The sequence below is a fragment of the Pseudomonas sp. FG43 genome, assembly GCF_057809175.1.
This window is the reverse complement of the sequence record NZ_JBMDJL010000001.1, coordinates 288116-515876: the sequence shown is the minus strand read 5'-3', so window position 1 is coordinate 515876 and position 227761 is coordinate 288116. Positions and strand designations below refer to the sequence as shown.

Genomic DNA, 227761 nt, shown 5'->3' with positions numbered 1-227761 from the left:
TCATCGCCAATGAGTATTTCGGTACGGTTCTCGGAAACCTGCGCGCAACGTCCGCCGACAAGAGCATCTGCATGCCGTTCTGCGGGCTGTGGCGTTTTCGTGAAGGAAAGGTCATCGAGCACTGGGAAAACGCCTACGACGCAGGAGCCTTTGGCGGCTTTCTGATGGGGGATGATGCGCGGGCTGCTCGCTGGCTCTGTGTCTGATGCTGTGGGAGCATGTACCCCAGCCAAGCGAGGAGACAGAGCATGTTGCGTATTCGTGGAACCATCGGCCAATGGCCTGTGGATTTGACGTTGGAACTGGACGACGGTGACTGGGCGCAACTGGGTGCCCAGCTCAAGGCCGCTGCCCCCGAGGCGAGCAGCGTTGTGGAGAGCCGGCCGGTCAATCAGGACGACAAGATCTGGCAGCTCGCCAAGGACCTGTTGCAAAAGGCCGGGCAACTCAGTGGGCCGGATCTGCTGGGGAAACTGGAAGGGCTGACCGGCAGCACCGCCGCAGGCAAGCGCCTGCTGGTGCGTCTGCGCCATAGCGCCAATGTGAAAGTCGAAAGCGGCGCTGATGCACCGCTGTATAGCTGGGTCGAAATCAGCTCACCGTAGGAGCGAATTCATTCGCGAAGAGCCCGGGTAAATCGCCAGGAAGGGCCGCTCAATACAACGCTGCAAACAACTTGCGACGGTAGGTGGTCACCAGCGGATGGTCATTGCCCAGCAGATCGAACACTTGCAGCAGGGTCTTGTGCGGCAGACCCTCGGCGTAATTGCGGTTGCGGATGAACAGCTTGAGCAGGCCTTCCAGCGCTGCTTCGTATTGCTGGCGGGACAATTGCTGGACGGCCAGTTGATGTGAAGCTTCGTCGTCCTGCGGATTTTGCGCCAGACGTGTTTTCAGCTCTGCGGTATCCGGCAGTGTGGCCGCCTCGGCCAGGAAGGTCAGTTGCGCCCTGGCACCTGCCAGCTCTGCCTTGTGGGCGTCGCTCTTGACCGCATCCAGCACGGTGCGGGCTTCGCCCAACTCGCCGCGCTCAGCCAGGCAGCGTGCATACAGGATCAGCGCCGCTGCATTGGTATTGTCTTCGCCCAGCAGAACCTTGAGCACCGCCTCGGCATCGGAGAAACGGCTTTCGGCAAACAGCGCTTGGGCCTGTTGCAGTGGATCAGCTGCTGGAGGAGGCGGCATGACCACATGCTGTTCGAGAATCTTGCGGATTTCCGACTCGGGCTGCGCCCCGGCAAAACCATCCACCGGCTGGCCGTCCTTGAACAGCACCACCGTCGGCAGGCTGCGGATGCCAAAGCGGGCGACGATTTCCTGTTCGATATCGCAATTGACCTTGGCCAGCAGCAATTCACCCTGATAGCTCGCGGTGATCTGCTCCAGCAACGGCATCAGCACTTTGCAAGGCGCACACCACTCTGCCCAGAAATCCACCAGCACGGGCTGATCGAATGACTTGTCGATCACCAACTGGTCGAAATTCGCTGCGGTTGTCTCGAAGATGTAAGAAGTGTCCTGGCTCATTGCGTGTCTCGCAAAATCTGAATGCCGCCAACTATAAAGGCCCCAAGGCATTGCTGAAAGCGGCGAGTATCAGGGCAAGACCTGCGGTGCGGCTTCAGCGTTGGGCGTGATACAGGCTGACGTCGCGAAACTCATGGGGCTCTGCCAGATCGGGAAGGGTGTGAGCATGCAACATCGCCAGGCGTTGATAGGCTGCATGTTTGAAGTCGCGGACCCGTGAATCTGCAACCAGTGCCTGGCGGCCCCGGCTGAGGAACTGATCCAGCAAAGGCAGGTTGGCACGGTCATACAAAACATCTGCGACCAGGATCAGGTCGAAACGATCGGCCTCGGCAAAGAAATCTGCCGAGTAATTCAGTTGCACGTCATTGAGTTCAGCATTGGCCTGACAGGCCGCCAGCGCCAGCGGGTCCAGGTCGCACGCGACCACTTCGGCGGCACCGGCCCTGACAGCGGCAATGCCTGCAACACCGGAGCCTGCCCCGAAATCCAGTACACGCTTGCCTGCGACCCAGTGCGGGTGCTCGGCCAGAAAGCGTGCCAACGCCAGGCCGCTGGCCCAGCAGAAACTCCAGTAAGGCGGCTCTTCCAGAATGCGGCGTGTCTCGTCATGGCTGAAGGCACGATCCATGTTGTCGGCGTCGATCAGCCACAGTTTCAGCTCAGTGCCCGGTAGCGCAGTGGCGACCAGGCGGGCGTCGCCAAGCAACTGGCTCAGCGACTGCTGAAGTGCTGGCGGCGCAGTCATGGCGCGCTGACGAACTGCAACTGTCCCAATGCTTGAGTGGTGGGTTGCTCGATACGCAACGACGGCAGATGCAGGATCAGTTGCCCTGATTTACTGGCGCGCCCGCGCAACTCGACCCGCTGGCCAACCGGGAAGGCTTCCGGGTTAAAGCGCAACTGGAAGGGCAGCGACTGGCCGTTGCCTTGCAGCTTGGTGCTGGTCAGCAGTTTCTGCGGGCGGCCACGCTCGTCGATCACCAGCACTGCCAGTTCGACTTCTGCATTGGCAGGTACACCCAAGAGTTGCCCGCTCAGTTCCCGTTGATGAGGCAACAACGGGCCTGGGCCTGCTGGAACCTTGGGCGCTGTCACTGCGGGTTTGGCGGGAGCCGGTTGTGGGGCTTCAGTGCTGCTGCAAGCGCTCAGCAGGCCGATGAGCCCGAGCAAGGCAATGGGGCGTAACGTCATGAACGGCTCCAACAAAAACAAAATACAGAGGGCTGATAAAAAGGCCGTGATGCAGTATTACCGAATGCAGGCAGTTTCACATCGCCTTGATGCACTTTTATAACGCATTAACGATGTGCAGCCCGTATTCGTATGCTGCCGAAGTCTTGTCTTGCCAGCGAGATGCGCTACCATGGCGCTCCCCATTTTTTGTTGCCTGCCACCATGCACTGTCCCTTCTGCGGTGCCAATGACACCAAAGTCATCGACTCACGCCTTGTTGCCGAAGGCGAACAGGTTCGTCGCCGTCGCGAGTGCCTCGCTTGCGGTGAGCGTTTCACTACCTTCGAAACGGCCGAACTGGTCCTGCCTCGCCTGATCAAGCAGGACGGCAGTCGACAGCCTTTCGACGAAGAAAAACTGCGTGCTGGCATGCAGCGGGCTCTTGAAAAGCGGCCCGTGAGCGTCGAGCGCCTTGAGGCGGCCCTTGTGCATATCAAGCACAAGCTGCGCGCAACGGGTGAGCGGGAAGTCAAATCTCTGGTGGTGGGCGAACTGGTCATGACCGAGCTGCAAAAGCTCGATGAAGTGGCTTATATCCGTTTTGCTTCGGTCTACCGACGTTTTCAGGATCTCAACGAGTTTCGCGAGGAAATCGATCGTCTCGCTCGTGAGCCGGGTAAAGAATGAGTACAGCGTTGGTTGAGCAGGACGCTCTGGACGTCCATTACATGGCCCGCGCACTGGAACTGGCGCGCAAGGGCATCTATTCCGCACACCCCAACCCCCGCGTTGGCTGCGTGATCGTGCGCGACGGCAAGATTGTGGGCGAGGGCTGGCATGCGCGGGCAGGTGAGCCCCATGCCGAAGTGCATGCCTTGCGTCAGGCGGGCGACAAGGCCCGTGGCGCAACCGCCTATGTCACGTTGGAACCGTGCAGCCACCATGGCCGCACGCCGCCTTGTGCCGATGCGCTGATCAATATAGGTGTCGCCCGTGTCGTCGCAGCCATGCAGGATCCCAATCCTGAAGTTGCCGGGCGCGGGTTGTTGCGTTTGATGAACGCGGGCATCGCGGTCCAGTGCGGCGTACTTGAGCCTGAGGCCCGTGCGCTGAACAAGGGTTTCCTCAAGCGAATGGAAAAAGGCCTGCCCTATGTGCGGGTCAAACTGGCCATGAGTCTGGATGGCCGCACGGCCATGGCCAGCGGTGAAAGCCAGTGGATCACCGGCCCCGAGGCACGTTCTGCGGTACAGCGGCTGCGAGCGCAGTCGAGTGTTGTCCTGACCGGTGCCGATACGGTGCTGGCCGACAAGGCTCGCCTGACCGTGCGCCCCGATGAACTCGGCCTGAATGCGGAGCTGAGCGCCCTGGCCGCCACGCGCCCTCCCTTGCGGGTATTGATCGACAGCCGTTTGCGAGTGCCGCTGGATGCACCGTTCTTCAAGGCGGGCAGCGCGCTTGTCGCGACCCGTGCAGCGGCGTCGGCTCGTAGTCGTTATCACGATGAAGGCCACGAAATGCTGGCCTTGGCCAACAACGATGGTCATGTGGACTTGCGCAAGTTGCTGGTCGAACTGGCGGCGCGTGGCGTCAATGACGTGCTGGTCGAGGCGGGGCCACGTCTGGCCGGCGCTTTCACCCGCCTCGGGCTGGTTGACGAATATCAGATTTTCATCGCGGGCAAGTTCCTGGGCTCCACGGCCCGGCCGCTGCTTGACCTGCCTCTGGCACAAATGAGCGAAGCCCTGGAACTGAACATCGTAGAAATGCGCGCAGTCGGTAATGACTGGCGAGTCATTGCTCTCCCTGTTCCGGCTCACGGCGTATAATTCCCGGCTTTCGCTTAGCGCGCAGCCCTTGTTCTCCCGGAGGACCCATGTTTACCGGCATTATCGAATCCATCGGCAGCATCCGCGCCCTGACTCCAAAAGGCGGCGATGTCCGCGTTTACGTGGAAACCGGCAAGCTTGATCTGACTGACGTCAAACTGGGCGACAGCATCGCGGTCAATGGCGTCTGCCTGACTGCCGTCGAATTGCCCGGCGACGGTTTCTGGGCCGATGTCAGTCGTGAAACCCTGACCGTGACCGCTTTTGTCGACCTCAAGGTTGGCAGCCGGGTCAACCTGGAAAAGGCACTGACGCCGATCTCGCGTCTGGGCGGCCATCTGGTCAGCGGTCATGTCGATGGTGTGGGTGAAATCGTTTCCCGTGAAGATAACGCCCGTGCGATCCAGTTTCGCGTGCGCGCTCCCCGTGAACTGGCCAAGTACATCGCGCACAAAGGCTCGATCACAGTCGATGGCACCAGCCTGACCGTCAATTCGGTCAATGGCGCCGAGCTCGAGCTGACCATCGTGCCGCACACCCTGTCCGAAACCATCATGGCTGACTACCGTCCGGGCCGTAAGGTCAATCTGGAAGTGGATCTGCTGGCGCGCTACCTGGAGCGCCTGCTGCTGGGTGACAAGGCTGCCGAGCCCGGCCAGGGCGGGATCACCGAAAGCTTTCTGGCCGAGAACGGCTACCTCAAATCCTGAATTGAAGGGGGTGCCGAGTGGCGCTCAACACGATCGAAGAACTGGTTGAAGACATCCGCCAGGGCAAGATGGTCATCCTGATGGATGATGAAGACCGCGAGAACGAAGGCGACCTGATCATGGCCGCCGAATGCGTCAAAGCCGAACACATCAACTTCATGGCCAAGTACGCCCGTGGTCTGATCTGCATGCCCATGACCCGCGAGCGCTGCGAAACCCTCAAGCTGCCGCTGATGGCGCCACGCAACGGTTCCGGTTTCGGCACCAAGTTCACAGTCTCCATCGAAGCTGCCGAAGGCGTGACCACCGGTATTTCTGCCGCTGACCGTGCGCGCACCGTGCAGGCCGCTGCTGCAAAAGATGCAAAGGCTGAAGATATCGTCAGCCCCGGCCATATTTTCCCGTTGATGGCTCAGGCGGGCGGAACCCTGTCCCGCGCCGGTCATACCGAAGCGGCATGCGACCTGGCGCGCATGGCTGGTTTCGAGCCGAGCGGTGTGATCTGCGAAGTGATGAACGACGATGGCACCATGTCCCGTCGTGCCGAACTCGAAGCCTTTGCCCTCGAACACGACATCAAGATCGGCACCATTGCCGACCTGATTCACTATCGGATGATCCACGAACGTACCGTTCAGCGGATTGCCGAGCAGCCAATGGACAGCGAACTGGGTCATTTCAACCTGGTGACCTATCGCGATTCCGTCGAAGGTGATGTCCACCTGGCGCTGACCCTGGGCAATATCTGTGCAGAAGAACCTACCCTGGTTCGTGTGCATAACATGGACCCGCTGCGCGATCTATTGATGGTCAAGCAACCGGGTCGCTGGAGCCTGCGTGCCGCAATGTCCGCGGTTTCCGAGGCTGGCAGCGGTGTGGTTCTGTTGCTCGGTCACCCGCTGGATGGCGATGTTCTGCTGGCCCATATCCGGGAAACCGCCGGGCAGCAGGTCATCAAGACGCCGACGACTTACAGCACTGTAGGTGCCGGTTCGCAGATCCTGCGTGACCTTGGTGTGCGCAAGATGCGCCTGATGAGTTCACCAATGAAGTTCAATGCGATATCCGGTTTCGATCTGGAAGTTGTAGAATACGTGCCCTCCGAATAAATACCGGCAGGTCGGTCCGTGCTGACGCTTGTGTGTTGCATGTTCCGCCCTGGCAGTTCCGATTCGTGGCCTACAATCCCTGACAGTCCGCCCCAAGGCGGGCTTGCTCTTTAATACGAGACTCACCCGAATGACCTTGAAGACCATCGAAGGTACCTTCATCGCCCCACAAGGCCGCTACGCCTTGGTGGTTGGCCGTTTCAACAGCTTCGTCGTGGAAAGTCTGGTGAGCGGCGCTGTCGATGCGCTGGTTCGCCATGGCGTGAGCGAAAGCGACATCACCATCATCCGTGCGCCGGGTGCTTTCGAGATTCCTCTGGTTGTGCAGAAAGTTGCCCAACGTAAAGAGTTCTCGGCCATCGTCGCCCTGGGCGCGGTGATCCGTGGTGGTACGCCTCACTTCGAATACGTGGCTGGCGAGTGCGTCAAAGGCCTGGCTCAGGTTTCCATGGACGCAGGCATTCCAGTCGCTTTCGGCGTACTGACTGTCGACTCCATCGAGCAAGCCATCGAGCGTTCCGGCACCAAGGCCGGTAACAAAGGTGCTGAAGCTGCACTGTCTGCCATTGAAATGGTCAGTCTGCTGTCGCAGTTGGAGGCCAAGTGATTTCCGACGATAGCGATCAGTTCAACCCGCGCGACGCCAAGTCTCCCGAGGCTGCCAAAGGCAAGAGCGCCAAACGTCGCGAAGCACGTCAGCTCGCGACCCAGGCGCTGTACCAGTGGCACATGGCAGGTCATTCGTTGAATGAAATCGAGGCGCAGTTTCGCGTCGATAACGATTTCAGCAACGTCGATGGCGCTTACTTCCGCGAGTTGCTGCATGGTGTCGCCACCAACAAGACCGAAATCGATGTTGCGCTCAAGCCTTGCCTTGACCTGACCATCGAAGAGCTGGACCCGGTCGAGCTTGCTGTTCTGCGCCTGTCCACCTTTGAACTGCTCAAGCGCATCGACGTGCCTTACCGCGTTGTGATCAACGAAGGCATCGAGCTGGCTAAAGTCTACGGCTCCACTGACGGCCACAAGTTCGTCAACGGTGTACTGGACAAGCTGGCACCTCGTCTGCGTGATGCTGAAGTGAAGGCTCACAAGCGCTGACCGGCGCCTGTAACTCTCATGGGTGAATTCGAGCTGATCCGCAATTACTTCGCTGTCGCGCCTTGTGCGCAGGGCGGCGAAGGGGTCGCGTTGGGGATCGGCGACGACTGCGCGCTGCTGGCGTTACCGCCCGGCGAGCAGTTGGCGATTTCCACCGATACGCTGGTTGCCGGGGTGCATTTCCCCGACATCTGCGACCCTTTTCTGCTGGGCCAGCGCGCTCTGGCGGTTTCTGCCAGCGATCTGGCTGCCATGGGCGCTCGCCCTGTTGCATTCACGCTTGCCCTGACGTTGCCTCAGGTCGAAGCCGCCTGGCTTCAGGCCTTTGCCGAAGGTATGAACCTGATGGCGCAGGGGTGTTCGTTGCGTCTGGTGGGTGGCGATACCACGCGCGGGCCATTGAGCCTGACGCTGACCGTATTCGGTGCTGTGCCTGCCGGTCAGGCTCTTACGCGCAGTGGTGCCCGCGAAGGCGATCTGCTGTGTGTCGGCGGAGCCTTGGGTGATGCCGCCGCGGCCTTGCCTCTGGTGTTGAATCAGCGCAGTGCGCAGCCTTCGATTGCCGAGCCCTTGCTGGCGCGTTACTGGTCACCACAGCCGCAGTTGGCGCTGGGGCAGGCGTTGCGAGGCAAGGCCACGGCTGCGCTGGATATTTCCGATGGCTTGCTTGCCGACTGTGGGCACATTGCCCGGTCGTCGGCCGTGCGCTTGCTGATCGAGCGCGACAAGCTGCCGATGTCTGAGCCCTTGCTACAGTTGTTTGATCTGCCCGCTGCGCAACAGGCTGCGCTCAGTGGTGGCGATGATTATTTGCTGGCTTTCACGTTGCCGCCCGAGCAACTGCCTGGTCTGCTTGATGCAGGCTGGCCGGTGCATGTGATCGGGCGAGTGGTCGAAGGGCAGGGCGTTGCCTTGCTGGATGCCGATGGGCAAGACATCACGCCTGCCGCGCTGGGCTATCAGCATTTTCGGAGTGAAGCGTGAAAAACAACCCCGAACAGGTTCCAGCCGAGTTTGTACCACCTTCGGTCTGGACCAACCCCTGGCATTTTCTCGCCTTCGGTTTTGGTTCGGGTACGCTGCCCAAGGCACCCGGAACCTGGGGTTCGATCGTTGCTGTGCCATTCATTCCCCTGTGGCAGATGCTGCCGGGCTGGGGCTACTGGCTCATGCTGGGTGTCACCATGCTGTTTGGCTTCTGGCTGTGCGGCAAGGTCGCGGACGATCTGGGCGTACACGATCACGAAGGGATCGTCTGGGACGAAATGGTCGGGATGTGGATAACCCTCTGGCTGGTGCCTGAAGGCTGGGCGTGGTTGTTGGTAGGTTTTCTGGTGTTCCGTTTTTTCGACATCCTCAAGCCATGGCCCATTCGCTGGCTGGACCGGCATGTCCATGGTGGCTTCGGGATCATGATCGACGATGTGCTGGCCGGTGTATTTGCCTGGTTTTCCATGCAGGGACTGGTCTGGGCCTGGGGATTGATCTAGCTTTTTGATATTAATGGGTAAGAATTCAGCCTAAGCGTCCCCAAGAACGTGCTGTTACAATCGGACCTTGCGAATTTCCAGTCTTCTACTATTAGGAGCACACGGTGCCCGTCGTATTTGTCGCTGCTTCCAAGCTGCCAACCCCTTTTGCACAATTCACCATGAATGGTTTTCTCGAACAGGAAACTGGGCGCGAGCACGTGGTCCTGAGTCTGGGTGATATTGCCGATGGCGCTCCTGTTCTGGGCCGGGTGCATTCCGAATGCCTGACCGGCGATGCCTTGTTCAGCCAGCGTTGCGATTGCGGCTCCCAACTTGAAGCTGCCTTGCGCGCCATTGCCATCGAAGGCCGTGGTGTGCTGCTGTATCTGCGTCAGGAAGGTCGCGGTATTGGCCTGATGAACAAGATCCGCGCCTACGAATTGCAGGACGGCGGTGCCGATACGGTCGAGGCCAACGAGCGTCTGGGCTTTGCGGCCGACCAGCGTGATTACGCGATCTGCCTGCCGATGCTGCAACACCTGAAAGTCGACTCCCTGCGCCTGATGACCAATAACCCGCGCAAGGTCAAAGCCCTGACCGACATGGGCATCAAGGTTGCCGAACGTGTGCCGCTGCACACTGGCCACAACCCGCACAACAAACTGTACCTGGCGACCAAGGCCGGCAAGCTGGGCCACATGATGGGCAATGAGCACCAGAGTGAGGTCGACCCGGCGTGAATCGCAACAATGTGCGCAGACGGATGGCGCTGGCCTGGTGGCAGCAGCTAGGCCTGAGTCTTGCGCCATTGTTGGTGGTCTGTATTTTTCTGGATGCTGGTGAGGTCCTGATTCACGTGTTGGCGATGCCGTTGTTCATCGCCGGTGTCGCCTCGATGTTCCTCAGCCTCAAGCCTTTCGGTGCTTTCAAGCGTGCATTGATTGCCACCCAGGCGGCACTCGACACACCCGACGAAACTGCAGCCTGGCTCAAGCTGGCTGCGACTCGCCGTATTGCCTTTCTGTTCGCCGGGATTCCGGCATGGGTGGCGGCTGGGGCCTTGTTCATCGGGCTTGAACCGGTGCCTGTGTTTCTGCTTGCTCTCTCTACTGTGGCGCTGTTTTACCTGTACCGCATTCCGCCGCAACTGGGATAACTCTCAGACACGTAGCACATGGGCCAGCTTCACTGGCCTTGTCGCCAGCAAGCTGCCTCCCACCGTTTCGTTTGTGCTTCAGCCAATCAACGCCAACCGTGCCTTGATCGCCGCTTCGATACCGTCTGCATCCAGACCACACTCGGCCAGCATCTGTGCCGGTTTGGCGTGTTCGACATAGATATCGGGCAAGCCGAGATGCAACACGGACTTGAGGATATTCTCTCGCGCCAGGAACTCGCTGACCGCCGCGCCCGCGCCACCCATGATGGCGTTCTCTTCGATGGTGACCAGCAAATCATGACTGGCTGCCGTTTCACGGATCAGGGCTTCGTCCAGTGGCTTGACGAAGCGCATGTCTATAACCGTGGCATCCAGTTTTTCTGCAACTTCCAGCGCATCGGCCAGTTGCACGCCGAACACCAGCATGGCAACACGCTTGCCCTGACGACGAACCACGCCCTTGCCGATTTCGATGGGCTGCAGGCCGTTGTCGATAACCGCATTCGGGCCGGTGCCACGCGGGTAGCGCACGGCGGCCGGGCCAACATACAGGTAACCGGTGTTGAGCATCTGACGCAGCTCGTTCTCATCACTCGGCGTCATTACCAGCATGCCGGGAATGCAGCGCAGGTACGACAGATCGAAGCTGCCGGCGTGAGTCGGGCCGTCTTCGCCTACCAGACCTGCACGGTCGATGGCGAACAGCACGTCGAGATTCTGCACCGCCACGTCATGCACCAGTTGGTCATAGCCGCGCTGCAGGAAGGTGGAGTAGATCGCCACCACCGGTTTGCTGCCTTCGCATGCCATACCGGCGGCAAGTGTCACCGCATGTTGCTCGGCGATGGCCACGTCGAAGTAGCGATTCGGGAAGCGTTCACTGAACTCAACCAGATCGGAGCCTTCTTTCATGGCCGGGGTAATGCCCACCAACCGCGAATCGGCCTTGGCCATATCGCAGATCCACTGACCGAACACGCCGGAATACTTCGGCCCGCTGGCTTTTTTCGGTGCGGCAGGCGCATTCAGCGGTTCAAGCTTGGTGATGGCGTGATAGCCGATAGGATCGACTTCGGCCGGAGCGAAGCCTTTGCCTTTCTTGGTCACGACGTGCAGGAACTGCGGGCCTTTGAGGTCTCGCATGTTACGCAGTGTGGCAATCAGGGTCGGCAGATCGTGGCCATCGATAGGGCCGATGTAGTTCCAGCCCAGTTCTTCAAACAGGGTGCCGGGCACCAGCATGCCCTTGGCGTACTCTTCAGTGCGGCGAGCGATTTCCCAGGCGCCAGGCAGACGTGAAAGCACTTTTTTACTGCCTTCGCGCATGCTGGTGTAAGTGCGGCTGGAAAGAATCTTGGCCAGATAGTTCGACAGCCCGCCGACGTTGCGCGAGATCGACATGTCGTTGTCGTTGAGGATCACCAGCATGTCAGCAGCGACTTCCGGCGCGTGGTTCAGCGCCTCGAAAGCCATGCCGGCGGTCAGTGCGCCGTCGCCGATCACCGCGATAGACTTGCGGTCGCTGCCTTGCAGGCGGGCGGCAATCGCCATGCCCAGCGCGGCACTGATGGACGTGCTGGAATGCCCGACGCCAAAGGTGTCGTACTCGCTCTCGCTGCGACGCGGGAACGCGGCAATGCCGTCCTTCTGGCGCAGAGTGGTCATGCGCTGGCGGCGGCCGGTAAGGATCTTGTGCGGATAGGCCTGATGACCGACATCCCAGACCAGACGGTCATCCGGGGTATCGAATACATAATGCAGGGCGATGGTCAGTTCGATGACGCCAAGGCCTGCACCGAAATGCCCGCCGGTCTGACCAACGGAATAGAGCAACTCCTGGCGCAGTTCATCTGCCAGGGTTTCCAGCTCGGCTTCACCCAGGCGGCGCAGGCCGTCCGGTGTATCTGCACGGTCGAGCAGCGGCGTAACCGGGCGCTCGCGGGGAATCTCTTTGAACGTCGTGGGCATCAGGCGAATCGTTATAAGTAAAAGAGGCGGCAGTTTACCTTATGCATCGCAAGCTGCCCATGAAGTGCATCTGCAGATACGCAGGAGTAATGAATCAGACCTGATCGAGCGTCGTTGATTCATCAGGTCTGACGTTCGGCTGCTATGTCAGTTGCGGCGTTCGACGATGTAACGCGCCAGCTCCCGCAACGGCTCTGCGGCTGCGTCAAATGGTCGCAGTGCGTTCAGCGCCTGATCGCGAAGTTCCAGCGCATAGGCCTTGGCCGGTTCCAGGCCAAGCAACGCGGGATAAGTCGGTTTGTCACGGGCAATATCGGCACCCTGGCGCTTGCCCAGAGTAGCGGTATCGCTTTCAACGTCGAGAATGTCGTCCTGTACCTGAAAGGCTAGACCAATAGCGCGAGCATAGACCTGCAGTGCGTCGAGTCGGGCTTGATCGGCATGACCACTGGCCAGCGCGCCGAGCCTGACGCTGGCTTCGATCAGCGCACCGGTCTTGTGCCGATGCATGAACGCCAGTGCGGCCTGATCGAGCTTCAAGCCTACCGACCCCAGGTCAATGGCTTGCCCGCCCACCATACCGGCCGGGCCAGCGGCCTGGGCCAGGGTGCTGACCATCAGCAAGCGGGTTTCGGCATCCTGTGACGTCAGGCGCGGGTCGAGCAGGGCGGTAAACGCCAGGCTTTGCAGCCCGTCGCCTGCCAGGATCGCACAGGCCTCATCAAAGGCTTTGTGGGTTGTAGGCTGGCCGCGACGCAGATCGTCGTCGTCCATGGCGGGCAAATCGTCATGCACCAGCGAATAGGCATGGATCAACTCGACCGCACAGGCCGCGCCATTGGCGTCTTCAGCGATACCGCCCAACGCTTCACAGGCCGCGTATGCCAGCAGCGGGCGTACCCGTTTGCCGCCGTTCATCACGCTATAGCGCATGGCAGCATAAAGACGGGTCAGCTCCGGGCCAGGTGCTTCAAACAGACCCTCGAGTGCCGCGTTGACGCGAGCCTGGCTTTGCGCCTGATAGCTCGCGATCATTCGGGTTGTTCCGCATCGAAAGGCTCTTCGGCCAGTTCACCGTCGCGCTCCAGCAACACTTGCACCTTCTGCTCGGCCTGGGCCAGGGCATTCTGGCAGTCACGTGTCAGGCGCACGCCTTGCTCGAAAGCGGTCAATGAGTCTTCCAACGACAGCTCACCATTCTCCAGACGCTCAACCAGCGTTTGCAGATCGGTAAGGGATTGTTCGAAATCCAGTGCAGCTTTCTTGCGGGCCATGGCGGCATTCCCGGTGGAGATTAAACCGGCGCGACACTAGCAGAGCCGCAGCCGTGGGGCAAACGCTTGAGCGACCTGAGTCGCGGGTTGTCAGTTCAGAGCGGCTGCAAATCCGGCTTTCAGGTCCTCGATCAGGTCATCGGGGTTTTCCAGGCCGATTTGCAGGCGCAACATCGGCAGGGCTTGCTCGCGCGCGCCATAGTGATCCACCTCGGAGACGAGGCTTTCAAAACCGCCCCATGAGTAACCGACACCAAACAGCTTCAAGGCACCGGTAAACCGGTCCAGAACCTGACGGTCGGCGGTCTTGAACTCAAAACTCAGCAAGCCGTTACAGCCATGGAAGTCCCGCTTCCAGATGGCATGCCCTGGATCTTCCGGCAACGCCAGGTGCAGGACGCGAGCGACTTGTTCATGGCCTTGCAGCCACTGCGCGACTTGAAGTGCATTGTGCTCGTGCATCTTCATGCGTGCCGCCAGGCTCCGGGCACCGCGCAAAACGAGGTAGGCATCGTCGGGGCTCACGGTATTGCCCACGGCAGTGTTCATGGTCTTGAGGGTTTTCCAGTGCTCTTCGGTGGTGCTGACGCTGCCCATCATGACGTCCGAGTGCCCGGCAATATATTTGGTCAACGCCATCAACGAGATGTCCGCTCCCAGCCCCAGCGGCTTGAAAAGCACCCCCGAACCCCAGGAGTTATCCACCGCCAGCAGCAGATTGCGTGCCTTGCACAGCCGCGACAAGGCGGGCAGGTCACAGATATCGAAAGTCAGCGAGCCAGGGACTTCGGCGTAGATCATGCGTGTATTGGACTTGATCAGCGACTCCACATTGCTGCCGTCGGCGGTGTAGTAATCGAATTCGATATCGAAGGCCGTCAGCAACGTCCTGACCAATCGCCGAACCGGGCCGTATACCGCCTCGGTAATCAGCACATGCTGGCCCGGACGCAGAAATGCCTGAAACATCTGCGCCGCCGCCGCGAGGCCGGTTGAGTACAGGCAAGTGCCATGCGCGCCTTCAAGCTTCGAGACCAGATCCTGCAACGCAAATGCCGTCGGGTTGCCGTTGGCCGCATAGGTCAGCGAACGATCCGGGCCCGCAGTCCGCGCTTCTGCTTCACGCAGGCTTTGCAGGCTGTCGAACAACACCGTGCTCATGCGTACCACCGGCGGGTTCACCGCAATGCCCGGCCCGCTGCTGGCACTACGGCCATCTTGGGACAACGCAGTCTGGGCGAGAGGGTCTTTGTCTTGGGGCATTGCAGGCTCCGAACTACTGGGTAAAAGAATTTCAGCTTGCTACGCAGGAGACACGAGATTCAGAAGCATCCTGCATACAGCCTGACGTCACGGGTGATTATCATGCGCTGCCTCTTGTATTTGAGCGATAGAAGAGGTGATTTGTGGGTAATAGTACGACGTCTGTTCAGCCTGAGGGCTATAGCGATTGGTTGAAGTCGCTCAAGGGTGACATCACGCGGGCGCGACAGCGTGCGGCTCTGGCGGTTAATAGTGAGCTGGTGATGCTTTATCATCGGATTGGTCTGGATATCAGGCAACGGCAAACGCAGCGTGGCTGGGGCGCGAAGATCATAGAGCGACTTGCATCTGACCTTTCAGATGCGTTTCCTGATGTTCGCGGCTTTTCAAACCGTAACCTCAAGTACATGGCGTTCTTCGCGCTTCATTGCCCTGATTGTCAATTTGGGCAGCAGCCTGCTGCCCAATTACCCTGGTTCCACATCGTCACCCTGCTGACCAAGCTGAATAACACCGCAGATCGAGAGTGGTACGCGGCACAAGCCGTCCAGCATGGCTGGTCACGCAGCACTCTGGAAGCCAATATCAAGAGCAGCTTGCACTTGCGTCAGGGTGGGGCCGTCTCCAACTTCGACATGCACCTGTCATCCGATGATTCAGCTCTTGCCCGGCAGGTGTTAAAGGATCCGTATCTGTTCGATTTTCTTGGCTTGGGCAATGACGCCCGGGAGCGAGAGATCGAGAATGGTCTGATTCAACACATCACCCGTTTCCTGATGGAATTGGGAGCCGGTTTTGCATTTGTAGGACGTCAGTTCCGGCTGGAGGTGGCGGGTGACGAGTTCTTCATCGACTTGCTGTTCTATCACACGCGGCTCAAATGCTATGTGGTGGTAGAACTCAAGGCCACTTCATTCAAGCCTGAACACGCCGGGCAACTGAGCTTTTATCTGGCGGCTGTCGATGCGCAGATCAAGGCTGACGATGATAAGCCCACCATAGGGCTGTTGCTGTGTAGACAGCACAACCGCCTGGTAGCGGATTACGCTTTATCCGGCTTCGGCAAACCAATGGGCGTCGCGGAATATCAGTTACTGCGAGACTTGCCAGAGACATTGACACAAAGCCTGCCGAGTATTGCTCAGATCGAAGCGGCCTTGTCTGATGAGCTGGATACTCTGGAGTCATGATGCCGATCAGTTGATGCATAAACAAAACTGATCGGCATTGAAAATGTAGGAGCGGATTCATCCGCGATACGCCCAAAGAAAATCTATCGCTTCCACGGGCCTCTCGCGAATAAATTCACTCCTACAAATCAGACGCCTGATGCCGTTCTGGAACCTGATCCGCTTCATCACCCCATGTGCGATTGACCTTCTTGCCGCGGATGACGGCAGGGCGTGCGGCGATCTCTTCGGTCCAGCGAAGCAGGTTCGGATATTCATGCACGGACAAGAACTCCGCTGCGGAATAAACACTGTTCTGCACCAGCGCGCCATACCACGGCCAGACGGCTATGTCGGCGATGGTGTAAGTGTCACCGGCCAGATAACGGCTCTCGCCCAAGCGACGATCCAGCACATCAAGCTGACGCTTGGCCTCCATCGCGAAACGGTTGATGGCGTACTCGTTCTTCTCGGGAGCGTAGGCATAGAAATGCCCGAACCCGCCGCCCAGATACGGCGCAGCACCCATCTGCCAGAACAGCCAGTTCAGGGTTTCAGTGCGGCCTGCGTGATCGGAGGGCAGGAAGTTGGAAAATTTCTCCGCCAGATAAAGCAGGATCGACCCGGACTCGAACACCCGCACCGGTTTCTCCTGGCTGCGATCCAGCAGCGCAGGAATCTTGGAGTTGGGATTGACCTCGACAAAGCCGCTGGAGAACTGATCACCTTCCGAAATCTTGATCAGCCAGGCGTCATATTCGGCACCGCTGTGCCCAAGCGCCAATAACTCTTCCAAAAGGATAGTGACCTTCACCCCGTTGGGCGTTGCCAGCGAATAGAGTTGCAACGGGTGCTTGCCTACCGGCAGTTCCTTGTCATGGGTCGGGCCGGCAGTGGGGCGGTTGATATTGGCGAAGGCACCGCCGGATGAAGCAGGCTGCCATACCTTTGGCGGCGTGTAGGGGGTATTGCTCATGCGGGAACCTCGTAATGGTTGAGCGTGACTATTTCGACTGGTGGCGTTGCCTGTTGTTCATCACGATCAATCAAGCCAAAGGGCGACCGAAGCGAGCGAACAAGGCGTTACTGATACGTTGACCATACAGACCAATAGCCAGACCCGACACGATAAGAATCACGGCAAGGAGTTTTATAAGCGACAGGCTTTCATCAAAAATCACCACCGAGCCCAGAATGCCGAATATAGGCACCAGAAGCGACAGAGGGGCAACCGTGGAAACCGGATATTGATTGAGCAATGAATTCCAGATCCAGTAACCGAACAAGGTGTTGGGATAAACCTGAAACAGAATCGACAGTACGGCGCGGTGGTCGAGTTGGTTGACCAGCGTGACATAGCCGCTGGTGCCATTGACGATGTAGTCCAGAAGGAACAGCGGAATCGGCGAAAAGGCGCTGGACCAGACCAGAAAGGCAAATACCTGCTTGGTCCCGGCCTTTTTATTGATGATGTTTGCAACACTCCAGGCCAACGCACCCAACAGCACCAGAATCAGCCCGGTCGCCGTGACCGAGCCATCCACGATAAAAATAATGCTCAACAGCCCGCACAGCGCGACGCCAATCCCGGCCAGTTGATAACGGGTGACCGTCTCCTTGAACACCCAGGCACCCAGCAGAATCGTGAAAAACGCACTGAACTGCAAAACCAGCGAAGCAATCCCCGCCGACAGACCCGACTTGATCCCCAGATTGACGACACCCCACAGGCCTATGCCGAAGATCAGCCCGTAACCGATGATGTAACGCCACGCGACATCAGGCTTGGGAATGAAGAAGATCGCAGGCAGCGCACAGAGCGCAAAACGCAGCCCCGCCAGAATGAACGGATCCACAGAGGTCAGGCCCAGCTTGATGACCGAGAAATTGAGGCCCCAGATTGCGGTGATCAGGATGGCGAGGAGGAGGTGGTGGAGTTTCATTGGGGGGACTTCCTGGTCGTGTGAGTCATCTACAGCGGCAGGTTAATGCACTCTGACCTGCCGGTCTTGTGGCAGTCAGAAAGATTTATGCCTGAAAAATGGTCTATTTGTCTGTTTTGTGAGCAAAAACTTGACTTGAAGTAATGTATCGGAATCTATACATTTGCTGGCTTAGTGCATCTATGGTGTCAGTCAGCAAAGTAGCGACTCTTTTCGACGATGACGAAGGAAGGCGCTATTTGCTTTTTAGCGGCAACTAAAGGTCAGTGGCTGCACACCCAGGGAGCGGGATACCAATGGATGGGCTCAAGATTTTTCTCGCAGGCCTGGATGGATATATTTATCTGGGATTGCTGCTTTCAACGTTTATCGCCATAAAATTTAAGCCCGAACATGCGGCCTCTCTGTTTATCTGGGGCTGCAGTATTCCGCTGTCTGCTTTTTGCTATTTGCTCTGGATCCATGGCAGCGGCGGTGGCTGGAATTTAGTGGTTTTTCTTGTAGTGATGTTTGCGTTTTCCCAAGTCGGCTGGCTTGGGGGCGCTTTGGCTGTTTTCGGGAAATTGATCAATGCGCGTTATTTGAAAAAGGCCGGGTTATGGGTATCCATCGTCTCGGTCACTTCGCATGGTTTATTTCTGATATTGATTCTTACTTTGGGAGCCGGCTCTTGATGAGCCGGCCATCGTTTCTCTTTTAGCTGGTTTATTTACTCATAAGGAATTGTGTTATGGCGTTCAGTGAATCAACACTTGAATATATAAAAAGCCAAGCTGATAAAGCCAAGGAAGTCGCCGGCGCGCTTGGCGTTCCAGGGGTAACCGCCCAAGGATTGTTGGGCGCTATTGGAGAAGAGTACGAGTCGCTCGGTACAGTAGACTGGATTCAAACCCAAAGGGTAACCAGTTTTACGCATGAAGAGCTAAAGCAGAACTACGAAAGTGTTATTAGCGATCAGCAAATTCTGAAAGATGTCGTCAAGGCCGGTTCATTTCAAAAGGCGCAGATCAAATGGGAGAATCCGGTACTCAATGATGTCGGTCCCGGTAATGTCAAGGTCTTGACGGCCATTGATCTTTTGAATAAATACAATAGCAATAATCCAGATTCGGACCCGTTGGGGCTTAAAGGATATACGCAGGATTACAAGGCATTAGTCAGCGATCTTTCTAACGAAGGTAATAACCTGAGTTTGAAGTTTGCAGCCTTGATGCTTCAAGAGGGCCAAGAGTTTTACTCTACCAAGGCCGCTGCTGCCTGGAGTATTTATGATCAGGACACCAAAGATGCGATTCTGATCACGTATTACAACAATGGTAAGGAATGGGCGAGCGAGAAGGCTGACAAGTTTTTCGCCGATACCCCCGGTGGTCAATATGCACCCAAGCCAGGTGGGGGCGTCAGTGGTGGTGAGGTTTACCTTGAGAACGTCGACCAGATCAAGGCTTATGTAGGTATCCCTACCAAGCCCCCCAGCATTAACGATTTCAACCTCGATATCTTCAACGCTGGCCTGACACTCGAGAAAGACGCCACAGACCATGATCGATTTGCGGCACAAGTGGCAGATGGGCTTGTGCGCAGTGGTGGTGGTTGGGCAATCACTTACAACCCGAGCAGTTTGAACATCAACCAGATGCAGGATTCGTGGGTCAACAATACCTTCGCTGCTGCTGCGACGCAGATTCTTGCCGACAGCTATCGGCCTGGTAACGGCAACACGGTCAAGGACGTATTCGATTTCAGCCTGAAAAGTGCCAGCAGCGGTCTGTCATTCGACAGTGTTTCGGGGCAGGCAGGCGCCTGGCTGAACTCGGGCAATGCCTTGTCACGTCTGACCCTTCCGACTGACCCTCTGGTACTCGATCTTAATGGCGATGGCGTCCGGCTGACTGACTATGTCAGCCAGCCTGTGCTTTTTGATGTCGACAACGATGGCGGCAGTCTGGAAGAAACCGGCTGGGTCAGTGCTCAAGACGGGATTGTCGTGGTCGACCGCAACAATAACGGCAAGATCGACAATATCAGCGAGACCCTTTCCGAATACTTTGGCGGAGCCGCAGGGACTGCCGGAAATGCAGGGGAAAAACGTTTTGCCAATGGTTTTGCTGCGCTTGCCAGTCTGGACAGCAATGGTGACAGTGTTTTTGATAATCGCGATGACGCCTGGTCCAGTGTCAAGGTTTGGGTCGATGCTAACCATGACGGCAAAAGCTGGGTGGATAGCAACGGTAATGGGGCGGTCGATGCTGGCGAGGCCGATGAAGTTCGCTCGCTGAACGAGCTTGGTATCACCCGTATCAACCTTGCCAATACTCTGCAGAACGGCGAAGTACGCGATGGCAACGAAGTGTTGGCCCGTGGCACGTTCACCCAGAATGGCGTCAGTAAGGAAGCGATTGCAGCCAATTTCCTGGCAAACCCTAATGGCCATACCTTCAGTGCCAGTGGTAATGGAACGATTGTTTCGACTCAGGGTGGTGGAGAGGTGGCACCCGTGAGTGCCTATGCGTCCTCTTCTGTGACCGGTGAAACCATTGATGTCGCGCAAAAGGGCGTCAGCAATGCCAGTGGGTCATCAGGTAACGATACTCTGCTGGGCGATAGCAAGAACAACTGGCTTTCAGGTGGACAGGGCAGCGATAGCTTCCAGGCCGGTGCCGGGGATGACGTACTGCTGATCGACGCTGATGACGCCGCCGCGAATATCCATGGCGGCGCGGGTACCGATATCGTTCAGGTGATCGGTGATCGAGGTGTTGTTCTAAACCTGACCAAGGCTGAGATCGAGATCGCTCAGGGCGGCAGAGGTAATGACGTGTTTATCGCCGACGGGCAAAGCACGGTCTATATGCGCGGTGGCGATGGTGACGATGTCCTGGTCGGCGGCTCTGCCAACGATGCTTTGTCTGGCGAGGATGGCGACGACTTTATCAACGGCGGAGCCGGTAATGATGTACTGCGTGGTCACCGTGGACAGGACCAGATTCAGGGCGGCTTGGGCAACGACCTCATCGATGGTGGTCAGGATGACGACAACCTCAACGGCGGCGCTGGCGACGATGTACTGATCGGTGGTGCGGGCGATGACGTGATCGACGGCGGTGACGGCCTGGACGTCGTCGAGTTGTCCGGCGACTTTGCCGACTACCGTCTGACACGAACGGCAGAAGGTGTCTGGATCAGCGACACCGTTGCAGGGCGCGACGGTACCGATTTCCTGCAGAACATCGAAAAGATCAACTTCAAGAACCTCAAGCTGGTCGAGATCCCGAGCGCGACCAGCGAAGGGATCGAGAACCCTCTGCTGGTCAAGGATGTCCTGAGCAACGACAAGGCCGGTGCGGCTTTCGAGCGTACCAGTGCGCATCTGATCGGCAAGGAACAACTGCTGCAGAACGACATCGACTGGCAGCATGATGCGCTGCACATCACCGGACTGTTCGATGTCGTGGGCGGTACGGCCAGCGTGACTCAGGCCGGCGATGTGCTGTTTACGCCGGATGCAACCTTTACCGGCATCATGGGCTTCAAGTACACCGTCGCTGACGCCAAGGGCAATGAGGCCGGTACGGTTATCAGCATGGGAACCGGTGAAAGCGCGACGATGCGCGCTGCGGTGTACCTCAAGACCTCGGATCTGCCTGACGATCCGCTGGTGACCGATCAATGGTATCTGTCCCAGGCCAATATTCTCCCTGTCTGGAAGGATTACACCGGCAAGGGCGTCAGGATTGCCCAGATCGAAACCACCAGCCCTTTCGGCACGACCAAGGAAGTGCTCGATTACCGCCATGCCGACCTGAAAGACAACATCGACAAGAACTGGCTGGCCAATGCCACGCCGGGACAGATGGCGGGCGAGGGCAGCGGCGGCGTCTTCAGCGATCACGCCACTCTGGTGGCCGGTGTAATGGTCGCCTCCCGCAATGGCGAAGGCAGTGTGGGCGTGGCTTATGACGCCACGATTGCCGGTTACTGGGTCAACAAAGACGACTTCAGCACCATGTCCCACATGCATGAATATGACGTGGTGAACAACAGTTGGGGGAGTAGCATTCCCTTCGACCTGAAGTTTTCCCCCGCCGAACTGGGACTGATGCCGACGCCACATCGTCAGGCCCTGCAAGAGGGGCGTGACGGGCTAGGGACCGTGATTGTCACAGGAGGCGGTAACGACCGGCAGAAAGGCGGAAACACCAACTACTCGAACGTTTCCAACAGCCGCAGCAGTATCATTGTCGGCGCGATCAATGCCACCACCGACCTGGGTGCTCTCCAGTTTGGCGGTAAGCCGTTTTCCAGCCCGGGCGCCAGCATTCTGGTCAGTGCGCCGGGCTCGAACGTGACCTCCACTTCGCGTCTGGTGCAGAACGACAATGGCTCCACGTTCGGTGCCGACACCAGCGTTTCGCAAGGCACCAGTTTTGCCGCGCCGATCGTCTCCGGCATCGTGGCACTGATGCTCGAAGCCAACCCTGAGCTGGGGTATCGCGACGTCCAGCAGATCCTGGCGCTTTCGGCTCGCAAGGTGGCCGACCCTGATACCTCCTGGCAGGAAAACGGAAGCCAGAACTGGAACGGCGGCGGCATGCACGTCAGCCACGACTATGGTTATGGCGAAGTCGATGCCCGCGCGGCGGTTCGTCTGGCCGAAACCTGGAATACCCAGCAGACCTTCGCTAATGAATTCAGCCTGAACCAGCCTCTGGACTCCGGCACCCTCAACCGTGCAATCACTGATGGACAGGGCGCAGGCATCAGCCATTCCCTGACCCTGGGTAACGCCGGTATTTCTGTCGAGCATGTTGAAGTCAAAGTCAGCCTGACGCATTCCCGACCCGGTGACCTGATCCTCAAGCTGATCTCGCCGTCCGGTACTGAATCCATTCTGATGAACCGTCCGGGCAAGGCGCCTGGCGGCGCGGCGAGCGAGCGTGGTGACGCCGACTTCGCTGGCAGTTCCACCCTGAATTACGTTTTCGACACGGCGCTTCTGCGGGGTGAAATGGCGCAGGGCAACTGGACGCTGCAAGTCATCGATACGGTCACCGGCGACACCGGCACACTCAATAGCTGGAGCATGAACGTTTATGGCAAGGGCGGTACGTCCGATGACCAGTATGTGTATACCAATGAATATGCACAGCTGGCCGCTGCGGGTGGGCGCAATGTGCTCAACGATACCGATGGTGGCGTAGACACGATCAATGCCGCGGCGATAGCCAGTGCCAGCGTCATCGATCTTTCCAAAGGCCAGGCGACCCTCGCCGGTGCCCAGTTGACGATTACCAATCCAGGCCAGATCGAAAACCTGATCGGCGGTGAGTTTGGCGACTCGCTGACCGGCAACGCTGCGGATAACCATCTTTCGGGTGGCCGTGGCGACGATCTGCTGTCGGGCGGCGCTGGCATCGACACGCTGATCGCAGGGCAGGGCAATGACACCCTGACCGGTGGTGCCGACACCGACTATTTTGTGATCGACAAGAATGCGGGTGACGTCGATACCCTGACCGACTTCGTCATCGGCACCGACCGAATCGTTCTGTCCGGTTTCGGCCCGGACGTGTATTCGACGATGGGCATCAGCCAGCAAGGTGCGGACACGCGGCTGACGCTGGATGACGGGCAAGTCCTGGTACTTAAAAATGTGCAGTCCCAGGGCCTGACGCTGAGCAGCTTCGTGCATGTACCGGAAGGTGTGAGCCTGAGCCGTCTGGAGCGTTACTCCGGCTTTGGTTTCGGGCTTGATGGCACCGTGACCGAGCGGATTCTGCCGGACACGACCAATGGGGTTCTGTACTGGGCCAACGATGGCGGCGAGCGCGTATTCGGTGGCACGGGAGCCGATGTGATAACCGGTGGTCTGGGTGACGATGTCCTGGTCGGTGAAAGCTCCACGTCATCAAGTGTCGGCGGCAACGATACCCTGAACGGCGGCGAAGGCAATGATGTGGTGCGTGGCGGGGCAGGTGATGACGTGCTCTACGGCGGTGCCGGGCTGGATTATCTCGGAGGCGATGCCGGTAACGATGTCCTCTATCTTGAGGGCGATCAAGGTATCGCTGATTACGCAACCACCACGTTGCTGGCTCCGAACATTAACCTCGGTGGTGCGGCTACACACACCGGAGCCTCGGTGGCTGGCGGTGCCGGGAATGATCGTTTTGTCGTGGTCGAAGACCTCAAAGCGAGTGCTTCCCAAGGCATCATGGCCAACCTGATCGACGATTTCGAGGTGGCCAATCCAGCCGAAAAAATCGACCTGTCACAGATCCGTGCGGTACACAGCTTTGCCGAGCTGAACTTCAGTTCGGTGACAGTGGATGGCGAGCAATACCTGAGAGTCTGGCTGGGAGCGATGGCCAGTGGCACTCAGTACCTGACCCTCAAAGGCGTCACCGCCAATCAACTGTCCGCTGCCAACTTCATTTTTGGCCAGGCAGTTGCAGAGCCCAAAGTGCTGCTTAGCGGTACTGATGCCAACGATCTGCTGATCGGCGACGCCGGCGGCAATACCCTCGATGGCGGTGCCGGTGCGGACGTTCTCGAAGGACGGACAGGCGACGACACCTATATCGTCGACAACGTCGGTGACGTGATCAAGGAAGTGGTGGGCGGTGGCTATGACCTGGTCAAGTCCAGTGTCAGTCATACCTTGGCCAGTGAAGTCGAATCCCTGCAACTGTTGGGCAATGCGGCTATCAATGGCACCGGCAATGAACTGGCCAACCGCATTGTGGGCAACAGCGCCAACAACGTGCTGGACGGTGCCGGAGGTTCCGATGTGCTGATCGGCGGTCTGGGTGACGACACCTATGTGGTCGATGACGGTTCTGACCGGGTCGTCGAGTCGCAAGGTCAGGGCACGGACACGGTCAATGCCTCGGTTTCCTTCACGCTGGCCAGCAACCTGGAAAACCTGAACCTGACCGGCAGCGCCAGCATCAACGCCACGGGCAACAGCGTCGACAACATCCTGCGCGGCAATATCGGCGATAACCGTCTCGACGGCGCCCAGGGCGCAGACCTGATGATCGGTGGCCTGGGCAATGACACTTACTTTGTCGATCACATCGGCGATGTGGTCATGGAGGATGCCGACGCTGGTAATGACAAGGTCATTTCCACGGTCGACTACAGCCTGGCGGCGAATGTCGAGATCCTGACCTTGTCCGGTTCCGCCCTGAATGCCACGGGTAACGCGCAGGCCAACGAACTGTTCGGCAACGAGCACGACAACCGCCTGTACGGCGGTGCGGGCGATGACTTCCTGCAGGGTGGCAAGGGCAATGACCGCTACGTGTTCGGTGTCGGTCATGGCCAGGACTTGATCAATGAAGACCTGGATGCCAGTGGTGGCGTTGACACCATTGCGTTTGAAGCGGGCATCAACGCAAGCGACGTCGCTGTCGATCACACCGCGCAAGGTATGGTGCTGCGCCTGAACGATGGTCAGCAGATCATTTCCGGCTGGACCGCTGCCCGTGGTCATAGCATCGAGCGCATCGAGTTCGCCAATGGCACGGTCTGGAACACCGCCACGCTGGCGACCCAGGCCAACCGTGCACCGACCATCGCACAGGCGATTGCCGATCAGAACGTGGCAGAAGACAGCGGCTTTGTCCTGACACTGGCGAGCAACGCCTTTGTCGATGCGGACAGCGGTGACGCCCTGAAGCTGAGTGCAACCCTGGCTGATGGCAAACCTCTGCCAGCCTGGCTGAGTTTCGATACCGCCACTCGCACCTTCCGGGGCACGCCAGACAACAGCGCCGTCGGTAACCTGTCGATTCGCGTCACGGCGACTGACAAGGCCGGCCTGTCCGTCAGCGACAGCTTTGACGTACGGATCAGCAATACCAACGATGCGCCGGTCCTGGCCAAGGCCATTGTCGATCAGGCTGCAATCGCAGGCACACTCCTGAACTTTGCCCTACCGGCAGCGACATTCACTGATGTGGATGCCGGTGACATATTGAACATTACCGCGCAGTCTGCCGACGGTCAGGCGTTGCCAGCCTGGCTGACGTTCGATGCGGCCACTCGCACCTTCAGCGGCACGCCTGGAAGCCAGGGAACCGTCTCGGTCAAGGTTTCGGCCGTGGACCGTGCAGGTGCGGTGGTCAGTGATGTGTTCGACATCGTTGTCGGCGAGCAGACCGGCTTGATCACCGGCACCCAGAGCGGTGACTACCTCAATGGCGATGCGCTGGCCAACACCATCAACGGGCTGAGCGGCGACGACACCCTGTACGGCAGGGCTGGCAACGACGTACTGAACGGTGGTGATGGCGTCGACTGGCTTTATGGCGGTGATGGCAACGACACGCTGGATGGTGGTGCGGGCAATGACAGACTGTCGGGTGATGCAGGCAATGATACCTACCGCTTCTACCGCGGCATGGGGCAGGACACCATCACTGACTTCGATGGGACTGTGGGTAATGTCGACACCATCAAGGTCGCTGCCGATATCGCTCCAGCAGATGTGATTCTGAATCGTGACGGCAACTACCTGCATCTCTCGATCAAGGGAACGACAGATAAAATGTCGATCACCTTCTTCAACAGCACCAACTATCAGGTGGAGCGTGTCGAATTTGCCGATGGCACGGTCTGGGATATCGATGCCCTCAAAGCCATGACCCGGGGAGTGGCCAGTGATTCGGCCGATACCTTGTATGGCGACGTTGGAGCCGATGTACTGGATGGGCTCAATGGCGATGACAGGCTCTACGGTGATGCTGGCAACGACCAACTCAATGGTGGTGCCGGTAGAGACACGCTGTACGGCGAAAGCGGCAACGACACCCTCAATGGTGGAGCCGACAACGACTACCTCGATGGCGGCGACGGTAATGACACTCTCGATGGCGGTGCCGGCAACGACTCCCTGAGCGGATCTCGCGGCAATGACACTTACCTTTTCTATCGCGGCATGGGCCAGGACACGATCAACGAGTTCGACTCCACCACGGGCAATGTCGACACCATCAAAGTCGCGGCAGGCATCACCCCTGACGATATCATCGTCAAGCGTGACAGGTCGGATATCGTGCTCTCCATCAAGGGCACTACTGACTGGATGAAAATCTACGAATACACCGGCTCCAACTATCAGGTGGAGCGCGTCGAGTTCGCTGACGGGACCGTCTGGTCTGTCGCGGACCTCAAGCGCCTGTCGGTGGTCGTGGCCAGCGAAGCGGCCGATACGATCTACGGCGACGAGACGGGTGAGCAGATCGACGGGCTTGGCGGCAATGATCAGTTGTACGGCCAGGCCGGTAACGATGTGCTCATTGGCGGTGCTGGCGATGACATGCTCGATGGCGGATCGGGTGTCGATACGCTGGATGGCGGAGCAGGCAACGACTCGCTGTATGGCAGCTCGGGTAACGACATCTATCTGTTCCAGCGTGGCGGTGGCCAGGACCAGATCTCGGACCGTGACTGGACCTCCGGCAATATCGATGTGATCAAGCTGGCACAAGGCATCAGCCCGGGCGATATCAAGGCTTCGCGCGTGGGCGACAACCTCGAACTGGCGATCATCGGCACTTCGGACAAAATCACCGTTCGTGACTGGTTCTACTCCACCGACTCGCAGATCGAGCAAGTCCAGTTCGTGGATGGCACCGTCTGGGATGCAACGGCCCTCAAAGCTATGGTCAAAGGCGTGGCGAGCGAAGGCAACGATACCCTGCAAGGTGAAGAGTCCGTTGCCGATGTTCTCAACGGGCTGGGCGGTGACGACAGCCTTTACGGCTTGTCAGGCAACGACACCCTCAACGGTGGCGCTGGCAAGGACAAGCTCTATGGCGGAGCCGGAGCGGACATCCTCGATGGCGGTGCCGGTGATGACAGCCTGTATGGCGATGCAGGCAACGACACCTACCTGTTCTATCGCGGTGCCGGGCAGGACTGGATAAGCGACTACGACAATACGGCCGGCAACCTGGACGTGATCAAGCTTGCGGAAGGCCTCAAACCTGCCGATATCCAGCTCACTCGTAGCCTGAACGATCTGTATGTCGGCATTGCTGGCACAAGCGACAGGCTGACGGTTTCCGGATGGTTCTCCAATACCGCGAACCTGATCGAACAGATCCAGTTCGCCGACGGCACCATCTGGAATGCCAGCACCATCAAGACGATGAGCAACGGCACGTCCACCCAGGGCAATGACGCGCTTTATGGCGATGATGCTGTGGCCGATTCGCTCAGTGGCCTTGCAGGCAACGACAAGCTCTATGGTCTGGGCGGCAACGACGTACTGTCGGGCGGTGCCGGGGATGATGAACTGAACGGAGGCGCAGGCGCTGACACCCTGATCGGTGGCACGGGCAATGACCGACTGTATGGCGACCGTGGCAACGACCTCTACCAGTTCGAGCGCGGCGGCGGCCAGGACGTCATCGACGACTTTGACCCGGATGCCAACACTGACGTGCTGCAGTTTGGGAGCGGTATTGCTGCCGACCAACTGTGGTTCAGCAAGAATGGCTGGGATCTGGAAGTCGGCGTCATCGGCACGAGCGACAAGGTGACGGTATCCAAATGGTCGTTCTGGGGCGAAGGCACTTGGGAGGATGCCCAGCAGATCGAACAATTCCGCACGGCGGATGGCAAGGTCCTGATGGCTAGTCAGGTTGACCAAATGGTACAAGCCATGGCGGCTTTCGCACCTCCTGCACCGGGAGAAGTGAAGCTGTCGGAAAACTACCAGGCCTCGTTGAATGCCGTGATTGCGGCTAACTGGCAGTAAGTCTGGAAGCAGCCGCGCCTTTGGGCGCGGTTGCTCTTGGTTACAGCGGCCCTGTCTGCGAAGCAGGATCGGCTTCAAATCTTCGACACATAATCACATCGAGTCTGTGTTTGGCATTCCGTATTTCACCTTCGCTGCCTTTCTGCAGTCGTGCTCGCAATGATTACCAAGTGCATCGCAGCGGGTGCAATACGCCGCAAAGGCCATAGGCTTTCTGGGCTATTAGGGTTAATCGAGCATTTGCCAAAACGGATCGTTCTGCCAGTCGGGTGGGAAGCCCATGGCTGATAGATTGATGTCGGCGAATTCATTCAATTGCTCATGCAAGCGTCTATCCCAACTGGTGTGTGGGCTGACTTGGCGCATCAGCAGGTTGAGAATGCATAGCACTGTGAACATTCGTGCATGTTGCCCTGGTTGTTGTAAATACGTTGGCCAAGGGAAATTGACTGTTTTGGGAAGCTCTGGACGGATGCCCAATTCTCGGTTCCATAGACGAGCATGATGTGCGCATATATTGCGAATGGTCGTCAGGGTATGCAGCCATGACTGCAGAAGTGGTCCTGGCAAGGCCATGCGTCGGGCGATGGCTTTTTTGTCGGCATCGCGTGCGAGACCTTTGAACAAGTATGAGAGCTCACCAAGGGTTATCTCTTCCATGGCGGCCCAGGCGGGCATCAGGTCTGGAGCGTTGTAAGTCAGTGTGTAATGTCGCGCATAACTTTCCTTGGTGCGCAGGCTTTTGAGTAGCGTTTTGCGAGCATCAGATGCTTGGAAGGCATCGATGCGCTGACATTCGCGCGAATGGTCCTGATGCGCTTTTTCCTGTTTACTACGAATGCTGTCGAGCAGTGCCTGATGGCGATAGGTGCGCTGGAAAAAATGAACCTCCAGATACCAGTGAGCCCCATATTTAGGTCCCATGTGGTTGCTGATGGCGGCCCGTGCTGCAACTTCAATGCGTTCAATCGCATCGATTACCAACAGTCGCAGGCGTCGGTCAAAATCGTATAGACGAGTAAGTTCTTTCAACTGCGTACCGGGCCTGAAACCATGCTCGGCATCTTCGGACACTTGAAACGGGCGCATGTAAGGCGTGAGGCGAAAGAAACTGACGGCCTCAAAAAAACAATGCGCCTTGCCTTCGTCCTGGATAGTAAGCCCACGCTTTTTGAGCAAATCCAACTGGGCAGGAATATCAATGGCTGGCTTGCTAAAGGGCTTCATGCCGAAAAACAGTCGGGCATAAAAAACCCGCTCAATTTGTGCGTAACTGCCGAAGCAGCCCTAGGCATGGCGGGTATGTTGCGGGAGAGGTTAGGCACAGCTACGTTGTTTTGCAAGGTCTTTGTCACTGCATTGATGAACGGGTAGACCGTCTTTTATGTTGGTTTGGCGTCAGCAAGCATAGTGTGTTGCAACCGTACGGCGAATGCTCTGGTGTAAGAGCATATGTCTTCTGTATCCAGATCCGCTCGGTCTCTCAAGGATAGGCGGCCTTTGCTTTCAGGTTACGAAGCAGCACATACGGATCCGCCCCTATTCCCCTGCACATGCCCATGAATTCAATGACGTCGAGTCTGTGATCTGCATTCTCGAAGGATTGTGGGAGATCGATTCTGGTGACCAGTCCCTCCTAGGCTTCAAGTTGCGAGGTCATCAACCGAAGGAAAAACCACCGAACGCATGCTGCAGAACAAGCGTGCGCTTGGGTTTGATTCTGTCGTGGGCTGCGAAGGGGAGGAGGACGCGCTTAATCACTTGGCGCGACTTTTTATGGAATATGCGGAGATTTCGTTTCGGCGGGCGTTGGTTGCGCGGCGCAGACGGCTTGGGGTGGATGACTTTTAGCCGACAAATAAAAGCTGGTTTGTGGTTAATGCCGGTTAGTACATATGCGGTGTCTGTTCATCAGTCGTCGCCAGCAAGCTGCCTCCCACAAGTGGCATGTGTCCCTTAACCTTATGGTGATCACTACCTCCGAATCTGCAATATAGTGCACTTTAGCGGTTGTGGTGGGCTGCATTTCTGCAATAAATTGCACATAAACGGCCCGTGCCCTATGATCATCTGCACTATATTGCAGGTGCGCGTTATGCAGCTCACAATCCAGATCCACGATGAGGGCCAGTGGCGTAATGCTTTTCATCTCACCTTTCGAGAGCCAGCGGAAGGTTTCCTTGGGCCGTGTTCTTATGCATATGACCGTGACTATATCGTTCGCCACATCAACGACGTCCTGGCACAGGATGAGTCGGCGGTCAGCTACAACTTCCCGGTAGGTTTTGACGACAACACACTCAAGATCGCGCCAGCATTTCTTCACGATATCTCGCCGGCGGGTGCAGCAAAGAGTTCTCTGATGCGGCGGATAGGTGGGGAAAAGCCTGAGGGCTTGGCCACGGACCTCTTCCTGCTAGGTCGCTGTACGCCAGCACCAATCGGAAACATGCGAATCAAAGAGTCAGCAGACCTGATTGACCAGTCCGCTCGCCTTGGATTTCCTCGTGAAGAGGTGATTGCTCTGAGCACTGAGTTCATCGACTACGCATACGATCAAGGGGCAGCCATTGGAGGTGCCAGTGGGGCAGGTGGTGCTGCGCCAAAGATTCTGATGACTGAAGACAAAACGGGTCTGCTTTACCCGGATGCATCGCTTCCGGATTCAGAGGCGGCTGAGCACTGGTTTATCAAATTTCCAAGAGGGCAGGCACTGAGCGAAGACGTCGCCATCCTGCGCGCGGAGTACCTGTACTACAAAGCGATTCACCAACTCGGGTTGAATACGGTTTCGCAGGATGGGCTAGCACTTAACGAAGGCCGCAAGCCCAGTCTCTGGATGAAGCGCTTTGATCGTGAAATATCACCTGAAGGCGTTAAACGTTTTGCGGTGGAGTCCATTTATTCATTGGCCGGTGTTTCAGAACCTTGGTTGCAGATGAGTCATCTTCAGGTCATCGATATGCTCGTAAGCATCTGGAGGTGCGCGGGCCAGGAAGATGAGATCCATGATCTGATTTCTGAATATCTGCGCCGCGACTTGCTCAACCGGGTATTAGGGAACACCGACAATCACGGTCGGAACACTTCAATAATCCGTGAGAAGGGGCGATTCAAACTGGCGCCTATTTATGACCTGGCTCCGATGTCCGTAGATCGCGAAGGGATTATCAGAACGACACGATGGCCAAAAGAGATCGAGCTGGCCAACAATATCAATTGGGAGGCCGCCTGTATGAGCCTGGGGACCTATGTACATCCCGCTCGCTTGTATGAGCGCTTGAGGGAGGACGCCAAACTGTTTCTTCACCTTCCTGAAATCCTTCAGCCAGATCTTCCGGTCGTAATCTGGAACCACCCCAGTATCCCGCTGGCCAACCTCAAAGACCGGATGCAAGCCTGGGGTGTTCTATGAATTCAAATGCCGCTATGAGTGACCAGAACTTCAGCGCAATGACAAGGGAAGAGCTCATTCGCTCCATTGAGAGCATGCTGGGGCATGGCGAAATTTCAATGGGCAAGGCTGTGGAGATGCTCCGGACAATGGTGGCAAGGCTGGATCAGCGCACCTTTGCAAAAATGTGCAAAATCTCGATTCGTACCTTGGCGCACATTGAGCATGAAGAAGGTAATCAGACCATCAAGTCGATGAACGCTGTATTCAAGCCGTTTGGTCTTGAGCTTTGTCCGGTTAGGGTGAAGCGGGGTCAGTATTTGGGGGGAGTGGGGCGTTAAGAGTGCTGATCGTAGTCTCCAACCCCCGAAGCACCTCATATGGATCCACCCCAATCCCCTTGCACACTTCCAAAAACTCAATCACATCCAGCCTGCGCTCGGCATTCTCGGTTTTCGAAACGAAGGATTGCGGGCGGTCGAGTCGGGTTGCCAGTTCTTTTTGAGTCAGACCGGCTGCTTCGCGTGCCTCTAACAAAAGCATGAGCAAGGCTTGATAGCGGGTGTTGTGGATGGTTTTCACGTAGGCGTGCCGTTTGATGGTCCGGCCACCTGAATAAACCTGATTTGGGATTATCCCAAAATGGGTTTTTGGTTTAAGCTTCTGCTTCCAGGGATGTGCACACATAAGTGCAAGGGAGTCAGTATGAAAAACAAGAAACCACAACTGTTGTCTCGCAAGCCTCGCAGGACTAGGTCCTCAACCCTTTCGGCGCGTCAGGTCATGACCAGGCAGCAAGTCGTCAGCGCCATGTACGCCTACCTGATGAACAGTTGGGAAGAGTTGCCTGAGCAGAACAAGCGTGCGCTGGGTTTTGATTTTGTCGTGGGTGGTGAAGGGGAAGAGGAAGCGCTGAATCACTTGGCGCGGTTGTTCATGGAGTATGCGGAGATTTCGTTTCGCCGAGCTTTGTCCGCCCGACGCAGGCGCCTGGGAATCATTGACTGACTTTTCACAAGCAAATAAAAAGCCGGCTTGTGGCCGGCTTCTCGGGGACGGTCTTGGTTTATTTTTGGTAAACCGCAATCGCCTTCAACAGGTGCATCTGCAAGGGATGCTAAAAAGGTAACAAGCCGAACGTGTCGTTCGCCTTGTGTGGCGCTGGCCGCGCAGGGCAGCCTGTGCCGAATGGTGGCCACAGGATACTGATGTTTTCCGCGAATGCCCAGCCTTGAAACACTTTCTCACACCGTGGTTGTACCTGTTCAGCGCAGCAGCATGGCGTTTCGGCGGCTGTTGAGGGTGGACCACCAGAATATCCAGCCCAGGATGCGGATGTTTTCCCGCTCTATTTCTTCGGCGCTGAAGAGTTCGTCCGGGTATTCGCTGTTGTTGTGGCTGCGCAGGCGCAGGCCGCCGTTGGGCAGGCGGTAGAGGTATCTGACGCGCAGGATGCCGCCGTGTTCGAGGGCGTACATTTCGCCGTCGATGACTTGGGTAAGGTCGCGGTTGACGCCCAGCAGTGAGCCGTCCTGGATCTTGTCGGCCATGCTGTTGCCGATCATGGCGACGCACATGGTGTTCTTGGGGTCGATGTTCATGGTTTGCAGCACGTGCATGGGCAAACGTATTTTTTGTCCGGGCGCTTCGGCCAGTACGGTCTTGCCGATGCTGTTGGTGGATTCGATTTCCTTGTAGATCTGAATTTCCACATCGCCGCGCAGCAGGCTTCGTCCTTGGTGAAGCGTAATCGGGGTGTCGCCGCCATTGTTCTCGTTGGCGGAGTCTGTCGGGTGTTTGGGGCCTTCGCCGGTGCGCAGCCAGCGGGGGTTGACGGTCAGTAGTTCAGCCACCTCTTCCAGCCGCGCCATGGGTACGCCGCGTTTGAACCAGTTGTTCACGTGCTGGGGCGTGACTTTGCGGTTGGCTGCAAAGTCCGTCGCAGAAAGATGGCACTCCCGCAGGAGGATGCGTAGTCGATCACCTGATGTATTCATGAAGCCGAGTTTACGGCGCTCGCGAATCCGTTTAAATGAACGGGGTGTTCAAATACTGCTGTTCCCTTATTACTTACGGTTAGCGACCTACAGGTGCAACAGTTGTTATGTAGGCATGTTCCGCAATCCGTTTATTTGAAATAAACGCTGTGTTCTGCTTTAAACCGATTGTGCCGGGCTCACGTTTTGTTTATCGCGTTTTAAATGATGAATGTATTTTTATACGTTTGTTTATTGATGATGTTCTGGAGGATTTGCGAGGCGGGAGGAGCGAGGAGGGCGAAGCGTTTTGCAGAAGGTGTCCGGAACACCCGGTCAGGTGTTCCGGAACGGAGAACCGGGTGATCAGCCTTTGTAGGCTGCAACCGATTTCAGGATCTCGGCGCGGGCTGCGTCAGCATTGCCCCAACCATCGATCTTCACCCATTTGCCTTTTTCGAGATCCTTGTAGTTCTCGAAGAAGTGCTTGATCTGTTCCAGCAGCAGGGCTGGCAGGTCGGTGTACTCTTTCACGTCAACGTACAACTGGGACAGTTTGTCGTGTGGTACCGCGATAACCTTGGCATCGCCGCCGCCATCGTCGGTCATGTTCAGGATACCGACCGGGCGAGCGCGGATGACCGAACCTGGAGCAACCGGGTATGGAGTAACAACCAGCACGTCGAGGGGGTCGCCGTCGTCAGCCAGGGTGTTGGGGATGAAACCGTAGTTGGCCGGGTAGAACATCGGGGTGGCCATGAAGCGGTCAACGAACAGGCAATCGGATTCTTTGTCGATTTCGTATTTGATCGGCGCGTGGTTGGCCGGGATTTCGATAGCGACGTAGATGTCGTTCGGCAGGTCTTTACCAGCCGGAATCTTGCTGTAGCTCATTGGGTTTTGCCCCCGTAGTTGACCAGACAGATATTGGCATTAACGCCAAAAAGTGGGCCGGATTATAGGCATATTCTGTTGATGTTGACACGCACCGCGTTGGATCAGTGCTGGCTTTGACTGGCCGTGTCGCCCTTTTGCAGGGCTTGCAGCCGGGCCAGGGTGTCCTGGCGGTAAAAAGCCTTCAGTTGCTCATAGACCTCGGGATAGGTGCCATACAGCAGGTCGGGCGCGCTGAAAAAGTACTCGCTGGTCACCGCGAAGAATTCGGCAGGGTCTTCGGCGGCGTAAGGGTCGATGACCGTTTCGATGTCTGGATCGTTGTCCAGTTGCCGGTTGAGATCGTCGTAGGCGTTTTGCATGACTCTGGCCCACTCGCTGATGCGCATGTCTGCGTGCAGCGGCGGCAGGCCGTTGGCATCGCCATTGAGCATGTCGAGTTTGTGCGCCAGTTCGTGGATGACCAGGTTATAGGCATCCCAGTCGCCACTGGACAGCACGCCCGGCCAGGCCAGAATCACCGGGCCCTGTTGCCAGGCTTCTCCGCTGTGCTCGCCATCCCATTCATGTTCGATACCGCTGGCATCGCGGTGCCGTTGCGGGCTGATGAAGTCGCCGGGGTACAGGACGATTTCGTGAAAACCCTGATACCAGTTCAGATCCCCGAGGTTGAGCAGCGGTAACTGTGCCTGGGCCGCGAGGAACAACCGTTGTTCGTCATCCAGTTTGACACCCGGCAACGCCGTCAGGTGTTTGGCTTGCAGAAACAGCACGCAGGCCTCGCGCAGCGCCTGTTCCTGTGCCTCGCTCAAACCGTCCAGGATCGGCAGCCGCTGGCGCACCCGTAGCCAAACTTCGGGTGCGACCGGGTTTTTAGCCAGCGTGCGCTGTCTGCGCCAATTGCTGAACGACCACATGGCTCAGCGGGCGTCTGCCGAGCGGCCCATGCGGCTGCGTATCAGGCCGATGACCATGGGCAGCAGGGACATCAGAATGATCACCAGCACCAGCAATGTCAGGTTCTTTTTGATAAAGGGCACATTGCCGAAATAGACCCCAAGCGTTACCAGGCTGCCTACCCACAGGATCGAGCCCAGCACGCTGAAACTCAGGAAGCGCAGGTAGTTCATCCGGCCGACGCCCGCGACGAAAGGCGCGAACGTACGAATGATCGGCAGGAAGCGCGCCAGTGTGACTGTCTTGCCGCCATGGCGTGCATAGAATTCCTGGGTGCGGATCAGATAGTCGCGGCGGAAGATTTTCGAGTCTGGATTGCTGAACAGCTTCTCTCCGGCGGTTCGCCCGATGATGTAGTTGGTGCTGTCGCCCAATATGGCTGCCAGCATCAACAGCCCTCCCAACAGAACCGGGTCCATGCCGCCACCGGCAGCCACTGCGCCTGCGATGAACAGCAGCGAGTCGCCTGGCAGGAAGGGCATGATGACCAGCCCCGTCTCACAGAAAATCACCAGGAACAGGATGGCGTAGATCCAGGTGCCGTAGTTGGCTACCAGCAGGTCGAGATACACATCGAGGTGCAGGATGAGGTCGAGGGGGTTGAAATCCATTGGAATACCTGAGGCCAGACCCTTGGAACAGGGCACGTGCGGAAGAAACTACTGTGCAGTACGCGCGGCATTATAGAGGGATAAACATGGCAACAGGTTTTTCGCGACTGAAGTCGCTCCTACGGATTAATGCTAATCACTCAAGCCACAAACAAGACTTGTGGGAGGCAGCTTGCTGGCGACAAAGGCCTGAAAACCGGCAGATATTCTGCGTCTGTACGCTGAAGTCGCCAGCAAGCTGCCTCCCACAAAGTGATTTATGACCTTAGTTGATCGGTAATACGTAGTTCTTGAACTGGGTATCTTCCTTGAAACCAATGGACTCATAGACCTTGTGTGCCACTTCGTTGTCGCTGCTGGTGGACACGCGCATGCGTACGGCCTGGGTTTCCTTGGCCATCTGTTTGGCATGCTTCATCAGATGGTCCGCGACCAGCTGGCGACGGGAGTCTTCGGCCACATAGATGTCGTTGAGAATCCACACACGCTTGAGCGACAGCGACGAGAAGCTTGGGTAGAGCTGGCAGAAGCCCAGCACTTTGTTGTCGTCATCCTTGGCCAGTGCCAGGTAGATCACGGATTCATCGCGGCGCAAACGCTTTTCCAGAAAATCGCGGGATGAGTCCGGGAACGGCAACTCGCCATAAAACTCGCGATATTTGATGAACAGCGGGCAGAGCAGGTCCAGGTGTTCAAGAGTTGCTTTTATGATCCGCATGATTGGGCCTCAACTTCACTATGGGCGAATGCAGTGTGCTCGGGCGACGGTTCGATGCTGCCGACTGGCTTTAGAAAGCGCAATCTAAAGCGGCTCAACCGGGCCTGCGAGCAGGAAGTTACCCTTGTTATCGGCTGCGTTATCCGATTCCACAGTCTTCAATTCGGCTTCATCCTTGAGGTTCACCCCCGAAACCTGTCGCCGGCAGGCTTCACGCATCAGATAAAGCAAGCGATGAGCCGCCATTGCGTAACTCAGGCCTTCCAGTCTCACATTGGAGATGCAGTTGCGATGGGCGTCGTTCAGGCCAACCTTGGGCGCATAGGTGAAATATAGACCCAGACTGTCCGGGGAGCTGAGGCCCGGGCGTTCGCCGATCAGGATCACCACCATCTTTGCGCCAAGCAGTTCACCGATTTCGTCGGCGATGGCGACACGGCCTTGCTCCACCATAACCACTGGAGACAGCGTCCAGCCTTCGGCGGAGGCCTGTTCTTCCATGCGCGCCAGAAACGGTACGGTATGGCGATGAACGGCCAGCGACGACAGACCATCGGCAACCACCACGGCCAGATCGACCCCACCGGGATGAGCAGCAGCGTAATCCTTTAATTGCAGAGCCGAGTCTTCGTTCAGGCGTCGTCCCAGGTCCGGGCGTTGCAAGTAACTGTGGCGGTCTGCGGCGGCGCTGTGTACCAGCAGCGTTTCACGGCCTTTTTCCGCCAGTTGTGCGCTTAGCCCTGCATGATCAAAGGGCAAATGCACGGCATCCCGTGCCTGGGCGTGGGCGAACTGAAAGTCCAGTTGTGCGTTGGTCGGCAGGCTGGTGCCGGTGCGGCCCAGTGCAATGCGCGCCGGGGTCAGGCGGCGCAATTCCAGCCATGGGTTGGGAAGTGTGTCGTCGGTCATGGAGAGGTCACTCATGCCAGGTGCGCCAGAGCCTGGCGAAAGGCCGGTGGCAGGCTGTCGCCAAAGCGCACATGGCCATCGGCCTGGGTGAAGATGCCCATTTTTTCCAGCCAGGCCTCGTATTCGGGGGCCGGGCGCAAGCCCAGGCTCTGCCGCGCATAGAGCGCGTCATGGAAAGAAGTGGTCTGGTAATTGAGCATGATGTCGTCCGAGCCGGGGATGCCCATGATGAAGTTGATCCCCGCCACGCCCAGCAGGGTCAGCAAGGTGTCCATGTCGTCCTGATCGGCTTCGGCGTGGTTGGTGTAGCAGATATCGCAGCCCATGGGCACGCCCAGCAGCTTGCCGCAAAAGTGGTCTTCGAGCCCGGCGCGGATGATCTGTTTGCCGTTGTACAGGTATTCCGGGCCAATGAAGCCGACCACTGTGTTGACCAGAAACGGGTTGAAATGCCGGGCCACTGCGTAGGCGCGGGTTTCGCAGGTCTGTTGGTCCACGCCATGGTGAGCGTTGGCCGACAGCGCGCTGCCTTGTCCTGTCTCGAAATACATCAGGTTCTGCCCGAGTGTTCCGCGATTGAGGCTCAGGCCCGCTTCGTAGCCTTCCTGCAAAAGTTTCAGGTTGATCCCGAAGCTGGCGTTGGCGGCCTCGGTGCCGGTGATGGATTGAAAAACCAGATCGACCGGTACGCCGCGGTTGATCACTTCAATGGAGGTGGTGACATGGGTCAGCACGCAGGACTGGGTCGGGATTTCATAACGCTGGATGATCGCATCCAGCATTTCCAGCAGCGCGACGATGGACGAGGTGCTGTCGGTGGCCGGATTGATGCCGATCATGGCATCGCCGTTGCCGTACAGCAGGCCGTCCAGCACGCTGGCCGCAATGCCCGATGGCTCGTCGGTCGGGTGGTTGGGCTGCAGCCGCGTCGATAGGCGTCCGCGCAGGCCGACGGTGTTGCGAAAGCGTGTCACGACGCGAATCTTTTGCGCGACCAGCACCAGATCCTGTACACGCATGATTTTCGAGACCGCTGCGGCCATCTCCGGCGTCAGGCCGGGAGCCAGAGCGCGCAGGCTGGTTTCGTCGGCCTTGTCGCTGAGCAGCCAGTCACGAAATCCACCCACGGTCAGGTGGCTGACCGGTGCAAAGGCCACCGTGTCATGGGTGTCGATGATCAGGCGGGTAACTTCGTCTTTTTCGTAAGGGATCAGCGCTTCTTCAAGGAAGTGCTTGAGAGGAATATTGGCCAGCGCCATTTGTGCGGCGACTCGCTCTCCATCGTTTTGCGCTGCAACCCCGGCCAGAAAATCGCCGGAGCGGGCAGGACTGGCTTTTGCCATGACGTCCTTGAGGCTGTCGAAACGGTACGTCAGCGCACCGATAGCCTGGGAAAAGCTTGCCATACAGATTCTCCATGACGTCCCGCCGTTGGCGTCGGACGTAGTCTTTCGGTCAAACCGGTGACGTTCCGGTTCAAGCGACTGTGGGAAGCGATGTAAGCAATTAATACTCCATAGTGAATGGAAGTGCGAATTTGCGGGGTGTGGCTGGAGGATTTTGCGGGTGTTGCTTCAAGGTGGAGCGCCGGGATTCGGGAGAATGCCCGGCGTTGGTGCGCTGTTCGCGGATGAATCCCACACGGTCTGCGCAGGAGCGAATTCATTCGCGAACAACCAATCAGAAGAAGCCCAGCGGATTGGTGTCGTAGCTCACCAGCAGGTTCTTGGTCTGCTGATAATGCTCCAGCGCCACTTTATGGGTCTCGCGGCCTACGCCTGACTTCTTGTAACCACCGAACGCCGCATGCGCCGGATACAGGTGGTAGCAGTTGGTCCAGACGCGACCGGCCTTGATGGCGCGGCCTACGCGGTAAGCGCGGTTGATGTCGCGGGTCCATACGCCGGCACCCAGGCCGAACTCGGTGTCGTTGGCAATGGCCAGGGCTTCGGCTTCGTCCTTGAAGGTCGTGACGCTGACCACCGGGCCGAAGATTTCTTCCTGGAAGACGCGCATCTTGTTGTTGCCTTTAAGCAGTGTCGGCTGGATGTAGTAACCGGTCGCCAGGTCGCCCTCCAGTTTTTCCACCTTGCCGCCGGTCAGCAGCTCCGCGCCTTCGGATTGAGCAATCTCCAGGTACGAGAGAATCTTGTCGAATTGCTGCTGCGAAGCCTGCGCGCCGACCATGGTGTCGGTATCCAGCGGGTCGCCGCGTTTGATCTTCAGGACTTTCTTCAACACCGCTTCCATGAACTGCGGGTAGATGGATTCCTGAACCAGCGCACGGGAAGGGCAGGTGCAGACTTCGCCCTGATTGAAGAACGCCAACACTACGCCTTCTGCGGCCTTCTCGATGAACTCAGGCTCGGCGCTCATGATGTCTTCAAAGAAGATGTTCGGTGACTTGCCGCCCAGCTCCACGGTGGACGGAATGATGTTGTCAGCCGCCAGTTTCATGATGTGCGAGCCCACGGGTGTGGAACCGGTAAAGGCGATCTTGGCGATGCGCTTGCTGCTGGCCAGCGCTTCACCGGCTTCGCGGCCATAACCCTGGACGATGTTCAGTACGCCGGGTGGCAGCAGGTCGCCGATCAGTTCGACCAGAACGCTGATGCCCAGTGGCGTCTGTTCGGCGGGCTTGAGTACGACGCAGTTGCCGGCGGCCAGGGCTGGCGCGAGTTTCCAGGCAGCCATCAGGATCGGGAAGTTCCACGGAATGATCTGGCCGACTACGCCCAGCGGCTCGTGGATGTGATACGCAACGGTATTGCCGTCGATTTCTGCTGCGCTGCCTTCTTGCGCGCGCAGGACGCCCGCGAAGTAGCGGAAGTGGTCGACGGCCAGCGGGATGTCGGCGTTCAGGGTTTCACGAACTGCCTTGCCGTTGTCCCAGGTTTCGGTGATGGCCAGCTTTTCGAGGTTGGCTTCGATGCGATCTGCGATTTTCAGCAGGGTCAGCGAACGTTCCTGTACGGAGGTCGTGCCCCAGCCCGGCGCGGCAGCGTGGGCGGCGTCCAGCGCCTTGTCGATATCCTCGGCGGTGGAGCGGGGGAATTCAGCAATGGGTTTGCCGGTGATGGGCGAGGTGTTGGTGAAGTATTGGCCTTTGACCGGTGCGACAAATTCGCCGCCGATGTAGTTACCGTAGCGCTCCTTGAAGTTGATGAGCGCGCCTTCGGTACCTGGATGTGCGTAACGCATGGTGAAGTCTCCTGATTCTTGTTGTGGGGAGTTCAGCGTGGTCAAACCTGTGGCAGAGAGTAGCCAAGAGTAGGCCATTTAGCTCCGGTTCGGGAATGAACTTTAGCCGTAGGCTTTCGCTGTACCGGACAAAGACCGGGTGCCATTTGAGCGGTCCTGAGCTAACCTGCGCGGATGTTATAAGAGGTCATCATGCATATTCATATCCTTGGTATCTGCGGCACGTTCATGGGCTCGCTGGCGGTACTCGCCAAAGAGTTGGGGCATCGCGTAACAGGCTCCGACGCCAACGTCTACCCGCCGATGAGTACCCAGCTGGAAGCTCAGGGCATTGAGTTGACTCAGGGCTATGACCCGGCACAACTCGATCCGGCACCGGACCTGGTGGTGATCGGCAATGCGCTGTCGCGTGGTAACCCAGCGGTCGAGTATGTGCTGAATAAAGGTTTGCCTTATGTTTCCGGCCCTCAGTGGCTGGCGGATCACGTATTGCAAGGTCGCTGGGTGCTGGCAGTTGCCGGCACTCACGGCAAGACGACCACCAGCAGCATGCTGGCCTGGGTGCTGGAACACGCGGGCATGAGCCCCGGTTTCCTGATCGGCGGCATTCCGCAGAACTTCGCGGTGTCGGCGCGTCTGGGCGGTACGCCGTTCTTCGTGGTCGAAGCTGACGAATACGACAGCGCCTTCTTCGACAAGCGCTCCAAGTTCGTCCATTACCGCCCGCGTACCGCGATCCTCAATAACCTTGAGTTCGATCACGCCGATATCTTCCCGGATCTTCCGGCCATCGAGCGGCAGTTCCACCATCTGGTGCGCACCATCCCGAGCGAAGGTCTGGTGATTCACCCAACGACCGAGCCAGCCTTGCAGCGGGTCATTGAAATGGGCTGCTGGACGCCGGTGCAAACCACCGGGCAGGACGGCCAATGGCAGGCGCGTCTGTTGAGTGAAGACGGTTCGCGCTTTGAAGTGCTGTTCGATGGCCAGCCTCAAGGCGTGGTCGAGTGGGGAATGACCGGGCAGCACAACGTTGCCAATGCCTTGGCGACTCTGGCAGCGGCCCGGCATGTCGGTGTAGTGCCTGCGCAGGGTGTCGAGGCGTTGAGTGCATTCAAGAGCGTGAAGCGCCGCATGGAGAAAGTCGCTGAAGTACGTGGCATCACCATTTATGACGACTTCGCTCACCACCCGACGGCCATCGCCACCACCCTCGACGGCCTGCGCAAGAAAGTCGGCGATGCGTCGGTGATTGCGATTATCGAACCGCGCTCCAACTCCATGAAGCTGGGCGCGCACCGCGATGGTTTGCCGGAAAGCGTACAGCAGGCCGATCAGGTGGTCTGGTATGCACCGGCCAATCTGGGCTGGGATCTGGCCGCGACCGCTGCACAATGTTCGGTGCCTTCGATCGTCAGCGATTCCCTCGAGGGGATCATCGAGCGAGTCAAAAGCCAGGCTCAGCCCGGCACTCATGTGGTCATCATGAGCAACGGCGGCTTTGGCGGCCTGCATGGCAAACTGGCCGAGGCCCTGAAATGAGCGGCCCCGAACGCATTACTCTGGCCATGACCGGAGCTTCGGGTGCCCAGTACGGTTTGCGCCTGCTGGATTGTCTGGTTCGTGAAGACCGGGAAGTCCACTTCCTGATCTCCAAGGCCGCGCAATTGGTGATGGCGACTGAAACCGACGTCAGGTTGCCGCCCAAGCCTGCGATGATGCAGGCCTTTCTGACCGAGTACACCGGCGCGACTGCCGGGCAGATTCGTGTCTATGGCCGCGATGACTGGATGTCGCCCGTGGCCTCGGGCTCGGGCTCGCCTAGCGCCATGGTGGTGGTGCCGTGTTCGACTGGCTCTCTGTCGGCCATTGCCAGCGGAGCCTGCAACAACCTGATCGAACGTGCGGCGGATGTCACCTTGAAGGAGCGCCGCCAGTTGATTCTGGTGCCGCGTGAGGCGCCATTTTCCAGCATTCATCTGGAGAACATGCTCAAACTGTCGAACATGGGCGCGGTGATTCTTCCAGCGTCTCCCGGTTTCTATCATCAGCCGCAGACCATCGACGATCTGGTGGATTTCGTGGTCGCACGAATTCTCAATCTGTTGAATATCCCGCAGGACATGCTGCCGCGCTGGGGTGAGCATCATGTGGGGAGCGATGAGTAAGATCCTGCTGATTGCACTGGCGCTGCTCATGACCGGCTGTGCCACGGTCAGGACACTGGATGCGGCCCAGCCGGGCGCGCCTGTCGTGTATGCCGGTACGCGACTTGATCTGTATGCGATGCAGGGTGGTTGCTGCGAGAAGGACCGCTTTGGCGCTGAAGCGCCCGAGTATCCGGCCCTGGATTTACCCGCCAGTGCGTTGATCGACACCTTGTTGCTGCCGTTGTCGGTGCTGACAGCACTGGGAGTGGGTTATCAGGCTCATGGCGGGTTGTGATTTTTCGCGAATGAATTTGCTCCTTCACACCCCTTAGGAGCGAATTCATTCGCGAACACCTCAGTTTATTTCCCCAATTTACGCAACTCATCCGACTCCACAATCCGAACGCCATCCTGTTCTTCCAGCGCCAGCCGCCACATGGCGCGGGCCAGATTGCAGGCTTCGATAGCGCCGTATTTGCCGGGGAGTAATTTGGCAATCGGTGCCGCGAGCTGTTCGGCCCAGCGGGTTTCCGTACGATTGCCCACCAGCAGGGCCGGGCGTGCGATGGTCAATTGTGGCCAGTCTTGCGCCCTCAGGGCTTCTTCCATTTCACCCTTGGTGCGGTTGTAGAACACACTGGACCGGGCATCGGCACCGATGGCGCTGATCACCAGAAAATGCCGCGCCCCCAGTTCGCGAGCGCGTTCGGCCACGGTCAGTACCAGATTCAGGTCGATGGCGCGGAAGGCCTCCTGCGAACCTGCCTGTTTGATGGTGGTGCCCAGGCAGCAGAAGGCAATGTCCACTTTGCCGTCGAGGGTGGGTAGAAGGCTGTCCAGTTCGCCCACCGGGTTTTCCAGGTGTGGGTGGGTGGCCAATGGGCGGCGTGTCGGGGCCAGCACACGGCTGACGGTGGGTTCATTGAGCAGGCGATCCAGCAAATGTTCGCCTGTGAGTCCGGTTGCCCCTGCAAGCAGGATATGTTGCGGCGTCAAGTACATAGTGTTTCTCCCTTGATACTGAATAGCCTAGCGGCTAGTGGAGGTCTTCGCTTCCTTGCGGTTCAACGTCGTATTCAGCGCTCGTTCTGCCTGATTCTTGCGTAACAGTTGCCAGCGGGCAATGACCCCCTTGGGTGCCCATATCTGTGGTTCCGAAGCCTCGAAATCATCTTCGATTTCACGTTGCACGACATACGCTTTTGCATCGTTGAAAGCTTGTTGCAGGTCATCGGTTTCGACCAGTGCCCTGGCAAATAGTGCATCACCGAAATAGGTGAAGTCGGCTTCCTCCGAGCAACCGAACGATACGCGGTCAGCTCGTGAGGCAGTCATGACCAGCGTTCGTTCGTCCTTGAGGTCCGGGATGAATCCGCCCGAATAGCAGGCGGAAATCACGATGACCTTGTCCCGATTTTTCAGCGGTACCAGTGCGGCAGCCAATGCATCGGCTGGCAGATCGGCCAGCGACAGGCGCGGTTGGTCGAGCACCAGTTCGTGATCCTGAGTGCCATGGCTGGTCAGATAAATGAACACCAGGTCTTCCGGGCCACTGCGTTGTGCCAGTGTCTGGGCGGCACGGCTGATGGATTCCCGGGTTGCGAGGGGGCGGTCGTTCATGTGGTCGCGGTGATTGACCAGGCTGATTTGCCCGGATGCACCAAACCTTGAGGTCAGCAGGTTGCTGACGTAATCGGCCTCACGCATGAACACGCTTTGCTTGCCGTCACCGGCCACCACCAGGCTGTACAGTTCCAGAGCGGGTGTCGAGGCGGGCACGGCGGCCAGTGCTTTATCCAGTAACGGGCCTTGGGCGAGCAGGCCGGCCTCCAGCGGATCGGGCAGTAACGTGCCTTGGGCGTCGCGTATCCGCTGGCCGTTGGCCCAGACACCGCGCAGCTCGACACCGTCGGCGGAGGTCAGCACACCCGGGCCTTGATAGGTGTCATTGGCGAAGTGGCCGACATAGCTGCTGCCATCGGCCAGTTGCAGATGACCTTCGCCGGAGAATTGCCAATTGTTGAACTGGCCTTGATAGCGGCTGCCGTCCGAGCCGATCAGTTCACCTTTGCCGCTCAGCGCTCCTTCCTTGAACTGGCCGTTCCAGACATCGCCGTCACTGTTCTCGTAGCGACCCATGCCGTCCAGCTGGTTGTTGCGAAAGCCGCCGATATAGTGATCGCCATCGGTGCTTGTGAAGCTGCCGTTACCCTGAAGCTGGCCGTTGACGAATTTGCCGCTGAACTGGTTGCCGCTGGCGTCGGTGCGCACGCCTTCGCCATTGGGTTTGCCCTGAGTGAACTGGCCCTGGAACTGGCTGCCGTCTTCAAGCTCAAGGCGTCCGGGGCCGTCGTATTGACCTGCCTTGAAGTGGCCTCTGTAGAGCAGGCCTTTTTCCTGCCAGGTTCCTTCGCCATCCCGGCGTCCAAGCTTGAAGCCGCCGACGTAATTCCCTCCCGCTGTGATCAGCTTGCCCTGGCCATGGAACAGTCCGTGCTCGAACAGGCCTTTATAGACGTCGCCATTACTGGCATGCCATTCGCCTCGACCATGGCGCTGGCCATTCTCGAACTGGCCCGCGTACCAACTGCCATTGGGGTAATCGATGCGTCCCTCGCCCTGAAGCCGGCCATTGACCAGATCGCCACGATAGCGCCCGCCGTCGGGCAGCAGGCCATCGGGAGGCAACAGGGATTCGCTATCGCCGCAGCCAGCGATCAGGAGAGTCAGAGCCAGAGGAGCAAGCGCGCGCATTTAAGATCCCAAGAGAGTTATTCCGTGACTCTGCTTGAGCAGATGTTCTTGTCACACCGGTGGGAGTATGCCGCAGCGAGTAAGAGGGGTGAAACAGTCTGTTACGACTGTTTCATGTTTCATGGGTGCTACACAAAACACAGGGACAAAGGTTCAGCGATAAAGGCCGGTTTTTCCTGACCTTCGATTTCCAGGGTGGTCGTGGCCTTGAGCAGCCATTGCCCCGGTTTTTTCTCCGTGACTTCCGTCAGCTCGACTTTCAGCCGAACCCGTGAATCGACCTTCACCGGTTGAATGAAGCGCACGCTGTCCAGGCCATAGTTGACCACCATTTTCAGGCCTTCGGGCATGACCAGCAGGTCGCCCATCAGTTTGGGAATCAACGAGAGCGAGAGCAGCCCGTGTGCGATGGTGCTGCCGAAAGGAGTCTGTGCTGCCTTGACGGGATCGACGTGGATGAACTGGAAATCGCCGGTGGCTTCCGCGAACAGGTTGATGCGTTCCTGGTCTATGGTCAGCCATTCGGAACGTCCCAGTTCCTTGCCGATGTAGTTCTTGAGCTCTGTAGCAGGTACAAAAGGCATATCACTCTCCTTGATCTTCGGTTTTGCTTGCAGCTTGCAGTCCATGCCCGTGCGGGACATTGTCTGCGGGCGCGTGACAAGATCAGCAGAGGGTTGCCGGTTGGTCAAGTGACTCCTTGTGTGCGAATACCTGTCCATAGCCTTGAACGCAGCGTGTTTATAATGGCGCCGTGAGTTCACCGGGTTCATTTATCTTCTGGAGTTCCCATGCTGTTACGGGGTCTGACATGGCTGGTGCTGTTCCAATTGCTGGGGACGGCGCTCAATCATCTGTTCTTGTCGATACTGCCGGGCCCGATCATTGGTCTGGTTTTCATGATCGCGTACCTGATCTGGCGCGGTGAAGTAAGTGAGCCGATCAGCGTGGCTGCCAGCAGCCTGCTGCGTTATCTGCCTCTGCTGCTGGTGCCGCCCGCCGTTGGCGTGATGGTTTATGCCTCGGCCATTGCCGAGGACTTCTGGGCCATCTTTGGCACCCTGTCCGTATCGCTGATCATTTCTCTGACCTTTGTCGGCTGGTTGATGCAGAAGCTTATCGAGCGTCAGGCACGCCGCCAGGAGCGCTCATGAGTCTGGATTGGCATGGGGCCTGGATGTCGGTGATTCATCACCCTCTGTTTGGCATCGCTATCACGTTGGGTGCTTATCAACTGGCGATGGCTGCTTATGAGAAAACCCGCTGGTTGTTCCTGCAACCGGTGCTTGTCTCGATGGTTGTAGTGATCGGCATCCTGTTCAGTTGTGGTCTGGATTACGCCGAATACCGTAAAAGCACAGAGATTCTGGGTATTCTTCTGGGGCCGGCCACGGTCGCCCTGGCGGTGCCGCTTTATCTGAATCTACGGCGGATTCGTCAGTTGTTATGGCCAACCTTAACTACGCTGGTGATTGGTGGTGTTTTTGCCACCGGCTTGTGCTTGTCGTTGGGTTGGTTGCTGGGTGCCGATCACATGATCCTGATGACCATGGCGCCCAAGTCGGTTACGTCTCCGATTGCCATGCTGGTTGCTGAGCAGATCGGTGGTGTCGCGGCGCTGGCGGCGGTGTTTGTCTTGATCACTGGCGTGTTCGGCGCCATTTTCGGTCCTGGCCTGTTGTCACTGGCTGGCGTTGATAATCACGCAGCACGTGGCATGGCGCTGGGGCTTACCGCTCATGCGGTGGGAACCTCACTGGCTCTGCAGGAAGGCGAGGAGGCAGGCGCCTTTGCTGCATTGGCAATGAGCCTGATGGGTGTTGCAACAGCATTGTTTCTGCCATTGGCCGTGTCTTTGGCTGTTTAAGGGTACTTATTTATGACGTTGCCGCTGTTTCCGCTTAATGCTGTGCTGTTTCCGGGATGCGTGCTCGATCTGCAATTGTTCGAGGCGCGTTATCTGGACATGGTTAGCCGTTGCATGAAGCAAGGCGAAGGGTTCGGTGTGGTGTGCATCACTCATGGCAGCGAGATCGGTGTGGCGCCCGAGGGCTATTCGTTGATCGGCTGTGAAGCGCAGGTCACGGACTTTCAGCAGCAGGACAACGGCCTGCTGGGGATTCGTGTCGTCGGCGGTCGGCGTTTCAGAGTCATCAATGCCACTGTGCAGCGGGACCAATTGTTGATAGCCGATGTCCAGTGGCTGGACGAGCAGCAGGAGCGGCCATTGCAGGAGGAAGATGCCGATCTGGTGGCCTTGCTCGAAGCGCTGGGCGAGCACCCGATGGTCGCGTCCCTTAACATGGGGCTTGAGGCCAGTGGTCAGCAATCGTTGGCCAATCAGCTGGCTTACCTGCTGCCCTTCACTGAGCAGGACAAGATCGAACTGCTGGAAATCGACGATCCCGAAGAGCGCCTGGATGCGATCCAGGAGCTGCTCGACGAGATGCAAGGCGATTTACAGGCCTGATGTTGTAGAAGCGAATTCATTCGCGAAAGCCACTACCTCAATACTGATATCGCAATGTCGCATGGGCCAATGCATTGACTGCAAACAGGCCCAGCAGACCGGTTATGGCCGGTACGATCAGCCACCATACTTTTGCCGACATGGCTGGCAACGGCGTCTGATGCTGGATGAGGGTCAGGCTTGCGGCGCAGATACAGAACGCCAGCATCATCCCGGCCAGGATATCCGTCGGCCAATGGACCCCCAGATAAACCCGTGACAAGGCAATGGCCAGCGCGGGAACCCCGCCCAGCAGCAGCCAGGTCAGGCGCAGCCTGATCGGTTGTCCACGTCCGGCCAGTACCGCCAGTGTCATGAACAGCGCAAACGCAGCCGAGCTATGTCCGCTGGGCATGCTGTAGGTGGTCAGAGGGTCGAGCAGTACGTCCGGACGGGCGCGGCCAAAAAACGTTTTGAGCGTGCCGTTCGCCACGGCTGTGCCCAGCGTTGTGGCGAGAGCGAAGGCGGCGTGGCGCCATTGCCGGGCTATCAGCAGAACAATGATCAGCAGTGCTGCAGCGAGCAGTTGGGCTTTGAAGTCGCCAATGCTGGTGACCAGCAGGACGATATTCTGGGCCGTCGCGCTGCGATGCTCCTGGACAAGCGTCATCAGGCCCTGGTCAAAATGGTTCAGGTACGGCCAGCCGATCAGCAGTCCGGCCAGCATCAGCACGCTCAACAAGGCAATCACCTTGGTCGCATGGCGCTGCTTGCGGATGCTGCTTTGAATGCTCAGCCCGAACAGAATGGCCAGGCCCGCGCCAATGAATGCGGCTTCGCTCCAGAAACCCTCAGGCAATGGCAGGCGAATGGCCGCGCCTGCTGCCCAGCCCGGCATCAGGTAAACGATCGACCAACCAGCGGCTGCGATGATGCTGACGATGGCAAAGCGCGGGAAGGGCATGTCGAACATGCCCGCAATCATGGGCAGCATCGGGCGCAACGGACCGATGAAGCGACCCACCAGCAGGCTGGCGATGCCGTAGCGATGGAAGTAGGTTTCTGCGCCCGTCAGCCATTCCGGGTGCTGACGCAGGCCGGGTAACTGGCGGATATTCTGATGGAAGTGCTTGCCGATGAAGTACGACACTGCATCGCCCAGCAGGCCCCCGAGAAAACCCAGCAGCAGCACTTCGCTCAACGACAGAATGCCGCTGCCCGCCAGTGCTGCGATGGCGAACATCAGAACAGTGCCTGGCACGACGATCCCGGCAATCGCGACACACTCGATGAATGCCACCACGAATATCGCTATCGCTACCCACGACGGGTTCGCGGTCAACCAGCCAGTAATGCCATCGAGCAGTTCGCCCATGGATCAGTTTCCTTGAGGGATTAGAAAATAGTCGCGGCCTTCGACCTGACCGCGACGTAGTGGGTTCCGCGTGCAGAAGCGGGCGTATTCGGCATCGACGAAGCGGTACATCAGGTGCTCGTCGCGGCCATGGGGAATACCCAGGCGAGTGGTTTGAACGATGAGCTTCGGCGTCTGGCCAATGTCTTCGACAAGCAGCTTTTGCGGATCGAAGCGCCTGGCGTCCCAGACCGGCACTTTCAGGCCCATGGCCTTGCACAGCAGCGTCTGGCCTGCGCACAACCGCTCCGGTGCGCGAAAGGCGCCGCTGGCATCCGGGTTGTTCAATTGCATCTGTGCCAGGGCATTGGCATCACTGAGTTCATCGACCCAGGCAAAGCCGGACTTGATCAACACGGCATTGCCTGGCCCTTCGGCGCTGAAGTTCAGCGAGTCTCCGCCACGGGCGTAATACATGTAGATGTGCCCGCCATCCAGAAACAGCGCCTTGCGTTTTTCGGTGTAGCCCAGCGAGGCATGGCTGCCTTTTTCGGCGCAGTAATAGGCTTCGGTTTCAATGATGCGCGCTGCCAGCCACAGCTCACCGACCTTGTGCCGGATGACCTTGCCCAGAAGATCGCGGGCCAGGACCTGGGCATCTCGATGGAAAAAGCTGTCGGCAAGAGCAACGGGCATAGGCGGACACATGAAGTGAGAGGGCGCAGATCATAACAAGCGCTGTCTTAAATGCAGCTGAATGTACCTTGAAGGCCAACTTTGTTGTTTCTGGAAATGACAAAAGTGCAGGTTTACTCGCAATCTTTCATCGTGAAGGGCCGTATGAGGGTGAAATAAGCCCGACATGGTCATTTTTTGCACTGTTATCGACCATCCGCCTGTCTGCGCTGTCGTTCGTGCGGCGTGACAGCTATAATCGGCCGCTTTCTTATCTGCCAAGACCTCTGAGACCATGAGTGAGTCCGTTCTTGACTACATGACCCGCCTGGGTCGCGCCGCCCGCGAAGCTTCGCGAGTGATCGGTCGTGCCAGCACTGCGCAGAAGAACCGCGCTCTGCAGGCCATTGCCGCCGCTCTGGACGAAGCCCGCGCCGAGTTGTCCGCCGCCAACGAGCTTGACCTGAACGCAGGTCGCGCCAATGGCCTGGCTCCCGCCATGCTCGAACGCCTGGCCCTGACCCCCGCACGTATCGACAGCATGATCGTCGGGTTGCGTCAGGTTGCCAGTCTGCCGGACCCGGTTGGTGCAATTCGCGACATGAGTTATCGGCCTTCGGGGATTCAGGTCGGCAAGATGCGTGTGCCGCTGGGCGTTGTCGGAATCATCTATGAGTCGCGCCCGAACGTGACCATCGATGCCGCGAGCCTGTGCCTCAAGTCCGGGAACGCGACCATCCTGCGCGGTGGCTCCGAGGCCATTCACTCCAACCGTGCGGTGGCTGCCTGCATCCAGCGCGGTCTGGCCGAGTCCGGTCTGCCTTCGGGTGTGGTGCAAGTTGTCGAAACGACAGACCGCGATGCCGTGGGCGCGCTGATCACCATGCCCGAGTATGTGGACGTCATCGTGCCTCGTGGCGGCAAGGGGCTGGTGGAGCGTGTCAGCCGTGACGCCCGTGTGCCGGTCATCAAGCATCTGGACGGCATCTGCCATGTGTATGTCAGTGCCTATGCTGATTTGCCAAAGGCTCAGAACATCGCCTTCAATGCCAAGACCTATCGTTATGGCATCTGCGGCTCGATGGAAACCCTGCTGGTGGATCAGGCCGTGGCTGCCGAGTTCCTGCCTGCAATGGCTGCCCGCTTCCATGAAAAGGGCGTCGAGTTGCGTGGCTGTGAGCGCACCCGCGAACTGATCGATGCGATTCCTGCGACCGAAGAAGACTGGCACACCGAATATCTGGCGGCGATTCTGTCGATTCGTGTGGTAACCGGTCTGGACGAAGCCATCGAGCATATCAACCACTATGGTTCGCATCACAGCGATGCCATCGTTTCCGAGCAGCAGGGCCAGATTCGCCGTTTCATGGCGGAAGTCGACTCCAGTTCGGTGATGATCAATGCTCCGACCTGTTTCGCGGATGGCTTCGAGTACGGTCTGGGTGCAGAGATCGGCATTTCTACTGATAAGCTGCATGCCCGTGGCCCTGTCGGCCTGGAAGGCCTGACCTGCGAGAAATACATCGTGATCGGTGACGGTCAATTGCGTGGCCAGGAGCCTGCCTGACTTGAGCGAGCCCGTAGCAGCCTTGCCCAGACGTATCGGCATGCTGGGGGGAACGTTCGACCCGGTACATATAGGTCATTTGCGCGGCGCACTGGAAGTGGCCGAGCTGCTTGAACTCGATGAGTTGCGCCTGACGCCCAGCGCCAGGCCGCCACATCGCGACATGCCGAGTGTGACTGCACAGGATCGTCTTGCGATGGTCCGGTGTGCGGTGGCCGGTGTGTCACCCTTGACGGTGGATGACCGTGAGCTGAAACGGGATAAACCGTCGTACACCATCGACACTCTGGAATCGATGCGGGCCGAACTGGCCGCAGAGGACCAGCTGTTTCTGTTGTTGGGCTGGGATGCCTTTTGCGGGCTGCCCACCTGGTATCGGTGGGAAGAACTGCTGGAGCACTGCCATATCGTGGTGCTGCAACGCCCGGACGCCGACAGCGAGTCGCCTGATGCCATGCGCAACCTGCTGGCGGCACGCGCAGTCAGCGATCCGAAGGCCCTGAAAGGGCCGGGTGGACACATTACATTCGTCTGGCAGACGCCGTTGTCGGTGTCTGCCACCCAGATCCGTCAACTGCTGGCCAGCGGTAAGTCGGTACGTTTTCTGGTGCCAGACGCGGTACTGGCCTATATCGATGTGCACAGGCTTTACTGTGCGCCGAACACTGATGGGACGCTCTGAAACTGCTTTTATAGATAAGCGTTTGGGCGTTTCCACACATATGAGCTGAATGAGTTTTTTATGACAAAGCAAAAACTGAGTAGTGAAGAAGTCGTAGCACTGGCAACGGCTGCACTGGAAGACGTCAAAGGTTCGGACATTCTGGCACTCGACGTGCGCGACAAGACCAGCATCGCTGATTACATGCTGATCTGCACCGGTACTTCCAACCGCCAGCTCAACGCGCTGGTTGATAACGTTCGCGAGAAGGTCAAGGCTGCCGGCCTGATGCCGCTGAGCGAAGAAGGCAAGGGCGACAGCGACTGGGTTCTGCTGGATCTGGGTGATGTCGTCGTTCACGTGATGACCGCTGCTGCACGCCAGTTCTATGACCTGGAGCGTCTGTGGCAAGGTGCCGAGCAGAGCCGTGCAGCCAGCGCTGCGCACCACACTCCGGGCCACGAATAAGGCATCGCTGTGCGTCTGCGCCTGATCGCCGTTGGTTCGCGTATGCCCAAGTGGGTGGAAGAGGGTTGGCATGAGTACGCCAAGCGTCTTCCTTCCGAACTTGCGCTTGAACTCGTGGAAATTCCGCTCAATACCCGTGGCAAGAACGCCGACGTGGCACGCCTGATCCGTCAGGAAGGTGAAGCCATGCTGGCCAAGGTGCAACCGGGTGAGAGGATCGTCACGCTTGAAGTGCAGGGCAAGCCCTGGAGCACCGAACAGCTGGCGAGCGAGCTTGACCGCTGGCGTCTGGATTCGCGCACGGTAAACCTCATGGTCGGAGGGCCGGAAGGTCTTGCTCCAGAGGTTTGCGCACGCAGCGAGCAGCGTTGGTCGCTGTCACCACTGACCTTGCCGCACCCGCTGGTGCGTATCCTGATCGGTGAGCAGATATATCGCGCCTGGACAGTTCTGTCCGGGCACCCTTATCACAAGTAGCATTGCCTTTACTGTGAACGCGCCCTAGATGCCTCAGCCGATCCGCCTAAAAGACCATGAAAAAGACGCACGTCTGGTGCGCAGCAGGGTCGTGTTCGGGGCAGTGGCCATCATGTTGCTGGTGTGCGTCCTGATTGCACGCCTGTATTTCCTGCAGGTCATTCAGTACGACTACCACTCGACACTTTCGGAAAACAACCGCGTTCACGTCCAGCCGATTCCTCCGAGTCGCGGCCTGATCTTCGACCGCAACGGGGTTGTGGTTGCCGATAACCGGCCAAGTTTCAGTCTGAGCATGACCCGCGAGCGTGCCGGCGAGTGGTCCAAGGTGCTCGACACCATTGTCGAAGTGCTGCAACTCACGCCCGATGACCGCATCATCTTTGAAAAGCGCATGAAGCAGGGGCGTCGGCCATTCGAGCCTGTACCCATCCTGTTCGAGCTGACCGAAGAGCAGATTGCCCTTATTGCCGTGAACCAGTTCCGCCTGCCCGGCGTCGAGGTGGTGGCGCAACTGGTCCGGCACTATCCCCAAGGGCCGCACTTTGCGCATTCGGTCGGTTACATGGGCCGGATCAACGAGAAAGAACTCAAGGGCCTCGATCCCGTCAACTACAGTGGCACGCACCATATAGGCAAGACCGGTATCGAACGTTTCTACGAAGACGAACTGCATGGTCAGGTCGGTTACGAAGAAGTCGAGACCAACGCCCGTGGTCGTGTCTTGCGTGTTCTCAAGCGCACCGATCCGATTCCCGGCAAGGACATTGTCCTGAGCCTGGATATCAATCTGCAGGAAGCGGCCGAAGCTGCGCTGGGCGGTCGTCGTGGTGCCGTGGTGGCGCTGGACCCCAATACCGGCGAGGTTCTGGCGATGGTCAGCGCCCCGAGTTTCGATCCGAACCTGTTCGTCACCGGCATCAGCTTCAAGGCTTACGCCGAGCTGCGCGACTCCATCGACCGACCGCTGTTCAACCGTATCCTGCGTGGCCTTTATCCACCGGGCTCGACCATCAAGCCTGCGGTCGCGATTGCCGGGCTGGATGCTGGTGTCGTGACGCCGGGCTCTCGGGTATTCGACCCCGGTTATTACCAATTGCCGAACTATGACCACAAATACCGCAACTGGAACCGCACCGGTGATGGCTGGGTTGATCTGGATGTGGCGATCATGCGTTCAAATGACACCTACTTCTATGATCTTGCGCACAAACTCGGCATTGATCGGTTATCCAGCTACATGAACAAGTTCGGGCTCGGGCAGAAGGTGTCCCTGGACATGTTCGAGGAGTCTCCTGGCCTGATGCCGTCACGGGACTGGAAGCGAGCGACCCGTCGTCAGGCGTGGTTCCCCGGCGAGACGCTGATTCTCGGAATCGGTCAGGGCTATATGCAGGCCACGCCGCTGCAACTGGCCCAGGCGACTGCGCTGGTTGCCAACAAGGGCAAGTGGAACCGGCCGCATCTGGCCAAGAGCATCGAAGGCAAGGCGCCGGTGGACGACAACCCGATGCCGGACATCATCCTGCGCGACCCGGCCAACTGGGCCAGGGTCAACCATGGCATGCAGGAAGTGATGCACGGTGCGCGGGGTACGGCGCGCAAGGCTTCCATTGGTGCGCAATACCGAATCGCCGGTAAAAGCGGTACTGCTCAGGTTGTGGCCATCAAGCAGGGTGAAAAGTATGACCGCACCAAGGTCCAGGAGCGTCATCGCGACCACGCCTTGTTCGTGGGCTTCGCGCCAGCCGACAACCCCAAGATTGTTGTTGCTGTGATGGTGGAGAACGGCGAGTCCGGCTCTGGCGTCGCGGCTCCTGTGGTCCGTCAGGTCATGGATGCCTGGCTGCTCGACCAGAATGGCGCACTCAAGCCTGAGTACGCCGGCTCCCTGAATCCGGAGGCTGCGGCCCGTGAAGAGTAATTTCGACCGCATCCTTTCCAGCGAAGATGTGATGCGTCGCCGTGCGACCTTTCTGCAACGTATTCATATCGATGGCCCGTTGCTGGTCATCCTGCTGACGCTGGCGGCGGGCAGCCTGTTCGTCCTGTATTCGGCCAGTGGCAAGAACTGGGACTTGCTGATCAAACAGGCCAGTTCATTCGGTATCGGGTTGACCGCAATGCTGGTCATCGCTCAGTTCGAGCCGCGGTTCATGGCGCGCTGGGTGCCCGTTCTGTATGTCATGGGCGTGCTGTTGCTGGTGGTGGTGGATGTGATGGGTCACAACGCCATGGGCGCTACCCGCTGGATCAACATTCCAGGGGTGATTCGTTTCCAGCCATCGGAGTTCCTGAAAATCATCATGCCGGCGACCATCGCCTGGTATCTGTCCAAGCGCACCTTGCCGCCGCAGCTCAAGCATGTGGCGGTCAGTCTTGCGCTGATCGGTGTGCCCTTTGTGCTGATCGTGCGTCAGCCTGACCTGGGCACCTCCTTGCTGATCCTGGCTTCCGGTGCTTTCGTACTGTTCATGGCCGGGCTGCGCTGGCGCTGGATCATCAGCGTGCTGGCCGCTGCCGTGCCAGCGGCTGTCGCCATGTGGTTCTTCTTCATGCACGACTACCAGAAGCAGCGGGTACTGACCTTTCTCGACCCGGAAAGCGACCCGCTGGGCACGGGCTGGAACATCATCCAGTCCAAGGCGGCCATCGGTTCCGGCGGTGTATTCGGCAAGGGCTGGCTGCTGGGCACCCAGTCGCACCTGGACTTCCTGCCTGAAAGCCACACCGACTTCATCATTGCGGTGCTGGGCGAGGAGTTCGGGCTGGTGGGGATCTGTGCGTTGCTGGTCATCTACCTGCTGTTGATCGGGCGTGGCCTAGTCATCACTGCGCAAGCCCAGACCCTGTTCGGCAAGCTGCTGGCCGGGGCGCTGACAATGACATTTTTTGTTTATGTATTCGTCAATATCGGTATGGTCAGTGGCCTGCTGCCGGTTGTAGGTGTGCCGCTGCCTTTCATTAGTTATGGCGGAACTTCGCTCGTGACGCTGCTGTCAGCGTTTGGGGTTTTGATGTCGATCCATACACATCGTAAATGGATCGCTCAGGTTTGATTAAGGTGAAGAATTCAATGCAGGTAGTTCGCAACTGGGCTCGATATGCTCCGGTGGTCGGTCTGGTGAGCGTTCTTGGAACCGTACAAGAGGCTATCGCTGGCGACTACGAGGGTTCACCTCAGGTGGCCGAATTTGTCGGTGAGATGACTCGCGAGTACGGTTTTGCCGGTGAACAGTTGATGAGCGTGTTTCGCGAGGTCGAGCGCAAACAGCCTATTCTCGATGCCATTTCCCGCCCAGCCGAACGGGTCAAGCAATGGAAAGAATATCGTCCGATGTTCATTACCGATGCCCGTATCGCGCGTGGCGTCGATTTCTGGCGTCAGCATGAGGCTGCTCTGGCCCGTGCCGAGCAGGAATATGGTGTGCCTGCGCAGATCATCGTGTCGATCATTGGCGTCGAAACCTTCTTTGGCCGCAACACCGGCAACTATCGGGTAATCGATGCGCTGTCCACGCTGGGCTTCGACTATCCGCCTCGCGCCCCGTTTTTCCGCAAGGAACTGCGCGAGTTCCTGCTGCTGGCGCGTGAACAGCAGGTCGATCCTCTGACCCTCAAGGGTTCCTACGCCGGTGCGATGGGCCTTCCGCAGTTCATGCCGAGCAGTTTTCGTGCTTATGCCGTGGATTTCGACGGTGACGGGCATATCAATATCTGGACCGATCCGGACGATGCCATCGGCAGTGTTGCCAGCTACTTCAAGCGCCATGGCTGGGTGGCCGGGCAGCGTGTCGTCAGTCGTGCCTCGGCACGTGGCAGTCGGGTCGATGAGGGGCTGAGCCCTGGCCTGGACCCGATCATGTCGGTCGGGGAGTTGCGAGGTCTGGGCTGGGCGAGTCATGATGCGCTGCGCGATGACCTGCCTGTCACGGCATTTCGCCTTGAAGGCGAGCAAGGCCCCGAATACTGGATGGGGCTGAACAATTTTTATGTAATCACCCGTTATAACCGCAGTGTGATGTACGCCATGGCCGTGTATCAGCTGTCTGAATCGTTGGTTCAAGCTCGAGGCGTGAAGTAATGCGGCCATTGCCGATTCGTACACCTTTGAAATTGCTGGCTTATGCGGGGCTGGCATTGCTTATGGCAAGTTGCTCGTCCACTTCGCGTTCGCCACAGCAGAGCGGCACAGCCGTGCGTTCTGCACCAGGGCTGGATATCAACCGCGCGCACAAGGACGGGGCTCCCTGGTGGGATGTCGATGTCTCGCGCATCCCCGATGCCACGCCAACTGTCCACACCGGTGCCTACAAGGCCAACCCTTACACGGTACTGGGCAAGACCTATTTCCCGATGAGCGAATCCAAACGCTATGTCGCCTCGGGTACGGCTTCCTGGTATGGCACCAAGTTTCATGGCCAGAACACCGCCAATGGCGAGGTCTATGACCTGTATGGCATGAGCGCCGCTCACAAGACCCTGCCGCTGCCCAGTTATGTCCGGGTGACCAACCTGGACAACAACCGCACGGTGATTCTGCGTGTCAACGACCGTGGGCCGTTCTACTCCGACCGGATCATCGACCTGTCCTACGCGGCCGCTAAGAAGCTCGGTTATGCCGAAAGCGGTACTGCGCGGGTCAAGGTCGAAGGTATCGATCCACAGGAATGGTGGGCGCAACGTGGTCGTCCGGCGCCCCTGGCGCTTGATCAGCCACAAGTCGTGGCTCAGGCCGCTACGCCAGCGTTTACAGCCTCTACCGGGACTGTCGAGCAATACACACCGCCGCCCCAGCAACACGCTGCGCCAGCCGTGCCTTTGCAGGCTGACGCAAAAAAAAACGCTTCCGGACAAGCCTCTGGGCTATTTCTCCAGGTGGGAGCCTTCGCGAATCCAGACGCTGCCGAGCTCCTGAGGTCGAAACTGAGCGGGATGGTTCGGGCGCCGGTTTTCGTGAGTTCGATAGCCCGCAATCAACAGACGCTTTATCGGGTCAGGATGGGGCCGATAGGCACGCAGGGTGAAGCCCAGCAATTGCAGGATAGTGTCAGATCGGCCAACCTTGGTCAGCCGAGCCTTGTAACACTGGATTGAATGAACAGTCGTTCTTGGCGGTATGAAGAGCGATTTGCAGTGGCCCGCAATGCGGACTTGCCGTCAGAGCAAGTGTTGCAGGCACTGCCCGCAGGATCGTGTGTCGAACAGGCGATCTTGTCAGCCAGGGCTTTAGCCTGGCGCCACGGGCCGCAGTGAAGTGCATGCGCTTCGCCGGCCTGTTCCGCTTTGCCCGTGAGGGCATGTTTGCCCATTAGCAATTTCGAGAGACGGATGAACATCACCACCTTTGCAAAACGTTTGTGCCTGCTTGTGCCACTGATTATCGCCCCGGCTGCCTGGGCCGCAGAACAGATGACGCCTGCTGCGCCGCAACTGGCCGCCAAGTCCTACGTGCTGATGGATGCCTCCAGCGGCAACGTTCTGGTTGAAAACAATGGTGATCAGCGCCTGGCTCCTGCGAGCCTGACCAAGCTGATGACTGCCTATATCGCGACCCTGGAAATCCGTCGCGGCCAGATCGGCGAGAACGATCCGGTGACCGTCAGTGAAAACGCCTGGCGTACAGGCGGTTCCCGGATGTTCATCAAGGTTGGTAGCCAGGTGACGGTCAGCGACCTGCTGCACGGCATTATCATCCAGTCGGGTAACGACGCCAGCGTTGCAGTTGCCGAGCACATTGCCGGCAGCGAAGACGCTTTCGCCGACATGATGAACAAGACTGCTGGCGATCTGGGCATGACCAACAGCCACTTCATGAACCCGACCGGCCTGCCGAACCCTGAGCACTATTCGTCTGCTCATGACATGGCAACGCTGGCGCGCGCCATCATCCACGAAGACCCGGCTCACTACGCGATCTACTCGCAGAAAGAGTTCTTCTGGAACGGCATCAAGCAGCCTAACCGCAACCTGCTGCTGTGGCGCGACAAGACCGTCGACGGCCTGAAAACCGGTCACACCGAAGAAGCCGGCTACTGCATGGTGTCCTCGGCAGTGCGTGACGGCATGCGTCTGATCGCCGTGGTGTTCGGCACCAACAGCGAGCAGGCCCGTGCGGCTGAAACCCAGAAGCTGCTGACCTACGGTTTCCGTTTCTTCGAAACCCAGAACTTCTACCAGAAGGGCACCGAGCTGGCCCAGGCGTCCGTCTGGAAAGGCACCACCCGTCAGGTCAAGGCCGGTCTGGCAGAAGACCTGAGCATGACCATGCCCAAAGGCGACATGAAGAAACTCAGCGCCAGCATGACCATGAACCCGCAACTGGTTGCGCCAATTGCCAAGGGTGACGTGATCGGCAAGGTTGAAGTGAAGAAGGAAGACAAGGTTGTGCATACTGCCAACCTCATCGCACTGGAAGCTGTCGAGGAAGGTGGTATTTTCCGCCGCGTGTGGGATAGCATTCGCCTGTTCTTCTACGGCTTGTTCAACTGACCTTCTAGTAATCAATGCCGACCTTCTCGCGACCTGCTTTCTGAGCGGGTCGCGTGTCCGTCGTCACGGCTTGTGAGACCTTTACTGCCATGACCGATACCGACGTCAAGTCGCACAAAATCGAATTCCCCTGCGATGACTACCCGATCAAGGTGATCGGCGACACCAGCGTGGGTTTTACTGCTGCGGTGATCGAGATTCTCGGCAAGCACGCGAAAATCGACGTCTCCACGCTCGCCGAGCGTCAGAGCAGCAACGGCAAGTACACCACCGTACAACTGCATATCGTCGCCACCGGCGAAGACCAGTTGCGCGATATCAATAGTGCTCTTCGCGCTACGGGTGTCGTGCATATGGTGCTCTGATGGGCGAAATCCTGGGCTTTCGTGATCTTGGGCTGATCGATTACGAAAGCGCCTGGCATGCCATGCAGCGCTTCACCGATGGGCGTGACCGGAACACCGCCGATGAAATCTGGCTGGTGCAGCATCCACCGGTCTTTACCCAGGGACAGTCCGGCAAGGCGGAGCATTTGCTGTTGCCGGGCAATATTCCTGTCGTACAGGTCGATCGTGGAGGCCAAGTGACCTATCATGGCCCCGGCCAGCTGGTTGCCTATCTGTTACTCGATGTCAGGCGCCTTGGATTTGGGGTTCGTGATCTGGTCACCCGGATCGAAAACACCCTTATCGCCTTGCTGGACAGTTATGGGGTGACGGCGGCGGCCAAGGCCGATGCCCCAGGCGTATATGTCGACGGCGCGAAAATCGCGTCTCTCGGCCTGCGTATTCGTAACGGTTGCTCATTTCATGGACTGGCGTTGAACGTCGACATGGACCTGGAGCCGTTCCGCCGCATCAACCCCTGTGGATATGCCGGGCTGGCAATGACCCAGTTGCGCGATCACGCAGGGAAGATGGAATTTTCCGAGGTAAGTGCCCGGCTGCGTGCGCAGCTCGTCAAACACCTCGACTATGCTGAGCAGGCGACCCTTACGGGCGGAATAGAATGATATGACTGACACCGTGCAAACCCTGATCCCGACGCTGGATGTTTCCGAGCGCGCCCCCCGTCCGAAAGTCGAAGCGGGCGTGAAGCTGCGCGGTGCTGAAAAAGTCGCACGCATCCCGGTCAAGATCATCCCGACAGTTGAACTGCCCAAGAAGCCTGACTGGATTCGCGTCCGGATCCCGGTTTCCCCGGAGGTCGACCGTATCAAGCAATTACTGCGCAAACACAAGCTGCACAGCGTTTGCGAAGAGGCATCCTGCCCGAACCTGGGCGAGTGCTTCTCTGGCGGCACCGCGACCTTCATGATCATGGGTGACATCTGCACCCGTCGCTGCCCGTTCTGCGACGTCGGCCATGGCCGTCCGAAGCCTCTGGACACCGACGAGCCGAAGAACCTGGCGGTGGCGATTGCCGATCTGCGCCTCAAGTACGTGGTTATCACCTCGGTGGATCGCGACGATCTGCGCGACGGCGGTGCGCAGCACTTTGCCGACTGCATCCGTGAAATCCGTGCCCTGTCGCCGAATGTCCAGCTCGAAACCCTGGTCCCGGATTACCGTGGCCGCATGGACGTAGCGCTGGAAATCACCGCGGCCGAGCCGCCGGATGTGTTCAACCACAACCTGGAAACCGTGCCGCGCCTGTACAAGGCTGCGCGTCCGGGTTCGGATTACCAGTGGTCATTGACCCTGCTGCAACGTTTCAAGCAGATGGTGCCGCACGTGCCGACCAAATCCGGGCTGATGCTGGGTCTGGGTGAAACCGACGACGAAGTCATCGAAGTCATGCAGCGCATGCGTGAACACGATATCGACATGCTGACCCTTGGTCAGTACTTGCAGCCTTCGCGCAGCCACTTGCCGGTCCAGCGTTTCGTGCATCCGGACACCTTCGCCTGGTTCGCCGAGGAAGGTTACAAGATGGGCTTCAAGAACGTGGCTTCCGGGCCGCTGGTGCGTTCGTCGTATCATGCAGACGAACAGGCCAAGATTGCCAAGACACTGCTCTGACGGGCATTTGGCAGGCAATGAAAAACGGGCCGGATAGTGATATCCGGCCCGTTTTTTTATGGTGGTACGTCAGGGTTTGCGCAGGTTGTTCAGCAACTCGTGAGTCGGATAACCATCGGCAGGCCAGCCAAAGGATTGCTGGGCGCTGCGAATCGCCTTGCGGGTATTGGCGCCGATAATCCCGTCTGGAGCGCCTGCGTCGTATTTGCGGGCCGACAGCAGGGTTTGCAGCTCGATGCGCTCAGAACGGCTCAGCGGCAGGTCTGTGCGAGGCCAATTGCCTACAACGTAACCGCCACCCTTGAAACGGTCGGACAACAGGCTGATCGCCAGGGCGTATGACGTCGAATTGTTGTATCTGAGAATGGCGCGGAAGTTGTCCAGCACCAGAAAGGCCGGACCCCGATAGCCGGCAGGCAGCAGCAGTGCCGCTTGTTGCTGGCTGGCAGCGAGAGGCAATGCCGAGCCATCGGGAAGCTTCAGGCCGAGTTTTTGCCATTCCGGCAGGCTCTTGCGGGTCGATGCGTCAGCCAAGGCATAGTCGAAGTCCGAACTCAGCACCACTTCAAAGCCCCACGGCTGGCCACGCTGCCAGCCGGAGCTTTGCAGGTAGTGAGCGGTGGAGGCCAGGGCATCGGCAGGCGTGTTCCAGATATCGCGGCGACCATCACCGTCGAAGTCCACTGCATGAGTGTTGTAGGTGGTCGGTATGAACTGCGTTTGCCCCATGGCGCCAGCCCAGGAGCCGATCATCTTGTCTGGTGTGATATCGCCGTGCTGGAGGATTTCCAGTGCCGCCAGCAACTGGCTTTGGGCGAAGTCTGGGCGGCGGCCTTCGTAGGCCAGCGTAGCCAGTGAGCGGATCACCGATTGCGAACCCTGGAATTGCCCGAAGTTACTCTCCATGCCCCATACCGCGACCAATGCCTGACGATCAACGCCATAGCGCTGTTCGATGTTTTGCAGGTCGGTGCTGTACTGGGAAAGCAGGGCCTGGCCCTTGCGTACCCGTGCAGCAGAAATTGCGCCGTCCAGATATTCCCACACCGGGCGGCTGAACTCCGGCTGGCTACGGTCGGCCTTGACCACGCTCATGTCCGGTGTCACGCCGCTGAATGCGCGGTCGAATATGTCTGCGCGGATGCCTGCTCTGAGTGCCTGATTACGAAAGCCTGCCTGCCATTCCGAGAAACTGATGACGGGTTGGATCGTGAGGTTCTCATCGACAACCAGCGTCGGTGTTGGCACCGCAACCGCCTGGGGCTTGCTGGCTTGAAGCGGAGTGGCATCGGCAGCAGTGGGTTTTTCTGCGCAAGCTACCAGAGCGATAAGGCTGGAGGCGGCGATGAGTTGGCGCAACTGCCAGGGATGGGTAAAACAAGAAGGCATGCTTGGGTCCAAAGGGATTACCGACAGATGCAGACCTTAACACGGCTGGGCGGTTGAAAGCGCCTGGAGGGTTGTTGCTCTTTATCACGCAGCCAGAAAGCAAGAAGCCTCCCAGCTTTTAGACTGGAAGGCTTCGCGGCGGTAGCTGCCTTTGCCCTTGGCTGGTCGTTCCTGACGACTGCGGAACAATGGCTGGGCAATGATGGACTTGGCCTTGTTCGGCCGCTTCGGTTTGCTCATGGCGGGGTACTCTCGGGTGGGGGTGAACGGTGCGCATGATCAGGCAGGGCGGGGCGTCTGTCTAATAGTTGTGTGCTATGGATTCGCAGTCTGCTGCTCCGGGCTTGCTCCCAACGTCGCTCCTGCGCAGTCTGTTCGCTATTCGGCGGGCAGAGGGAGACGTTGACCTGCCATCAACAGGGCCAACCGACTCAGGCTGCTCCAGGGCGAACCGGCGGCCTGGCCTTTGATTTGTGCGTCGATACGTTGTGCATCCATCAGCAACTGTCCCCAGCGCTTGGCCGAGTAGCGTTGCAAGGCTTTGCTCATCAGGGGTTTGCGCTTGTCCCAGATCGGCGGTCGGGCCGAGCTGAAGACTTTATCCAGCGGTATGCCCTGGCTGTATTGCAATGACATGTTGGCCAGTACCCGAAGCTCGCGGGTCAGCGCCCAGAGAATCACTGGCGTCTCGACACCCTCGCCGCGCAGACCTTCAAGAATGCGCAAGGCATGTGCTGCTTCGCCATTGAGTACCGCATCGGTCAGGCCGAAAACATCGAAGCGAGCGCTGTCAGCCACCGCTGCTTGCACGGTGTCGACGGTGATCTGTCCTTCTTCGGCCATCAGTTTGAGCTTTTCGACTTCCTGCGCTGCGGCCAGCAGGTTGCCTTCGACACGCGCAGCAATCAGCTCGACGGCATCCTGAGTGGCGGACAACCCGGCCTGGGAAAGGCGCTGGCGAATCCACTGCGGTAACTGGCCGATATCAACCGGCCAGATCTGCAGGAATTGGGTCTGTGCGCCTTCGATCAGCGCCTTGCCCCACTTGGTCTTCTGAGCGCTGCCGTCCAGCTTGGGCAGGCTGATCAGCAGCAGCGTGTCTTCGGCAGGGTTGGCGCAGTATTCCATCAGCGCGGCAGCGCCTTTGTCGCCGGGTTTCCCCGAAGGCAGGCGCAGCTCCAGCAGGCGGCGTTCAGCAAACAGCGACATGCTGGCGCCCGCCTGCAGCAGCGTGCCCCAGTCAAAGCTGGCGTCGGCGCTGAATACCTGGCGTTCGTCAAAACCTTGCTGGCGTGCTGCCGTGCGGATGGCGTCGGCGGCTTCCTGGCAGAGTAGCGGGTCATCGCCGCTGATCACGTACACAGGCGCAAGTGCGCCTTGCAGGTGCTTGTTGAGTTGGGCGGGAGCGAGTTTCATGATTCAGATAATGTCAGGGCCAGCAAGCTGGCCCCGGACACTTACTTGCCTGGAATTTCGAGAGGCGACTGTTGAGGCGTCTCGTCACGCACTCGTTGAGCGGCTTCCAGAGCATCGGCCTGAGCCTTGGCGATGTCGTTGGCCTTTTGCTGCAATTGCGCCAGACGTTCCGGCGTCAGTTGTTGCAGGCGAGCCATCATCTTTTGAACCAGTTCGCTACGCATTTCATTGCGCACCTGCTGGGCTTCGTTATCGGAGCCGGTCAGGTTGTTGCCATCGTGGGAGTAGATCTTGTCCACGCTGACTTTATCGCCCAGCAGGACGAGGTCTTTCTCGCCACGCATTTCATAGTTGAGCGTAGAGGTCAGCTGGATCTCGGCCGAGCGACCGGAGCCCGAGTAGCTGGCGGTGCGCTGGGTTTCGGCCTCGTTGGTCAGGATCAGCTTGTATGGCGCGCCGGTGTAGATCTTGACGCCCGAGTTGGTCAGCGTGCGATTGAGCTGGGTGACCGTCTCGCCGTACTGGTTGCGTGCGCTGAGATCCAGTTCCTTGATCGCCAGCTCGTTGGTGCCGGTACCACGCAGCTGGAAGCCACAGGCACTCAACAACACTGCGAGGCCCATTACCAGCAAATTGCGTTTGATCATCTTGATGCTCCCCTTGAATCCGTTTGGGCCGACCTTGCAGCCCCTGGAAATATGTCTGGTGCCCGACCTCTGCCTGGCGCCCGATCCAATCAGCTTGCGACGATATTGACCAGCTTGCCAGGCACTACGATCACCTTGCGGATCGTCAGGCCATCGATGAAGCGCAGTACGTTTTCATTGACCCGTGCAGCCGCTTCGATTTCTTCGCGGCTGGCGCTGGCTGGCATTTCGATCTGGCCACGCAGTTTGCCGTTGACCTGAATCACCAGTTGCAGGCTGTCCTGTACCAGTGCGCTTTCATCCAGCTTCGGCCAGCCCGCATCGATGACTGCATTCTCATGCCCCAGCTGTTTCCACAGCTCATGGCTGATGTGCGGCGTGATCGGAGCCAGCAGCAGCGCAACGGTTTCCAGACCTTCCTGAAGCAATGCACGATCCTGGGCAGTGGCCTGAGGGGCTTTTTCCAGCACGTTCATCAAGGTCATCACCTGAGCGACGGCCGTGTTGAATTTCTGGTTCTGACCAATATCCTGGCTCGCCTGCCTGATTGCCTGATGGATGGAGCGGCGAATGGCTTTCTGGTCGTCGCTCAGGGTCGTCAGATCAAGGCTGCCCGGCAGGCCCTGGCCAACATGGGCCTGAGCCAGACGCCATACGCGGCGCAGGAAGCGGTGCGAACCTTCGACGCCGGAGTCGGACCATTCCAGGCTCATGTCAGGCGGCGAGGCGAACATCATGAACAGGCGGCAGGTATCTGCACCGTACTGATCGATCATGGTTTGCGGGTCGATGCCGTTTTTCTTCGACTTCGACATCTTTTCGGTGCCGCCGATTTCCACCGGCAGGCCGTCGCTGGTCAATACCGCGCTGATGACCTTGGCCTTGGAGTCGCGCTCCAGGGTTACGTCGGCAGGATTGATCCAGGTCTTCTTGCCGTTGGCTTCCATGCGGAAGTAGGTTTCGGCGTTGACCATGCCCTGGGTCAGCAGGTTCTTGAACGGCTCGTTGGACGTTACCAGGCCTTCGTCGCGCATCAGCTTGTGGAAGAAGCGCGCATACAGCAGGTGCAGGATCGCGTGTTCGATACCGCCGATGTACTGATCCACCGGCAGCCAGTGGTTGGCTGCGTTCGGCTCGACCAGACCGCCCTCGTAGTGCGGCGAAGCGTAGCGTGCGTAGTACCAGGAGGACTCGACGAAGGTGTCCATGGTGTCGGTTTCACGCTTGGCCGGTGCGCCGCATTTCGGGCAGCTGCACTCGTAGAACTCGGGCATGCGCGCCAGTGGCGAGCCAGCACCGTCGGGTACGACGTCTTCAGGCAGTACGACCGGCAGTTGATCTTGTGGCACGGGCACGTCGCCGCAGGTGTTGCAATGCACGATCGGGATCGGGCAGCCCCAGTAGCGCTGACGGCTGATGCCCCAGTCGCGCAGGCGGAACTGGGTACGCGACTGGCCCAGGTTCTTCTTGAGCAGTGCGGCTTCGATGGCGTCGAAAGCGTCCTGGAAGTTCAGGCCGTCGAATTCGCCGGAATTGATCAGCTCGCCATGCTCTCCGTAAGCTTCCTGCCACGGCGCTGGTGTCTCGTCGCCCGCGCTGGTGCGGACCACGGCCTTGATCGGCAGGTTGTACTTGGTGGCGAACTCGAAATCGCGCTCGTCGTGAGCCGGTACGGCCATGACCGCGCCGTCGCCGTAGTGCATCAGCACGTAGTTGGCGACCCACACCGGCAGTTTTTCACCGGTCAGTGGATGTTCGACGAACAGAGAGGTCGGCAGACCTTTCTTTTCCTGAGTGGCGACGTCGGCTTCGGCGACGCTGCCGCTCTTGCATTCATCGATGAAGGCTTGCAGTTCGGCATTGCCTTGCGCCGCCAGGGTCGCCAGCGGGTGCTCGGCGGCCACGGCCACGTAGGTGGCGCCCATCAGGGTGTCGGGGCGGGTGGTGAATACTTTCAGCGCGCCGGCTTCGCCAATCGAGGCTTGATGGTAAGGGAACTGGACTTCCATGCCACGGGACTTGCCGATCCAGTTGCGCTGCATGGTCTTGACCTGTTCAGGCCAGCCCGGCAACTCGTCGAGGCTTTGCAGCAGCTCATCGGCGTAGGCCGTGATCTTGAAGTAGTACATCGGGATTTCGCGCTTCTCGATCAGCGCGCCCGAACGCCAGCCGCGCCCGTCGATGACCTGCTCGTTGGCCAGTACGGTCTGGTCGATAGGGTCCCAGTTGACGGTGCCGTTCTTGCGATAGATCACACCTTTCTCGAACAGGCGAGTGAACAGCCATTGTTCCCAGCGGTAGTAATCAGGCTTGCAGGTGGTCACTTCACGGGACCAGTCGATGGCCAGACCCAGGCTCTTGAGCTGGGCCTTCATGTAAGCGATGTTTTCGTAAGTCCACTTGGCCGGCGCGACGTTGTTGTCGATCGCGGCGTTTTCCGCAGGCATGCCGAAGGCATCCCAGCCCAGTGGCTGAAGGACATTCTTGCCTTGCATGCGCTGGTAGCGAGAGATCACGTCGCCAATGGTGTAGTTGCGCACATGACCCATGTGCAGCTTGCCGCTCGGGTAAGGAAACATCGACAGGCAGTAGTAGGTTTCCTTGCCTGGCTGCTCACTGACTTCAAAAGACTTTTGCTCTTCCCAAAAGGCTTGGGCGGCGGCTTCGATTTCGCGGGGCTGATAGAGTTCGTGCATGGCTACTTTTTACTAAAGATTGGTGACCCTTGACCTCTTCATTGCTTCGCCGAGTCAGCTTGGCACCCTTTGCCGGACAATCGTGACTGTCTTTTCGGTGCGTACAGGCTCATGGAGAGCGGAAGTGGAATTACAGGAAGCGCCGTAGCATACATGAGCGCTGTCTACCGAGGGAAACGCTGATTGTTGCACCGCTCCTCCAAAAACCGTTCAGACGGCTCTATCTGGCCGTTGGTCGCAGTATCACGCCTGTTTTTACAGCAGCGCTAAGCTCAATAGCGAGGGTATGTTCTTATCTTCAAAGAGGTGAGCGGATGACAGAGTTGCAGCACACAGTAAGCACTCCTGAGCTGTATGAACGTTTGATCCATCGTCTGGGGCTTGCTCTGGAAACGGCCAACACTGCGGTTCGACTCCGTAACGAGTCGCCCGTCGAGCTTGAACTTGAAGGTTTAAGCAATGCCGAGCTGGAGTTTATCGAGGCCTACCTTGAGAAAGGGACGATGGAGGCGAGCGGGGCTGTTAAGGGTAAGTCAGAGGGCAGTTTTATTGTTTCGCCGGAGCAGGCTCAGTCGATAGCGTCGCCCAAAGAGTCCGCCAGAATCATCTGGCTGAAGGACAAGAGGCGGGCAAGGGCGTCGACGGGGTCAGGCCGTTACACTTCAAATACCACGTTCAAGCTTTAACCATCGCGGGCTGCGGGTCCGCTTTATAAGCATTGCTGCTTAGTTATAAAAAACATAGGCTTCGGGCATCTCTGGAGATGCTCGATGCCTATACGCTACATACTCAAATCCCTTCTTTTACCACCGGGTATTTTCTTTCTGTTGCTGGCCAGTGCCTGGTGGTTGCGCCGCTCCCGCCCGCGTATCGCGGCTGTCTGTTTCACGCTTGGCCTGGGCGGCCTCTGGGTGATGACTCTTCCTGTGGCGGTTGAGTGGGCTGCGCGAGGTCTGGAAAACGAGCAGCCCTTGTCGCGCCAGCAGTGGGCGACGCTGGCGCAGCAGGCTGATGCCATTGTGGTTCTGGGCGCCGGGCGCGAGCGCAATGATCCGGCCTGGGGGGCCGATACGCCCACGGGTGTCGGGCTGGAGCGGTTGCGTTTTGCTGCGCAGTTGTCGAAGGCATCCGGTTTACCGATTCTGACCACGGGCGGCCTGCATTTCGGTGAGCCTCCGAGCGAGGCGGCGATCATGGCGCAATCGCTTCAAGATGACTTTGGTGTTGCGGTGCGCTGGCAGGAAGGGCTTAGCCGCACCACCTGGGAAAACGCGACGATGACAGCCGACATATTGCAGCCGTTGGGTATCAAGCGGGTCGTGGTAGTGACTCAGGCCTGGCACATGGCGCGCTCACGGTGGAGCTTCGAGGAGGCGGGCTTCACCGTTGTGGCCGCTCCCGTCGGATTCCTGAGCGGCGCCAATGACCAGCCACTGGGCGGCTGGATGCCGGAAGCCAAGGCGTTCATGCAGAGCTTGTGGTTGATCAATGAAGCGCTGGGGCAATTGTTTTATAGAGCAATGTATTGAGCCGCAAGCTTCAAGCTTCAAGCTTCAAGTCAAAAGCTTGTAGCTTGTAGCTTGTAGCTTGTAGCTTGTAGCTCCCTTCCCTATACCGTCTTCGCAATACGCGCCGCCAGCAAGGCCCAGCCAAACAGCAGCCCGCAGACGATGATCAGCGGCCATGAGCGCCAGTGCAGGTAGGGTGTCAGTTCCTGCATCGGGACTACTTCGCCATACAGCACGCCGCGCTCGAATTGCGGTATCTGTGCCGTGATCTTGCCGAACGGGTCGATCAGGCCGGTGACGCCGTTGTTGGTGGAGCGGATCATCCAGCGACCGGCTTCCAGGGCGCGCATCTGCGCCATCTGCAGGTGTTGCAGCGGCCCAATGGAGGTGCCGAACCAGGTGTCGTTGCTGATGGTCAGCAGCACGTCGCTTTGTGCCGCAAGGCCAGCCGCGAATTCCGGGTAGACCACTTCATAGCAAATGAACGGCGCAATCTGATAACCCTTGGCCTGCAGCATGCTCTGGTCGCTCGGGCCGCGGGCGAAGTCTGACATCGGCAGGTCGAAGAAGGCGATCAGCCCGCGCAGAATGTCCTGTAGCGGCACGTATTCGCCAAACGGAACGAGCTTCTGCTTCAGGTAGGTACCATCTCCTTCGCCGGTTACCGTGATGCCGTTGTAATAACGGGACTCGCCGCGCTCGGTCACTTCACGCACCGGCACGCCGGTAATGAGGGCCGAGCCACGTTGCGCGGCAAACTTGCCCATCATCGTCAGATAACCTTCCGCCGACTCCTTGAGCACCGGTACGGCTGTTTCCGGCCAGACAATCAGGTCGGCCTGCTGCGAGTTGAACGTCATGTCGCGGTAAAGCGCCAGTTGAGCGTTCAACTGCTTGGGGTCCCACTTCATGCTTTGTTCGATGTTGCCTTGTATCGCGGCGACTTTCAGCGGTGCGCCCGCAGGCGAGGTCCAGGCATGGCCTTTGAGTGCGATGCCGGTAATCCAGGGGGCCAGCAATAGCACCACGCCTGCTGCGAGGAAGGACTTGCGTGCCCGTAAACGATGCAGATTGCTCAGCAAGGCAACGGTAAGAGCCAGGACGAAGGAGATGAGCCAGATACCGCCGACAGGTGCCAGACCGGCCAGCGGGCCATGAAGCTGGCTGTAACCCGAATACAGCCACGGGAATCCGGTCAGGAACCAGCCGCGAAAGGCTTCCTGTGCTGTCCACAGTGCCGCGAAGGCCAGAGCGTCGGCCAGTGGTGCTTCGTTGCGACGAATCCAGCGCGCCCAGAGCCAGGCCGGCAGGGCAAAGAACAGGGCGATCAGGCTGATGAACAACAGCATCAACAAGCCGGCCAGTAGTGGCGAGGCACCACCGTAGGTGTTGATGCTGACGTAGATCCAGCTGGTTCCTGCGCCGAACAGGCCGAAACCGTAGCTCCAGCCCCGGACGAATGCCTGGCGCGGGCTCAGCTCGCGCAGGCCCAGATAGAAGAACGCCACCGCCACCAGAGCCAGAGGCCAGATGTCGAAGGGCGCCAGGGCCAGGGTCGTAAGTCCGCCAGCCGCCACGGCCAGCAGGTTACCGGGCCAGCCGGGGCGGGTTATCCAGCGCATGTCTATTCCTTGAAACGTTACGGGCGAGAGATAGGGCTCAGGCGTAGTAAGTGAATGCGACGGCTGTCAGCGCTCAGGATGCGGAAACGATAAGCACCGATTTCGGTGATTTCGTTGCGCTTGGGCAAATGACCGAAGGCATTCATGACCAGCCCGCCGACCGTATCGAATTCGTCATCGGAAAACTCGCTGTCGAAGAACTCGTTGAAGCTCTCGATAGGCGTCAGGGCCTTGACCAGGAAGTCGCCGCTGGGCAGCGGTTTGATGTAGCTGTCCTCTTCGACGTCATGCTCGTCTTCGATGTCGCCGACGATCTGCTCCAGCACGTCCTCGATGGTTACCAACCCTGCCACACCGCCGTATTCGTCAATGACGATGGCCATGTGGTTGTGGTTGGCGCGGAACTCGCGCAGCAGCACATTGAGGCGTTTTGACTCGGGGACGAATGTCGCCGGGCGCAGCAGGCTTTTGATGTCGTCGCTGTCGCCGTTGGGCTTGAGAATCAGCGGCAGCAGATCCTTTGCCAGCAACACGCCGAGTACATCGTCGTGGCTCTCGCCGATCACCGGGTAGCGCGAGTGCGCAGCATCGATGACGGCAGGCAAAAACTCGCGGGGTGTCTGGGTCGCCTTGATGCTGATCATCTGCGAGCGCGGCACCATGATGTCGCGTACTTGCAGGTCAGCCACTTGAATGGCGCCTTCGACAATGGCCAGCGCTTCGCTGTCCAGCAGCTTGTTCTGTTGGGCTTCGCGCAGCAGCTCAAGCAGCTCCTGGCGGTTTTTCGGCTCGTGGACAAAAGCCTGGGTCAGTTTCCCCAGCCATGACTTTTGTCCGTTGCTCGATCGATCTTCGCTCATAGCCCTTACTCGTGATCCTTGCTTGTTGTTTCTGAATGTTGATGTTCGGCGCTTTCGTCGTCTGCATAAGGATCCGGATAGCCCAGCTCCTCAAGCAACGTTCGTTCCAGTGCTTCCATTTCCTCGGCTTCTTCATCGTCGATATGGTCGTAACCAAGCAGATGAAGGCAGCCGTGAATGACCATGTGCGCCCAATGCGCATCAACGGTCTTGCCTTGTTCCCGGGCTTCGCGATTGACCACTGCAACGCAGATGACCAGATCGCCCAGCAGCGGAATGTCCAACAGGTCGTCAGGCACGTCCGCAGGAAAGGAAAGCACGTTGGTGGCGTAATCCTTGTGTCGCCAGGTGCGATTCAGTTCGCGCCCTTCGGGTTCATCGACCAGACGGATGGTCAGTTCCGAATCGGCGCTGCGCTGACGCAAGCCCATCTCGCACCAAAGGCGGAACTGGGCTTCGCTGGGGGCTTTTTCTTCACTTGCCAGTTGCAGATCCAGCTCAAGCATCGCGGCGGCTATCCCGTGAGGAATTGAAGCTGCTGGTCTGCGTGTCGCTGAAGCGGTCATCGAAGCGCTCATAGGCTTCGACGATGCGCTGCACCAGCGGATGGCGAACCACGTCCTTGGGTTTGAAGTGGGTGAAGCTGATGCCTGGCACGTCCTTCAGGACATCGATGACATGTGTCAGGCCCGACTTCGTGCCTTTGGGCAGGTCGACCTGGGTAATGTCGCCGGTTATGACGGCGGTAGAGCCGAAGCCAATACGGGTCAGGAACATTTTCATCTGCTCGACGGTGGTGTTCTGACTCTCGTCGAGAATGATGAAGCTGTTATTAAGGGTGCGCCCGCGCATGTAAGCCAGCGGTGCAACTTCAATGACCTGCTTCTCGATCAGCTTGGCGACATACTCGAAGCCCAGCATTTCATAGAGTGCGTCGTAGAGCGGGCGCAGGTAAGGGTCGATCTTCTGTGCCAGATCACCGGGCAGGAAGCCGAGCTTTTCACCGGCTTCAACGGCCGGACGCACCAACAGGATGCGGCGGATCTGCTCGCGCTCCAGTGCATCCACCGCGCAGGCGACGGCCAGATAGGTCTTGCCGGTACCCGCAGGGCCGATACCGAAGTTGATATCGTTGCCGAGGATTTCCTTGACGTAGCGCTGCTGATTCAAGCCGCGCGGGCGAATCATGCCTTTTTTGGTGCGCAGTGCCACGCCGACTTCGGCGGCCGGATGGTTGTCCAGCCCTTCGACGCCTGATTCCTGCAGGAACAGGTGAACCATGTCCGGCGTCAGGTCTGTACCTTTGGTTTCACGGTACAGGCGGCGCAGGAGGTTTTCAGCCGAAGTGGTTTGTCGGGATTCGCCAATGAGCTCGAATTGATTTCCGCGATTGCGGATCTCGATGTTCAGGCGCTGTTCGATCAAGCGCAGATGCTCGTCGAGTTGCCCGCACAAGTTGGCGAAACGATGGGCCTCGAAAGGTTCGAGGATAAAGCGATGAGGTTCTGTGGGAGCGTTCAAGGTCGTTTTTAGCCGCCCGACGGCAATTGAGATGAATTGAAGAATACCCCTAGAGAACCTTGGGCGAAAGGTCTGAAGTCGTTCGCGAATGAATTCGCTCCCACCGGGCCATCCGTAGGAGCGAATTCATTCGCGAAGAAATCATTGCTGCAACAGCGAACCCCGCAGCGAATGCGGCTGTGCGTCATCAATGTACACATCGGCAAACTGCCCGATCAGCTTGGGGTTATCGCAGCGAAAGTTGACGATCCGGTTGTTCTCGGTGCGCCCTTGCAGCTCGCCGGGGTCCTTTTTCGAGTAATCGGTCACCAGGATGCGCTGGATGCTGCCGACCATTTGTCGGCTGATCTCGAAACCTTGCTGGTTCAGGCGATGTTGCAGGGCCGCCAGACGCTCTTTCTTGAGTGCTTCCGGGGTGTCGTCTTTCAGATCGGCGGCTGGAGTACCAGGGCGCGGGCTGTAGATGAACGAGAACGAGAAGTCGAAACCCACGTCCTGAATCAGCTTCATGGTGTTCTCGAAGTCTTTCTCGGTTTCGCCCGGGAAGCCGACGATGAAGTCCGAACTGATGCTGATACCCGGCACGGCAGCCTTGAGCTTGCGCAGCTTGGACTTGTATTCCAGCGTGGTGTGGTTGCGCTTCATGGCCGCCAGGACACGGTCGGAGCCTGATTGCACCGGCAGATGCAGGTGTTTGACCAGCTCCGGCACTTCGGCGTGGGCCTGGATCAGGCTGTCGGAAAACTCCAGAGGGTGCGACGTGGTGTAGCGGATGCGGTCGATGCCGTCGACTGCCGCCACCACGCGGATCAGGTCGGCCAGATCGGCGACGCGGCCATCATGGGTGGTGCCGCGATAGCCGTTGACGTTCTGGCCCAGCAGCGTGATTTCGCGTACGCCGTTTTCAGCCAGGTGAATCACTTCAGCCAATACGTCATCGAACGGACGGCTGACTTCTTCGCCGCGGGTATAAGGCACGACGCAGAATGTGCAGTACTTGCTGCAACCTTCCATCACCGACACGTAGGCACTCGGGCCATCAATGCGCGGCTCCGGCAGGTGGTCGAATTTTTCGATTTCCGGGAACGACACATCGACCTGAGGCAGGCGGGTGATGCGTGCGGTATCGATCATTTCCGGCAGGCGGTGCAGGGTCTGCGGGCCGAAGACCACGTCCACGTAAGGGGCGCGATCACGGATTGCCGCGCCTTCCTGGCTGGCGACGCAACCGCCGACCGCGATGACCATCTCGGGATTGGCCAGTTTCAGTTCGCGCCAGCGACCCAGCTGGGAATAGACCCGATCCTGGGCGCGCTCGCGAATCGAGCAGGTATTGAGCAGGATCACGTCGGCATCTTCCGCGCGAGCGGTGACTTCCAGGGCCTGATGTTCGCCCAGCAGATCGACCATGCGCGAGCTGTCGTACTCGTTCATCTGGCAACCGTGGGTTTCGATATAAAGCTTCTTGGCCATGCGTGATCATCAGCGGATTCAAAGAACCGCGCATTATAGGGACGATGCTCACGGGTTCCTAGCGTTGGCTGTCTGATGGGCATGCTATAATTCGTGCCCTTTTTTCCATCCCCGATTGTTATCCGGCTTTTATGACCAAACGCGAAGCTCCAATCTACAAGGTGATTTTCCTCAACCAGGGCCAGGTGTTCGAGATGTACGCCAAGCAGATCTATCAAAGTGATCTGTGGGGCTTTCTGGAAGTGGAGGAGTTCGTCTTCGGCGAGCGTACGACTGTCGTGGTTGACCCCAGCGAAGAAAAGCTGAAGGCACAGTTCGAGGGCGTGGTGCGCAGTTTTGTGCCGATGCATTCGATCGTGCGGATCGATGAGGTCGAGCGCATGGGCACGCCAAAGATCAGCGAGGCACGTGGCGGTGGCAATGTGATGCCGTTTCCTATGCCGATGCCTGAAAAGTAGAAGTGAAGAAAGCCTGCCCTGACGCTATTCGATCAGGGCAGTGGAGAGAATGGAGAGCGTCCTTCGGCGGTTTGCAGCTCCATCAGGTACTTGCGGAAAATCTGGCCCAGCACCTGGGTCGCGACTTCCAGTTCATCGCGCTTCATCTTTGCCGACACTTCGTCAGCAGCATCCAGCGCTTCTTCCGAACCGTTGACCGCAGCCATCTTCAGCACGATATACGCCTGAATGTTATTGGCCTGCACGCCTTCGCCGCGAGCAAACATCAAACCCAGTTGATATTGCGCCTGCGCATGGCCCAGCAACGACGCCTGCTCGAAATAGTTGAGTGCCTGAGGCAGGTCGCGAGGGGTGTTCTGGCCCTCGTAATAGAACTCGCCCAGTTCGTATTGTGCTTGCGCATCCCCGGATTGTGCAGCTTGCTGGCATGCCGAAAGCGCAGCCGGAAGATTCTCGGGCTGAGTATTTAGGGTGCAACGACCCACCGCTGGGATTAACAACGAGTTGCCGCCTGCATTGGTCAGCAGGGGATAGACAAGCAACAGGCAGCCCAATGCAAGGGTGCGGCCGGTGCGGTTCATGGGAGTCGACTTACCTCTGAAAAAGGTGCGGGCGTACCCGTCCAGCGAAACGTGCTGGCTGGCCATTATGAAATAAGCAGGGCCAACCTTACAAAGTCTTTACGGATTTTCTGCTGCACGGCCCCGATTTATCTGGTTTAAACCCGTGGGAGCGAATTCATTCGCGAATGAATTCGCTCCTACATTAGCTTATTTCAGAGCGGCGAACGCTTTTTCGGCAGCATCGAGGGTCAGTTTCAGCTCCGCTTCGCCATGGGCGATGGAAGTAAAGCCTGCTTCAAATGCACTTGGCGCCAGGTACACGCCGCCTTCCAGCATCAGGTGGAAGAAGCGTTTGAAGCGGTCGGCATCGCTGGTCATGACGTCCTGGAAGGTCACGATTTCCCTAGCGTCACTGAAATACAGGCCAAACATGCCGCCCGCCTGAGTGGTCACGAACGGGATGCCCGCTGCATCGGCACGCTGTTGCAGGCCTTCGAGCAGGCGGCGAGTGTAGTCGCTCAGCTCATCGTGGAAGCCTTCGCGGCTGATCAGGCGCAACGTGGTCAGACCTGCGGCCATGGCCAGCGGGTTGCCCGACAGCGTGCCAGCCTGATAGACCGGCCCTAGCGGTGCGATGTGCGACATGATTTCGCGTTTGCCGCCAAAGCAGCCCACGGGCATGCCGCCGCCAATGATCTTGCCGAAGGTGCTCAGGTCTGGTGTAACGCCGTAGTAAGCCTGGGCGCCGCCGAGTGCCACGCGAAAGCCGGTCATTACTTCGTCGAAGATCAGCACCACGCCATGCTCGTCGCACAGGTCACGCAGGCCTTGCAGGTAGCCCGGTGCAGGCGGAACGCAGTTCATGTTGCCTGCGACCGGCTCGACGATGATGCATGCCACTTCCTGACCGACATCGGCCAGCAGTTGGCGGACCGCTTCCAGATCATTGAACGGCACGGTCAGGGTGTGCCTGGCGAACGCTGCCGGAACGCCTGGCGAGCTTGGCACGCCCAGCGTCAGTGCGCCGGAGCCAGCTTTTACCAGCAGGCTGTCGGAGTGACCGTGGTAGCAGCCCTCGAACTTGATGATGCTGTCGCGACCGGTGTAGCCACGGGCCAGACGAATCGCGCTCATGGTCGCTTCGGTGCCGGAGCTGACCATGCGCACCATTTCCATGGACGGCACGAGTGAGCAGACCAGATCGGCCATTTCGGTTTCCATGGCGGTCGGTGCGCCATAGGACAGGCCGTGTTCCAGTTGGCTGCGCACGGCGTCGAGCACTTGCGGATGGCTGTGACCCAGAATCATCGGTCCCCAGGAACCGACATAATCGACATAACGCTTGTCGTCTTCGTCAGTCACGTAAGCACCGGCAGCATGCTTGAAGAACAGTGGCGTGCCGCCAACGCTCTTGAAAGCGCGAACGGGCGAGTTGACACCGCCGGGAATGTGTTTCTGGGCGTTGGCGAAGAGTGTTTCGGAACGGGACATGATCGGGTCTCTGCTTTTGAACCGGGAAGTCGTTTCTACGCTGAGTGTGCAGCTCTGTGCATGGCTGCTTCGGTGACGTCACGAGGCCTGGAGGCGTAGGGAGTCGCACTATAGCAAATGCCACATGGCTGCCGGATGCACATGTCCGAATTCAGCCAGACTTTTTCCCGGTGCTGGAGTAGGGTCAGTCTTATGAAAACTCTTGATCCTGATGTGTGTTATGCGGCCTTTATCGCCCGGGACCGCCGTTTCGACGGCTGGTTTTTCATGGGCGTAGCGACGACCGGGATTTATTGTCGGCCGATGTGTCCGGTACGTGCGCCACTGGCGAAGAATTGCAGCTTTTATGCAACGGCGGCGGCCGCCGAGCAGGCGGGGTTTCGTCCTTGCTTGCGCTGCCGCCCGGAACTGGCGCCGGGTCACGGGCTGCTGGATGTCTCCAGCCGGTTGGCCCAGGCCGCCGCGCGACTGATTGAAGAAGGCTTCTTGAGCGGTAGAAGCCTCGATGCACTGGCTGACCGTGTGGGCGTTACCTCACGGCATCTGCGGCGGATCTTTGAGGCCGAGTTTGGTGTGTCCATGATCGACTTTGCCCAGACCCAGCGCCTGTTGATCGCCAAGCGTTTATTAACCGATACGGGGATGTCCATGGCCGAAGTGGCGCTGGCTTCCGGGTTCGGCAGCGTCAGGCGTTTCAATGATGTGTTTCAGGAACGCTATGGTCTTAACCCGCTGCGCTTGAGAAAGGCCACGCACCGCTCCGGTGAGGCCAGCATGCGTTTCGAGTTGTCGTACCGACCGCCTTTTTCATGGGATGGTGTGCTGGAGTTTCTGGCTCATCGCTGTATTGCAGGGGTTGAGCATGTCGCTGAAGACGCCTACACCCGGGTGCTCACCATCGAGCATGCGGGGCGTCGTCTGGCCGGTTGGGTGACCGTGAGCCATGCGCCGTTGCGTCATGCCTTGGTGGTGAGTGTATCGGCGTCTCTTCAGTCGGGTATTGCCCAGGTGTTGGGACGAGTGCGGCGGGTTTTCGACACCGGCTGCCGGCCCGATCTGGTGGATGCGCACCTTGGAGCACTGGTTGCCGAGTTGCCGGGCATGCGTGTACCGGGTGCGTTTGACGGTTTCGAGATTGCGGTCCGGGCGGTGGTCGGCCAGCAGATATCGGTGACTCAGGCCAGGTTGATTCTTGGCCGTATTGCCGAGCGTTTCGGTACGGCGGTGGATGAGGCACCTTTCGGGCTGCATCATGCGTTCCCGACGGCCGAAGTGATGGCTTGCCTGAGTCCGGAAGAGCTTATTGCAACGGGTATTATCCGTATTCGCGCCGAGGCCATCATCGCGGTAGCCCAGGAGGTGGCAGCAGGACGCATCATGCTTGAGCCCTTGGTGCCACTGGATGAAACCCTGTCGGCCTTGCGGCATATTCGGGGGATCGGTGAGTGGACCGTGCAATATATCGCCATGCGCGCCTTGGGCTGGCCCAATGCATTTCCGGAGGGCGATGCGGTACTTAAAAAACATCTAGGCTGTGCAACGGTCGCCCAGCTCAATGAATACGCAAGCCAGTGGGCACCCTGGCGCGCTTATGCGACGGTGCATGTCTGGCGTCAACGTGAGGAGGCCAAAAAATGATTCATGGCTATCTGCTTTCCAGCCCGCTGGGCGATGTTGCCTTGCGAGCCGAGGACGATGCGCTGACGGGCGTGTACTTCGTCGGCCAGAAATACTTTCCGCAACTGATATTGCTGCCCAACGATCATGCTGTCCCCAAGGTGATTCGCCAGGCTCAGGAGCAACTGACCGAGTTCTTCAATGGCCAGCGCCGGGTATTCGAGGTGCCGCTGCGTTTTCGTGGCACTTCCTTTCAGGAGCAGGTCTGGCGCGAACTGGCGCGCATTCCCTATGGCGAGGTGCTGTCCTACGGTGCCATGGCCCGGAAAATGGGCCTCAGCCCAGGGCATTCCCGAGCGGTCGGCACGGCCAATGGCAAGAACCCGATTTCGATCATTGTGCCTTGCCATCGGGTCATCGGTTCAGGCGGGGATTTGACAGGCTATGCCGGTGGCGTTGATCGCAAGCGAGCGTTACTGGCGCTGGAGAATGCCAACGGGATGCCTGATTTTGAGCTGAAGGTTATTGGAGTCGTGTAGCGGCTTTCGCGAATGAATTCACTCTCATCAAACATAAACACAACATCATGAATTAAAACGTTTTTCTGTAGGAGCGCGCTTGCCCTGGGCGGCGGGTGATCTCCTGCAGTGGGAGCGAATTCATTCGCGAAAAGGTATTTCACTCACGAAAAAGATCATTGAACGCCTTCGCCCGTCGCGTCACTTCCTGCGGATTCTCTGCCCCGAACAACCCGTGTACCACTGCCAGCAGATCAGCTCCGCGGGCCAGTAGTTGCGGTGCGTTTTCCAGAGTGATGCCGCCAATCACGGCAATCGGCAAAGACACTTTGGCGCGTACCTGATCCAGCAGATCGAAAGGCACGGCAGGCGCATCGGGTTTGGTCTGGGAGTTGAAGAACCGCCCGAACGCCACGTAGGTGGCACCGTCGGCACGCGCTTTTTCCGCCAGCTCAAGCTTGCCGTGGCAAGTCGCCCCGACAATCGCCTTATGACCCAGCAGTGCCCTGGCATCCGGCAGCGAGCCATCGGTTTGTCCCAGGTGAACGCCGACGCCCAGACGAGCTGCCAGTTCAGCGTCGTCGTTGATGATCAGCCGGGTCTTGTATTGCTCGCACAGCTTGAGCAGTTCAGTGGCTTCGCGCAGGCGGCGCGATTCGTCGTTGGTCTTGTCCCGGTATTGCAGCAAGGTCACGCCGCCATCGAGTGCGGCCTTGACGTAAGGCAGGAATTTACCGGCCAACAGTGCGCTGTCGGTAATGGCATACAGGCCACGTAGTTTCATCGAATGGGCCTCATGTCAGGCGTTACGAACAAAAGTCCAGGGGGAGACGGCGAGGAACGAATTGTCCCTTGCCCAACTGCTCAGCGTCCCGCAACGTTCGCCAAGTGTAGTCGAGCGCTGTCTGCACAGCGCTGATCAGTGCTTCTCCCTGAGCCAGTCGTCCGGCGAGGGCGCTGGCCAGTGTGCAGCCCGAACCGTGATAACTGCCAGGCAGGCGCTGGCAGATAAAGGTATGGGACTGGCCGCCACGGATGTACAGGCGGTTATGGACTTCCTGTTCATCGCCATGACCGCCGGTGATCAGCAGGTTTTCACAGAACGGCAGCAGCTTTTGCGCACATTCGTCTGCCGTGCCTTCGGGCAATTCGGCCAGAATCCGGGCTTCCGGCAGATTGGGAGTGGCAATGGTCGACAGTGGCAACAGCCGTTCACGCATCGCGTAGCCGACCTCATCCTTGCCCAGCCGGCCACCGCCGCCAGCGCGCAGAACCGGGTCGCAGACCACTGGCAGGCCGGGATGCGCCATCAGCAATTGCGCTACGGTATCCACCATTTCCAATGAACCCAACATACCCAGCTTGACTGCTGCTACGCTCGAATCATTGAAGACAGCATTGGCTTGAGCCAGGACCCATTCACGGTCCAGCACGCGAAAGTCGCTGACATTGACGGTGTCCTGCACGGTCAGGGCCGTTACGGCCGGTGCGGCATGACAGCCTTGGGCAAGCAGGGCTTCGATATCAGCCTGCAGACCGGCACCACCGCTGGGGTCGTGGCCGCTGAGGCAGAGGACTACGGGACGGGAGCTATAAATATTCATGGTGCGCGAGCTTATCACTAAACCTTTCCCGAGCCGCCGGTCGTTCCGGGTTTTTCTGGGGGGTACTGAAAAATCAACGACCCTTGCAAGGGTAAAAAATTTTCAGTTTGCCCGGTGATGGCCGAGATAGAGCCATTGCTTAAATTTTAAAGTGGTAGTGACTAAAAGCCATTAACCGCTATGCTTGGTTATTCCTGAAGCCTTTTTACCGCTGGTGATTTTTATTGCCACGAGTCAGGCATATCAGCGTAAGCAAGGTCCACACTGACATATCTGTTTTTGAACTATTGCCTGTTTCAAGGAAAGAAATTGCGGGGCGTCGTCATCAACGGATGAAATGACAGCGACGTTCTACCTTGGGGCTTTATGCGCTATTTGCTGATAATGCTGGTTGTCTGGTTTCCATTGCTGGCCCATGCCGTCGAGTTTGATGAAACCACTCGCAGCTTGCCGCTGGGGCGCGAGCTTCAGGTTTTTGAAGACGTGAGTGGCAAGGCGAACATCGAGAGCATCTCATCCGAGGCAACGGCTTTTCGTGTGCCCGATAGTGAAACATTCAATGCAGGTTATTCTCATTCGGCGTTCTGGCTGAAGGTCGATCTGTTGTACAAGCCCAACCCTCGGGCAAAGCATTCCGACTGGCTGCTGGAGTTGGCCTATCCGCCGATGGACCATGTCGATGTCTATTTGCCGGACGGAAACGGACGCTATCAACTGGCCTGGAAAACCGGCGACATGCTGCCGTTTTCAAGCCGTGATGTTAAGCAGGGCAACTTTGTGTTCGGCCTGGATTTGCAGCCGGGCAAACCCATCACGGTCTATCTGCGTGTTTCCAGCAAGGGGCCGATCCAGGCGCCGATCAATCTCTGGTCCAGCCATGCCTACATGGAAGAGCAGCCCGCAAAGGTCTACATCCTGGGGCTGATCTATGGCGTGTTGACGGGCATGCTGGTCTACAACCTGTTCATCTATATCAGCGTGCGTGACCCCAGCTATCTGTATTACATCCTGTACATTGCCTCGTTCGGCTTGTATCAGTTGTCGATCAATGGCGTTGCCGTCGAATACCTCTGGCCGGATAGTCCCACCTGGGCCAATACCGCGACGCCTTTCCTGATGGCGATATCCGTATTGTTCGTCAGCCAGTTTTCACGCAGTTTTCTGCAGACCAGAGCCCTGGCGCGCTGGCTGGATGGTCTGTTGATCACAGTGATGGCGGGTGCCGTCGTAGCAATGCTGCTTGCCCTGTTTGCCAATTACGGGGTGGCGCTGCGAACGGTGACGATGCTGGTGCTGACGTGTTTCCTGGTGATGCTGGCAACGGGCATCACGGCCGTACTCAAAGGCGTACGAATCGCCCGCTACTTCCTGGTCGCATGGGTTGTGTTTTTGATGGGCGGGCTGGTCAACGCCGTGATGCTGTTCGGTTATATCCCCAATACCTTCCTTAACTTGTATGCCAGCCAGATCAGCTCGGTGCTGGAGATGGCGCTGCTGTCTCTGGCACTGGCTGACCGTGTCAACCATATCCGCGAGCAACAGGCTCAGACATTGCTGGAAGCCGGCAAGGATATGGAACGCCTCAATCGGCAACTGGCCACGAGCAACCGGCTCAAGGACGAGTTTCTGGCCACGCTCACCCACGAACTGCGGACTCCGATGAATGGCGTCATCGGTTCGCTGGAACTGATGCAGACGGTGAAGATGGACGGCGAGCTGGAGATGTATCAGCAGACGGCCGCCGCCTCGGCTCAGGACATGATGAGCATGATCAACGGCATCCTGACCCTGACCGAGCTTCAGGCCGGTGTGCTGTATGCCGAAAGCGATGCCTTTGACACGTGCGGCCTGTTTGAGCAGTTGCGTGATCGCTTTCGCAGTGCAGCACAGGCCAAGGGTCTGGAGTTGAGGTTCGAGCTGGACGGGCAGTTGCCGGAAAGTGTCCGTGGCGATGTCCACAAGCTGTACCAGTGCCTTGAATGCCTGCTGGACAATGCGATCAAGTTCACCAAGCGAGGCGCGGTCAAGGTTCGGGCCATGGCGCAACAGCATGACAACGACGTCTTGCTGCTGCGAGTCGAGGTGATGGACACCGGTATCGGTTTCAGCCAGCTCGATGAGGCGACGCTGTATCAGCGGTTCTTCCAGGTCGATGGCTCCATGACGCGCGAATATGGCGGGCTGGGTATTGGCCTGGCGATTTGTCGGCAATTGGTCGAGTTGCAGGGTGGTAGCCTGAGTCATCGTTCCGAGCCGGGCAGGGGCAGTTGCTTCACCCTGAGCCTGCCTTTGCTGATGGCCATACCGGGCGCTGTGCGCAAGGCTCCGGCAGCCAAGGCCCAGTGGGGGATCTGAAGGCAGGAAAAAAGCCCCGCTCATTCGTCATGAACGGCACTGTTTAAAGCTGTGTCTGCATGGTTCACTGCTGCGCATCAGGCTGTGTTAAATGGCTCGCATGCGCGCCCGCAGACAAGGAGGCTACTCATGAACCTGCATCCACTCGCTGAAACCCACGAAGTGACCAATCAGCCGCCTTCACTGGATGGCGCCAATCTCTACCGTATCGATCTGCCGCTGCAAGCGTGGGTAAAGCGCTTTGATGCAGGCTGGGCCGAGCCCCGGATCGATGCTTATGGCGCTTTGGCGGGCGGACCTCTCATGGAGGCCGGTTTCCTCGCCAATCAGAACAAGCCGACCTTTGCCAGCCATGACCGATACGGCCACCGCATCGATCTGATCGAGTTTCACCCGGCTTATCACCAGTTGATGAGTGCTGCCATCGAGCATGGCATTCCTTCCTTGCCCTGGACCGATCCGCAACCCGGCGCCCATGTGGCGCGGGCCGCGATGAGCTATCTGCATACCCAGGCCGAGCCTGGCAGTGGTTGCCCGCTGACCATGACCTTTGCCAGCGTACCGGCGCTCAGGTTGCAGCCTGAACTGGCGCAGATATGGTTGCCGAAAATCCTCTCCACCCGCTACGACCCGCGCAATATCGGCATCGCCCATAAAACCGGTGCAACCATCGGCATGGCAATGACCGAGAAGCAAGGTGGCACCGACGTGCGCGCCAACACCACACGGGCTTATCCGGTGGGCGCGAGCGGGCCGGGGCAGGCTTATGAACTGGTCGGCCACAAATGGTTCTGCTCTGCGCCCATGTGTGATGCATTCCTGACTCTGGCACAGACCGACAAGGGCCTGAGCTGCTTCCTGTTACCGCGCCATCGACCGGATGACACCCGTAACGAGTTCTATATCCAGCGTCTGAAAAACAAGCTGGGCAACTGGTCCAACGCTTCCAGCGAGATCGAACTGCGCGGCGCGCTGGCCTGGATGATCGGTGAAGAAGGGCGTGGTGTGCCGACCATCATTGAAATGGTCGCAATGACCCGTTTCGACTGCATGATCGGCTCCAGCGCCCTGATGCGTCAGGCCGTGACCCAGGCGATGCACCACTGCGCCCATCGCAAGGTCAGCGGGCGATTGCTCAGCGAACAACCGTTGATGCAGAACGTGCTGGCCGACCTGGCGCTGGAAAGCGAAGCCGCCCTGGCGCTGACCCTGCGCATGGGGCGCGCGCTTGACCATCTCGATGACGATCATGAGGCGCGCTTTGTGCGGCTGGTCACGGCGGTGGGCAAGTACTGGATCTGCAAGCGTGCGCCGGCCATGATCAACGAAGCCGCCGAATGCATGGGCGGCGCCGGTTATGTCGAAGACAGCATTCTGCCGCGTCTGTATCGCGAAGCGCCGGTCAACTCGATCTGGGAAGGCTCCGGCAATGTGCAGTGCCTGGACGTATTGCGGGCGCTGTCCAAGGAGCCCGGCGTGCTTGATGCCCTGTTCCATGAACTGGGCGACGGGCATGGTGATCGGCATCTGAAAGCGCATATCGAAAAACTGAAAGCCGCATTCAAGGACACCCGCGATATCCAGTATCGTGCCCGGCAGTTGACTGAAGATATCGCGGTCGGCTTGCAGGCCAGGCTGTTGCTCGAAGGGGGCAATGCTGCCGTCAGCGACGGTTTCATTGCTGGCCGATTGTTGTCGTCCGGGCGCGTTTATGGCGCTTTGCCGGTAGGTGTCGATGCAGAAACTTTACTGGCTCGCTCTTCGCCGCAGGTGGCATAAGCACGGGAACCCGTTAGGATGCAGGTCTGCAAGATCAGACAGGACCTAAACCGTGACGCAAGCCTTTGTTGTTGTAGAAAACGCCGAGCAAGCTGTGGAGCGGCTCGCAGAACTGCATGAACGTGCAACCAGCGCGCTGAGCCAGGCGCTCAAACGCTACCTGAAAGACCGTGTCGAGCCCGACGCCGAGCAACGAGCGCTGTTCCGCTACCCGGAGTTGCGCCTGACCTACGCCTATCAGGGCGATGTGCCGCTGACGACTCGCGCCTACGCCAAGGTGCAGTTGCCCGGCACCTATAGCGTCACCGTGACCCACCCCAAGGCATTCCGCAAATACCTGCTTGAGCAATTGCGGCCGTTGATGAGCGACTTCACTGTCACGATCGAAGTGGGCGTCAGCGAGCAGAACATTCCTTATCCGTACGTGGTCGAGCAGGGCGATGAACTGGCAGGCTCCGGCGTGACAGCCGCCGCGCTGGCAAGAGTTTTCCCAAGTACCGACCTGTCTGCTGCGACCGACGGCATTGCTGACGGCCTGTATGACTGGGCCAATACCGATCCGCTGCCTCTGGCACTGTTCGACGCGGCACGGGTGGATTTCTCGCTGCGACGGCTGGTGCATTACACCGGCAGCGACTGGCGGCATGTACAGCCGTGGATTCTGCTGACCAACTATCACCGTTATGTTGACCAGTTCATCCTGCATGGTCTGGAAAAACTGCGCGACGACCCGCGTTTCGTACGCATGGTGTTGCCGGGCAACGTTGTGGTCGACAAGAGCATGGGAACCGAAGAGGCACAGGCCATCGTTGCCAGCGTGGTCTGGCACCGTTACCAGATGCCGGCCTATCACCTGATCGCCGAAGATGGCCACGGTGTCACGTTGGTCAACATCGGTGTCGGCCCGTCCAATGCCAAGAACATCACCGACCACCTGGCGGTGCTGCGTCCTCATTGCTGGCTGATGATCGGCCACTGCGGCGGCCTGCGTCAGTCCCAGACCATTGGCGACTATGTACTGGCTCACGCTTACATGCGCCGTGACGGCATTCTGGATCGCGTGCTGCCTCCGCATATCCCGATCCCGGCTCTGGCCGAAGTGCAACTGGCGTTGCAGGAATCGGCGGCTCAGATCACCGGCGAGCGTGGCGAAGGCCTGAAAAAGCGCCTGCGCACCGGCACCGTCCTGACCTACGATGACCGTAACTGGGAGCTGCGCTGGGCACAGGAGCGACCGCTCATCAATCTGTCTCGTGCGGTGGCCGTGGATATGGAAAGCGGCACCATTGCGGCTCAAGGCTATCGTCTGCGCGTGCCTTACGGCACCTTGCTCTGCGTATCGGACAAGCCTCTGCACAGTGAAATCAAATTGCCGGGTTCGGCCAACGCTTTCTACGAGCGTGCTGTCAGCCAGCATTTGAAGATCGGCATTGCGGCCCTGGACTTGCTGCGTACCGAACTCAATTCGCTGCATTCGCGCAAACTGCGCAGCTTCGATGAGCCGCCTTTCCGTTAAGTGATTGGTATTTATGTAAAGGGCCACTAAAGTGGCCCTTTCTGTTTTCAAGTCTCTAAGCTCCCATGTCCCGCACCCAACGTCCTGTGTCTCGTCGTCCAGCTCCCAAGAATGCCAGCGCTGCCCGGCGTGTCGCCAAAGCGCCTCCGGCTGAGCCAAAGCTCATTCTGTTCAACAAACCTTTTGATGTGCTGACGCAATTCAGCGATGGCGAAGGTCGGGCAACGCTCAAGGACTTTATCGACATCCCCGGCGTCTATCCGGCCGGGCGTCTGGACCGCGACAGTGAAGGTTTACTGCTGCTGACCAACGACGGCCAGCTTCAGGCCCGTATTGCCGACCCCAGGCACAAACTGCCCAAGACGTATTGGGTGCAGGTCGAAGGTGAGCCGAGCGAGGAGCAATTGCAGCAGTTACGTAATGGTGTCGAACTCAACGACGGCCCGACCTTGCCCGCCGAGGCTCGCCAACTGGAAGAGCCGCAACTCTGGCCACGCAACCCACCGGTGCGTTTTCGCAAAAGCGTACCGACCAGTTGGCTGGAACTGATTATCAAGGAAGGCCGTAATCGGCAGGTGCGACGCATGACTGCCGCTGTGGGCCTGCCAACCCTGCGGCTGGTGCGGGTCAGGATCGGCGACTGGACACTGGAAGGGCTGGATCAGGGGCAGTACCGGGAGATCAAGCCCTGACCGAATCCGTTAAGGTCATAAATCACTTTGTGGGAGGCAGCTTGCTGGCGACTTCTCGTGCAGACGCAGAATATCTGCCGGTTTTGAGGCCTTTTTCGCCAGCAAGCTGCCTCCTACAAGTTTGTGTGTGCCTTAATTGATCGGGGTGGCTCATGAGCCATTCTCGATATAGGCAATCACCAGGCTTTTGATCACGAATGCCATGATTCCCAGGCCCAGCACGAAGAACAGGATGAAGGTGCCGAATTTGCCGGCCTTGGACTTCTTCGCCAGATCCCAGACGATAAAACCCATGAAACAGATCAGGATGGTGACCAGAATGGTCATCATCCACTCTTCAAAAAGCACGGGGTCCATCGTTTACTCCGTCTAGCTACGCAGATGAGTCAAGGGCAACTCAGTGCTGGCAAGCACCTGATTGAGCACGAAGCTCGACTTGACGCTGGTGACGCCTTCGATGCGGGTAAGATGGCCCAGCAGCAGTTTCTGGTAGTGATCCATGTCAGGAACCACCACTTTCAGTTGATAATCGGCGTCCATACCGGTCACCAGACTGCATTCCAGCACTTGAGGCAAGTTACGGATCTGTTGCTCGAAATGCTCGAATCGCTCCGGCGTATGTCGATCCATGCCGATCAGCACATAGGCAGTAAGGTTCAGGCTGAGCTTCTTGCGATCCAGCAAGGCAACCTGTCGCACGATATAGCCGTCGTCTTCCAGTTGTTTGACGCGGCGCGAGCAGGGCGATGGCGATAGCCCGATACGCTCTGCCAGTTCCTGGTTGGAAATGCGTGCGTCGCGTTGCAGTTCAGCCAAAATGCTCAGGTCATATCTGTCGAGCTTGCTCACGATGTTCCCCTTTGTGAGTTTAATTGCGCTGAATTATTGATATGAAGTAAAAAATTGCGCAAGTAATGTTTTTGTAAGTGATCTTCGCAATCTTTTGTCGGTCCGGCAGGCCTATTCTTTTCAACAGAATCACTGCCCGGACATAGCGTCCAGCGCGGCTCGCCCAATCAGGCCGCCGCGGCCTCCCACCCGACAGGGTCGGCCAGGCCCCCGGGCTACATACAGTCCAGAAGACGTATGAGGTGAGCCGACGTCATAAGCGTCGCGCCAGGACGAAGTATCCCAAGGGGGCCAGACAGGTCCCCTTTTCTTTGCGTCCTGATAAAGTGCGCAGAACGGCGCGCCACTATTACAGTCTTAACTACGTCTATCCGCGCCCTAGTGAGGAAAGCATGAAATCTGGCATCTGGAAGCTGACAGGGTTAAGTCTGCTGTGTTTGAGCATCAGCGCCCATGCATTGGCTGAGGATGACTCCTTCAAGGATCAGTATCGCGGCAGTTCCGGCGACAATGGACAGCAGCAGCGCAGAATCCAGCAACAGCAGCAGAACCAGCAGTTTCAGGGCGAACGTCAGCAACAGCAGCAGATTCAGCAACAACAGAATCAGCAGCGTCAGGTCGAGCGCCAGCAACAGCAGCAGATCTACCAGCAGCAACAGAATCAGCAACGCCAGATCCAGGACCAGCAGAATCAGCAGCGTCAGGTCGAGCGCCAGCAGCAACAGCAGATTTACCAGCAACAACAGAATCAGCAGCGCCAGATCCAGGACCAGCAAAATCAGCAACGGCAGATCGAACGTCAGCAGTTCCAGCAGCACCAGAACAATCTGCCGATCCAGACCGCACCTCGGGAATCCTGGCAAACCCAGCAACCACGTCAGGGTTATTATCAGGACAACCCGCGTGGCAATCGCAACTGGTCTGCCGGTAATGGCCGTCCCAATGATCGCTGGGAAGGTCGACCCGACGGGCGTGGCAATGGCTGGGGGCCGGGCCCGCAGTATCGACCCGGTTATACGATAGACCGAGTTCCCGGTGGCTACGCGCGTGTTCCGTATCGCGGACAGGATTACTTCTATTCACAAGGCTATTGGTATCGCCCGCAAGGCCCGCGCTATGTGGTGGTGACGCCGCCTTATGGCTTGCGCGTGCGCAGCCTGCCGTCTTACTCGCAGGAAATCTGGATCGGCAGTTCGTTGCTGTTCCTGGCCGCCGGTACTTACTACGCCTATCAGGCCGACAGTCAGGAGTATGTGGTGGTCAACCCGCCACAGAATCAACCGACCTACAGCCAGGTGCCAGCGCAGAATGCTTATGACCCGGTTTCCTACCCACTCAATGGCCAAAGCCCTGAGCAGGTCGAGCTGGATCGTTACCAATGCTACCGCTGGGCCGTAGAGCAAAGCGGCTTTGATCCGGCGAACATTACTTCCCAGCCGCAGGCCGAGGTGGTGGATCTTTATCGTCGCTCGATGGGCGCCTGCCTTGCGGGGCGAGGCTATAGCGTCAACTAGGTTGTTGATGTTGCCTGAGCCTGTTTCACCACTTCCTGTGGATCGGCATGCACCAGCACTTCCGCTTTTGGATACTGCTGGTGTATGGCGTTTTCCACCTGATCGCACAGCCCATGGGCGACGCTGAGCGTCAGACTCCCCGGTAACTCCAGATGCAACTGCACGAACCAGCGATTGCCGGAAATCCTCGTACGCAGGTCATGTGCGCCCAGAACCCCCGGCACGCCACACGCGAGCTCCAGCATGTGCTGGCTGACATCGGCTGGTAACTCTTCGTCCATCAGCACCGATACCGTCTCGCGAGCAATTTGAAACGCACTCCAAAGAATGTAGACGGCAATTCCCAGTCCGAAGTAGGCATCCAGTTGTTGCCAGCCGAATAACGTCAGCGTCAGAGCCAGCAGAATGCTGAAATTGAGCAGTAGATCGGAGCGATAGTGCAGCGAGTCGGCGCGGATGGCCGCCGAGCCGGTTTCCTTGATGACCCTGTGTTGCAGCCAGAGCAGAGCCATGGTCAGGATCAGTGACAGCACCATCACCGCGATCCCGAGTCCCGCCGCGCCCAAGGGCTCGGGATACTGGATACGTTTGATGGCCTGAAAGGCGATCAGCCCGGCACTGACGGCAATGAACAGCGCCTGAGCCATGCCCGACAGCGCTTCAGCCTTGCCGTGGCCATAACGATGATCCTCATCTGCCGGGCGCAGCGCGTAATGCACCGCCAGCAGATTGAGGAACGAGGCCGCGCCATCCAGCAGCGAATCGGTCAGCCCGGCCAGCAGGCTCACCGAACCGCTGAACCACCATGCCACGCCCTTGGCGATGATCAGGGTGCTGGCAACCAGCAACGATGCCCGCGTTGCAAGCCGCAGCAGGCGGGCATGTTCGGTGCTGGTGTTCATGGCGCTTCCTTTCTGTGGGCATCAAGCTCTATGGGCATCAAGCCGCCGGGTGAAGGCCCAGTGTTGCCAGTTGCTCGACGCTGCCCTTGTACTGGATCAGGCGAGGGTCGTTGAGCGGCAGGGATTGGCCCAGCTCGCTTTCCAGAATGGCTTGCAGCTTGCTGTTGTCGACACTGCCGTCAGCATTGATCGCCGGTTGCAGCTTCTGCGGATCGACCTGCGCATGCCCGGTCGGCGTGTAGTAGATCGCGCCCGTGGTGAAGTCCACAGCCAGGGCAATGACGCCCGGAATCACATAAAACAACAGGCCAACGGCATCCAGAGCAAGAATGGCCGGGTCGATCTTGCCTTCGATCTGTCCGCGACGATCAGGATAGAAAATGCTGCCGCACGCAGAAATCTGAGTCAAAAGCGTGGCGACCAGAACGCCGCCGATAAAACGGGATGGAATGCGCATGGAGAACTCCTGAAGTGAGGTGGCAACTATACAAGGCAAAGGCTACGTCGCTAAGACTATTGCGTGTTCTGCAGGTTCTTCGAGTAAACATATATTCATCACGTTAGCTTGCGCCGCGAAAATAGGGCGATTGCTGTGTGGGAGCGGATTCATCCGCGAAGAAGCCGGAACAAACAACGCTTCCCTGGATAAATCCGCTGCTGCTGACCTTCTGCAAACGCCTGTGCAGCTTATAATCGGTCGCCTGTTCTGGAGCCGCCATGATTTCCTTGCCCATCGATGCTGTCCTGCCGGCCCTGCGCCAGGCGCTGATCTCCCGCCACGAAGCCATCCTCGAAGCACCGCCGGGGGCGGGCAAGACCACACGAGTGCCGTTGGCAATGCTCGATGAGCCGTGGCTGGCCGGGCAGACGATCCTCATGCTGGAGCCTCGCCGTCTGGCCGCCAGGGCCGCGGCCGAGCGGCTGGCCAGTGAGCTGGGGGAGAAGGTCGGGGAAACCGTTGGCTACCGGATCCGGCTGGACAGCAAGGTCGGCCCGAAGACTCGCATCGAAGTGGTCACCGAAGGGATTCTGACCCGCCGCTTGCAGGATGATCCGGCGCTGGAAGGTGTGGGGCTGCTGATTTTCGATGAGTTTCATGAGCGCAGTCTGGATGCCGATCTGGCGCTTGCCCTGAGCCTCAATGGTCGCGACCTGTTCCGTGACGAACAGCCACTGAAGATTCTGTTGATGTCGGCCACTCTGGAAGACGAGCGCCTGTCCGCGCTGCTGGACGGTGCGCCAGTGGTGCGCAGCGAAGGGCGCATGTTTCCGGTAGCGATGCAGTGGGGGCGACCCTTTCAGCCCGGCGAATTCATTGAGCCTCGTGTGGTGCAGGCCGTTCTCGACGCTCTGGGTAATGAGCCCGGCAGCCTGCTGGTGTTTCTGCCGGGGCAAGCCGAGATCCGGCGCGTCAATCAGCAACTGGCCGAGGCCCTGGGCGAACGTGCCGATATTCTGCTTTGCCCGCTGCATGGGGAGTTGGACCTTGCCGCTCAGCGTGCGGCCATAGAGCCCGCGCCCAAGGGCTCACGCAAGGTTGTGCTGGCGACCAATATCGCGGAAACCAGCTTGACCATCGATGGCGTGCGCGTCGTGATCGATGCCGGTCTGGCGCGGGTGCCGCGTTTCGATCCGGGCAGCGGCATGACACGTCTGGACACACAGCGAATATCTCGCGCCAGCGCGACCCAGCGAGCCGGTCGGGCAGGGCGTCTGGAGCCGGGCGTGTGTTATCGCCTCTGGTCCGAAGCCCAGCATGATCAACTCGCCGCCTATGGTTCGGCGGAAATCCTCCAGGCGGATCTGGCCGGGCTCGCACTGCAACTGGCACGCTGGGGCGTGATGCCGACCCAGCTGGTCTGGCTCGATGTACCTCCAGTGGCGGCTTATGCACAGGCCCAGGATCTGCTGGTCCGGCTGGGTGCCTTGAGCAACCCGCAGGGCCAGGAGCGCAAGTTGACGACTCATGGTCAGACGATGGCGCAAGTCCCTGCGCATCCTCGAATCGCTCATCTGCTGTTGCGCGGCCATGCACTTGGGTTGGGTGAACTGGCCTGTGATGTCGCGGCATTGCTGGGCGAGCGGGATATCCTGCGCGGTGCCGGAGCCGACTTGCACAGCCGCCTGACCTTGCTGGCCGGAAGCGAACGTGCCGCCCGTGGTACTCAAGGCGGTGTGCAGCGGGCCAGACAACTGGCGCGTCAATATCGTGGTTATTTGAGGGGCGCTGCCACAACGCCAGTCAGCGATCCCGATCATTCACGCTGGCTGGGTTGCCTGCTGGCGCTGGCTTACCCGGATCGGGTTGCGCAGCAACGCCGTGCGGGCGGTGCCGAATACCGGCTGGCCAACGGTCGTGCAGCCTTGTTTGCTGAAGTCGATGCGCTGATGAAACAACCCTGGCTGGTGATCGCCGACCTTGGCAGTCGTCAGGGCCAGCGCGAAGAGCGGATCTATCTGGCGGCGGAATTCGATCCTGCACTGTTCGATTCCGTGCTCTCTGAACAAGTGGCCGAGTTCGATCAACTGGACTGGGATGAACGCGAAGGCGTATTGCGCGCCGAGCGTCAACGCAAGGTCGGCGAACTGATCCTCAGCCGCGAGCCACTGACCGGCCTTGATGAGTCCGCCCGAGGCCAGGCCTTGCTGGGATTGGTTCGACGCAAAGGGCTGGAGCTGTTGCCGTGGACGCCGGAGCTTCGCCAATGGCAAGCCCGTGTGACCTTGCTCCGCCAACTGGACCTGGAGAAACAGGACGCCAGCGAGTGGCCGGACGTTCGCGATGCTGCCTTGCTCGAAACCCTGGAGTCCTGGCTGCTGCCATATCTGGGCAAAGTCACCCGACTCAGCCATTTCGGCAACCTGGATCTTTCATCGATCCTGCACAACCTCCTGCCATGGCCACTGCCCCAACGCCTGGACGAACAGGCCCCTCATCACCTGAGCGTGCCATCCGGCTCATCGGTGCGCCTGGATTACAGCGAATACCCCCCGATCCTCGCCGTCCGCCTGCAAGAACTATTCGGCCTGTTGGATACACCGCGAATCGCCAATGGACGGCAAATCGTCAAACTGCACCTCCTGTCCCCGGCCCGCCGCCCGGTGCAAGTGACGCAAGACCTGGCCAACTTCTGGCGCAGTACTTATGCGGAGGTGAAGAAGGATTTGAAAGGGCGGTATCCGAAGCATTACTGGCCGGATGATCCGTTGGTGGCGGAGGCGACTGCGCGGGTTAAGCCGAGGAAGAGTTAGCGGAAATATCAACTACCGTGCTGAGTAGGAGCGGATTTATCCGCGAGACGTGATTGAAGGCGGTAAATTTCTTTGAGTGTACGGTGAGTTTTTACAGCTGGAGAGTGGCTGCATTATTTAAAGAGGACGATTAATTTACACTTAGAGTTAATACTGTTTCTGGCGGTTGTTGACTGCCGCGTGCGTATCATAAATACTATTTTGGCAGAGCTTGGCAGGGGCAGTGGTGCTGTGGTTTTTAATAAGTTGTTTGGGTTTTTTCTTGCTCAGTGTGTCGCGGAATGTATTGGCTTTGGCGCGGGGATGGCTTTGTGAATTAAAGTGGTTTGTGAAAGTTTGAGAGGCTTTTATAGTGTGTTCACTGGATGGAACAGGGATATGAAGCGTTTTGGGATGGCGTTGTTTTTATTTTTTGCTATTAGCTGCTCGGGCTTGAAGGCGGAAGAGTTTACTTACTGGGATTCGGGGCCGAATGGGAGTATTACTGTATTTTCAAAGCCGTGGCAAGGATGTGAGTATCTATTTTATGAGTATGCGCCCGCTGGGAGTAATTCATATGCGCCGCATCTTAATAGGGATACTCCGTGGGGGTATGAGTGCTTTTATTTGACTGTTGGAGGGTGGGGTAATCATTGGGGGACTATTTTTAAAAAAACAATTTCTTGTGAGGGAGGTGCTACTTTAAACTATACAACCGCCCAGTGCAGTTTTAATGGGCAAAAAGGTGAAGAGGACGATGAGTTGTCCTGCAAAACCCCCTCTATGCAAGTCGGTAATCCAATTAATGCCGCGACCGGCAATAAGTTTCAGTATGAAGAGGATTTTAGGGGCGGAGCTGCTAGTCCTATAGTTGTCGGGCGTTATTACAATAGTATGGATGGGCTCTGGAGGCATAGCTATTCAGCTGCTCTGAATGTGGGTGCGGATTTTGTGGTTCTAGTCCGTTCGGATGGGCGAGAGTCTTTGTTTAAATTGGCTGATGGTAAGTACTCCTCTTCTACTGATCTGGGTTCACTGGTTGTTACTGATGCAGGGTGGACTTTCAAATCCTTGGATGGCTCGATCATGAGCTTTTCTGAAGGTGGGCAGCTGACCAAGATCGTCAATCAGCAAGGTTTAGTGCACAACGTTTCGCGTGATAAATATAATGTCACCGTCACTAATGAAGCAGGCCAGTCAGTAAAATTTTCTGAAGATATTCTCGGTCAGATAAAAACGCTTGAATCTGGCGGGACGAAGATACAGTATCTATATCAAGCTCAGCGCTTAACCAGTCTTTCAAAAAATGTAAATGGGGTGGTTTCAACCCGAAGCTATCATTATGAAGATACGCGCAACGCTGGATTGCTGACGGGGATTACCGATGAGCGCGGTGTTCGCTTTGCTACATGGTCCTATGATGAAAGAGGCAGAGCCATTAGTAGCCAGCACAGCGGTGGAGCAGGGCTGACCCAGATTGCTTACAATGCAGATGGTTCCAGCTCGGTAACCAATGAGTTAGGCAAAACTACGGTGTATCGTTATAAGCAGATTGATGGTGTTAAGAGAATCATCGCAATTGAAGGTGAGCCAACGCCAAATTGTCCGGCAAGTAACTCGACCTACACCTATAACTCTCAAGGCCAGATATTGACCAAAACTGACGCCAAAGGATTGATCACAACCTATTCCTATAATGCTCGTGGCCTGGAGGCTAGTCGTACTGAAGCAGCTGGGACTGCTGTGGCTCGAACTACGTCAACTGAGTGGGACCCTGATCGATCATTACCAGTTAAAGTTATTGAACCCAATCGTATTACTGCATATAGCTACGACAATCAAGGACGGGAACTCACTCGGCAGATTACTTCCCGATGAGTAGTTATTATCTGAAGGACCTTAGCATGTTTGCTTTTTCTTCGCGTCAGCTGATCGCAGGCCTCGCCTGCGCATGGCTTGCATGTTCTGCTCATGCCAGCACTATCAATCACACTTATACATCTTTGGGTCAGGTCGCAAGTGTCGACGGTGCCCGAACGGATGTCAGTGACATTACTTTGTATGCATATGATGCTCAAGGCAATCTTACGACTGTCACCAATGCGCTTGGCCATGTTTATACCCTTGGTAATTTCGACAGTTATGGCAATCCACAGATTGTCACCGATCCTAATGGAGTAGCCACAACACTTGGTTATACCCCGCAAGGATGGCTTGCCAGCCGAACAGTTGACTCATCGACCACGCAGTATAGCTATAATGAAGTCGGCGATATTCTGCAAATCACCATGGCTGATGGTAATTGGATAAAGTACCGCTATGACGACGCGCGACGCCTTATTGGGGTGACGAACCTGCTCGGTGAAAGCATTGACTACACGCTTGACTCGATGGGTAACCGCACTTCGGACACTATAAAAGACAGCAATGGAGCAATTGTTCACCTCCAGCGGCGAGTGTTCGACGAGTTGGGACGCTTGATCAAGGCGGTGGGTGCTGATAACCAGACCCGGCGTTATGATTACGACCTGAATGACAATCAGGCTGGCTCTACCACTGCGCGCGATCACAAAACGCAGCAGGCTTTCGATGCCCTGAATCGTCTCAGTAAGATTGTTGATCCCCTGCAGGGCGTTACTGCCTTGAGTTACAACCCTGATGATAAGGTCACACAAGTTGTCGATCCGCGTGGCGTAACGACACGATACACCTATGACAGCCAAGGCAATCAGACCAGCAGTATAAGTGCAGATTCCGGCACCAGTACTTTCGCTTATGATGAAGCCAATAATCTTATTCGCAGTACCGATGCCCGTGGTGTTGTGACCGACTATAAGTATGACGCGCTGAACCGTTTGGTCAGCAAAAACTATCCAGCTACTCCTGCGTTTAATATCAAATTTCTCTATGACCAGACCTCTAATGGAAATTACGGTATCGGCCGCCGTACCGGCATTCAGGACAGTGCAGGTGTATTAACGTACACCTATGATGCCAAAGGCAATCTGACCAACCAACACCGTTCTGTAGGTGTCAATGCTGGGGATTATTACGAAAATATAAGTTATGGCTATGATGCAGCCAGTAATCTTGTTCAGATCGGATACCCGTCGAATATAGATTTAACGTACACCCGCAACAGCGCAGCCCAAGTGACCGGTATCAAACTAACGCTTGGTGGTAGAACAGTCACTCTGGCCAGTAGTATCGCGTATCTGCCTTTTGGCCCGCTGAAGTCCCTGACCTGGGGCAACGGCATCCTGCTGTCGAAAACATACGATCAGGACTATCTACTGACACAGCAACAAGTCGGTAACTGGCAAACGACTTATCGCTATGACGCTGACAGCAATATCAGTGCTACGACCAATAGCCTCTGGGGGGCGGTGCAGTACGAATATGATGCGTTGGGACGTTTGACTCAGGAGCAGACCAACACCACCAGGAAAGGTTATAGCTTCGACGCCACCGGTAACCGGACTCAGCGCATTACCAGCAACCTGAACAGCAGCGATAGCAGTGAAACCCAGTCCCTGGCTTACGCCGACGACAGCAATCGACTGGTCAGCCTCAATGGTTCGACATTAGCAACGGATCTGATCGGTAATCACACTCAACTCAACGGGCGACGCTATACCTATGACAGCCAAGGGCGGCTGAGCCAGGTTCATCAAGCCAGCATTTACCAAGTCGCCGAGTACAAATACAACGCCTTGGGGCAACGCATTACCAAGCGTACTTACGAAATGGGTAGCCAGGCGCTTGTAGGCACTACAGCGTATTTGTATGACCTGAGCGGCAAGCTCATTGGCCAGACGTTTTACGATGCTAACGGCCTGAAAACCAGCGGCCAATACTGGTTCTGGCTGGATGACATGCCCCTTGCCCAACTGACGGTCAATTTTTCGTCGCTAGGAGAGATTAGCAACAGCAAGCTGGTCTACCTGCATTCTGACCATCTGAATACACCAAGATTGGCAACTGATAGCACACAAGCGTTGCTATGGCGCTGGAACAGCGATGCTTATGGCGTGGAAGCGCCTGAAGAGGATGTGGACGGTGATGGCAAGGCGACGATCGTAGCGCTCCGGTTTCCTGGGCAGGTCTATGATGCGCAGACCCGCCTGACCTACAACTATTTCCGCGATTATGATTCCGAGACTGGACGGTACATCCAGAGCGATCCGATTGGGCTTGGTGGAGGACTCAATACTTACAGTTATGCTCTCGGCAATCCACTTAGGTATTTTGATCCCAAGGGTACTGTTGCTCTTGCTCTTCCAGGTGCTGAAATTGGAGCAACATGGGGTACTTTAGTATGCCCAGGTCCTGGCACTATCGTTGGCGGAGTTTTAGGTGGTGCGATAGGGGCCGGACTAGGTGTTTTTGCTCTTGAGAAAATGTTTAATAATTCCTATGAGGATCAGCCAGATGAAAATAATCTAGATAAGATCAAAGGAAATAAAGAAGCCAATGATGTGGCTCAAGAGGCTGGCTATGATGATGCTCATGATGCAAAGAAAGGTCGAGGTGATTCAAAAGTTAATATTTATAATGATAAGACCACAGGCCGAAAGTGGATTTGGGACGGTAGGAGAGGGTCGGGGAAGGAGGTTTTATGAATTCGTTGACTAAAAGAAAAAAAATGGTGTCTTTGACTTTTCGTGGTTTTGATATGCCCGCCGTTCAGGTCATTGAACTGGTGGGCCTAAAATCATCTCGGTTTGGTAACAAGGGCGAGCATGTGAAGCCTGGTGCCAGGGCGTTATTAGCACGTTCTTATGTGGTTTTTTCTCTGGAGTTTTCGGAGGGTTTTGATATGTGCGAAATGATTCCAGAGTTAATTTCACATATTGGTGGTCTGGATCATGTTCTAAAGATTCAGGGTGAGGTTAAGCCTGAGTTTACGGAATTTAATTTGGATTTGCCGGTCATGTTGTCGGATGATATTCAGGATGGTTATCTGTCAAAAGAGACAATTTCAGATGTTTTTTACCTGCAGTCAACGTTGTCTTTTAGTTATTTTTAAAATGTTGAGCAGCCAGCTGAACTCCTAGAAATTAAGAATGAAGGGCGCATCATGGCAAAGGCTCCGGAAGTTATTCTGGAGCCCAACATAATACCTCAGAATCAAGATTAGAATGTGTGGGTGGTGGCTCGCTTACGTTGGAATGTGAGTATATGGTTTCAAAGGGGGGGCAAATTTTTCTAATTAAAGTTAATATTTTTTTTCTGGATTTTTGAGCATTTCTGGTTCGCGAAATTCGCCAGGTATTGTTGAGGGTAGAATTACAGTGGTCACGCAATTTTATGGAGCGCAAGAGCGTGGCTATACTCCGTCGGTAGTTGCGAGGACTATAAAAATGGTACTAGTGCGCCAAGAAATAAATCAAATGCACGGTTTATGATGATAATTCTAGCAAGGCTAATTTAGTAGTTGCTTTTAAAGGTGGAGCTGTAATTACCATAATGCTTGGAGGTAGGTAAGATGAGGGCTGGCATGAAGTCCACATTGTATGGCTATGTGCGGGAGGCCGTTCATAAACAATGGGATCCTATCGGTATTGCAGCCTATTCGGATGAGATGGGTGAGTATGATGCATATATTTCTGGTTTATGTAAGCTTGTTGAGAGTAAGGCCGGCAGAGAAATGCTTATAGAATACTTGTGGTTCGTAGAAACCATTATTATGGGGTTAAGCGGAGATCGACCTCAAACGGAAAGATTTGCAGATCAGCTTTTGGCTTTATAGTGCGGATTGGTTGATTTACGTGGAAAAAGCGCTATGATCTGCGAAAAACTTGTAGCGACCTGCACTATAATCAAACTTTTTGAAGATTTTTAGGGGATTCTCCGATCAAGTTCAGCGCAGCCCCGCCTGCTGTGCTGAAATAGCCTACCTCTCCGATCACGAGCAGCGTCCTTTGAGATGTCAGGACCTCCTGTCCTCGGCCCACGCCCGGTGCAGGTGACGCAGGACTTGGCCAACTTCTGGCGCAGTACGTATGCCGAGGTTAAGAAGGATTTGAAGGGAAGGTATCCGAAGCTATTCCATAAGTTAGATCTATGGGTGGAGTCACTTAACAAGAAGTGATTGACAGTTTTCGCAAAGACCTCCTTCCGTAACATGAATCGTTTACAGATCGCCCCTGAAGCTCCTAGTGAGCGGGGATACAGCCTGAGAAGTGATCACGCGGATAGGGCTTTTGCAGCTCGTTCTCAAGCGCTTTGAGCATGACCTCGCTACTCGCTGCTTTGATGTGGAAGGCAGTCTAGAGCGGCTTCAGTTGCAATACGGCCTTCAACCCCACTGCGGCGGGGGGGAGGAAGTGCAGTCAGTACGGATGCATAGAAAATGCTTAATCGCTACTGTCGTCTCATCTACGTTAAAGGTGAGCTGCGCCCGGTGATGCTGCGTTAAACAGGCACCTTCGCCCGAAAATATTTCGTACAGAGCCCGGCGCGACATGTCCCGGCCAGCGCTCGTCGATAGCCTCTACAAGCGCGGGGAGTCGCTGGCGTTATTTTTGTATTACACGTTGCGTTAGGAAAAATCCTACAGTAAGTTGCCTGCCGAACAGCAGTCCCGGATGGGTTGCATAAATGGATTTTAGTTCGCTGTCTGGCGGACGCTTACAAGGAAGTCATAGCATGCCTACTGCTAGTAGTCCGACTATCTATACGCTTGGCCCTGAAGGTACCAACTGTGCAACAGCCGCTCAGTGGTGGCTTGATTCTCGCGGCGATAGCAAGGCATCAGGCGTTACAGCGCCGCGTATCGTTCTGCATGAAACCCTTGAGCAAGCCTTTGACGAGCTGGCGGAAAAGCAGGACGGTTACCTGCTGAGCTGCGCGGCTTATCCCGATTTGCATACCCTTATCTTTACCCGCCTGGGTGATATGGAGTTGTGCGACAGCTTTATCATGCCGACCCATTCCATGGTTCTGGCCAGCCGTACATCGCCCGATCAGATCAAGAGTGTAGCGACCCATCCTGCCCCGCAATCCTTGGTGGCCAGCCAGTACGACAAGGTTTTTGCCAACAGCAATGCCGATGCCGCAGTGCTCTGTAGCACGGGCAAGGCCGATGCCTGTGTCACGACGGTGGTGGCTGCTGATCGTCATGAGTTGAACGTCGTTCAGGATTTCGGCCAGGTTCCGATGGCATTTCTGGTTCATTCGCTGAAGCGAGCCGACCATGCACAAGGCTGATCCGTTCGCTGCCATCGTCAGCCTTGTCGATGAGATCCGTGCCCGCCAGGAACTGGACGGGAGTATCAAGGACCCAGGCCTGGCGGACTATGCCCGGATCAATGAACTGACCGCCGAGCTGGATCGTCAGGCAAGTGTTATCGACGGGCTGTCTCCTGCGCTGCTGGCGGCGACTCTTGAGGATCTGGGGCGCTGGGTGCAGAGCGGGTTGCATCAGCGGCCCTTGTTCGACAAGACACTGGCCAGTTTCAAGACGCCTTTGCCCGGTGAAGCCTTGTTCTTTCTGGCGCCGATGCGGGCGACCAACGGGCCGGACCCTGAAGGCTTCCGGCTGGAGCTGGTCACCGGTTATCGAAGCGAAACTCCTTACCTTGCCGATGCCGCGCAGTACACGGAGCAATACATCGCGCCGTTTCAATGCATCAAGCTGGGGGCTGCGTCGAAGGGCTTTCTGCAAGGCAACTGCATTGTGTTGTTCCCCGAGTCGGTAGCGGCGCAAAGCAAGGTCGATAAACAGGCGTTTGCCTTGTTCTTCTTCAGCAAGTTTTTCCATATCTACAACGATCAGACGGTCGTTGAAGCGGACCGCTTGTTTGGGCGCGACAGCCAGTTTCTGTTCGGTCAATTGAGCAGCCGCCAGATGTCCGAGGCGGACACGTATGACGCCCGTTGTCTGTGGGGTTATTACCACGACTACGCGCACCATACCGGCCCGCGTCCATTGGACAGGAATCTGTATATCAAGCTGAACTGGTTTACCGGCCTTCTGGAAGAAACCAAGTGCGACCTGATTACGGTGCGCCTGTTGCAGCAGCATCGCCCTGACTTCTGGCAGGAGATCGCCGAGTTCATTCTGCTGGAGCGTATGTTCCGTTACCCGAAAGGCTCGGAGCAGCACATGACGTTCGATGCCGGGACAGGGATTCTACTGTTCGAGATCCTGATGAATGCCAAGGCATTGGTCGAGGATGAGTCCGGTCGTCTCAAGTTCGATGCCGAGCGTCTTGGCGAGCAGATATTGACGGTGATTGCCGATATCGAAGCCTTGGAGCGTCTGGACGACGAAGCCTATCTGGCCGGCGCCAGAGATTATGTCCACAAGCACTTGGGCGCTCCGCAGAGTCCACAGGCACGCTTCAATTTCCCGACTTCACACTATGCGCGCCGGGTGCTTGAGGAGTCGCTTCGTTGAGTGCCTTGAAAGGGCGGCTGCTGCTATTCACCTTTGCCATTCTGGCGCTGTTTTCGGTCAGTTGGCTGTTGTCCAAGAACCTGATTGGCAGCATTCCGGTGATGCATGCCGTCGGGCTCCGGCTGTGGGCGACGACGGCTGCCCTGTGGCTGATCGTGGCATTTCGTGAGCGGGCGGCACTGGCCTCGATCCCGCTGCGATCAAGGATGCCTGGGTTTTTCATGCTGTCGGTCCTGGGTTTCTCCCTGTATTTCGCCTGTAGCTTCGGCGCCTTGAAAACACTGAAGGCCAGCGATCTGACCATGGTCCTTGCGACCATTCCGGGCATTACCTATCTGCTGGGTTTCCTGTCTCGCAGTCTGGGTTTTTCATGGTTGAAGCTCAGTGGCGTGTTGATCGTCAGTGCGGCTGCACTGGCGTTCAATGCAAGCGGCAATGAAGGCGGCGCGGTCAGTGCGGCAGGTATCGCCCTGGCGTTGGTGGCGGCGTTTTCCTATGCCGTCTATGGCCTGCTGTCCAAGCGTTATCTCAAGGATTTACCTCTGCTCACCTCGCTGGCCTGGGTCACCTTGATCTCTGCCGCAACCTTCGCGCCGCTGTTCATTCTTGATCCGGCGCCCTTGTTGCGGCTGAGCCTTGAGGATGTTCTCAAGGTGCTGATTCTGGGGGCTGCGTGTTCGGCTCCGGTGTATGTGCTGTACCAGAAGGTTCTGGCCGAAGGCGGCGTGCTGTACGCCAACGCCATAGGCCTGCTTGCTCCTTTCGCAGTGGTCGCGGGTGAGTGGTTGATCGGCTCCGGCGCGTCGTTGGGTGCAGTGAAAGTCATTGCGATGATTGCGGCTGTCGTCGGGATCACCCTGTTATTTGTCGATGCATCGGGTGTCTCGGGATGGCAATTGAAGCGCCGCTCCCACGATTCCCGGTTAGTGAGGAAATGAAATGAAAAAGCTGGCGTTGGTTTGCCATCGCAGTGCCAAGTTGTCGTTTGTATTTGAAGCTGCACAAGCGGCGGGTATTGAGCTGGTACTGATTTACGACACGACCGAGAGCGCACCAGCCCGGTTGCCAGCGGTCACGTCGACCTGGCAACTGCCGGTTTTCGATGAGCCGCAGGTGGCTCTGGAGGCCTTTGCGGCCGGAGTCGAGGAGCGCGGGATCGGCGGGGTCATGACCCTTCGCGAAGAGGCGATCATCTGGACGGCTCTGGCGGCGAAAAAAATCGGCACTCCTGGCATCGAGCCTGAAGTCGCGGCGCTGGCACGCAACAAGTACCTGATGCGTCAGGCGTTCGCCGATGCTGGCTTGAGATCACCGGGGTTCCGTTACATCGACAATCCTGAAGACCTTTCGCAAGTCCATGCTCTGGGCCTGCCTCTGGTGATCAAGCCGCTTTCCGGCTGGTCGAGCACCGGTGTGATGCTGGCCAGGACCGCAGAAGAACTCCCCGGTCTTATCAAGGCCGTATGGAATGTTCAGAGCAATGACCTGGCGCGTTTCTACGATCAGGACAAGGCTGTGGGCCTGGTGGTCGAGCAGTATCTGCCCGGTAAAGAGTTCGTGGTGGAGTGCTTTGTCGATATCGAAGGCGTGCATGTCCTGGCAGTCGGCGACAAGGGACAGCCCGAAGGTCCCTGGTTTGAAGAAACAATCTATCGTCAGCGCCGGGATATCGATGATCCGTTGATCGTGGCCTTGTGTGAGGCGGCGCGTGAAGGCGTGAAGGCCTTGGGCATTACCATGGGCGCAGCGCACGTGGAGCTTCGCCTGGATGCCGGGCTGCAACCGTATGTGATTGAAATCGGTGCCCGTATCGGTGGCTCGGGTGTGTCGCATTTTGTGGTGGAGCAGAGCACTGGCGTCTCGTTCGCAAAGTTGTGCATGACTGCTGCCCTTGGCTTGCCGACTCCAGCGTTGCCCGATGTACTTCCTGCTGCCCGAGTGGCTGCGAACTACATCATTCCTTTGCGCGGCGATGGCCGTTTCAGTGGCTTCTCGGGGCTGGACAAGGTCGAGCAGCATCCTGAAACCGCACGAGTCGTGACCTTCTTCGAGGCGGGGCATGTGTCGCCACCGCCTCCGGCATTTGGCGGGTATCCGGGCTTCATCTTCTCGGTGCATGCCTCGGACGAAGCGGCCAATGCCTATCACCAATGGCTCGATGACGCACTGAGCATCATCTGGAACCAATAAATACCGCGCGTAACAGTCATCAGGAATCGTGACATGGAACATCCGCAACTGGATTGGAATAACCTGGGTTTCAGCTACAGGAAAACCGACTTTCGCTACATTTCGCACTGGCGTGATGGTGAGTGGCAGGAAGGTTATCTGACCGAAGACAACCACCTGCATATCAGCGAAGGCTCGACTGCGCTGCATTATGGCCAGCAGTGTTTCGAGGGGATGAAGGCCTACCGTTGCAAGGACGGCTCCATCAACCTGTTTCGCCCCGATCAGAATGCTGCGCGCATGCAACGCAGTTGCTCGCGTCTGCTGATGCCGACGGTATCGACTGAGCAGTTCATCGATGCGTGCAAGCAGGTGATCAAAGCCAACGAAAAGTTTCTGCCTCCTTACGGGACAGGCAGTTCGTTGTATCTGCGGCCTTTCGTGATCGGCGTCGGTGACAATATCGGTGTGCGTAGCGCGCCGGAATTCATCTTCTGCGTGTTCTGTATTCCGGTCGGTGCGCTGTTCAAGGGCGTATTGCAGCCCAGCAACTTCGTCATCTCGGACTATGACCGAGCAGCCCCCAATGGCACCGGCGCCGCCAAGGTGGGAGGCAACTATGCCGCCAGCCTGTTGCCCGGCACAGAAGCGCGGGCAGCCAGTTTTGCCGACTGCATCTATCTCGATCCGCTGACCCATAAAAAGATCGAGGAAGTCGGTTCGGCCAACTTCTTTGCCATCACTTACGACAATACCTTTGTGACGCCTCGTTCTCCTTCGGTACTGCCTGGCATCACCCGCGCCTCGTTGATCGAGCTGGCTCAGAGCCGCTTGGGGCTGAATGCGGTGGAAGAGGATGTCTACATCGATAACCTGGGCGACTACAAGGAAGCAGGCGCTTGTGGAACAGCAGCGGTTATCACACCGATTGGCGGTATCCACTACAAGGATCGGTTGCATGTGTTCCATAGCGAACATGAAGCCGGCCCTCTTACCCAGCGTTTGTACAACGAACTGACGGGTATCCAGAACGGCGATATCGAAGCGCCCGCAGGCTGGATCGAAAAGGTCTAGAGCACAGGTTGTGTGAGGCGGCTTGCCGCCTCGCATTCCAGTTGGGTCAGGCCTCTAAATACTCAACAACTCAGTCACCGGCAGTCGATTGGTGGTCTTCATCTCGCGCAGTGAAAGGTTCGAGCGAATGCTCGATACGCCTGGAAGTTTTCTCAGGACTTTTTCAACAAACCGGCTGTAGCTGTCCAGGTCTTTTGCAACGACTTGAAGTAGAAAGTCCGCTTCGCCGGTTGTGTTGTGGCAACTGAGCACTTGCGGTGCCGATTCAATGATCTTTTCAAACCTGGCTGTAGCTTCCTCGCTATGGTCCGTGCAGGAAATCTGCACGAATGCCATCACCCCAAGCCCCAGTTTCTTGCGGTTCAGGATTGCTTGATAGCCCTCGATCACTCCGTCTTCTTCAAGGCGTTTCTGCTTTCGCCAGCAAGAGGCTTCGCTGAGGGAAAGTTGCTCCGCCAGTTTGACATTCGACAGCCTGCCGTTGCGCTGCAGTCGATCCGAGATTGCAATATCTACCTTGTCCAGCTGTTCAATCATGGCGGAATCTTTCATTTTGAATATTTAAATGAAAGTTAATTTCAATTTTTGGTCGGCGTCAATTGCAGCTTGAAAGGTAATTTCACCGGGTTCATTCATACTGGAGGCGCGATTCAGTCGGTGTTTTTTCGTTGTCGTGCCTGTCCCAGCAGAGGTGTTTTTCATGAAAGCTGTAGTCTACGAAGCCTTTTCCCAGCCGCCGCGTCTCATGACCGTCGAAGACCCGACTCCAGAGCGTCATGGCGTTGTCATTCAGGTACTGGGGACTGGCGTCTGCCGCAGCGATTGGCACGGCTGGAAGGGGCATGATCCGGACATTCAACTGCCGCATGTTCCGGGGCATGAACTGGCCGGGGTCGTGGCGGAGGTGGGCAAGGACGTCACTAAATGGAAGGTCGGTGATCGTGTGACCGTGCCGTTCGTGGGCGGTTGTGGTGCCTGCCCGGAGTGCAACAGCGGTAACCAGCAAGTCTGTCACACCCAGTTTCAGCCAGGTTTCACTCACTGGGGTTCCTTCGCTGAATACGTCGGCATCCACAAGGCGGACCTGAATCTGGTCGCACTGCCTGAAAGCATGGACTTCGCGACTGCCGCCAGCCTGGGCTGCCGTTTTGTCACCTCGTTCCGTGCGGTCGTTGATCAGGGCAAGGTCGCGGCGGGGCATTGGGTTGCGGTACACGGCTGTGGGGGTGTTGGCCTGTCAGCCGTCATGATTGCTCAAGCCATCGGGGCCAACGTTATCGCCATCGATATCTCGGACGACAAACTTGAACTGGCCCGCTCGCTCGGTGCTGTTGCGACAGTGAATGCCAACCGCGTTGCGGATGTCAGCGAAGCGGTTCTGGAAATCACCAAGGGCGGCGCCCATGTTTCGCTGGATGCATTGGGCCATCCGACCACCTGTTTCAACTCCATCAATAACCTGCGCCGTCGGGGCAGGCACGTCCAGGTTGGCCTGATGCTCGCTGACCATGCGAAGCCGGCGATTCCGATGAGCAAGGTCATCGCGTATGAACTGGAAATCTACGGCAGCCACGGAATGCAGGCACACCGTTATGACGCCATGATCGAAATGATCTCCTCTGGCAAATTGGCACCTGAGAAGCTCGTCGGCAAAACCATCAGCCTGGAACAGTCCATCGACGCACTTGTGAACATGGATCGGTTCGAGACGACAGGTGTAACTGTCATAACCGAGTTTTAATCCATGGAGCGCTGACAACGGAGCCGCTTGCGTTTGTTACCGGTCGCCTTGCTCGACATCTCGCTCAACCTGGCGCTCGGGCACAATCTCGAAAGCCGTAGGCTTCTCCTCCTGAACCGGCAACAGAAAGCGCCCGATGAGCGGCAAGTGGTTTGAAATGAGCAGCGTGTCATCCCGGCGAACCCGGGCATCGATGCGCTTCAGGCTCGGGCTGTAGAACAGGTAATCAAGGGTTCTGTCCGGCCCGCTCACCCGTGTGTCGTTGGGGAAGTGGGTCAGCCACTTGCTGCGCTCAATACCGCTGGCTTCAGTATTGGCGGGAATCATCGGGTACTTTTCCCAAAGCTCATGCAGTTCGCTGTCTGCGTTATAGCTGGCTTGCTGTTCTGCTGGCAGGCGTTGGTACTGGCCCAGCGGCAACAGGTTGAAGTCGCCGCCGATCAGCCAGGGCGTGCCGCTGCTCTCAAGGGAGTCCAATAGCTTGCCGGTGACCTGCACCTGGCGTTGTAGTGTCCCGTCGCCTCTGTTCGGCGCACTCAAGTGGGTGTTGATGACCGCGAGCTGTCCGCCATCGCGCAAGTGCAGGTAGCTCACCAGCAAGGCGGGGCGCGGCTTGAACTGACGGCTGATGATATTGGCTTCAGGCACCGGCAATTGCAGCCGCTCGGCGTGATCGATGCGATAGCGGCTCAGGGTCGCCAGTTTCATGCCGACACTGCCCCGGATGTGCAGGTCCGGCACGAAGTCTGCCTTCCAGTAGAACGCCTCTGTGCTGCATGGGTACAGATCGGTCACCCGCTCCTGAAGCAGGGCCAGCTGGTTCTGGTAGTCGGCATTCTTGGCGCCGTCGCTGACTTCCTGCAGCAGGACGATATCCGGTTGTTCGTCACGGATGACCCGCGCCACTTCATCGAGGTTGTAGGCGATATCTTCGTGGGTCGGGCGTTCGTCTTCGCCGCTTCCATCTGCCATGTCATACCAGAACACATAGCGTTTTCCCGCCAGGTACTGAATGTTCCAGGTCATGACTTTCAGCGCTTGCCCCGGCACCAGCGGTGGTGCCTGGGAGGTACAGATGGCCGTGACGGGTTCCCGGTCTTCCGGGCGCCAGGTCAGGCTATGGATCATTGCCAGCACAAGGCCGGCCAGGGCCAGGGCAATGAGTGTCAGACGCAAGAGGAAACGGGGCATCGGCTCGACTTGGAGCGCATGGCGCTCAGTGACGGGTTAGCGAACGAGCATAGCCGAGCCGCCAGTCCTTGGCAGCCGTTTCGTGGCTCAGGCCTTGTCCGCAGGCTCGCTGACCAGCATGAACAGACGAAACATCACGATGGTAGTGAACAGTTGCAGGAAGCTGCCAAGGCTGTCGAGCACCAGTGACACCGCAGGGCTCTGGGGTTCCGGGAACAGGTAAAGCCCCAGGCCTTCCAGCAGCGACAGGGGGATATAGACGCACAACACACAGAGCAGGATGTGCATGAAGTGGCCGGTGGTCATCAGCATGCTTTCGCGCATGGCCATGAATGGCGTCAGTTTGCGTAACACCAGCAGGTATTCGCAGAACGCCAGTTTGACCATCACCCAGATGCCGGGGATTGCGAACAGCGACAGCCCGAACAGAATCAGCAGGGTGCTGAGTGCCGACAGCACCGCGAAGGTCGGCCACAGGCGCAGGGCCATGGCCAGCAGGTCACGTACCAGAGGCGTCTCGCCCCGTGTGCGGGCATCGAGAAACAGGATCAGCGCGCCAGTGTAGAGCGGATAGAACAGCAGGCCGATCAGCAGTTCATAGGCGAAAGTGGTGTTGGCGCCCAGTGCGTTGCCCAGTGCTTGTTTGGCAAGCGCTTCAAGTACCACCAGTGGCAGGCACAGCATCAGGATGCTTCCCAGGTTTCGCCTGAAAAAGTACAGCGAGTCCTGGATAACGTTCAGCGGGTTCATGTGGATAGGTCACAGGCAAAAAGCAGGTCGACACTTTAGCCCATGCCTTTTGTCGAACCAAGGGCGGCAATGATCGGGGCAGGGCTTTCTTAACTTTTTGTTCATCCGGTTGAACAGCGCTTGCCCAGCCCCATTACTTGAGTGAAGTCCATTCATTCGGCTGGACGAAGATTTTTAACGGCAATCCAGCGAGGTCGCCATGAACACCCAAGAGCAAACCCTGATCGACGAACTTTTCTCTAAGCTGAAAAGTGCTGAAACAGTCTCGGTAGCCCGGGACGCGGGGGCTGAAGCGCTGATCAAGGAGCATCTCACCCGCCAGCCTGCCGCTGCGTATTACATGGCGCAGGCGATTCTGGTTCAGGAAGCAGCCGTCAACCAGTTGAATCTTCAGCTCAAGCAGCGTGACGAGCAGATCCAGCAGCTTCAGGCCGAACTCCAGCAGGCCAGGGGCCAGGCAGCATCAGCGCCGGCCAGTGGCGGTTTTCTGTCGAGTATCTTTGGTGGTAGCGCATCGCGTGCTCCACAGCCCCAGCCTGCACAGGCTTCTGGCGGTGGTTGGCGTGATGGCGCGGGCTTCAATCCGCCACCTGCTCAGCCCGGCAACTATGCTGCACCACCTGCTGCGCCCAAAGGCAGCGGCTTTCTGGGTGGCGCTCTGCAAACCGCAGCCGGTGTGGCGGGCGGTGTGATGCTGGCGCAAGGCATCAGCAGCCTGTTCGGCCATCACAGCCAACCTGAGGAAATTGTCGAGGTCATCCACGACCAGCCCGTGCAAAGCAATGACTCGGACAATTGGGGTCAGCAGGATTCGCAATATATGGCTGATGACAGCTACGGCGACGGTGGCGATATGTTTTCGGACGATGATTCGTTCGTCTGAGCCGGATAGCGCGGATTCATTCGCTCCTGCGCGGCAGGAGCGAATCCCGCAGGCTCTCTCATGGCATACTGCTGCACCGGCTGACGAATCTTGTCTGCGTCATGAGGAATTGCGGTGAAGAAGATCGCGGTGTTCGCTGATGTACAGAACCTCTATTACACCGTGCGTCAGGCGCATGGTTGTCATTTCAATTACGCCGCGTTGTGGGCGGATATCAGCAAGCGCGGGCAAATAGTCCAGGCGTTTGCGTACGCCATCGATCGTGGTGACAGCAAGCAGCAGCAATTCCAGCAGATCCTTCGCAACCTGGGGTTCACCGTCAAACTCAAACCGTACATCCAGCGCAGCGATGGCTCGGCCAAGGGCGACTGGGACGTTGGGATCACCATCGATATCATGGACGTCGCGCCGCAGGTGGATGAAGTGGTGCTGGCGTCGGGTGACGGAGATTTCGATCTGTTGCTTGAACGCATCATCGACAAGCATGGCGTCGAAGCCGTGGCTTACGGGGTTCCGGGGTTGACGGCCAATTCGCTGATTCGTGCTGCCAGTCGCTACGTGCCGATCGAAGGCGCGTTGCTGCTCAAGTGATGATTATTTTTTAAGGATTGCACCCCGTGTTGGAACGTATCGCTGTCATTGACTTTGAAACCACCGGTATTTCTCCTGGCCATAGCTGTCGGGCCACCGAGATTGCCGTGGTCATCATGGAGCAGGGGCGTATCGTCGATCGCTATCAGAGCCTGATGAACGCCGGGGTGCGTATTCCAGCCTTTATCGAAGGCCTGACCGGTATCAGCAACAGCATGATCCGCACGGCTCCCTCGGCCGAGCGGGTGATGAACGATGTCTGTGATTTTGTCGGTGCAACGCCTCTGGTGGCGCACAACGCTTCGTTCGACCAGAAGTTCTGGGATTACGAACTGTCACGCATTCAGCGCACCCGCGAGCAAAGCTTTGCCTGTTCGATGTTGCTGGCGCGCCGCCTGATGCCGGGAGCTCCGAATCACAAGCTCGGCACCCTCACGAGCTATGCCCGCCTGCCCAACACCGGCAAGGCTCACAGGGCCATGGCCGATGCCGAGATGGCCGCCAACCTGACGGCTTACCTGACCAACGAACTGCGCCAGACTCACGGTATCGCCGGGGTTTCCCACCAGTTGCTGTGTTCGCTGCAAAAAGTCCCTGCGGCAAAAATCAGTGAAGCGCTCAAGCGTCAGCGTGGGTTTTAGATTTCCGTTGCTGCTTCATATCTGTCGATCGCTATCGGTACGCGCAAGCTAACCTGCGAGGGCCGGACAGGGTAAACTGCGCGCCTTGCAGTGAATTCCCCAACGGTACCCCCATGACATTCGCCTCTCTCGGCCTGATCGAACCCTTGCTGCGTGCCCTCGATGCACTCGGCTACCAGACCCCGACGCCTGTTCAGGCACAGGCGATTCCTCCGGTGCTGGCCGGTCGTGACCTGATGGCCGCCGCCCAGACCGGCACCGGCAAGACCGCCGGCTTTGCCTTGCCGCTGTTGCAGCGCCTGACCATGGAAGGCCCGAAAGTCGCCCCCAATTCGGTGCGCGCTCTGGTATTGGCCCCGACCCGTGAGCTGGCCGAGCAGGTGCATGAAAGCATCCGCCAATACGCGGAACACCTGCCGTTGAGCACCTATGCCGTGTATGGCGGCGTGAGCATCAACCCGCAAATGATGAAGCTGCGCAAGGGCGTGGATGTTCTGGTCGCCACGCCAGGCCGTCTGCTGGACCTGCATCGCCAGAACGCGGTCAAGTTCTCGCAACTGCAAACCCTGATTCTCGATGAAGCCGATCGCATGCTGGATCTGGGCTTTGCCGAAGAACTGCGCGGGATTTATGCAGCGCTGCCCAAACGCCGCCAGACCCTGCTGTTCTCCGCCACCTTCTCCGACGAGATCCGCCTGCTGGCCTCGCAGATGCTCAACGATCCTCTGAGCATTGAAGTCAGCCCGCGCAATGTGGCGGCGTCTTCGGTCAAGCAGTGGGTTGTGCCGGTCGACAAGAAGCGCAAGACCGAGCTGTTCATCCACCTGCTGAAAAAGCAGCGCTGGAGCCAGGTGTTGGTGTTCGCCAAGACCCGTGTCGGCGTCGATCAACTGGTCGAGCGTCTGCAAGGGCTGGGTATCAATGCCGACGGTATTCATGGCGACAAGCCCCAGGCGACTCGCCAGCGTGCTCTGGACCGTTTCAAGGCCAGTGAAGTGCAGATTCTGGTGGCTACCGATGTGGCGGCTCGTGGTCTGGATATCGATGATCTGCCGACCGTGGTCAACCTGGACTTGCCTATCGTGGCCGAGGATTACGTCCACCGCATCGGGCGTACCGGGCGTGCCGGTCTTACCGGGGAAGCGATCTCGCTGGTCTGCGCCGATGAAGTCGAGTTACTGTCGGCGATTGAAGTGCTGACCCGCCAGACACTGGTGCGCAAGGAAGAGCAGGATTTCGAGCCAGAGCATCGTGTACCGACCACCGACGCCAGCGGGCAGATCCTCAAGAAACCCAAGAAGCCGAAAAAGCCCAAGGTCTCAGGCGGCAAGCGTAACCTGGGCAAATGGGTCGATAGCGGCGATACCGAGCCTGCGCCAGTGGTCAAAGCGGTGCGCAAGGTGCCTGTGTTCAATACCGGCCCGCGCAAGAAAAAGCCCTGATCTTTCAACGCTCACTGTGGGAGATTGGTCGCGAAGGCGGCATTGAAGGCAAAGCATTTCTTCAGCTTTCACTGGCCCTGTCGCGAGCAAGCTCCCTCCCACGAAGGTTGTGAACACCCAAAGAAAATCTATCGCCTTCAATGACGTCTCGCGAAGGAGTTTTCTCCTGTCTGTTTGCTGCACCAGTCAATGATTCCGAGCCCGGCAGCCCGGCCGCTTGCGAAGCAGGCGGTCAGCAGGTAACCGCCGGTCGGCGCTTCCCAGTCCAGCATCTCGCCGGCGCAGAACACGCCCGGCAGTTGCTTGAGCATCAAACCCTCGTCCAGCCCCTCGAACGTCACGCCGCCAGCGGTGCTGATCGCTTCATCGAGCGGGCGGGGTTTGATCAGGTTCAGAGGCAGTGCCTTGATGGCCTGGCTCAGCAAGGCGGGATCGGCAAAGGCTTCCTTTGTCGCCAGTTCACGCAGGAGCGCGGCCTTGACGCCGTCCAGCCCCAACTGGCTTTGCAGGTGCTTGGACATCGAGCGCGAGCCGCGAGGTTTGCTCAGGGCTTTTTGCACATCGTTGAGAGGCTTGCCGGGTAACAGATCGATCTGCACCGTCGCTGAGCCTGCACGGTTGATCTGCTCACGAATCCTGGCCGAGAGTGCATAAATCAGGCTGCCTTCCACACCTGTTTCCGTCAGCACACACTCGCCAAGGCGAGGCGTGTCGTCTGGCAGGCCTATGGCGATATTCTTCAGGGGCGAGCCCGCGAACTTGCTGCGCAGTAGCTCGCTCCAGGCCGAAACCTCAAAGCCACAGTTGGCGGCCTGGAGAGGCGCGGTCTCAACACCGCGCGCTTGCAGCCAAGGCAGCCATGCACCGTCGGAGCCAAGGCGAGCCCAACTGGCACCGCCCAGTGCCAGCAATGTTGCATCGGGCTTGAGGGCCAGTTCACCCTCCACCGAGGCAATGCGCAGGCTGCCATCGGTATTCCAGCCCAACCAGCGATGGCGGTTATGAATCACCACGCCCGCTTCGCGCAAGCGCTTGAGCCAGGCTCGCAGCAGCGGGGCGGCTTTCATGTCGGTCGGGAACACACGGCCCGAACTGCCCACGAACGTTTGAATACCCAACCCATGAATCCACTTGCACAGCGCATCGGCATCAAAACGGCGCAACAAAGGCGCGATCATCGGCGCACGCTCGGCATAGCGCGACAGAAACGCCGGGTACGGCTCCGAATGAGTGATATTCATCCCGCCCACACCCGCCAGCAGAAACTTGCGCCCCACCGACGGCATGGCGTCATACAGATCGACCTTGATCCCGGCCTGACTCAACACCTCAGCCGCCATCAACCCCGCGGGGCCGCCTCCAATGATGGCGACGGATGAAGGCGTTGGGGATTTTGAGTCGGTCATGGTGGGCGGGGTGTCAGTGATGAGTGGCTGGGCATTCTACCCGAGATTCAAATATTGGCCTGATTTCGCGTCGGTGTATGGGTGTAGTACGGTGTATGACAATGTATGGTTATGTACTGAGTGTTCTTTCTGGAGGTCATCATGTCCACTATGTCTATACGTTTACCTGATGAAATGGCGGCCACCCTTGCCAGCCTTGCAAAAGCCACCGGGCGTACCAAGTCGTTCCTGGCTATCGATGCCTTGCGCGAGTATCTCGATCGTGAAGCCTGGCAGATTGCCGAGATCCAGCGTTCCATTCAGGAGGCTGATGCAGGAGACTTTGCCAGCGATGAAGATGTCAGCGCCGTGATGGACAAGTGGACCGGCAATGCGCGTTGAGTGGCTAAGAACAGCGCTGAAGAATCTCGATGACGAAGCCGCTTACATTGCAGTGGATAGTCCGCAAGCTGCTGCCGATTTCGTCCGGGCGATAAAGGCTGGCGTCGAGCAGTTGGCTCTTTTTCCGGCGATGGGGCGTGAAGGGCGACTCAGTGGCACTCGGGAATGGGTATTGCCTGACCGTCCATACATCATTCCCTACCGTGTGCGCGGTGGGTGCTTGCAGATATTGCGCATTTTTCACACCCGTCGTTTACCACCAACCAACTGGTAAACCCTAACCCAACCCCATCTCCACCCATACCCGCTGCGCGCTGTGATGCAATATGCCGTGCCGCCGCGCCAGGGCTTTGCGGTCTTTGCTGTAGCCGCCGCCAATAACACCCATCACGGGAATATCACGGCCCAGGCAATGACGCATGACGGTTTCGTCCCGTGCGGCCAGGCCTTCATCGGTCAGTTGCAGGTAGCCGAGGGCGTCGTCCTTGTGAACATCCACTCCCGCGTCATAGAGCACCAGGTCCGGCTGGTAGATGGGTAGCAGGTAGTTGAGCAGGTCGTCGACGACTTTCAGGTAGTCCGCATCGCCCATGCCCATGGGCAGCGGGATGTCCCAGTCGCTCTGGGCCTTGCGGGCCGGGAAGTTCTTTTCGCAGTGCAGCGACACGGTAATGGCGTCGTCGGTGTCGGCGAGGATGCGTGCCGTGCCGTCGCCCTGATGCACATCGCAGTCGAAGATCAGCACTTTACCCACGCGGCCGCTGGCCAGCAGGTAATGGCTGATGACGGCCAGATCGTTGAAGATGCAGTCAGCATGACCATTTTTTGGATGTAAATTTCTCTGGTAAATGGTTAATAAAAACAGGGAGTTATTGTTGTTTTTTGCAAAAAAATAAATTGTAATCTAAGGTTTATTATTGTTTACCTGTTGAGTGTGTAAACAATGAACCCTTATAGAATCAAGCTTGTGCGGTTCGATAGTGGCGAACGGTTCCCTGTCCTTTGTACTCGGCAAGATGGTATGCCCGTGCACAGTGCCACGCTTTGGGTACTGACGGAGTTAAGAGCGGCTAACTTGTCAACGAGCACGCTCCATCAGGCACTACGCTCGCTGATGGTGCTGTTCATTGTTCTTGATGAACTAAAGATAGATTTATGCGCCCGTTTGCGCGACGGCCAGCTTTTAACGGTAGGAGATATAGAAGCGATCGTTGGGGCGTGTAAATTGCCAATTTCAGCGGGTGATAGAAAACGATTGGGGAATGGAGTATTTGCATGGTCATTTTCTACCAGTGGCTCAAGCTCTCAAAAAATTAGTCCCGCCACTATTGCCATACGGCTTTTATACATTGCCCGATACCTTGACTGGATTGCGACCGATCACTTACTAAAAACAGGGGCTGGACACCGGCATTTCTCTGGTTTGGAAAAACTACGGGAGCGGGTATCTGCATCCATAAAGGCTCGAATCCCTTCAGTACAACGGTTTTCAAATGTTACGCCTCGCGAGGGCCTAGCTGAGCAAGTGTTATCGCTGCTGCAACAGGTGGTCGCTCCAAAATTTGAGCAAAATCCGTGGTCGCATGAGTATGTGCGGCAGCGAAACTACTTAATGATTCGCTGGTTATTGTCCTTGGGGGTACGGCGAGGTGAATTGCTTGGTGTGAGAATTTCGGATATTAATTTTCAGACCAATGAAGTTTTAATTGCCAGAAGGGCAGATGATCCTGCGGATCCTCGGTTGAGACAACCCAATACCAAAACGAGCGGTCGCTTATTAGCGCTCGACGCAGAGTTGGCAGAACTCACTCGAGCGTATGTAATGTCCATGCGTCGCAATATTGCAGGCGCGCGTAAGCATGAATATCTTTGGGTGGCCGGTGGGACCGGTAAACCGCTGAGTCTTGCGGGACTAAATAAAGTGTTCGTAACTCTACGGCAGCACTGTCCGGAATTGCCGGAAAATCTCTGCCCCCATCTTCTTCGCCATACGTGGAATTGTCTGTTTTCAGAGGAGATTGATAGAAGCGATGTGTCGCCGGCAGTGGAGCAAAAACTGCGATCGCGACTGATGGGGTGGTCCGAAACATCTGGAATGGCGACTGTATATAACCAGCGCCACATCAAGAAGAAAGCCACCGCTGTGTCCTTACAAATGCAAAAGCAATTGCGTGTGGGAGCTTATCCTGATGAGTAAAAGTCCAGAGATAGGCGTCGTAACGCCTGGAAGTGATGTCTGTCCTTCACTTCCATCGTTAGTTCGGAGCAAAGGCGGAATTTTGTTTGACCCTAACCAGCCTATTTGGTCGTATCGGGACGGTGTGGACTCGGTTTACATGAATTTCTCTGGGCTGCATTTTTCCGTCGTGCTCTTGGCTTCAGTCCGCCATACGTTGATTTGGTTTGCTGAAAATAGGGCACCGAGTACCTTGATGGGACATTTTATAGGTTTGAAAGCGTTTGTCTTACGATTGCAGGAGGGGCGTGTTGAACCGTTAGAATTGATCGGCGGAAATGACGTATTGATACATTGCAATGCCAATGACTTTCGAACACGCAATCTCTTTGCGTTTTTGCGCCGATGGCATGCAATGGGTTTGCCGGGTATTCAGGATGATGTGGCGTACGTCCTGGGCATGAAAAAACTCCGAAAACGAGAAACGGGGATTGCCGTGTTGACGTGGGATCCCGAGTTGGGCCCCTTCACGCCAATTGAGCAAGTGGGTATTCAAGATGCCTTGAATGATGCATATGGCGCTGGACGTTTGAGTGAGGAAATTTACCTACTGGGATGGTTGTTTATTGCGTTGGGTTCCCGCCCTGTTCAATTGGCAGCCTTGAAAGTTTGTGATGTCGTGCGCTCTGTGGCTGCGGATGGAACAGAGTCTTTTCTTTTGCTCATTCCGCGGGCGAAGCAACAAAACCCACTGCTCCGCCAGGAACTCAAGCCGAGGGCGCTAGTGAATCAAATTGGCCGACCTCTGTTTGATTATGCTCAACGCGTAAGTGAGCGCTTTATTGGAGAGTTTCCAGACACCCAGCAGGCACCCCTGTTTCCTTTACCCCAGCAGTCACAGTATCTGGCGGATGGGCTAGGATGGGGCAGGTTCCATCGTACCAGCGAGAATTTACGGAAATTGTTAGTGTCTGGGTTGGACAAGCTGTCCGTTCGATCTGAGCGCACAGGGGCTGTGATTAATATCTGTGCCCTGCGCTTTCGGCGCACTTTAGGGACAAATCTTGCACGTGAAGGCCATGGGGTGTTGGTCATTGCGGACTTGCTTGATCATTCGCGAACCGACTCTGCGGGGGTCTATGTCGCCGCTACACCAGAGCTTGCAGTGCGGATTGAAAAGGCGACGGCGCTGTACATGGCGCCACTGGCTCAAGCCTTTAAAGGTCAACTGATAGCTCATGAGGGCAGTGCTGTTCGTGGGGCAGACCGTTCCAGCCGAATTATTGATCTGCGTATCGATCAAAGCGCACGGCCGATGGGGTCTTGTGGAAGCTTTAGTTTCTGCGGATTGAATGCTCCCGTGGCCTGTTACACCTGCCAATGTTTTCAACCTTGGTTGGACGGACCGCATGAGGCGGTACTGGATTTCTTGCTAGAGGATGCTAAACGCTATTCGGACCCGCGTATTGCGGCGATCAATGATCGAACGTTGCTCGCAGTGGCAGAGGTGATTCAATTATGTCGCAGCAGAAAGGGGCAGGCTCATGGACGATAGGGTTATCCTGTTCAAGCCCCGAGCAGAGCAGGCGGCTGAAGACAACCTTAGGGACTTCATTACCTTCGCCAGAGATTCTCTGACGGCCTTTGGTAGTGGATTGATCTTTGATGCAGACAGTTGGGATGTCACCAATTTTGTTCGATTGAAACGACGTAACTCTCGTTCAAGTATCCGATTTCATGGCTTCCCCAGTGGACGAGGGCAAAAGGATTCTTGTTGCTTACCTCAGCCTTACAAAGACTTTGCCAAAGCCTACTGCCGTTATGACTATGCGTTGTGTGCCTATACAACCGTCAGTTCACGATTGGCCGCGCTCCGGTCCTTGGCTGTAGCTTTGGAGGAAACGGAAAATTGTGTCACGCCTATCAAGGCAGGACTTGGGCACTTTAATCGCGCCTGCGCGATACTCAATAAGCGTTACCAAGCCTCTGCCGCCTTTTTTGCCGGTGTAGAACTCAAACGCATTTCGCAGTTTCTAGTAGAGCATCGACTCTGTACGGTGCCTCTACAATGGCAAAATCCGCTTCGGGCGCCAACGACCTTTGAGCGCCGCGTGGGCCCAGAGTTTGATGCATCGCGCCAGGCACGTTTGCCCTCGTCGGCCTCGTTAGAAGCGATTGCCGAAATCTTCGGAGCCGCCGAGAATCCAAGTGATGTCTTCACCTCCAGTGTGTGTGCATTGCTAGCGTCGGCACCGAGTCGCATTAATGAGGTGCTATCTATTTCAAACCAGTGCGAAGTCGAGGAGTTCGATCCAAAAACAAATCAACAATTGTATGGATTGCGCTGGCGGCCTTCAAAGGGTGGAAAGGCACAAGTCAAATGGGTGGTGCAATCCATGGCCAGCGTTGCTCGTGAGGCGGTGAGTAAGCTCAGGGTTATTTCCACACCGGCGCGAGAAGTGGCTCGGTGGTACGAGCAACATCCTAATGCGATGTATTTACCCATGGAGTTGGAGGTGCTCCGGGGGACGACATTAATTAGTTCAGAACAGGTGAGCGCAATTGTTTTTCTCACCCCGCCGCCCAATGGCAATCACGCACAGCGTGGGGCAGGGTGGTGCAGGAAGCAGAGGGTCGTTGCACACATTCCTTATGACCCTCAGCAAAAAAATGCTCCTAGATTTCTTTTCGCGGACATTGAACGAGTGATCATTTCGATGCTGCCAGCCAACTTTCCGTTGGCAGACCAAAAAAACAACCTCAAGTACAGTGAAGCGCTTTGCTTGACGCGCCTGAATGAGTTAAAGGGCGATTGGGGAACGTACCGTGGAGTAATCGTCTTGCCGGACACCTCTTGTGTCCAGAATCAATTATCCGGTACGCGAACGATTATCAGTGTTTTCGATCGCTTTGGTTACCGTGAGCCGGACGGCAGTCAGATGAAAATCACAACACATCAGTTCCGGCATTTTTTGAACACCTTGGCGCAGATGGGCGGATTATCGCAACTCGATATCGCCAAATGGAGTGGTCGCGCCAAGGTTGGACAAAACAGGTGCTATGACCACCAATCCGACAGGGATGTGTTGGCGCTCGCCAGGTCCGCTTTAGGTGATCCGGAAAAGTCGGCTGGGCACGTAGCGAGTATTCCGCCAAGTAGTTTGATTGCACGGGATCAGTTTGCAGCGCTGAAGATCGTGACCGCCCATACAACGGATCTGGGATATTGCCTGCACGATTTTTCCATGCTGCCGTGTCAGCTCTATCGAGATTGCCTTAATTGTGATGAGCATGTGTGTATTAAAGGTGATCTGGTCCGAGAGCAGGCTATACGTCAGCATCGTCAGGAAACCCAGGTCCTCCTCGCGAAAGCCTTAGAAGCGCTGGGCGAGGAGGCGTTCGGTGCCAACCGTTGGGTCGAACACCAGACATTGACCCTTAAACGACTGGATGAACTGTGTGCCATTTTTGAGGACTCTTCTGTTGCCGAGAACGCGATTATCCAGCCGCGTGGGGTCGTACCCGCGTCAAGATTGGAACAGTTACTTGCCCATCATCAAATTGTGAATGCGCGTGAACTTCAAGGCACGACCATTGAAGATCCAAATGTGCCACGCATAGAGTCTAAGGACCTGTAATGTCTCGTTCGAGAAACCTTACCCCAGTAGCTATAGAGCAGATCGTGTCGATCCTTGATGGCTGGTCTGGAAAATTGACTTGGGATCTGCTGATCCAAAGCGTCGCTCGCCGTTTGCGGGGGACCTATACGCGTCAGGCGCTTCATAAACATGAACGGATTAGACACGCGTTCACTCTACGCAAGCAAGCCCTCATGGATTCACCTGCATTGAAGAAAGCTGCCACCCCTGAACTGCAAGCGGCCTCCGATCGTATCGCCCGATTGGAGGGGGAAAACCAGCGTCTGCGAATGGAGAATGATCGCTTACTTGAGCAGTTCGCGCGCTGGGCCTATAACGCGTTCAGCCGAGGTTTGGATGAACAATTCCTATCCCGCCCTCTGCCTCCGACAGACCGGCAACGGACGCCTTAGGAAGCGCTCAGATCGAAGCTGACAGGTGCTGAGCTAATTCATCATTGGGTAATCAGGGGAGGGGCGCAATCAATGAGCATCGACAATACAACCCGACTCATCAGCACTCGAAGTGAGGTGAATGCCAACCAACTGCTTACTGCGGGCTGGACGCTTCTGCTGGTGGCCGACCGGCACCAGGGTGAACACCAGTGGGTTCTGTATGTTTTTGGATGGCAACGTGAAACTGAACCCGCTGAGATCACGTTCCACGGGATTGAGGATGGGCCTGATCCTTTTTAAGCGATCCAGTCCATGATGTGGATGGATTCGCCCCGTAGGCGGATCGTGATGGTTTGGCCTGCTGTCAATTCGTAGCGTTGCACAAGATGGCGGGGCGCATTCATGGTCAGTCGATCTTCCCCGCGCCACATTTCCACGCGTATGTGCTCACCCAACGGCAGAAGCCGCTCGATCCTTGTATGGACAGCGTTGTCCATCGGCCCAGGGTCGTGTTGTTGGGGCATAAGCAGAACACTTGAGGTAGGCAGCCCCCAGCTTACTGGCCGGCCTGGTGACCATTGGGGGTGCCGACGAACAAGTAGAGGCTGGCCACCCCAGTCGATCAGGGTGTGGCCCTCGCAATGTTCTTGCACGGTACCGGCAAAGATATTGCGCATGCCGACCAGGCGTGCGACTTGCGGCGTGTCAGGGTATTCGAGGACACGATCAGGCGAAGCGGTTTGAAGCGATTTTCCTTCGGCTAGGATGCACAGCCGATCAGCTAGCAGGGTCGCCTCCTCCAGGTCGTGAGTCACCAGAATTACCAGCATGCGCAGAACCTCGCGTAGCTCGGCCAACTCCTCGTACAGTGCCTCACGAGCAGCACGGTCTACCGCTGAAAAGGGCTCATCGAGCAACAACACTTTAGGCTCACGAGCCAGGGCTCGTGCAACAGCGACACGCTGCTGCTGGCCACCAGAAAGCTGGTGGGGGTGCCGATGAGCCAGTCCATGCAGATGCAGTCGATCCAGCAGTGCCATAGCGCGGGTGCGACGATCTTCAGCGGGTATGTCGCCCATGGCTTGCAGCACATTTCCAGCGCGCTCAGGAACATTTCTTCAGCCAGCACCTGAAGCCGAAGCCCCCCCTGCTTGACCAACGTTTCGACGGTATAGCACTGGGTATGGCTCCCGAATGGGATTACTTGCCCGACCGGTTCTGGTCGCGCAGGCGTGTGGCCCGATTCTCGCCGCGTTGGTGCTGGACGCATTCGGCCCGGAGCTTCTGTTGAGCGCGCTGTGCTGCTTGCTCTTGGCTTGCGTGGCAATTAGCTTCCAGCTTCCTGCGAAAAGTCGTGAGGCTATCTGAGCGTAAGCCGCCGAGGTGCGGTGCGTTATATCTAGGGACGGGCACATGGACAATGCCGTTTCTGCGCTATACCGTTGGCCCGCTGAAAATTCAGCACTGCTCCATCTACGCGACAAGCTGTAGATGATCCCCAACTGGCCAGAGTGATTCTCCGCCAGCGTGTATCCGGCTGATGGATGACCGATGACCACTGATACCGACGCTATCAAAGTCTGGTCCCTGCAACATAGGAAATGCTGCTCGCAATGCTTGGAGGAGTCACAGCATTGGCGTGACTTATGGGACCTCACCTTGGCGACGTGTTGCCCGGTCCACAAAAACAGCCTTCAGGATCATTGCTCTGTGTGTGGAGCGCAATTCAAGCCTGGGGTCATGGAGACGTTTGAGTGTACCGAGTGCGGTACGTCGCTTTCGTTTGGTGCCACCCCCATCAGAGCAGATTCCATGGCTTTGTGGGTAACTTGCGAATTTGAACGTCGCTTAAGGCATAGACCGACAAATTCAGATCCCCTGTCACATCTGACGATTAACGAATTTCACGAGCTTGCTAAGCGTTTTGGGGTTCGTGAATCTCATTCGGTGCTGGATAAACCATTGAAGCTTGCTGGAGCCGGCGCTTTGGCTGCTGCCATTCCCTTGGCGACCGCCGCCGGCCAGATTTTAAAAGACTGGCCACATGGTTTTTGGGCTTTTCTGGACAAGCTCGCCATTACTCGGCAGGCAGTACCAGGCTGGAAGCTTCGAAGTGTATTTGGGCAAACGTATAAAGATATCCACAGCGGGTTGAAGGGGGCCGCTTTTCAATTCGTCCGGAATGCGTTTGGACGCTACGTCGAATCTCGATGGGAAGGGCCATTGGCGCGACGAAATCGATATCTTTGCTCGGACACCATCACGAGTCATCGCTGGGTCTCAATTCAGGCGGCTGCCAAAAAGGTAAATGTCCCATCTGCTTTACTGCATCGCATGGTTGCCAATGGTTAACTGCCTCACCGTGAAATGAATTACCCATCCGGTCGCATCGGCTTGGTGGTGGATTATTTAGAACTTACGATGCGCGCGGAACAGTTCAAACATGCGGTAAGCCTGGAGGAAGCTGCTGATTGTTTAAGTATCACCAAGCCACGTGTCCATCAGTTGCTAGGTGCGGGCTTGCTGCGGCCTTTAGGTGGAAAACCATCGCCGGGGGAGCAATGGTGGATAGACGGCTCGTCGCTGAGTCACTTGGGAACGGCCCTTCCTTGCCCTCCCATAACAGATGGACTGGTCTCAATCACACAGCTTGCTAAGCTTGAACTGCCGACCAAAGGAAGTTTCGTCGAGCTTATCGCTTCTATTCAGGGAGGTGAGATTACTGCATATGTTGTGAATCCCGATGACGATATTGCGCTGGGAAAATGGCTTGTTCCTCGATGCCGCATTACCTCGATATATCGCAGTGGCCCGAACCTCAGCGTCGTGGAGGCTGCTTTCTTGCTCGGGGTCAAACAGGAGGTCGCCTACGCCTTGATTCGCAGCGGGCTACTGACGAGTTACTCGATTCGGTCTGGTCGTAGAACAGCACATTGTGTTCCCCAAGAAGCGATCAGGGATTTCAACCAATCTTTTGTTCTCGGTCCTGAGTTGGCGAGAATCAACAAAACATCCTTGAAATTGATCCCTTCCCTTATGCGTGAGCATGGAGTTCTGCCTGTTGCTGGTCCAGGAGTGGTGGGAGCCAACTGCAGGCAATACGTTTGGCCTAGGTAAGTTGATGCCGTTGATGCAGATGGGGTAATTTGGCGTAGGCCCACACGTATGGCTAGGCCAGGAAGACGTGTTCACCAGCCGCTATAAATATTCATCGTCTAAGCGCAAATGAGATGTATGCGTCCTGCTAGCTATCTACGCGCCCGACACAGCAGGCGAGTGAAACCGATCAGTGCTGCCGCACAAGTGGCAGCCGGTTTAGTCAGCGCCAACAGGTTACCGTCCGTTGAAGCTAAAACTTCCTCTATCTATGGACTAACAACCTGAAAATATCACTCGTCCCCTGCATCGGCAGGACGAGTGATAAGCTTCAGATATCCATTCAGTGCATCAGCATCGTTGGGAGGGAAGGTTTAATGACTGAATCAGTGCGGACGACTGTAACGTGTCAGGATCCAGGCGATGGCAGCGGGGACGTTATCATTGATCTCCCACCAGATGTCCTTGCAGCAATGAACGTCGGCTTCGGTGATTTGCTGAGCATCGAGTTGGTTAACGGCGCGATAGTGCTCAAACCTATTCGCGACACAGATACCAAATCCTGAATCGCATTTGACGCAGTGAGGCCGGTCGAGCCTCTGATCGATGTCGGCCATGGGCTGCACGTTCATGTCGTATCAGCGGCCAAATTGTAAAGTAGTGCAGGGCTAGGATGGCATTTGGAAGCAAGGTTTATGGGGGCATGTAAACCGCTTTTTTGATCTGTAGGCTACCAATGTTAACAGAGCAAAAAGTGGCTTACAGCAAACCGGGAATCACGCGTACTTGACCGGATTACAGCTCCTCATCATGAAATTTGATGGCGAACCTTTGGGCATGAGATCGCGCTGGGCGATCATCTGCGTATGCAGTCTATTCATCAGCTGCTCCAAAGTTGCGAGCGTGCTCGGGCGCAGCTGGGGCTGAAGTCATAAACCACCGCTGACAAGTCTGAGAGGTAGCTGGTGGCGTAGGCCCAAACATGCGTATGGCTAGGCCAGGAAGACGTGTTTACCAGCCACTATAAAAAGAGCCGATTAGGCTGCAATCCCAACGACGTAAGCGAGCCAATATTTAAAACACCGGAAAGTTATCCACTGAAAACGTAAGTATTTCTGTGGATAAAACGCTGCTTGCCAATGGCGGTAAGGAAAGCGGGACTTGGTTGATAATTGATCAGGTTATGTGCGGAGGATGTTTAACGCACTGATATTCGCTATGAGTATCTGAGCTATCAATCCCGAGATGAAAAATGCCAACTGGCACTTGCCTGTTTTGTTCGCGAGAAAGCCCATACCGTGTATGGCAGGGCTTTACCGGTCACTCACCCTTTTTGTGCTTATGCACATCTAGGTCAGGATGCTTAGGCTTGTTCTCTGGGGTAACACGACGACGCTGATCAGTCTTTCCAGTTGATTCAGCAATCGGTTTAGGGCCAGGTTTAATCGCCATCCAGTTTGCTCCTTTAATTGACAGATATATGCCTTCGCAAACGACAGCCGTATAAGCGTTCGCTCAGTATGGCCAAGAGACCAATGGCACCCAGAAACTGTAGCTCGATATTTTTATGCCATTATTGCTCACCAAACTTTATTTTCGCTCTCCTGGTAGGCCGCTTTTTTCTATTCTCAGGGGAGTTGCGCCCTAAAGGAGTGCTATCTAGGTGCCTCAAGGGTTTGACCCCCTTGACCACTAGCTACAACTCCCGACCTTACCATTCAAAACCCGTGGCGGTTCGTTGCGCTTGAGCGCATCACCCACTAGCCAACGGATCAGTCCCTAGAATGGGCATTCGTGTCATTCACACTCGTATACGTCCCAAGCGTTGACCCAGTAGTACTCCTGCTGGAAACCGCCCGGCCTCAGACCTGGTGCGCCGATAACCTCAGCCCGTTCCACGAAGACCTTCACCTGATCACCATCTACCTGTTCAACGGTGCCTTGATACCGAATGTTCTTCTGATCTTGGCACACCCGTGCGCCGACATGCTTCACCTTATAGGCGTCGCGGCGCTGCTGCTCCTGCTTGTCGGTAACCGCTTTCTCGCGGGCTCGTTTGGCAAGTTCATTCTGGCGATCTATCGACACATAACCCCAGTCTGCGACATTGATATCGAAGGTTTTATCATCGGCGGCACGCTTCTCAAGCACATTGAATCCCCCCGTTGTCCGGACGGCGAAGGTTTCGATTCGCTTGGGAAACGAGTAACAGAGAAAGCCCTCCGTGCTTTTGACGAACGGGATCACAGTACCGTCGGTGTGAGAGCAATAGCGTTCAAGGTCGGCCCTGATACGAGATGCTTCCGCCGTATCAAAAACACGTGCGCTAATCCCTATACCTGGCGGCCAAACATCGACATGGGTCTGGGGCGATTCGGCCTTAATGATCTCCACACCTGCTTTCTCGGGCGAGAGATTGGCATATGGATACATCAGAGACGCGCAGCCAGAAAGCGCACAGACCATCAGAGCTGTAATTCCTTTTTTCATCATTCTTCACCTTACCCAGCGAGCACAGCTCTTTAGCCATCCTGTTCTGCTTTTCTTGACGATTTCTTTGGATGGCGATTCTGGGTAAGCGTATTTCAAATGATCAAAAAAATGAACACTATAGATTGTAGTTCTAAAGTGTTCGCTGGCGCTCCATAGTTCCTTTTGTGAGCGAAGCAAAATGGAACTGAAGCAGGCCTTTGGGGCGGCCCTGAGAAGGATCAGAAAAAACAAAGATTTGACGCAGGAAGACTTTTCGCAGGTCAGTAGCCGAACCTACCTCAGCACCCTGGAACGGGGCCTTAAAAGCCCCACGCTTGAAAAAATCGAAGAGTTGGCTTCGGTGCTTGATGTCCACCCGCTGACGATTCTCACCAGTTGTTACCTCCTTCAGGATCAGGAGCTTAGCGTTGAGGAACTCTTTCATCGTGTCCGCGGTGAGCTAGCGTAAGTGTCTGGCGAATACACCTTCAGAATCCCTAGATTAAGGACGATGGTGTCCACCTAAAATTGACATGCCCCCCGCGCTCCGGACACTGAGCCGGATCAGTTGCGCGTTGATGGGACTTGAAGGTGTACGTGAAGCGGCCCGAAGGGACAAGGGCATGCAGTTCACGGCATTGCTGCATCACATCACACCGCAATTATTGGCGCAGGGTTTCTACGCACTGCGCCGTGACGCGGCGATAGGTGTGGATGGCGTGTCGTGGCGAGAGTATGAGGAAGGTCTTCTCCAGCGGCTGAACGATTTGCACACAAGGCTTCACAATGGAGCCTATCGGGCAACGCCGTCGCGGCGGGTTTTTATTCCCAAAGCTGACGGGAGGCAGCGTCCGCTGGGCATTGCCTCCCTGGAGGATAAGATCGTGCAGCAGGCAGTTGTTATTGTTCTGAATGCGATCTATGAAGAAGACTTTCTAGGTTTCTCGTATGGGGTTCGGCCGGGGCGCAGCCAGTATGATGCGCTGGATGCGTTAACGGTCGCGCTGAAGGGGCAGAAGGTGAACTGGATATTGGATGCAGATATCACGTCGTTCTTTGATGAGATCGATCATGAATGGATGCTGATGTTTCTAGGACACCGGATTGCGGACCGGCGTTTGCTGGGACTTATCTGCAAATGGCTTCAAGCGGGTGTTGTTGAGGATGGCCGTAGGGTGGCTGCGACCAAGGGGACTCCCCAAGGCGCAGTGATCTCGCCGTTGCTGGCGAATATCTATCTTCACTACTTGGTGGCTTTCGTTCGGCTGTGTGTCGCCTATGGCGGCACGCCCTCAAACGTCGCAGCCAGCGTCATCGGCTTCAATGGTCACGCTACGGACGCCTTGCCAACCTCTACATACCAAGACCCAGAAATGCACATCCTTACCCTGAGGATCGCTTCGCGTCACGTACCCAAGGCAGGAGCCGTATACGGTAGTTCCGCACGTACGGATCTGTGCGGGGGGGACAGGTAACTGCCATCCCTACCGCGACCGGCGATCTGATCAAGACAAGGGCAATGCCCAGGCGATCAGCATGCTTGTTGAGCGCACCAGTGGTTATGTGATCCTGATAAAAATGTGCGATGACATCGCAACCTCGTCAGTACAAGGGTAACGTAGCGCTGAACAGTGGAAAGCTACTTATGGTTCTTATGAGGTTGAGTAGATGAAAGGCGTAAATTTAAGGGGCCTATGTCTTGAAAAAGCTGATACGGCAAGCCCGCAAGGTGATGGCCTCGCAGGCATTAGGGGTGTTGATGTAAATAACTGTCAAACAGAATGTTGGAATGATCGCAACTGAGGCCTTCGGATTGTCAGATGACGAATCGGGCAACCATCGAGCGCAGCTCTTGCGCCAAGCGCGACAACTCATGACTCGCAGCGCTGGTCTGGTTAGCTCCTGCCGCTGATTGGGAGGCCAGATCGCGAATATTCACTAGGTTACGGTCCACCTCACGGGAAACCTGCGCCTGCTCTTCCGATGCACTGGCGATCACCAGATTGCGTTCGTTAATCAGGTTGATCGACTCGGTGATCTGCTCCAGTGCGCCCCCTGCCGCCCGGGCGCGTTCCAGGGTGTCCTGGGTTCGCTGGTTGCTTTGCTGCATCGACTGCACGGCTTCACCGGTTCCGTTCTGGATACCTGCCACCATCTGCTCGATCTCGCGGGTCGACTGCTGGGTACGGTGCGCCAGAGCCCGTACTTCATCGGCTACCACTGCAAAACCACGACCCGCTTCGCCGGCACGGGCTGCCTCGATAGCGGCGTTGAGGGCCAGCAGGTTGGTCTGTTCGGCGATCGCCCGAATCACGTCCAGCACCTGTCCAATGTCGCGGCCTTGGGCAGCCAGGCCTTCAATCATGGCCGAAGTGTCCTGCACATCCCGGGTCATAGCCTGGATTGCTTCCACGGTTTCCAGGACCCGGCAATGACCTTCGCGCGCTGCGTGATTGGACTGCTGTGACGCCTCAGAGGTAGAAACGGCATTGCGCGCCACCTCTTCTACCGCACTGGTCATCTCATTAACCGCGGTGGCCGCCTGCTCGATCTCGTTGTTCTGCTGTTGTAGCCCCCGAGAAGCCTCTTCGGTCACAGAGCTGAGTTCTTCCGCCGCCGAAGCCAACTGTGTGGCCGAGCCAGAGATCTGTTCGATGGTCTTGCGCAAGTTGCCCTGCATGGTGGATAAGGTGGTCAGCAGGCGAGCCGGTTCATCAGTACCCTCGATCTGAATCGGCTTGCTCAGATCACCGCTGGCGATGATCTCGGCGGTTTCGACGGCCTTCTTCAATGGCGTAACAATGCTGCGGGTCAGCAGCCAGGCCAACAATACAGTCAGTAGAGCGGCCATCACCGAAACGGTGATAATGCCGGTGCTGGCGTTGTCGTATTGCTTGCCGGCTTCATCTGAAGCAGCCTTGGCAGCGAGCTTGTTGATTTCCACCAGCTTATTAAGCTGTACGCCCATCAGATCAGTGCCGGCCTTGATCTGGGTGTTGATCAGGCTGCGCAAGTCCTCCAGCTTGTTTTGCCGGGACAGTTCCACCATGCGTTCCTGATCCTTGAGGTAGGTGTCGAGAGTAGCGGAGAACTCACGGTACTTTGCCAACTCCTCACCTCCAGCAGGCAGGTCGGAGTAGCTCTTCTGGTCCTTTCGCACCTTATCCACCAAAACGGTAATACGCGCGTAGGCCTCATCCAGGGCAGCGGGCTCGCGATTGACCAAGACTCGAAAAGACAGGATGCGCATCCGCAGCACACCCTCTATCACGTTGCCTAGGTAGCCCACACTGGGTAACTGGTTGGTCTGTACTTCAATCGTAGCCTGGCGCATCAACGTCATGCGGGAATGGGCGAAGACGCCCAGCACAATCACAAGCATTGCAATAAATGCGAAACCGAGAAAAGCACGAGGGGCAATATTCATACTACGTAGCGACATGGAAATCTCCCTGAAAGGTTCTTCTATTTTAAATTAGAAATTACTATTGATTGTATTGCTTTGATAGTGCCTCGATATTTTAATTTTTTGAACCCACTATTATCGGCCGCGTTTGAGATTTTCCAGAGGTTGGATGAAAATATTTCTGCTATTACTGGATACCTACTGCACCATGATTTCCGACTCAAAATTTTTCCTCATTAGAGGGGAGATTAACATTTGGAATGTCGCTATCAGGACATGATTTAGGGAAACTCCGATCAAGTATGAACACTATAATCAGCCCCTATTGAAATAAATACCTATAAACCATGACGGGCAGTCGTACCCATGAGCCAGATGAGCTTTTCCGATTTTGAGTACGCTGGCAAACGAAAGCAGACTCGTCGAGAGCGCTTTCTGATCGAGATGGAGCAGGAGGGTCTGGTTGCCCTGATCGAGCCGCACTATCCGAAGACCTAAACCGTCCCCTTGTAAACTATGCTGCGTATTCACTTGCTGCAGAACTGGTTTTCACTGAGCGATCCAGCCATGGAAGAAGCGCTGTACGAGATAGCTTCGATACGCCAGTTTGCTCGGCTGACGCTCAGCGCCGCGATACACGAATACACGACGATCATGAATTTCCGGGACCTCTTGGAGAAGCATCAACTCGCGGCAGGGATTCTGGAAACCATCAACAACTACCTGTAAGACAAAGGCCTGTCGCTACGCCAGAATACGGTTATCTATGCCACAATCATCCATGCGCCCAGTTCGACCAAGAACAAGGAAGGTAGACACAATCCAGAAATGCATTAGACGAAGAAGGGTAACCAGTACTATTTCGGCATGAAGGCCCATATCGGCGCAGATGCTGAATCGAGTCTGATGCATTACGTTTATGGCACTGCTGCGAACGTGGCAGGTTGCACATCTGCTGCATGGCGCAGAGAACGTCGTCTGTGCCGATGCGGGCTATACCGGTGTTGAGAAAAGACCAAAGTATGAAGGGCGCAGTGATCTGGCAGATCGCTGCGCGATGCAGCATTACAAGCACTTGGGCAAGCGTTGTGTGCTCTACAAAGCCAAGCGCAAGATCGAAAACGTCAAGGCGCAGGTACGCGTGAAAGTGGAGCATCCATTCTGGGAGATCAAACGCCAGCTCGGCGTAAAGACTCGCTTTCGCGGCTTGGAGTAAGAATGCGGCGTAACTGACGTCGCTGTTTGCGCTGTCAAATCTATGGATGGCGCGCCGGCAGTTATTGCCGGCGCTGCGTGAGAGGTGCGTTTGTAACGGGTAAAACCAGAGCAAGCCCTGATTCTACGCCGATTGGCGATTAAAAAACGGGGCTGGCGGTGTCAAAGTAATATTCACTGAGCGCTCTGGGCAACTTGTTCGGAGTTTCCCTGGCGCCTTATTCAGACCTTGAAGCTCTCGACCTGGATTTTTAATTCTTGATAGAGCACTGTTATTTTTTTGGTCTGGCTCTTTACTTCGTCTGACATCCTACTGACACCGTCGGTTTGCTCTTTTAATGAAAGTAGATTTTCACTTATATCATGTGAAGCTTGTGCTTGTTCATCAGTCGTAATCGCTGTTTTAGTTGCCATATTCTGTACCTTGTCAAAGGAGGCGCTAAGAGTGTCAAAAATTTCAGTGACTTGATCTATTTGAGCGACAGTTGTGTCTGCATTATTACGACTATTACGAATAGCCATTGTCGATTCGGAAACGCTCATCTTAAGCCGTTCTATCATTTCTTCAATCTCCCGTGTACTGTCCTGTGTGCGAGTGGCAAGCATACGGACCTCGTCAGCAACGACCGCGAAGCCTCTACCTTGCTCGCCTGCTCGCGCCGCTTCGATAGCAGCATTAAGAGCCAGCAGATTGGTTTGATCAGCAATTTTTCGGATCACCTCTAGAATCGAGACAATTGCCGCTGAGCTCTGTTCCAGATCGGTAGAGCTTTTCAATGCGAGTTCAATATCAACGACGAGCCGCTCAATCGCTTGGTTGGAGATGTTTACCGCATTTTTTCCTTGGTAGGTCAGTTGGCTGGAGAGGTTAGCTTCGGCAGCCGTGTCCTTAGCTAAGCCTGCCATCTGCTGATTAGAAATGCTCATATTATTGCCAGTACTGACCATCGAGTTTGACGAAATAACCATCTGCTCACTTATGCGGCCGGCCTCTTCTGATACCGTATTGAGTTGACCTGTCATGCCTCCCAACATAACTGACTGTTTTTGTATAGCACTCATAATCTCGCGGAGGTGCTCTACAAAAGAATCAAACTCTCTAGACAGATCGCCGAGCTCATCTCGGGATTTTGAATTGATACGCAACGTTAAATCACCATCTCCTGCTGCAATCTCTCGTATACGACGTGTAATATTTTGCACGTTGCGCGTAATCATCAGAGGAACGTAATAACCTACTGCTAAGGCTAGCAAAAAAGCTAAGGCGATCACAGCGATCGCAAACTTCTCATAAGTTGAGACTCTTTCCTTGACTTCATCTTTTTGTTTGCGGGCGTGTACGTTAACCGTTTCACCTGCTTTGTCCAGTACATCCCTAATAGCTGTAAAACGTTCGTCCGCAATCAATTTTTCTTTAGAAAGCATGGCTTGGCTCTTGGAACTTGAAGAATCCAGAATAGCGCGACTCTTTGCTATCCACTCGCTGAATAAAGTATCGAAGTGTTCATAAGGCCTAGTGAGTTCGGGCTCGCGTATGAGGTAACTCCGGTAGTTATGAAAGCGCTGTAAAGCCTGTTGAATATTTTCCTCAAAAAAAGCTCGATTTTCGACAGTCGAGCCTGAACCTGCTGCCATTTTCTGTAGGGAGAGTCTAGCCTGATAAATATCGCGGTCAGCGTTAAGCACCTCGGAGAGTGCCTCGACATATTGTTGAAGATCGACTCCGTTATTCGGCTGCACACTCTTATATTGCGTGTGCTGACGTAAGCGTTCCCCCGCATCATCAAGCATGTCGCGGATTTCTTGGAACCGCTCATCTTGTTTCTGCAAGGCTTCAGATAAGACTTTTCCTGTTTTAAAGGAAATATTCAATGACTTGCTGGCTTCCATCCATTCAGTATAAAGCTGATTAAAATTACCAAAGGGCTTCAATAGTTGTGGCTCCTCTGCGAGAAACTGTCGAAATTTACTAAAGCGATCAAATACCTGTTGCGCATTCGCATAAAAATCCGCTTGATTATCGGTGGCCTTACCATCTCCACTCATCAGTCGCTCTTGTGCTATCAGAGCTTGATAAATATCTCGATCTGCATTTAAGACCACTGAGACGGCCTCAAAATAGTTTTCTGCCTGACGCCGCATTGCCTCCTGCTGGACCCGACTCATAAGTAGCATTAACAGCAGCAACCCTGCAATTATCACTGCCAGAAGAGCTATTGGCGATATCATTTGAACGCGAACAGAGTGCAGACGCATACACTTCTCCCTAACTAAAAATTAAATTAATTTATACAAGCGACAGCCGAGCAAATACCATGGCGCACGAATATAAGGCTTATATTTCCTCATAAATAAATCCCGAAAAAAATAACGCCTCTATCCCCATTTTTTAAACCCGCTAAAATTATTTTTTACTTGCGGAGCCAATACTTCATGCTTAGCATATTTAAACGCTCCGCCTGAGTGCCCCCCTAAAAACCTCACCACTCATACTGCATAATAATTTTTGTGTATGAGAAGAACCCAAATTCTTAGGAAAATACTATGAAAAATCATAAAAAGTTGCGCAAAGTATTTGGATGCTTTCTATTACGCATACAAGGTTAAATTGATTGTATACTTGTAGTCGGCCACCTTGCCTTTCCTATTCTTGGCTAGCCCTATATATACATCAGGTAATCAGTTTTCACATGTTAATTATAACGAGCCTTGAGTGCTAAAAGCACATATAAAATATAGCTTACTAACGGGGGGGCGCCACAAATAAAAAAAATATTTCAAAATTGATTTTTTGGCTATAATGATATCAAATGGCCATATTCAGGTTTTTAAAAATAAACTTACTAATATCCTGTCTTCGATAAAACGTTCTCTTTTCTCTCGAGCACTCTGGATCTTGCGCAAGATGTCTTCACCTTTTGCGCTCCAGACATGCCTGAGCGTTGTGCAGCGCTAAAAACGTGGTAAGGGAACTGGCCAATTCGCGTGTCGAGCTGAAGCTGCCGTCGCGTAGGTAAACGATGATATCTCGGAAGATGCGATCAACCATGTTTATCCAGTAGCTTGAGGTAGGGGTGAATGCAGGTGGAATCGTGGATGTAAGCCATTCCTTGGCTACAGGAGGCTTGTGAGTGGCAGTTACTTCCGCATCTGTGAGCGCCTGCCTGTTCTGCGCAAGGTGTGTTACCCGTTCACTTACAGTGTAGGCCCTATTTTCTATGTTGGTTCATTGTGAGCGCTTGTGACCTCGCATACGAACTCTACGTGATCGGTACCAAGGCGATTATGAGTCCAACGTCCTTGTTGAAACAGCTTAGGTTGCAGTTATGGGAAGGCCTCCTTCGATTTCTTACAAAGTCTTAAACGAACTGATTGCCTGCCTTCACTCGAATCAGTGAATTTAGAGGGTTTAACTGTCTTAACCAGCAAAGACGCTAATTTCCTATTAGCTCACGGCTACGTTTAGTACCACTCTGGTCGCTTATCTGCCCGCGACGATATCTCCATCTACTCGGGATTCACAGAATTGATGTCACCATTTCAAGCCTTTCACTAGATAAGCGGTGTTTAGCGGTCGTCCATACACTTCCTTTGGATGGGATTAAGCCTTTCGACTTCATTGATTATTTCGCAAAAAGCTTCACTCAAAACAGGATCGAAATGGCTACCGGCATTTTCTTTAATATAAGTAGTGGCGGCTTCGATGTCCCACGCCGGTTTGTAGGGACGGACCATGCGCAAGGCGTCATAGACATCGCAGAGGGCGACAATTCTTGCGCTCAGGGGAATATCTTCGCCCTTCAGGCCCGAAGGATAGCCTGTACCGTCCCATTTTTCGTGATGTCCCAAAGAAATTTCCGCGGCCATATCGGTTAATCCTGAGCCGTGAGGGTCGTGTAGGATTTCATAACCGATGCGGGGGTGCGCCTGCATCTGTGCACGCTCTTCGCAAATCAGCGGACCAGGTTTTTGCAGGATGCTATCCGACACGCCTATCTTGCCTACGTCGTGCATGGGCGCTGCTTGTCTGATCAGGTCGCACCAGCTAGCTGGCATGCCGATTTTTCTGGCCAGCAGCGCAGCCGACTGCCCGATGCGGTCGATGTGATTGCCGGTATCATTGTCTCTATAGCTGGCTGCACGGCTCAAGCTGCGGAGCATAGCGCGGTAGCTCTCCTGGAGTTGTGTCGTGCGTTGTTCCACCTTGATTTCCAGCTCGTGTTTGGCAATCTGTAAAAGACGGCTGCTTTGAGCGAGCATCAGGCTGCTACGAACTCTCAACAGAACCTCGGGCATATCGATGGGCTTGCAGATGTAATCGTTGGCGCCTTTTTCAAGACCAATGCGTCGACTATGTGGGTCATCTAGTGCGGTGACTATTATGATCGACGAGGCGGTACGGTCCCTGGCCTGTAAGGCGTCGAGGATATCGAAGCCATTTGGTGCAGGCATATCGATATCCAGCAGCAGGAGGTCCCAATTGTTGTCCCGACACCACTGCAGACCCTCTGCGGAGTTTGAGAAGGTTTGAATATGCTGCAGGTTAAAGGCGCGCAGACAGGACTCCAGCAGGAGGATGTTGGTGGCTACATCGTCAATAATGACGATGACGGCATCGCCTCTGATGGTTGAGAACATCTTTCACTCCTTCCGCGACTTTTGTACGGAATAGGTCTTTGCGATTTTGCCGACAAGGATTGTTTAAATCCTTAATTTTTTTGGCTAAAAGCCTTCGGCAGCTCTATCCAGAACCGACTTCCTGTTGCGACCTTGCTGATGACACCCATCTTGCCGCTCATGAGTTCCGCCAGCTCCTGGCAAAGCGCGAGGCCGATCCCTGTCCCCTGGATTTTTGAGTTCTCTTTACCCAAGCGTTGAAATGGCTGAAACAGTTGTTCCTGCAGATCAGGATCGATACCTTGTCCATTGTCCTCGACAAAAAGACGGACAATCTGCTGCCTTTCATCAACTTCAGCCCCCATGACAATAGACCCATTTGTCCGATTGTATTTCACTGCGTTCGTTAACAAGTTGATGAGCACCTGTTTGGTACGTCTACCGTCAGCCATGACGAGACACGGCAGTGGCAGTGGCAGTATTTTCAGAGATAAACCTTGTACGACGATCTGCGGTGTGATCATAGCGAGGCATTCTTGAAACAATGTCTCGACATCAACGGGTTTGAGCGTGATACGTGGCGCTTCAGCTTGCAGGCTTGACCATTCCAGGAGATCCTCGACAAGCTGCTGTAGGTGAATGCTGGCGTTCATTATCTCTTGTGTATATGCATGCGCTTGTGCTGGGCTTACGTCGGGGTGCAGTTGACTGAGTTGGGCGAATCCTAGGATCGCGTTCAGCGGTGTTTTGAGTTCGTGGCTCATGCTTGAGATAAAACGCGATTTCGTCTGGCTTGCGGCTTGGGCCTCAATGGTTTTTTCGCGTAAATCTTGCTCGACCTGTTTGAGGGTATCGATGTCGACGCACGTGCCGACAACTGTTGTGGGGTTGCGAGTGGTCGGACTGCTCAAGGTGCTGGCGCGACAAAGCAGCCAGATCAGTTCGCCCTGCCGGTCAGGCAGGCGAAATTCGACTTCGGCTACGCAGGAATCATTGGCCTGGACGGTTTCGAGCAAACGCCAGAAGCCCTGCCGATCTTCCTCCGGCATGAGTCCCAGCAGGAACTTGGGCGAGACGTTTTCTGCTGCCAGCCCAAAACGGTTGCAGAGAGGCCCCTTGAACATAAAGGTATCCGATTGCGGGGTGTATTCCCACATGCCTTCGGTGACGTTTTCCAGCACGATTTGGAGTCGTTGCTGGGCTGCTCTCTGCCGAGCGTCCGCTGCGGCCAGTTGCCTGCCCATGTCCAAGGTTTGACTGGACATGGTATTCAACTCTTTGATGTTTGAGCGAGGAGCCAGTGGGGCCCAATTGCCTTGTCCAATTTCGCGTATCATGTTGGCCAGCCCTAGCATTGGGGTGGTGAGTTGTTGGCTCAGATTACGCGAGCGCATCCATAGGTAGGCAAAAAAAACAGCATAGAAAGCCAGTAGACCAGCGACCATCAAATACCCAACATATTGGAAGTGTCTTGCCTGATGCTGGACTTCCTGCGTGACTATATGCTCCTCCACCACTGCCAGCAGGTTCCACTCTGCCGAAAGGATCTTGCTCCAGGCTATCAGGTGCGTGCGCTGGTCCAGTTCTGTGGAAATCAGCCCGTTTTGCTGGAGGTTTAGCGCTAAGTCAAGTGCGCGAAGGTCCGGATGGGATGCCAGGGAAAATTCTGAAGACTTGAAGTGTTCGTGCCTAATCTTCTTGTAACCGTCCCTGTTCTCACGCGGAGGCACGCCAAAGTCGCTTTCACCCTCAGTTGGCAGAGCCATGATGGTGTGTTCCTTGCTCAACAGCGTCAGGTAGCCAACCCAAGGTACATGGAGTCTGGCAATTTTTTGCAGAATGGCATCCACTGTTACGTCGATACCCACAACGCCTTTAAGGGTGTCACCGACGTAGACCGGTGTGACCACGGACATCATCCAACCCTTGCCCGCCGGATCTAGATAGACGTCAGTCCATACCGGTTTACGAAGGGGGTTATGTTTGGCGTCTGCCAGGTAGTAGAAGTTGAACAGTGGTATGTTCATGTCATGCGGGTACTGGGTTAACGTATTGATCCAAGGGTAAATGCGGTTGTAGCTGTCGGCACTGTTGAAGTACACGCTGGTGATCAGCTGATTGCCTTCCTTGAGTGCCTTCATCATGTAGTCCACACGTTTGAGGCGAGAGACCATGTCCAGGTCTTGGCGGTCCAGAGGTGTGATATTGGAATAGAACGACGCAGCACCTCCATCATTAACATCGCTATAGCGTACGCCGTCCGGGCTGGTGGTCAACTTCGCGGGCTCGTAGGGTAGGGTTTCAGCAAGCTCCGTTTCGACAGTGCTGGCTAGCAGTCGAGACAAAGAGCTGATCTGTTCTAATTCACTATCAACAATGTCGGCGTTCTGTTTTACCGAGGCTTGCAGTTCTCGAGTGGCATTTTGATGTAAATAGTCGCTTTGCGAATCGAGAATTGATTGATTCGCCAGAAAGTAAGCGATCAGCAACGCGAGCTCGACCACGACCAAGGGCACGAGGCTCGTTCGCAAAAAAGCCCGCCAAATCCAACGGCGGAAATCAATGCTGGGCTTGATCTGGCTCATGAGGCGTTCCCTAACGTTCCGGCATTCCGAGCAGATAATATTATTGTGACATCATTCTTGGTCCGGTTTCTCAAAATGTCCAGCCCATTGAAGAAAAGTGGATAATTTAGTGTGCGATTGACCATGCACAAGTTCTAGGGGGTGAAAAGCTAGCTGCACTTTCCCCGCCCCAATTAGCTTTGAACTATCATCGCCTCAGCTCGCATATGGATACCGGCACGAATGGAGTCGATCATGACGCAGGAAACGCGGGAACACAGCGAACCCCGTTATCGGGAAATTTTCGAGCACTCGCTGGATATGATGTGCCTGTTAGAGGTCGGGCCGACGTTGGCGCTGACTTGTCTGGAGGCTAACCCCGCCCTGTATCGCCGACTTGCTCGTGCTCAGGACGAACTGATCGGTAAAGCCATCGGGGAAGTTCTAACACTCGAAGTGGCCAATATCGTGGAGGCGATCTGCTTACATTGCATCGATGTAGCTGGACCGATAGAACTCGATACCCAGTTACCGTGTAGCGCCCAGCCACTCTACGTGCATTTCAATCTCGTACCGTTGAAGGATGCTGCTGGTGCGCTTCGGCGAATTGTGTGTATTGCCCGCGATTTCACCGATCTTCGTGAGGTTCAACGTAAGGAGCGTGAGCGTCAGCAGGAAATTGGCACGTTGGTAGAAAACTCTCCCGATGGTATTGCTCGCCTTAGTACTGACCGCCGACTGTTGTATGTCAATCCGACACTTGAGCAGTGGCTGAATAAGGCCAAGGAAGACCTGTTGCAGCATTTGTTGGATGAGGTCTTATGGCCAGGTGCACAATCGCGCATGCTGATCGAGGCCATCGCCGAGGCAGTGGAGCGGGGACGCATTGTGGAGCACGAGTATGTGCGAAAGCGCTCCCGGCAGGAACAGTGGGTGTTCCAGATCAGTCTGGTACCTGAATGGGATATGCAAGGACGATTGACCAGTTTACTGGCGGTCATTCGGGACATTTCAATATTGCGCAACGCCCAGCGCAACCTAGCGTCGTCCAATGCCCAGTTGCATGATTTGCTGAGCAGCCGGGAGAATGCACGTGAAGAAGAGCGCAAATTTATCGCCAGAGAGATTCATGACGAACTAGGCCAGTACTTGACCGCAATCCGGATGGGTATATCGCTGCTCAGGTTCCAATATGGTGCGCAACTACCAGCTCTAGGAGAGCAGGTAGGCAACCTTTTGCAGCTTGCAGACAGAACGGTACAGGTAGTACGCAACGTTTCAAACTCCCTGCGCCCTTCAGCCTTGAACATGGGGCTGGCGGCCTCGCTGGAGTGGCTGACCGACGAGTTCACCCGTCAATGGTCGATGCCTTGCAGCCTCGACCTGCCAGCAGAATTGCCGATTCTGAATGATGCCGACGCTACGGCCGTATTCCGGGTTATCCAAGAGTCCCTGACCAATGTCGCCCGGCACGCCAACGCTTCGCGAGTGGATATTACGCTGACACATGAAAGCGGAAGCTGGTTGCTACAAATCGTTGATGATGGCCAAGGATTTGAACTAACTAATCTGGGAGGTAAGACCCTCGGGTTGTTCGGTATGCGCGAGCGCGCCCTCATGTTGGGTGGCAGCGCTGAAATATCCAGCATGCCAGGCAGCGGTACTACCGTACGGCTTTGGATTCCCGATCACAGGAGTGCCTGATCATGATTCACTTACTGATAGCAGATGATCATCGGATCATGCGAGAGGGACTTAAACAATTGTTCGCTCTGGTCAAAGAGTTGGAGGTGGTGGCGGAGGCCGAGAATGCTGCTCAGGTCCTTGCTGGCTTGCGTACGCATCAGGTGGACGTATTGTTGCTGGACATGAGCATGCCTGGGGAGAGCGGCGAAAGTCTAATCGCGCGCATCCGTGCACATTATCCGCAATTGTCGATTCTGATCCTTACCATGCACAACGAGACCCACATCGCCCAGCGCGCCCTTCGCGCAGGAGCCTCAGGCTATCTGACCAAGGACCGCGACCCCGAGACCTTGCTGACTGCCATACGCAAGGTCGCTGCGGGTGGGCGCTATCTCGATCCGGTGGTGGCTGAGCAGATCGCCCTGCAAACCACTACATCCGGGTCGACAGCTCCCGGAGAGAGTCTTTCGGACCGTGAGCTCCAGATTTTACGCCTGCTGGCCCAAGGCTTTAGCGTCAACGAAATTGCACAACAGCTCATGATCAGCAACAAGACTGTGAGCACTCACAAAGCCCGGCTAATGGAAAAAATGAGTTTTCTCTCCAATACCGACTTAGTGCGTTATGCGATCAGTCAGGACTGGATCTGAAAAAATGAGGCAGGCCATGTAGGAAAATCCCTACACGCTTCGCGAATCCCTAACGCAAGATCAGCATTGTCTGATGGCTCATCGCCATAAATAGCGAGATATTGGTCGCAAGTCCCGATGAATGTTGTTTCTCCGGCCCGACCGAGGCTGAAGGACACTTCATAAAGGTGGAGTGCGCCATGAAAGTACTAATAGCCGATGACTCATCCATGTCTCGCAAGCTGGTCTTGCGCTCACTTCCCTTAGCACTGACCGAAGATATCCGTCAGGCCTGCAACGGTGCCGAAGTGATGGAGGCATACCATTCCGGGTTAGTGGAACTGCTGTTTCTCGATTTGACCATGCCTATCATGGATGGCTTCCAGACTCTTGAAGCTCTCAAGCGTGAAGACGCCAACGTCGTGGTAGTGGTGATCAGCGCAGATATCCAGCCTCAGGCCAGACAGCGAGTATTTGATCTGGGCGCTTCTGCATTCGTGGCCAAGCCGGTGACGGCTGAAGCTGTACTCAATGCTTTGCACATCATAGGGGTGCTGTGATGGAAAACCTGGCCGCGCTCACCGAAGACCAACGCGACGCATTGCAGGAACTGATGAATATTGCCATGGGACAGGCTGCAGAGCGCTTGGCACTACTGACCGATACCATCGTTACGCTCTCGGTTCCTTTCATTCACCCATTGGTGCAGGAACAGGACAACCTGTCGATTCCAGATCATCTGCGCAGCAGTTCCATGATAGTGACGCGACAGTCCTTTCTGGGCGAGTTGCGTGGGGAAGTGTTCGTTTGCTTTGGTGCCATGGGAGCCGATGAGCTGGCTGAACTACTGGGATATGACGGCGGTGGCCCAGAGCAACAGGAAGAGTTGATGCTTGATGTCACCAACATTCTCTCCGGTGCATGCATCAGCGGATTGGCCCGGCAGGTGGCAATCCAGGTGAGCTATGACGCACCTTCGATTTTAGTTCGTCGCGAAGAACCGCAGAACTGTCTCGAAGAGTTAAACCTGAATGAGCATCTGGCGATGGTGCTGGAAATCCGTTTCGAGGTTGAGGCTCATCAGTTTTCCTGTGACCTGCTGATTTGCATCACTGAACGTACTGCCGGGATCGTCGTTCGCGCGATTGATCGTCTGCTTGACGGGCTTTGAAAGGAGCATCTTCATGACAGAAAACAAGGCCATTTCCCGAGAAACTCTTGAGTCCATGCTCAAGGCCATCAACATGGGTGTGCTCTTGGTTGATAAGGAGTACAAGGTACTGTTCTCTAATCACTTCATGTCCATCAATAGCGGTCGCCCGGCTGAAGACTTGCTTGGACATACACTGTTTGAAGCATTCCCGGAGTTGCCGGAGCGCTGGACCAGGCAAAAGATCAACAGCGTCTTCACCCTGCAGAATTTCGCTTTCACCTCTTGGCAGCAGAGGCCGCACCTCTTCAATTTTGGCAGCACTCGGCCTATCAGCGGGTCGGTCAGGCACATGTATCAGAATTGCACATTCTTTCCGGTACAGGATGCCTATGGCAGCTCTCTTGGGGTTGGTCTGGCTATCAGCGATGCGACTGACACTGCGGCCCGCCAGTTGGAATTGGCGCAACTTAACGAGTTGCTGGAAGCGGAAAAGAGCGCCCAGGCACGCCTGATCGCGCGCCTTGAGGAAGCCCAGGCGCAGTTACTGCAATCCGAGAAAATGGCTGCGATAGGTCAACTCGCAGCTGGTGTGGCTCATGAGATCAATAATCCGATTGGTTTTGTATCTTCCAACGTCAATAGCCTGCGTGGTTACCTTGCTGATCTTTTCGCTCTGATTGATGCTTACGAGAGGGCTCGCGAAGAAGGCAATGCTCAGGACCACCATGAGCTTGCGATGCTGCGCGAAAAGACTGACTACAACTTTCTGCGTCAGGACATCGGTGATCTGTTGATCGAATCGGTCGACGGGCTTGACCGAGTCAATCGGATAGTAAAGGACCTGCGCGAGTTCTCCCACGTCGACAGCTGTGAATGGCAACTTGCTGATCTACACAAGGGGCTGGACAGTACCCTCAACGTCATCTGGAACGAGATCAAGTTCAAGGCGCAGGTTATCAAGTATTACGGCGACCTCGAACCTATAGAGTGTATGGGTTCTCAGATCAATCAGGTCTTCCTGAACCTGATCATCAATGCCAGTCATGCAGTTGGTAGCAATGGTGAAATCATCATCAACAGCGGCCGCGAAGGCAACGGCGTATTTATCGAAATTGCCGACAACGGCCATGGTATTCCGGCTGATATCCAGAACCGGATATTTGAACCGTTTTTCACCACCAAGCCCGTCGGGATGGGATCGGGTCTTGGCTTGTCGCTATCCTACAACATCGTCGCCAAACACCATGGAAAGCTCACAGTAGAAAGTGAGCCGGGCCGGGGGAGTTGTTTTCGAGTGTGGCTGCCTTTGCGCCAACCTCAGGTAGCGACTCCCTCCACCTCTGCCGTAGAAGGAAACTGATCATGAGCACGGTATCCGAGAGCGAAAAACGCTATACCGTTCTGTTGGTGGATGACGAAGAGAGCATTCTCAGCAGCCTGCGCCGTGTGCTACGTGGCAAACCGTATGACTTGCTGTTGGCGACCAGTGGCGGCCAGGCACTGGGTCTTTTCGAGCTCCACCATATCGACCTGATCGTCAGCGATGCGCGCATGCCGGGTATGGATGGGCCAACCCTGCTCAGCCAAGTGTATCAACGCGATCCTGAGTGCATGAATATTCTGCTGACCGGTTATGCCGACCTGAGCATGATCACCAAGGCGATCAATGAGGGGCACATTTTTCGCTATATCAGCAAACCCTGGAATGACGAGGAACTACGGCTCACGCTGGAACGGGCTCTGGAGATGCAGAGTGTTCGCCGTGATCGGGATAACTTGCTGGGACTTATCCGCGAGCAGAACAATACTTTGCGTGATCTCACTGACAGCCTTGAACGAAGGGGCAATGCGCGTACGGCAGAGTTGCAACAGACCGCAGAGATGCGAGATCTGGCTTACGACGAGTTGCGGCACAGCTACATAACTAGTACTGAAGCGTTTTCGCTCATGGTGAATCAGCGCCTCCCGCGCGTTCGCCAGATCAATCAACGAGTCATAGAAGTAGTTCGCGCCTACTGTGCCCACAATGCTTTCAGCGAGGCTGATACCCGTAACCTGTCTATGGCTGCGGCTTTGTACAACATCGGTAAGCTGGACTGGAGCGACCAGCTGTTGCAGGACGCCAACAATCTCATCCGTCATCATCAGGAACACTGGGATGGTAGCGGTTTCCCTGACCACCTCATGGGCCAGGCCATCCCTTTAGGCGCACGCGTCCTGAAGCTGGCGGTTGATTATGTGGAGCTGCAATGCGCACTAGTACTGGATCGCTACCTCACCTGTGACGAGGTACTGGTACATCTGCGCCACAATAAATCCCGGCTTTACGATCCCGGACTGATTGAGCCGTTTATCGAGGTTTGTACCCGTTATCTGCCGGAAAACTTTATCGATCCGTCGGTCAAGGTCATGGATGTGAGGCGTTTACAGCCCGATGGTGCTCGACCGTAATCTAAATGCAAGTAACGGAGTGTTGCTGAACGAAAGCAAGGTGTTGACGGCTTTGCTGATCGAAAAGCTGACGGCTTTTGAAACTGTAGAGAGTGGTTATTTCACGGTGTTTATTCGGGCTGATAATTAGGTCGAAACATCGGTGTTTGTACTTGATTTTTACCCGGTTCCGCTGGAGTGCAACCCATGGCTCAATCGATCCTGATCGTGAGTGACTCGTCTTCTCTCAGTCGAATGCTGAGTATCACCCTCAAGGGGGGCGGTTATGACGCGATAAACAGCTGCGAGCCTAGCGACGCTTTGGTTTGGCTAAGCAAGAACAAGGCGCATCTGATTCTGGTTGATATGGATATGGCGGCGATGGACGGGGTGGCCTTCGTGGAGGACGTCCGGTGCTTACCTGCCTGCAGATTCACTCCGGTTGTCATGCTTACAGCGGTAGTCGACGACGAGGTCCGTCGTCGTGGCCTGAATGCAGGTATCAAGCATTGGATCTCCAAGCCATTCCAGCCTCACCATCTGTTGGCGACGGTTTACGTCCAGATCCTTCTATAGAGAGGGCACTATTATGTGCGACGCTGATCGCCTCTTGCAGCGGATAGTCATCAAGGAGGGAGACCTGACTATGATAACGGCAATTGCTCAACAGGAGCTTTTGCTGGATTTGATCCCTATGGCCTGGGAAATAGAAATAGATTTAGGTGACGTCGTGGAAATAGATGCTGCTGGTGTACAGCTACTGATTGTTGCCAAGATTGAATCAAATCGCCTAGGGCGTCAGTTGCTGTTGAGCAACGCTAGCGAGGTCATGATCAACGCGTTGGAAATGCGTGGTTTGGGTCGTCTGTTAGACGCGGGTTCTTGAGTTGTAAAGCTATTTAGGTAACAAGTATCTGCCTGCAGATGGTGTAAAAAATATATAGGTATATATTATTAATTTTTATGGGTGAGGGTTTATAAATAAATTAAATAAAAATGCTAGTTGTGAGAAACGGGTGCAAGAAATGCCAAGATTTAGTTGCTTATCGGGTTGTGGTTTTTATGGAAAAAACTTGGCTTATCTCTCATCAAAGCAGTTGCCCATAAGGTAAACAATGCGGAGTAAAAGCCATGTTTTCATTTAATAAAAAAAACGAAATCCTGGGCTACCAAAAAAAAATCACGGAGCTTCAATGCCGTGGCTCATCCCTTGACAGATCGCTGGCAGTTATTCGTTTCAAGCCTGATGGACACGTCCTTGATGCAAGCGATCTTTTTCTGGATACCTTGGGTTACGCCCGTGAAGAGGTAATTGGTAAACATCATAGAACTTTCTGTGAGCCATCTTTTTATAACTCTAATGAATATAAAAAATTCTGGCAGACTTTAGCGAGTGGAGAATCACAAAAGGGGACGTTCAAAAGGGTTAAAAAAGATGGATCTTTTGTCTGGATAGAAGCAACGTACTTTCCCGTGAAAGATGAGGAAAATAAAACCATAGAGATCTGTAAGATTGCTGCAGATATTACTACTAAGCAGGAGCGCCTTTTGCTTCTTGACTCAGCATACACAGCTATCAGTCGATCAATGGCAGTTATTGAATTCTCTCCTGAAGGTGTGGTACTGACGGCAAATGAAAATTTTCTCAATGCTATGGGCTATCGGCTGAACGATATAAAAGGCCGACATCATAGAATGTTTTGCTTCGACGATTTTTATCAAAAAAATCCAAGTTTTTGGCAAAATCTAAAAAATGGAATTTTTTGTGGAGGTCAGTTTGAGCGTAAAAACTCATCAGGAAATACCATTTACCTTGAAGCAACCTACAATCCAGTAATTGATGGAAACGGCGAGGTAATAAAGATAATTAAATTCGCCACTGACGTAAGCACCCAAACGAACAAGTCTGAAGAAATCCGTAAGGCAGCAGAGCTTTCTTTTACTACTGCTGAGGAGACTTCACAAATTTCAATACGTGGAATTGAATCTCTGGGAAGTTCTATTGAGCTATCCCAGAAAACTGTAGATCTTATCAATAATGCGGTTGCTTTGATTAATGAGCTAAATAGCCAGGCTAAAGACATTGAAAAAATAGTCACGACTATTCAAAGTGTGGCAGAGCAGACTAATTTATTAGCGTTGAACGCCGCCATCGAAGCTGCTCGTGCCGGCGAAATGGGTCGAGGTTTCGCTGTTGTCGCCGATGAGGTTCGTCTACTCGCTGCTCGTACCAGCCGCGCCACAGTGGAGATTCAAAGCGTAGTTACTGAAAATGGGAAGCTGACTCAACAACTCAACGTCAACATGAATAGCATTGCTACTAGCGCAGACGAGAACAACGATCAGATTGTATCAGTTACAACTATAATGCGCGAGATAAGTAACGGTGCTGACCATGTTGCACGTACAGTATCGACGCTGTTTAAGGAAAACCGTTAACTTTTGTTCTACAGAGATAGCATGATCGAAAACAAAAGCTGTCTCGACTACAGAGACGGCTTTTTTAACTGTCAGAATTTTTACTCTTTCAAATGCGGTATTTCGTCTACCCTTGACTTGCTGGATACAGCATCACTTTTCGTTTTTGTGGCTACACCATTACTAACCATAGTCTGGTTTTTCGCCATCAGTGGTTGAGGCTTAGTAAGGGACCAGCAAAAACACCTTTGCCGACGCTGCGGGCGAGTGAGATTGAGCAGTTATTGCCGCATAGGTGGGTAACCACGTTAGATTTGTAATCCTTACCATGTGTGGGCGGGCATCATTCGCAGTCCCCGCTGGACCGGCATCAGTCACGTAAACGGATGTCCATCCATAGACCTCTGCTTCCAGCACCAAAAAATAACCATCCGTCGCCTTCACAGATGAGACCTACCTGCGCGCCCTCAAAGTTCTCGACTCCCGCCATATGGGCTGTTGCCGTAACCAGGCAACTTGCCGAGCGCGTTGCTTTCGATTGCTTCAATTATGCCTGATGCCGCTTTGGTCCGGGCCAAAAGTCCGGCTAGGAAACAGAAAAACCAAGGCAACGATTGCGATTATCGTGAGCAGAGTGAGACCAGCGACACTGTAGGTCACCAACATGGAAAGAACTTTGGCTGCCGCCTTATGCATGAGCTGGAGCGCTTTTTCGAGCAGGATGCAGATCAGAATCAGCGGAAGGATGAACATCACTCCACCCGCCACCGTTGTATTCACGAACCTGAGCATCACCCAATCTTCTTTCAGGTCCATTCGCCGCGTACCGAAAAATTCAGCTAGCTCGTGGCGGTCGTCGTACAACCATCGCAGTGGTCAAACAGATGTCTGGTTTATTTTTCGTATGTGTTTGGGAGCCAAATTCCACCAGCGCGCTAAGCCGATATACACCCAGTTTGGGTTTAGCTGGCCGCTACTTACCTTGACTCGCCCAAAAACAAAGGTCGATAACAGTCCGAGTCTGTCAGACTGGTTCGACCTACAATGCCCTTGTTATAGATCATTTCAGTGGACAAACGTAAGCGTCTGCCAAAGTCACCTTGCATGACTCAGGCAGGCGTCCACCGATGCGGCAATAGCTGCTCGATCTCACTCGCCCGCTGCGTCGGTAGCCGCGTTAGCACGTCTTTGAGATAGGCATACGGGTCATGCCCATTCATACGTGCCGACTGGATCAGACTCATGATCGCCGCCGCCCGTTTTCCGCTGCGCAGCGACTCGGCAAATAACCAGTTGGAACGTCCAAGTGCCCACGGACGAATCTGATTTTCGACCGGATTGTTATGTACGCCCTGATAAGGCGTATGAGTTCAGTGGGTGCGAATTGTCGTTTATGTTTGCGACAGGTTTAATTCTCTAGAGCATTCGGCATGACCGGCTTTTTGGGAGGTTGCGACAGTTTTGTGATATTTCGCAAACGAGCTGGACGCCGCGAAAAGCGAGGGCCTTCTGCGACAGCTTTAATTCTCAAAAATCAGCCTCAGTTCCGCCAATCTCGGATAAGCATCAATTTAACGGGGAATTGGTTTCTGGCTTAGGAGGGGCAAGTCGAATGTCTCTCCCCAACCGCTGCGGTTCGATGAAGACTGGCCATAGACCTTTTCTGTCGAGGTGGGCTAGGGTAGCCAAAAGATAGCTTTTTGCCATATGTTTAGCATCTATAGGGCACCTTTCGGTAGATCTGAGCCTAATTGGGCTGTCAATACACCCACGCAAGCCATTCCGGATGTCGTGATGTAGGGACCAAAAAAGTGGCGAAAAAAAGCAAGCCTCGAAAGGCTTGATCCCCAGGCGGATGGTTTGGTGGTTAACGTATTGACTCTTCTCAGCACCGATATTTAAATTTATAATGAGGAAGAGTATGGGTAATAAAGAGCAAAATCTTAAGGCTGGAGAGGAAAAGAAAAATAATGGTTTTCCCACAGAGCTAATTACTGAGCCTCAACTAAGTCTTAGCCTTGACAAGTTTTTTTCCCACCTGCTTCATATAGAAGCAAAAGATGTGACCCTCAAATGGGTATTTGATCATGTCAGGAACTATATTATATGCGGCGTAGTATTGTGGGGTGGTGTTGGTGCGTTTAGCTTACCAAAGCATAGCTACATAGACGTTTTTACACATGGCATTGGTGGCGTCGTCCTGATTGTTAGTTTATTGGTGTTTTTTGCGCTCAATTTACTTCATGGTATTGTGGGGGTTTCAAAAATTCGTAATTTGGGGGCTATTGGAAAATTTACTTACCTAATTTCCTGTTTGCTAGTCTTGTTTGCGGCACAGATATTATACCTGACGGCAAAGTCATCATAAGGCTTCAAATTTTGATGATTATACGCTTCTAGCATTTAGTAGGTAATATCGCCGCTTTCGTTAATTCTCGCACCCGCCATAGGCTTTCCAGCTAACAAAGTCAAAAGGGGGGACTGAAATGAGGCTGCCTCTGCAGGCGTTCGTAGGACGTTGCGTCGCATGTACGAATCTGGCTCCAGTGCATATCGTCCTTCGCTCATACGTTCAAGCAACCTTGAGCCTCCGCTAGGTGGCCTCTGCGACATATCTCGAGGTACGAATGGCGAGACGCGTTGGATCACATACGTTTTACCGGTTCTCCAGCACCTGGACTGGGGCCACGTCAATGATGCCCAACGGCCAAATACTGCATGGCTAGCATCGCCAGCCTGAACCTTACTCAAGGGCAAAAAACACCGTTGATGAAAACCATACTTGGAAAACTACGTCTGTTCGAAGAGCGCATTTATTCTGTGAGTCTAGTAGGCTTTTCTCATCTTTTCTGTAAATTCCACGCTCGGTGCTCACAGATAAGATGATTTCATACCCGCGTTTACTGCGCATCACTAATCATCTATTTTGTAAAACTACACAACCTTTGTCGCAGGCTGGTGGGTGTTGGCTCTTCTGCTGATCGGCTTTTTCGTGACTGAACCACTGGGCATACCGATCAGCGTCATTGCAGCGGTGTGTGCGCTCATCCTCTACGTGATAGCGGCTCGCGGCCACGCCATCGACACCGGAAAGGTGCTTAAGGGCGCACCTTGGCAGGTGGTGATCTTTTCGCTGGGCATGTACTTGGTCGTCTACGGGCTCAAGAATGCCGGGCTCACCGATCACATCTCACAGATCCTGAATACCTTCGCTGGCCATGGCATCTGGGGCGCCTCCCTTGGCACCGGGCTGCTCACAGCGTTGCTGTCGTCGATCATGAACAACATGCCCACAGTGTTGGTCGGCGCCTTGTCCATTCACGGGGCAGAGGCGCAGGGCGTGGTTCAGCAAGCCATGGTGTACGCGAACATCATCGGTTGCGACCTGGGGCCGAAGATCACGCCCATTGGCAGTTTGGCGACACTGCTCTGGCTACATGTCCTCGCCAAAAAGAACATCACTATCACCTGGGGTTACTACTTCAAGACCGGGATCGTGCTGACTCTACCCATCCTGATTGTCACGCTCTGCGCCCTGGCGCTACGACTCAGTATCTAAATCCATGAGGCACTCCATGAAAGTCCTGTTCATGTGCACCCACAACAGCTGTCGCAGCATCCTGTCCGAGGCAGTGTTCAATCATCTGGCTCCGGCTGGAATCGAGGCGGTCAGCTCGGGCAGCTTCCCAAGTGGTCGCGTAAACCCGCGAGCCTTGCAGACACTTCAAAGTGCCGGCATCTCCACGGAGGGTCTGAGTAGCAAATCCTCTGACGCCTTTGAAGGTTCGCCACCCGATATCGTAATTACGGTCTGTGACCGGGCAGCCGGTGAAGCTTGCCCAGTATTTTTCGGGCCCGCGCTGAAAGCGCACTGGGGGCTGTCCGACCCTTCCGAAATGACGGCATCAGAGGCTGAAATCACAACTGCATTTGAGTCGACCCTGGTGAAGATCCAGGAGAGAGTAGGCGTATTTCTGAGCCTGCCTCTGAGCACGATGAGAGCTGACGAACTGAAAGCTGAATTGAATCGCATCGGCACGCTTTAGGCCGACAGTCCGGGCTCGGTTACCAAAGAGCCCGAAGGAGTTTTTTATGCAAGACACACTACCCAACGTACAGGCCGATCTGATCGACATACCGTCGCTGGAGCGACTGGCGACCAGTACCCCGTCAACGCACAAGCCGCGCATCCTGTTGCTCTACGGATCGACCCGAGAGCGCTCGTTCAGTCGGTTGGTCACTCAGGAAGCTGCACGCCTGCTTGAAGAGTTTGGCGCCGAAACCCGGATCTTCGATCCGTCAGGTCTGCCACTCCCGGACGATGCGCCTGATAGCCATCCGAAGGTGCTGGAGCTGCGTGAGTTGATGCAATGGTCAGAGGGCCAAGTCTGGTGCTCGCCCGAGCGTCACGGCGCCATGAGTGCAGTATTCAAGGCCCAGATTGATTGGGTGCCGCTTGCAATTGGTGCGGTACGGCCAACACAAGGGAAAACCCTGGCAGTGATGCAGGTCTGCGGTGGTTCTCAGTCGTTCAACGTGGTTAATCAGTTACGCGTTCTTGGGCGCTGGATGCGGATGTTCACCATCCCGAATCAATCCTCGGTCGCCAAGGCGTTCACTGAGTTCGATGACTCCGGTCGGATGAAGCCTTCGTCCTACTACGACCGTCTGGTGGACGTGATGGAGGAGCTGATGAAATTCACGATCCTGTTGCGGGATCGCCAGGACTATCTGGTGGATCGCTACTCAGAGCGTAAAGAGTCAGCGGCAGAGCTATCGCAGAGAGTTAACCAGCGCTCTATCTAATCCAACTCCAAAGGGAGCAATCGCCATGAGCGAGATCACGATCTACCACAACCCTCAGTGCGGGACGTCACGTAACACATTGGGACTGATCGGTAACAGCGGAGAGGAACCCACGGTAATCGAATACCTGAAGACCCCGCCTGACCGCGACACGCTGGTAGGTTTAATCAACGCCATGGGTACTGGGGTACGTGCATTGCTCCGTATCAAAGGTACGCCTTATGAGGAGCTGGGGCTGGCCAATTCCGAGCTGACCGATGACCAGCTTATCGATGCAATGATGGCGCATCCGATTCTGATCAATCGTCCAATCGTCGTTACACCACTAGGAACGCGGCTGTGTCGCCCCTCAGAGGAAGTCCTCGATCTGTTGCCGCAAAAGCAGCTCGGGAGATTTGCCAAGGAGGATGGCCAACTGCTTGTTGATGATGACGGCAACAGGGTTTGACGAGTCCTGCAGCGTTGCAGTGACCGGTCATGGCCGATTTCTGCCCGTGACCGCTGCCAACTTTGAGCCGAGCGCCGTCGGTTCCTCATTCATGGACGTGGGATATTCCCAACGCCCTTATAGTCGAGATGAGTGGTTGCTTGAGCTATCGTATTCGGACCATCCCAGCCACACCCTCACCCGTTACAGCCGTGACCAGAGCTTCTCGATCATTCGTGCCCAGCGGTCGTTCATCCTGGTAATGGCGGTAGGGTCAATCGTTGATACCTTCATTGGCGGCCAACTGCTCGGCCTTATTCCCACCAACTACTTGCTGCCACTGCTCGCCGCAATCTTGCTGATCTCCTCAGTGAAGGTATGGCGGCACAGCTGAGGCCCCTAGTATTGAGGTGCCAAGCAGCCTCCGGTTGGCGGGCCCTGGATCTGTAAACTATTAGCTCGAAAACCCTCGTTTGTGGCTTTTCTGATCTCGTTTTAGGTAGAAAAGTCAGCTATTTTCAAAGAGATGCCGTCTTTGTTTACAGATTTGGTCGGCATAATGGCAGAACCCGGCCGGGTAGTCGTAGTGCGCATGATGGGTGCCGCCTGCAAGATGGCAGGCCAGGCCATGCTTGAGCGCCTGTTCTGCGGTCAGCAGAGAACCGCCCACTGCACGAATGGTGCGTCGGGCCAGATCTTCGCTCCAGGGCAGGCCCAGCCGGCGTTGGTCCTCGCGTGACAGCTCTCCGCTGAGGTAGCGCTGGATATAAGAAGGGTCATGAGCCAGTGCCAGAATGTCGGCCGGGCACAGTTCCGGGCGCAGAAGCTGGGTGTCCAGGACCAGGCCGCTGTCGACCAGGTGATCGCGCAGCAGGCGGAACTTGTCCATGGGGAAGCGATGGTCAGCCGGGAAGTTCGGGCTGTAGTCATCATGATAGATAAGCGGCAGGGACATTTTACGTCCGGTCTGGGGTCGAAGCCGGATAGTGCCAGTAATGCAGGCCGTCGCACAGCAACCTTGAGCGTCGACAGGCTACACTGGCGCAATCATTTGCGTGGTTACAGGGAGGAATCGATGGAGCCGATACTCAAACTCGATAGCGCACGGCTGCTGATGCGGCAATGGCGTGATGATGACCTGCCCACATTTGCCGCCATGTGCGCGGACCCGCAGGTCATGCGCTACTTCCCCGAGCCCATGAGCCGTCTTGAAAGTGCTGCCATGATCGGGCGCGTGCGCGGTCATTTTGCTGAACTGGGCTTTGGCCTCTGGGCTCTTGAGCGCAAGGACAACGGGGCTTTTATCGGTTTTACCGGGCTTGGAGTGGTGGGCTTCGATGCGCATTTCACGCCTGCGGTGGAAATCGGCTGGCGTCTGGCGCGTGAGCATTGGGGGCTGGGCTTTGCCAGCGAGGCGGCCTGGACCGTTCTGGGCTGTGGTTTCGAGCGCCTGGGGCTTGAGGAAATCGTGTCGTTCACGGCGGTGAGCAACGAACCATCGCAGAAAGTGATGCAAGCCATCGGCATGCAGAACAATCCGCCCGATAACTTCGAGCATCCCGGTTTACCTGACGGGCACCCGCTCAAACCTCATGTGCTGTACCGAATAAACCGTGAACAGTGGCTCAACACGCTCAAACCTTGATTCAGCCAGTCGCGTTAAATTCTGTATCATTTCAACCCTGCCGCGCAGGCCTTGCGTGTGCGGGTATGTTTTGTGCGAGGAGTCGTGAATGAGCCAAGTGTTGGATGATCTGGTCGAGCTGCTGACGCTGGAACCTATCGAGGAGAACCTTTTTCGCGGTCGCAGCCAGGACCTTGGCTTTCGCCAACTGTTCGGTGGGCAGGTGCTGGGCCAGTCGCTGTCGGCCGCCAGCCAGACGGTGGAAGAAGACCGCCATGTTCATTCCCTCCACGGCTACTTCCTGCGTCCTGGCGATGCCGCCTTGCCTGTGGTCTATCAGGTTGACCGTGTCCGTGACGGCGGCAGCTTCAGCACCCGCCGCGTGACGGCGATCCAGAAGGGCAAGCCGATCTTCACGTGCAGCGCATCGTTCCAGTATGACGAAGAGGGATTCGAGCATCAGACCACGATGCCGCAGATCGCCGGTCCGGAAAACCTGCCATCGGAGCTGGAGCTGCTGACTCAGCGTGCGCACTTGATCCCCGAGGCGATGCGCGACAAGTTTCTGTGCCCCAAGCCTATTCAGTTTCGCCCGGTAACCGCCGAAGACCCTTACAATCCCAAGCCCGGCGAACCGGTCAAATACGTCTGGTTCCGTGCCGATGGCACCTTGAAGGATGTGCCGGCGCTGCATAAATACATGCTGGCCTATGCCTCGGACTTCAACTTGCTGACCACTTCCTTGCTGCCTCATGGCAAGACGGTCTGGCAGCGTGACATGCAGGTCGCCAGCCTGGATCACTCGTTGTGGTTCCATAGCGACCTGCGCGCCGATGAGTGGTTGCTGTATGCAATGGACAGCCCATGGGCAGGCAACTCCCGAGGTTTCTCTCGCGGCAGTATCTTCAACCGCGCCGGGCAACTGGTCGCGTCGGTCAGCCAGGAAGGGCTGATTCGCCATCGCAAGGACTGGTCATGAGCCTCAAGCATATTCAGAACTGGGTGTTCGACATGGACGGCACCCTGACGATTTCCGTACATGACTTCCCGGCTATCAGGCGAGCACTGGAGATCCCGCTGGAAGACGACATTCTCGGACATCTGGCGGCATTGCCTGCCGATGTCTGCGCGGCCAAACATGCATGGCTGTTGGAGCATGAGCGCGAGCTGGCGCTGGCCTCACGGCCGGCGACAGGGGCTGTCGAGCTGGTACGGGAGCTGGCCGGGCGCGGCTATCGTCTTGGCATTCTGACCCGCAACGCCCGTGAACTGGCCTACATCACGCTGGAAGCCATCGGGCTGGCGGACTGCTTTGCGCAAGAGGATGTACTGGGGCGAGACGAAGCGACGCCAAAACCGAACCCCGCCGGTCTGCTCAAGCTGGCTGGTGCATGGGACGTTGACCCTGCGCAGATGGTCATGATCGGCGATTACCGTCATGACCTGGACTGTGGCCGGGCGGCAGGCGCAAAGACGGTGCTGGTCAACCTGCCTGAAAATCCGTGGCCGGAGCTGGCTGACTGGCATGTCGCCGATTGTGTGGCATTGCGGGGGATGCTGGATCAGTGATCTTCGCGGATGAGCGGCGCACCGCTCATCCGCGAACGCTGCGCAATCAGAACGGTTTGAACAAAACCGCCTGTCCTTCAGGCGAAGTAAAGATCCCGTCACCGCTGTGTCCGACTTTCGGCACGATGACCAGATGCTGGTTCAGCCCTTCCGGGTGACGTTTTTGCAGGTACTTGAAGTAGTTCTGCCCGCGAGTCAGCCTGTTCGGGCCCTGTGCCTCGGCGGCGCAGGTCTTGTCCAGCGCCGGATGATTGAGGTCAGTGTCCAGTTCGCCCAGCAGATAGGTGATATCGCGTTTCACATAGGCCTTTTCGATGTCCACAGGCTTTTCCTTGCCTGAATAGAACGGCATTTTCTTCAGCCCGTACTTCCAGTCGTCAAAATTGGGGCAGCTTTGCGCCGAAACCGTTTCAGGACGCTCGGCATCGAAATAGGCATAGGAAGACGGGTTGGCGATCACGTAGCGCAGTTTCACGCCTTCACGGTTGAGCAACGCATCTTCCTTGCCGCCAATCATCGCGTAACGCTGCACCACCTGGGCACCCCCGGAATGCCCGGCGATGACGATTTCCTTGAGGTTGGGGAACAGCTTGCTGTCGCTCAGGCGCTTGAGGATATGGTCAATGACGATAAACGAACTGATCGGTTTGGGATCGACGGCCGTGGCACCTTCCATCCAGCTGTTCTGGCGCCAGCGCAGGATCGAGTCGGACAAGTGGTGGGCAACGATATCCTTCTCGTCCAGAAACTGCGGAGCGATCAGCAGGGTCTTGCTGCGCTCCTTGGACTGGTTGGCTGCCCGCTCGATGCTGCGCAGGTAGGTCTGCGCATTGCGCAGGCGACCATGCAGCACGATCACGACGCGCTCGATCCGGGGTTTGGGATGAACCCATTCCTGACTCAGGCCCAGTGTGGCCTGGCTGCCATTGATGGTCAGGCGATCCGGGCTGATCGATTTTACCGCTTGATCCTCGGCATGAGCGCCGAGGCTCGCAAAGGCAGTGCTTAACAACAGGACCAGAAGCGGTTTAATCATGTGCTCAGAGACTCTTGGCGGCGAATGTATCGCATTGGTTGATGTGGCCTTGTGCAAAACCGGTCTTGAACCAGCGTACTCGCTGGGCGGACGTTCCATGGGTGAAGGAATCCGGTACGACCCGGCCACGGCCTTGCTGCTGCAAGCGATCATCGCCAATGGCGTTTGCCGCATTCAGTGCCTCTTCAATATCACCCGGCTCAAGCCAGTTCAAACGCTTTTGTGCGTTGTAGGCCCAAACCCCCGCAAGACAGTCGGCCTGCAACTCCTGGCGGACCAGCAGGCCGTTGTTGCCTTCCATGCGCTGACCTTGTTGGCGAGCCGCCTGGACCTTGGCTGAAATGCCCAGCAGGGTCTGCACATGATGGCCTACTTCATGGGCGATGACGTAAGCCTGGGCGAAATCTCCGGCGGCTGAAAAGCGCTGGGACATCTCGCGGAAAAACTCCAGGTCCAGATAAACCTGCTGATCGGCCGGGCAGTAGAAAGGGCCTGTGGCAGAGGTCGCAAAACCGCACGCCGAGTTTACCTGACCGCGGAACAGCACCAGAACCGGGTCCTTGTACTGGCGACCGTTCTGAGCGAACACGGCGCGCCAGGTATCTTCGGTGTCGCCAAGAATGCTGCGCACAAACTCGGTCTGCTGATCGTTGGCGGGCGGTGCCTGTCGGGTCTGCGGGCTGACTTGAGGGGATTGTTGCGTCATTTCCCCGGTGAGTTGCCCGAGGATCTGCATCGGGTCCTGGCCAGTCAGCAAACCGAAGGCGACGATAATCACCACGCCGCCCAGGCTGAGGCCCTTGCCACCGATGCGCATGCCGCCACCGCCGCTACTGCCATCGCGGGCATCGACTACGTTGTCGCTGCGTCGGCCTTTTTTCCACAGCATTCTGGAAGTCCTCCGCTGAACTCTAGAGAGTGTTGCTGGTGATACGTCACTCCGCCAGTCCGGCCGTCCAACTGTATGGACTCATCGGGTGTCACACCGGTTTTGCCCGTTGCTCGTTCTCTACAGGCGGCGACGCATCGGCAAAGTGATTCACTCGCCGCAAGCTTTTGAAGCCGACCATCCAGGCACCGACGACACCCAGCGTACACAGACCACCCATGATCGCAGCGGGGATCGGGCCGATCAGGGACGCGCTGGTGCCTGCGCGGAACTCACCCAGCTCGTTGGATGAGCCGATAAACAGCATGTTGACCGCATTGACCCGACCGCGCATGGCATCCGGTGTCGAGAACTGCACCAGAGCCGAACGAATATAGACGCTGACCATGTCCGCGGCCCCGGCAATCAGCAGGGCAAGACAGGACAGCCAGAAGAGGGTAGAGAGGGCAAATACCAGATTCGCCACGCCGAACACACCTACCGCCAGGAACATGGTCATGCCGACATTGCGATCCAGAGGCCGCATGCTCAGGTAAACCCCGGTGGCCAGTTCGCCCAGGCTCATGGCGGCGCGCAGCGCACCCAGCCCTTGCGGCCCCAGATGCAGGACTTCATGGGCGTAGATCGGCAGCAGTGCTACCACGCCACCCAGCAAGACCGCGAACAGGTCCAGAGAAATGGTGCCCAGAATGATCGGGCGCGAGCGAATGAAGGCAATGCCTGCGGTAAAGCGCTGCCAGGCTCCGTCGCCCAGATCCACAGGTTTGCCCGCGAAGGGAGTTGCGACGCGGCTCAGGCACAGAATGCCGACCAGAAACGAAACCACGCAGGTCGAATACGTCAGTTCTGCGCCGCCCAGCGCATACAGCCCCCCACCGATCAATGGCCCGGCCACGGTGGAGCAGCGCATGATGACGCTGTTGGTGGCGATGGCCGAGGCGAGTTTTTCACGTGGCACGATCTGTGGTAGCAGGCTTTGCAGTGCAGGCCCGGTGAATGCACGGGCGCAGCCATAGAGCACCAGGGCGCCGTAGATCAGGCGCAGGTCTTGCAGCTTGAGCGCTGAAAACAGTAAGAGGATCAGCCCGCACAGCGCCTGCACCGCCCAGCTTATGCTCAGGATCAGCTTGCGGTTGTAGCGATCGATCAGATCCCCGGCCGGCATGAGCAGCAGCAACATGGGGATGAACTGGGCAAGACCCACATAGGCCAGCGCCATCGGCTCGCGGGTCATGTCATAGACCTGCCAGGCCACGACTATGGCCTGGATCTGCATGGCGAAGACCGCCAACAGCCGTGCAAGGATGAAATTGATGAAGCCTGGCTCGCGGGACAGTTTGACTGATGAGGCGGGGGATTCAGAACTCAAGACAGATATCCATCGAAGCGGTGAATACGCGGGTGGCGTTATACCTTAGCCGATGGAGCGCTACACATGAAGTAACTAAATAGTTTTGTGTGGTGTTGTTCGCGAATGAATTCGTTCCTGCAAGGTGTGAGCGAATTCATTCGCGAAAGGGCAGTCAACGCCTGACCAGCAAAACCCCTGATTCCATATGGTGCGTATAAGGAAACTGGTCGAACAGCGCGCAACGCTCGATCCGGTGCGTGTCGTGCAATTGGGCGATGTTGGCGGCCAGGGTTTCCGGGTTGCAGGAAATGTACAGGATGCGCTCGAAACGGCGGGTCAACTCGCAGGTGTCCGGGTCCATGCCTGCGCGTGGCGGGTCGACGAACACGTTGGCGAACTCATAGCTCTTCAGGTCCACGCCCTGCAGACGGCGAAAAGGCCGTACGTCATTCAACGCCTGGGTCAGCTCTTCGGCGGAGAGGCGCACCAGCGTGACGTTATCCACCGAGTTATCATCCAGGTTGCTCAGCGCGGCATTCACCGAGGTCTTGCTGATTTCGGTCGCCAGTACCTTGCGCACGCGGGTGGCCAGCGGCAGGGTGAAGTTGCCGTTGCCGCAATACAGCTCCAGCAAATCGTCATCACGCTCGCCCAGCGCGTCATAAGCCCAGTTGAGCATTTTCTGGTTCACCGTGCCGTTTGGCTGGGTGAACGCGCCTTCAGGTTGGCGATAGCTGAACGTGCGACCGGCGACTTCCAGTTTTTCGGTCACATAATCGTGGCCGATCACCAGACGCTGGCCTTTGGAGCGGCCGATCAGGCTGACATTCAGCTCTGCCGCCAATGCCTGTGCTTCGACTTGCCATTCATCGTCCAGAGGGCGGTGGTAGCACATGGTAATCATGGCGTCCCCGGCCAGGGTGGTCAGGAAGTCCACCTGAAACAACTTGTGGTTCAGCGTCGGGCTGGCCTCCCAGCGCTCGCGCAGAACAGGCATCAACGCATTGATACGTTCGCTGGCGATGGGCAGGCCTTCGAGCAGGATCGGCGTCTTGTTGTCGCCGGGGGCGAACATCGCGTAATAGCGCTTCTGGTCTTCGCGCCACAGGCGAAACTCGGCACGCAGGCGGTAATGCTCGCGCGGCGAGTCGAATATCTGCGGCTCGGGTGCGTCGAAGGGAGCCAGCAGCTCACGCAACCGGACGGCTTTTTCTTCGAGCTGACGGTCGTAGCTCGCGGGATCGAAAGGAACACTCATGCGTTGAACCAGCCCAGCTTGATCACGAACAGAATCGACAGGATCACCAGCGCCGAGTTCAGCTCGCGCCCGCGTCCCGAAAGCAGCTTGATTGCTGTCCAGGAAATGAAGCCAAAGGCGATGCCGTTGGCGATGGAGTAAGTGAAAGGCATGGCCAGGGCGGTAATCACCACGGGGGCCGCGACAGTGAGGTCGTCCCAGTCGATTTCAGCCATGCCGGACGCCATCAGCACTGCGACGAACAGCAATGCCGGTGCCGTGGCGAAAGCAGGCACGCTGCTGGCCAGTGGCGCGAAGAACAATGCCAGCAGGAACAGTACCGAGACGACGATGGCGGTCAGGCCTGTACGGCCACCGGCGCTGACACCTGCTGCGGATTCGATGTAGCTGGTCGTGGTCGATGTGCCCAGCAGCGAGCCGGCCATGGCCGCGGTACTGTCTGCGATCAGCGCACGGCCCATCTTTGGCATGTGCCCGTCCTTGCCCATCAGCCCGGCGCGTTTGGCGACGCCGATCAGCGTGCCGGAGTTATCGAAGATATCCACGAACAGGAAGGCGAAGATGATGCTGACCAGGCCCACGTCCAGCGCGCCCATGATGTCCAGTTGCAGGAAGGTCGGAGCCAGGGAAGGTGGCATCGACACGACGCCGCCGAACGGTGTGAAGCCCAGCGCAATGGACGCGAGGGTAGTGACCAGAATGCCGATCAGGACTGCGCCGCGCACCTTGAGCTGATCCAGCGCAACGATCAGGAAGAAGCCCAGGGTCGCCAGAACCGGAGCCGGTTGTTTCAGGTCGCCCATGCCGATCATGGTGGCCGGGTTGCTGACCACGATGCCGGCGTTATGCAGGGCGATCAGTGCCAGGAACAGGCCAATCCCTGCTGCAATCGCCGAGCGCAGGGGCAGGGGAATGCTGTTGATGATCCATTCGCGAATCCGGAACAGCGACAGCAGGAAGAACATCACCGCCGAAATGAAGACCGCACCCAGCGCGACCTGCCAGGTATGGCCCATGTGCAGGACCACGGTGTAGGTGAAGAAGGCGTTCAGGCCCATGCCCGGCGCAAGGGCGATCGGGTAGTTGGCGATCAGGCCCATCACGGCCGAACCAATGGCCGCGGCCAGACAGGTCGCGACGAACAGCGCGCCCTTGTCCATGCCGGTTTCGCCAAGAATGCTCGGGTTGACGAACAGGATGTAAGCCATGGCCAGGAAGGTCGTGACGCCCGCGAGAATCTCGGTCCTCACGTTGGTGTTGTGTGCCTTGAGTTGAAACAGCCTTTCCAGCATGTCTGGCTCTCCGTAACGCGGCCCGCGTCGTGAATGATTCGACTCCAGAAGCAAAGCACAGGCTGACGCAGCAGCCCGCCATTTTTGCGAGTCGGAAAAAGCCGCGCATCATACCAGCAGGTTGCGGCTGTTGCTGCTCTGTGAATGGCTCCATCCCGCCCCGCACGCCATGTGTGGGCGAATTCATCCGCGAAAACGCCGCGCACTCGGGGTGAGGCAACTCGCCACGCGGCAAAAGACCACACAACCTGCGGGTCTGAATGGGACTACTCTTTTAACGTCGGTTGACCTGCATCATTGCCCTTGCGCATGAAATGTGAACCGAAAGCATGAAACCAGCATCGAGATACTCATCAGAAGACTTCCGATGCGCCGGACTCCATGACCGTGGGGCAATCGCCGATGGCTTGCTGCCAAAGGCCGGTATCACCTGAATAGAGGAAGAATCATGTTCGGTTTGGAGGCACTAGACCTTGCCCGCATCCAGTTCGCATTCACGATTTCGTTCCACATCCTGTTTCCTGCCATCACCATTGGTCTGGCAAGTTACCTGGCTGTGCTCGAAGGGTTGTGGCTGAAGACCAACAACGACATTTACCGCGATCTCTACCATTTCTGGTCGAAGATATTTGCCGTCAACTTCGGCATGGGTGTTGTTTCGGGGCTGGTCATGGCTTATCAGTTCGGCACCAACTGGAGCCGCTTCTCCGACTTTGCCGGTGCGGTTACCGGACCGCTGCTGACCTATGAGGTCTTGACGGCGTTCTTCCTCGAAGCGGGGTTCCTCGGCGTGATGCTGTTCGGCTGGAACCGTGTCGGCCGTAACCTGCACTTCTTTTCGACGGTCATGGTCGCCATCGGCACCCTGATCTCGACCTTCTGGATTCTGTCGTCCAACAGCTGGATGCAGACGCCACAAGGTTTTGAAATCATCGACGGTCGCGTGATCCCTACCGACTGGTTTGCGGTGGTCTTCAACCCGTCCTTCCCGTATCGCCTGGCGCACATGTCGATTGCCGCGTTCGTGGCGACCGCGTTCTTCGTCGGCTCTTCGGCGGCCTGGCACCTGCTGCGCGGTCGCGATACGCCTCAGGTCCGCAAGATGCTGTCGATGGCCATGTGGATGGCTTTGCTGGTCGCGCCGTTGCAGGCTGTGGTCGGTGACTTCCATGGTTTGAACACGCTCAAGCATCAACCGGCGAAAATCGCCGCCATCGAAGGTCACTGGGAGAACGTCGGTGACGAGCCAACGCCTCTGATCCTGTTCGGCTGGCCCGACATGAAGGAAGAGCGGACCAAATATGCCGTTGAAATTCCGTATCTGGGCAGCCTGATCCTGACCCACAGCCTGGACAAGCAAGTCCCGGCGCTCAAGGAGTTCAAGCCTGAGGACCGGCCGAATTCGACCATTGTGTTCTGGTCGTTCCGAATCATGGTCGGCCTGGGTTTCCTGATGATCTTTACCGGTTTGTGGAGCCTCTGGCTGCGTAAGCGCGATGCGCTTTATAGCAACCGTCCTTTCCTGTACCTGACCTTGTGGATGGGGCCATCGGGGCTGATCGCGATCCTGGCTGGCTGGTTCACCACTGAAATCGGTCGTCAGCCCTGGGTCGTCTACGGCCTGATGCGCACGGCGGATGCATCGTCCGGGCACAGCGTCACGCAAATGAGCATCACCCTGGTCTTGTTTGTGGTTGTCTACTTCCTGCTGTTTGGCGCCGGCCTCGGTTACATGATGCGTCTGGTGCGCAAAGGGCCGAAGAAACACGTCGAACATACGCCGACCGGCGGTCCCGGCCAGAAACGTACGCCAGCCCGTCCGCTCTCCGCTGCCGAAGAAGGCTCCGAAGATGGCGACAACCTCGACAGCCTGAGCAAGGGGAACTGAGTCATGGGTATCGATCTTCCACTGATCTGGGCGGTCATCATCATCTTCGGCATCATGATGTACGTGGTGATGGACGGTTTTGACCTGGGTATCGGGATTCTCTTCCCGTTCATGAAAGACAGCTCCGACCGCGACGTGATGATGAACACCGTTGCCCCGGTCTGGGACGGTAATGAAACCTGGCTGGTACTGGGCGGCGCGGCATTGTTCGGCGCTTTTCCCCTGGCCTATGCGGTGGTGCTGTCGGCACTCTATCTGCCGCTGATCTTCATGCTGATGGGGCTGATTTTCCGCGGCGTGGCCTTCGAGTTCCGTTTCAAGGCCACGGAAGAAAAGCGTCACCTGTGGGACAAGGCTTTCATTGGTGGCTCATTGGTTGCGACCTTCTTTCAGGGCGTAGCGCTTGGGGCTTTCATTGAAGGCATTCCGGTGGTCAATCGCGAGTTTGCCGGTGGCTCACTGGACTGGCTGGCACCGTTTCCGATGTTTTGCGGTCTGGCATTGATCGTGGCTTATGCGCTGCTGGGTTGCACCTGGCTGATCATGAAGACCGAAGGATCATTGCAAAAGGCGATGCATGATCTGGCGCGTCCTCTGGCGCTGGTAATGCTGGCGGTCATTGGCATTGTCAGCCTCTGGACTCCGCTGGCACACCCGGACATTGCGCAGCGCTGGTTCACCCTGCCTAACCTGTTCTGGTTCATGCCGGTGCCGATTCTGGTGCTGGTCACCATGTACGGTCTGTTCAAGGCGGTGGCCCGCAATGCCCATTACACGCCGTTCCTGCTGACCCTGCTGCTGATCTTTCTGGGCTACAGCGGGCTGGGTATCAGCCTGTGGCCCAATATCATCCCGCCATCGGTTTCCATCTGGGACGCAGCGGCCCCGCCTCAGAGCCAGGGCTTCATGCTGGTGGGCACGCTGTTCATCATCCCGTTCATTCTGGGGTACACCTTCTGGAGTTATTACGTGTTTCGCGGGAAGGTGACTGCTGAAGACGGTTATCACTAGGCACTGTATGAAATGTATCTGCGCTCGGTGATGCGGCGTTAAAAACAGGCTCGGAATGCTCATTTACACCCAGTAAACTCCGCTTCCTCGCCTGTTTTTGCCTTGCCTCACCTTCGCTCGAAAACATTTCGTACAGCGCCTCATTTTTAAATCAGAGGAGATTGGCGATGTCTGGCAAAGATTCCATGCACGACAAGGATCCAGCGATGAGCAAGCCGCTCTGGCAGCGGCTGGCCTGGCTGGCCGGTATCTGGGCAGGCAGTGTCTTTGCGCTGTTCATCGTGGCCAGCCTGATGCGCATGTTCATGAACGCAGCGGGACTGACCACCCACTGATCGCCATGCGCTGAATTCCCATCCCGTGTTTCGTGGGCACGGTTTCATGACCCTCCTCGCGGAGGGTTTTTTTTGAGGTTTATTTGCGGGCTTTGAGAATCACGAACTTGGGCGTTGCGGCGACTTGCTCAACACCGCGGAACAAGCGCGCCAGTTTGCTGTGATAGCCCAGATGGCGGTTGCCGACGATATACAGCGCGCCACCGACCACCAGCGATGCTCGCGCCTGCAGGAACATGCGCCAGGCCAGGAAATCACCGACCACCTGTTGCTGATGGAAGGGCGGGTTGCAGAGCACCACATCCAGAGAGTCCAGTTCCTGACTGGCCAGACCATCGCCAGCACGAATCACCACCTCGCGATCTCCCAGCGCCGCTTGCCAGTTCTTGGCGGCCGACTGCACGGCCATGAACGACTCGTCCACCAGCGTGTAATGAGCATCCGGGTTATCCAGAGCACTGGCGATTGCCAGTACACCGTTGCCGCAACCCAGATCGGCGACTCTGGCCGAGCCGAGGTTTTTGGGCAGATAAGGCAGGAAGGCCCGTGTGCCGATATCCAAGCTGTCGCGACAGAATACGTTGGCATGATTGACCAGCTCGATGGCGGGTTGATCGAGCGTGTAGCGGGTCGGGTAAGGCGAGCTCAGGACCTCTCCAGGCTCTGGCGTGCAGAACAGCAGGCGTGCCTTTTTCACGGCCAGCGATGCCTGTACCGGTCCAATATATTCTTCCAGCAGGTCACCGGCTGAGCGCGGCAGGTGCTTGACCATTGCCGCTGCGATCACTCGCGCATCCGGAGCCAGTTGGCCTTGCAGGCGAGCGAGCTGTTCTTCCAGCAGAGCCATTGTCTTGGGAACCCGGATCAGCACCCAGTCGAAAGGGCCGGTCAGCGGCTCGCTGGCAGGGATCACAGGTACGGCGTCGTAGGCCATGCCGTTGCGGGGCAGGTTCTTTTCCAGACCCTGTGCCGCCAGATATGAGTCGGTGCTGCTGACCACCGTTGCATGCTGCGCCAGGCTTGCGGCCAGTGCGCCGAAGCTATCGTTGAGTACCAGCACCTTGCTCTGAAGGGTGAGGCCGATTTCTGCCACGTAATTGAGCAAGTATTCGTCAGCCGCGTCGAATGCCTGCAAGGGCTCATCTTGTTGTTCGGGTTGGCGAATGAGATCAAGTTGAGCGAAAGGACTGGTCAGCACGGGCATGGGCAGAAAAACTCTGGGCAATCGACGTATGTCATGCGAGCCCGGCATCGGATGGGCTCGCTGAGATCGGCAAGTTTACGTGCTTTTTACTGTTTGGCACCCTCCATGTTGGTGGCCGATGGCCGACTTCCTCAGAACATCCCGCTCAAGGCGGCCTGCACGGCCGCAGCCGTTTTGTTGCAAACCCCCATTTTCTGTATCGCGCTGGCGATATGAAAATGAATGGTGCGCTCTTTCAGGCTCAGGATGATTGCGATGTCGCCCGCTGTCTTGCCTTCTGCGGACCATTTGAGGATTTCGATTTCTCGATGGGTAAGGTTTTTTGCGTGAGATGGGGATGGTGAGTTGAGTTCCATGGATCCCATGATCGCCTCCATGCCTTTGATGGCGAGATGTTTCGTATTGTTTAAGCAGTCTAGAAAAAATCCATCGAGTACAAATTGCGGTTATGTCTATCTAGACGAGTGGTGTGATGGCTTTTTTATATCCAAAGGGGTGTCTTTATGGCTGGAACGCTGATGGGAGCTTGGTTGCGGCTTTTCAGGCAGTACAGGCTTTCAACTAATGAATACCGGCCCAAGAACCAAATACTCTAAATCGCTTGTGTGGGAGTCGCTCAAAGCACTACAAACAGCCGGTGTTTATCGAGCGCGCTTTGGGGGACACTGGAGGCCTTTTCCAGCTCCGGAGTCAGAAGCGTCCCATGACCGCCAGCGAAGACAAGTTCACCCGGCAAACACTGCTGCGTGTGACGCCGTTGACCGACAACCTGTTCACCCTGCGTACTACTCGCGATTCCGGGTTCCGTTTTCGTGCCGGGCAGTTCGCTCGCCTTGGCGTGACGAAGGCCGACGGCAGCACGGTATGGCGCGCGTATTCCATGGTTTCTGCGCCTCATGACGAGTTTCTGGAGTTCTTCTCCATCGTGGTGCCAAACGGGGAGTTCACCAGTGAGTTGAGTCGTCTGCGCGAAGGCGACACCTTGCTGGTGGAGAAACTGGCGACCGGATATCTGACGCCTGACCGCTTTGTCGATGGACGAGACTTGTGGCTTTTATCCACAGGCACGGGTGTTGCCCCTTTTCTCTCGATCCTTCAGGACTTCGAGATATGGGATAAATTCGAGCGGATCATCCTTGTCTACAGCGCCCGTGAGGCCAGGGAGCTGGCTTATCAACAACTGATTGCCGAGTTGATGCAGCGGGATTATCTGGCCGAGTACGCCGACAAGTTCCTGTTCCTGCCCACCGTAACCCGCGAACAGCACCCCGGCGCCTTGCATGGTCGCATCACTAGCCTGATCGAAAATGGCGCGCTGGAACGTGCTGCAGGTGTCGAGCTGACGCCCGAGCATTCGCGGGTGATGATCTGCGGCAATCCGCAGATGATCGACGACACAAGGGCCGTGCTCAAACAGCGGAACATGCAACTGAACCTGACCCGTCGGCCAGGGCAGGTTGTGGTGGAGAATTACTGGTAAGTCATTCGCGAATCTGTGGGAGGCAGCTTGCTGGCGATTTCTGAAGCTGCCTCCCACAGTCTTGCTTCAAACTGGACGACCAGGGTCCACAGTAACCGGCGCCGCTGGCTTGTTCTGCTCTTTGAGCAAATCACGGATCTCGCCCAGCAGGACTTCTTCCTTGGACGGCGTTGGCGGCAGAGTCGGGGCCTTGGCTTCTTCGCGTTTCAGGCGGTTGATGGCCTTGACGCCCATGAAGATTGCGAAGGCAACGATGACGAAGTCGAGAACGGTCTGGATGAACTTGCCGTAAGCCAGCAACACGGCGGGCGTCGTACCTTCGGCTGCTCTCAGGGTAATGGCCAGATCACTGAAGTCCACGCCGCCGATCAACAGGCCCAGCGGTGGCATGATCACGTCACCGACGAATGACGAAACGATCTTGCCGAACGCTGCACCAATGATGATACCCACGGCCATATCGACCACGTTACCTTTGACGGCGAAGGCCTTGAATTCGCTTAGTACGCTCATGGGTGATTCCTTGTTACAGAGGGAGATGACCGGATTCAGTGTAATGGAGCAATGTGTATCCTGCTGTGTACATGTGCAATCGACCGGGGTTGGTGCGGTAAGTTTTATCCGGATCGGCAAAAACCGAGTTCCGGCGGCGCGGCATTTGCTGCGTTATCATGCTGCTTTTTACGACTGGGGTTGTCATGGCCAAGGCCAAACGCTTGTACGGCTGCACTGAGTGCGGTGCGACTTTTCCCAAATGGGCTGGCCAGTGCAGTGATTGCGGCGCCTGGAACACGCTGGTTGAAACCATGCTGGAAAGCGGCGCGGCAGCTGCGCCCAGCGGACGTACCGGTTGGGCAGGCTCGCAGGCCCAGATCAAGACCCTTGCCGAAGTCAGTGTCGAAGAGATTCCACGCTTCTCGACCAACTCCAACGAGCTGGACCGGGTCCTGGGCGGCGGCCTTGTGGACGGCTCTGTCGTATTGATCGGTGGCGATCCGGGTATCGGTAAATCCACGATTCTGCTGCAAACCCTGTGCAATATCGCCGAGCGCATGCCAGCCCTGTATGTAACGGGCGAAGAGTCCCAGCAACAGGTGGCCATGCGCGCCCGGCGTCTTGGGTTGCCTCAGGACAAACTGCGGGTGATGACCGAAACCTGCATCGAGTCGATCATCGCCACGGCGCGTGTCGAGCATCCCAAGGTCATGGTGATCGACTCCATCCAGACGATTTTCACCGAGCAACTGCAATCCGCTCCCGGTGGCGTGGCGCAGGTGCGTGAAAGCGCTGCCCTGCTGGTGCGTTACGCCAAGCAGAGCGGCACGGCGATTTTCCTGGTCGGCCATGTGACCAAGGAAGGTGCGCTGGCCGGGCCCCGTGTCCTGGAGCATATGGTGGATACCGTTCTCTATTTCGAGGGCGAGTCGGATGGACGACTGCGTTTGCTGCGGGCGGTGAAAAACCGTTTCGGCGCCGTCAACGAACTGGGCGTGTTCGGCATGACGGACAAAGGGCTCAAGGAAGTTTCCAACCCGTCAGCGATTTTTCTGACCCGTGCTCAGGAGGAAGTGCCCGGCAGCGTGGTCATGGCGACCTGGGAAGGCACGCGCCCGATGCTGGTGGAAGTGCAGGCGCTGGTGGATGACAGTCACATGTCCAACCCGCGTCGGGTGACGCTGGGGCTGGATCAGAATCGTCTGGCCATGCTGCTGGCGGTCTTGCATCGCCATGGCGGCATACCGACCCATGACCAGGATGTGTTCCTCAATGTGGTGGGCGGGGTGAAAGTTCTGGAGACCGCGTCTGACCTGGCGTTGATGGCGGCTGTCATGTCCAGCCTGCGCAACCGGCCATTGCCTCATGATCTGCTGGTGTTCGGGGAGGTGGGGCTTTCCGGCGAAGTCAGGCCGGTGCCCAGCGGTCAGGAGCGCCTGAAAGAGGCCGCCAAGCATGGCTTCAAGCGGGCCATCGTGCCCAAGGGCAACGCACCGAAGGAAGCACCAGCCGGTTTGCAGATCATTGCGGTCACCCGGTTGGAACAGGCGCTGGATGCGTTGTTCGAGTAGGGCTGATCAGTCAAGGCCAAAACAAACTTGTAGGAGGCAGCTTGCTGGCGAAAAAGGCCTTGAAATCGACAGATATTATGCGTCTGTACGCTGAAGTAGCCAGCAAGCTGCCTTCCACAAAGTGATTTTGATCGGAACTCAGTCTCGGACTCAAATCTCGATCAACGCCGCCAGCTCACGATCCAGCTCTGCCGGATCCCCGAGATTAAGCTCCACCAGCCGCTTCAAATGGCTGATCGATTCCAGTCCGATATGCAGGCAGACGAACCCCAGGTGATGGTTGTCGTCATGGGTCAGCTTCACGTCCATCTTCACGTAGGCATCGTCGCTGAGATGGATGTCGACCAGGAAGTGCTCGTCCGGGTCACCCGTCCAGGGTTCCGGCCTTTCGATGAGGAGTCCTTTCAGAGAGAGGTCGAGCAACTGCACTTTCCAGTTGTTGCTGCCCTGGTTGAGGTCGGTCCTGGCATCGAACGCGATGCGCTTGAAGCGACGGCGATCTGAGGGGGAGTCGGTCATCAAGTGAGCTCTCGTGGTATCGACTGACATGTGAGCCAGCGGACATGCCATTGATAATGGCACCCTTGTCTACGCACGATAGACCTGAACGGGGTTGCCGAACAGCCTGTGGGCGATTTTTATTGTCTGGTGTACGCGACGGCAGGAATCTGGCCCCGTGCGAGTCAGATATTTGAGTTTTGACCTGTCAAAAGTGTTCTAGACCATCGTTGGGGGTGGCCTTTCGCTCTGACAGGGCTAAACTCGGAGTGCTTGCCTTCTAGTCAACTCTGCTGGAATAAGAAAATGAAAAATAACAATAGCCTAATGCGCCACGTGCCTTGGCTGCTTCTCGCAATTATTGGGGCTTGTGCCCTGGGGGTGGTGGCACTACGTCGTGGCGAGGCAATCAATGCCTTGTGGATCGTGGTCGCTGCTGTAGCTATTTATCTGGTCGCTTATCGTTACTACAGTCTTTTCATCGCTAACCATGTCATGCAACTCGACCCGCTGCGGGCAACCCCGGCCGTGGTCAACAATGATGGTCTGGACTATGTGCCGACCAACAAGCACATTCTGTTCGGACACCACTTCGCAGCCATCGCAGGCGCAGGCCCATTGGTCGGCCCGGTACTGGCCGCGCAGATGGGTTACCTGCCCGGCACACTCTGGCTGATTGCCGGTGTGGTTCTGGCGGGCGCGGTACAGGACTTCATGATTCTGTTCCTGTCCACACGCCGTAACGGTCGCTCCCTGGGCGACATCGTTCGTGAGGAAATGGGCCGCATTCCCGGCACCATTGCCTTGTTTGGCTGCTTCCTGATCATGATCATCATCCTTGCGGTGCTGGCGCTGATCGTGGTCAAGGCCCTGGCTGAAAGCCCGTGGGGCATGTTCACGGTCATGGCGACAATCCCGATCGCGATGTTCATGGGCGTTTACATGCGCTACATCCGCCCGGGTCGCATTGGTGAAATCTCCATCATCGGCGTGGTTCTGCTGCTGCTTTCCATCTGGATAGGCGGCTCGGTGGCTGCGGATCCGGTCTGGGGCCCCATGTTTACCTTCACCGGTGTGCAAATCACCTGGATGCTGGTGGGCTACGGTTTCGTGGCGGCAATGCTGCCGGTATGGCTGCTGCTCGCACCGCGTGACTATCTCTCTACCTTCCTCAAGATCGGTACCATCGTCGCGCTGGCCATCGGCATCCTGATTCTGGCACCCGAGCTGAAAATGCCGGCTCTGACCCAGTTCACCGACGGTACAGGTCCGGTCTGGAAAGGCGCGCTGTTCCCGTTCCTGTTCATCACCATTGCGTGTGGTGCGGTGTCGGGCTTCCATGCACTGATCTCCTCGGGCACCACGCCCAAGCTGCTGGATAACGAAAAGAACGCCCGCTACATCGGTTACGGCGGCATGTTGATGGAGTCCTTCGTCGCCATCATGGCCATGGTTGCCGCTTCGGTGATCGAGCCGGGTGTGTACTTCGCCATGAACAGCCCGGCTGCAATTGTGGGCAGTGATGTGGTGTCTGTGGCGCAAACCATCAGCAACTGGGGCTTTACCATTACGCCCGAGCAACTGACCGCTGTGGCCAAGGATATCGGCGAGAACACCATCCTGGCCCGTGCCGGTGGTGCTCCGACCCTCGCGGTCGGTATCGCGCAGATCCTGCACCAGGTCCTGCCGGGTGAAAACACCATGGCGTTCTGGTACCACTTCGCGATTCTGTTTGAAGCCCTGTTCATCCTGACTGCTGTGGACGCCGGTACCCGTGCCGGTCGCTTCATGCTTCAAGACCTGCTGGGCAGCTTCGTACCTGCTCTCAAGCGCACCGAGTCCTGGGTGGCCAACGCCATTGGTACAGGTGGCTGCGTCGCACTGTGGGGTTACCTGCTTTATCAAGGTGTGATCGACCCGCTGGGTGGCATCAATACCTTGTGGCCGCTGTTCGGTATCTCCAACCAGATGCTGGCCGGTATTGCCCTGATGCTTGCCAGTGTCGTGCTGATCAAGATGAAGCGTCAGCGTTACGTTTGGGTGACCTTGCTGCCTGCATCCTGGCTGCTGATCTGCACCGTGACCGCGAGCCTGATCAAGCTGTTCGACTCCAACCCTGCCATTGGCTTCCTGGCACTGGCCAAGAAGTACAGCACCGCAGCGGATGCCGGTCAGATCCTGGCTCCGGCCAAGACCATGGACCAGATGCAGCACGTGATCTTCAACGCTTACACCAACGCCGGTCTGACCATCCTGTTCCTGTTCGTCGTGTCCAGCATCCTGTTCTACGCGCTGAAAGTCGGCCGTGCGGCTTGGATCAAGAAAGAGCGCAGCGACAAGGAAATGCCATACCAGGCCATGCCTCCGGGATCGCAGGTGTGATAACGGTCATGAAGAGAGGATCAGCCCATGTTCAATGACCTGAGTCGCCTCGGGAAATACCTCGGTCAGGCCGCGCGTCTGATGGTGGGTATGCCTGACTACGACACCTATGTCGAACACATGCAGGCCAAACACCCGGACAAGCCGTTGATGAGCTACGAGGAGTTCTTTCGGGAACGACAAGAGGCTCGTTACGGCGGCAAGGGTGGTCCCAAGTGTTGCTGACCCTCTGATCTGCGTTATTGTCTGAATCGACGCGCCACAGGCCAATACCTGTGGCGTTGTCGTTTTTACAGGTCTCTGCAGGACTGATCGGTATTACTCTGTAGGACCGGATTCATCCGGGAAGGCGATATACCGGACACATTGAATTGCTGGAGTACACATGACTGTTGCGCAACCCATCCCCGTAACCGTATTGACCGGCTTTCTGGGAGCAGGCAAGACCACTCTGCTGCGCCATTTGCTCAAGGCCGAACATGGCCTGAAAATCGCGGTAATCGAAAACGAATTCAGTGATGCCGGCATTGATAGCCAGTTGCTCGGCACAGACCCCGTGCAAGTCATGACGTTGTCCAATGGCTGCGTCTGCTGCACCATCCACACCGACCTGACCAAAGCCCTGTACCTGCTGCTGGAACGACTGGACAGCGGTGAAATCGCCTTCGACCGACTGGTGATCGAATGCACCGGGCTTGCCGATCCGGCTCCCGTTGCGCAAACCTTCTTCATCGATGAAGAACTGCGCGAGCGCTACATCCTCGACGGCATCATCACGCTGGTGGATGCTGCCCATGCCGACACCCACCTGGCCCAGACCATCGCCCAGGCACAGATAGGCTTCGCCGACCGCCTGCTGGTGAGCAAGCGCGATCTGGTGGATGAAGAAGCCTTCCAGGCTCTCTCGTCCCGCCTGACCCGTATCAACCGCCGCGCACCGATTCGTATCGTTGAACACGGCAAGATCGATCTGGCCGAATTGCTGGATGTCAGAGGCTTCAACCTCAACGCCGACCTCGGTGGTGGCGTCACCCTGCGCCCGCTTGCCCCGGCTGGAACATCCGCCGACCGCATCTCCAGCCTGGTGCTGCGCAGCGACAAACCGCTGGATATCGACAAGCTCAGCGAGTTCATGAACGAACTGCTCGAAGATCACGGCAAACAACTGCTGCGCTACAAAGGCGTGCTCAATATCGCAGGCGAGCCCCGGAGAATGGTGTTCCAGGGCGTGCTGAAACTCTATGGCTTCGACTGGGATACCGAATGGGCAGAAGACGAAAAACGCGAAAGCGTGATCGTGTTCATTGCCGATGAATTGCCGGAAGAGAAGATTCGGGCAGCGTTTTCCGCGATGGTGGGGGCGTAACGGGTTTTATGAAAAGCGGCGTTGCTGGCTATGGGTTCGCCATCGTCCGTTGCCGGTCGATTCTGTTGAAAGTCGACTTTTTCAACAGAGTCGGCCAATAGTTGGCACCCGGGTCAGGCTTAATGGGGTCTATCCCCTCAGAACAAGAGACATGTCCGAGTATTTGTCACACATGAAGTCGACGAATGCGCGAACCTTTGGAGCCGCAAGCCGCCTGGATGTGTGCAAGACCCAAAGTGCGGGCTCCACACCTGACACCGTTCCCCACTGAACCAACTCACCGCTGGCAAGCTGGTTCCAGGGGTACCGCTGGTCGACTGCCGTTATCTGCCCAAACCTGCCGCTCAGTGAAGATGGAACAGTCTCAAAATTAACCCCGAGGCTTTCTCACCATCAGCCTCGTAGAGGTTATGCAATGAAACTTGATCGGTAAGTTTGTGTAGGTTGAAGTGGTTATAGAACGCTTGGCCCAATCGCTGATGCTCAAAGCTCCCTTGGTTCCACAACCGGATGAACTCCTCATAAGCGGCGCGCTCGATCTGCAACGAAAAATTGCTTCCCATCTTCAGGGCCCCATCAAGGCAGTGTTTCAGCTCAGAAATCCCCTACATACATTAATAAATAGCACTGCAAAAATAGCCATTCAACTGCCGGAAGTTTGATTTCCGCTTTTTCGTGCCTCTTCCAATGAGCTGAATAACAGCACATACAACTCACCGTGGCCTAGCTACCTCACCATGAAAATCAACAGCCATATTGTTATCTCTTGTCTGGCCGTGCTGACGGCGCAGTCAGGCATAACCCTCTATCTCCCGTCCTTGCCCTCAATTGTCGAAAGTTATCATGCCAGCCCCGGTTTTTCGGCGCTGACACTTTCGGCATTTCTGGCGGGGATGGGGTTGCCGATGTTGCTGTGGGGCAGAGTGGCGGCCTTGCTGGGGGGCAGGGCAACTATGATCTGGGCGCTTTTGCTGTTTTCTATCAGCAGCCTGGGTGTTGCGCTATCGGCCGACACTGGCATGTTCATTATCTGTCGCACTGTTCAAGGAGCGGCTGCCGGAGGTATTTCGGTCATGGCTCGTGTGTTGTTACGCGATAATTTCAGTGCGCAGCATTTGGCAAAGGCTCTGAGCTGGCTGTCGATCTGCTTTGTGATATCGCTGGGTCTGGCGCAGTTTGCTGGTGCGTTGATACATACAGCCTGGGGCTGGAGGGCAGTTTTTTTCACAAGTGCAGCTTTGGGCTTTTTATTGATCTTTCCTGTTATGCGATACACCCCGGGTGGAGCGCCTGATCGTCGGGCCTCAAGCCCAGGTCGAAAAATATACGGCACCCTCATTCAAGACGTTCAATTCATGCGACCAGTATTGGCGGGGGGCTTGGGTTATGGCGTGATTATTCTTTTCGGAGCCAGTGCCCCAGCGCTCTTTCAGCTTCGCTTCAACTGGACTTCCGTGGAGTATGGCTGGATGGGGTGGCCAGTCAGCGGTGCCTATATGCTTGGTGCCTTGTCGGTCGGTTGGCTGCTTTTAAAACGCAGTCAGGATCAGAGCCTGATGCTTGGGTTGAAGCTTCTGGCATTGGGTGCCTTGCTGATGGGGGCAGGGCAGTTCCTGTTTCCGGCAACAGGCTCTGCTCTGTGGCTACCTTACTGTTTATTGCTTGTCGGTCAGGGCATCGTTTACCCACTTTGCCAATCCCTTGCCAATCAGAGTGCGTCTGCCAGCGGTCCCTACGCCATGGCGTTGACCGGATTCATACATCAGGCGATGGCTGCATGCTGTGGGTTGATAGCCGGTGTTTTGCCGCCGGGTCAGCCAGGGCCATTCACGCTTGTCTGTATCGTGCTTGCAACTCTGGCGCTATGTATCTATTCCGCAGGCCGCGTGAAAGCCCCCCATAAATGAAAAAGCCCGGACTCAAGAGCCCGGGCTTTTTCATGTAACCAGCAACTACGCTATCAAGCGCCGTAAACCGGCAGCTTGGCGCAGATGGCCTTGACCTTCTCGCGAACGGCGTCGATCACCGCTTCGTTGTTCAGGTCAGCCAGGATGTCGCAGATCCAGCCAGCCAGTTCCTTGCACTCTGCTTCCTTGAAGCCGCGAGTGGTCACTGCCGGGGTGCCGAAGCGCAGGCCGGAGGTGACGAACGGGGAGCGTGGGTCGTTCGGGACGGAGTTCTTGTTCACGGTAATGAAGGCGCGGCCCAGGGCGGCGTCTGCGTCTTTACCGGAGATGTCCTGTTTGATCAGGGACAGCAGGAACAGGTGGTTTTCAGTACCGCCGGAAACCACGTCGAAACCGCGCTCGATGAACACGCCAGCCATTGCCTTGGCGTTCTTGACCACTTGTTGCTGGTAGGCCTTGAACTCCGGTTGCAGTGCTTCCTTGAAGCAGACAGCCTTGGCGGCGATTACGTGCTCCAGTGGGCCGCCTTGTGCGCCAGGGAATACAGCCGAGTTCAGCTTCTTCTCGATGTCGGCGTTGGCGCGAGCCAGGATCAGGCCGCCACGTGGGCCGCGCAGGGTTTTGTGGGTGGTGGTGGTGACCACGTCTGCGAATGGAACCGGGTTCGGGTAGACACCAGCGGCAACCAGACCGGCTACGTGAGCCATGTCGACGAACAGGTAAGCACCGACCTTGTCAGCGATTTCGCGGAAACGGGCGAAGTCCAGAACCTGCGAGTAGGCAGAGAAACCAGCAACGATCATTTTTGGCTTGTGCTCGACGGCCAGACGCTCGACTTCGTCGTAGTCGATCATGCCATTGGCGTCGATGCCGTACTGAACGGCGTTGTACAGTTTGCCCGAGGAGCTGACGCTGGCGCCGTGGGTCAGGTGACCGCCGTGAGCCAGGCTCATGCCCAGAATGGTGTCGCCGCCTTGCAGCAGAGCCAGGTAAACAGCGGAGTTTGCCTGGGAGCCAGCGTGTGGCTGGACGTTGGCGTAATCGGCGCCGAACAGTTCCTTGGCGCGGTCGATGGCCAGTTGTTCAACGACGTCGACGTACTCGCAGCCACCGTAGTAGCGCTTGCCCGGATAGCCTTCGGCGTACTTGTTGGTCAGGACCGAGCCCTGAGCCTCCATGACAGCCGGGCTGGTGTAGTTTTCCGAGGCAATCAGCTCGATATGCTCTTCCTGGCGCAGGGCTTCTTGCTCCATTGCGGCAAAAAGATCGGAGTCGTACTTCGCGAGAGTCAAATCACGGCTGAACATGGCAGTCCTCGAGGGTTGGAGCGGAAAAGGGGGGCATTCTACCCCATCGCGTTTTATCTGGCATATGAAAGGGGTTCATTTGTCGGATGAGCAGACGGCAAGTAGGAGGGGAAGCTGCAAGCTGCAAGTTACAAGCGGCAAGCAAGAGCGGACATATGCGAGAACACACGGTCCGCTTTTGCTTTTACTTGAAGCTCCCAACTTGCAGCTTGCCGCTGTGTTCCTGTTCGACCTAGTCGAACATGAACAACGCATCATTACTGAACTGCGCTTCAAACTGCGAGGCCGACATCGGGCGACCGAAAAGGTAGCCTTGTACTTCGTCGCAACCATGTTCGCGAAGGAATTCCAGCTGTTCGTGGGTTTCGACGCCTTCTGCGATCACCGCCAGATTCAGGCTGTGGGCCATGGCGATGATAGCGCGGGCGATCTGAGCATCCTGTTCACCCGATGGCAGGCCGTCTACGAAGGTGCGGTCGATCTTCAGGACGTCGATGGGGAACTGCTTGAGGTAGTTCAGCGACGAGTAACCGGTGCCGAAGTCATCGACCGCGATGCTCAGCCCCAGATTCTTCAGGCCATCGAGCATCTGCATGGCTTCATTGACTTCGCGCATCAGGATACTTTCGGTCAGTTCCAGCTCCAGACAGGCCGGTGGCAGGCCGGTTTCGCCCAGCATCCGGGCGATGCGGTTGCCCAGTTGGCCGTCCGAAAACTGTCTTGCGGAAATATTCACCGACACTTTCGGGACCCGCACTTTTGCCTGATGCCAGCTCTTGAGCTGACGACAGGCTTCGGCCAATACCCAGTCCCCGACTTCCACCACCAGACCGAGTTCTTCCAGAACCGGAATGAATTCGCTGGGCGGCACCAGGCCGCGACGAGGATGGCGCCAGCGCAGCAGCGCTTCGGCACCGGTCAGGCGTTTGCCGTCGCCGCTGAACTGAGGCTGGTAGTAAATCGTGAACTCTTGCTGCTCCAGGGCGTGGCGCAGGTCGCTTTCCAGTTCCAGACGTTCCAGAGCCGTGGCGTTCATGTCGGTCTGATAGAACTGGAAGTTGTTCTTGCCGCGCTCCTTGGCGTGATACATCGCGGTGTCGGCGTTTTTCATCAACTGGCTCAACTCGTTCCCGTCCTGCGGGCTCAGAGCGATACCGATACTGGCGGTCACGAAGAACTCACGTCCCTCCAGCACGAAAGGCGTGATCAGGCTGTTGAGGATTTGCTCGGCAACATGGATGGCGCGGTTCAGGGCTATCTCGCGGGTGGCGCCCGGTTGCAGCAACAGGGTGAACTCATCGCCCCCCATGCGTGCGACGGTGTCATCGTCGGCGACGCACGCGAGCAGGCGTGTGGCCATTTCCTTGAGCATACGGTCACCGGCGGCATGGCCCAGCGAGTCGTTGATCGGTTTGAAACGATCCAGGTCCAGGAACATCAGGACCACCCAGGCTTGCTGTCTTTCGGCATGTTGCAGAGCCGAATGCAGACGGTCCTGGAACAGCGTGCGGTTGGGCAGGTGGGTCAGGGCGTCGTAATAGGCCAGGCGATGAATACGCTGTTCGCTGGCCTTGCGCTCGCTGATATCGCTGAAGAAGCACACGTAGCTGGCCAGGTCGCCTTCATCATCCACCACGGCCGTGATGCCGACCCAGGCCGGGTAATGCTCGCCATTGCGACGCTTGAGCCAGACTTCGCCTTCCCAGGTGCCGCGCTGGTTCAGTTGTTTGAGGATATAGCGCAGGTGGGCTTCCTGCTCTCGATCCACGGTAAGCATGTTCGGTAATTGATCGAGCACTTGTGACACGTCATAGCCGCTGACCCGAGTGAAGGCGTCGTTGGCCTGGACGATATAGCCCGCCGGGTCGGTAATGAGGATCGCGGACGTCGAGTGCTCGAAAACCGTAGCGGCCATTCGCAGGTCTTTTTCGGCGCGACGCTGGATGCTGATATCGCGACCGACGCCCAGGATGCCCTCGAATATGCCGCTCTCATCCCATACCAGGACCAGCCGCAGCTCTACAGGAATCTTGCGGCCATCGGCGCGCAGGCAGTCGAACAAATAGATCTGGGTCGGGACATCGCTGCGCAACCGGGCCAGCTCCTGCGGCTTGTCGAGTACTTTCCTGATACGCGCTATCAGGTTGTAGAAGCCCGAGAGTTGTTGCGGGTTGGCAACGGTGGAGCTCCAGCCATTCTTGATGATCCAGTCGGCGCTGTAACCCAGTACGCTCTGGACCGACGGGCTGACATAGTTGACTTCAAGCAGGCTGTCGGTGGAGAAGATGACATCGCTGATGCTCTCGGCGAGCATCCGGTAACGCTGCTCGCTGTCGCGCAGGGACTGGCTGGCTTCCACCTGCCGCGTGACGTCCTTGGCGACGCCGATGATGCGTGTGACCAGATCGTCCTTGTCCCGGGCCAGTGCCTGTTCGCGGATATCGAAGCAGCGCCAGGTGTTGTCCTTGTCGCGAAAGCGCAGGGCACATTGCAGCAGTTCGTTGTGCCCATGATGGCGTTGGCGCAGGCGCATGTCCTGATAGATCTGGGCGTCGTCCGGGTGCAGCAGTATCTCCCAGAAGAATTCACCCATGGCATGCAGCTCGCTTTTGCTGTAGCCCAGCGTCTGCCCCAGATGGTGGTTGCTGTAGATCATGCGCTGGCTGAGTACGTCCTGCACATACAGATGGTCCGGCACGGTGCGTACCACGTCTGACCAGAAACGCTCCCGCTCCTGCAATGACAGCTCTATCTGTTTGCGGCTGGTGATGTCGCCGATGCTGAGGATCACCGCATCATGATCGGACTGAGTTTCAGGCAGCCTTAATACCAGCCATAGATGCTGGTCCTGGCCGGACTCCTGAGTGAGACGAATTTCCAGTTCAAGGCGTTGCTGCCTGTTCAGGACGGCATGAATCACCTGGATACCAATGCCGGGACGAGCGCGTGATTCGCCCTCGATCAGTTGCTGCCAGGCCTCATCGCCGCACTTGATATTCAACAGGCTCAGGGCAACCTGGTTGACTTCGGTGATGCGTAACTGTTGCAGCAGTCGCTTCAGGAGCCCCGGCTGGATCTCGATAAAACGGTCGAAGTCTTCCGAGGTGCGGATCTGGAAGGTTTCGAGCTGTTCGGGCAGGTCGGACATGTCCAGTACGCAGATGGCAACGCCCGCGCCTTCGAATATGTCCTGATAGCGGCGGCGGCTTTCCAGCAGTTGGCGCTGACGACGGCGCAGGCTGAGGATTGCGGCCAGCGGCAGCAGCGAAAACAGCAGGCCGACTACACATTTCACGATCAGGGGCGCAAGCAGCTCCTGGCGTGCCTTATAGGCATCGAACAGGCCGTGCAGTTGCCAGTCGCTGTTGCTCAGTGGTTGCAGCAGGACGCTTTCGGTGTTCCCGGAGTCGGTTTGCAGCGAGGCATCGCGCAGGATGACTCGTTGGGTCACGCGGTTCTCAAGCCGCCATAGATGCTGAAAGTCCTGGCTGGGCTGCTGGATCAGCGCCTTGAGTGCATCCGGAGCCATGCGTACTGCCCAGTAGGCACCGCCAAGGCCTTCGGCCTGGTGTACGAACATGTATATCTGCGAACCGTCTTCGGAGTTGGTGTAGAAATAAGGTCGACCCAATGCCTGCTGGAGCGCACTCTTTAGAAACGCACCGTCAAGGGTAACTTCCGCACTGTCTTTGATTACGTCGCCTTCAGGGCCGAGCCATGCGACGCTGCGCAAGGACGGTACGGTTTCACGCAGTCTTTGCAGTGGCGGCTTCTGTTGCGAGGCATTACTGCCCGAGGGGGATCCCTCATCGAGCAGGTTCATGGTGATCTGGGCGCTCAGAGCCATGTTGAGGCTAAGGCGGTCGGCGAGTTGAGTGCTGTAGTCGAGACTGCGCTGCCGCTGCCGCTGCCGCTCTTGCGTCTGATGAAACTGCTCAAGCAGTTGCCACAGCAACAATGCAAGCATCAGTAGAACCAGCGCTGCCAGTAGCCCTTTCAAGGAACTACGCAAAGGCACAATCGTTGTGCTTTTGGCTGTTTCTAATGGCGTGGAGGGCGTTGGTGTTGGCAAATCGTTGTTCCTGACTACTGGACTGAAGCAGCGAGTGCATTATGCAATATAAGCCCGACGCCCAAAGGGCGGCTAGCATGCCCTGACTTGTAGCTAAGTGCCAGTCCTGCGGGGCCGGATCGTTTGCCCTACAGGCCGCATTCGGGTAGCTTTGCCCGATGCGCGTTGTAAACCGACTCCTGCAAGAGTGAATCCACTGTTTGCAAACATCGATCCAGCTTTATATTTGCCCGGATGCAGAAGTCCCTTCTCTGTCTGTTTCATTCAAGGCTTGGAATGGCACGGCGGCAAGTAGCATAGACAAATAAAAGCTCGCGCTTTATCAGTCACCCTCACAGACGCTAGGTTTTCATTCCATGGCTCAATACGTCTTTACCATGCATCGGCTGAGCAAAGTTGTGCCGCCGAAGCGTGAAATCCTCAAGAACATCTCCCTTTCCTTCTTCCCGGGCGCCAAGATCGGTGTTCTGGGTCTCAACGGCTCTGGCAAGTCCACGCTGTTGAAAATCATGGCCGGTGTCGATACCGAGTTCGACGGCGAAGCGCGTCCGATGCCTGAGCTGAATGTGGGTTATCTGCCGCAAGAGCCACAACTTGACCCGAACAAGACCGTTCGTGAAGTGGTTGAGGAAGCGGTCAGCGTCATCAAGGACGCCCAGGCCCGTCTGGATCAGGTCTACGCCGAATACGCCGACCCTGATGCCGACTTCGACAAGCTGGCTGCCGAACAGGCCAAGCTGGAGGCGATCCTGCAGGCTGGCGATGGCCATAACCTGGAGCGCCAACTGGAAGTCGCCGCCGATGCGCTGCGTCTGCCAGCCTGGGATGCCAAGGTTTCCGTGCTGTCCGGTGGTGAAAAACGCCGTGTTGCCCTGTGCCGCCTGCTGCTGTCCGCGCCGGACATGCTGCTGCTCGACGAACCAACCAACCACCTGGATGCCGATTCGGTCGCCTGGCTTGAGCACTTCCTGCACGATTTCCCGGGTACCGTGGTTGCGATCACGCACGACCGTTACTTCCTGGATAACGTGGCTGGCTGGATTCTGGAACTCGACCGCGGCGCAGGCATTCCGTACGAGGGCAACTATTCGGGTTGGCTGGAAGCCAAGTCCGAGCGTCTGGCCCAGGAATCCAAGCAGCAGTCTGCCCATGAAAAGGCCATGAAAGACGAGCTGGAGTGGGTTCGCAAAGGTGCCAAGGCGCGTCAGTCCAAATCCAAGGCCCGTCTGCAACGCTTTGAAGAAATGCAGTCGCAGGAATTCCAGAAGCGCAGCGAAACCAACGAGATCTACATCCCGGCCGGCCCGCGCCTGGGCGACAAGGTCATCGAGTTCAAGAACGTCAGCAAAGGCTATGGCGATCGCGTGTTGATCGACAATCTGTCGTTTGCCATGCCTAAAGGCGCCATCGTTGGCGTGATCGGTGGTAACGGTGCCGGTAAATCGACCCTGTTCCGCATGCTGATGGGCAAGGAAACGCCGGATTCTGGCAGCATCGAAATCGGTGAAACCGTGCAACTGGCCTGTGTCGATCAAAGCCGTGACGACCTGGACGGCAGCAAGACCGTTTTCCAGCAGATTTCCGATGGTTCGGACCAGATCCGCATCGGCAACTACGAAATCCCGTCGCGCACCTACGTGGGGCGTTTCAACTTCAAGGGCGGCGACCAACAGAAGTTCGTCAAGGACCTCTCCGGTGGTGAGCGCGGTCGCTTGCACCTGGCGCTGACCTTGAAAGAGGGCGGCAACGTGCTGCTGCTCGACGAACCGTCCAACGACCTGGACGTGGAAACCCTGCGTTCGCTGGAAGAAGCCCTGCTGGACTTCCCTGGCGCCGCCATTGTGATCTCTCACGATCGGTGGTTCCTGGACCGTGTGGCAACCCACATCCTGGCGTACGAAGACGATTCGCAAGCGGTCTTCTTCGAAGGCAACTACACCGAATACGAAGCCGATCGTAAAAAGCGTCTGGGTGATGCAGCGGCACAGCCGCATCGTGTTCGCCACAAGAAGCTGGCCTGATAAGGCCTCTCGTCGCAATGCCGCCTTGTACGGCATTGCGATGAATGGCTACGCCCCGGCTGCTCCGTCATCGGGCTCGATCAATACGATCTCGATGACGTGATCCCCGGCCGGGCGCTTCCATAACACCTCGTCCCCCAATTGCGTCCCCAGCAATGCACGCCCCAGTGGCGAACTCCAGTTGATCAACCCCTTGGCTGCATCGGCCTGATCCTCTCCGACCAGATGCACGCGCTGGCGATTGTCCTGTTCATCCGCGAATGTCACCCAACTGCCGATCTGTACCTGTTCTGTTGAGATGGCTGGCGTAACCACCTGCGCGCTTTGCAGGCGCTGGGTGAAATAGCGCAGGTCCCGTTCAAGATCGGCCAGGCGTTGTTTATCGGCGCTGTCACCCAGGGCCGCTTGTGAGCTGTGCTGTGAATGCAATTCATTGACTTGCTGTTGCAAAAGCAAGAGCCCGTGGGCTGTTACATAGTTCGGTTGCGTGCTGACAAGGCGCTCGACCGGTTGGCTGGCCCCTGCGGCGGCATTGTCTTCGTTGACGAAAGCGCGACTCATGGTGTGTTCTCCTCTTTGGAGCTTGGGCCATGGTTGCATCTGATTGGTTTCGTCGAATGTTGCGAAGCGTCTTTAATCTGGACGATAGGCCTTGGCGGCACTTCGGGTTTTTTCACGTTCCCAGTCGCGGTCGCGATCATTCCAGACTTGTCCGGGGTCGAGCCGGTCACGCCTGTCGGCCATGGCCTGACACTGACGGAATCCGTCGTTCCAGCCTTCGGCGTAAAGCGGGTCTTTGAGATAGCGGGGGACATTCTTCTTGAACTGACCGGTAAATGCTCCGGCTGCTTCCTTGCCGCTGCCGCAGCCATCCTGAAAACCGTCAGCGAATGCCGGTGGGTAACCTTGGGCCACTAAATGATCATGGGCGGACTGACAGCCTGTCAGCACGACAACCAGCCACAACAACACCCAGCGCAGGTTCATTTCTGTTTTCCTCTACAGGTGGCTTAAGTGTAGTGGGCGGCTTGTGAGTTATTTGTAAAAGATGTGTCGATAAATTCTATGGAGTGCCCTGCCTGTGCAGGAGTGAATTTATTCGCGAGACGCCATTGAAGGCGATGGATTCTTTTGGATATACGGGGGGCTCGTGAATGAGTTCGCTCCTACCGCCCTGTGTGTTTTTTGATGAGTGCGTGCTCAATAGTGATACCACTTCACTTCAAGCATCACTTCATTCTGCGGGGTGGCCATCTGGCTGAACTCGCGCTGGGCGCTCAGGCGCAGGCCCAGGTTGCGGGACAGTTCCCATTGCTGGTTGAGGCTGATGCTGCGCCGTACTTCGCCGTTGGTGAAATAATCGCCCTTGGCTTCCAGGCTCAGGTTGCCCAGCGGGTTGCGCCAGAGCACGCCTGTATTGAACCCGGCTGCCGGCGAGACGAACGCCGAGAAGTCATTGTTGTGTTCGATCCTCACGGTGCCCAAGGCAAAGCCCAGCACTTCCTCGCCCAGTTGCCATGTTCCACCGGCACCGCCATTCACATGGCTGACGAGGTTTTCGTCGCCATGTTTGCCCAACACACGTTCCAGCCCGCCCGTTACTTGCCATGACCAGGGCTTGAGCAAGGCATTACGTGGCGTCAGAGAGCGGATGGTCGCCAGATCCAGTTGCTGCACCTGCCAGTCATTGCCTTCGTATTGGCGCAGTTTGAGCTGAAGAATCTCGATCTGTGCTCCCAGCGGGAAGCCGTAGGCGTTGTCGTTCAGGTCGTGATAGGCCATGCGCAGACCGTATTCGGCGAAGGCCCGGTCGTTGCGGCTGCCCGCGCCCAGTTGCCAGGTTCGCGACTCATGTCCTTCTTCCGGCAGGCCAGGGCGCTGGATATCCAGTTGCGGAGGCGGGTTCTGGTTGATGGCCTGCAAAAGCTCAAAGCTGCGTTGCGAGCGGGTGGCATCCCGTTCCAGGCCGTTTGCACGATAGCGTTCAAGCCGATAGGCCGCGTCCTGGATCAGGGCTCGACGTTCCTTGGACAGAGCCAGGTACTGGTTGTCTTTGAGCTGTGTCTGGTCGGCGCTGACTTGCAATACCCACTGTTGTTCATCCGGGCTCAGTGGTTCGGCGCGGCTCAGTAATTCACGCTCGCGGGAAGGGCGGTATTCGATTTTCTCTACCAGGCCCGCAGCCTTGATAGCCTTGACGGTATCGGTGGGAATGGCCGTCAGCCCGAATTGAGGGGTCAGCTTCAGGCCTGGCCGGGCCACCTCCAACAGCTCCAGCAGGCGGTAAGAGCAGTTTTCATCGAAGAAGAAGTAGCTGAAGCGGATCTGTTTCAGCTCCCAGACATGCTCGACCATGCGTTCGGTTTCGGCTGTGGTCAGGTTCAGGCGGTACTCCCACAGGTCGCGGTTTTCCAGGCTGCGGTATTCAGAAAGCTTTTCCTGATAGGGCACCAGCGCAAACAGGCCGGGATAACCGCCCATCAGGCCTTTCCAGGCGTACAGAATGCTGTTGTCCATGCCTTCGATATAGGCGCCGAAGTTGATGGCGTAGCTGAGCAGCGTTGTACCGCTGCTCTTGGCGCTGGCCGGGTCGATGCGCAGCAGTGTGTGGCCAAACATCGAGGACGGGCTGTTGAGGTAGGCCGCGGGGAAGATCAAGACCGTGCTGTCAGGGGCAACATCCTTGAACCAGGCTTTGAACTCCTTGCAATCCACGCTGGGCAGGTCGGTCAGTTGCAACTGGTTGCGCAGCCAGCGAGTACGCGATGGATAGACGCACTGTGCATGTGTCTGCTCGTTGCCGGCAGGTGCGTAAAGGGCTTCAAGGGTGGCGCTCAGCTCTGCCTTGGGGTCATGGGCACCCTCGGCAGAGAGAAAGAATCTGGGGTCGTCGACGTGGCTGCGCCAGCCGCCCAGCTTGCCTGCTTCGTAATGGCCCAGAGAAAGCCAGAAAGGCTCATTGGCCAATTGCTGCAAACGGTCTGCGCTCAGGTGTGGAGCGGCAGACAACGGGGCACAGACACACAGCGCCAGGTACGCAAGACGTTTGAGCATAGAGAGCAACTTGTCAGGAGATGGGGACCCGCCCTTCGGAGCCGAAAGGCGGGCAAACGACTTTAGGCCTGGGTAGCGTATTTGGCCAGGGTCGGATCGTTTTTCAGAACGTTGAGTGTGTTGCTATGAACGTCTTCAGCGGTGGTGTCGGCTTTGCTGAAAATTTGCGAGAAGTGCTCGTGGGTGACTGCGGCGAAATGCGCACGATCTTCTGGTGCAACGCCCAGTACGACCGCATAGGTAGTCAGTGCCTCGCCTTGGCCCATGGCCATGTCTTTGGAGAGCTCATCCATCATGCCGTTCATGGCCAGCCAGGATTTGCCGCCGTAGGTCAGTGCGCCGTTGGTGGAGCAGCCGTTGGTGCCGGAGGTCATGCCGAAGGTGGCGTTGCCGGAAGTGCCGTTGGTGGTGGATGCCAGGAAGTGAGCTGGTGTGCCACGCTGGCCTTCGAACAGCATGTTGCCCCAGCCGCAATCAGGACCGCCGGGTGCTTGTGCCATAGCGTTGATAGAGACTGCGGTGAAGAGCGTTCCAAGAAGAATCCGTTTCATAGCTTTTTTCTCTTTTATGTCAACCGAGGTCGGGGTTCTTGAACCGGTTTGGCGTGACAAGCCTTGTGTTTGCTGACTTCTCGCACCACCGATACATCAAGGCAAATGGCTATTTGTAACCACATGCGCAGTTTGGAGTTTAGGTCGGTTCCAAGGGTTCCGTGGCCGATTGCAGATTTATTCGCGTCATGAAGGTTTTTTGTGTTCCCGCAGCCATGTTCGCGGCGGGAACGGACATTCCGGGCTTTCCCGTCTTGCAAGTCTTGTCCGGCGAGCGCCAGAATGCCGACATCTGCCCCGCCTGATGTAAGGAACACTGATGCCCGATTCTGTCGCAGCCAGCCTTCGTCTAGCGCCACAAGCGCTGACACGCCCGTTTTCCGCTGAACAGTTCAGCTTTTCGACGACCAATGATCTGGAGCCCTTTCGGGGTGTCCTCGGCCAGGAGCGAGCCGTAGAGGCCTTGCAGTTCGGGGTCGCCATGCCGCGTCCCGGTTATAACGTGTTTGTCATGGGGGAGCCCGGCACGGGCCGGTTTTCGTTTGTAAAACGCTACCTCAAGGCCGAGGGCAAGCGCATGCAGACCCCGTCGGACTGGGTCTACGTCAATAATTTCGATGAGCCGCGCGAGCCCAAGGCACTGGAGCTTGCACCGGGCAGCGCTCAGGATTTCATTGCCGACATCGGCGTCTTGATCGATAACCTGCTGGCGACCTTTCCGGCGGTATTCGAGCACCCGTCGTATCAGCAGAAGAAGAGCGCCATCGACCGCGCCTTCAACCAGCGCTATGACCGTGCTCTGGACGTGATCGAGCGCCTGGCGCTGGAGAAGGACATTGCGCTGTACCGCGACAGCTCCAATATTGCCTTTACGCCAATGGCTGATGGCAAGGCGCTGGACGAGGCCGAGTTCTCCCAGTTGCCGGAAGCCGAGCGGGAGCGTTTCCACGAAGATATCTCCGGTCTTGAAGAGCGCTTGAACGAAGAACTGGCCAGCCTGCCGCAATGGAAGCGTGAGTCCAGTAATCAACTGCGCCAGTTGAACGAAGAAACCATTACCCTGACTTTGCAGCCTATTCTGGCGCCACTGTCAGAAAAGTATGCGGAGAACGCAGCTGTCTGCGCGTATTTGCAGGCGGTGCAGGTCTATCTGCTCAAGACGGTTGTCGAGCAACTGGTCGATGACAGCAAGACCGATGCCCAGGCGCGCAAGCTTCTGGAAGAGCAATACAGCCCGAGCCTTGTGGTGGGTCATACCCATAGCGGTGGCGCGCCTGTGGTGTTCGAGCCGCATCCGACTTATGACAACCTGTTTGGCCGTATCGAGTACAGCACAGACCAGGGTGCGCTCTACACCACCTATCGCCAGTTGCGTCCCGGTGCATTGCATCGTGCCAATGGCGGTTTCCTGATTCTTGAAGCGGAAAAGATGCTCAGCGAGCCGTTTGTCTGGGATGCGCTCAAGCGCACGCTGCAATCGCGCAAGTTGAAAATGGAGTCGCCTCTGGGCGAGATGGGGCGTCTGGCGACAGTCACGCTGACCCCGCAAGTGATCCCGTGGAACGTCAAGATCATCATCATTGGTGCGCGTTCGCTGTATTACACCTTGCAGGACCTGGACCCTGACTTTCAGGAGATGTTTCGGGTACTGGTGGATTTCGATGAAGAAATCCCGATGGTCGACGAAACCCTGGAGCAGTTCGCCCAGTTGCTGAAAACCCGTACTTCGGAAGAAGGCATGGCGCCGCTGACGGCTGATGCCGTTGCCCGTCTGGCAACCTACAGTGCGCGTCTGGCCGAGCACCAAGGGCGCCTGTCGGCGCGTATCGGCGATTTGTTCCAGTTGGTCAGCGAGGCTGATTTCATCCGCCAACTGGCTAACGAAGAGCAGACCGATGCCGGGCACATCGAGCGTGCGCTCAAGGCCAAGGCCACGCGCACCGGGCGTGTCTCGGCCAGGATTCTCGACGACATGCTGGCCGGTATCATCCTGATCGATACCGACGGTGCTGCGGTCGGCAAGTGCAACGGGCTGACGGTGCTGGAGGTCGGTGATTCGGCGTTCGGTGTCCCTGCGCGCATTTCGGCAACGGTCTACCCCGGTGGCAGTGGCATTGTCGACATCGAGCGTGAGGTCAACCTCGGGCAGCCGATTCACTCCAAGGGCGTGATGATTCTTACGGGGTATCTGGGTAGCCGCTATGCGCAGGAATTCCCGCTGGCGATTTCGGCCAGTATCGCGCTGGAGCAGTCCTACGGTTATGTCGATGGCGACAGCGCCTCGCTGGGTGAGGCCTGCACACTGATTTCGGCGCTTTCGCGTACGCCGCTCAAGCAGTGCTTTGCGATTACCGGCTCGATCAACCAGTTCGGTGAAGTGCAGGCGGTGGGCGGGGTCAACGAGAAGATCGAAGGCTTCTTCCGTCTCTGCGAAGCCCGTGGTTTGACGGGAGAGCAGGGCGCGATCATTCCGCAGGCCAACGTCGCAACCCTGATGCTTGATGAGCGCGTGCTGCAAGCCGTGCGCGCCGGGCAGTTCCATGTGTATGCGGTGCGTCAGGCGGACGAGGCATTGAGCCTGCTGGTCGGCGAGCCTGCCGGTACGCCGGACGAGAATGGCGAATTCCCCGAAGGCAGCGTCAACGCCCGCGTGGTGGAGCGCTTGCGCGATATCGCGGAAATGCTCAGCGATGAAGACCTCAAGGAAGAACTGGAGAAGGAGCCCGAGCTAAAAGCCTAAGACTCGTATTCTCTGGGTATACGGGCCTCTTCGCGACTGAAGTCGCTCCTACGGAACCACAGCGTCTGTGGGAGATTCATTCGCGAGGCGGCATTGAAGTCGATACATACAGAAAGCAGGCCGGATGCCGTTCATCCGGCCTGCTTTTGTTCTGAGGCTTTTCTTCTATTCTGTGTGATTACCGCAGTGGCCAAATGGACTGGCGCGTCACTCGCTTGAACAGGGGATGACGAATACTGTCGCTAACGAGGAACTCGCCATGCCGCGTAGCCTCTGTCTTACCCGTCAATGCCTGGGGCTGATGACCCGCATTGAATGTGTCATCCGGCCTCTTCCCGACGATGGAGGCATGTGGATGTTGCTCTTCGCCGCCGGGATGTCCGGCGAACAGCCTTCAGCCATCAAGTCTCAAGGGCCGTTCCGTGGTCTGCTGGCCGCTGAGTCGGTATTGCTCGCCATCTCCGAAAGCCTTGTCCTGCATGGTTATCAAGGTGCCGGCGATGTGCCGATCTGGAGGCTGCATATGCAAGGTGAACTGCGCCGTATCAACAGTGACATTGCCCGCTATCAGCGTTCGTTTCCCTTCTAGGTGTGGGGCACAGGCCGTATTCACCATGACTGGTGAAGGTTTTTCTGTGTCATTTTGTCGCAACTCTAGAGCTGCGGGTTCTCGCTGATATACTCGCCCGTCATTCCAAATCACTGGCGAGTCTCAATGGAACGTTTTTTCGAGAATGCGATGTACGCATCGCGTTGGCTGCTGGCACCCATCTATTTCGGGTTGTCCCTCGGGTTGCTGGCTCTTGGCCTGAAATTCTTTCAGGAAGTATTCCACGTTCTCCCCAATATCTTTTCCCTGGCCGAGGCTGACCTGATCCTGGTCCTGCTGTCGCTGATCGACATGGCGCTGGTGGGCGGTCTGCTGGTCATGGTGATGATTTCCGGCTACGAGAACTTCGTCTCGCAACTGGATATCGACGAGAACAAGGAAAAGCTCAACTGGCTGGGCACGATGGATTCCTCATCGCTGAAGATGAAGGTCGCGGCCTCTATCGTGGCGATTTCTTCCATCCACCTGCTGCGCGTCTTCATGGATGCCAAGAACATCGAGCCGCAATACCTGATGTGGTACGTGATCATTCACATGACCTTTGTGGTGTCTGCGTTTGCGATGGGGTATCTGGACAAGCTGACGAAACACTAAGAGCTGCTCAGCATCTTGCCGCCCGCCCTCTGTGTTCAGTGATGAACAAAGAGGGCGGGCGGTTTCGTTTCTGGCGTCTTGTGCCTTGATGAGGTAGAAAACCGGTACTGATTCTTCCAGAGCAACTGCGAGGTTCGATCATGAATGTTCAGGAATTTACCGATCATGCCCATGCGGGGCGTGTCGATGAGCTGAATCTGATTTCCATCGAAGGCGGTATCTACCTGCTTGAAGTATGCATGGAGGGCGGTTCCCGGATGTTGAAGAGCCCTGAGGGCAAGACGATGCATCTGCGCTCGGTCGAGCATGCCCGGGATCTGCTCAAGACCTTGCCGGTGGTGCCGTTCTATCTGGTCCATGCGGTCGTTCATGACGAACTGTGTGGCATGCCGGTCAATGACCGGTCTGTGATGCGCCTGCCGATCTCCTTTCATTCATCCTGGTCCTGACTGCGATAGGGCGTCACAGCCAATTGTGCTAGGCTGCTCGCCCTTTTGGTTTGGGGCGCATCAGGGTGAATGGCGATTTTTCCCGCTGTCTGCTGTCTGGGTGTCCCTCTACGGAGCAGCGTCATGTCCGAAGTCAATCTGTCCACCGACGAAACCCGCGTCAGCTACGGCATTGGCCGCCAGCTGGGCGACCAACTGCGTGACAACCCGCCACCGGGCGTCAACCTGGAAGCCATCCTGGCAGGTCTGAGCGATGCGTTCGCTGGTCAGCCAAGCCGCGTTGGTCAGGAAGAAATGTCCGCCAGCTTCAAGGTTATCCGTGAAATCATGCAGGCCGAAGCGGCTGCCAAGGCTGAAAAGGCTGCTGGCGCCGGTCTGGCTTACCTGGCTGAGAACGGCAAGCGTGAAGGTGTGACCACTCTGGCTTCCGGTCTGCAATTCGAAGTATTGACCGCTGGCGATGGCCCTAAGCCTACCCGTGAAGATCAGGTTCGCACTCACTACCACGGTACCCTGATCGACGGTACTGTCTTCGACAGCTCCTACGATCGTGGCGAGCCTGCTGAATTCCCTGTGAGCGGTGTTATCGCTGGCTGGACCGAAGCACTGCAACTGATGAACACTGGCAGCAAATGGCGCCTGCACGTGCCGAGCGAGCTGGCTTACGGCGCTCAAGGCGTTGGTAGCATCGCACCGCACAGCGTCCTGGTATTCGACGTAGAGCTGCTGGCTGTTCTGTAATCCGGTTATTGCCTGATGCAGATGGCTGCTGAACGAATCGCGTTGATTCGTTCAGCAGCAGTGCGTGAATGAGCCATGTTCAGTGCAACTCACCTATCGGGCGCAATGCCCGCGCATAACAGAACAGAAACAGATTACGCACCAGTTCCTTGAGCACCATCGGCTCGCTGGAGTTGAGGCTGTTTACATCAAGGTCGCCCTGATCGCGTAACTCCTCCAACGCTTCCTCCTCAAGTACGGCACAGACTTCCCCGGTCTCGCGGTGAAGAATTCTCAGATAGGGTTGCGGGCGGTCCAGCCATGCATCGATCAAATAAGTCATGTTCCATCTCCTGCTTTCGATTTGATGAGAATAATTCCTATTACGATAATAGCAAGCTTCTATTTGAGATTAATTCGCATTTTCTGCCCGATGGTTGATCTGCGTCCATGAAAAAGCCCGTCACTGAGGACGGGCTTCTTGTCTTGCCGACGAGTGTCAGTGAGTGCGGGCGACCGCAAATTCACTCAGCTTTACCAGAGCGTCGCGGTATTCGCTTGGCGGCAGGGTATCCAGGCAAGCGATGGCGCGTGCGGCATAGTCGCGGGCCAGTTGCGCGGTGTAATCCAGGGCGCCGGCTTTTTCGACGGCGTCACGGATGCTTTCCAGATCTTCCAGGCCGCCTTTTTGAATGGCCTGACGAACCAGTGCAGCCTGTTCCGGCGAACCTTCGCGCATGGTGTAGATCAGCGGCAGGGTCGGTTTACCTTCGGCCAGATCGTCACCGACGTTCTTGCCCAGGGTTTCGGCATCGCCACGGTAGTCCAGCAGATCGTCGACCAGCTGGAAGGCTACACCCAGATGGTCGCCGAAGGTGCGCAGGGCTTCGCTCTGTTCGGTATTGGCGTTGCACAGGGCGGCAGCGCTGTGGGTCGAGGCTTCGAACAGCATGGCTGTCTTGCCGCGAATCACTTCCATGTAGGTTTCTTCCGTGGTGCTGGCATCGCGGATCTTCGACAACTGCAGGACTTCGCCTTCGGCGATGATCCGCGTGGCCTTGGACAGGATCTGCATGACCGGCATCGAGCCCAGTTCGACCATCATCTCGAACGAGCGCGAATAAAGGAAGTCACCGACCAGTACGCTTGGGGCATTGCCCCACAGGGCATTGGCGGTGGAGCGACCGCGACGCATGCCGGACATGTCGACGACATCGTCATGCAGCAGGGTGGCGGTGTGCAGGAACTCGATGGTGGCGGCCAGCAGGCGCAGGTCGTCGCCTTCGCGGCCCAGGGCTTTGCCGCACAGGAGTACCAGCAGCGGGCGCAGGCGTTTTCCGCCGGCTGACGTGATGTAATCGCCGATTTTCGAGACCAGCGGTACGCGCGACGTCAGTTGCTTCTTGATGATAAGGTCAACGGCACTAAAGTCGTCCGCCACCGCGCGGTAGAAGGCTTGGGGTTGCATCAGCGACAAGTGCTCCAGATAGGTTGCGCCGCATGCTAGGTTGCAGGGTAGGGCATGTCAAGGTATGCCGTCCGGGGCCTTGCAACCCATCCTTGCCTTGCGTACAATCGCGCACCCTAACTTTCCTGGGCAGCACCTGCCTTACGCAATTGCAAGCAGGCCGTTCCAGCCTGATGCAGCCATGCCAGCCGATACTCTTCTTATAAAGAGCTGGGTGAGCAGGATTTTCGGAGAAATACCATGTACGCAGTAATTGTTACCGGTGGCAAGCAGTACAAAGTCGCCCCAGGTGAATACCTGAAAATTGAAAAACTGGAAGTCGCTACTGGCGAATCCGTCACTTTTGACCGCGTCCTGCTGGTTGGCAATGGCGACGACGTCAATATCGGTGCTCCAGTTGTTGCTGGCGCTACCGTCGTGGCTGAAGTAGTTTCGCAAGGTCGTCACGACAAGGTTCGCATCATCAAGTTCCGTCGTCGTAAGCACCACATGAAGCGTATGGGCCACCGCCAGTGGTACACCGAGATCAAAATCACAGGTATTCAGGCTTAATTCAGCCTAATCCTCATTTGGAGAATTGACTCATGGCACACAAAAAAGCTGGTGGTAGTACCCGTAACGGTCGCGACTCAGAAGCCAAACGCCTTGGCGTGAAGATGTATGGCGGCCAGGCTATCGTTCCAGGCAACATCATCGTGCGTCAGCGCGGCACCCAATTCCACGCTGGCTATGGCGTTGGTATGGGTAAAGATCACACCCTGTTCGCGAAAGTGGAAGGCGTGATCAAGTTTCAGGTTAAAGGCGCCTTCGGTCGTCGCTACGTGAGCATCGTTCCGAAGACTGAAGTCTCCGCAGCGTAATTGCGCAGTAGCTTGAAAAGCCCTGTCTTGCGACGGGGCTTTTTTGTTTGTAGTAGAGGTTGGTGAGTCTCTTGCAAAACTGTTTGTGCGGGCTGTTGTGATGTGGACCTTCCGGGTCGCTGGTTTCTGATCGGTATCGCAACGCTCATTTTTGCAAGAGTCTTATGTATTTATGTGGTTCTGCTCGTCCCTGTGGCGGGAGGCGTGCGTTATGAAGTTTGTAGATGAAGTTTCCATTCGAGTAAAAGCCGGTGACGGCGGCAACGGTTGCATGAGCTTCCGTCGCGAAAAATTTATCGAAAACGGTGGCCCTAACGGCGGCGACGGTGGTGATGGCGGTTCGGTCTATATGATCGCCGACGAAAACCTCAATACGCTGGTCGACTATCGCTATACCCGTCATTTCGACGCCGAGCGCGGCTCGAATGGCGGCAGCGCCGATTGCACGGGTCGCAAGGGTGAAGAACTGGTGTTGCGCGTGCCGGTCGGAACGACCGTGATCGATGCGACAACCCAGGAAATCATCGGCGACCTGACCAAGGACGGCCAGCGTCTGCTCGTTGCTCAGGGCGGCTGGCATGGCCTGGGTAACACCCGTTTCAAATCCAGTACCAACCGTGCCCCGCGTCAGACGACACCGGGCAAGCCGGGTGATCAGCGTGATCTCAAGCTGGAGTTGAAAGTGCTGGCTGACGTCGGCCTGCTGGGCTTGCCGAATGCGGGCAAGAGCACCTTCATTCGTTCGGTGTCTGCGGCCAAGCCTAAAGTGGCTGATTACCCGTTCACGACCCTGGTGCCTAACCTGGGTGTGGTCAGTGTCGATCGTTGGAAGAGCTTCGTCATTGCCGATATTCCCGGCTTGATCGAGGGTGCATCCGATGGTGCTGGCTTGGGTATTCGCTTCCTCAAGCATCTGGCGCGTACGCGCCTGTTGCTGCACCTCGTCGATATGGCGCCGCTGGATGAAACCAGTGCCCCGGACGCGGCAGAGGTCATCGTCAATGAGCTGATCAAGTTCAGCCCTTCCCTGGCTGAGCGTGATCGCTGGCTGGTGCTGAACAAGTGCGATCAGATTCTTGAAGAAGAGCAGGAAGCTCGCAAGCAGGAGATTGTCGATCGTCTCGGCTGGACGGGGCCGGTCTACGTGATCTCTGCCATCGCGAAGGAAGGTACCGAGCAGTTGTCTCGCGACATCATGCGCTACCTTGAAGAGCGTAGCCTGCGTCTGATCGAAGAGCCTGGCTATGCTGAAGAGCTTGCCGAGCTGGATCAGCGCATCGAAGACGAGGCGCGTGCCCAGTTGCAGGCGCTGGACGATCAGCGTGCCCTGCGTCGTAGCGGCGTGAAGAGCGTGCATGACATTGGTGAAGACGATTGGGATGAAGATGATGTGGACGATGAAGATGGTCCGGAAATCATTTACGTCCGAGACTGATCGCTTGCAGTAAACTTGAACGCCGCTACTGACTGATAGCGGCGTTTTTGTATCTCGAATCCGTATTAAGAAACTCTCTGGCTAAGGTTGGAAGATGATGCGCAGCAAAGTGACGGGTGCCCAGCGCTGGGTCGTGAAGATCGGCAGTGCCCTGCTGACGGCGGATGGCAAGGGGCTGGATCGCTCGGCCATGGGTGTGTGGGTGGAGCAGATGGTGGCGCTGCATGAGGCGGGCGTCGAGCTGGTTCTGGTTTCTTCCGGGGCGGTCGCTGCCGGTATGAGTCGCCTGGGCTGGTCTGTGCGACCCAGTGCGATGCATGAGCTTCAGGCTGCTGCTGCCATCGGTCAGATGGGGTTGGTGCAGGCTTGGGAGTCGAGCTTTGCCGAGCATGATCGGCATACCGCGCAGATTCTTCTGACTCATGACGATCTGTCCGATCGCAAGCGTTATCTGAACGCTCGCAGCACTTTGCGTACGTTGGTTGAGCTGGGTGTTGTGCCGGTTATCAATGAAAACGACACGGTCGTGACCGACGAAATCCGTTTCGGTGACAACGATACGCTGGCGGCGCTGGTGGCCAACCTGGTCGAGGCTGATCTGCTGGTTATCCTGACGGATCGCGACGGCATGTTTGATGCCGATCCGCGCAACAATCCTGAGGCTCAGCTCATCTATGAGGCGCGTGCCGACGATCCGGCGCTGGATGCGGTGGCTGGTGGCACGGGCGGTGCTCTGGGTCGTGGCGGCATGCAGACCAAATTGCGTGCGGCGCGTCTGGCGGCTCGTTCCGGTGCTCATACGGTGATTGTGGGTGGTCGCATCGATCGGGTGCTGGCGCGCCTCAAGGCGGGTGAGCAGTTGGGTACATTGCTGTCGCCTGAGCGTGAAATGCTCGCGGCCCGCAAGCAGTGGCTGGCTGGTCATTTGCAGACTCGCGGCACGCTGGTGCTCGACGGTGGTGCGGTGGCGGCCCTGGTCAATGATCACAAGAGCTTGCTGCCTGTGGGTGTAAAGGTGGTTCAGGGCAGCTTCCGTCGTGGCGAAATGGTTGTATGTGTTGCGCCTGATGGTCGGGAAATTGCCCGTGGGCTGAGTAACTACAGTGCTGTCGAGGCGCAGAAGATCATTGGCCAGTCATCCGATGCCATTGTGCGTGAGCTTGGCTACATGGCTGAGCCCGAGCTGATTCATCGGGATAATCTGATTCTCGTTTGAGTCAGGCCCTCAAAAAAGGAAGGTTCGATGCGAGTCATGAAGGCTTTTTTGGCGGCGCTGCTGGTCATGCCTGCTTTGGCTGCGGCTGAAGAGATTGGCCAGGTCTCCACGGTGTTCAAGTTTGTCGGTCCCAATGACCGGATCGTGGTCGAGGCTTTTGATGATCCCAAGGTCGAGGGCGTGACTTGTTACCTGTCACGCGCCAAGACGGGTGGTGTGAAGGGTGGTCTGGGGTTGGCCGAGGATCGTGCTGAAGCCTCCATTGCCTGTCGTCAGGTCGGGCCGATTCGCTTCCAGCCGCCGCTCAAGGATGGTGAGGAGGTGTTCAAGGAGCGTACATCGCTGGTCTTCAAGACGATGCAGGTGGTGCGTTTCCTGGATGAAAAGCGCAATACGCTGGTTTATCTGGTCTACAGCGACCGGATTATCGAGGGTAGCCCGCAAAATGCGGTGACCGCGATTCCGATCCTGCCGTGGCCGCATGCGGCTACGCCGTGATTTGATGGTTTCGTAGGGGGGGGATTCATTGGCGAATTCTTCCCCTTGTTCGCGATATTGCAGGCAATAAAAAACCGACCCTTGGGTCGGTTTTTTAACAAGCAGATCGCTTAGGCGGCAGCAGCAAGGTTCAGAGCCTTGATGTGACCGTTCAGGCGGCCTTTATGGCGAGCAGCTTTGTTCTTGTGGATGATGCCTTTATCGGCCATGCGGTCGATAACAGGAACAGCCAGAACGTAAGCGGCTTGCGCTTTTTCTGCGTCTTTTGCGTCGATGGCTTTGACTACATTCTTGATGTAGGTACGAACCATGGAACGCAGGCTGGCGTTGTGGCTGCGACGCTTCTCAGCCTGTTTTGCACGTTTTTTGGCGGAAGGTGTGTTGGCCACCGTCGAGCTCCTCGAAAGACTTTTATGAAATAGCTAACAAAATAGGCCGCGAATCATGCCGATGAGTTTGCCACTTGTCAAGGGCAGTTGAGGTGTTCCGCTGAGTGGTCGCTATCTGAACCCGGATATTTATTTCCGGCGTACGACCTGTAAACTCGCGGACTTTCGCTCCGGGCTTTTTGCGGCGCGGAGTATCGCATAAATGAAGGCCCGAACGCCTATCCTTTAGCCAGGACTCGACACTCTTTCAATGAATCTACTCAAGTCGTTAGCAGCCGTCAGCTCTATCACCATGCTTTCCCGGGTGCTGGGCTTCATTCGCGATACCATCGTTGCCCGCACGTTCGGTGCCGGGATGGCAACGGATGCCTTCTTCATTGCCTTCAAGCTGCCTAATCTACTGCGCCGGATCTTTGCCGAAGGGGCCTTTTCCCAGGCCTTTGTGCCTATCCTTGCCGAATATAAAAGCCAGCAGGGCGAAGAGGCGACCCGTACCTTTGTGGCCTATGTCACGGGCCTGCTCACGCTGGCGCTGGCGCTTGTCACATTGCTGGGTGTCATCTTTGCGCCCTGGGTGATCTGGGCCACTGCGCCGGGCTTTGTCGATTCTCCGGAAAAATTCACCCTCACCGCAGATCTGCTGCGGGTGACTTTTCCTTATATATTGCTGATCTCCCTGTCATCCATGGCCGGTGCGATTCTCAATACCTGGAACCGTTTTTCTGTGCCGGCGTTCGTGCCGACGCTGCTTAACGTCAGCATGATTTTCTTTGCACTGTTCCTGACGCCTTATTTCGATCCGCCGGTCATGGCGCTGGGCTGGGCGGTACTGGCAGGTGGTTTGTTGCAGTTGCTGTATCAACTGCCGCACCTGAAAAAGATCGGCATGTTGGTCCTGCCGCGTCTCAATTTGCGGGACTCGGGTGTCTGGCGTGTGATGAAGCAGATGCTGCCTGCGATCCTTGGTGTTTCCGTCAGTCAGATATCTCTGATTATCAACACGATATTTGCCTCGTTCCTCGTCGCAGGTTCTGTGTCGTGGATGTACTATGCCGACCGCCTGATGGAGTTGCCGTCCGGTGTGCTGGGGGTTGCGCTGGGGACGATCCTGTTGCCGATCCTGTCGAAAACCTATGCCAACAAGGATCGTCAGGAATATTCGCGGATTCTCGACTGGGGTTTGCGTCTTTGCTTTGTGCTGGTCTTGCCCTGCACACTGGCGCTGGGCCTGCTGGCTGAGCCGTTGACCGTTTCTCTGTTTCAATACGGCAAGTTCGACGCGCTGGATGCGGCCATGACCCAGCGTGCGCTGGTGGCTTATTCGGTAGGATTGCTGGGGATCATCCTGATCAAGGTGCTGGCTCCCGGTTTTTATGCTCAGCAGAATATTCGTACACCAGTGAAAATCGCCGTTTTCACCCTCATTGTTACCCAGTTGCTCAATCTGGCGTTTATCGTGCCGTTGCAGCATGCGGGTCTGGCTCTGGCCATCAGTGTAGGGGCGTGCATCAACGCCGGGTTGCTGTTCTGGCAGTTACGCAAGCAGGAGCTGTTTCAGCCACAGCCTGGCTGGGCGAAGTTCCTGTTCAAGCTGATCCTGGCCGTTGCGGCCATGTCCGCAGTCCTGCTAGGGCTGATGCATGTAATGCCGGCCTGGAGCGAAGGGCATATGCTTGAGCGTTTCGTGCGCCTGGGCGCGCTGGTTGCGGCGGGTGTGGTGGTTTATTTCGGCATGTTGCTGTTGCTGGGTTTTCGTCTCAAGGATTTTGCCCGCAAGGCTGTCATGTAGACGTTGTTTGAAGTGGTGGCTGTCGGAATTTCGCATTGCGACCCGACAGCTGTTGTCTGGTCTTGGCGTGCTGCCTGTCGTCCGGGACCGTGTGTGGTTATAATCGGCCACTTTATGAGCAAGAAGTGCGTTATGCAGCTGGTTAGAGGTCTCCACAACCTGCACCCCTTGCATCGGGGCTGCGTCGCCACGATTGGCAACTTCGACGGTGTTCACCGCGGTCATCAGGCTATTCTGGTGCGTCTGCGTGAACGTGCCGTCGAGTTGGGCGTGCCCAGCTGCGTGGTCATTTTCGAGCCGCAGCCGCGGGAGTTTTTCGCCCCTGACACCGCTCCTGCGCGTCTGGCAAGGTTGCGTGACAAGCTTGAACTGCTGAGCGCCGAGGGGGTTGACCGGGTCTTGTGCCTGTCATTCAACCAGCGACTGAGCAAACTGAGCGCTGCCAGCTTCGTCGAGACCATTCTGGTCGACGGGCTGGGCGTGCAGCATCTTGAGGTAGGCGACGATTTCCGGTTCGGTTGCGACCGCATCGGCGACTTCGACTTCCTGCAACAAGCCGGTAATGCCCATGGTTTTACCGTAGAAGCGGCGCAGACCGTTGAAATAGATGGTGTCCGGGTCAGCAGCACAAAGGTGCGTAATGCGCTGGCTGTCGCGGATTTTGCCCTGGCCGAGCGTTTGCTCGGTCGCCCGTACCAGATTACCGGACGGGTTCTGCATGGCCAGAAGCTGGCACGCCAGTTGGGTACGCCCACGGCCAATGTGCAACTCAAGCGTCGTCGTGTGCCGTTGAGCGGGGTTTACCTGGTCAGTACGAACATCGATGGCAAAGCCTGGCCGGGAGTCGCCAATATCGGTGTGCGCCCGACCGTGGCAGGTGATGGCAGTGCCCACCTTGAGGTACATCTTCTGGATTTTGCCGGTGATATCTATGGCCGGCGTTTGACGGTGGCTTTCCACCACAAGCTGCGTGATGAGCAGCGTTTTGCCTCTCTGGAGGCGCTCAAGACGGCGATCAATGCGGACGTCGCCGCCGCCCGTGCCCATTGGCATGGTCAACCGCTAACCAAGAGCCTGAAATGACCGACTATAAAGCCACGCTAAACCTTCCGGACACCGCCTTCCCGATGAAGGCCGGCCTGCCCCAGCGCGAGCCGCAAACTCTGCAGCGCTGGGACAGCATTGGCCTGTACCAGAAGCTGCGCGAAATTGGCAAGGATCGTCCAAAGTTCGTCCTGCACGACGGCCCTCCTTACGCCAACGGCAATATTCACATCGGTCACGCCGTCAACAAGATTCTCAAGGACATGATTGTGCGCTCCAAGACCCTGTCGGGCTTCGATGCGCCTTATGTTCCGGGCTGGGATTGCCACGGTTTGCCGATTGAGCACAAGGTCGAGGTCACTCACGGCAAGAATCTGTCCGCCGACAAGACCCGTGAACTGTGCCGCGCTTATGCCGCCGAGCAGGTCGAAGGTCAGAAGGCCGAGTTCATCCGCCTGGGTGTGCTGGGTGACTGGGACAATCCGTACCTCACAATGAACTTCGCCAACGAAGCCGGCGAAATCCGTGCGCTGGCCGAAATGGTCAAGGGTGGTTTCGTGTTCAAGGGCCTCAAGCCCGTGAACTGGTGCTTCGATTGCGGCTCGGCCCTGGCTGAAGCGGAAGTCGAGTATCAGGACAAGAAGTCCTCGACCATCGACGTCGCATTCCCGGTTGCGGATGAAGCGAAACTGGCCGAGGCCTTCGGCCTGGCTTCGCTGGCTAAACCAGCCGCTATCGTGATCTGGACTACCACGCCGTGGACCATCCCGGCCAACCAGGCGCTGAACGTCCATCCAGAGTTCACCTACGCGCTGGTCGATGTGGGTGACAGGCTGCTGGTTCTGGCTGAAGAACTGGTCGAGTCCTGTCTGGCACGTTACAAGCTGGAAGGTTCGGTCATCGCGACCACTGTCGGCCAGAAGCTTGAGCTGATCAACTTCCGTCATCCGTTCTATGACCGTCTGTCGCCGCTCTACGTGGCTGGCTACGTCGAGCTGAGCGCGGGTACCGGCGTGGTTCACAGTGCTCCAGCCTATGGCATGGACGACTTCAATATCTGCAAGCAGTACGGGATGAGCAACGATGACATCCTGAGCCCGGTGCAGAGCAACGGCGTGTATGTCGAGTCTCTGGAGTTCTTTGGTGGCCAGTTCATCTTCAAGGCCAACCAGAACATCATCGACAAGCTGGCCGAAGTCGGCAATCTGCTGCACACCGAAACCATCACTCACAGCTACATGCACTGCTGGCGCCACAAATCGCCGCTGGTCTACCGCGCCACTGCGCAGTGGTTCGTCGGCATGGACAAGCAGCCTGTCGCGGGCGGCACCCTGCGTGAGCGCGCAGTCAAGGCTATCGAAGACACCACGTTCGTACCGGCCTGGGGGCAGGCGCGTCTTCACTCCATGATCGCCAACCGCCCTGACTGGTGTATCTCTCGTCAGCGCAACTGGGGTGTGCCGATCCCGTTCTTCCTGCACAAGGAAAGCGGTGAGCTGCATCCACGTACCGTCGAGTTGATGGAAGAAGTCGCTCAGCGTGTCGAGAAAGAGGGCATCGAAGCCTGGTTCAAGCTGGATGCTGCCGAGCTGCTGGGCGATGAAGCTCCGAAGTACGACAAGATCTCCGACACACTGGACGTCTGGTTCGATTCCGGCACCACCCACTGGCACGTCCTGCGTGGCTCGCACTCCATGGGCCACGAAACCGGCCCGCGTGCGGACCTGTATCTGGAAGGTTCCGACCAGCATCGTGGCTGGTTCCATTCCTCGCTGCTGACTGGCTGTGCCATCGACGATCACGCTCCGTACCGTGAGCTGTTGACCCACGGTTTCACCGTTGACGAAAACGGCCGCAAGATGTCCAAGTCGCTGGGCAATGTCATCGCGCCACAGAAGGTCAACGACACTCTGGGTGCCGACATCATGCGCCTGTGGGTTTCGGCCACTGACTATTCCGGTGAGATGGCGGTTTCCGATCAGATCCTGCAGCGCAGCGCAGACGCCTATCGGCGGATTCGCAACACTGCTCGCTTCCTGCTCTCGAACCTGTCCGGTTTCAATCCGGCCACCGACCTGCTGCCGGCCGAAGACATGCTGGCGCTGGATCGCTGGGCTGTGGATCGCACCTTGCTGCTGCAACGCGAGCTGCAAGAGCATTACGGCGAGTATCGCTTCTGGAACGTCTACTCGAAGATCCACAACTTCTGCGTGCAGGAGCTGGGTGGCTTCTATCTGGACATCATCAAGGACCGTCAGTACACCACGGCTCCTGACAGCAAGGCACGTCGTTCCTGCCAGACTGCGCTGTTCCACATCTCCGAGGCGCTGGTGCGCTGGATCGCTCCGATCCTGGCGTTCACGGCCGACGAGCTGTGGCAGTTCTTGCCGGGCGAGCGCAACGAGTCCGTGATGCTCAACACCTGGTACGAAGGCCTGAGCGAAATGCCTGAGGGCTTCGAGCTGGACCGCGCCTACTGGGAGCGGATCATGGCGGTGAAGACTTCGGTCAACAAGGAAATGGAAAACCTGCGCGCTGCCAAAGCCATCGGCGGCAACCTGCAGGCTGAAGTGACCCTGTATGCGGAGGATTCGCTGGTTGCCGATCTGTCGAAGCTCGGCAACGAGCTGCGTTTCGTGCTGATTACCTCCACAGCCAGTGTTGCGCCTCTGCTGTCGGCACCTGCCGATGCCGTGGTGACCGAGGTTGCAGGCCTGAAGCTGAAAGTGGTCAAGTCCGGTCATGCGAAGTGCGCTCGTTGCTGGCATCACCGTGAAGACGTTGGCGTGAACCCTGAGCATCCGGAAATCTGCGGTCGTTGCGTGGACAACATCAGCGGCGCTGGCGAGGTTCGTCACTATGCCTAATCCAGGCGCTACGGGCCGTTTCGGTCGTTTGGGCTGGTTGTGGTTGAGCCTGCTGGTCCTGATCGTAGATCAGGCCAGCAAGTATTACTTCGAGAACCGGCTGGAGATGTACGACCAGATCGTTATCATCCCCGATTACTTCAGTTGGACCCTGGCCTATAACACCGGGGCTGCCTTCAGTTTTCTGGCCGATGGCGCCGGTTGGCAGCGCTGGTTGTTTGCCCTGATTGCGATTGTTGTCAGTGCCGTGCTGGTCGTGTGGCTCAAGCGGCTTGGCCGTGATGACACTTGGCTGGCAATTGCCCTGGCATTGGTCCTGGGGGGCGCTATCGGCAATCTCTATGACCGTGTCGTGCTTGGCCATGTCATCGACTTCATTCTGGTTCACTGGCAAAACCGTTGGTACTTCCCGGCTTTCAACGTAGCCGACAGCGCAATCAGCGTCGGCGCCGTCATGCTTGCTGTGGATATGTTCAAGAGCAAGAAAGAAGGAGAGCCCGCTAATGGCTGAACAGTCATCGGCTCAAGGCGAGCTGCGCATCGGTCAGAATACGCAAGTCACCTTGCACTTTGCCTTGCATCTGGAAAACGGCGACACCGTCGACAGCACCTTCGACAAGGCTCCGGCTACGTTCAAGGTGGGTGATGGCAATTTGTTGCCTGGTTTTGAGGCCGCCATCTTCGGCTTCAAGGCTGGCGATAGAAAGACCGTCCAGGTGCCGCCAGAGAATGCCTTTGGTCAGCCCAACCCGCAAAATGTGCAGATCATCCCGCGTTCGCAGTTCCAGGACATGGAGCTGTCCGAAGGATTGCTGGTGATCTTCAACGATGCGGCCAATACTGAACTGCCGGGCGTGGTGAAGAAGTTCGATGATGAGCAGGTCACCATCGATTTCAACCATCCTCTGGCTGGCAAGACACTAAACTTTGAAGTGCAAATCTTCGAGGTCAAGGCGATTCTGGCTTCCTGAGCCAGATACCAAGCCCGGTTTCGGCCGGGCTGCTCCGCACGTAAATACGAGGCACAGCATGCAAATCAAACTCGCCAACCCCCGCGGCTTCTGCGCTGGTGTGGACCGCGCGATCGAAATCGTCAATCGCGCCCTGGAAGTGTTTGGACCGCCGATTTATGTGCGTCATGAAGTCGTTCATAACAAATTCGTCGTCGAAGACCTGCGCGCTCGTGGTGCGATCTTTGTCGAAGAGCTGGAACAGGTGCCCGATGACGTCATCGTCATCTTCAGTGCCCACGGTGTTTCCCAGGCCGTGCGCGCCGAGGCGGCAGGTCGCGGCTTGAAGGTATTCGATGCAACCTGTCCGCTGGTGACCAAGGTGCATATCGAAGTGGCCCGTTACAGTCGTGATGGCCGTGAGTGCATTCTGATCGGTCATGAAGGCCATCCTGAAGTCGAAGGCACCATGGGGCAGTACGACGCCAGCAATGGCGGTGCGATTTACCTGGTGGAAGACGAAGAGGATGTCGCCAACTTGCAGGTGCGCAACCCGGATGCATTGGCCTTTGTGACACAGACAACCTTGTCCATGGACGATACCAGTCGGGTGATTGACGCCCTGCGCTCGCGTTTCCCTGCCATTGGCGGGCCGCGCAAGGACGATATCTGCTACGCCACGCAAAACCGTCAGGATGCGGTCAAGCAACTGGCCGATGAATGCGATGTGGTTCTGGTGGTGGGTAGCCCGAACAGCTCCAACTCCAACCGCTTGCGCGAACTGGCCGAACGCATGTCGACACCGGCCTATCTGATTGACGGTGCCGAAGATATGCAGCGCAGCTGGTTCGACGGTATCGAACGCATCGGTATCACTGCGGGTGCTTCTGCGCCGGAAGTGCTGGTGCGCGGCGTGATCCAGCAATTGCAGGCCTGGGGCGCGACCGGTGCCGATGAACTGGCGGGCCGCGAAGAGAACATCACGTTCTCCGTTCCCAAGGAACTGCGGGTCAAGTCTCTGCCTTGAGGTCAGGCACACAGATCTGTCGGTATCTTTTCATCCTCGACCCTGACTCTGCCGGTAATGGCCACTATCACGCGATAGTGGCTGACGGGCTGATCACGGACGCAGACGTGAAAGGTGCCGTTGGCAGCCTTCTTGAGACCTCCTAGCCCTGTGAAGCTGATGTACTGCGCAATCTTGCTGTTGCCGATAATGCGCGTTTTTCCATCGATTGCCCGTTCGACCAGCACGGTATCTTCATCATCCGGTCCGTTGCCTTTGGTGTCGGTGATGATTCGCCAACCGTTGCTCCAGTTGCCTTCAATGGCATGCAGGGTCACCACCTGATTGCGGGTGATGGCCGCAACCCGTGCGGAGCGTATGCCGCTGGCGAGTTCCAGTGCTGTAACCTGTCTTCGATTGGCATCGATCAGGTCTGTAAAGGTCGGGCTGGCGACATTGGCAAGAATGGCCACGAGGGCAACCACGATCAGTAGCTCGATTAATGTGAATCCTGCATGCTTCATTGTTTTTCCTCCCTGGAAAACCTTGTTCCAAACGCCATCCGGGCATTCGTCATCGCAAAACAACCGTATATCCTGCTAGAGATTTTCAGGCATCGCTGCTGCCTTATAGTCGTAACGTCTAGGAGACACCCAATGCGTTATATGTCCAAGGGCTTCAGCCTCATTGAATTGTTAGTCACTGTGTCTGTGGTGGCGATCGTGGCTGCTATCGCTGTTCCGAGCTTTACCAGCTCCATCCAGAACAACAAGGTCGATACCGAGGTCAACGATTTGCAGCGGGCGCTCAACTATGCGCGTCTTGAGGCGATAAACCGGGGTGTGACGATACGTATTGCGCCAACCAGCGGGGCTGACTGGAAGACCGAGTTGCAGGTCTATCTGGCTTCCGATACTTCCGCGACACCGACTGCATTGCGCAAGGTTGCGGCCATGAGCAGTGGAGCAACCCTGACGGCTGTAAACGTCACGACTGGCGCTAGTGTTACGGCGCTCGAGTTCAATAACCTGGGTGCGCTGTATGCTCCAACCTCGGCGGTGACGATGACCTACACGCGGGGCTCGCTTACCAGGAACATTAATATTTGTTTGACGGGCCGGATCATTCTGGGCGGAACTTGCTGATGCGTTATGAAACCCGACATCGCCAGACAGGCATGACATTGATCGAAGTACTGGTGTCGGTCCTGATACTCGCCATTGGCCTGCTGGGTGCCGCTGCGATTCAGCTCAATGCTCTCAAGTACACCGACAGCTCGACCATGACCAGCCAGGCGAGCTTCATTGCCTACGACATGATGGACCGCATTCGGGCGAATGTGGATGGCAATGCGGTCTCCAACGGCACCACCAACGTGCTGTCGACCTATGCTCTGGCGAATCTGGCTGCGGCCCCGACGGCCAATGCGAACAGGGCCAGGGATCAGGACCTTTACGATTTCAAGACCAATATCACCAATTTTGCGGGCTCCACGGCCACCGCCAGCATCGATGTCAGCGGCGCGCCGGCAGTCACCATCACCATCACCTGGGACGATACGCGGGCTGCAAGTTCCAGCACCGTTGCATCCGGCGGAACTGCCTCGGGTAACACCATGCAGACCTTTACCCTGACCTCACGTATCGGGGTGAACCCATGAAGAAGTCATCCCGAGGCTTTGGCCTGATCGAGATCATGGTGGCGCTGGTGCTGGGGCTGGTGGTCAGCATGGGCATCATTCAGATATTCACCGCTTCCAGAGGCACGTTCCTGACCCAGAATGCTTCGGCCCGCATGCAGGAAGATGCGCGCTTCGTGCTGAGCAAGCTGGTGCAGGAAATCCGTATGACCGGGATGTATGGCTGCCTGGGGTTCAGCAACTATGTGCCTGTGTCTCCGGCCATTGCATGGCCTGCTGCACTCGATAACCCCATTCTGTGGGATAACGCCAACAACACCTTGACTCTGGTGACTTCCGATATCGGTACAACCGGCAGTTCACCTACCTGGACAATCATTTCCGACTGCCAGACCTTTTCCCAGCTTTACGCTGGTGCAAGAACGCCTTTGGCAGGGCAAACGGCGTTCCCGATGCGCCAGCTGGTCTACACACTCACTGGCCAGAACCTGACCATCAAATACGGCACAGCCGGGGCTGCCCAGCCGCTGTTGCAAAACGTCAGTGCCTTCTCGGTTTCATTTGGCATGGCGGGTAACCCCATGACCTACACCTCGACGATTTCGGCTGCCAGTGCGCCCGACATACGCAGCGTTCGTATCAGCCTGACCCTGCAAGACCCGGACGGGCGTGTCAAAAACCAGCAGTACAATGTGGTTGCCTACCTGCGCAATCGCTTTTAAAGGGCCGTATGCAATGAAGACAAAGCGGTTTTGCATCATGCCGACATTCCCGGCCCGACAATCCGGGATGGTGTTGCTGGTCAGTCTGGTATTCCTGTTGCTGCTGACATTGCTGGGGATTTCCTCCATGCAGAACGCCACCTTGCAGGAGAAGATGTCGGGCAGCGTCGCGGTGCGCAATCAGTCTTTTCAGAAAGCCGAAGCGGTATTGCGACTGGGTGAGTCGTCGATCCAGATGGTGGGTTTCACTTCGACCAGATGCAACAGTACTGCGACATGCGCTCCGCCTGCTGAATCCACCACACTCACGGCGGCGGGCACGAATGGTTCGTCAGGGGTGAACTGGCTCGCCGCGGCTGGCGGTTTTTATGGAGTCCAGAACCTGGGAACCACGACCAACCCCATAAAACGTCCGCCGACCTGTACAGGCACCGTTACGCTTTACCGTGTCACGGCAGTCGCCATTCAAGGCACATCGAGAACGGTGCTGGAGAGTATTTATGCCAATTGCTAAGACACTTCGACGTGGATTGAAGTATGTATATGGTGCTTTGGCTGCGCTTTATCTGTCGGCTCCGGTTTATGCGTTTACGCCCTCACAAGTGCCATTGTTGAGTGCCTCTGCTGTCACGCCCAACGTCATGCTGCAGGTGGATAACTCAGGCAGTATGGATACGATAATTTTTGCCTCGGGGTTCAATGCGTCGGCGTCGTGGCCTGTTATTTATGAATCTCAATCCAATTGTTTTTTCTTTATTTGTGGTTCTTATTCAAGGGGGGCACAAATCAATACGGGGGATTCTGATTATGTAACCTTAGGTAGCCTGAGTAATGATGGATGTAACAGTGGTTATGGCTTTTACAGGAACGCCTCATCGGTGACCTGTATCTCATTACCTGACCCTGCAAGATCGGGTAATACACGTTATCCAGGTGCTTATCTGTCTTATCTGGTTTCCGAAGTCAATGCTGGCCGCAGTGTAGCGAATATACCGACTGAAAGCCGTCTGACGTCTGCCATTTCTGTTGCATTGGGGTTGGTCGATGCCAACCGGTCATTGCGCATCGGTCTGGCGACTTACAATCCGCCCAACAATAACGACAGAGGACCGGGCGGGAATATCAAGCAGGTGATAGCTGACCTGTCGCCTGTTCCGGCCACTACTTATCAGCCGGGTGTGACTCAGGCGACGGCCGATACAAACTACAGGAATCTACGTGCCGCGATTTCGGCGTTGACTGCTGAGGCCAACACGCCTCTTGCAGAAACTTATTATCAGGTGACTCGCTACTTTCGGGGGCTTACTCCTTTTCCGTCATACACCAATTCCCCGACAACCTTTACAAGTCCGATCCAGTATCGTTGTCAGAAGAACTACGGTGTTGTATTGACGGATGGTTTGCCCACTTACGACAAGTTGTCTGGCACCAGTGATGTCGATGATCCCAACCGTTACTTGCCTAACTGGGATCGCGTCAACAACGACGGTCCGAATACCAATGAGGCTAATGAAGGGGATACACTATATCTGGACGATATCGCCAAGTTCGCTTATGACATTGATATGCGCAAGGACTCCACTTCACCCAATGGAGATCTGACGGGTAGAAGTTGGGATAATGCTGGTTTCACAGTCCAAAATATGAGCACTTACACCATCGGTTTCACGCTTGATAACCAGATGCTCATCGATGCTGCCAAAGATACTTATGGTCATGGCAAATACTTCCAGGCCAATGACAGTGCCGGCTTGAATACCGCATTGAACCTTGCCCTGACCGACATCTACGCCAAGGCAGGCTCCGGCGGTGGCGGGGTATCAAGTTCATCCACTCTCCAGGCCGGCACACAGTTCTACCAGACACTTTATGACCCGACCGACTGGCACGGTACCGTCAGGGCCTTCAATCTCAATGCCACGACCGGAGCCTTGAGTGCTCCGGTCTGGACGACGGACAGTACGATTGTGAGTGGCTCTACTGCACCTGTTTTCGAGTCCTGGAGCACAGGGACTACTCCCTCGCGAATCACGTTGGATTTCCTCAATTTCAGTCCGGCACAGCAGCTTGCATTCACCACCACATTGCCTACAGGTGTGACGGGGCCGGAGGTTATTGCCTGGGCCAAGGGCACTGCGAACGCCAAGTTGCGCACGCGCACCAGGCTGCTCGGCGACATCATCAACTCTACGTTGGGAGCGGGTCTGCCCACCGAAAAGACAGCTGCCGATCTGGTTGGCGATACCAGTTACACCACCTATCTGGCCAACAAGGCCACCAATATGAGCTACAGCCTTCTGGCCAATGCCAACGATGGCTTCTTCAATGTCATCAATGCCAGTAACGGAGTGCGGCGATACGCCTATATGCCTTCCACGTCGCTGTCGTCCCTTGCAACCATTTCGGCAACCAACTACGGCTCCGGGGTTCACAGGTTCACGGTTGATGGCCAGATTGCAGTTTTCGATACTCAATTATCGGCGGGCTCGGCATGGCGTACAGTCGCTTTCTCCGGTCTTGGGGCGGGCGGCAAGGCATTCTTCGCAATCAAACTCTTTGAAGGCACAAACAATACCCCCGAGGCGCTTTGGGAGGTCAAGGCTCCTGATACCTCCGATACCAATAACAGATTCAATAACCTTGGCTACTCCTACTCCAAGCCAGACGTAGCGCGGATGGCTGATGGAACCGGGATCGTAGTCGTGGGCAATGGCTACGGCAGTTTTACCGGAAGGGCTTCGCTGTATGTACTGAATGCCAATACCGGCGCATTCATTACGGAAATCCAGACGCCGCTTGTCGTCAGTGGTGAGACAGACAACGGCCTGTCCTCGGTCAAGCTGCGGGTCAACTCGCAGAACGTCGTTCAGGCCGCTTATGCCGGGGATCTCAAGGGCCGCATGTGGAAGTTCGACATGAGTGGTGCGGCGGCTTCCAGCTGGCGGGTCGCCTTCAATGGTTCACCACTGTTCACTGCGCCAAGGGGGGCCAACCAGCCGATTACCGTTCAGCCGCTGCTGCTGGATCATCCACTCAACGGCAAACTGGTGTATTTCGGTACTGGTAAATTCAGTGAGGCCACTGACAAGCAGACCAGTGCCTTGCAGGACTTCTATGCCATCTGGGATGCCGAGTCGGGCAATATCGTTGAAGGCAACCTGCAAGCCCAGGCGATCACGGGCTCGGTGACCGGCAATGGCTACACTTACTTCACGTCCACCAGCAACGATGTGGACTGGGTTGTCAAAAAAGGCTGGTATCTGCCACTGGCAACGGCTGCGCCTTATCTGGGCGAGCGGATCATCTATCCTGCACAGACTTCCCGTGGCCGTATCATTTTCACCACAGCGTCGGTGAACTCCACCGATCCTTGTGAAAGTACGGGGACCGGGCGTCTTTTCGAGCTGGATCCCGCTACGGGCGGCATGCTCAATTACCAGGTGCTCGATACCAACGGCGACAACGATATAACCAGTGGCGACACGATTGTGGCCGGGCTTGGCATCGGTACGGGGATTCCGGTGGTTGCTTCCATCGTTGCTGGCACCAATGGCAACAACGATAACAAATACCTGATCGACTCCAGCGGCGGAACACCGATCAAGCTGCTTGAGAAAGGCGGGAGTGCCAACGTCTTCCAACGCATCATGTGGCGACAAATTCAGTAGGGAAGGTGATTCATGCGAGCAGTATCCAAAGGCTTTACCTTGATCGAACTCATGATCGTCGTTGCGATTGTCGGTATTCTGGCGGCTGTTGCTTACCCCAGTTATGTCGAATACACGAAGCGCAGCCAGCGCTCGGCCATTGCCAGCCTGCTTTCGGAGCAGACTCAGGCGCTTGAGCGTTTCTTTTCAAGAAATGGCACCTACGTCGGAGCAACAGGATTGAGTACCGGCAATAGTTATTACGGTATTGGCTCGGTCCTCAATGCCGCAGACTTCACCTTGACCGCCAGCCCTGTCGCTGGCTCGCTCATGAACGGCGACAAGTGCGGCAGCTTTGTCATCAAGAACACCGGGGCAATCAGCAATACAGGCGCCACCAGCGGCGTGACAACCAAGGACTGCTGGGGGCGTTAACTCCTTTTTCTTTGCCTAGAGACCAAAATGCACAAGCAACATGTAGTGATCGTCGGTGGTGGTGTTATCGGGTTGTTGACTGCCTTCAACCTTGCCGCCGAGGTGGCCAGTGTCGTGTTGCTTGATCGCTCCGGTGTCGGTCAGGAATCTTCATGGGCGGGCGGCGGGATTGTGTCGCCACTCTATCCATGGCGCTACAGCCCGGCAGTTACGGCCCTCTCGCATTGGTCCCAGAACTTTTACCCGCATCTGGCCGAGCGCCTTTTTGCCCAGACAGGCGTTGACCCTGAAGTTCACAAGACCGGTTTGTACTGGCTGGATCTGGACGATGAACAGCAAGCACTGGAGTGGGCGGCCCGCGAGCAGCGACCATTGAGCAGTGTCGATGTGTCGGCCGTTCACGATGCTGTGCCGGCGCTGGGGCAAGGCTACTCACGTGCGATTTATATGGCTGATGTGGCCAATGTGCGTAATCCGCGATTGGTGAAGTCCCTCAAGGCGGCGTTACTGGCGCTGCCCAATGTCGAGATTCGTGAGCAATGCGAGGTCAAGGGATTCGTTCGCGAGGGCAACGCCATTCGGGGTGTCTGCACGGAAACGGGCGATATTCCGGCTGATCGGGTCGTGTTGGCAGCGGGGGCCTGGAGCGGCGAATTGCTCAAGACCCTGGGCCTGGAATTGCCTGTCGAGCCGGTCAAAGGCCAGATGATTCTCTACAAGTGTGCGTCCGACTTTCTGTCCAGCATGGTGCTGGCCAAGGGGCGTTACGCGATCCCGCGTCGTGACGGTCATATCTTGATCGGCAGTACGCTGGAGCATGAAGGCTTCGACAAGACGCCGACCACTTCGGCGCTGGAAAGCCTCAAGGCTTCGGCCATCGAATTGATTCCCGAACTGGCAAACGCCGAACCTGTCGCCCAATGGGCAGGGTTGCGCCCCGGCTCGCCCGAAGGCATTCCCTTTATCGGCCCGCTGGACGGCTTCGATGGGCTTTGGCTGAATTGCGGGCATTACCGTAATGGTCTGGTGCTGGCACCTGCGTCCTGCCAGTTGCTGACTGATCTGCTGGTGGGGCGTGAGCCGATCATCGATCCGGCTCCGTATGCGTCGGCGGGGCGTTTTCGTGAATGAGCGGAGCGCCGCCCGATTCGCTCCCGCACTTCACTTAATCCAACCCCAGCTTCTTCAACCGGTAACGCATAGATCTGAATGACAGGCTCAGGCGCTGTGCTGCCGCGGTCCGGTTCCAGCGGGTTTCTTCCAGGGCCTGCAGGATCAGTTTGCGTTCGATGCTTTCCAGGTAATCTTCCAGATTGTCGATGTCGGCCAGATTGGGGCCGTCGTGCTCCTGGGGTGTGCCGGATTCAGCAAGACGAAGGTCGCTGGCGTGGATCTCATCGTTTTCGCAGAGCGTATAGGCGCGTTCCAGCATGTTCTCAAGCTCGCGAACGTTGCCGGGGAAGCGATAGCTTTTCAGGGTTTCCAGTGCCTGCGGGTGGAGGCGCGCTGCCGCCTGACCGCAGTTGGTGGCCAAGCGTTGCAGAACGCTGCCGACCAGTTGATCGATATCTTCGCGCCGTTCACGCAAGGGCGGTACTCGCAATTCGATGACGTTCAGGCGGTAATACAAATCCTGCCGGAAGCGCCCGGCAGCAACCTCGGCACTCAAGTCTTTGTGGGTGGCACATAGAATGCGCACATCCACCACTTGCTCCTGCTGACCGCCGACGCTGCGTATGGACTTTTCCTGTATGGCACGCAGCAGTTTGACCTGCATGGCCAGCGGCAAGTCAGCCACCTCATCAAGAAACAGCGTGCCATTATTGGCTGTCTGAAACAGGCCCGGCTTGTCTTCATGAGCGCCGGTAAAACTGCCTTTGCGATGGCCGAAGAACTCGCTTTCCATCAATTCTGACGGGATTGCGCCGCAGTTGACCGGCACGAAGGGTTTGTCGATGCGTGGCCCTTGCTCATGGATCAAGCGGGCGACCAGTTCCTTGCCGCTACCCGATTCGCCACTGATATAGATCGGAGCCTGGCTGCGCGCCAGTTTGTCGATTTGCTTGCGAAGGGCGCGCATCGGTGGTGAGTTGCCCAGTAAACGGCTGTCGATGCTGCGTTCCGTTTGAGTGCCGGGGTGCAGTCGCAAGGCGCTGCTGACCAGTTCGCGAAGCCGGGTCAGATCTACCGGCTTGGTCAGAAAGTCGAAGGCACCTGCCTTGAGTGCGTGGATGGCCATATCCAGGCTGCCATGGGCGGTGATCATCGCCACAGGCGTTTGTGGGTAAACCTGCTGAATATGCTGCACCAGTTCCAGGCCATTACCGTCAGGCAAGCGCATGTCGGTCAGGCACATGTCGAAGGGTTCGCGAGCCAGCCAGTTTCTGGCCTCGGTTACATTGCGGGCGCTACGGGTGTCGAGTTTCATCCGGCCGAGCGTGATCTCCAGGAGTTCACGAATGTCCGGCTCATCATCGACTATCAGGATCTTTTGCCGTTGGGTCATGCTCAGCTCAACTTGAACGGGTGAGCGAAAGTGATGCGCAGACAACTACCGCCCTCATGGCGAAGGGTGTAATCCAGATGTGCCTGGTTGCTTTCGCACAGCTCGCGGGAAAGGTAGAGGCCAAGGCCCGTACCTTTGCTTTCTGTGGTGAAAAAGGGCTCGAAGAGTTTGGCCAGATGCTGTTCGGACACGCCAGGCCCGTCATCAAGGACTTCCAGGGTAGGCAAGTCGTTTTCCGGGTTGTGAAACAGCTTCAGCCAGACCTGCGCTGTCTCATGATTCATGCCGCTGTAGCGTAAGCCATTCTGCAGCAAGTTGGTCAGCACCTGATTCAGTTGCTCCGGGTCCATGCGCGTGGTGAGCATGCCCTGGCCTATTTCGGTGTGGACCAACTGGTTGGCAGGCGCAGAGCTGCGAAAGTCTGCTACGAAATTCTCCAGCCAGGCTCTCAGGTCCAGCAGCTCGGGTTCGGTTTCGCGGCGTCTGGACAGTTGCAGGACGTTCTCGATCACTACATTGATGCGTCGCGATTGGTCGTGAATGATCTGCCCGAGCCGCCTATCCGGTCCTGACAGCTCTTCCGACTCATTGAGCAATTGCGCGGCATGGCTGACGGCGCCCAGCGGATTGCGGATCTCATGAGCGATGCCGGCCGTCAGGCGGCCCAGTGCGGCAAGCTTCAACTGCTGGGCCTGATGGGCAACCTGTGAGAGATCTTCCAGAAAAATCAGCGTCTGGCGCTGGTCACCCCGATTGAGTGCGGCGAAGCTCGGTTGCAGGATCGGACCGATGGCGGAGGTCGAGATGCTGCGTGGCGCCATGATCGGATTGATCAGCCATTGCCTGAGGCGATCTACCAGTTGTGGCGAATACTGGTCGATGACCTGACCGACCAGTTGCTCGTGGCCCAGCAGGCTCAATGCACCCTGATTGGCCAGCAGGACCTGTCGTCGCGAGTCGAGCACCAGAATGCCGGTGCGCATGCGTTGCAGGATCAGGGCATTGAGTTCTTCGAGGTTGTCGACATCGGCGGCGCGCTGTTCTGCCAGTACTTCGCTCACCTGCATACGGGCGGTCAGTGCCTGTACCAGCATGGCGGCGGCAAAACACAAGGCGCCCAGTGTGCTGGCCTGCAGATAGTCGTTCGAGGCCAGCGGGCTGATGAAGCTGATGTAGAAGGTCAGGTAAATGATGCCGATGGCAGAGACAGCGGCGATCAGCAGACCGAGGCGACCGCGCAACAGGACATTACTGATGGCGACCGAGGCAATCAGCAGGTTGCCAATGCCGCTGGAAGTACCACCCGCGGCATAGAACAGCCCTGACAGCATCACCGCATCGGTCACTGCCAGGCTGAAGAGCTGGACTTTATGGCTGGGGCGTTCAAGCAGCACCACAACCAGAATGTTGAACACCAGATACAGCCAGCAGCCAGCCCGAAACAGATTCAGGTTGGCCAGTTGCAACAGTTCGGTGTCCAGGTCGCTGGAAATCAACAGCACCAGCACGATGCCGATGGTCAGTCGATACAGGTGATACAGCCGCAGAATCCGTTGCGCTTGGGGGCTGCCGAGTGAAAGCGTCTCAGCGGTCACGAGTCGCTGGGCCTTCTAGCCTGTGCGACTCGCTGCAATACCATTGTTGTTCCTGGCTCAATGCACGATCACGAGGAAGATGAACGCCACAATGGGCGCAACGTACCATGGGCGATGCCGCAGTTTCTGGCGGTTCTTCACGTTTTTTGGGGGCAGGAGGGTTGAGCAGGCGCTTGACGAACCACACCACTGCCGCGATCAACGCGACCCACATAATTATGCGAATCATGACTACCAGCTTAATGATTGAATAGCCCGCAGTGTAGCCAAGGCGCAGGCGGGAATGAAGTAGGAGTGAATTTATTCGCGAAGAGGCCGTCATCGCGGATAAGCGGAGCGCCGCCCGATTCGCTCCCGCAAATGTGTGGCACAAAAAAAGAGGCCCGCAGGCCTCTTTCTTGTGATCACCGGTCTCAGTCGAACAGACCCAGTGTCATGTAGCTGAACCAGGAGCGGCTTTTGTTGCCTTTGGCTTCTTCAGCTTCCTTGGCCTGCTCATCCAGCTCTGCCTGGTTTTCCGGCAGCAATTCTTTCGGGATGGCGTCCTTGGCATCCTGATACTGCTTCTGGATGTCCTGGTTGGCGCGGGTTTCGCCCGGTGGCAAAGGCGCGCTGCCATTGATCAGGCCCAGAGTCGCTTTCGACAGCCACGTGCGGTTGTCGGCTTCGGCCTGGCGAGGCGTGAACTGGCCGTCAGCCAGTTGCGGGTGGTTCGGGTAGTTGGCTTTCAGGACTTCGAGGCTGGTAGCTGCCAGATCGTCGAGGTGCAGGCGCTGATAGGACTCGACCATCACTGCAAGGCCATCACCGACCGAAGGTGTTTCCTGGAAGTTTTCCACAACGTAGCGGCCACGGTTGGCGGCGGCGACATAGGCCTGACGTGTCAGGTAGTAGTCGGCTACGTGAATTTCGTATGCCGCCAGCAGGTTGCGCAGGTAAATCATGCGCTGCTTGGCGTCAGGCGAGTAACGGCTGTTCGGGTAGCGGCTGGTCAGTTGAGCGAACTCGTTGAACGAGTCGCGTGCAGCACCCGGGTCACGTTTGGTCTGGTCCAGTGGCAGGAAGCGCGCCAGCAGGCCGACGTCCTGGTCGAAGGAGGTCAGGCCTTTCATGTAGTACGCATAGTCGACGTTAGGGTGTTGCGGGTGCAGGCGAATGAAGCGTTCGGCAGCGGACTTGGCGGCCTCGGGTTCACTGTTCTTGTAGTTCGAGTAAATCAGTTCAAGCTGTGCCTGATCGGCATAGCGACCGAACGGATAGCGTGATTCCAGAGCCTTGAGCTTCTCGGTGGCGCTGTTGTAGCTGTTGTTGTCCAGGTCGGCCTGCGCCTGCTGGTACAGCTCGACCTCACTGAGGTTCTCGTCGATGACTTCCTTCGACGAACAGGCCGCAGTCAGTGCGAGGATGGCGATCAGCAGCAGGTGTTTCACTTGCATGGCGGCTTGCGTCCCTATAACGGCCTGCTGTCTTGGGCGGGGCCGTCCTGTTATGATGAGCGCCCCGCAAGACCCGCGGGGCAAAAGACGCCGTATTTAACCACAAGCGCGCTGCCGAAACCAAAGGCTAGCCGCGCCTTCTAGTCTGGCCATGTCCGAAAATATAGAACTTCGCGCAGAGGTGCCGTCCGAATTGGGCGGTCAACGCCTCGATCAAGTCGCCGCACAATTATTCGCAGAGCACTCGCGCTCGCGCCTTTCCGCCTGGATCAAGGACGGCCGTCTGACTGTGGACGGCGGTGTCCTGCGCCCGCGTGACATCGTTCACGGTGGCTCTGTCCTGCAACTGATTGCCGAGCAGGAAGCTCAGGGCGAGTGGGTTGCTCAGGATATCGAGCTGGATATCGTCTACGAAGACGACCAGATCCTGGTGATCAACAAACCCGCCGGCCTGGTGGTGCATCCTGCCGCAGGTCATGCCGACGGCACCTTGCTCAATGCCTTGCTGCATCACGTCCCGGACATCATCAACGTGCCGCGCGCCGGTATCGTGCATCGTCTGGACAAGGACACCACGGGCCTGATGGTGGTCGCCAAGACCATTCAGGCCCAGACTCAACTGGTGACGCAACTGCAAAACCGCAGTGTCAGCCGCATCTATGAATGCATCGTCATCGGTGTCGTCACCGCTGGCGGCAAGATCGATGCGCCGATCGGGCGTCATGGTCAGCAGCGTCAGCGCATGGCGGTAATGGAAGGCGGCAAGCAGGCGGTCAGTCATTACCGCGTGCTCGAACGTTTCCGCTCCCACACTCACGTGCGGGTCAAGCTGGAAACCGGTCGCACTCACCAGATCCGCGTACACATGGCGCACATCAACTATCCGTTGGTGGGCGATCCGGCTTATGGCGGTCGTTTCCGTATCCCGCCAGCAGCCAGCCAGACCATGGTCGAGTCGTTGAAGACTTTCCCGCGTCAGGCGCTGCATGCCCGTTTCCTGGAGCTGGATCACCCGGTCTCCGGCCAGCGCATGAGCTGGGAGTCGCCACTGCCTGACGATTTCGTCTGGCTGCTGTCGTTGCTCAAGCAGGACCGCGAGGCATTCATCGGGTGAGTGACTGGCTGATTCCAGACTGGCCTGCGCCTGCGCACGTCAGGTCCTGCATCACCACCCGTTCGGGCGGAGCCAGCCAGGCTCCGTTCGACAGCTTCAATCTGGGCGATCACGTCAGTGACAACCCGCAAGCAGTCGCCAGTAATCGCCAATACCTGTCATCGCAACTGAATGTGCAGCCTGCCTGGTTGCGTCAGGTACACGGTGTTGTTGTGGCGCATGCCGATCCTTCCTCGGTGGCCGAGGCCGATGCAAGCTGGACCGACACGCCCGGCGTGGCTTGCACCATCATGACCGCCGATTGCCTGCCCGCTCTGTTCTGTCGTCGCGATGGCACCCGAGTCGCTGCTGCACATGCCGGCTGGCGTGGCCTTGCGGCAGGTGTGCTTGAGGCGACTGCCAGCAGTTTGCAGGTTGCACCGGAGGAGATCATGGTCTGGCTTGGTCCAGCCATCGGGCAGCTTTCCTTCGAGGTTGGTCCAGAGGTTCGGGAAACCTTCATGGAAACCCATCCTGAAACGGCCGATGCCTTTATCCCAAGCGCCAATGCCGGGCGTTTCATGGCCGATATCTACGCCCTTGCACGTTTACGGCTGGCCGCCTATGGTGTTTTATCAGTCCATGGTGGCGGACTGGATACGTTCACTGACTCACGTTTCTTTTCTTACCGCCGTAGTGCCACCACTGGCCGTTTTGCCTCGCTGATCTGGATAGATCAAGCCTGATTGCAGGCCTCCTGGTGCAGCCCGTTATGGCTGGCTTGCGCGTCGGGCTGATGTGCATCAATCAAGTCGAGCTTGAAACCCGCAGAATCGTCCACATCTAACTGACTATCCAGCAGGTTTTCGTTATAGGTGTGTTCATTGCTCCGGCCTGCTTTGAAGGAAGGTGACTAATGCGTATCGATAGATTGACCAGCAAGTTGCAATTGGCTTTATCAGACTCCCAATCGCTGGCCGTGGGCCTGGATCATCCAGCCATCGAGCCTGCGCACTTGATGCAGGCTTTGCTCGAACAGCAAGGCGGCTCCATCAAGCCTTTATTGCTGCAAGTGGGCTTTGACATCAACAGCCTGCGCAAAGAGTTGAGCAAAGAGCTCGACCATCTGCCGAAAATCCAGAACCCTACCGGCGACGTCAACATGTCCCAGGATCTGGCGCGCCTGCTCAATCAGGCTGATCGTCTGGCGCAACAGAAGGGCGACCAGTTCATTTCCAGCGAGCTGGTGCTGCTTGCCGCCATGGACGAGAACAGCAAGCTGGGCAAGTTGCTGCTCGGTCAGGGCGTGAGCAAGAAGGCGCTTGAGAATGCCATCAATAACCTGCGTGGCGGTGGCGCGGTCAATGACCCCAACGTTGAAGAGTCGCGTCAGGCTCTGGACAAGTACACCGTCGACCTGACCAAGCGCGCCGAAGAGGGCAAGCTTGATCCGGTGATCGGGCGGGACGATGAGATTCGCCGGACCATTCAGGTCCTGCAACGGCGGACCAAGAACAACCCGGTGCTGATCGGCGAACCCGGCGTGGGCAAGACCGCCATCGCCGAAGGTCTGGCGCAGCGCATCATTAATGGCGAGGTTCCGGACGGCCTTAAAGGCAAGCGTCTGCTATCGCTGGACATGGGCGCATTGATTGCCGGTGCCAAATACCGTGGTGAGTTCGAGGAGCGCCTGAAGTCGCTGCTCAATGAGCTGAGTAAACAGGAAGGCCAGATCATCCTGTTCATCGACGAACTGCATACCATGGTCGGTGCCGGTAAAGGTGAAGGCTCTATGGATGCGGGCAATATGCTCAAGCCGGCTCTGGCTCGTGGCGAGCTGCATTGCGTCGGCGCGACCACGCTCAACGAGTATCGCCAATATATAGAGAAGGACGCTGCCCTTGAGCGCCGCTTCCAGAAAGTGCTGGTGGAAGAACCTAGCGAAGAAGACACCATCGCCATCCTGCGTGGTTTGAAAGAGCGCTACGAGGTTCACCATAAAGTCGGTATTACCGACGGTGCGATTATTGCGGCCGCCAAACTGAGCCATCGCTACATCACGGATCGCCAGTTGCCGGACAAGGCCATCGACCTGATCGACGAAGCGGCCAGCCGCATTCGCATGGAAATCGATTCCAAACCAGAAGTGCTCGACCGTCTTGAGCGTCGTCTGATCCAGTTGAAGGTCGAATCTCAGGCCCTCAAGAAGGAAAAGGACGAGGCGGCAATCAAGCGTCTGGAAAAGCTGCAGCTCGATATCGAGCGTATGGAACGTGAGTACGCCGATCTTGAAGAGGTCTGGGCTTCGGAAAAGGCTGAAGTGACCGGTTCGGCGCAGATCCAGCAGAAAATCGAGCAGTCGCGCCAGGAGCTGGAAGCGGCCCGTCGTCGCGGTGATCTGAACCGCATGGCTGAATTGCAGTACGGCATCATCCCGGACCTGGAGCGCAGCCTGCAGATGGTCGATCAGCACGGCAAGCCGGAAAACCAGTTGCTGCGCAGCCGGGTGACCGAGGAGGAGATTGCTGAAGTCGTCTCCAAGTGGACAGGCATTCCAGTGTCGAAAATGCTCGAAGGCGAGCGTGAGAAGCTGCTGAAAATGGAAAGCCTGCTGCACAAGCGTGTGATAGGCCAGAGTGAAGCCGTAGTGGCTGTGGCCAGCGCCGTGCGTCGTTCCCGTGCCGGGTTGTCCGATCCTAATCGCCCGAGCGGCTCCTTCATGTTCCTGGGCCCGACTGGTGTCGGTAAGACTGAGCTGTGCAAGGCGCTGGCTGAGTTTCTGTTCGATACCGAAGAGGCCATGGTACGGATCGATATGTCCGAGTTCATGGAGAAACACTCCGTCGCTCGCCTGATCGGTGCGCCACCGGGCTATGTCGGTTATGAAGAGGGCGGTTATCTGACCGAGGCTGTTCGTCGCAAGCCTTATTCGGTGATCCTGCTCGATGAGGTCGAGAAGGCGCACGCAGACGTTTTCAACATTCTGCTGCAAGTGCTGGAGGATGGGCGCCTGACGGATAGCCATGGTCGCACGGTGGATTTCCGCAATACCGTGATTGTCATGACCTCCAACCTCGGGTCTGCACAGATCCAGGAGCTGGTAGGTGATCGTGAAGCGCAGCGTGCTGCGGTGATGGATGCAGTCAGTACACATTTCCGGCCGGAGTTCATCAACCGGATCGACGAAGTGGTGATCTTCGAGCCGTTGGCGCGGGATCAGATCGCGGGCATTACCGAGATTCAGCTGGGACGTCTGCGCAGCCGTCTTGCAGAGCGCGAGCTTTCCCTGACATTGAGCCCGGAAGCCCTCGACAAGCTGATCGCCATTGGTTACGACCCGGTGTATGGCGCACGGCCTCTCAAGCGTGCGATACAGCGCTGGATCGAAAACCCGTTGGCCCAGTTGATCCTGTCGGGCAGCTTTGTGCCAGGCTCCAGCATCACTGGCAAGGTGGTGGATGGCGAGATCGTTTTTGGCTGATCGCTTCTTTATATAGCTGAACGGAAGGGCTCTCCTGGTGAGGGCCCTTTTTTATAGGGGCGGCTGGCGGTGCAGGAATCGGGTTTGCAGGGAGTGCGCAGGCGATCTGAAAAAAAATCGCAAATCATTGTCTTAAAAGCAATTTAGAGGGTTGACAGGTGTTTTTGAAAATGTAGAATAGCGCGCCTCAGAGACGTGAACGCAACGTTGCAAACGAAGCGAAAAGGTCGAAGAGGTTGAATTAACGAGTTAACAGCGAGTTGATTCAATGCAGTAAGTTGAATCTGAAATTGAAGTTCCGCGATAGCTCAGTTGGTAGAGCAAGTGACTGTTAATCACTGGGTCCCTGGTTCGAGTCCAGGTCGTGGAGCCAGATTTCACCAGATTCAAGGTTGTTTCAGTCGGGGTATAGCGCAGTCCGGTAGCGCGCCTGCTTTGGGAGCAGGATGTCAGGAGTTCGAATCCCCTTACCCCGACCATAATTTGGGTCGTTAGCTCAGTTGGTAGAGCAGTTGGCTTTTAACCAATTGGTCGTAGGTTCGAATCCCACACGACCCACCATTTTTGGTTTCAAAGTCATATTTGAAGCCGAATCTTAAAGATCTGATGCCATTAGCATCAGATCGCAGGCAGCTTGTTGAGGTGTCTTGATTTCAACGGGGTATAGCGCAGTCCGGTAGCGCGCCTGCTTTGGGAGCAGGATGTCAGGAGTTCGAATCCCCTTACCCCGACCATAATTTGGGTCGTTAGCTCAGTTGGTAGAGCAGTTGGCTTTTAACCAATTGGTCGTAGGTTCGAATCCCACACGACCCACCATTTTTGGTTTCAAAGTCATATTTGAAGCCGAATCTTAAAGATCTGATGCCATTAGCATCAGATCGCAGGCAGCTTGTTGAGGTGTCTTGATTTCAACGGGGTATAGCGCAGTCCGGTAGCGCGCCTGCTTTGGGAGCAGGATGTCAGGAGTTCGAATCCCCTTACCCCGACCATATATCAGCACAACAGCAGAGAGTAAAATCGCTGCTTTTGATGCGACTGAAAATGCCTGGTTCCAGCATGACTGCTGAAACCGGGCATTTTTCTTTTGTGCGCTATAAAATCCAGCGCATTGTGCAAGGAAGCATGCCGCCGTTTCATCGATGACGCGGCTTCTCCATTTCCAGGTAAGGAATGTCCATGAGTGCCAGCTTATTTAAACGCCCAGAGTTTTATGCCCTGATTGCCGCGATTCTGAACGGTACTATCGGAGCCTTGACCCGTGTGGGCTTTGCAAACGGTTCAACGTCCAATCAGATTGCGTTCTGGAAGTGTTTCGGAGCCTTTCTTGTCATTGCCCTCTATTGCGCTATCACTCAGGAGCGCAGGCGCGAAACTCTGGCACTGGCCAGCAAGTGGCCTCAATTCGCTGTGCTCGCCTTCCTGGGAATATTCTGCCTCTACTTTTTCGAGACCTGGGCCTTTCAGGAAGCGTCCATCCCGTTGGTGGCATTTCTGCTTTATGCCGCTGGAGGCATGACCATCATCCTGTCTGCCTTGTTCCTCGGTGAGCGAATCGGGTTCAACAAAGTCGTCGCTTTTGCAGCCATCCTCGCGGGCGTCTACCTGATTCTGAGCTACGAAGGAGAGATCAGCGGCAGCTACCTTGGGGTCACTCTCGCGCTGCTGGCCGGGTTGGGTTATGCCTTGTTCATCTTCACTTCCAAACTGATGAACATGGGGAGTGGATTGCCACAACTGGCCTGGCTCTTTGGTTTCGGCAGTCTTTATCTGTCGGTGCCTTTGCTCAGAGAGGGCTTTGTATTCCCAAGCGGTATTTCGCTACTGGCAATCGCGGCCTTGGTATTGCTGCCCACTATTGGGGGCTTCTATTTCACGACCAAAGCTGTGCATCAGGGAGAGGCGAGCAAGGTCCAGATCATCGAAACCAGTGATCCTCTTTTTGCCACCTTGTTTGCATTTTCCTTCTTTGGCGAGTCTCTGGGGTTTGCCGGGACCATTGGTGCGCTGTGTATTATGGCCGGTTTGATCTTCGCCATGAAAAAGAACACACCTCCTGCTGTGCTCACCGCACAATAAACAGTTTCGCGAATGAATTCGCTCCTACACGGCGGTCATGCTGCGTTTAAAACGGCGTAGGAGCGAATTCATTCGCGAAGAGTTCGGTCCCGGATAAAAACTATCCGAAGTGCTCTTATAAAAAGAAGTTATAAGGTTATTTGTGTGGAAAATAAACTCTGAAAAATCACACGTCAGTGTAATGTTTCTTTACAGAACCACGTGTCAGTCGAAGTATATTCCAGGCTGGAATAAACATGTTGAAAAATGGTAGTTGCCAAATATTAGCCCGTGATTATTATCTACTCTAAATTTTCACAAGAAATAAACCACTCCTGACGACACAATCAAATGGAGTTAAAACTCACCATTTTCAATGGAGGTCCAAAAGATCTGGAGTTTCTCACGGGGCCACAAGTCTGGGTGAGGGTTGCGATAATTCCTCAGCGGTTTCGCTGAGGAATTATCGGCAAACAGAAGTGATTAGAGCTATTGGGTAACAGGGGGAGCAATTTTTACCCTGCAAAACCAGACGCCCAGTAATGAAAGGATAAACCCGGCAATCTGTATCGGCACGAGCTTATCTCCAAAAAAGGCCCAAGCCTCTAATGCCGCCAAAGGCGGAGCGAGTAGTAACAGGGATGTTGTCTTGGTCATGTCCCCGTTTCTGATCAGCCAGACCAGGGACAGCGTTCCCAATCCTGATAAGACCAATACGGCCCAGGCAAGAGAAAATATAAAGTTTGCATTGACGATCAGGTGTGACTCGTCAAGGAGCAGGATAAATATCAGTGCAGCAACCGATGAAAACAGGTTCTGTATGGCCATGGAGGGCAGAAGTTCAGACTTTCCAAGTGAAGTCTTTTGCAGGATGGTGCCAAACGTTATCGAGAAAACGGAAAGTATGGCAATCAGCAAGACTGAAAACGAGTAATCAATGTGGCTGCCTGTTTGAAATGACGGGGAAAGGACAAGGGTTACGCCGGAAAGTCCAATGAAGATGCCCAGCGCTTGAAGGGGCGCGATTCTTCCCTTCAGAAAGGCTATCGAAATCACGACCGTCAGCAGCGGTTGCAGGGCACCCAGCAGAGCCATCAGGGCGGCGGGCAATCCTTTTGAAATGGCCCAGTAGCTTCCGCCCAGATAAAGACCGTTAATGAGCAGGCCCGCGAATATGTGCTTGTGCCACTCATTAAGTGGAGGCCATATTTTTTTCAGCAAGGCCGCTGCGAAAGTGAACAGTAAAAAGGAAAGAAAAAAACGACTGGCAAGAAAGATGTTGGGAGACGCGGAGCCAACGATCATTCTTCCAACGATAAAGCCGGTGGACCACAGCACAACGAACAGGCAGGAAATAAGCAGGACGGCATTATTGTGAAACCTGGCTTTTAACATGTTCTTCCCTGAAGACATAAAGTGATAAAGGATTTTGAGTTTGGTTTTCGGGATTGTCAATGGTGTAGGAGGGGTGAAGCATATTAAGTAAGTGGTCCACGTATCCTCGTGGCCAAACGTCTCAGTGATATCAAACTCATCAGTGCATGGCAGCAATCATTTAAATGAGGTTTAAAATGGGTAGTTTTAATCTGGTCAGTTTTTTGTCTGAAGTAAAATCCGCGTATGTCAGGGAAAGCTTCATTTCTCTGGACGGGGATGATGTAACGAGAATCGTAAAAGGCTTGGGGGCCACGGACGAGGATCTTGAAGCGCTCAAGAGTGTCAGCGATAACCTGCCTCCTGATCCAACCCTGCCTTTTCGCGAATCAAGGAACGGGCGTTTTGAGCTGGACTTCGCCAACTCAAAGATCAACAGGATAGAGTTTCAACCTTTTGTTCTTTCTGCCCAGGAAGACTTTGTTCGCCATGACTCGGGGAAAGTCAGAGAGTTCAGGGGGATTGGTGACGATCTGCAATTGAACCGTGCGTTTCAAGCGCTGCTGCTTTTCAAGGCCTACTTGATCAAGGACACTTCTATAAGCCCGCGGCCAAGCCTTGATTATGATTCCACCAGCCTGGTGTCCACGGTTTTCAACTTGAGAACCATCACGACACCTGAATTGCTCGGAGAGCCTGCCCTGGAGGGAGTGCATGCCGATGGGGTCGACCATACGATGACAACTCTGTTGGGCAAAGAGAATATTACGGATAACAGTGCGATCACGTTTATCCATGACAACAGAGAAAAGAATGGCACCCGCTGGAATGAGGCCAACCCCGAATATCGTCTGGGGCAGGCACAGCACAAAAAGTTTCTGGATACATTGCTGATCGTCGATCACGAACGCAAACACAGTCTCTCGCCTGTTCATGCCTCCGTGAGTGATTCACGAGCCACGCGGGACATGCTGATTTTCTTTACGCGGCATCCGACCAAGAAAGGGCATATTTCAAATCCCTACGACTCTTTCAATCCGCATAAAGAAATTCCGCTGTCTATCAATTACCCAGAGTTCATTGTGTAAGTCTCGGGTCAAAAAATCTGACCCAATCCTTTTAGCCCCACCTGCCTTGAGATGGGGCTTTGCTTTGCCGGGCATTTGCCCCCGGCTTCACGCCGGCAAGTCGATATCGGGCAACTCCAGGTGCGAGCGCAGCGTATTGCCCGTGTAAGCGGTGCGGTAAGCATTGCGTCGTTGCAGTTCAGGTATGACCAGGTCGACGAAGTCCTGCATGCCTCCCAGCAGATGTGGCCACATGACCGCATAGCCATCCACGATCCCCGCATCGAACCAGTCCAGCAATTGGTCGGCTACCTGCTGTGGATTACCCACCACTACAAGATGACCTGCCGCGCTGGCGACGCGCTCGATGACCTGCCTGAGCGTCATCTGCTCACGTTTCGCCATGTCCCGAAGTAATTCATATCGGCTTTTAATACCGGGAACGGCCGCGGGATCGAGTTCTGGAAACGGGCCGTCCAGCGGCCAGTCAGACAGGTCGACACCAATGAGTTCAAATAACAGGGCTCTACCCACCTCGGGTTCCAGCAAACGCCCCAGCTCGGCCTGTTTCTCACGGGCCTGCTCTTCGGTCTCACCGACAATAACCAGAACACCCAGCAGCAGGCGTACCCCTTCGGCCGATCGCCCGTGGAGCTGCGCCAGCCGACGGATATCCGAGCCGATTCGTTGCGCGTCCTCGCGAGTCTGAGCTGCAAAGAACACGGCATCGGCAGTCTGGGCAGCAAAGCTTCTGCCGACATCGGAAGCGCCAGCCTGGAACAGCACGGGATGGCCTTGAGGTGAGCGAGGTACGTTAAGCGGGCCTTCAACCTTATAGAACCGGCCTTCATGGCCGACGGGATTCACCCGTGCCGGATCGGCAAACCGTGCGTTCTCCTTGTCGCCGAGAATGGCATCATCCTTCCAGCTGTCCCAAAGCTTTCGTACCACGGCGACAAACTCTTCAGCGCGTGCGTACCGCTCGTCATGGGGCGGCAGGCTTGTCCCGAAGTTGCGCGACTCCGCTTCACTGGCAGTCGTCACGATATTCCAGCCGACGCGCCCGCCGCTGAGATGATCCAGCCAGGCGAAGGTGCGGGCAACATTGAAGGGCAGCGTGTGGGCTGTCGATACCGTGCCCACCAGACCAATATGCTCCGTTACACCAGCAATCAGTGCGAGCGTGCTGATAGGTTCCGCCCGAAAGGGAATGCCCTTGGCAATGTTTTTAAAGCCGTCTTTATCCCGGTCCTGTGCGACGGCCAGAATGTCCGGGAAAAAGATCAGGTCGAAAAGACCTCGCTCGGCCAGTCGGGCGAAGTCTTTGTAGTAGGCGGCGCTGAGCACCTGGGCAGTGTCGGCTTTCGGATGACGCCAGGAGGCAATGTGGTTACCCCCAAGAGCGCCGAATGCAGCCAGGTGCAGTTGGCGTTGAGTGGTCATGGTCTACTCCTTGTATGAGGTTTCAACTAACGGCAACTTTGGCGCTCTGGTTCTCGTGCTCCAGGGTTGAATTGCCGGAAATGCGTGCGGATATCCGGTTGATGACCCACTGCAGAACATCGCTCATGACATAGTAAAAACCGGCAATAAGTGCGTAGCACTGCCAAGGCGCAACCACCCGGTTATTCACCAGTACGGTTGTTCTGAAGAAGTCGGTAATTCCGAGTGGATAAAGCAGTGTGGACAGCTTG

The 227761-nt window shown here is 56.7% G+C and carries 204 protein-coding genes, 6 tRNA genes and 18 pseudogenes (2 of these 228 cut by a window edge); 139 read left to right on the top strand and 89 right to left on the bottom strand.

The annotated features are described in order from the left end of the window. Both ACODS3_RS02420 and ACODS3_RS02415 read left to right on the top strand, forming a co-directional pair. Positions 1–206, top strand: partial view of a nuclear transport factor 2 family protein gene (locus ACODS3_RS02420; RefSeq protein WP_201018630.1) — the 3' portion only. Its footprint begins 211 nt before the window's first position; only the last 206 of its 417 coding nucleotides appear in the window; the start codon falls outside the window, past its left edge; the stop codon is at positions 204–206. Between the two features lie 42 nt (positions 207–248). Beyond that, a complete protein-coding gene (locus tag ACODS3_RS02415; RefSeq protein WP_201018631.1) occupies positions 249–605 on the top strand; it encodes a hypothetical protein in 357 nt (118 codons plus the stop codon). A gap of 49 nt (positions 606–654) precedes the next feature. On the opposite strand, the gene trxA is transcribed toward ACODS3_RS02415, so the two are convergent. The 3 genes from trxA to ACODS3_RS02400 form a co-directional block, all read right to left on the bottom strand. Then, a complete protein-coding gene (gene trxA / locus ACODS3_RS02410) occupies positions 655–1527 on the bottom strand; it encodes a thioredoxin (protein ID WP_201018632.1) in 873 nt (290 codons plus the stop codon). Between the two features lie 94 nt (positions 1528–1621). Continuing rightward, positions 1622–2275, bottom strand: coding sequence for a class I SAM-dependent methyltransferase (locus ACODS3_RS02405; protein WP_201018633.1), 654 nt, complete (start codon positions 2273–2275; stop codon positions 1622–1624). Then, complete coding sequence (locus ACODS3_RS02400; RefSeq protein ID WP_201018634.1) at positions 2272–2721, bottom strand: YbaY family lipoprotein; 450 nt, start codon at positions 2719–2721, stop codon at positions 2272–2274. Before ACODS3_RS02400 ends, ACODS3_RS02405 begins: the two co-directional genes overlap by 4 nt. Before the next feature lie 204 nt (positions 2722–2925). Here ACODS3_RS02400 and nrdR point away from each other — a divergent pair, with 204 nt between their 5' ends. The 10 genes from nrdR to ACODS3_RS02350 all read left to right on the top strand — a co-directional run bounded on the left by nrdR (position 2926) and on the right by ACODS3_RS02350 (position 10080). Beyond that, on the top strand, positions 2926–3390 hold the full coding sequence (gene nrdR / locus ACODS3_RS02395; RefSeq protein WP_003317051.1) for a transcriptional regulator NrdR: 465 nt from the start codon (positions 2926–2928) through the stop codon (positions 3388–3390). Then, a complete protein-coding gene (gene ribD, locus ACODS3_RS02390; RefSeq protein WP_304575591.1) occupies positions 3387–4532 on the top strand; it encodes a bifunctional diaminohydroxyphosphoribosylaminopyrimidine deaminase/5-amino-6-(5-phosphoribosylamino)uracil reductase RibD in 1146 nt (381 codons plus the stop codon). The genes nrdR and ribD overlap by 4 nt, the downstream gene beginning before the upstream one ends. Positions 4533–4579: 47 nt before the next feature. Beyond that, positions 4580–5242, top strand: coding sequence for a riboflavin synthase (locus ACODS3_RS02385; RefSeq protein WP_489033082.1), 663 nt, complete (start codon positions 4580–4582; stop codon positions 5240–5242). 17 nt (positions 5243–5259) lie between these two features. Then, entirely contained in the window at positions 5260–6351 is a 1092-nt protein-coding gene (gene ribBA / locus ACODS3_RS02380; protein WP_489033080.1) for a bifunctional 3,4-dihydroxy-2-butanone-4-phosphate synthase/GTP cyclohydrolase II, read from the top strand. A gap of 130 nt (positions 6352–6481) precedes the next feature. Continuing rightward, complete coding sequence (gene ribH / locus ACODS3_RS02375; RefSeq protein WP_025262014.1) at positions 6482–6958, top strand: 6,7-dimethyl-8-ribityllumazine synthase; 477 nt, start codon at positions 6482–6484, stop codon at positions 6956–6958. After that, positions 6955–7452: a transcription antitermination factor NusB gene (nusB, locus tag ACODS3_RS02370; protein WP_201006976.1), complete on the top strand. Its 498-nt coding sequence runs from the start codon at positions 6955–6957 to the stop codon at positions 7450–7452. The genes ribH and nusB overlap by 4 nt, the downstream gene beginning before the upstream one ends. Positions 7453–7470: 18 nt before the next feature. Then, positions 7471–8436 (top strand): thiamine-phosphate kinase, encoded by a 966-nt coding sequence (gene thiL, locus ACODS3_RS02365; protein WP_489033077.1) that lies wholly within the window; start codon positions 7471–7473, stop codon positions 8434–8436. Next, a complete protein-coding gene (locus ACODS3_RS02360; RefSeq protein WP_201006974.1) occupies positions 8433–8942 on the top strand; it encodes a phosphatidylglycerophosphatase A family protein in 510 nt (169 codons plus the stop codon). The genes thiL and ACODS3_RS02360 overlap by 4 nt, the downstream gene beginning before the upstream one ends. A gap of 104 nt (positions 8943–9046) precedes the next feature. Next, positions 9047–9664 carry a GTP cyclohydrolase II gene (gene ribA / locus ACODS3_RS02355; protein ID WP_201006973.1) on the top strand — a complete coding sequence of 206 codons (618 nt, stop codon included), beginning with the start codon at positions 9047–9049 and terminating at the stop codon, positions 9662–9664. Further along, on the top strand, positions 9661–10080 hold the full coding sequence (locus tag ACODS3_RS02350) for an MFS transporter (protein ID WP_201006972.1): 420 nt from the start codon (positions 9661–9663) through the stop codon (positions 10078–10080). Before ribA ends, ACODS3_RS02350 begins: the two co-directional genes overlap by 4 nt. 78 nt (positions 10081–10158) lie before the next feature. Here ACODS3_RS02350 and dxs read toward each other — a convergent pair whose 3' ends face one another. The 4 genes from dxs to metC form a co-directional block, all read right to left on the bottom strand. Continuing rightward, positions 10159–12051: a 1-deoxy-D-xylulose-5-phosphate synthase gene (dxs, locus tag ACODS3_RS02345; RefSeq protein ID WP_489033074.1), complete on the bottom strand. Its 1893-nt coding sequence runs from the start codon at positions 12049–12051 to the stop codon at positions 10159–10161. A gap of 147 nt (positions 12052–12198) precedes the next feature. Further along, complete coding sequence (locus ACODS3_RS02340) at positions 12199–13086, bottom strand: polyprenyl synthetase family protein (protein ID WP_304575588.1); 888 nt, start codon at positions 13084–13086, stop codon at positions 12199–12201. Further along, positions 13083–13325: an exodeoxyribonuclease VII small subunit gene (locus ACODS3_RS02335; protein WP_201006967.1), complete on the bottom strand. Its 243-nt coding sequence runs from the start codon at positions 13323–13325 to the stop codon at positions 13083–13085. Before ACODS3_RS02335 ends, ACODS3_RS02340 begins: the two co-directional genes overlap by 4 nt. 90 nt (positions 13326–13415) lie before the next feature. Beyond that, entirely contained in the window at positions 13416–14588 is a 1173-nt protein-coding gene (metC, locus tag ACODS3_RS02330) for a cystathionine beta-lyase (RefSeq protein WP_489033072.1), read from the bottom strand. 143 nt (positions 14589–14731) lie between these two features. On the opposite strand from metC, the gene ACODS3_RS02325 reads away from it, so the two are divergent. Continuing rightward, positions 14732–15778: a PDDEXK nuclease domain-containing protein gene (locus ACODS3_RS02325; protein ID WP_489033070.1), complete on the top strand. Its 1047-nt coding sequence runs from the start codon at positions 14732–14734 to the stop codon at positions 15776–15778. Positions 15779–15899: 121 nt separating this feature from the next. Here the strand turns inward: ACODS3_RS02325 and yghU are convergent, their stop codons facing one another. After that, on the bottom strand, positions 15900–16733 hold the full coding sequence (gene yghU, locus ACODS3_RS02320; RefSeq protein WP_489033068.1) for a glutathione-dependent disulfide-bond oxidoreductase: 834 nt from the start codon (positions 16731–16733) through the stop codon (positions 15900–15902). A gap of 70 nt (positions 16734–16803) precedes the next feature. Continuing rightward, positions 16804–17700: an EamA family transporter gene (locus ACODS3_RS02315; RefSeq protein ID WP_489033066.1), complete on the bottom strand. Its 897-nt coding sequence runs from the start codon at positions 17698–17700 to the stop codon at positions 16804–16806. 296 nt (positions 17701–17996) lie between these two features. Between ACODS3_RS02315 and ACODS3_RS02310 the strand changes: the two genes are divergently transcribed. Next, positions 17997–18374 (top strand): hypothetical protein, encoded by a 378-nt coding sequence (locus ACODS3_RS02310; protein WP_489033064.1) that lies wholly within the window; start codon positions 17997–17999, stop codon positions 18372–18374. 536 nt (positions 18375–18910) lie between these two features. Then, complete coding sequence (locus ACODS3_RS02305; RefSeq protein ID WP_489033062.1) at positions 18911–28471, top strand: calcium-binding protein; 9561 nt, start codon at positions 18911–18913, stop codon at positions 28469–28471. A gap of 228 nt (positions 28472–28699) precedes the next feature. Here the strand turns inward: ACODS3_RS02305 and ACODS3_RS02300 are convergent, their stop codons facing one another. Continuing rightward, entirely contained in the window at positions 28700–29698 is a 999-nt protein-coding gene (locus ACODS3_RS02300; protein WP_489033060.1) for an Abi family protein, read from the bottom strand. Positions 29699–30566: 868 nt separating this feature from the next. Here ACODS3_RS02300 and ACODS3_RS02295 point away from each other — a divergent pair. Both ACODS3_RS02295 and ACODS3_RS02290 read left to right on the top strand, forming a co-directional pair. Then, the gene (locus ACODS3_RS02295) at positions 30567–31886 is read left to right on the top strand and encodes a HipA domain-containing protein (RefSeq protein WP_236249418.1); all 1320 of its coding nucleotides are present in this window, start codon (positions 30567–30569) and stop codon (positions 31884–31886) included. Continuing rightward, entirely contained in the window at positions 31883–32206 is a 324-nt protein-coding gene (locus tag ACODS3_RS02290) for a helix-turn-helix domain-containing protein (RefSeq protein WP_236249419.1), read from the top strand. Before ACODS3_RS02295 ends, ACODS3_RS02290 begins: the two co-directional genes overlap by 4 nt. On the opposite strand, the gene ACODS3_RS02285 is transcribed toward ACODS3_RS02290, so the two are convergent. Next, positions 32163–32447: a helix-turn-helix domain-containing protein gene (locus ACODS3_RS02285; protein WP_200986288.1), complete on the bottom strand. Its 285-nt coding sequence runs from the start codon at positions 32445–32447 to the stop codon at positions 32163–32165. The two genes, ACODS3_RS02290 and ACODS3_RS02285, sit on opposite strands and share 44 nt — an antisense overlap. Positions 32448–32570: 123 nt before the next feature. On the opposite strand from ACODS3_RS02285, the gene ACODS3_RS02280 reads away from it, so the two are divergent. Beyond that, entirely contained in the window at positions 32571–32873 is a 303-nt protein-coding gene (locus tag ACODS3_RS02280; RefSeq protein ID WP_489033057.1) for a hypothetical protein, read from the top strand. 257 nt (positions 32874–33130) lie between these two features. Here ACODS3_RS02280 and ACODS3_RS02275 read toward each other — a convergent pair whose 3' ends face one another. The 8 genes from ACODS3_RS02275 to exaC all read right to left on the bottom strand — a co-directional run bounded on the left by ACODS3_RS02275 (position 33131) and on the right by exaC (position 41131). Continuing rightward, positions 33131–33862, bottom strand: coding sequence for a LexA family transcriptional regulator (locus ACODS3_RS02275; protein ID WP_200994476.1), 732 nt, complete (start codon positions 33860–33862; stop codon positions 33131–33133). A gap of 345 nt (positions 33863–34207) precedes the next feature. Then, positions 34208–34735, bottom strand: a complete 528-nt coding sequence (gene ppa / locus ACODS3_RS02270; RefSeq protein WP_201018648.1) for an inorganic diphosphatase — start codon at positions 34733–34735, stop codon at positions 34208–34210. Between the two features lie 104 nt (positions 34736–34839). After that, positions 34840–35652: a M90 family metallopeptidase gene (locus tag ACODS3_RS02265; RefSeq protein WP_201018649.1), complete on the bottom strand. Its 813-nt coding sequence runs from the start codon at positions 35650–35652 to the stop codon at positions 34840–34842. A 3-nt stretch (positions 35653–35655) separates the two neighbouring features. Next, positions 35656–36303, bottom strand: a complete 648-nt coding sequence (locus tag ACODS3_RS02260) for a DedA family protein (protein WP_201018650.1) — start codon at positions 36301–36303, stop codon at positions 35656–35658. A gap of 265 nt (positions 36304–36568) precedes the next feature. Next, positions 36569–37021, bottom strand: coding sequence for a GNAT family N-acetyltransferase (locus ACODS3_RS02255; RefSeq protein ID WP_201007065.1), 453 nt, complete (start codon positions 37019–37021; stop codon positions 36569–36571). 84 nt (positions 37022–37105) lie between these two features. After that, a complete protein-coding gene (gene eutC / locus ACODS3_RS02250; protein ID WP_201018651.1) occupies positions 37106–37945 on the bottom strand; it encodes an ethanolamine ammonia-lyase subunit EutC in 840 nt (279 codons plus the stop codon). Further along, complete coding sequence (locus ACODS3_RS02245; RefSeq protein ID WP_304575578.1) at positions 37942–39336, bottom strand: ethanolamine ammonia-lyase subunit EutB; 1395 nt, start codon at positions 39334–39336, stop codon at positions 37942–37944. The genes eutC and ACODS3_RS02245 overlap by 4 nt, the downstream gene beginning before the upstream one ends. A 274-nt stretch (positions 39337–39610) precedes the next feature. Continuing rightward, entirely contained in the window at positions 39611–41131 is a 1521-nt protein-coding gene (gene exaC / locus ACODS3_RS02240; RefSeq protein ID WP_201007069.1) for an acetaldehyde dehydrogenase ExaC, read from the bottom strand. A gap of 192 nt (positions 41132–41323) precedes the next feature. On the opposite strand from exaC, the gene mpl reads away from it, so the two are divergent. The 3 genes from mpl to ACODS3_RS02225 are packed head-to-tail and all read left to right on the top strand — an operon-like array spanning position 41324 to position 43576. Then, positions 41324–42673, top strand: coding sequence for a UDP-N-acetylmuramate:L-alanyl-gamma-D-glutamyl-meso-diaminopimelate ligase (gene mpl, locus ACODS3_RS02235; protein WP_489033052.1), 1350 nt, complete (start codon positions 41324–41326; stop codon positions 42671–42673). After that, positions 42670–43299, top strand: a complete 630-nt coding sequence (gene ubiX / locus ACODS3_RS02230; RefSeq protein ID WP_122369842.1) for a flavin prenyltransferase UbiX — start codon at positions 42670–42672, stop codon at positions 43297–43299. Before mpl ends, ubiX begins: the two co-directional genes overlap by 4 nt. Next, positions 43292–43576: a YceK/YidQ family lipoprotein gene (locus ACODS3_RS02225; protein ID WP_201018654.1), complete on the top strand. Its 285-nt coding sequence runs from the start codon at positions 43292–43294 to the stop codon at positions 43574–43576. The genes ubiX and ACODS3_RS02225 overlap by 8 nt, the downstream gene beginning before the upstream one ends. A gap of 65 nt (positions 43577–43641) precedes the next feature. Here the strand turns inward: ACODS3_RS02225 and ACODS3_RS02220 are convergent, their stop codons facing one another. The 3 genes from ACODS3_RS02220 to ACODS3_RS02210 form a co-directional block, all read right to left on the bottom strand. Beyond that, on the bottom strand, positions 43642–44283 hold the full coding sequence (locus ACODS3_RS02220; RefSeq protein ID WP_201018655.1) for an oxidoreductase: 642 nt from the start codon (positions 44281–44283) through the stop codon (positions 43642–43644). Positions 44284–44310: 27 nt separating this feature from the next. After that, a complete protein-coding gene (locus ACODS3_RS02215; protein WP_489033049.1) occupies positions 44311–46035 on the bottom strand; it encodes a C13 family peptidase in 1725 nt (574 codons plus the stop codon). Between the two features lie 128 nt (positions 46036–46163). Then, a complete protein-coding gene (locus ACODS3_RS02210) occupies positions 46164–46619 on the bottom strand; it encodes a MaoC family dehydratase (RefSeq protein WP_201018657.1) in 456 nt (151 codons plus the stop codon). Between the two features lie 207 nt (positions 46620–46826). Between ACODS3_RS02210 and ACODS3_RS02205 the strand changes: the two genes are divergently transcribed. From ACODS3_RS02205 to ACODS3_RS02195, 3 genes are read left to right on the top strand one after another with little or no spacing between them, the layout of a single operon-like run. Continuing rightward, on the top strand, positions 46827–47189 hold the full coding sequence (locus tag ACODS3_RS02205; protein ID WP_201018658.1) for a CidA/LrgA family protein: 363 nt from the start codon (positions 46827–46829) through the stop codon (positions 47187–47189). Between the two features lie 2 nt (positions 47190–47191). Further along, positions 47192–47902 carry an LrgB family protein gene (locus ACODS3_RS02200; RefSeq protein ID WP_201018803.1) on the top strand — a complete coding sequence of 237 codons (711 nt, stop codon included), beginning with the start codon at positions 47192–47194 and terminating at the stop codon, positions 47900–47902. A gap of 12 nt (positions 47903–47914) precedes the next feature. Then, entirely contained in the window at positions 47915–48505 is a 591-nt protein-coding gene (locus ACODS3_RS02195) for an LON peptidase substrate-binding domain-containing protein (protein WP_201018659.1), read from the top strand. 37 nt (positions 48506–48542) lie between these two features. Here the strand turns inward: ACODS3_RS02195 and ACODS3_RS02190 are convergent, their stop codons facing one another. Next, a complete protein-coding gene (locus tag ACODS3_RS02190) occupies positions 48543–49859 on the bottom strand; it encodes a bifunctional DedA family/phosphatase PAP2 family protein (RefSeq protein WP_201018660.1) in 1317 nt (438 codons plus the stop codon). 3 nt (positions 49860–49862) lie between these two features. Continuing rightward, positions 49863–50534 carry a DNA-3-methyladenine glycosylase gene (locus ACODS3_RS02185; RefSeq protein ID WP_201018661.1) on the bottom strand — a complete coding sequence of 224 codons (672 nt, stop codon included), beginning with the start codon at positions 50532–50534 and terminating at the stop codon, positions 49863–49865. A gap of 274 nt (positions 50535–50808) precedes the next feature. Between ACODS3_RS02185 and ACODS3_RS02180 the strand changes: the two genes are divergently transcribed. The 12 genes from ACODS3_RS02180 to lipA all read left to right on the top strand — a co-directional run bounded on the left by ACODS3_RS02180 (position 50809) and on the right by lipA (position 62199). Beyond that, a complete protein-coding gene (locus ACODS3_RS02180; protein WP_201018662.1) occupies positions 50809–52080 on the top strand; it encodes a glutamate-5-semialdehyde dehydrogenase in 1272 nt (423 codons plus the stop codon). Positions 52081–52102: 22 nt separating this feature from the next. After that, positions 52103–52762: a nicotinate-nucleotide adenylyltransferase gene (nadD, locus tag ACODS3_RS02175; protein WP_201007140.1), complete on the top strand. Its 660-nt coding sequence runs from the start codon at positions 52103–52105 to the stop codon at positions 52760–52762. Between the two features lie 60 nt (positions 52763–52822). After that, on the top strand, positions 52823–53209 hold the full coding sequence (rsfS, locus tag ACODS3_RS02170; RefSeq protein ID WP_201007093.1) for a ribosome silencing factor: 387 nt from the start codon (positions 52823–52825) through the stop codon (positions 53207–53209). Between the two features lie 9 nt (positions 53210–53218). After that, complete coding sequence (gene rlmH / locus ACODS3_RS02165; protein ID WP_025261972.1) at positions 53219–53686, top strand: 23S rRNA (pseudouridine(1915)-N(3))-methyltransferase RlmH; 468 nt, start codon at positions 53219–53221, stop codon at positions 53684–53686. A 28-nt stretch (positions 53687–53714) separates the two neighbouring features. Then, positions 53715–55610, top strand: coding sequence for a penicillin-binding protein 2 (mrdA, locus tag ACODS3_RS02160; protein ID WP_201007095.1), 1896 nt, complete (start codon positions 53715–53717; stop codon positions 55608–55610). 31 nt (positions 55611–55641) lie between these two features. Then, positions 55642–56745 (top strand): rod shape-determining protein RodA, encoded by a 1104-nt coding sequence (rodA, locus tag ACODS3_RS02155; protein ID WP_201007142.1) that lies wholly within the window; start codon positions 55642–55644, stop codon positions 56743–56745. Positions 56746–56750: 5 nt separating this feature from the next. Beyond that, positions 56751–57770 carry a lytic murein transglycosylase B gene (mltB, locus tag ACODS3_RS02150; RefSeq protein WP_374005052.1) on the top strand — a complete coding sequence of 340 codons (1020 nt, stop codon included), beginning with the start codon at positions 56751–56753 and terminating at the stop codon, positions 57768–57770. Continuing rightward, positions 57770–58783, top strand: a complete 1014-nt coding sequence (locus tag ACODS3_RS02145) for a septal ring lytic transglycosylase RlpA family protein (protein WP_201007099.1) — start codon at positions 57770–57772, stop codon at positions 58781–58783. The genes mltB and ACODS3_RS02145 overlap by 1 nt, the downstream gene beginning before the upstream one ends. A gap of 234 nt (positions 58784–59017) precedes the next feature. After that, entirely contained in the window at positions 59018–60178 is a 1161-nt protein-coding gene (locus ACODS3_RS02140) for a D-alanyl-D-alanine carboxypeptidase family protein (protein ID WP_201007101.1), read from the top strand. Between the two features lie 89 nt (positions 60179–60267). Beyond that, positions 60268–60543 carry a DUF493 domain-containing protein gene (locus ACODS3_RS02135; protein ID WP_025261966.1) on the top strand — a complete coding sequence of 92 codons (276 nt, stop codon included), beginning with the start codon at positions 60268–60270 and terminating at the stop codon, positions 60541–60543. Beyond that, complete coding sequence (gene lipB, locus ACODS3_RS02130; protein ID WP_201018664.1) at positions 60543–61190, top strand: lipoyl(octanoyl) transferase LipB; 648 nt, start codon at positions 60543–60545, stop codon at positions 61188–61190. The genes ACODS3_RS02135 and lipB overlap by 1 nt, the downstream gene beginning before the upstream one ends. Position 61191: 1 nt before the next feature. Then, entirely contained in the window at positions 61192–62199 is a 1008-nt protein-coding gene (lipA, locus tag ACODS3_RS02125) for a lipoyl synthase (RefSeq protein ID WP_236124366.1), read from the top strand. Between the two features lie 69 nt (positions 62200–62268). On the opposite strand, the gene ACODS3_RS02120 is transcribed toward lipA, so the two are convergent. From ACODS3_RS02120 to leuS, 5 genes are all read right to left on the bottom strand, one after another. Continuing rightward, complete coding sequence (locus tag ACODS3_RS02120) at positions 62269–63588, bottom strand: lytic murein transglycosylase (RefSeq protein WP_201007105.1); 1320 nt, start codon at positions 63586–63588, stop codon at positions 62269–62271. Between the two features lie 84 nt (positions 63589–63672). Further along, a complete protein-coding gene (gene arfA / locus ACODS3_RS02115) occupies positions 63673–63828 on the bottom strand; it encodes an alternative ribosome rescue factor ArfA (RefSeq protein ID WP_198728013.1) in 156 nt (51 codons plus the stop codon). A gap of 138 nt (positions 63829–63966) precedes the next feature. After that, complete coding sequence (gene holA / locus ACODS3_RS02110; RefSeq protein ID WP_201018665.1) at positions 63967–65004, bottom strand: DNA polymerase III subunit delta; 1038 nt, start codon at positions 65002–65004, stop codon at positions 63967–63969. A gap of 41 nt (positions 65005–65045) precedes the next feature. Continuing rightward, positions 65046–65651: an LPS-assembly lipoprotein LptE gene (locus ACODS3_RS02105; RefSeq protein WP_201007109.1), complete on the bottom strand. Its 606-nt coding sequence runs from the start codon at positions 65649–65651 to the stop codon at positions 65046–65048. Positions 65652–65740: 89 nt separating this feature from the next. Next, positions 65741–68347, bottom strand: a complete 2607-nt coding sequence (gene leuS, locus ACODS3_RS02100) for a leucine--tRNA ligase (protein WP_489033041.1) — start codon at positions 68345–68347, stop codon at positions 65741–65743. A 314-nt stretch (positions 68348–68661) separates the two neighbouring features. Between leuS and ACODS3_RS02095 the strand changes: the two genes are divergently transcribed. Both ACODS3_RS02095 and ACODS3_RS02090 read left to right on the top strand, forming a co-directional pair. Continuing rightward, the gene (locus tag ACODS3_RS02095; RefSeq protein ID WP_201018667.1) at positions 68662–69033 is read left to right on the top strand and encodes a hypothetical protein; all 372 of its coding nucleotides are present in this window, start codon (positions 68662–68664) and stop codon (positions 69031–69033) included. A gap of 84 nt (positions 69034–69117) precedes the next feature. Continuing rightward, on the top strand, positions 69118–69876 hold the full coding sequence (locus ACODS3_RS02090) for a YdcF family protein (RefSeq protein WP_304575573.1): 759 nt from the start codon (positions 69118–69120) through the stop codon (positions 69874–69876). Positions 69877–69956: 80 nt separating this feature from the next. Here ACODS3_RS02090 and lnt read toward each other — a convergent pair whose 3' ends face one another. From lnt to miaB, 5 genes are all read right to left on the bottom strand, one after another. Further along, positions 69957–71477, bottom strand: coding sequence for an apolipoprotein N-acyltransferase (gene lnt, locus ACODS3_RS02085; RefSeq protein WP_304575572.1), 1521 nt, complete (start codon positions 71475–71477; stop codon positions 69957–69959). Between the two features lie 17 nt (positions 71478–71494). After that, a complete protein-coding gene (locus ACODS3_RS02080; protein ID WP_201007118.1) occupies positions 71495–72337 on the bottom strand; it encodes a CorC family transporter in 843 nt (280 codons plus the stop codon). 5 nt (positions 72338–72342) lie between these two features. Further along, a complete protein-coding gene (gene ybeY / locus ACODS3_RS02075; protein ID WP_489033037.1) occupies positions 72343–72843 on the bottom strand; it encodes an rRNA maturation RNase YbeY in 501 nt (166 codons plus the stop codon). Next, positions 72836–73858 carry a PhoH family protein gene (locus tag ACODS3_RS02070; protein WP_201007121.1) on the bottom strand — a complete coding sequence of 341 codons (1023 nt, stop codon included), beginning with the start codon at positions 73856–73858 and terminating at the stop codon, positions 72836–72838. Before ACODS3_RS02070 ends, ybeY begins: the two co-directional genes overlap by 8 nt. A gap of 141 nt (positions 73859–73999) precedes the next feature. After that, the gene (gene miaB / locus ACODS3_RS02065; RefSeq protein WP_201018671.1) at positions 74000–75331 is read right to left on the bottom strand and encodes a tRNA (N6-isopentenyl adenosine(37)-C2)-methylthiotransferase MiaB; all 1332 of its coding nucleotides are present in this window, start codon (positions 75329–75331) and stop codon (positions 74000–74002) included. 131 nt (positions 75332–75462) lie between these two features. On the opposite strand from miaB, the gene ACODS3_RS02060 reads away from it, so the two are divergent. Continuing rightward, the gene (locus tag ACODS3_RS02060; protein WP_025261951.1) at positions 75463–75789 is read left to right on the top strand and encodes a DUF1820 family protein; all 327 of its coding nucleotides are present in this window, start codon (positions 75463–75465) and stop codon (positions 75787–75789) included. A gap of 32 nt (positions 75790–75821) precedes the next feature. Here the strand turns inward: ACODS3_RS02060 and ACODS3_RS02055 are convergent, their stop codons facing one another. Together ACODS3_RS02055 and hemL are read right to left on the bottom strand one after the other, a co-directional pair. Continuing rightward, positions 75822–76370: a tetratricopeptide repeat protein gene (locus ACODS3_RS02055; RefSeq protein ID WP_201007132.1), complete on the bottom strand. Its 549-nt coding sequence runs from the start codon at positions 76368–76370 to the stop codon at positions 75822–75824. A 189-nt stretch (positions 76371–76559) separates the two neighbouring features. Next, on the bottom strand, positions 76560–77843 hold the full coding sequence (hemL, locus tag ACODS3_RS02050) for a glutamate-1-semialdehyde 2,1-aminomutase (RefSeq protein WP_201018672.1): 1284 nt from the start codon (positions 77841–77843) through the stop codon (positions 76560–76562). A gap of 192 nt (positions 77844–78035) precedes the next feature. Here hemL and ACODS3_RS02045 point away from each other — a divergent pair, with 192 nt between their 5' ends. Further along, positions 78036–79481, top strand: a complete 1446-nt coding sequence (locus ACODS3_RS02045; protein WP_489033034.1) for an AlkA N-terminal domain-containing protein — start codon at positions 78036–78038, stop codon at positions 79479–79481. Continuing rightward, positions 79478–79999, top strand: a complete 522-nt coding sequence (locus ACODS3_RS02040) for a methylated-DNA--[protein]-cysteine S-methyltransferase (RefSeq protein WP_095067784.1) — start codon at positions 79478–79480, stop codon at positions 79997–79999. The genes ACODS3_RS02045 and ACODS3_RS02040 overlap by 4 nt, the downstream gene beginning before the upstream one ends. Positions 80000–80138: 139 nt before the next feature. On the opposite strand, the gene thiE is transcribed toward ACODS3_RS02040, so the two are convergent. After that, positions 80139–80762 carry a thiamine phosphate synthase gene (thiE, locus tag ACODS3_RS02035; protein ID WP_095067783.1) on the bottom strand — a complete coding sequence of 208 codons (624 nt, stop codon included), beginning with the start codon at positions 80760–80762 and terminating at the stop codon, positions 80139–80141. A gap of 22 nt (positions 80763–80784) precedes the next feature. Beyond that, on the bottom strand, positions 80785–81582 hold the full coding sequence (locus ACODS3_RS02030) for a hydroxymethylpyrimidine/phosphomethylpyrimidine kinase (RefSeq protein WP_095067782.1): 798 nt from the start codon (positions 81580–81582) through the stop codon (positions 80785–80787). A gap of 366 nt (positions 81583–81948) precedes the next feature. On the opposite strand from ACODS3_RS02030, the gene ACODS3_RS02025 reads away from it, so the two are divergent. From ACODS3_RS02025 to ACODS3_RS02010, 4 genes are all read left to right on the top strand, one after another. Next, positions 81949–83937 (top strand): sensor histidine kinase, encoded by a 1989-nt coding sequence (locus tag ACODS3_RS02025; RefSeq protein ID WP_201018674.1) that lies wholly within the window; start codon positions 81949–81951, stop codon positions 83935–83937. Between the two features lie 129 nt (positions 83938–84066). Then, entirely contained in the window at positions 84067–85716 is a 1650-nt protein-coding gene (locus tag ACODS3_RS02020; protein ID WP_489033030.1) for an acyl-CoA dehydrogenase family protein, read from the top strand. 52 nt (positions 85717–85768) lie between these two features. Then, positions 85769–87232 (top strand): AMP nucleosidase, encoded by a 1464-nt coding sequence (amn, locus tag ACODS3_RS02015; RefSeq protein WP_201018676.1) that lies wholly within the window; start codon positions 85769–85771, stop codon positions 87230–87232. A gap of 65 nt (positions 87233–87297) precedes the next feature. After that, positions 87298–87924 (top strand): rRNA large subunit pseudouridine synthase E, encoded by a 627-nt coding sequence (locus tag ACODS3_RS02010; RefSeq protein ID WP_489033028.1) that lies wholly within the window; start codon positions 87298–87300, stop codon positions 87922–87924. 150 nt (positions 87925–88074) lie between these two features. Here ACODS3_RS02010 and ACODS3_RS02005 read toward each other — a convergent pair whose 3' ends face one another. The 3 genes and pseudogenes from ACODS3_RS02005 to ACODS3_RS01995 form a co-directional block, all read right to left on the bottom strand. Beyond that, entirely contained in the window at positions 88075–88281 is a 207-nt protein-coding gene (locus tag ACODS3_RS02005) for a DUF2788 domain-containing protein (RefSeq protein ID WP_095067777.1), read from the bottom strand. Positions 88282–88293: 12 nt separating this feature from the next. Further along, on the bottom strand, positions 88294–88773 hold the full coding sequence (locus tag ACODS3_RS02000) for an Lrp/AsnC family transcriptional regulator (protein WP_122313638.1): 480 nt from the start codon (positions 88771–88773) through the stop codon (positions 88294–88296). Between the two features lie 350 nt (positions 88774–89123). Then, positions 89124–89636, bottom strand: a pseudogene (locus ACODS3_RS01995) (hypothetical protein); the annotation flags it as partial. Between ACODS3_RS01995 and ACODS3_RS01990 the strand changes: the two are divergent. Beyond that, the gene (locus ACODS3_RS01990; RefSeq protein ID WP_177434646.1) at positions 89565–90287 is read left to right on the top strand and encodes a DUF6515 family protein; all 723 of its coding nucleotides are present in this window, start codon (positions 89565–89567) and stop codon (positions 90285–90287) included. The pseudogene ACODS3_RS01995 and the gene ACODS3_RS01990 overlap by 72 nt on opposite strands. Here ACODS3_RS01990 and ACODS3_RS01985 read toward each other — a convergent pair. The 3 genes from ACODS3_RS01985 to ACODS3_RS01975 all read right to left on the bottom strand — a co-directional run bounded on the left by ACODS3_RS01985 (position 90284) and on the right by ACODS3_RS01975 (position 91923). Then, the gene (locus ACODS3_RS01985) at positions 90284–91189 is read right to left on the bottom strand and encodes a cation diffusion facilitator family transporter (protein ID WP_095067774.1); all 906 of its coding nucleotides are present in this window, start codon (positions 91187–91189) and stop codon (positions 90284–90286) included. The genes ACODS3_RS01990 and ACODS3_RS01985 overlap by 4 nt on opposite strands. A 37-nt stretch (positions 91190–91226) precedes the next feature. Further along, on the bottom strand, positions 91227–91646 hold the full coding sequence (locus ACODS3_RS01980) for a polyribonucleotide nucleotidyltransferase (RefSeq protein ID WP_095067773.1): 420 nt from the start codon (positions 91644–91646) through the stop codon (positions 91227–91229). Between the two features lie 103 nt (positions 91647–91749). After that, positions 91750–91923 carry a hypothetical protein gene (locus ACODS3_RS01975; protein WP_489033025.1) on the bottom strand — a complete coding sequence of 58 codons (174 nt, stop codon included), beginning with the start codon at positions 91921–91923 and terminating at the stop codon, positions 91750–91752. Between ACODS3_RS01975 and hrpB the strand changes: the two genes are divergently transcribed. The 11 genes and pseudogenes from hrpB to ACODS3_RS01920 all read left to right on the top strand — a co-directional run bounded on the left by hrpB (position 91907) and on the right by ACODS3_RS01920 (position 106067). Further along, positions 91907–94441, top strand: coding sequence for an ATP-dependent helicase HrpB (hrpB, locus tag ACODS3_RS01970; protein WP_489033023.1), 2535 nt, complete (start codon positions 91907–91909; stop codon positions 94439–94441). The genes ACODS3_RS01975 and hrpB overlap by 17 nt on opposite strands. 378 nt (positions 94442–94819) lie before the next feature. Then, on the top strand, positions 94820–96298 hold the full coding sequence (locus ACODS3_RS01965) for a DUF6531 domain-containing protein (protein WP_489033021.1): 1479 nt from the start codon (positions 94820–94822) through the stop codon (positions 96296–96298). After that, the gene (locus ACODS3_RS01960) at positions 96295–99042 is read left to right on the top strand and encodes an RHS repeat-associated core domain-containing protein (RefSeq protein ID WP_489033019.1); all 2748 of its coding nucleotides are present in this window, start codon (positions 96295–96297) and stop codon (positions 99040–99042) included. Before ACODS3_RS01965 ends, ACODS3_RS01960 begins: the two co-directional genes overlap by 4 nt. After that, positions 99039–99449, top strand: a complete 411-nt coding sequence (locus ACODS3_RS01955; RefSeq protein WP_304575494.1) for a hypothetical protein — start codon at positions 99039–99041, stop codon at positions 99447–99449. Before ACODS3_RS01960 ends, ACODS3_RS01955 begins: the two co-directional genes overlap by 4 nt. Positions 99450–99920: 471 nt before the next feature. Beyond that, the gene (locus tag ACODS3_RS01950) at positions 99921–100172 is read left to right on the top strand and encodes a hypothetical protein (protein ID WP_304575495.1); all 252 of its coding nucleotides are present in this window, start codon (positions 99921–99923) and stop codon (positions 100170–100172) included. Positions 100173–100376: 204 nt separating this feature from the next. Then, positions 100377–100514 (top strand): annotated as a pseudogene (locus ACODS3_RS01945) (ATP-dependent helicase C-terminal domain-containing protein); the annotation flags it as partial. 557 nt (positions 100515–101071) lie between these two features. After that, positions 101072–101632: a type 2 periplasmic-binding domain-containing protein gene (locus ACODS3_RS01940; protein ID WP_201018689.1), complete on the top strand. Its 561-nt coding sequence runs from the start codon at positions 101072–101074 to the stop codon at positions 101630–101632. After that, the gene (locus tag ACODS3_RS01935) at positions 101619–102824 is read left to right on the top strand and encodes a DUF6421 family protein (protein ID WP_489033016.1); all 1206 of its coding nucleotides are present in this window, start codon (positions 101619–101621) and stop codon (positions 102822–102824) included. The genes ACODS3_RS01940 and ACODS3_RS01935 overlap by 14 nt, the downstream gene beginning before the upstream one ends. Further along, entirely contained in the window at positions 102821–103762 is a 942-nt protein-coding gene (locus tag ACODS3_RS01930; RefSeq protein ID WP_489033014.1) for a DMT family transporter, read from the top strand. Before ACODS3_RS01935 ends, ACODS3_RS01930 begins: the two co-directional genes overlap by 4 nt. 1 nt (position 103763) lies before the next feature. Beyond that, the gene (locus ACODS3_RS01925; protein ID WP_201018691.1) at positions 103764–105014 is read left to right on the top strand and encodes an ATP-grasp domain-containing protein; all 1251 of its coding nucleotides are present in this window, start codon (positions 103764–103766) and stop codon (positions 105012–105014) included. A 33-nt stretch (positions 105015–105047) separates the two neighbouring features. Then, a complete protein-coding gene (locus ACODS3_RS01920; RefSeq protein WP_201018692.1) occupies positions 105048–106067 on the top strand; it encodes a branched-chain amino acid aminotransferase in 1020 nt (339 codons plus the stop codon). 54 nt (positions 106068–106121) lie between these two features. Here the strand turns inward: ACODS3_RS01920 and ACODS3_RS01915 are convergent, their stop codons facing one another. Then, positions 106122–106604, bottom strand: coding sequence for an Lrp/AsnC family transcriptional regulator (locus ACODS3_RS01915; RefSeq protein WP_201006420.1), 483 nt, complete (start codon positions 106602–106604; stop codon positions 106122–106124). 163 nt (positions 106605–106767) lie between these two features. On the opposite strand from ACODS3_RS01915, the gene ACODS3_RS01910 reads away from it, so the two are divergent. Continuing rightward, positions 106768–107808 carry a zinc-dependent alcohol dehydrogenase family protein gene (locus ACODS3_RS01910; protein ID WP_201006419.1) on the top strand — a complete coding sequence of 347 codons (1041 nt, stop codon included), beginning with the start codon at positions 106768–106770 and terminating at the stop codon, positions 107806–107808. Between the two features lie 114 nt (positions 107809–107922). On the opposite strand, the pseudogene ACODS3_RS01905 reads toward ACODS3_RS01910, so the two are convergent. After that, positions 107923–108999 (bottom strand): annotated as a pseudogene (locus tag ACODS3_RS01905) (endonuclease/exonuclease/phosphatase family protein); the annotation flags it as partial. 87 nt (positions 109000–109086) lie between these two features. Then, a complete protein-coding gene (locus ACODS3_RS01900; RefSeq protein ID WP_489033011.1) occupies positions 109087–109749 on the bottom strand; it encodes a YciC family protein in 663 nt (220 codons plus the stop codon). A 199-nt stretch (positions 109750–109948) separates the two neighbouring features. Here ACODS3_RS01900 and ACODS3_RS01895 point away from each other — a divergent pair, with 199 nt between their 5' ends. From ACODS3_RS01895 to rhlE1, 4 genes are all read left to right on the top strand, one after another. Next, complete coding sequence (locus tag ACODS3_RS01895; protein WP_489033009.1) at positions 109949–110632, top strand: DUF2076 domain-containing protein; 684 nt, start codon at positions 109949–109951, stop codon at positions 110630–110632. Positions 110633–110746: 114 nt separating this feature from the next. After that, a complete protein-coding gene (locus ACODS3_RS01890; protein ID WP_201006415.1) occupies positions 110747–111223 on the top strand; it encodes an NYN domain-containing protein in 477 nt (158 codons plus the stop codon). A 29-nt stretch (positions 111224–111252) separates the two neighbouring features. Then, positions 111253–111864, top strand: a complete 612-nt coding sequence (locus ACODS3_RS01885; RefSeq protein ID WP_201006452.1) for a 3'-5' exonuclease — start codon at positions 111253–111255, stop codon at positions 111862–111864. Between the two features lie 113 nt (positions 111865–111977). After that, on the top strand, positions 111978–113306 hold the full coding sequence (gene rhlE1 / locus ACODS3_RS01880) for an RNA helicase RhlE1 (RefSeq protein WP_304575498.1): 1329 nt from the start codon (positions 111978–111980) through the stop codon (positions 113304–113306). Between the two features lie 137 nt (positions 113307–113443). Here rhlE1 and ACODS3_RS01875 read toward each other — a convergent pair whose 3' ends face one another. Next, positions 113444–114712, bottom strand: coding sequence for a TIGR03862 family flavoprotein (locus tag ACODS3_RS01875; RefSeq protein WP_489033006.1), 1269 nt, complete (start codon positions 114710–114712; stop codon positions 113444–113446). Positions 114713–114853: 141 nt separating this feature from the next. On the opposite strand from ACODS3_RS01875, the gene ACODS3_RS01870 reads away from it, so the two are divergent. Together ACODS3_RS01870 and ACODS3_RS01865 are read left to right on the top strand one after the other, a co-directional pair. Beyond that, complete coding sequence (locus ACODS3_RS01870; RefSeq protein WP_201018699.1) at positions 114854–115093, top strand: CopG family ribbon-helix-helix protein; 240 nt, start codon at positions 114854–114856, stop codon at positions 115091–115093. After that, positions 115083–115367: a type II toxin-antitoxin system RelE/ParE family toxin gene (locus ACODS3_RS01865; RefSeq protein ID WP_201018700.1), complete on the top strand. Its 285-nt coding sequence runs from the start codon at positions 115083–115085 to the stop codon at positions 115365–115367. The genes ACODS3_RS01870 and ACODS3_RS01865 overlap by 11 nt, the downstream gene beginning before the upstream one ends. Positions 115368–115370: 3 nt before the next feature. Here the strand turns inward: ACODS3_RS01865 and ACODS3_RS01860 are convergent. Then, a pseudogene (locus ACODS3_RS01860) lies at positions 115371–115901 on the bottom strand (histone deacetylase family protein); the annotation flags it as partial. Between the two features lie 219 nt (positions 115902–116120). Between ACODS3_RS01860 and ACODS3_RS01855 the strand changes: the two are divergent. The 5 genes from ACODS3_RS01855 to ACODS3_RS01835 all read left to right on the top strand — a co-directional run bounded on the left by ACODS3_RS01855 (position 116121) and on the right by ACODS3_RS01835 (position 121602). Next, a complete protein-coding gene (locus ACODS3_RS01855; RefSeq protein WP_489033004.1) occupies positions 116121–117290 on the top strand; it encodes a tyrosine-type recombinase/integrase in 1170 nt (389 codons plus the stop codon). Next, positions 117283–118824 (top strand): site-specific integrase, encoded by a 1542-nt coding sequence (locus ACODS3_RS01850; protein WP_489033002.1) that lies wholly within the window; start codon positions 117283–117285, stop codon positions 118822–118824. Before ACODS3_RS01855 ends, ACODS3_RS01850 begins: the two co-directional genes overlap by 8 nt. After that, positions 118814–120907 carry an integrase gene (locus ACODS3_RS01845; RefSeq protein WP_489033000.1) on the top strand — a complete coding sequence of 698 codons (2094 nt, stop codon included), beginning with the start codon at positions 118814–118816 and terminating at the stop codon, positions 120905–120907. Before ACODS3_RS01850 ends, ACODS3_RS01845 begins: the two co-directional genes overlap by 11 nt. After that, a complete protein-coding gene (locus ACODS3_RS01840) occupies positions 120907–121320 on the top strand; it encodes a hypothetical protein (RefSeq protein ID WP_489032998.1) in 414 nt (137 codons plus the stop codon). Before ACODS3_RS01845 ends, ACODS3_RS01840 begins: the two co-directional genes overlap by 1 nt. A gap of 72 nt (positions 121321–121392) precedes the next feature. After that, on the top strand, positions 121393–121602 hold the full coding sequence (locus ACODS3_RS01835) for a hypothetical protein (RefSeq protein WP_489032996.1): 210 nt from the start codon (positions 121393–121395) through the stop codon (positions 121600–121602). Here the strand turns inward: ACODS3_RS01835 and ACODS3_RS01830 are convergent. Together ACODS3_RS01830 and ACODS3_RS01825 are read right to left on the bottom strand one after the other, a co-directional pair. Beyond that, positions 121599–122381, bottom strand: coding sequence for an ABC transporter ATP-binding protein (locus ACODS3_RS01830; protein ID WP_489032994.1), 783 nt, complete (start codon positions 122379–122381; stop codon positions 121599–121601). The genes ACODS3_RS01835 and ACODS3_RS01830 overlap by 4 nt on opposite strands. 26 nt (positions 122382–122407) lie before the next feature. Beyond that, positions 122408–122491: pseudogene (locus ACODS3_RS01825) on the bottom strand (MarR family winged helix-turn-helix transcriptional regulator); the annotation flags it as partial. Between the two features lie 623 nt (positions 122492–123114). Between ACODS3_RS01825 and ACODS3_RS01820 the strand changes: the two are divergent. The 3 genes from ACODS3_RS01820 (at position 123115) to ACODS3_RS01810 (ending at position 124964) form a co-directional block, all read left to right on the top strand. Beyond that, a complete protein-coding gene (locus ACODS3_RS01820) occupies positions 123115–123654 on the top strand; it encodes a hypothetical protein (RefSeq protein WP_489032992.1) in 540 nt (179 codons plus the stop codon). A gap of 15 nt (positions 123655–123669) precedes the next feature. After that, entirely contained in the window at positions 123670–124419 is a 750-nt protein-coding gene (locus tag ACODS3_RS01815) for a helix-turn-helix domain-containing protein (RefSeq protein ID WP_489032990.1), read from the top strand. A 356-nt stretch (positions 124420–124775) separates the two neighbouring features. Next, the gene (locus tag ACODS3_RS01810; RefSeq protein WP_260406134.1) at positions 124776–124964 is read left to right on the top strand and encodes an AbrB/MazE/SpoVT family DNA-binding domain-containing protein; all 189 of its coding nucleotides are present in this window, start codon (positions 124776–124778) and stop codon (positions 124962–124964) included. Between the two features lie 1231 nt (positions 124965–126195). On the opposite strand, the gene ACODS3_RS01805 is transcribed toward ACODS3_RS01810, so the two are convergent. Beyond that, positions 126196–126888 carry a DUF896 domain-containing protein gene (locus tag ACODS3_RS01805; RefSeq protein WP_489032988.1) on the bottom strand — a complete coding sequence of 231 codons (693 nt, stop codon included), beginning with the start codon at positions 126886–126888 and terminating at the stop codon, positions 126196–126198. A 181-nt stretch (positions 126889–127069) separates the two neighbouring features. On the opposite strand from ACODS3_RS01805, the gene ACODS3_RS01800 reads away from it, so the two are divergent. The 3 genes and pseudogenes from ACODS3_RS01800 to ACODS3_RS01790 form a co-directional block, all read left to right on the top strand. Next, positions 127070–127339: a helix-turn-helix domain-containing protein gene (locus ACODS3_RS01800; RefSeq protein WP_489032986.1), complete on the top strand. Its 270-nt coding sequence runs from the start codon at positions 127070–127072 to the stop codon at positions 127337–127339. Positions 127340–127493: 154 nt separating this feature from the next. Further along, on the top strand, positions 127494–128345 hold the full coding sequence (locus tag ACODS3_RS01795) for a reverse transcriptase domain-containing protein (RefSeq protein ID WP_489032984.1): 852 nt from the start codon (positions 127494–127496) through the stop codon (positions 128343–128345). A gap of 20 nt (positions 128346–128365) precedes the next feature. Then, positions 128366–128484 (top strand): annotated as a pseudogene (locus ACODS3_RS01790) (IS30 family transposase); the annotation flags it as partial. Between the two features lie 202 nt (positions 128485–128686). On the opposite strand, the gene ACODS3_RS01785 reads toward ACODS3_RS01790, so the two are convergent. Both ACODS3_RS01785 and ACODS3_RS01780 read right to left on the bottom strand, forming a co-directional pair. Continuing rightward, positions 128687–129550, bottom strand: a complete 864-nt coding sequence (locus ACODS3_RS01785; protein ID WP_405046188.1) for a methyl-accepting chemotaxis protein — start codon at positions 129548–129550, stop codon at positions 128687–128689. Further along, positions 129545–130297, bottom strand: a pseudogene (locus ACODS3_RS01780) (MCP four helix bundle domain-containing protein); the annotation flags it as partial. The pseudogene ACODS3_RS01780 and the gene ACODS3_RS01785, both read right to left, overlap by 6 nt. Before the next feature lie 345 nt (positions 130298–130642). Here ACODS3_RS01780 and ACODS3_RS01775 point away from each other — a divergent pair. After that, positions 130643–131595, top strand: a pseudogene (locus ACODS3_RS01775) (IS5 family transposase). 118 nt (positions 131596–131713) lie between these two features. Here the strand turns inward: ACODS3_RS01775 and ACODS3_RS01770 are convergent. The 5 genes and pseudogenes from ACODS3_RS01770 to ACODS3_RS01750 form a co-directional block, all read right to left on the bottom strand. Further along, a pseudogene (locus ACODS3_RS01770) lies at positions 131714–132220 on the bottom strand (methyl-accepting chemotaxis protein); the annotation flags it as partial. 348 nt (positions 132221–132568) lie between these two features. Continuing rightward, positions 132569–132709: pseudogene (locus ACODS3_RS01765) on the bottom strand (HAMP domain-containing protein); the annotation flags it as partial. 1602 nt (positions 132710–134311) lie between these two features. After that, positions 134312–134627: pseudogene (locus tag ACODS3_RS01760) on the bottom strand (IS630 family transposase); the annotation flags it as partial. A 431-nt stretch (positions 134628–135058) separates the two neighbouring features. Further along, a complete protein-coding gene (locus ACODS3_RS01755; protein WP_489032982.1) occupies positions 135059–136129 on the bottom strand; it encodes an HD domain-containing phosphohydrolase in 1071 nt (356 codons plus the stop codon). A gap of 71 nt (positions 136130–136200) precedes the next feature. Beyond that, on the bottom strand, positions 136201–138693 hold the full coding sequence (locus ACODS3_RS01750; protein ID WP_304576052.1) for an ATP-binding protein: 2493 nt from the start codon (positions 138691–138693) through the stop codon (positions 136201–136203). A gap of 234 nt (positions 138694–138927) precedes the next feature. On the opposite strand from ACODS3_RS01750, the gene ACODS3_RS01745 reads away from it, so the two are divergent. The 10 genes and pseudogenes from ACODS3_RS01745 (at position 138928) to ACODS3_RS01700 (ending at position 147009) form a co-directional block, all read left to right on the top strand. Further along, positions 138928–140376 (top strand): PAS domain-containing sensor histidine kinase, encoded by a 1449-nt coding sequence (locus ACODS3_RS01745; RefSeq protein WP_489032980.1) that lies wholly within the window; start codon positions 138928–138930, stop codon positions 140374–140376. Between the two features lie 2 nt (positions 140377–140378). Further along, the gene (locus tag ACODS3_RS01740; RefSeq protein WP_489032979.1) at positions 140379–141008 is read left to right on the top strand and encodes a response regulator; all 630 of its coding nucleotides are present in this window, start codon (positions 140379–140381) and stop codon (positions 141006–141008) included. A 179-nt stretch (positions 141009–141187) separates the two neighbouring features. Further along, positions 141188–141547 (top strand): response regulator, encoded by a 360-nt coding sequence (locus tag ACODS3_RS01735; protein WP_489032977.1) that lies wholly within the window; start codon positions 141188–141190, stop codon positions 141545–141547. Continuing rightward, a complete protein-coding gene (locus ACODS3_RS01730; protein WP_304576056.1) occupies positions 141547–142158 on the top strand; it encodes a chemotaxis protein CheC in 612 nt (203 codons plus the stop codon). The genes ACODS3_RS01735 and ACODS3_RS01730 overlap by 1 nt, the downstream gene beginning before the upstream one ends. Positions 142159–142171: 13 nt before the next feature. Then, entirely contained in the window at positions 142172–143500 is a 1329-nt protein-coding gene (locus tag ACODS3_RS01725) for an ATP-binding protein (RefSeq protein WP_304576057.1), read from the top strand. Between the two features lie 2 nt (positions 143501–143502). Then, a pseudogene (locus tag ACODS3_RS01720) lies at positions 143503–144721 on the top strand (HD domain-containing phosphohydrolase). Positions 144722–144777: 56 nt separating this feature from the next. After that, complete coding sequence (locus ACODS3_RS01715; protein ID WP_304576058.1) at positions 144778–145146, top strand: response regulator; 369 nt, start codon at positions 144778–144780, stop codon at positions 145144–145146. Then, the gene (locus ACODS3_RS01710) at positions 145064–145456 is read left to right on the top strand and encodes an STAS domain-containing protein (RefSeq protein ID WP_489032974.1); all 393 of its coding nucleotides are present in this window, start codon (positions 145064–145066) and stop codon (positions 145454–145456) included. The genes ACODS3_RS01715 and ACODS3_RS01710 overlap by 83 nt, the downstream gene beginning before the upstream one ends. A 245-nt stretch (positions 145457–145701) precedes the next feature. After that, positions 145702–146472: pseudogene (locus ACODS3_RS01705) on the top strand (PAS domain-containing protein); the annotation flags it as partial. A 147-nt stretch (positions 146473–146619) separates the two neighbouring features. Continuing rightward, the gene (locus ACODS3_RS01700) at positions 146620–147009 is read left to right on the top strand and encodes a methyl-accepting chemotaxis protein (RefSeq protein WP_489033139.1); all 390 of its coding nucleotides are present in this window, start codon (positions 146620–146622) and stop codon (positions 147007–147009) included. A 522-nt stretch (positions 147010–147531) separates the two neighbouring features. Here ACODS3_RS01700 and ACODS3_RS01695 read toward each other — a convergent pair. Together ACODS3_RS01695 and ACODS3_RS01690 are read right to left on the bottom strand one after the other, a co-directional pair. Next, positions 147532–147804, bottom strand: a complete 273-nt coding sequence (locus tag ACODS3_RS01695; RefSeq protein WP_489032972.1) for a hypothetical protein — start codon at positions 147802–147804, stop codon at positions 147532–147534. A gap of 293 nt (positions 147805–148097) precedes the next feature. Next, positions 148098–148337, bottom strand: a pseudogene (locus ACODS3_RS01690) (transposase domain-containing protein); the annotation flags it as partial. Between the two features lie 572 nt (positions 148338–148909). Here ACODS3_RS01690 and ACODS3_RS01685 point away from each other — a divergent pair. The 6 genes and pseudogenes from ACODS3_RS01685 to ACODS3_RS01660 all read left to right on the top strand — a co-directional run bounded on the left by ACODS3_RS01685 (position 148910) and on the right by ACODS3_RS01660 (position 152615). After that, positions 148910–149356 carry a hypothetical protein gene (locus ACODS3_RS01685; protein ID WP_489032970.1) on the top strand — a complete coding sequence of 149 codons (447 nt, stop codon included), beginning with the start codon at positions 148910–148912 and terminating at the stop codon, positions 149354–149356. A gap of 573 nt (positions 149357–149929) precedes the next feature. After that, a pseudogene (locus tag ACODS3_RS01680) lies at positions 149930–150547 on the top strand (ArsB/NhaD family transporter); the annotation flags it as partial. 16 nt (positions 150548–150563) lie between these two features. Then, on the top strand, positions 150564–151034 hold the full coding sequence (locus ACODS3_RS01675) for an arsenate reductase ArsC (RefSeq protein ID WP_489032968.1): 471 nt from the start codon (positions 150564–150566) through the stop codon (positions 151032–151034). Positions 151035–151080: 46 nt separating this feature from the next. After that, entirely contained in the window at positions 151081–151794 is a 714-nt protein-coding gene (gene arsH / locus ACODS3_RS01670; protein ID WP_489032966.1) for an arsenical resistance protein ArsH, read from the top strand. A 25-nt stretch (positions 151795–151819) separates the two neighbouring features. Next, positions 151820–152242 (top strand): arsenate reductase (glutaredoxin), encoded by a 423-nt coding sequence (gene arsC, locus ACODS3_RS01665; RefSeq protein WP_489032964.1) that lies wholly within the window; start codon positions 151820–151822, stop codon positions 152240–152242. Next, a complete protein-coding gene (locus ACODS3_RS01660) occupies positions 152202–152615 on the top strand; it encodes a hypothetical protein (RefSeq protein ID WP_489032962.1) in 414 nt (137 codons plus the stop codon). The genes arsC and ACODS3_RS01660 overlap by 41 nt, the downstream gene beginning before the upstream one ends. A gap of 156 nt (positions 152616–152771) precedes the next feature. Here the strand turns inward: ACODS3_RS01660 and ACODS3_RS01655 are convergent. Further along, a pseudogene (locus tag ACODS3_RS01655) lies at positions 152772–153176 on the bottom strand (arginase family protein); the annotation flags it as partial. Between the two features lie 120 nt (positions 153177–153296). Here ACODS3_RS01655 and ACODS3_RS01650 point away from each other — a divergent pair. From ACODS3_RS01650 to ACODS3_RS01640, 3 genes are all read left to right on the top strand, one after another. Beyond that, the gene (locus tag ACODS3_RS01650) at positions 153297–153866 is read left to right on the top strand and encodes a GNAT family N-acetyltransferase (RefSeq protein WP_201006407.1); all 570 of its coding nucleotides are present in this window, start codon (positions 153297–153299) and stop codon (positions 153864–153866) included. An 88-nt stretch (positions 153867–153954) separates the two neighbouring features. Next, entirely contained in the window at positions 153955–154824 is an 870-nt protein-coding gene (tesB, locus tag ACODS3_RS01645; RefSeq protein ID WP_201006405.1) for an acyl-CoA thioesterase II, read from the top strand. After that, positions 154821–155414 carry an HAD family hydrolase gene (locus ACODS3_RS01640; RefSeq protein WP_201018702.1) on the top strand — a complete coding sequence of 198 codons (594 nt, stop codon included), beginning with the start codon at positions 154821–154823 and terminating at the stop codon, positions 155412–155414. The genes tesB and ACODS3_RS01640 overlap by 4 nt, the downstream gene beginning before the upstream one ends. 46 nt (positions 155415–155460) lie before the next feature. Here ACODS3_RS01640 and ACODS3_RS01635 read toward each other — a convergent pair whose 3' ends face one another. From ACODS3_RS01635 to ACODS3_RS01615, 5 genes are all read right to left on the bottom strand, one after another. Next, positions 155461–156450, bottom strand: coding sequence for an alpha/beta hydrolase (locus ACODS3_RS01635; protein WP_201018703.1), 990 nt, complete (start codon positions 156448–156450; stop codon positions 155461–155463). 4 nt (positions 156451–156454) lie between these two features. Further along, the gene (gene ypfJ / locus ACODS3_RS01630; protein WP_201018704.1) at positions 156455–157339 is read right to left on the bottom strand and encodes a KPN_02809 family neutral zinc metallopeptidase; all 885 of its coding nucleotides are present in this window, start codon (positions 157337–157339) and stop codon (positions 156455–156457) included. Positions 157340–157430: 91 nt separating this feature from the next. Then, positions 157431–158708: an MFS transporter gene (locus ACODS3_RS01625; RefSeq protein WP_201018705.1), complete on the bottom strand. Its 1278-nt coding sequence runs from the start codon at positions 158706–158708 to the stop codon at positions 157431–157433. A gap of 154 nt (positions 158709–158862) precedes the next feature. Beyond that, a complete protein-coding gene (gene trmA / locus ACODS3_RS01620) occupies positions 158863–159948 on the bottom strand; it encodes a tRNA (uridine(54)-C5)-methyltransferase TrmA (RefSeq protein ID WP_201018706.1) in 1086 nt (361 codons plus the stop codon). Next, the gene (locus ACODS3_RS01615) at positions 159945–161240 is read right to left on the bottom strand and encodes an NCS2 family permease (RefSeq protein WP_201018707.1); all 1296 of its coding nucleotides are present in this window, start codon (positions 161238–161240) and stop codon (positions 159945–159947) included. Before ACODS3_RS01615 ends, trmA begins: the two co-directional genes overlap by 4 nt. Positions 161241–161688: 448 nt before the next feature. On the opposite strand from ACODS3_RS01615, the gene ACODS3_RS01610 reads away from it, so the two are divergent. From ACODS3_RS01610 to ACODS3_RS01600, 3 genes are all read left to right on the top strand, one after another. Beyond that, positions 161689–163128, top strand: coding sequence for a cytochrome ubiquinol oxidase subunit I (locus ACODS3_RS01610; protein WP_201006393.1), 1440 nt, complete (start codon positions 161689–161691; stop codon positions 163126–163128). 3 nt (positions 163129–163131) lie between these two features. Further along, positions 163132–164139 carry a cytochrome d ubiquinol oxidase subunit II gene (gene cydB, locus ACODS3_RS01605; RefSeq protein ID WP_201006391.1) on the top strand — a complete coding sequence of 336 codons (1008 nt, stop codon included), beginning with the start codon at positions 163132–163134 and terminating at the stop codon, positions 164137–164139. 167 nt (positions 164140–164306) lie between these two features. Continuing rightward, positions 164307–164474 (top strand): DUF2474 domain-containing protein, encoded by a 168-nt coding sequence (locus tag ACODS3_RS01600; RefSeq protein WP_122318115.1) that lies wholly within the window; start codon positions 164307–164309, stop codon positions 164472–164474. Positions 164475–164553: 79 nt separating this feature from the next. Here the strand turns inward: ACODS3_RS01600 and ACODS3_RS01595 are convergent, their stop codons facing one another. Then, on the bottom strand, positions 164554–165678 hold the full coding sequence (locus ACODS3_RS01595; RefSeq protein WP_489032956.1) for a methyltransferase: 1125 nt from the start codon (positions 165676–165678) through the stop codon (positions 164554–164556). 131 nt (positions 165679–165809) lie between these two features. Further along, a complete protein-coding gene (locus ACODS3_RS01590) occupies positions 165810–166043 on the bottom strand; it encodes a helix-turn-helix domain-containing protein (RefSeq protein WP_201006388.1) in 234 nt (77 codons plus the stop codon). Between the two features lie 338 nt (positions 166044–166381). Between ACODS3_RS01590 and ACODS3_RS01585 the strand changes: the two genes are divergently transcribed. Continuing rightward, positions 166382–167158, top strand: coding sequence for a ferredoxin--NADP reductase (locus ACODS3_RS01585; RefSeq protein WP_489032954.1), 777 nt, complete (start codon positions 166382–166384; stop codon positions 167156–167158). A gap of 66 nt (positions 167159–167224) precedes the next feature. Here the strand turns inward: ACODS3_RS01585 and mscL are convergent, their stop codons facing one another. Beyond that, positions 167225–167671, bottom strand: a complete 447-nt coding sequence (gene mscL / locus ACODS3_RS01580; protein WP_201006384.1) for a large-conductance mechanosensitive channel protein MscL — start codon at positions 167669–167671, stop codon at positions 167225–167227. Between the two features lie 185 nt (positions 167672–167856). Here mscL and radA point away from each other — a divergent pair, with 185 nt between their 5' ends. Then, the gene (gene radA, locus ACODS3_RS01575) at positions 167857–169224 is read left to right on the top strand and encodes a DNA repair protein RadA (protein WP_201006382.1); all 1368 of its coding nucleotides are present in this window, start codon (positions 167857–167859) and stop codon (positions 169222–169224) included. Between the two features lie 150 nt (positions 169225–169374). Here radA and ACODS3_RS01570 read toward each other — a convergent pair whose 3' ends face one another. Beyond that, positions 169375–169743: a PilZ domain-containing protein gene (locus ACODS3_RS01570; protein WP_489032952.1), complete on the bottom strand. Its 369-nt coding sequence runs from the start codon at positions 169741–169743 to the stop codon at positions 169375–169377. 285 nt (positions 169744–170028) lie between these two features. Here ACODS3_RS01570 and ACODS3_RS01565 point away from each other — a divergent pair, with 285 nt between their 5' ends. The 3 genes from ACODS3_RS01565 (at position 170029) to yjiA (ending at position 173470) form a co-directional block, all read left to right on the top strand. After that, positions 170029–172104 (top strand): carbon starvation CstA family protein, encoded by a 2076-nt coding sequence (locus tag ACODS3_RS01565; RefSeq protein WP_201018713.1) that lies wholly within the window; start codon positions 170029–170031, stop codon positions 172102–172104. Between the two features lie 27 nt (positions 172105–172131). Then, complete coding sequence (locus ACODS3_RS01560; RefSeq protein ID WP_201006376.1) at positions 172132–172329, top strand: YbdD/YjiX family protein; 198 nt, start codon at positions 172132–172134, stop codon at positions 172327–172329. Between the two features lie 160 nt (positions 172330–172489). After that, positions 172490–173470 carry a GTPase gene (gene yjiA, locus ACODS3_RS01555; RefSeq protein ID WP_201018714.1) on the top strand — a complete coding sequence of 327 codons (981 nt, stop codon included), beginning with the start codon at positions 172490–172492 and terminating at the stop codon, positions 173468–173470. 129 nt (positions 173471–173599) lie between these two features. Here the strand turns inward: yjiA and ACODS3_RS01550 are convergent. Further along, a pseudogene (locus ACODS3_RS01550) lies at positions 173600–173776 on the bottom strand (LysR family transcriptional regulator); the annotation flags it as partial. A 431-nt stretch (positions 173777–174207) separates the two neighbouring features. On the opposite strand from ACODS3_RS01550, the gene ACODS3_RS01545 reads away from it, so the two are divergent. Further along, positions 174208–175377 (top strand): MFS transporter, encoded by a 1170-nt coding sequence (locus ACODS3_RS01545; protein ID WP_489032949.1) that lies wholly within the window; start codon positions 174208–174210, stop codon positions 175375–175377. 53 nt (positions 175378–175430) lie between these two features. On the opposite strand, the gene glyA is transcribed toward ACODS3_RS01545, so the two are convergent. Next, complete coding sequence (gene glyA, locus ACODS3_RS01540; protein WP_095067767.1) at positions 175431–176684, bottom strand: serine hydroxymethyltransferase; 1254 nt, start codon at positions 176682–176684, stop codon at positions 175431–175433. 232 nt (positions 176685–176916) lie between these two features. Beyond that, a pseudogene (locus ACODS3_RS01535) lies at positions 176917–179901 on the bottom strand (EAL domain-containing protein); the annotation flags it as partial. A 1211-nt stretch (positions 179902–181112) separates the two neighbouring features. Between ACODS3_RS01535 and ettA the strand changes: the two are divergent. Next, a complete protein-coding gene (gene ettA, locus ACODS3_RS01530) occupies positions 181113–182777 on the top strand; it encodes an energy-dependent translational throttle protein EttA (protein WP_201006368.1) in 1665 nt (554 codons plus the stop codon). A 48-nt stretch (positions 182778–182825) separates the two neighbouring features. Here ettA and ACODS3_RS01525 read toward each other — a convergent pair whose 3' ends face one another. The 4 genes from ACODS3_RS01525 to ACODS3_RS01510 form a co-directional block, all read right to left on the bottom strand. Continuing rightward, a complete protein-coding gene (locus tag ACODS3_RS01525) occupies positions 182826–183338 on the bottom strand; it encodes a GreA/GreB family elongation factor (RefSeq protein WP_489032946.1) in 513 nt (170 codons plus the stop codon). 72 nt (positions 183339–183410) lie between these two features. Next, positions 183411–183764, bottom strand: coding sequence for a hypothetical protein (locus ACODS3_RS01520; RefSeq protein ID WP_201018717.1), 354 nt, complete (start codon positions 183762–183764; stop codon positions 183411–183413). A gap of 213 nt (positions 183765–183977) precedes the next feature. Then, positions 183978–185831, bottom strand: a complete 1854-nt coding sequence (locus tag ACODS3_RS01515; RefSeq protein ID WP_489032944.1) for an Lnb N-terminal periplasmic domain-containing protein — start codon at positions 185829–185831, stop codon at positions 183978–183980. 62 nt (positions 185832–185893) lie between these two features. Beyond that, positions 185894–186382 (bottom strand): DUF3015 domain-containing protein, encoded by a 489-nt coding sequence (locus tag ACODS3_RS01510; RefSeq protein ID WP_201006360.1) that lies wholly within the window; start codon positions 186380–186382, stop codon positions 185894–185896. Between the two features lie 319 nt (positions 186383–186701). Here ACODS3_RS01510 and ACODS3_RS01505 point away from each other — a divergent pair, with 319 nt between their 5' ends. From ACODS3_RS01505 to bamJ, 5 genes are all read left to right on the top strand, one after another. Beyond that, the gene (locus ACODS3_RS01505; RefSeq protein WP_201006358.1) at positions 186702–189122 is read left to right on the top strand and encodes a Lon protease family protein; all 2421 of its coding nucleotides are present in this window, start codon (positions 186702–186704) and stop codon (positions 189120–189122) included. 259 nt (positions 189123–189381) lie between these two features. Next, positions 189382–189711 (top strand): PA4575 family protein, encoded by a 330-nt coding sequence (locus ACODS3_RS01500; RefSeq protein ID WP_201018719.1) that lies wholly within the window; start codon positions 189382–189384, stop codon positions 189709–189711. 126 nt (positions 189712–189837) lie between these two features. Then, positions 189838–190326, top strand: coding sequence for a TIGR00645 family protein (locus ACODS3_RS01495; protein ID WP_201006355.1), 489 nt, complete (start codon positions 189838–189840; stop codon positions 190324–190326). Between the two features lie 140 nt (positions 190327–190466). Then, positions 190467–190775, top strand: a complete 309-nt coding sequence (locus ACODS3_RS01490; protein WP_201018720.1) for a DUF6482 family protein — start codon at positions 190467–190469, stop codon at positions 190773–190775. 123 nt (positions 190776–190898) lie between these two features. Then, positions 190899–191516 carry a BamJ family beta-barrel-assembly machinery protein gene (gene bamJ, locus ACODS3_RS01485; RefSeq protein ID WP_201006353.1) on the top strand — a complete coding sequence of 206 codons (618 nt, stop codon included), beginning with the start codon at positions 190899–190901 and terminating at the stop codon, positions 191514–191516. 79 nt (positions 191517–191595) lie between these two features. Here the strand turns inward: bamJ and ACODS3_RS01480 are convergent, their stop codons facing one another. Both ACODS3_RS01480 and ACODS3_RS01475 read right to left on the bottom strand, forming a co-directional pair. Next, positions 191596–191838: a PA4570 family protein gene (locus ACODS3_RS01480; RefSeq protein ID WP_201006352.1), complete on the bottom strand. Its 243-nt coding sequence runs from the start codon at positions 191836–191838 to the stop codon at positions 191596–191598. 156 nt (positions 191839–191994) lie between these two features. Beyond that, complete coding sequence (locus tag ACODS3_RS01475) at positions 191995–192963, bottom strand: polyprenyl synthetase family protein (RefSeq protein WP_489032940.1); 969 nt, start codon at positions 192961–192963, stop codon at positions 191995–191997. A 240-nt stretch (positions 192964–193203) separates the two neighbouring features. Here ACODS3_RS01475 and rplU point away from each other — a divergent pair, with 240 nt between their 5' ends. From rplU to ACODS3_RS01450, 5 genes are all read left to right on the top strand, one after another. Further along, the gene (rplU, locus tag ACODS3_RS01470; protein WP_201006350.1) at positions 193204–193515 is read left to right on the top strand and encodes a 50S ribosomal protein L21; all 312 of its coding nucleotides are present in this window, start codon (positions 193204–193206) and stop codon (positions 193513–193515) included. A 32-nt stretch (positions 193516–193547) separates the two neighbouring features. Continuing rightward, complete coding sequence (rpmA, locus tag ACODS3_RS01465; protein ID WP_025261879.1) at positions 193548–193823, top strand: 50S ribosomal protein L27; 276 nt, start codon at positions 193548–193550, stop codon at positions 193821–193823. 211 nt (positions 193824–194034) lie between these two features. Further along, positions 194035–195258, top strand: a complete 1224-nt coding sequence (gene cgtA / locus ACODS3_RS01460; RefSeq protein ID WP_201006349.1) for an Obg family GTPase CgtA — start codon at positions 194035–194037, stop codon at positions 195256–195258. Positions 195259–195355: 97 nt separating this feature from the next. Then, entirely contained in the window at positions 195356–196474 is a 1119-nt protein-coding gene (proB, locus tag ACODS3_RS01455; protein WP_304575546.1) for a glutamate 5-kinase, read from the top strand. A gap of 27 nt (positions 196475–196501) precedes the next feature. Continuing rightward, the gene (locus ACODS3_RS01450) at positions 196502–196972 is read left to right on the top strand and encodes a CreA family protein (RefSeq protein WP_201018723.1); all 471 of its coding nucleotides are present in this window, start codon (positions 196502–196504) and stop codon (positions 196970–196972) included. A gap of 110 nt (positions 196973–197082) precedes the next feature. Here ACODS3_RS01450 and rpsT read toward each other — a convergent pair whose 3' ends face one another. After that, the gene (gene rpsT, locus ACODS3_RS01445) at positions 197083–197361 is read right to left on the bottom strand and encodes a 30S ribosomal protein S20 (RefSeq protein WP_003215870.1); all 279 of its coding nucleotides are present in this window, start codon (positions 197359–197361) and stop codon (positions 197083–197085) included. 250 nt (positions 197362–197611) lie between these two features. Between rpsT and murJ the strand changes: the two genes are divergently transcribed. The 6 genes from murJ to ispH all read left to right on the top strand — a co-directional run bounded on the left by murJ (position 197612) and on the right by ispH (position 205038). Beyond that, on the top strand, positions 197612–199150 hold the full coding sequence (gene murJ, locus ACODS3_RS01440; protein WP_201006346.1) for a murein biosynthesis integral membrane protein MurJ: 1539 nt from the start codon (positions 197612–197614) through the stop codon (positions 199148–199150). Between the two features lie 132 nt (positions 199151–199282). After that, positions 199283–200233: a bifunctional riboflavin kinase/FAD synthetase gene (gene ribF, locus ACODS3_RS01435; RefSeq protein WP_201006344.1), complete on the top strand. Its 951-nt coding sequence runs from the start codon at positions 199283–199285 to the stop codon at positions 200231–200233. After that, positions 200230–203061, top strand: a complete 2832-nt coding sequence (ileS, locus tag ACODS3_RS01430) for an isoleucine--tRNA ligase (RefSeq protein WP_489032935.1) — start codon at positions 200230–200232, stop codon at positions 203059–203061. Before ribF ends, ileS begins: the two co-directional genes overlap by 4 nt. Then, entirely contained in the window at positions 203054–203572 is a 519-nt protein-coding gene (gene lspA / locus ACODS3_RS01425) for a signal peptidase II (RefSeq protein ID WP_304575515.1), read from the top strand. Before ileS ends, lspA begins: the two co-directional genes overlap by 8 nt. Further along, the gene (locus ACODS3_RS01420) at positions 203565–204032 is read left to right on the top strand and encodes an FKBP-type peptidyl-prolyl cis-trans isomerase (protein ID WP_201006338.1); all 468 of its coding nucleotides are present in this window, start codon (positions 203565–203567) and stop codon (positions 204030–204032) included. Before lspA ends, ACODS3_RS01420 begins: the two co-directional genes overlap by 8 nt. 58 nt (positions 204033–204090) lie before the next feature. After that, positions 204091–205038 carry a 4-hydroxy-3-methylbut-2-enyl diphosphate reductase gene (gene ispH / locus ACODS3_RS01415; RefSeq protein ID WP_201018727.1) on the top strand — a complete coding sequence of 316 codons (948 nt, stop codon included), beginning with the start codon at positions 204091–204093 and terminating at the stop codon, positions 205036–205038. Positions 205039–205040: 2 nt separating this feature from the next. On the opposite strand, the gene ACODS3_RS01410 is transcribed toward ispH, so the two are convergent. Next, on the bottom strand, positions 205041–205541 hold the full coding sequence (locus ACODS3_RS01410; RefSeq protein ID WP_489032932.1) for a GspH/FimT family pseudopilin: 501 nt from the start codon (positions 205539–205541) through the stop codon (positions 205041–205043). Between the two features lie 132 nt (positions 205542–205673). Here ACODS3_RS01410 and ACODS3_RS01405 point away from each other — a divergent pair, with 132 nt between their 5' ends. From ACODS3_RS01405 to thiO, 7 genes are read left to right on the top strand one after another with little or no spacing between them, the layout of a single operon-like run. Then, positions 205674–206162, top strand: coding sequence for a GspH/FimT family pseudopilin (locus ACODS3_RS01405; RefSeq protein ID WP_201018729.1), 489 nt, complete (start codon positions 205674–205676; stop codon positions 206160–206162). Beyond that, complete coding sequence (pilV, locus tag ACODS3_RS01400) at positions 206162–206677, top strand: type IV pilus modification protein PilV (RefSeq protein ID WP_201018730.1); 516 nt, start codon at positions 206162–206164, stop codon at positions 206675–206677. Before ACODS3_RS01405 ends, pilV begins: the two co-directional genes overlap by 1 nt. Then, positions 206674–207378: a PilW family protein gene (locus ACODS3_RS01395; protein WP_201018731.1), complete on the top strand. Its 705-nt coding sequence runs from the start codon at positions 206674–206676 to the stop codon at positions 207376–207378. The genes pilV and ACODS3_RS01395 overlap by 4 nt, the downstream gene beginning before the upstream one ends. Continuing rightward, on the top strand, positions 207347–207892 hold the full coding sequence (locus tag ACODS3_RS01390; RefSeq protein ID WP_374005046.1) for a pilus assembly PilX family protein: 546 nt from the start codon (positions 207347–207349) through the stop codon (positions 207890–207892). Before ACODS3_RS01395 ends, ACODS3_RS01390 begins: the two co-directional genes overlap by 32 nt. Further along, positions 207879–211046 (top strand): pilus assembly protein, encoded by a 3168-nt coding sequence (locus ACODS3_RS01385; RefSeq protein WP_489032928.1) that lies wholly within the window; start codon positions 207879–207881, stop codon positions 211044–211046. Before ACODS3_RS01390 ends, ACODS3_RS01385 begins: the two co-directional genes overlap by 14 nt. Before the next feature lie 12 nt (positions 211047–211058). After that, on the top strand, positions 211059–211460 hold the full coding sequence (locus ACODS3_RS01380; RefSeq protein ID WP_201006326.1) for a type IV pilin protein: 402 nt from the start codon (positions 211059–211061) through the stop codon (positions 211458–211460). Between the two features lie 27 nt (positions 211461–211487). Further along, positions 211488–212591, top strand: a complete 1104-nt coding sequence (gene thiO, locus ACODS3_RS01375) for a glycine oxidase ThiO (protein ID WP_304575517.1) — start codon at positions 211488–211490, stop codon at positions 212589–212591. 34 nt (positions 212592–212625) lie between these two features. Here thiO and ACODS3_RS01370 read toward each other — a convergent pair whose 3' ends face one another. The 4 genes from ACODS3_RS01370 to ACODS3_RS01355 all read right to left on the bottom strand — a co-directional run bounded on the left by ACODS3_RS01370 (position 212626) and on the right by ACODS3_RS01355 (position 216997). Then, positions 212626–213966, bottom strand: a complete 1341-nt coding sequence (locus ACODS3_RS01370; protein WP_201018735.1) for a sigma-54-dependent transcriptional regulator — start codon at positions 213964–213966, stop codon at positions 212626–212628. 2 nt (positions 213967–213968) lie between these two features. Further along, a complete protein-coding gene (locus ACODS3_RS01365) occupies positions 213969–215561 on the bottom strand; it encodes a sensor histidine kinase (RefSeq protein WP_201018736.1) in 1593 nt (530 codons plus the stop codon). Next, positions 215551–215790 (bottom strand): PP0621 family protein, encoded by a 240-nt coding sequence (locus ACODS3_RS01360; protein ID WP_268939647.1) that lies wholly within the window; start codon positions 215788–215790, stop codon positions 215551–215553. The genes ACODS3_RS01365 and ACODS3_RS01360 overlap by 11 nt, the downstream gene beginning before the upstream one ends. Positions 215791–215974: 184 nt before the next feature. Then, positions 215975–216997, bottom strand: a complete 1023-nt coding sequence (locus ACODS3_RS01355; protein WP_201006320.1) for an outer membrane protein assembly factor BamD — start codon at positions 216995–216997, stop codon at positions 215975–215977. A gap of 151 nt (positions 216998–217148) precedes the next feature. Here ACODS3_RS01355 and rluD point away from each other — a divergent pair, with 151 nt between their 5' ends. The 10 genes from rluD to ACODS3_RS01305 all read left to right on the top strand — a co-directional run bounded on the left by rluD (position 217149) and on the right by ACODS3_RS01305 (position 223647). Further along, positions 217149–218111, top strand: coding sequence for a 23S rRNA pseudouridine(1911/1915/1917) synthase RluD (rluD, locus tag ACODS3_RS01350; protein ID WP_201018738.1), 963 nt, complete (start codon positions 217149–217151; stop codon positions 218109–218111). Beyond that, positions 218108–218836 (top strand): peptidoglycan editing factor PgeF, encoded by a 729-nt coding sequence (gene pgeF / locus ACODS3_RS01345; protein ID WP_489032923.1) that lies wholly within the window; start codon positions 218108–218110, stop codon positions 218834–218836. The genes rluD and pgeF overlap by 4 nt, the downstream gene beginning before the upstream one ends. 170 nt (positions 218837–219006) lie before the next feature. After that, the gene (gene clpB / locus ACODS3_RS01340; protein ID WP_201018740.1) at positions 219007–221571 is read left to right on the top strand and encodes an ATP-dependent chaperone ClpB; all 2565 of its coding nucleotides are present in this window, start codon (positions 219007–219009) and stop codon (positions 221569–221571) included. A 297-nt stretch (positions 221572–221868) separates the two neighbouring features. Next, positions 221869–221944, top strand: a tRNA-Asn gene (locus tag ACODS3_RS01335). Between the two features lie 29 nt (positions 221945–221973). Further along, positions 221974–222050, top strand: a tRNA-Pro gene (locus tag ACODS3_RS01330). A 6-nt stretch (positions 222051–222056) separates the two neighbouring features. After that, a tRNA-Lys gene (locus ACODS3_RS01325) sits at positions 222057–222132 on the top strand. A 96-nt stretch (positions 222133–222228) separates the two neighbouring features. Continuing rightward, positions 222229–222305 (top strand) — tRNA-Pro (locus tag ACODS3_RS01320). 6 nt (positions 222306–222311) lie between these two features. Next, positions 222312–222387, top strand: a tRNA-Lys gene (locus tag ACODS3_RS01315). Positions 222388–222483: 96 nt separating this feature from the next. Further along, positions 222484–222560, top strand: a tRNA-Pro gene (locus tag ACODS3_RS01310). Positions 222561–222747: 187 nt separating this feature from the next. After that, positions 222748–223647: a DMT family transporter gene (locus tag ACODS3_RS01305; protein WP_201018741.1), complete on the top strand. Its 900-nt coding sequence runs from the start codon at positions 222748–222750 to the stop codon at positions 223645–223647. A 468-nt stretch (positions 223648–224115) separates the two neighbouring features. Here the strand turns inward: ACODS3_RS01305 and ACODS3_RS01300 are convergent, their stop codons facing one another. Then, positions 224116–225021, bottom strand: a complete 906-nt coding sequence (locus tag ACODS3_RS01300; RefSeq protein ID WP_201018742.1) for a DMT family transporter — start codon at positions 225019–225021, stop codon at positions 224116–224118. 176 nt (positions 225022–225197) lie between these two features. Between ACODS3_RS01300 and ACODS3_RS01295 the strand changes: the two genes are divergently transcribed. Further along, entirely contained in the window at positions 225198–226088 is an 891-nt protein-coding gene (locus ACODS3_RS01295) for a 2OG-Fe dioxygenase family protein (protein WP_095067756.1), read from the top strand. An 87-nt stretch (positions 226089–226175) separates the two neighbouring features. Here ACODS3_RS01295 and ACODS3_RS01290 read toward each other — a convergent pair whose 3' ends face one another. Further along, on the bottom strand, positions 226176–227510 hold the full coding sequence (locus ACODS3_RS01290; RefSeq protein ID WP_489032920.1) for an LLM class flavin-dependent oxidoreductase: 1335 nt from the start codon (positions 227508–227510) through the stop codon (positions 226176–226178). A 22-nt stretch (positions 227511–227532) separates the two neighbouring features. Continuing rightward, positions 227533–227761, bottom strand: the 3' portion of a protein-coding gene (locus ACODS3_RS01285; protein WP_304575520.1) for an ABC transporter permease subunit. The gene runs 545 nt beyond the window's last position; 229 of the gene's 774 nt are visible here — the last part of the coding sequence; the start codon falls outside the window, past its right edge — the gene reads right to left on this strand; its stop codon occupies positions 227533–227535.

Coding starts and splice junctions, on each gene's coding strand:
- ACODS3_RS02315 (WP_489033066.1), bottom strand. CDS start 17,700: ATGAAACTCCACCACCTCCTCCTCGCCATCCTGATCACCGCAATCTGG.
- rpmA (WP_025261879.1), top strand. CDS start 193,548: ATGGCACACAAAAAAGCTGGTGGTAGTACCCGTAACGGTCGCGACTCA.
- ACODS3_RS01615 (WP_201018707.1), bottom strand. CDS start 161,240: ATGCTGGAAAGGCTGTTTCAACTCAAGGCACACAACACCAACGTGAGG.
- ACODS3_RS01755 (WP_489032982.1), bottom strand. CDS start 136,129: ATGTTCTCAACCATCAGAGGCGATGCCGTCATCGTCATTATTGACGAT.
- ribF (WP_201006344.1), top strand. CDS start 199,283: ATGCAGCTGGTTAGAGGTCTCCACAACCTGCACCCCTTGCATCGGGGC.
- lnt (WP_304575572.1), bottom strand. CDS start 71,477: ATGCGCTGGATAACCCGCCCCGGCTGGCCCGGTAACCTGCTGGCCGTG.
- ACODS3_RS01935 (WP_489033016.1), top strand. CDS start 101,619: ATGCACAAGGCTGATCCGTTCGCTGCCATCGTCAGCCTTGTCGATGAG.
- ACODS3_RS02220 (WP_201018655.1), bottom strand. CDS start 44,283: ATGTACTTGACGCCGCAACATATCCTGCTTGCAGGGGCAACCGGACTC.
- ACODS3_RS01545 (WP_489032949.1), top strand. CDS start 174,208: ATGAAAATCAACAGCCATATTGTTATCTCTTGTCTGGCCGTGCTGACG.
- ypfJ (WP_201018704.1), bottom strand. CDS start 157,339: ATGCTGTGGAAAAAAGGCCGACGCAGCGACAACGTAGTCGATGCCCGC.
- thiO (WP_304575517.1), top strand. CDS start 211,488: ATGCACAAGCAACATGTAGTGATCGTCGGTGGTGGTGTTATCGGGTTG.
- ACODS3_RS01515 (WP_489032944.1), bottom strand. CDS start 185,831: ATGCTCAAACGTCTTGCGTACCTGGCGCTGTGTGTCTGTGCCCCGTTG.
- ACODS3_RS01380 (WP_201006326.1), top strand. CDS start 211,059: ATGCGAGCAGTATCCAAAGGCTTTACCTTGATCGAACTCATGATCGTC.
- ACODS3_RS02030 (WP_095067782.1), bottom strand. CDS start 81,582: ATGAATATTTATAGCTCCCGTCCCGTAGTCCTCTGCCTCAGCGGCCAC.
- metC (WP_489033072.1), bottom strand. CDS start 14,588: ATGCCCCAAGACAAAGACCCTCTCGCCCAGACTGCGTTGTCCCAAGAT.
- cydB (WP_201006391.1), top strand. CDS start 163,132: ATGGGTATCGATCTTCCACTGATCTGGGCGGTCATCATCATCTTCGGC.
- ACODS3_RS01900 (WP_489033011.1), bottom strand. CDS start 109,749: ATGAACCCGCTGAACGTTATCCAGGACTCGCTGTACTTTTTCAGGCGA.
- ACODS3_RS01840 (WP_489032998.1), top strand. CDS start 120,907: ATGTCTCGTTCGAGAAACCTTACCCCAGTAGCTATAGAGCAGATCGTG.
- ACODS3_RS02225 (WP_201018654.1), top strand. CDS start 43,292: ATGAGTAAGATCCTGCTGATTGCACTGGCGCTGCTCATGACCGGCTGT.
- ACODS3_RS02145 (WP_201007099.1), top strand. CDS start 57,770: ATGCGGCCATTGCCGATTCGTACACCTTTGAAATTGCTGGCTTATGCG.
- ACODS3_RS02310 (WP_489033064.1), top strand. CDS start 17,997: ATGGATGGGCTCAAGATTTTTCTCGCAGGCCTGGATGGATATATTTAT.
- rplU (WP_201006350.1), top strand. CDS start 193,204: ATGTACGCAGTAATTGTTACCGGTGGCAAGCAGTACAAAGTCGCCCCA.
- ACODS3_RS02255 (WP_201007065.1), bottom strand. CDS start 37,021: ATGCGGATCATAAAAGCAACTCTTGAACACCTGGACCTGCTCTGCCCG.
- mrdA (WP_201007095.1), top strand. CDS start 53,715: ATGCCTCAGCCGATCCGCCTAAAAGACCATGAAAAAGACGCACGTCTG.
- tesB (WP_201006405.1), top strand. CDS start 153,955: ATGAGCCAAGTGTTGGATGATCTGGTCGAGCTGCTGACGCTGGAACCT.
- ACODS3_RS01740 (WP_489032979.1), top strand. CDS start 140,379: ATGATTCACTTACTGATAGCAGATGATCATCGGATCATGCGAGAGGGA.
- bamJ (WP_201006353.1), top strand. CDS start 190,899: ATGTCCGAAGTCAATCTGTCCACCGACGAAACCCGCGTCAGCTACGGC.
- dxs (WP_489033074.1), bottom strand. CDS start 12,051: ATGCCCACGACGTTCAAAGAGATTCCCCGCGAGCGCCCGGTTACGCCG.
- ACODS3_RS01300 (WP_201018742.1), bottom strand. CDS start 225,021: ATGTTAAAAGCCAGGTTTCACAATAATGCCGTCCTGCTTATTTCCTGC.
- ACODS3_RS02300 (WP_489033060.1), bottom strand. CDS start 29,698: ATGAAGCCCTTTAGCAAGCCAGCCATTGATATTCCTGCCCAGTTGGAT.
- ACODS3_RS01510 (WP_201006360.1), bottom strand. CDS start 186,382: ATGAAACGGATTCTTCTTGGAACGCTCTTCACCGCAGTCTCTATCAAC.
- nrdR (WP_003317051.1), top strand. CDS start 2,926: ATGCACTGTCCCTTCTGCGGTGCCAATGACACCAAAGTCATCGACTCA.
- ACODS3_RS02040 (WP_095067784.1), top strand. CDS start 79,478: ATGATTCATGGCTATCTGCTTTCCAGCCCGCTGGGCGATGTTGCCTTG.
- ACODS3_RS01640 (WP_201018702.1), top strand. CDS start 154,821: ATGAGCCTCAAGCATATTCAGAACTGGGTGTTCGACATGGACGGCACC.
- ACODS3_RS01870 (WP_201018699.1), top strand. CDS start 114,854: ATGTCCACTATGTCTATACGTTTACCTGATGAAATGGCGGCCACCCTT.
- ACODS3_RS02335 (WP_201006967.1), bottom strand. CDS start 13,325: ATGGCCCGCAAGAAAGCTGCACTGGATTTCGAACAATCCCTTACCGAT.
- ACODS3_RS02415 (WP_201018631.1), top strand. CDS start 249: ATGTTGCGTATTCGTGGAACCATCGGCCAATGGCCTGTGGATTTGACG.
- holA (WP_201018665.1), bottom strand. CDS start 65,004: ATGAAACTCGCTCCCGCCCAACTCAACAAGCACCTGCAAGGCGCACTT.
- ACODS3_RS01405 (WP_201018729.1), top strand. CDS start 205,674: ATGCGTTATATGTCCAAGGGCTTCAGCCTCATTGAATTGTTAGTCACT.
- ettA (WP_201006368.1), top strand. CDS start 181,113: ATGGCTCAATACGTCTTTACCATGCATCGGCTGAGCAAAGTTGTGCCG.
- ACODS3_RS01520 (WP_201018717.1), bottom strand. CDS start 183,764: ATGAACCTGCGCTGGGTGTTGTTGTGGCTGGTTGTCGTGCTGACAGGC.
- ACODS3_RS01560 (WP_201006376.1), top strand. CDS start 172,132: ATGTTCAATGACCTGAGTCGCCTCGGGAAATACCTCGGTCAGGCCGCG.
- ACODS3_RS01305 (WP_201018741.1), top strand. CDS start 222,748: ATGAGTGCCAGCTTATTTAAACGCCCAGAGTTTTATGCCCTGATTGCC.
- ACODS3_RS01420 (WP_201006338.1), top strand. CDS start 203,565: ATGGCTGAACAGTCATCGGCTCAAGGCGAGCTGCGCATCGGTCAGAAT.
- ACODS3_RS01490 (WP_201018720.1), top strand. CDS start 190,467: ATGAATGTTCAGGAATTTACCGATCATGCCCATGCGGGGCGTGTCGAT.
- ACODS3_RS01980 (WP_095067773.1), bottom strand. CDS start 91,646: ATGCGCATTCCATCCCGTTTTATCGGCGGCGTTCTGGTCGCCACGCTT.
- ACODS3_RS01495 (WP_201006355.1), top strand. CDS start 189,838: ATGGAACGTTTTTTCGAGAATGCGATGTACGCATCGCGTTGGCTGCTG.
- yghU (WP_489033068.1), bottom strand. CDS start 16,733: ATGAGCAATACCCCCTACACGCCGCCAAAGGTATGGCAGCCTGCTTCA.
- ACODS3_RS02095 (WP_201018667.1), top strand. CDS start 68,662: ATGACAGAGTTGCAGCACACAGTAAGCACTCCTGAGCTGTATGAACGT.
- radA (WP_201006382.1), top strand. CDS start 167,857: ATGGCCAAGGCCAAACGCTTGTACGGCTGCACTGAGTGCGGTGCGACT.
- ACODS3_RS01695 (WP_489032972.1), bottom strand. CDS start 147,804: ATGGACCTGAAAGAAGATTGGGTGATGCTCAGGTTCGTGAATACAACG.
- ACODS3_RS02195 (WP_201018659.1), top strand. CDS start 47,915: ATGACGTTGCCGCTGTTTCCGCTTAATGCTGTGCTGTTTCCGGGATGC.
- yjiA (WP_201018714.1), top strand. CDS start 172,490: ATGACTGTTGCGCAACCCATCCCCGTAACCGTATTGACCGGCTTTCTG.
- ribH (WP_025262014.1), top strand. CDS start 6,482: ATGACCTTGAAGACCATCGAAGGTACCTTCATCGCCCCACAAGGCCGC.
- ACODS3_RS01735 (WP_489032977.1), top strand. CDS start 141,188: ATGAAAGTACTAATAGCCGATGACTCATCCATGTCTCGCAAGCTGGTC.
- ACODS3_RS01915 (WP_201006420.1), bottom strand. CDS start 106,604: ATGATTGAACAGCTGGACAAGGTAGATATTGCAATCTCGGATCGACTG.
- ACODS3_RS01875 (WP_489033006.1), bottom strand. CDS start 114,712: ATGACCGACTCAAAATCCCCAACGCCTTCATCCGTCGCCATCATTGGA.
- ACODS3_RS02025 (WP_201018674.1), top strand. CDS start 81,949: ATGCGCTATTTGCTGATAATGCTGGTTGTCTGGTTTCCATTGCTGGCC.
- arfA (WP_198728013.1), bottom strand. CDS start 63,828: ATGAGCAAACCGAAGCGGCCGAACAAGGCCAAGTCCATCATTGCCCAG.
- trmA (WP_201018706.1), bottom strand. CDS start 159,948: ATGAGTGTTCCTTTCGATCCCGCGAGCTACGACCGTCAGCTCGAAGAA.
- lipA (WP_236124366.1), top strand. CDS start 61,192: ATGACTGACACCGTGCAAACCCTGATCCCGACGCTGGATGTTTCCGAG.
- mscL (WP_201006384.1), bottom strand. CDS start 167,671: ATGAGCGTACTAAGCGAATTCAAGGCCTTCGCCGTCAAAGGTAACGTG.
- ACODS3_RS02080 (WP_201007118.1), bottom strand. CDS start 72,337: ATGAGCGAAGATCGATCGAGCAACGGACAAAAGTCATGGCTGGGGAAA.
- ACODS3_RS01725 (WP_304576057.1), top strand. CDS start 142,172: ATGACAGAAAACAAGGCCATTTCCCGAGAAACTCTTGAGTCCATGCTC.
- ACODS3_RS01815 (WP_489032990.1), top strand. CDS start 123,670: ATGAATTACCCATCCGGTCGCATCGGCTTGGTGGTGGATTATTTAGAA.
- ACODS3_RS01920 (WP_201018692.1), top strand. CDS start 105,048: ATGGAACATCCGCAACTGGATTGGAATAACCTGGGTTTCAGCTACAGG.
- ACODS3_RS02265 (WP_201018649.1), bottom strand. CDS start 35,652: ATGTGGTCGTTCAGCAATTGGCGCAGACAGCGCACGCTGGCTAAAAAC.
- ACODS3_RS01475 (WP_489032940.1), bottom strand. CDS start 192,963: ATGCAACCCCAAGCCTTCTACCGCGCGGTGGCGGACGACTTTAGTGCC.
- thiL (WP_489033077.1), top strand. CDS start 7,471: ATGGGTGAATTCGAGCTGATCCGCAATTACTTCGCTGTCGCGCCTTGT.
- ileS (WP_489032935.1), top strand. CDS start 200,230: ATGACCGACTATAAAGCCACGCTAAACCTTCCGGACACCGCCTTCCCG.
- rsfS (WP_201007093.1), top strand. CDS start 52,823: ATGACAAAGCAAAAACTGAGTAGTGAAGAAGTCGTAGCACTGGCAACG.
- ACODS3_RS01745 (WP_489032980.1), top strand. CDS start 138,928: ATGACGCAGGAAACGCGGGAACACAGCGAACCCCGTTATCGGGAAATT.
- ACODS3_RS01910 (WP_201006419.1), top strand. CDS start 106,768: ATGAAAGCTGTAGTCTACGAAGCCTTTTCCCAGCCGCCGCGTCTCATG.
- ACODS3_RS02180 (WP_201018662.1), top strand. CDS start 50,809: ATGAGTGAGTCCGTTCTTGACTACATGACCCGCCTGGGTCGCGCCGCC.
- ACODS3_RS02290 (WP_236249419.1), top strand. CDS start 31,883: ATGAATTCAAATGCCGCTATGAGTGACCAGAACTTCAGCGCAATGACA.
- ACODS3_RS02010 (WP_489033028.1), top strand. CDS start 87,298: ATGTCCCGCACCCAACGTCCTGTGTCTCGTCGTCCAGCTCCCAAGAAT.
- ACODS3_RS01600 (WP_122318115.1), top strand. CDS start 164,307: ATGTCTGGCAAAGATTCCATGCACGACAAGGATCCAGCGATGAGCAAG.
- ACODS3_RS02245 (WP_304575578.1), bottom strand. CDS start 39,336: ATGGCAAGCTTTTCCCAGGCTATCGGTGCGCTGACGTACCGTTTCGAC.
- ACODS3_RS01385 (WP_489032928.1), top strand. CDS start 207,879: ATGCCAATTGCTAAGACACTTCGACGTGGATTGAAGTATGTATATGGT.
- ACODS3_RS01635 (WP_201018703.1), bottom strand. CDS start 156,450: ATGATTAAACCGCTTCTGGTCCTGTTGTTAAGCACTGCCTTTGCGAGC.
- ACODS3_RS01290 (WP_489032920.1), bottom strand. CDS start 227,510: ATGACCACTCAACGCCAACTGCACCTGGCTGCATTCGGCGCTCTTGGG.
- ACODS3_RS01525 (WP_489032946.1), bottom strand. CDS start 183,338: ATGAGTCGCGCTTTCGTCAACGAAGACAATGCCGCCGCAGGGGCCAGC.
- ACODS3_RS01650 (WP_201006407.1), top strand. CDS start 153,297: ATGGAGCCGATACTCAAACTCGATAGCGCACGGCTGCTGATGCGGCAA.
- ACODS3_RS02055 (WP_201007132.1), bottom strand. CDS start 76,370: ATGAACCGCACCGGCCGCACCCTTGCATTGGGCTGCCTGTTGCTTGTC.
- ACODS3_RS01360 (WP_268939647.1), bottom strand. CDS start 215,790: ATGATTCGCATAATTATGTGGGTCGCGTTGATCGCGGCAGTGGTGTGG.
- pilV (WP_201018730.1), top strand. CDS start 206,162: ATGCGTTATGAAACCCGACATCGCCAGACAGGCATGACATTGATCGAA.
- thiE (WP_095067783.1), bottom strand. CDS start 80,762: ATGAAACTACGTGGCCTGTATGCCATTACCGACAGCGCACTGTTGGCC.
- glyA (WP_095067767.1), bottom strand. CDS start 176,684: ATGTTCAGCCGTGATTTGACTCTCGCGAAGTACGACTCCGATCTTTTT.
- ACODS3_RS01675 (WP_489032968.1), top strand. CDS start 150,564: ATGAAAGTCCTGTTCATGTGCACCCACAACAGCTGTCGCAGCATCCTG.
- ACODS3_RS01830 (WP_489032994.1), bottom strand. CDS start 122,381: ATGGGCGACATACCCGCTGAAGATCGTCGCACCCGCGCTATGGCACTG.
- ACODS3_RS01750 (WP_304576052.1), bottom strand. CDS start 138,693: ATGAGCCAGATCAAGCCCAGCATTGATTTCCGCCGTTGGATTTGGCGG.
- ACODS3_RS02275 (WP_200994476.1), bottom strand. CDS start 33,862: ATGAATACATCAGGTGATCGACTACGCATCCTCCTGCGGGAGTGCCAT.
- ACODS3_RS01730 (WP_304576056.1), top strand. CDS start 141,547: ATGGAAAACCTGGCCGCGCTCACCGAAGACCAACGCGACGCATTGCAG.
- murJ (WP_201006346.1), top strand. CDS start 197,612: ATGAATCTACTCAAGTCGTTAGCAGCCGTCAGCTCTATCACCATGCTT.
- hemL (WP_201018672.1), bottom strand. CDS start 77,843: ATGTCCCGTTCCGAAACACTCTTCGCCAACGCCCAGAAACACATTCCC.
- ACODS3_RS01845 (WP_489033000.1), top strand. CDS start 118,814: ATGGACGATAGGGTTATCCTGTTCAAGCCCCGAGCAGAGCAGGCGGCT.
- ACODS3_RS02105 (WP_201007109.1), bottom strand. CDS start 65,651: ATGATCAAACGCAATTTGCTGGTAATGGGCCTCGCAGTGTTGTTGAGT.
- ACODS3_RS01410 (WP_489032932.1), bottom strand. CDS start 205,541: ATGAAGCATGCAGGATTCACATTAATCGAGCTACTGATCGTGGTTGCC.
- ACODS3_RS01950 (WP_304575495.1), top strand. CDS start 99,921: ATGAAGTCCACATTGTATGGCTATGTGCGGGAGGCCGTTCATAAACAA.
- arsC (WP_489032964.1), top strand. CDS start 151,820: ATGAGCGAGATCACGATCTACCACAACCCTCAGTGCGGGACGTCACGT.
- ACODS3_RS02260 (WP_201018650.1), bottom strand. CDS start 36,303: ATGGATTTCAACCCCCTCGACCTCATCCTGCACCTCGATGTGTATCTC.
- ACODS3_RS01370 (WP_201018735.1), bottom strand. CDS start 213,966: ATGACCCAACGGCAAAAGATCCTGATAGTCGATGATGAGCCGGACATT.
- ACODS3_RS01585 (WP_489032954.1), top strand. CDS start 166,382: ATGACCGCCAGCGAAGACAAGTTCACCCGGCAAACACTGCTGCGTGTG.
- ubiX (WP_122369842.1), top strand. CDS start 42,670: ATGAGCGGCCCCGAACGCATTACTCTGGCCATGACCGGAGCTTCGGGT.
- ACODS3_RS02090 (WP_304575573.1), top strand. CDS start 69,118: ATGCCTATACGCTACATACTCAAATCCCTTCTTTTACCACCGGGTATT.
- trxA (WP_201018632.1), bottom strand. CDS start 1,527: ATGAGCCAGGACACTTCTTACATCTTCGAGACAACCGCAGCGAATTTC.
- ACODS3_RS02280 (WP_489033057.1), top strand. CDS start 32,571: ATGAAAAACAAGAAACCACAACTGTTGTCTCGCAAGCCTCGCAGGACT.
- ACODS3_RS01810 (WP_260406134.1), top strand. CDS start 124,776: ATGACTGAATCAGTGCGGACGACTGTAACGTGTCAGGATCCAGGCGAT.
- ybeY (WP_489033037.1), bottom strand. CDS start 72,843: ATGCTTGAGCTGGATCTGCAACTGGCAAGTGAAGAAAAAGCCCCCAGC.
- ACODS3_RS01590 (WP_201006388.1), bottom strand. CDS start 166,043: ATGGGATCCATGGAACTCAACTCACCATCCCCATCTCACGCAAAAAAC.
- ACODS3_RS01850 (WP_489033002.1), top strand. CDS start 117,283: ATGAGTAAAAGTCCAGAGATAGGCGTCGTAACGCCTGGAAGTGATGTC.
- ACODS3_RS01835 (WP_489032996.1), top strand. CDS start 121,393: ATGAGCATCGACAATACAACCCGACTCATCAGCACTCGAAGTGAGGTG.
- ACODS3_RS02400 (WP_201018634.1), bottom strand. CDS start 2,721: ATGACGTTACGCCCCATTGCCTTGCTCGGGCTCATCGGCCTGCTGAGC.
- ACODS3_RS01610 (WP_201006393.1), top strand. CDS start 161,689: ATGTTCGGTTTGGAGGCACTAGACCTTGCCCGCATCCAGTTCGCATTC.
- ACODS3_RS01960 (WP_489033019.1), top strand. CDS start 96,295: ATGAGTAGTTATTATCTGAAGGACCTTAGCATGTTTGCTTTTTCTTCG.
- ribD (WP_304575591.1), top strand. CDS start 3,387: ATGAGTACAGCGTTGGTTGAGCAGGACGCTCTGGACGTCCATTACATG.
- ACODS3_RS02340 (WP_304575588.1), bottom strand. CDS start 13,086: ATGATCGCGAGCTATCAGGCGCAAAGCCAGGCTCGCGTCAACGCGGCA.
- ACODS3_RS02135 (WP_025261966.1), top strand. CDS start 60,268: ATGACCGATACCGACGTCAAGTCGCACAAAATCGAATTCCCCTGCGAT.
- ACODS3_RS01390 (WP_374005046.1), top strand. CDS start 207,347: ATGTGGTTGCCTACCTGCGCAATCGCTTTTAAAGGGCCGTATGCAATG.
- ACODS3_RS02210 (WP_201018657.1), bottom strand. CDS start 46,619: ATGCCTTTTGTACCTGCTACAGAGCTCAAGAACTACATCGGCAAGGAA.
- ACODS3_RS01395 (WP_201018731.1), top strand. CDS start 206,674: ATGAAGAAGTCATCCCGAGGCTTTGGCCTGATCGAGATCATGGTGGCG.
- ACODS3_RS01795 (WP_489032984.1), top strand. CDS start 127,494: ATGCAGTTCACGGCATTGCTGCATCACATCACACCGCAATTATTGGCG.
- rodA (WP_201007142.1), top strand. CDS start 55,642: ATGCGTCGCCGTGCGACCTTTCTGCAACGTATTCATATCGATGGCCCG.
- ACODS3_RS01685 (WP_489032970.1), top strand. CDS start 148,910: ATGGGTAATAAAGAGCAAAATCTTAAGGCTGGAGAGGAAAAGAAAAAT.
- ACODS3_RS01295 (WP_095067756.1), top strand. CDS start 225,198: ATGGGTAGTTTTAATCTGGTCAGTTTTTTGTCTGAAGTAAAATCCGCG.
- ACODS3_RS01570 (WP_489032952.1), bottom strand. CDS start 169,743: ATGACCGACTCCCCCTCAGATCGCCGTCGCTTCAAGCGCATCGCGTTC.
- ACODS3_RS01865 (WP_201018700.1), top strand. CDS start 115,083: ATGCGCGTTGAGTGGCTAAGAACAGCGCTGAAGAATCTCGATGACGAA.
- ACODS3_RS01785 (WP_405046188.1), bottom strand. CDS start 129,550: ATGCAGGGCAACTTGCGCAAGACCATCGAACAGATCTCTGGCTCGGCC.
- arsH (WP_489032966.1), top strand. CDS start 151,081: ATGCAAGACACACTACCCAACGTACAGGCCGATCTGATCGACATACCG.
- ACODS3_RS01820 (WP_489032992.1), top strand. CDS start 123,115: ATGGCTTTGTGGGTAACTTGCGAATTTGAACGTCGCTTAAGGCATAGA.
- ACODS3_RS01985 (WP_095067774.1), bottom strand. CDS start 91,189: ATGAACACCAGCACCGAACATGCCCGCCTGCTGCGGCTTGCAACGCGG.
- ACODS3_RS02305 (WP_489033062.1), top strand. CDS start 18,911: ATGCTTCAAGAGGGCCAAGAGTTTTACTCTACCAAGGCCGCTGCTGCC.
- ACODS3_RS01715 (WP_304576058.1), top strand. CDS start 144,778: ATGGCTCAATCGATCCTGATCGTGAGTGACTCGTCTTCTCTCAGTCGA.
- ACODS3_RS02185 (WP_201018661.1), bottom strand. CDS start 50,534: ATGCCCGTTGCTCTTGCCGACAGCTTTTTCCATCGAGATGCCCAGGTC.
- ACODS3_RS02005 (WP_095067777.1), bottom strand. CDS start 88,281: ATGGACCCCGTGCTTTTTGAAGAGTGGATGATGACCATTCTGGTCACC.
- rhlE1 (WP_304575498.1), top strand. CDS start 111,978: ATGACATTCGCCTCTCTCGGCCTGATCGAACCCTTGCTGCGTGCCCTC.
- rluD (WP_201018738.1), top strand. CDS start 217,149: ATGTCCGAAAATATAGAACTTCGCGCAGAGGTGCCGTCCGAATTGGGC.
- ACODS3_RS01660 (WP_489032962.1), top strand. CDS start 152,202: ATGGCCAACTGCTTGTTGATGATGACGGCAACAGGGTTTGACGAGTCC.
- ACODS3_RS02215 (WP_489033049.1), bottom strand. CDS start 46,035: ATGCGCGCGCTTGCTCCTCTGGCTCTGACTCTCCTGATCGCTGGCTGC.
- ACODS3_RS01895 (WP_489033009.1), top strand. CDS start 109,949: ATGAACACCCAAGAGCAAACCCTGATCGACGAACTTTTCTCTAAGCTG.
- ACODS3_RS01940 (WP_201018689.1), top strand. CDS start 101,072: ATGCCTACTGCTAGTAGTCCGACTATCTATACGCTTGGCCCTGAAGGT.
- leuS (WP_489033041.1), bottom strand. CDS start 68,347: ATGCACGAACTCTATCAGCCCCGCGAAATCGAAGCCGCCGCCCAAGCC.
- ACODS3_RS01800 (WP_489032986.1), top strand. CDS start 127,070: ATGGAACTGAAGCAGGCCTTTGGGGCGGCCCTGAGAAGGATCAGAAAA.
- ACODS3_RS01975 (WP_489033025.1), bottom strand. CDS start 91,923: ATGGGCAAGGAAATCATGGCGGCTCCAGAACAGGCGACCGATTATAAG.
- lspA (WP_304575515.1), top strand. CDS start 203,054: ATGCCTAATCCAGGCGCTACGGGCCGTTTCGGTCGTTTGGGCTGGTTG.
- eutC (WP_201018651.1), bottom strand. CDS start 37,945: ATGAGTGACCTCTCCATGACCGACGACACACTTCCCAACCCATGGCTG.
- ACODS3_RS02140 (WP_201007101.1), top strand. CDS start 59,018: ATGAACATCACCACCTTTGCAAAACGTTTGTGCCTGCTTGTGCCACTG.
- miaB (WP_201018671.1), bottom strand. CDS start 75,331: ATGGCCAAGAAGCTTTATATCGAAACCCACGGTTGCCAGATGAACGAG.
- hrpB (WP_489033023.1), top strand. CDS start 91,907: ATGATTTCCTTGCCCATCGATGCTGTCCTGCCGGCCCTGCGCCAGGCG.
- lipB (WP_201018664.1), top strand. CDS start 60,543: ATGGGCGAAATCCTGGGCTTTCGTGATCTTGGGCTGATCGATTACGAA.
- ACODS3_RS01565 (WP_201018713.1), top strand. CDS start 170,029: ATGAAAAATAACAATAGCCTAATGCGCCACGTGCCTTGGCTGCTTCTC.
- exaC (WP_201007069.1), bottom strand. CDS start 41,131: ATGCGTTACGCACATCCAGGTACCGAAGGCGCGCTCATCAACTTCAAG.
- ACODS3_RS01505 (WP_201006358.1), top strand. CDS start 186,702: ATGCCCGATTCTGTCGCAGCCAGCCTTCGTCTAGCGCCACAAGCGCTG.
- ACODS3_RS01595 (WP_489032956.1), bottom strand. CDS start 165,678: ATGCCCGTGCTGACCAGTCCTTTCGCTCAACTTGATCTCATTCGCCAA.
- ACODS3_RS02020 (WP_489033030.1), top strand. CDS start 84,067: ATGAACCTGCATCCACTCGCTGAAACCCACGAAGTGACCAATCAGCCG.
- ACODS3_RS02295 (WP_236249418.1), top strand. CDS start 30,567: ATGCAGCTCACAATCCAGATCCACGATGAGGGCCAGTGGCGTAATGCT.
- mpl (WP_489033052.1), top strand. CDS start 41,324: ATGCATATTCATATCCTTGGTATCTGCGGCACGTTCATGGGCTCGCTG.
- ACODS3_RS01450 (WP_201018723.1), top strand. CDS start 196,502: ATGCGAGTCATGAAGGCTTTTTTGGCGGCGCTGCTGGTCATGCCTGCT.
- ACODS3_RS01500 (WP_201018719.1), top strand. CDS start 189,382: ATGCCGCGTAGCCTCTGTCTTACCCGTCAATGCCTGGGGCTGATGACC.
- ppa (WP_201018648.1), bottom strand. CDS start 34,735: ATGAGCTACAGCAAGATTCCGGCTGGTAAAGACCTGCCGAACGACATC.
- ACODS3_RS01355 (WP_201006320.1), bottom strand. CDS start 216,997: ATGCAAGTGAAACACCTGCTGCTGATCGCCATCCTCGCACTGACTGCG.
- ACODS3_RS02120 (WP_201007105.1), bottom strand. CDS start 63,588: ATGCCTTCTTGTTTTACCCATCCCTGGCAGTTGCGCCAACTCATCGCC.
- ACODS3_RS02385 (WP_489033082.1), top strand. CDS start 4,580: ATGTTTACCGGCATTATCGAATCCATCGGCAGCATCCGCGCCCTGACT.
- proB (WP_304575546.1), top strand. CDS start 195,356: ATGCGCAGCAAAGTGACGGGTGCCCAGCGCTGGGTCGTGAAGATCGGC.
- cgtA (WP_201006349.1), top strand. CDS start 194,035: ATGAAGTTTGTAGATGAAGTTTCCATTCGAGTAAAAGCCGGTGACGGC.
- ACODS3_RS02190 (WP_201018660.1), bottom strand. CDS start 49,859: ATGGGCGAACTGCTCGATGGCATTACTGGCTGGTTGACCGCGAACCCG.
- ACODS3_RS02405 (WP_201018633.1), bottom strand. CDS start 2,275: ATGACTGCGCCGCCAGCACTTCAGCAGTCGCTGAGCCAGTTGCTTGGC.
- ACODS3_RS01925 (WP_201018691.1), top strand. CDS start 103,764: ATGAAAAAGCTGGCGTTGGTTTGCCATCGCAGTGCCAAGTTGTCGTTT.
- clpB (WP_201018740.1), top strand. CDS start 219,007: ATGCGTATCGATAGATTGACCAGCAAGTTGCAATTGGCTTTATCAGAC.
- ACODS3_RS01965 (WP_489033021.1), top strand. CDS start 94,820: ATGAAGCGTTTTGGGATGGCGTTGTTTTTATTTTTTGCTATTAGCTGC.
- ACODS3_RS02045 (WP_489033034.1), top strand. CDS start 78,036: ATGAAAACTCTTGATCCTGATGTGTGTTATGCGGCCTTTATCGCCCGG.
- ACODS3_RS01955 (WP_304575494.1), top strand. CDS start 99,039: ATGAATTCGTTGACTAAAAGAAAAAAAATGGTGTCTTTGACTTTTCGT.
- ACODS3_RS01480 (WP_201006352.1), bottom strand. CDS start 191,838: ATGACTTATTTGATCGATGCATGGCTGGACCGCCCGCAACCCTATCTG.
- ACODS3_RS02205 (WP_201018658.1), top strand. CDS start 46,827: ATGCTGTTACGGGGTCTGACATGGCTGGTGCTGTTCCAATTGCTGGGG.
- ispH (WP_201018727.1), top strand. CDS start 204,091: ATGCAAATCAAACTCGCCAACCCCCGCGGCTTCTGCGCTGGTGTGGAC.
- ACODS3_RS01710 (WP_489032974.1), top strand. CDS start 145,064: ATGCAGGTATCAAGCATTGGATCTCCAAGCCATTCCAGCCTCACCATC.
- ACODS3_RS02060 (WP_025261951.1), top strand. CDS start 75,463: ATGACCAAACGCGAAGCTCCAATCTACAAGGTGATTTTCCTCAACCAG.
- ACODS3_RS01805 (WP_489032988.1), bottom strand. CDS start 126,888: ATGAAAAAAGGAATTACAGCTCTGATGGTCTGTGCGCTTTCTGGCTGC.